Annotated in this window: 151 protein-coding genes and 4 pseudogenes; 84 read left to right on the forward strand and 71 right to left on the reverse strand. The window is 70.9% G+C overall.

Translation table 11 applies throughout. The features are described from left to right. Positions 1-256: 256 nt before the first annotated feature. From ACFPZN_RS08165 to ACFPZN_RS08175, 3 genes are all read right to left on the reverse strand, one after another. Positions 257-712: a hypothetical protein gene (locus ACFPZN_RS08165; RefSeq protein WP_378281201.1), complete on the reverse strand. Its 456-nt coding sequence runs from the start codon at positions 710-712 to the stop codon at positions 257-259. A gap of 121 nt (positions 713-833) precedes the next feature. Next, the gene (locus ACFPZN_RS08170; protein WP_378281202.1) at positions 834-1,160 is read right to left on the reverse strand and encodes a DUF3140 domain-containing protein; all 327 of its coding nucleotides are present in this window, start codon (positions 1,158-1,160) and stop codon (positions 834-836) included. After that, positions 1,157-1,390 carry a hypervirulence associated TUDOR domain-containing protein gene (locus ACFPZN_RS08175; protein WP_378281203.1) on the reverse strand — a complete coding sequence of 78 codons (234 nt, stop codon included), beginning with the start codon at positions 1,388-1,390 and terminating at the stop codon, positions 1,157-1,159. The genes ACFPZN_RS08170 and ACFPZN_RS08175 overlap by 4 nt, the downstream gene beginning before the upstream one ends. An 837-nt stretch (positions 1,391-2,227) precedes the next feature. On the opposite strand from ACFPZN_RS08175, the gene ACFPZN_RS08180 reads away from it, so the two are divergent. Continuing rightward, a complete protein-coding gene (locus ACFPZN_RS08180) occupies positions 2,228-3,568 on the forward strand; it encodes a phenylacetate--CoA ligase family protein (RefSeq protein WP_378281204.1) in 1,341 nt (446 codons plus the stop codon). 144 nt (positions 3,569-3,712) lie between these two features. Here the strand turns inward: ACFPZN_RS08180 and ACFPZN_RS08185 are convergent, their stop codons facing one another. Next, positions 3,713-4,651 carry an RNA polymerase sigma-70 factor gene (locus ACFPZN_RS08185; protein WP_378281205.1) on the reverse strand — a complete coding sequence of 313 codons (939 nt, stop codon included), beginning with the start codon at positions 4,649-4,651 and terminating at the stop codon, positions 3,713-3,715. 166 nt (positions 4,652-4,817) lie between these two features. Between ACFPZN_RS08185 and ACFPZN_RS08190 the strand changes: the two genes are divergently transcribed. Further along, positions 4,818-5,201 (forward strand): DoxX family protein, encoded by a 384-nt coding sequence (locus ACFPZN_RS08190; RefSeq protein WP_378281206.1) that lies wholly within the window; start codon positions 4,818-4,820, stop codon positions 5,199-5,201. A 244-nt stretch (positions 5,202-5,445) separates the two neighbouring features. Here ACFPZN_RS08190 and ACFPZN_RS08195 read toward each other — a convergent pair whose 3' ends face one another. The 3 genes and pseudogenes from ACFPZN_RS08195 to ACFPZN_RS08205 all read right to left on the reverse strand — a co-directional run. Further along, positions 5,446-5,943 carry a hypothetical protein gene (locus ACFPZN_RS08195; protein WP_378281207.1) on the reverse strand — a complete coding sequence of 166 codons (498 nt, stop codon included), beginning with the start codon at positions 5,941-5,943 and terminating at the stop codon, positions 5,446-5,448. Between the two features lie 11 nt (positions 5,944-5,954). Further along, entirely contained in the window at positions 5,955-6,284 is a 330-nt protein-coding gene (locus tag ACFPZN_RS08200) for a hypothetical protein (RefSeq protein ID WP_378281208.1), read from the reverse strand. A 412-nt stretch (positions 6,285-6,696) separates the two neighbouring features. Then, positions 6,697-6,996, reverse strand: a pseudogene (locus tag ACFPZN_RS08205) (thiamine pyrophosphate-requiring protein); the annotation flags it as partial. Positions 6,997-7,105: 109 nt separating this feature from the next. On the opposite strand from ACFPZN_RS08205, the gene ACFPZN_RS08210 reads away from it, so the two are divergent. The 3 genes from ACFPZN_RS08210 (at position 7,106) to ACFPZN_RS08220 (ending at position 10,980) form a co-directional block, all read left to right on the forward strand. Further along, positions 7,106-8,512, forward strand: a complete 1,407-nt coding sequence (locus tag ACFPZN_RS08210) for a hypothetical protein (protein WP_378281209.1) — start codon at positions 7,106-7,108, stop codon at positions 8,510-8,512. Positions 8,513-8,830: 318 nt separating this feature from the next. Further along, a complete protein-coding gene (abc-f, locus tag ACFPZN_RS08215; RefSeq protein ID WP_378281210.1) occupies positions 8,831-10,465 on the forward strand; it encodes a ribosomal protection-like ABC-F family protein in 1,635 nt (544 codons plus the stop codon). Between the two features lie 89 nt (positions 10,466-10,554). Next, a complete protein-coding gene (locus ACFPZN_RS08220; protein ID WP_378281211.1) occupies positions 10,555-10,980 on the forward strand; it encodes a cupin domain-containing protein in 426 nt (141 codons plus the stop codon). 3 nt (positions 10,981-10,983) lie between these two features. On the opposite strand, the gene ACFPZN_RS08225 is transcribed toward ACFPZN_RS08220, so the two are convergent. Then, a complete protein-coding gene (locus ACFPZN_RS08225; RefSeq protein ID WP_378281212.1) occupies positions 10,984-11,604 on the reverse strand; it encodes a TetR/AcrR family transcriptional regulator in 621 nt (206 codons plus the stop codon). A 366-nt stretch (positions 11,605-11,970) separates the two neighbouring features. Between ACFPZN_RS08225 and ACFPZN_RS08230 the strand changes: the two genes are divergently transcribed. After that, a complete protein-coding gene (locus ACFPZN_RS08230; RefSeq protein WP_378281213.1) occupies positions 11,971-12,777 on the forward strand; it encodes a mycofactocin-coupled SDR family oxidoreductase in 807 nt (268 codons plus the stop codon). A 107-nt stretch (positions 12,778-12,884) separates the two neighbouring features. Here ACFPZN_RS08230 and ACFPZN_RS08235 read toward each other — a convergent pair whose 3' ends face one another. Genes ACFPZN_RS08235 through ACFPZN_RS08245 form a run of 3 tightly spaced genes read right to left on the reverse strand, consistent with a single transcriptional unit; the run spans position 12,885 to position 15,923 of the window. Beyond that, positions 12,885-13,661, reverse strand: coding sequence for an SDR family NAD(P)-dependent oxidoreductase (locus tag ACFPZN_RS08235; protein WP_378281214.1), 777 nt, complete (start codon positions 13,659-13,661; stop codon positions 12,885-12,887). Between the two features lie 5 nt (positions 13,662-13,666). Further along, complete coding sequence (locus ACFPZN_RS08240; RefSeq protein WP_378281215.1) at positions 13,667-14,872, reverse strand: acyl-CoA dehydrogenase family protein; 1,206 nt, start codon at positions 14,870-14,872, stop codon at positions 13,667-13,669. A 28-nt stretch (positions 14,873-14,900) separates the two neighbouring features. Beyond that, positions 14,901-15,923 carry a phosphotransferase family protein gene (locus ACFPZN_RS08245; protein WP_378281216.1) on the reverse strand — a complete coding sequence of 341 codons (1,023 nt, stop codon included), beginning with the start codon at positions 15,921-15,923 and terminating at the stop codon, positions 14,901-14,903. Between the two features lie 82 nt (positions 15,924-16,005). On the opposite strand from ACFPZN_RS08245, the gene ACFPZN_RS08250 reads away from it, so the two are divergent. Together ACFPZN_RS08250 and ACFPZN_RS08255 are read left to right on the forward strand one after the other, a co-directional pair. After that, positions 16,006-16,827, forward strand: coding sequence for a TetR family transcriptional regulator (locus ACFPZN_RS08250; protein ID WP_378281217.1), 822 nt, complete (start codon positions 16,006-16,008; stop codon positions 16,825-16,827). A gap of 90 nt (positions 16,828-16,917) precedes the next feature. Further along, the gene (locus ACFPZN_RS08255; protein ID WP_378281218.1) at positions 16,918-17,919 is read left to right on the forward strand and encodes a LacI family DNA-binding transcriptional regulator; all 1,002 of its coding nucleotides are present in this window, start codon (positions 16,918-16,920) and stop codon (positions 17,917-17,919) included. Between the two features lie 11 nt (positions 17,920-17,930). On the opposite strand, the gene ACFPZN_RS08260 is transcribed toward ACFPZN_RS08255, so the two are convergent. The 5 genes from ACFPZN_RS08260 to ACFPZN_RS08280 all read right to left on the reverse strand — a co-directional run bounded on the left by ACFPZN_RS08260 (position 17,931) and on the right by ACFPZN_RS08280 (position 22,113). Continuing rightward, positions 17,931-18,728 carry an enoyl-CoA hydratase/isomerase family protein gene (locus tag ACFPZN_RS08260; RefSeq protein ID WP_378281219.1) on the reverse strand — a complete coding sequence of 266 codons (798 nt, stop codon included), beginning with the start codon at positions 18,726-18,728 and terminating at the stop codon, positions 17,931-17,933. After that, a complete protein-coding gene (locus ACFPZN_RS08265) occupies positions 18,665-19,066 on the reverse strand; it encodes a transposase (protein WP_378281220.1) in 402 nt (133 codons plus the stop codon). The genes ACFPZN_RS08260 and ACFPZN_RS08265 overlap by 64 nt, the downstream gene beginning before the upstream one ends. 130 nt (positions 19,067-19,196) lie before the next feature. After that, positions 19,197-20,759, reverse strand: coding sequence for an MFS transporter (locus ACFPZN_RS08270; protein ID WP_378281221.1), 1,563 nt, complete (start codon positions 20,757-20,759; stop codon positions 19,197-19,199). Then, positions 20,756-21,499, reverse strand: coding sequence for a hypothetical protein (locus tag ACFPZN_RS08275; protein WP_378281222.1), 744 nt, complete (start codon positions 21,497-21,499; stop codon positions 20,756-20,758). Before ACFPZN_RS08275 ends, ACFPZN_RS08270 begins: the two co-directional genes overlap by 4 nt. Beyond that, positions 21,496-22,113: an ArsR/SmtB family transcription factor gene (locus tag ACFPZN_RS08280; protein ID WP_378281223.1), complete on the reverse strand. Its 618-nt coding sequence runs from the start codon at positions 22,111-22,113 to the stop codon at positions 21,496-21,498. Before ACFPZN_RS08280 ends, ACFPZN_RS08275 begins: the two co-directional genes overlap by 4 nt. A gap of 471 nt (positions 22,114-22,584) precedes the next feature. Between ACFPZN_RS08280 and ACFPZN_RS08285 the strand changes: the two genes are divergently transcribed. After that, a complete protein-coding gene (locus ACFPZN_RS08285; protein WP_378281346.1) occupies positions 22,585-23,226 on the forward strand; it encodes a DUF998 domain-containing protein in 642 nt (213 codons plus the stop codon). Between the two features lie 419 nt (positions 23,227-23,645). Here ACFPZN_RS08285 and ACFPZN_RS08290 read toward each other — a convergent pair whose 3' ends face one another. After that, the gene (locus tag ACFPZN_RS08290; protein ID WP_378281224.1) at positions 23,646-24,368 is read right to left on the reverse strand and encodes a hypothetical protein; all 723 of its coding nucleotides are present in this window, start codon (positions 24,366-24,368) and stop codon (positions 23,646-23,648) included. A gap of 521 nt (positions 24,369-24,889) precedes the next feature. On the opposite strand from ACFPZN_RS08290, the gene ACFPZN_RS08295 reads away from it, so the two are divergent. Together ACFPZN_RS08295 and ACFPZN_RS08300 are read left to right on the forward strand one after the other, a co-directional pair. Beyond that, the gene (locus tag ACFPZN_RS08295) at positions 24,890-26,002 is read left to right on the forward strand and encodes an acyl-CoA dehydrogenase family protein (RefSeq protein ID WP_378281225.1); all 1,113 of its coding nucleotides are present in this window, start codon (positions 24,890-24,892) and stop codon (positions 26,000-26,002) included. Between the two features lie 534 nt (positions 26,003-26,536). Beyond that, on the forward strand, positions 26,537-27,547 hold the full coding sequence (locus ACFPZN_RS08300) for a Rieske 2Fe-2S domain-containing protein (RefSeq protein ID WP_378281226.1): 1,011 nt from the start codon (positions 26,537-26,539) through the stop codon (positions 27,545-27,547). 281 nt (positions 27,548-27,828) lie between these two features. Here the strand turns inward: ACFPZN_RS08300 and ACFPZN_RS08305 are convergent, their stop codons facing one another. Beyond that, the gene (locus ACFPZN_RS08305; protein ID WP_378281227.1) at positions 27,829-28,593 is read right to left on the reverse strand and encodes an enoyl-CoA hydratase; all 765 of its coding nucleotides are present in this window, start codon (positions 28,591-28,593) and stop codon (positions 27,829-27,831) included. A 249-nt stretch (positions 28,594-28,842) separates the two neighbouring features. On the opposite strand from ACFPZN_RS08305, the gene ACFPZN_RS08310 reads away from it, so the two are divergent. After that, on the forward strand, positions 28,843-30,012 hold the full coding sequence (locus ACFPZN_RS08310) for an acyl-CoA dehydrogenase family protein (RefSeq protein ID WP_378281228.1): 1,170 nt from the start codon (positions 28,843-28,845) through the stop codon (positions 30,010-30,012). 49 nt (positions 30,013-30,061) lie between these two features. Here ACFPZN_RS08310 and ACFPZN_RS08315 read toward each other — a convergent pair whose 3' ends face one another. Then, positions 30,062-30,934, reverse strand: a complete 873-nt coding sequence (locus ACFPZN_RS08315; protein WP_378281229.1) for an SDR family NAD(P)-dependent oxidoreductase — start codon at positions 30,932-30,934, stop codon at positions 30,062-30,064. A gap of 69 nt (positions 30,935-31,003) precedes the next feature. Here ACFPZN_RS08315 and ACFPZN_RS08320 point away from each other — a divergent pair, with 69 nt between their 5' ends. Further along, on the forward strand, positions 31,004-32,227 hold the full coding sequence (locus ACFPZN_RS08320) for an acetyl-CoA C-acyltransferase (RefSeq protein ID WP_378281230.1): 1,224 nt from the start codon (positions 31,004-31,006) through the stop codon (positions 32,225-32,227). 118 nt (positions 32,228-32,345) lie between these two features. On the opposite strand, the gene ACFPZN_RS08325 is transcribed toward ACFPZN_RS08320, so the two are convergent. Both ACFPZN_RS08325 and ACFPZN_RS08330 read right to left on the reverse strand, forming a co-directional pair. After that, positions 32,346-33,980 (reverse strand): AMP-binding protein, encoded by a 1,635-nt coding sequence (locus tag ACFPZN_RS08325; RefSeq protein ID WP_378281231.1) that lies wholly within the window; start codon positions 33,978-33,980, stop codon positions 32,346-32,348. A 133-nt stretch (positions 33,981-34,113) separates the two neighbouring features. Then, complete coding sequence (locus ACFPZN_RS08330; protein ID WP_464044055.1) at positions 34,114-35,133, reverse strand: DUF7065 domain-containing protein; 1,020 nt, start codon at positions 35,131-35,133, stop codon at positions 34,114-34,116. A gap of 414 nt (positions 35,134-35,547) precedes the next feature. Here ACFPZN_RS08330 and ACFPZN_RS08335 point away from each other — a divergent pair, with 414 nt between their 5' ends. The 8 genes from ACFPZN_RS08335 (at position 35,548) to ACFPZN_RS08370 (ending at position 46,650) form a co-directional block, all read left to right on the forward strand. Then, positions 35,548-36,738, forward strand: coding sequence for an ABC transporter substrate-binding protein (locus ACFPZN_RS08335; RefSeq protein ID WP_378281233.1), 1,191 nt, complete (start codon positions 35,548-35,550; stop codon positions 36,736-36,738). Positions 36,739-36,862: 124 nt separating this feature from the next. Continuing rightward, a complete protein-coding gene (locus tag ACFPZN_RS08340) occupies positions 36,863-37,519 on the forward strand; it encodes an ATP-binding cassette domain-containing protein (protein ID WP_378281234.1) in 657 nt (218 codons plus the stop codon). After that, a complete protein-coding gene (locus tag ACFPZN_RS08345) occupies positions 37,516-40,308 on the forward strand; it encodes an ABC transporter permease subunit (protein ID WP_378281235.1) in 2,793 nt (930 codons plus the stop codon). Before ACFPZN_RS08340 ends, ACFPZN_RS08345 begins: the two co-directional genes overlap by 4 nt. Before the next feature lie 89 nt (positions 40,309-40,397). Continuing rightward, the gene (locus ACFPZN_RS08350; protein WP_378281236.1) at positions 40,398-41,417 is read left to right on the forward strand and encodes an LLM class F420-dependent oxidoreductase; all 1,020 of its coding nucleotides are present in this window, start codon (positions 40,398-40,400) and stop codon (positions 41,415-41,417) included. Next, entirely contained in the window at positions 41,414-43,033 is a 1,620-nt protein-coding gene (locus ACFPZN_RS08355) for a class I adenylate-forming enzyme family protein (RefSeq protein WP_378281237.1), read from the forward strand. The genes ACFPZN_RS08350 and ACFPZN_RS08355 overlap by 4 nt, the downstream gene beginning before the upstream one ends. Beyond that, positions 43,030-44,073: a phosphotransferase family protein gene (locus ACFPZN_RS08360; RefSeq protein WP_378281238.1), complete on the forward strand. Its 1,044-nt coding sequence runs from the start codon at positions 43,030-43,032 to the stop codon at positions 44,071-44,073. Before ACFPZN_RS08355 ends, ACFPZN_RS08360 begins: the two co-directional genes overlap by 4 nt. Before the next feature lie 40 nt (positions 44,074-44,113). After that, complete coding sequence (locus ACFPZN_RS08365; protein ID WP_378281239.1) at positions 44,114-45,844, forward strand: class I adenylate-forming enzyme family protein; 1,731 nt, start codon at positions 44,114-44,116, stop codon at positions 45,842-45,844. 128 nt (positions 45,845-45,972) lie between these two features. Continuing rightward, positions 45,973-46,650, forward strand: coding sequence for a TetR/AcrR family transcriptional regulator (locus ACFPZN_RS08370; RefSeq protein WP_378281240.1), 678 nt, complete (start codon positions 45,973-45,975; stop codon positions 46,648-46,650). A 673-nt stretch (positions 46,651-47,323) separates the two neighbouring features. On the opposite strand, the gene ACFPZN_RS08375 is transcribed toward ACFPZN_RS08370, so the two are convergent. Both ACFPZN_RS08375 and ACFPZN_RS08380 read right to left on the reverse strand, forming a co-directional pair. Further along, positions 47,324-47,476: a hypothetical protein gene (locus tag ACFPZN_RS08375; RefSeq protein ID WP_378281241.1), complete on the reverse strand. Its 153-nt coding sequence runs from the start codon at positions 47,474-47,476 to the stop codon at positions 47,324-47,326. Continuing rightward, positions 47,460-47,969, reverse strand: a complete 510-nt coding sequence (locus tag ACFPZN_RS08380; protein ID WP_378281242.1) for a hypothetical protein — start codon at positions 47,967-47,969, stop codon at positions 47,460-47,462. The genes ACFPZN_RS08375 and ACFPZN_RS08380 overlap by 17 nt, the downstream gene beginning before the upstream one ends. A gap of 175 nt (positions 47,970-48,144) precedes the next feature. Here ACFPZN_RS08380 and ACFPZN_RS08385 point away from each other — a divergent pair, with 175 nt between their 5' ends. From ACFPZN_RS08385 to ACFPZN_RS56760, 6 genes and pseudogenes are all read left to right on the forward strand, one after another. Further along, entirely contained in the window at positions 48,145-49,299 is a 1,155-nt protein-coding gene (locus ACFPZN_RS08385; protein WP_378281243.1) for a CaiB/BaiF CoA transferase family protein, read from the forward strand. A gap of 105 nt (positions 49,300-49,404) precedes the next feature. Beyond that, complete coding sequence (locus ACFPZN_RS08390; protein ID WP_378281244.1) at positions 49,405-50,994, forward strand: AMP-binding protein; 1,590 nt, start codon at positions 49,405-49,407, stop codon at positions 50,992-50,994. Continuing rightward, positions 50,991-51,836, forward strand: coding sequence for an enoyl-CoA hydratase/isomerase family protein (locus tag ACFPZN_RS08395; RefSeq protein WP_378281245.1), 846 nt, complete (start codon positions 50,991-50,993; stop codon positions 51,834-51,836). Before ACFPZN_RS08390 ends, ACFPZN_RS08395 begins: the two co-directional genes overlap by 4 nt. A gap of 179 nt (positions 51,837-52,015) precedes the next feature. Then, the gene (locus tag ACFPZN_RS08400; protein ID WP_378281246.1) at positions 52,016-52,441 is read left to right on the forward strand and encodes a VOC family protein; all 426 of its coding nucleotides are present in this window, start codon (positions 52,016-52,018) and stop codon (positions 52,439-52,441) included. 147 nt (positions 52,442-52,588) lie between these two features. Further along, a pseudogene (locus ACFPZN_RS56755) lies at positions 52,589-52,939 on the forward strand (aldo/keto reductase); the annotation flags it as partial. A 95-nt stretch (positions 52,940-53,034) separates the two neighbouring features. Next, positions 53,035-53,448, forward strand: coding sequence for an aldo/keto reductase (locus ACFPZN_RS56760; RefSeq protein ID WP_464044056.1), 414 nt, complete (start codon positions 53,035-53,037; stop codon positions 53,446-53,448). A 92-nt stretch (positions 53,449-53,540) separates the two neighbouring features. Here the strand turns inward: ACFPZN_RS56760 and ACFPZN_RS08410 are convergent, their stop codons facing one another. Continuing rightward, a complete protein-coding gene (locus tag ACFPZN_RS08410; protein ID WP_378281247.1) occupies positions 53,541-54,425 on the reverse strand; it encodes an oxidoreductase in 885 nt (294 codons plus the stop codon). Between the two features lie 63 nt (positions 54,426-54,488). Here ACFPZN_RS08410 and ACFPZN_RS08415 point away from each other — a divergent pair, with 63 nt between their 5' ends. Together ACFPZN_RS08415 and ACFPZN_RS08420 are read left to right on the forward strand one after the other, a co-directional pair. Continuing rightward, a complete protein-coding gene (locus ACFPZN_RS08415; RefSeq protein WP_378281248.1) occupies positions 54,489-55,094 on the forward strand; it encodes a TetR/AcrR family transcriptional regulator in 606 nt (201 codons plus the stop codon). A gap of 244 nt (positions 55,095-55,338) precedes the next feature. Then, positions 55,339-56,127 carry an IclR family transcriptional regulator gene (locus ACFPZN_RS08420; RefSeq protein ID WP_378281249.1) on the forward strand — a complete coding sequence of 263 codons (789 nt, stop codon included), beginning with the start codon at positions 55,339-55,341 and terminating at the stop codon, positions 56,125-56,127. Between the two features lie 93 nt (positions 56,128-56,220). Here ACFPZN_RS08420 and ACFPZN_RS08425 read toward each other — a convergent pair whose 3' ends face one another. From ACFPZN_RS08425 to ACFPZN_RS08465, 9 genes are all read right to left on the reverse strand, one after another. Beyond that, complete coding sequence (locus ACFPZN_RS08425; protein WP_378281250.1) at positions 56,221-56,970, reverse strand: SDR family oxidoreductase; 750 nt, start codon at positions 56,968-56,970, stop codon at positions 56,221-56,223. A 103-nt stretch (positions 56,971-57,073) separates the two neighbouring features. Beyond that, a complete protein-coding gene (locus ACFPZN_RS08430; RefSeq protein WP_378281251.1) occupies positions 57,074-57,985 on the reverse strand; it encodes a beta-keto acid cleavage family enzyme in 912 nt (303 codons plus the stop codon). A 29-nt stretch (positions 57,986-58,014) separates the two neighbouring features. Beyond that, the gene (gene dhaL, locus ACFPZN_RS08435; RefSeq protein ID WP_378281252.1) at positions 58,015-58,647 is read right to left on the reverse strand and encodes a dihydroxyacetone kinase subunit DhaL; all 633 of its coding nucleotides are present in this window, start codon (positions 58,645-58,647) and stop codon (positions 58,015-58,017) included. Beyond that, the gene (locus tag ACFPZN_RS08440) at positions 58,644-59,654 is read right to left on the reverse strand and encodes a dihydroxyacetone kinase subunit DhaK (protein ID WP_378281253.1); all 1,011 of its coding nucleotides are present in this window, start codon (positions 59,652-59,654) and stop codon (positions 58,644-58,646) included. The genes dhaL and ACFPZN_RS08440 overlap by 4 nt, the downstream gene beginning before the upstream one ends. Continuing rightward, on the reverse strand, positions 59,654-60,529 hold the full coding sequence (locus ACFPZN_RS08445) for a hypothetical protein (protein ID WP_378281254.1): 876 nt from the start codon (positions 60,527-60,529) through the stop codon (positions 59,654-59,656). The genes ACFPZN_RS08440 and ACFPZN_RS08445 overlap by 1 nt, the downstream gene beginning before the upstream one ends. After that, positions 60,517-61,425, reverse strand: coding sequence for a beta-keto acid cleavage family enzyme (locus tag ACFPZN_RS08450; RefSeq protein WP_378281255.1), 909 nt, complete (start codon positions 61,423-61,425; stop codon positions 60,517-60,519). The genes ACFPZN_RS08445 and ACFPZN_RS08450 overlap by 13 nt, the downstream gene beginning before the upstream one ends. Further along, complete coding sequence (locus tag ACFPZN_RS08455) at positions 61,422-62,186, reverse strand: SDR family NAD(P)-dependent oxidoreductase (protein ID WP_378281256.1); 765 nt, start codon at positions 62,184-62,186, stop codon at positions 61,422-61,424. Before ACFPZN_RS08455 ends, ACFPZN_RS08450 begins: the two co-directional genes overlap by 4 nt. Continuing rightward, complete coding sequence (locus ACFPZN_RS08460) at positions 62,183-62,734, reverse strand: VOC family protein (protein WP_378281257.1); 552 nt, start codon at positions 62,732-62,734, stop codon at positions 62,183-62,185. Before ACFPZN_RS08460 ends, ACFPZN_RS08455 begins: the two co-directional genes overlap by 4 nt. Continuing rightward, entirely contained in the window at positions 62,731-64,044 is a 1,314-nt protein-coding gene (locus tag ACFPZN_RS08465) for an MFS transporter (RefSeq protein WP_378281258.1), read from the reverse strand. Before ACFPZN_RS08465 ends, ACFPZN_RS08460 begins: the two co-directional genes overlap by 4 nt. 326 nt (positions 64,045-64,370) lie before the next feature. On the opposite strand from ACFPZN_RS08465, the gene ACFPZN_RS08470 reads away from it, so the two are divergent. Then, positions 64,371-65,087 carry a hypothetical protein gene (locus ACFPZN_RS08470; RefSeq protein ID WP_378281259.1) on the forward strand — a complete coding sequence of 239 codons (717 nt, stop codon included), beginning with the start codon at positions 64,371-64,373 and terminating at the stop codon, positions 65,085-65,087. A 175-nt stretch (positions 65,088-65,262) separates the two neighbouring features. Here ACFPZN_RS08470 and ACFPZN_RS08475 read toward each other — a convergent pair whose 3' ends face one another. After that, complete coding sequence (locus ACFPZN_RS08475) at positions 65,263-66,099, reverse strand: short-chain dehydrogenase/reductase (protein WP_378281260.1); 837 nt, start codon at positions 66,097-66,099, stop codon at positions 65,263-65,265. 158 nt (positions 66,100-66,257) lie between these two features. Here ACFPZN_RS08475 and ACFPZN_RS08480 point away from each other — a divergent pair, with 158 nt between their 5' ends. Beyond that, positions 66,258-67,229 (forward strand): alpha/beta hydrolase, encoded by a 972-nt coding sequence (locus tag ACFPZN_RS08480; RefSeq protein ID WP_378281261.1) that lies wholly within the window; start codon positions 66,258-66,260, stop codon positions 67,227-67,229. Positions 67,230-67,312: 83 nt separating this feature from the next. Here ACFPZN_RS08480 and ACFPZN_RS08485 read toward each other — a convergent pair whose 3' ends face one another. Then, positions 67,313-70,030, reverse strand: coding sequence for an AfsR/SARP family transcriptional regulator (locus ACFPZN_RS08485; protein WP_378281262.1), 2,718 nt, complete (start codon positions 70,028-70,030; stop codon positions 67,313-67,315). A gap of 272 nt (positions 70,031-70,302) precedes the next feature. Between ACFPZN_RS08485 and ACFPZN_RS08490 the strand changes: the two genes are divergently transcribed. The 14 genes from ACFPZN_RS08490 to ACFPZN_RS08555 all read left to right on the forward strand — a co-directional run bounded on the left by ACFPZN_RS08490 (position 70,303) and on the right by ACFPZN_RS08555 (position 81,691). Further along, positions 70,303-71,154 (forward strand): hypothetical protein, encoded by an 852-nt coding sequence (locus tag ACFPZN_RS08490; RefSeq protein ID WP_378281263.1) that lies wholly within the window; start codon positions 70,303-70,305, stop codon positions 71,152-71,154. Positions 71,155-71,183: 29 nt separating this feature from the next. Continuing rightward, positions 71,184-71,858 (forward strand): Flp pilus assembly protein CpaB, encoded by a 675-nt coding sequence (gene cpaB / locus ACFPZN_RS08495; RefSeq protein WP_378281347.1) that lies wholly within the window; start codon positions 71,184-71,186, stop codon positions 71,856-71,858. Between the two features lie 7 nt (positions 71,859-71,865). Continuing rightward, on the forward strand, positions 71,866-73,101 hold the full coding sequence (locus tag ACFPZN_RS08500) for an AAA family ATPase (protein ID WP_378281264.1): 1,236 nt from the start codon (positions 71,866-71,868) through the stop codon (positions 73,099-73,101). Then, a complete protein-coding gene (locus tag ACFPZN_RS08505) occupies positions 73,098-73,508 on the forward strand; it encodes a TadE family protein (protein ID WP_378281265.1) in 411 nt (136 codons plus the stop codon). The genes ACFPZN_RS08500 and ACFPZN_RS08505 overlap by 4 nt, the downstream gene beginning before the upstream one ends. Before the next feature lie 10 nt (positions 73,509-73,518). Further along, positions 73,519-73,857, forward strand: coding sequence for a TadE/TadG family type IV pilus assembly protein (locus ACFPZN_RS08510; protein WP_378281266.1), 339 nt, complete (start codon positions 73,519-73,521; stop codon positions 73,855-73,857). Between the two features lie 3 nt (positions 73,858-73,860). Next, a complete protein-coding gene (locus tag ACFPZN_RS08515; RefSeq protein WP_378281267.1) occupies positions 73,861-75,249 on the forward strand; it encodes a CpaF family protein in 1,389 nt (462 codons plus the stop codon). Then, on the forward strand, positions 75,249-76,178 hold the full coding sequence (locus ACFPZN_RS08520) for a type II secretion system F family protein (RefSeq protein ID WP_378281268.1): 930 nt from the start codon (positions 75,249-75,251) through the stop codon (positions 76,176-76,178). Before ACFPZN_RS08515 ends, ACFPZN_RS08520 begins: the two co-directional genes overlap by 1 nt. Position 76,179: 1 nt before the next feature. Further along, a complete protein-coding gene (locus ACFPZN_RS08525; RefSeq protein ID WP_378281269.1) occupies positions 76,180-77,076 on the forward strand; it encodes a type II secretion system F family protein in 897 nt (298 codons plus the stop codon). Then, a complete protein-coding gene (locus ACFPZN_RS08530; RefSeq protein ID WP_378281270.1) occupies positions 77,057-78,286 on the forward strand; it encodes a sensor histidine kinase in 1,230 nt (409 codons plus the stop codon). Before ACFPZN_RS08525 ends, ACFPZN_RS08530 begins: the two co-directional genes overlap by 20 nt. After that, positions 78,279-79,007: a response regulator transcription factor gene (locus ACFPZN_RS08535; protein WP_378281271.1), complete on the forward strand. Its 729-nt coding sequence runs from the start codon at positions 78,279-78,281 to the stop codon at positions 79,005-79,007. The genes ACFPZN_RS08530 and ACFPZN_RS08535 overlap by 8 nt, the downstream gene beginning before the upstream one ends. Positions 79,008-79,108: 101 nt before the next feature. Then, on the forward strand, positions 79,109-79,336 hold the full coding sequence (locus ACFPZN_RS08540) for a hypothetical protein (protein WP_378281272.1): 228 nt from the start codon (positions 79,109-79,111) through the stop codon (positions 79,334-79,336). A gap of 101 nt (positions 79,337-79,437) precedes the next feature. Further along, positions 79,438-79,746: a hypothetical protein gene (locus ACFPZN_RS08545; RefSeq protein ID WP_378281273.1), complete on the forward strand. Its 309-nt coding sequence runs from the start codon at positions 79,438-79,440 to the stop codon at positions 79,744-79,746. 57 nt (positions 79,747-79,803) lie between these two features. Beyond that, the gene (locus ACFPZN_RS08550; RefSeq protein WP_378281274.1) at positions 79,804-81,009 is read left to right on the forward strand and encodes a C40 family peptidase; all 1,206 of its coding nucleotides are present in this window, start codon (positions 79,804-79,806) and stop codon (positions 81,007-81,009) included. Between the two features lie 46 nt (positions 81,010-81,055). Further along, entirely contained in the window at positions 81,056-81,691 is a 636-nt protein-coding gene (locus ACFPZN_RS08555; RefSeq protein ID WP_378281275.1) for a prepilin peptidase, read from the forward strand. Between the two features lie 32 nt (positions 81,692-81,723). Here ACFPZN_RS08555 and ACFPZN_RS08560 read toward each other — a convergent pair whose 3' ends face one another. The 3 genes from ACFPZN_RS08560 to ACFPZN_RS08570 all read right to left on the reverse strand — a co-directional run bounded on the left by ACFPZN_RS08560 (position 81,724) and on the right by ACFPZN_RS08570 (position 85,791). Next, complete coding sequence (locus ACFPZN_RS08560; RefSeq protein WP_378281276.1) at positions 81,724-82,653, reverse strand: hypothetical protein; 930 nt, start codon at positions 82,651-82,653, stop codon at positions 81,724-81,726. Then, the gene (locus ACFPZN_RS08565) at positions 82,650-84,134 is read right to left on the reverse strand and encodes a hypothetical protein (RefSeq protein WP_378281277.1); all 1,485 of its coding nucleotides are present in this window, start codon (positions 84,132-84,134) and stop codon (positions 82,650-82,652) included. The genes ACFPZN_RS08560 and ACFPZN_RS08565 overlap by 4 nt, the downstream gene beginning before the upstream one ends. A gap of 352 nt (positions 84,135-84,486) precedes the next feature. After that, entirely contained in the window at positions 84,487-85,791 is a 1,305-nt protein-coding gene (locus ACFPZN_RS08570; RefSeq protein ID WP_378281278.1) for a PI-PLC domain-containing protein, read from the reverse strand. Between the two features lie 641 nt (positions 85,792-86,432). Here ACFPZN_RS08570 and ACFPZN_RS08575 point away from each other — a divergent pair. The 3 genes from ACFPZN_RS08575 to ACFPZN_RS08585 all read left to right on the forward strand — a co-directional run bounded on the left by ACFPZN_RS08575 (position 86,433) and on the right by ACFPZN_RS08585 (position 89,323). After that, entirely contained in the window at positions 86,433-88,043 is a 1,611-nt protein-coding gene (locus tag ACFPZN_RS08575) for a substrate-binding and VWA domain-containing protein (protein ID WP_378281279.1), read from the forward strand. A 237-nt stretch (positions 88,044-88,280) separates the two neighbouring features. Continuing rightward, entirely contained in the window at positions 88,281-88,709 is a 429-nt protein-coding gene (locus ACFPZN_RS08580; RefSeq protein ID WP_378281280.1) for a hypothetical protein, read from the forward strand. Positions 88,710-88,792: 83 nt separating this feature from the next. Further along, a complete protein-coding gene (locus ACFPZN_RS08585) occupies positions 88,793-89,323 on the forward strand; it encodes an RDD family protein (protein WP_378281281.1) in 531 nt (176 codons plus the stop codon). A gap of 370 nt (positions 89,324-89,693) precedes the next feature. Here the strand turns inward: ACFPZN_RS08585 and ACFPZN_RS08590 are convergent, their stop codons facing one another. After that, entirely contained in the window at positions 89,694-90,230 is a 537-nt protein-coding gene (locus ACFPZN_RS08590) for a hypothetical protein (protein WP_378281282.1), read from the reverse strand. A 49-nt stretch (positions 90,231-90,279) separates the two neighbouring features. Between ACFPZN_RS08590 and ACFPZN_RS08595 the strand changes: the two genes are divergently transcribed. After that, positions 90,280-90,741 (forward strand): MarR family winged helix-turn-helix transcriptional regulator, encoded by a 462-nt coding sequence (locus ACFPZN_RS08595; RefSeq protein WP_378281283.1) that lies wholly within the window; start codon positions 90,280-90,282, stop codon positions 90,739-90,741. A gap of 64 nt (positions 90,742-90,805) precedes the next feature. Further along, positions 90,806-91,753, forward strand: coding sequence for a TIGR03619 family F420-dependent LLM class oxidoreductase (locus tag ACFPZN_RS08600; RefSeq protein WP_378281284.1), 948 nt, complete (start codon positions 90,806-90,808; stop codon positions 91,751-91,753). Positions 91,754-91,811: 58 nt separating this feature from the next. Here ACFPZN_RS08600 and ACFPZN_RS08605 read toward each other — a convergent pair whose 3' ends face one another. Further along, positions 91,812-92,852, reverse strand: a complete 1,041-nt coding sequence (locus tag ACFPZN_RS08605; protein ID WP_378281285.1) for a BtrH N-terminal domain-containing protein — start codon at positions 92,850-92,852, stop codon at positions 91,812-91,814. 403 nt (positions 92,853-93,255) lie between these two features. After that, a complete protein-coding gene (locus ACFPZN_RS08610; protein ID WP_378281286.1) occupies positions 93,256-93,861 on the reverse strand; it encodes a TetR/AcrR family transcriptional regulator in 606 nt (201 codons plus the stop codon). A 246-nt stretch (positions 93,862-94,107) separates the two neighbouring features. Here ACFPZN_RS08610 and ACFPZN_RS08615 point away from each other — a divergent pair, with 246 nt between their 5' ends. Both ACFPZN_RS08615 and ACFPZN_RS08620 read left to right on the forward strand, forming a co-directional pair. Continuing rightward, positions 94,108-95,361: a cytochrome P450 gene (locus tag ACFPZN_RS08615; protein WP_378281287.1), complete on the forward strand. Its 1,254-nt coding sequence runs from the start codon at positions 94,108-94,110 to the stop codon at positions 95,359-95,361. 210 nt (positions 95,362-95,571) lie between these two features. Continuing rightward, positions 95,572-95,886: pseudogene (locus ACFPZN_RS08620) on the forward strand (pyridoxamine 5'-phosphate oxidase family protein); the annotation flags it as partial. 96 nt (positions 95,887-95,982) lie between these two features. Here ACFPZN_RS08620 and ACFPZN_RS08625 read toward each other — a convergent pair. Next, positions 95,983-96,813: an NAD(P)-dependent oxidoreductase gene (locus ACFPZN_RS08625; protein WP_378281288.1), complete on the reverse strand. Its 831-nt coding sequence runs from the start codon at positions 96,811-96,813 to the stop codon at positions 95,983-95,985. After that, positions 96,810-97,415: a TetR/AcrR family transcriptional regulator gene (locus ACFPZN_RS08630; protein ID WP_378281289.1), complete on the reverse strand. Its 606-nt coding sequence runs from the start codon at positions 97,413-97,415 to the stop codon at positions 96,810-96,812. Before ACFPZN_RS08630 ends, ACFPZN_RS08625 begins: the two co-directional genes overlap by 4 nt. A gap of 141 nt (positions 97,416-97,556) precedes the next feature. On the opposite strand from ACFPZN_RS08630, the gene ACFPZN_RS08635 reads away from it, so the two are divergent. The 3 genes and pseudogenes from ACFPZN_RS08635 to ACFPZN_RS08645 all read left to right on the forward strand — a co-directional run bounded on the left by ACFPZN_RS08635 (position 97,557) and on the right by ACFPZN_RS08645 (position 99,140). Then, complete coding sequence (locus ACFPZN_RS08635; protein WP_378281290.1) at positions 97,557-97,754, forward strand: hypothetical protein; 198 nt, start codon at positions 97,557-97,559, stop codon at positions 97,752-97,754. Continuing rightward, positions 97,751-97,987 (forward strand): annotated as a pseudogene (locus ACFPZN_RS08640) (hypothetical protein); the annotation flags it as partial. The gene ACFPZN_RS08635 and the pseudogene ACFPZN_RS08640, both read left to right, overlap by 4 nt. 64 nt (positions 97,988-98,051) lie before the next feature. Continuing rightward, complete coding sequence (locus tag ACFPZN_RS08645) at positions 98,052-99,140, forward strand: NAD(P)H-dependent amine dehydrogenase family protein (protein WP_378281291.1); 1,089 nt, start codon at positions 98,052-98,054, stop codon at positions 99,138-99,140. Between the two features lie 34 nt (positions 99,141-99,174). Here ACFPZN_RS08645 and ACFPZN_RS08650 read toward each other — a convergent pair whose 3' ends face one another. Both ACFPZN_RS08650 and ACFPZN_RS08655 read right to left on the reverse strand, forming a co-directional pair. After that, positions 99,175-99,984 carry an NAD(P)-dependent oxidoreductase gene (locus ACFPZN_RS08650; protein WP_378281348.1) on the reverse strand — a complete coding sequence of 270 codons (810 nt, stop codon included), beginning with the start codon at positions 99,982-99,984 and terminating at the stop codon, positions 99,175-99,177. Further along, a complete protein-coding gene (locus ACFPZN_RS08655) occupies positions 99,984-101,039 on the reverse strand; it encodes a zinc-binding dehydrogenase (RefSeq protein ID WP_378281292.1) in 1,056 nt (351 codons plus the stop codon). The genes ACFPZN_RS08650 and ACFPZN_RS08655 overlap by 1 nt, the downstream gene beginning before the upstream one ends. Positions 101,040-101,193: 154 nt before the next feature. Between ACFPZN_RS08655 and ACFPZN_RS08660 the strand changes: the two genes are divergently transcribed. Next, entirely contained in the window at positions 101,194-101,964 is a 771-nt protein-coding gene (locus ACFPZN_RS08660) for an SDR family NAD(P)-dependent oxidoreductase (protein WP_378281293.1), read from the forward strand. A gap of 91 nt (positions 101,965-102,055) precedes the next feature. Here ACFPZN_RS08660 and ACFPZN_RS08665 read toward each other — a convergent pair whose 3' ends face one another. After that, entirely contained in the window at positions 102,056-103,075 is a 1,020-nt protein-coding gene (locus ACFPZN_RS08665; protein WP_378281294.1) for an NAD(P)H-dependent amine dehydrogenase family protein, read from the reverse strand. A gap of 562 nt (positions 103,076-103,637) precedes the next feature. Here ACFPZN_RS08665 and ACFPZN_RS08670 point away from each other — a divergent pair. From ACFPZN_RS08670 to ACFPZN_RS08680, 3 genes are all read left to right on the forward strand, one after another. After that, a complete protein-coding gene (locus ACFPZN_RS08670; protein WP_378281295.1) occupies positions 103,638-104,888 on the forward strand; it encodes an ABC transporter substrate-binding protein in 1,251 nt (416 codons plus the stop codon). An 82-nt stretch (positions 104,889-104,970) separates the two neighbouring features. Next, entirely contained in the window at positions 104,971-107,730 is a 2,760-nt protein-coding gene (locus tag ACFPZN_RS08675; RefSeq protein WP_378281296.1) for an ABC transporter permease subunit, read from the forward strand. After that, positions 107,727-108,500 carry an ABC transporter ATP-binding protein gene (locus ACFPZN_RS08680; RefSeq protein ID WP_378281297.1) on the forward strand — a complete coding sequence of 258 codons (774 nt, stop codon included), beginning with the start codon at positions 107,727-107,729 and terminating at the stop codon, positions 108,498-108,500. The genes ACFPZN_RS08675 and ACFPZN_RS08680 overlap by 4 nt, the downstream gene beginning before the upstream one ends. Positions 108,501-108,603: 103 nt before the next feature. On the opposite strand, the gene ACFPZN_RS08685 is transcribed toward ACFPZN_RS08680, so the two are convergent. Next, positions 108,604-109,899, reverse strand: coding sequence for an acyl-CoA dehydrogenase family protein (locus tag ACFPZN_RS08685; protein WP_378281298.1), 1,296 nt, complete (start codon positions 109,897-109,899; stop codon positions 108,604-108,606). Positions 109,900-109,948: 49 nt separating this feature from the next. Then, positions 109,949-110,647 (reverse strand): enoyl-CoA hydratase/isomerase family protein, encoded by a 699-nt coding sequence (locus tag ACFPZN_RS08690; protein ID WP_378281299.1) that lies wholly within the window; start codon positions 110,645-110,647, stop codon positions 109,949-109,951. 108 nt (positions 110,648-110,755) lie between these two features. On the opposite strand from ACFPZN_RS08690, the gene ACFPZN_RS08695 reads away from it, so the two are divergent. Then, positions 110,756-112,273, forward strand: a complete 1,518-nt coding sequence (locus ACFPZN_RS08695) for a class I adenylate-forming enzyme family protein (RefSeq protein ID WP_378281300.1) — start codon at positions 110,756-110,758, stop codon at positions 112,271-112,273. Positions 112,274-112,290: 17 nt separating this feature from the next. On the opposite strand, the gene ACFPZN_RS08700 is transcribed toward ACFPZN_RS08695, so the two are convergent. After that, a complete protein-coding gene (locus ACFPZN_RS08700; RefSeq protein WP_378281301.1) occupies positions 112,291-113,109 on the reverse strand; it encodes an enoyl-CoA hydratase/isomerase family protein in 819 nt (272 codons plus the stop codon). A 63-nt stretch (positions 113,110-113,172) separates the two neighbouring features. On the opposite strand from ACFPZN_RS08700, the gene ACFPZN_RS08705 reads away from it, so the two are divergent. After that, positions 113,173-114,423, forward strand: a complete 1,251-nt coding sequence (locus ACFPZN_RS08705; RefSeq protein WP_378281302.1) for a CaiB/BaiF CoA transferase family protein — start codon at positions 113,173-113,175, stop codon at positions 114,421-114,423. A gap of 115 nt (positions 114,424-114,538) precedes the next feature. Here ACFPZN_RS08705 and ACFPZN_RS08710 read toward each other — a convergent pair whose 3' ends face one another. Beyond that, positions 114,539-116,203, reverse strand: a complete 1,665-nt coding sequence (locus ACFPZN_RS08710) for a FadD3 family acyl-CoA ligase (protein ID WP_378281303.1) — start codon at positions 116,201-116,203, stop codon at positions 114,539-114,541. Positions 116,204-116,330: 127 nt separating this feature from the next. Here ACFPZN_RS08710 and ACFPZN_RS08715 point away from each other — a divergent pair, with 127 nt between their 5' ends. Further along, the gene (locus ACFPZN_RS08715) at positions 116,331-117,242 is read left to right on the forward strand and encodes an SDR family NAD(P)-dependent oxidoreductase (protein ID WP_378281304.1); all 912 of its coding nucleotides are present in this window, start codon (positions 116,331-116,333) and stop codon (positions 117,240-117,242) included. Between the two features lie 40 nt (positions 117,243-117,282). Beyond that, positions 117,283-119,019 (forward strand): class I adenylate-forming enzyme family protein, encoded by a 1,737-nt coding sequence (locus ACFPZN_RS08720; RefSeq protein WP_378281305.1) that lies wholly within the window; start codon positions 117,283-117,285, stop codon positions 119,017-119,019. 26 nt (positions 119,020-119,045) lie between these two features. On the opposite strand, the gene ACFPZN_RS08725 is transcribed toward ACFPZN_RS08720, so the two are convergent. Together ACFPZN_RS08725 and ACFPZN_RS08730 are read right to left on the reverse strand one after the other, a co-directional pair. Continuing rightward, positions 119,046-119,498, reverse strand: a complete 453-nt coding sequence (locus ACFPZN_RS08725; RefSeq protein ID WP_378281306.1) for a MaoC family dehydratase — start codon at positions 119,496-119,498, stop codon at positions 119,046-119,048. A 111-nt stretch (positions 119,499-119,609) separates the two neighbouring features. After that, entirely contained in the window at positions 119,610-120,416 is an 807-nt protein-coding gene (locus ACFPZN_RS08730; RefSeq protein WP_378281307.1) for an enoyl-CoA hydratase-related protein, read from the reverse strand. A 61-nt stretch (positions 120,417-120,477) separates the two neighbouring features. On the opposite strand from ACFPZN_RS08730, the gene ACFPZN_RS08735 reads away from it, so the two are divergent. Both ACFPZN_RS08735 and ACFPZN_RS08740 read left to right on the forward strand, forming a co-directional pair. Continuing rightward, entirely contained in the window at positions 120,478-120,702 is a 225-nt protein-coding gene (locus ACFPZN_RS08735) for an amidohydrolase family protein (protein ID WP_378281308.1), read from the forward strand. A gap of 110 nt (positions 120,703-120,812) precedes the next feature. Beyond that, positions 120,813-121,568 carry a GntR family transcriptional regulator gene (locus ACFPZN_RS08740; RefSeq protein ID WP_378281309.1) on the forward strand — a complete coding sequence of 252 codons (756 nt, stop codon included), beginning with the start codon at positions 120,813-120,815 and terminating at the stop codon, positions 121,566-121,568. A gap of 27 nt (positions 121,569-121,595) precedes the next feature. Here ACFPZN_RS08740 and ACFPZN_RS08745 read toward each other — a convergent pair whose 3' ends face one another. Beyond that, entirely contained in the window at positions 121,596-122,879 is a 1,284-nt protein-coding gene (locus ACFPZN_RS08745) for an amidohydrolase family protein (protein WP_378281310.1), read from the reverse strand. 153 nt (positions 122,880-123,032) lie between these two features. On the opposite strand from ACFPZN_RS08745, the gene ACFPZN_RS08750 reads away from it, so the two are divergent. Both ACFPZN_RS08750 and ACFPZN_RS08755 read left to right on the forward strand, forming a co-directional pair. Next, positions 123,033-124,667: an AMP-binding protein gene (locus ACFPZN_RS08750; protein WP_378281311.1), complete on the forward strand. Its 1,635-nt coding sequence runs from the start codon at positions 123,033-123,035 to the stop codon at positions 124,665-124,667. 14 nt (positions 124,668-124,681) lie between these two features. Further along, positions 124,682-124,969 (forward strand): Clp protease/crotonase-like domain-containing protein, encoded by a 288-nt coding sequence (locus tag ACFPZN_RS08755; RefSeq protein ID WP_378281312.1) that lies wholly within the window; start codon positions 124,682-124,684, stop codon positions 124,967-124,969. 23 nt (positions 124,970-124,992) lie between these two features. Here ACFPZN_RS08755 and ACFPZN_RS08760 read toward each other — a convergent pair whose 3' ends face one another. Beyond that, positions 124,993-126,207: a CaiB/BaiF CoA transferase family protein gene (locus ACFPZN_RS08760; protein WP_378281313.1), complete on the reverse strand. Its 1,215-nt coding sequence runs from the start codon at positions 126,205-126,207 to the stop codon at positions 124,993-124,995. A 57-nt stretch (positions 126,208-126,264) separates the two neighbouring features. On the opposite strand from ACFPZN_RS08760, the gene ACFPZN_RS08765 reads away from it, so the two are divergent. Both ACFPZN_RS08765 and ACFPZN_RS08770 read left to right on the forward strand, forming a co-directional pair. Continuing rightward, positions 126,265-127,683 (forward strand): OB-fold domain-containing protein, encoded by a 1,419-nt coding sequence (locus tag ACFPZN_RS08765; RefSeq protein WP_378281314.1) that lies wholly within the window; start codon positions 126,265-126,267, stop codon positions 127,681-127,683. A gap of 1 nt (position 127,684) precedes the next feature. Then, positions 127,685-128,875 carry an acetyl-CoA acetyltransferase gene (locus ACFPZN_RS08770; RefSeq protein WP_378281315.1) on the forward strand — a complete coding sequence of 397 codons (1,191 nt, stop codon included), beginning with the start codon at positions 127,685-127,687 and terminating at the stop codon, positions 128,873-128,875. A 56-nt stretch (positions 128,876-128,931) separates the two neighbouring features. Here the strand turns inward: ACFPZN_RS08770 and ACFPZN_RS08775 are convergent, their stop codons facing one another. After that, positions 128,932-129,660, reverse strand: a complete 729-nt coding sequence (locus ACFPZN_RS08775) for a hypothetical protein (protein ID WP_378281316.1) — start codon at positions 129,658-129,660, stop codon at positions 128,932-128,934. A gap of 105 nt (positions 129,661-129,765) precedes the next feature. Here ACFPZN_RS08775 and ACFPZN_RS08780 point away from each other — a divergent pair, with 105 nt between their 5' ends. The 3 genes from ACFPZN_RS08780 to ACFPZN_RS08790 are packed head-to-tail and all read left to right on the forward strand — an operon-like array spanning position 129,766 to position 132,831. After that, positions 129,766-130,608, forward strand: a complete 843-nt coding sequence (locus ACFPZN_RS08780; RefSeq protein ID WP_378281317.1) for an enoyl-CoA hydratase/isomerase family protein — start codon at positions 129,766-129,768, stop codon at positions 130,606-130,608. A gap of 58 nt (positions 130,609-130,666) precedes the next feature. Next, positions 130,667-131,866 (forward strand): acyl-CoA dehydrogenase family protein, encoded by a 1,200-nt coding sequence (locus ACFPZN_RS08785; RefSeq protein ID WP_378281318.1) that lies wholly within the window; start codon positions 130,667-130,669, stop codon positions 131,864-131,866. After that, the gene (locus ACFPZN_RS08790) at positions 131,866-132,831 is read left to right on the forward strand and encodes an acyl-CoA dehydrogenase family protein (RefSeq protein WP_378281349.1); all 966 of its coding nucleotides are present in this window, start codon (positions 131,866-131,868) and stop codon (positions 132,829-132,831) included. Before ACFPZN_RS08785 ends, ACFPZN_RS08790 begins: the two co-directional genes overlap by 1 nt. A 28-nt stretch (positions 132,832-132,859) precedes the next feature. Here the strand turns inward: ACFPZN_RS08790 and ACFPZN_RS08795 are convergent, their stop codons facing one another. The 8 genes from ACFPZN_RS08795 to ACFPZN_RS08830 all read right to left on the reverse strand — a co-directional run bounded on the left by ACFPZN_RS08795 (position 132,860) and on the right by ACFPZN_RS08830 (position 140,037). Then, the gene (locus ACFPZN_RS08795; protein ID WP_378281319.1) at positions 132,860-133,579 is read right to left on the reverse strand and encodes a TetR/AcrR family transcriptional regulator; all 720 of its coding nucleotides are present in this window, start codon (positions 133,577-133,579) and stop codon (positions 132,860-132,862) included. A 48-nt stretch (positions 133,580-133,627) separates the two neighbouring features. After that, the gene (locus ACFPZN_RS08800) at positions 133,628-134,524 is read right to left on the reverse strand and encodes an SDR family NAD(P)-dependent oxidoreductase (protein ID WP_378281320.1); all 897 of its coding nucleotides are present in this window, start codon (positions 134,522-134,524) and stop codon (positions 133,628-133,630) included. After that, complete coding sequence (locus ACFPZN_RS08805; protein ID WP_378281321.1) at positions 134,521-135,735, reverse strand: amidohydrolase family protein; 1,215 nt, start codon at positions 135,733-135,735, stop codon at positions 134,521-134,523. Before ACFPZN_RS08805 ends, ACFPZN_RS08800 begins: the two co-directional genes overlap by 4 nt. A gap of 19 nt (positions 135,736-135,754) precedes the next feature. Beyond that, positions 135,755-136,510 carry an acetoacetate decarboxylase family protein gene (locus tag ACFPZN_RS08810; RefSeq protein WP_378281322.1) on the reverse strand — a complete coding sequence of 252 codons (756 nt, stop codon included), beginning with the start codon at positions 136,508-136,510 and terminating at the stop codon, positions 135,755-135,757. Beyond that, the gene (locus ACFPZN_RS08815) at positions 136,507-137,544 is read right to left on the reverse strand and encodes a Rieske 2Fe-2S domain-containing protein (protein WP_378281323.1); all 1,038 of its coding nucleotides are present in this window, start codon (positions 137,542-137,544) and stop codon (positions 136,507-136,509) included. Before ACFPZN_RS08815 ends, ACFPZN_RS08810 begins: the two co-directional genes overlap by 4 nt. A 247-nt stretch (positions 137,545-137,791) precedes the next feature. Beyond that, positions 137,792-138,088: an alpha/beta fold hydrolase gene (locus ACFPZN_RS08820; RefSeq protein WP_378281324.1), complete on the reverse strand. Its 297-nt coding sequence runs from the start codon at positions 138,086-138,088 to the stop codon at positions 137,792-137,794. A 273-nt stretch (positions 138,089-138,361) separates the two neighbouring features. Further along, entirely contained in the window at positions 138,362-138,985 is a 624-nt protein-coding gene (locus tag ACFPZN_RS08825) for a TetR/AcrR family transcriptional regulator (protein ID WP_378281325.1), read from the reverse strand. A gap of 20 nt (positions 138,986-139,005) precedes the next feature. Continuing rightward, positions 139,006-140,037, reverse strand: coding sequence for a zinc-binding dehydrogenase (locus tag ACFPZN_RS08830; RefSeq protein WP_378281326.1), 1,032 nt, complete (start codon positions 140,035-140,037; stop codon positions 139,006-139,008). 602 nt (positions 140,038-140,639) lie between these two features. On the opposite strand from ACFPZN_RS08830, the gene ACFPZN_RS08835 reads away from it, so the two are divergent. Then, positions 140,640-141,950, forward strand: a complete 1,311-nt coding sequence (locus tag ACFPZN_RS08835) for a phytase (RefSeq protein ID WP_378281327.1) — start codon at positions 140,640-140,642, stop codon at positions 141,948-141,950. Between the two features lie 817 nt (positions 141,951-142,767). Here the strand turns inward: ACFPZN_RS08835 and ACFPZN_RS08840 are convergent. Next, positions 142,768-143,079, reverse strand: a complete 312-nt coding sequence (locus ACFPZN_RS08840) for a hypothetical protein (protein WP_378281328.1) — start codon at positions 143,077-143,079, stop codon at positions 142,768-142,770. A gap of 248 nt (positions 143,080-143,327) precedes the next feature. Here ACFPZN_RS08840 and ACFPZN_RS08845 point away from each other — a divergent pair, with 248 nt between their 5' ends. Next, the gene (locus tag ACFPZN_RS08845) at positions 143,328-143,789 is read left to right on the forward strand and encodes a MarR family transcriptional regulator (protein WP_378281329.1); all 462 of its coding nucleotides are present in this window, start codon (positions 143,328-143,330) and stop codon (positions 143,787-143,789) included. 163 nt (positions 143,790-143,952) lie between these two features. On the opposite strand, the gene ACFPZN_RS08850 is transcribed toward ACFPZN_RS08845, so the two are convergent. After that, positions 143,953-144,405 carry an SPW repeat protein gene (locus tag ACFPZN_RS08850; protein ID WP_378281330.1) on the reverse strand — a complete coding sequence of 151 codons (453 nt, stop codon included), beginning with the start codon at positions 144,403-144,405 and terminating at the stop codon, positions 143,953-143,955. Between the two features lie 285 nt (positions 144,406-144,690). Between ACFPZN_RS08850 and ACFPZN_RS08855 the strand changes: the two genes are divergently transcribed. The 3 genes from ACFPZN_RS08855 (at position 144,691) to ACFPZN_RS08865 (ending at position 148,237) form a co-directional block, all read left to right on the forward strand. Next, positions 144,691-144,912: a patatin-like phospholipase family protein gene (locus ACFPZN_RS08855; protein WP_378281331.1), complete on the forward strand. Its 222-nt coding sequence runs from the start codon at positions 144,691-144,693 to the stop codon at positions 144,910-144,912. Next, the gene (locus ACFPZN_RS08860) at positions 144,873-145,667 is read left to right on the forward strand and encodes a patatin-like phospholipase family protein (RefSeq protein WP_378281332.1); all 795 of its coding nucleotides are present in this window, start codon (positions 144,873-144,875) and stop codon (positions 145,665-145,667) included. The genes ACFPZN_RS08855 and ACFPZN_RS08860 overlap by 40 nt, the downstream gene beginning before the upstream one ends. A 1,235-nt stretch (positions 145,668-146,902) precedes the next feature. Next, on the forward strand, positions 146,903-148,237 hold the full coding sequence (locus tag ACFPZN_RS08865) for a sensor histidine kinase (RefSeq protein ID WP_378281333.1): 1,335 nt from the start codon (positions 146,903-146,905) through the stop codon (positions 148,235-148,237). 274 nt (positions 148,238-148,511) lie between these two features. On the opposite strand, the gene ACFPZN_RS08870 is transcribed toward ACFPZN_RS08865, so the two are convergent. Next, positions 148,512-148,847 carry a cupin domain-containing protein gene (locus ACFPZN_RS08870; protein WP_378281334.1) on the reverse strand — a complete coding sequence of 112 codons (336 nt, stop codon included), beginning with the start codon at positions 148,845-148,847 and terminating at the stop codon, positions 148,512-148,514. A gap of 71 nt (positions 148,848-148,918) precedes the next feature. Between ACFPZN_RS08870 and ACFPZN_RS08875 the strand changes: the two genes are divergently transcribed. After that, complete coding sequence (locus ACFPZN_RS08875; RefSeq protein ID WP_378281335.1) at positions 148,919-149,854, forward strand: GlxA family transcriptional regulator; 936 nt, start codon at positions 148,919-148,921, stop codon at positions 149,852-149,854. Between the two features lie 480 nt (positions 149,855-150,334). On the opposite strand, the gene ACFPZN_RS08880 is transcribed toward ACFPZN_RS08875, so the two are convergent. Next, positions 150,335-150,883, reverse strand: coding sequence for a GNAT family N-acetyltransferase (locus ACFPZN_RS08880; protein WP_378281336.1), 549 nt, complete (start codon positions 150,881-150,883; stop codon positions 150,335-150,337). Positions 150,884-151,110: 227 nt separating this feature from the next. On the opposite strand from ACFPZN_RS08880, the gene ACFPZN_RS08885 reads away from it, so the two are divergent. The 5 genes from ACFPZN_RS08885 (at position 151,111) to ACFPZN_RS08905 (ending at position 157,684) form a co-directional block, all read left to right on the forward strand. Next, positions 151,111-151,515 (forward strand): hypothetical protein, encoded by a 405-nt coding sequence (locus ACFPZN_RS08885; RefSeq protein ID WP_378281337.1) that lies wholly within the window; start codon positions 151,111-151,113, stop codon positions 151,513-151,515. 736 nt (positions 151,516-152,251) lie between these two features. Next, a complete protein-coding gene (locus ACFPZN_RS08890) occupies positions 152,252-152,521 on the forward strand; it encodes a hypothetical protein (protein ID WP_378281338.1) in 270 nt (89 codons plus the stop codon). 269 nt (positions 152,522-152,790) lie between these two features. Beyond that, positions 152,791-153,015 carry a hypothetical protein gene (locus tag ACFPZN_RS08895; protein WP_378281339.1) on the forward strand — a complete coding sequence of 75 codons (225 nt, stop codon included), beginning with the start codon at positions 152,791-152,793 and terminating at the stop codon, positions 153,013-153,015. A gap of 1,139 nt (positions 153,016-154,154) precedes the next feature. Further along, the gene (locus ACFPZN_RS08900) at positions 154,155-156,002 is read left to right on the forward strand and encodes a feruloyl-CoA synthase (protein WP_378281340.1); all 1,848 of its coding nucleotides are present in this window, start codon (positions 154,155-154,157) and stop codon (positions 156,000-156,002) included. A 431-nt stretch (positions 156,003-156,433) separates the two neighbouring features. Next, the gene (locus tag ACFPZN_RS08905) at positions 156,434-157,684 is read left to right on the forward strand and encodes an MFS transporter (protein WP_378281341.1); all 1,251 of its coding nucleotides are present in this window, start codon (positions 156,434-156,436) and stop codon (positions 157,682-157,684) included. A 2-nt stretch (positions 157,685-157,686) separates the two neighbouring features. On the opposite strand, the gene ACFPZN_RS08910 is transcribed toward ACFPZN_RS08905, so the two are convergent. Beyond that, positions 157,687-161,118, reverse strand: coding sequence for a DUF4132 domain-containing protein (locus ACFPZN_RS08910; protein ID WP_378281342.1), 3,432 nt, complete (start codon positions 161,116-161,118; stop codon positions 157,687-157,689). 321 nt (positions 161,119-161,439) lie between these two features. On the opposite strand from ACFPZN_RS08910, the gene ACFPZN_RS08915 reads away from it, so the two are divergent. Next, the gene (locus tag ACFPZN_RS08915) at positions 161,440-161,970 is read left to right on the forward strand and encodes a DoxX family protein (RefSeq protein ID WP_378281343.1); all 531 of its coding nucleotides are present in this window, start codon (positions 161,440-161,442) and stop codon (positions 161,968-161,970) included. A 70-nt stretch (positions 161,971-162,040) separates the two neighbouring features. Here the strand turns inward: ACFPZN_RS08915 and mftF are convergent, their stop codons facing one another. The 3 genes from mftF to mftD are packed head-to-tail and all read right to left on the reverse strand — an operon-like array spanning position 162,041 to position 165,394. Continuing rightward, complete coding sequence (mftF, locus tag ACFPZN_RS08920; protein WP_378281344.1) at positions 162,041-163,498, reverse strand: mycofactocin biosynthesis glycosyltransferase MftF; 1,458 nt, start codon at positions 163,496-163,498, stop codon at positions 162,041-162,043. Next, the gene (mftE, locus tag ACFPZN_RS08925; protein WP_378281345.1) at positions 163,495-164,250 is read right to left on the reverse strand and encodes a mycofactocin biosynthesis peptidyl-dipeptidase MftE; all 756 of its coding nucleotides are present in this window, start codon (positions 164,248-164,250) and stop codon (positions 163,495-163,497) included. The genes mftF and mftE overlap by 4 nt, the downstream gene beginning before the upstream one ends. A gap of 1 nt (position 164,251) precedes the next feature. Further along, positions 164,252-165,394 (reverse strand): pre-mycofactocin synthase MftD, encoded by a 1,143-nt coding sequence (mftD, locus tag ACFPZN_RS08930; RefSeq protein WP_378281350.1) that lies wholly within the window; start codon positions 165,392-165,394, stop codon positions 164,252-164,254. Positions 165,395-165,442 lie beyond the last annotated feature (48 nt).

Consider the following 165,442-nt stretch of genomic DNA (forward strand, 5'->3'; position numbering starts at 1 on the left):
GGCCGTGGAACCCCGCCCACCCGGAGCGACATCCGGGCCACCGACCTGACCACCACCAGAAAACACAAACCGGTCAGGCCGCCACACGACCCAACCGGCGCTGTGAAAGATCGAGGCTAGACGACGTCATCCCGTGGTGAGCGCCCTCCGGCGGCCGCGTGCCGGCGTCGGAGGCGACCTGAGCACTCTGCCGGCCTGGCTTCCTCGCCGGGTGGCCAGGCTCTGGAAATATCCGGTCAGGCCGTGTCGGCCCGGCTCACCAGTAGAGCTTGGAGCGTTCGTCGATTCGACGAGTGGGCGGGTGCAGGAAGACCTCGGCCGAGGTCTTGCCGAAGAGGACGTTGAGGGTGTCGAGCCGGTAGAACCAGTTGTCCTCGTTCGCGAACCGATGGTTGATCTGCCAGCGCAGCGTATGCCTGGGACGCAGATGCACAGCCGCTGGTCGAGTCCATGAGGGGTAAGGCCTGACAACCAGCACCTTCAGCACCCCGTCGGCTTCGGTCAACTCAACCTGGTCGTCTGGCGGGAGGCCGCTGGCCACGCTCGATCGTGGGGTGAAGCTGGGCTCGTCCATGCTCACTGTGTGGACGAAGGGCGGGGCAGCATCCGGAAGGGGAAAGGCTTCGGGCAACGCACTGCGCCGGACGGCGCCGGGGCCTCCGCGCGAGCGGCTCGTCCAGTAGGTGTGCACCCATTGCACTGCCACGTCCACCACTTCATGATCACATGGTCGGGCGAGGCGCGCCGACTCGTTTTCCGCGGTTCTGGGTGGGCAGGCGGGACGGTTTGCGTCGCAACCTTGGCCGTTCAACTCTGGGGCGGCTCGCCACGGTCTACTTGAGCGGGTCGTGGCCCCAGTTCATCAACGAGTAGCGCCAGGGGGTGTCGGTCACATCGCCCGAAGGCCGCTGCGCGAGATGGCGGTGAACGTAACCGACCACCTTGTTCATGTGCTCGTAGTCCTGACCCGTCAGATCCGACTTCTGCTTGCGGATCAGGTCGACGATCCTTCGGCCCGAGGCATGGCCGGTCGACTCGCCGCCCTCCTTCTGGCCGACCGACCTGGACTCCTCGGTCTCCAGCCAGTCCTCCAACTGCTTGGCGGTCATGTTCACCACATCGCCGAACTTCCTGGCCACCGCCCTCTCATCTTTGATCACTGCGAGTCCTTCTTCTTGCGCAGCGCGGACGGCTTGTGCACCGCCTTCTTGCCGCTCTTCCGGCTGCGCACCACGTACTGAGGCTCCTCGGGCGAGGCGGCCACCGTACGGCCCGCCTCCTCACGCCGGTCGGTGACCTTCTTCTCCACCTCGCCCTCGGCGGTGGAGCCGTGACTGCGCCAGGTGACCTCGTCCCCGGTCGACAGTCTCTTCTCGCTCTTCTTCGCCATGCGCCCGCCCTACCCTGCGCGAACACAGGCCAGTCACCATACGAAACCAAGAAATAGCAAGTCATAACAGCCCAAGAGTCTGTTCATGGCGTTGACCGGGCGACTGCCTCGGCCATCTCCACCAGATGCGCGGTCGTTTGGACGGCGTCGGCCAGATCCGGCCTGATCACCGCGCGCCAGATGGATTCCCCGCCCTTGGAGGGCGTGGCGCGGTGGCGATTCACTAGCCCGGCTAGGTGTGGGATCGGGTGGTCGCCGCGTTCCATCAGGACCCGAGCGTCACTGGGGACCCGCGCGGTCCGCAGGGGCCACGCATAGCAGTCCACCCACAACGGCAGGTTCTCCGCCTCAAAACAGATTCCCGCACAGGTTCCACCGGACGGACCGTTGACGGGGCGGCGGAAGGTGAACAGCACACGCTCACCCAGACCGAGGAGCAACCCGGCCTGCCAACGACCAACGATCTCCGGGGCATCGCCACAGACGGCCGTGATACCGGCCAGGACGTGGTCACCGGCGGCCGCGTCGCCGCTGAGGCGTCTCCGGGCGGCGACTCCTCGCAGAGCCGGTGGGGGCAGGATCTGGCTGCTGCAGCTCGCGAGGGCGCGTTGGCAGTGTGGTCCGGCGGTGCGGGGGAGCGGGTGGCGCCATATGGAGCCGGGACGCGCGCACTCGGGGGTGCCGACGCGGTGTGACCGAGTCCGACCGCCACGCCCCTTCGCCGACCGCGAGCGCCGTCTTGCGCGCATCGTCGCCTTTGTGCATGCTCATCATGCCGCGAGCGCTTGCTTGGCCGCGACGCTGCCTACCGACACCGCCGCATGAGGGGTGAGAGCGGTGAACGACGGTCCATCGAGCGAACTGCCCGACTATCGGATCAATGACCCCAAGCTGGGCGAACTCCCGGCTGCGCAGTTGCGGAAGCTGCAGAGCGAGCGACTGGTCGCCATGGTCGGCCACGTCTACCGGCGGGCTCCGTTCTGGCGGCGGAAACTGGACGCCACCGGGGTCGGCCCCAGTGACATCACCGGCATCCAGGACATCAGGCGGCTTCCCACCTGTGACAAGAACGAGCTGCTCGCCGAGCAGGAGGCCGACCCCCCGTTCGGCGGCTACACCTGCACGCCCGCCGCCCACTGGGTGCGGTACTTCACCACCTCCGGGACCACCGGCCGGCCGCTGCGCCGCGTCTTCTCGAGCCGCGACTGGCGCCAGGTTCTCGACTGGGCCGCGCGCAAGCCCGCGCTCGTGCATGCAGGGGAGAGGGTCCTGTTGACCACACCGGTGGACGGGCTGATGGGCGCGACCATCATCACCGAGGCCGTCCAAGCCCAGGGCGGGCTGGTCGTCCAGGCCGGGACCAGAACCGACCTGCACAAGGTCGAGGCGATCGCCGAACTGCGGCCGGTGATGGTCACAGGCTCGCCGTCCTACCTGCTGCACCTCGGGCAGGTCGCCGCGGACGCCGGGATCGACCTCCGCGCATGCGGTGTCCGCGTCATCTGGGCCTTCGGCGAACCCGGCTGCGCGGTGGAGGCCACCAACCGTGCGCTGCGCGAACAGTTCGGCGCGCGGACGCTTCTCGACGGGCTCGGCATGACCGAACTTCTGCCCCTGGGAGGCAACTGCCCCCATTCAACCGACCAGCATCTGAACGACGACTGCTTCTTCACCGAGTGCCTGCACCCCGACCGCGACGAGCCGGTGCCTCCCGGTGAACTCGGCGAACTGACCTACACCAACCTGATCAGCGACACCCATCCGCTGCTGCGCTACCGCAGCGGGGACCTGGGCGTCCTGTCCGACGGCTCGCCCTGCGCCTGCGGCTCCACGCACACGCGCATCGTCGGTTCGGTTCAGGGCCGCACCGACGACATGATCTGGTACCGCGGCGCCAACATCTTCCCCTCGGCCGTGGAAGCCGTCGTCCGCTCCCTTCCCGGGCTCGGCACCGAGTACCGGCTGCTGCGTTCGGAGGGATCGTCGACGTTGACGATCCAGGTGGAAGCGGCCGACCCCATCGACGCCGCCGCGCGCGCCGCCCTGGCCGAGACCACCAGCGAGGCGTTGCAGAACGGCGTCCGCGAACGCATCCCCGTGCAGGTTCTCGCCCCCGGCGAACTGCCCCGCGCCGACGGCCTCCACAAGACGCGCCGTGTCGTCGACGCTTCCCCCTGACCACGACCGAGCCGACACCCCGTCGGACGCTTCCATTGGTGTTCCACCGGTCCCGGTCGCCAGCGGGAGATCGCCTCAAGCGCCATCTGCCGATGGCAGGCAGGCTCATTTGTGGTCGGCCGCGTTGTTGAGGTCGTTTCGGCGTCAGCGGCTCAGCGTGGTCTCCCGCTCCACGCGTGACAGCTTTTCGGGGTTGCGGACGAAGTAGAGCCCGGTGATGAGGCCGTCCTCGACCCGCACCGCCACGACGCCGTCGATCTCTCCGTCGAGCCGCAGGATGAGTCCCGGGCAGCCGTTGACCTGGACCGGCTCGACGGACGCCTCGGCGTCGACCGAACTCAGACCGGCGGCCAGCAGGCGAGCCACCTTGTCGGCCCCCACGATGGGCCGCGGCACGGCCCGCTTGAGTCCGCCGCCGTCGCTGAGGGCGACGACGTCCGGCGCGAGGATGTCCACCAGGTTCTGCAGGTCGCCGGTTTCGACCGCCCGTTGGAAGGCTTGGAGCGCGGCTCGGGTCTCGGCCGGTGAGACGACGTCGCGCGGTCGGCGCGCGGCGACGTGCGCCCGGGCGCGATGGGCGATCTGGCGGACGGCGGCGGGGCTCTTGTCGACGGCTTCGGCGATCTCGTCGTACCCGAGGGCGAACACCTCGCGCAGCACGAACACCGCCCGCTCGGTCGGTCCGAGCGTCTCCAGCACCAGCAGCATCGCCATCGAGACGCTGTCGGCGAGCGCGACGTCCTCGGCCACGTCCGGCGCGGTCAGCAGCGGTTCGGGCAACCAGGGGCCGACGTACGACTCCTTGCGCCGGCCGAGCGTACGCAGCCGGCTCAGCGCCTGCCGGGTGGCGATCCGCACCAGGTACGCACGCTGATCCCGCACCGACTCCAGGTCGACGCCCACCCACCGCAACCAGGTCTCCTGCAGGACGTCCTCGGCGTCGGCCGCCGAGCCGAGCATCTCGTAGGCGACCGTGAACAGCAGATTGCGGTGCGCCACGAACACCTCGGTGGCCGGGTCCATGCGGCCGCCATCGGCGAGCGGCTCGGCCGTGCCCCTCGTCGGCTCGCTGTGCTCGCTCATCGCCGGCTCCCGCCTGTTCCTTCTCGACCATGCCACACGCACAAGACACCGGTTCACTCGGCTTTGTGACAACCGCGAGCGGTGGCGCGCGTCACAGGGCCGCGCCGTCACAGGGATCGGGCCGTCGGCATCTCATGCGTGATCAGTCACCCATCCGGAGGCACTCGTGAACCTCACCCTGTGGATCGCTGCCGGACTGCTGGCCGCGGTCGCCCTGGTCGGCGGCACCAGCAAGACGTTCATCCCCAAGGAGAAGCTGGCCGCGCAGCATGGCGGCGAGTGGACCGGACACGCCGGCGTCGGCTTCGTCACGACCCTCGGGATCCTTGAACTCCTGGCTGCGGCGGGCTTGATCCTGCCCGCCGTGCTCGACATCGCACCGGTCATGGTGCCGGTGACCGCCGTCTGCTGGGTCCTGCTCATGATCGGCGCGATGATCACCCATGGCCGTCTTGGTCAGTTCAACCTCGTGATGCTGAACTCGGTCTACCTCGCGATCGCCGGCTTCGTCGCGTGGGGCCGCTTCGCTCTTGAGCCTTTCACCAGCTGACGGAGGGATGCGGCCTGCCTGTGCCGGCTGCTCACGTGGAGAACTCGACGGAGATCGGCTGCCGGGTCCGTGCCCGGTGGTCGCTACAGCGCCGCCAACCGCCTCGAAACAGATCCGTGGGCGCCCGGCTTCCAGAGAGCAGAATCCGGGCGCCACGGGCCGATGGCCGGATGCCGGCCCCAACGGGTGAGTCGGTCGGCGGCGCGTTGACGTGCCGTCCCGCTCGGCCGTGGGGCGTGCTTCATCAGCGTGGTGGTGGCTGCGGTCCGGAGGGGTCCGGGAGCGCGTGACCGGTGCGGTGCGCGTGGGTGTTGCGGCCGTGTTCGGTGGGGAACGCCAGATCGCAGGTGCAGATCCAGACCTCGGCGATGTCCTCGCCGAAGTCCCAGGTGATGTCCTGGGGCTTGCAGCCGTGGCGGTTCCGGGCGTGGTTGCTGCGGCTGCGCAGTGCGATCTCCGACTGGCAGTGGCCGCAGCGCACCGCGACGTTGGGGAAGGTCCGCGCGGAAGCCTGTCCCGTGTCCTCGGTCTCGGGCGAGGCGCCGGCCGATCGGTCCAGGGCGCGCTGTGCGGCGGCGCGGGTGCTGATCAGTTCGCGCAGCGGGTCCAGCAGTCCCTGGTCGCAGCGCGGACACAGGTCGAGTCGGGCCTGGTCGGTGCCGATGCTCACCTCGATGGTGAGCGAGGTCTCGGTCTTGGTCTGGTCGGCCTGGTAGCAGCGGTCGCAGTAGGTTGCGATCACGACCTCTTGCATCACGCGCCGCCGATGCGCTTGAGCGATTCCATCCGGATGGTGGCGAGGCCGCGCTGCCCGATCCGTCCGATGCCACCGGACTGGTAGCCCTCGGGATAGGCGTAGCGGTTGCCGACGATGGTGCCGCTGGTGGTCATGACGCGGGTGCGGGTGGTGCCGCACGTGGTGCATTCCACCGTCCAGTGGATGCGCCCGCCGGTGCGCTGCACCGCGGAAGTGCTCGGGTCCCAGGAATGCGCCCAGGTGCGGCACATCAGGTAGTCGTTGGTCAGTCCCTCGGCGAACCGGGTGACGTCGTCCAGCTTGGCCATGTGCGGTCGCGCAGCCATGATTTGGATCCTTTCGCTGTCCACTCTGCCCCATATTCCCAGATGAAGATCATGCATCATCATCGAGTAGGCGCCGTAGCCGTCAACAGGGTCCTCGGACGCCGCAGGGGAGGGGTGCCGGGCGGTGTCCGGAGGCGCCTTCGGTCGACGGCGATACCCGCTCGGCGTCTCGATCGGAGCGCGGCGAATGGGCACTTCGACATCGTACGGAGACCTCGGTCCAGAAAGGGACCACTGATTCGGCGAATGTGGAATCAGAGATGTCAAGCCGTTGGCTGCTTACTCCATCCGTCCAGAGGGCACGGACGCCCAGCCGATCTGGTGGCGATGAGGCCGTGATCGGGTGGACATTGAGATCAACCCCTGTGCCCATGAGAGCGGCGAACGGGCGAGGTGACGGCGGTGACGGAGATCAGCGCTTGCTTTGTGAGAAGAGTTCCTGGGCCTTGGTCTCGAGGCCCTTCTTGACGATTCCGGTGGCGTCGGGGTCGCAGTGGACGTCCAGGACGACGGGCCGGTCGGCGGTCAGGGCGCGGTCCCCGGCGGGGTAGGCCACGTCGGGCAGGGTCTGGGATTCCTCGAACTTGGGTGCGCCGCTCATGGCGCGCAGTTCCCAGGTGACCTGGTTGAGGTCGTTGTCGTGCAGGACGGCGATGAAGGCGATGGCGGGGCGGTCGGGGTGGGCGAACCTGGCGCCGATGGCGTAGGGGACGCCAAGATCGCCTGGTGGCCGATGCGGCCGGTCAAGGAATGGGCAAGGGCTCGTGTTGAAGGCGCATGCCTCCGAACGCGGTCCGTGGATGGCCGTAGCGTCCGCAGGCATGACTGGTCGGAGATGCTGGAAGGTCATCGTTGCGGTGGCCGGAGCGGTCGTCGTGGCGGTCGTCCCCGCGGCCTGGCCCGCGGTCGGCGGTGCCGCGTCCGGAAGCGGCGGGCACGGTCCCGGACGCTGGACGCTGGTGGCCCACGAGGGCTTCGACCGGCCGCTGAAGGTCGACCGGACTCCGTGGCGCCTGGACCCGCAAGGGCCGCGCAGCCCGTGGCACGTCGACGCGTTCGACGACGACGGCGAGGCCTGGCGGAAGATCAGCGGATCCCTGTTCGAGCGGCGGCTCGCCACCCTGAACGTGTTCCGCAAGCGGGTCGCGTTCGGCCGCCAGGGGTGGCTGACCGCCGAGATCGCCGCCGTCGACAAGGACCGCGACGGGCGTCCCGACTCGCGGCCCGGGCTGTCGACCGCGTTCCTGCCGGACGGTCAGCGGGTCGCGCGGATCTCGGAGCCGAGCTGGGACGCCGGGGTGCTGATCAGGCCCACCCGCCCGCTGCCGCCGCGCTACCGCGTGGAGATGACGCTGCGGGGCATCGACTTCGGCGGTCAGCGGGGCGGCCGCTTCGACTACGGCGGCAAGCACAACGGCTACACCAAAGAGCCCTGCAAGACCCGCTACCCGTGGACGTTCCAGGGCGCGCTGCCGGGCAGGTCGCGCTGCGACTACCCCGACGTCACGCGGGAGAACGGGTTCTACTACCTCACGATCCTCGACTACGCGACCCCGGCGCCGCACGGCAACCCCGGCATCCACTACCGGCGCAAGGTCATCATGGACGGCTACTACAGCGACGACGACCGCTGGAAGAACGCCGGGACCTGCGACCCGAGGACCCGCCGGATCTACCGCACCTTCGACGGCACCTTCAACGGCGTCAACGCGCTGTTCGCGCGCGGCGACAGGTTCCGCGAGGCCGCCAACAACAACGTCAGCAACGAGTACTACATCAAGACCGCCTGCGGGAACGTCTCCATGGACGAGCCGTACGGCCCGGGCCGCCGCTTCCACGGGCACCTCGCCAGCGCCGAGCTGCGGCCGGAACTGCTGCCGAAGGCCGCCTACCGGTTCGCCGTGGAGCGCGACCGCACCGGGTACACGCTCGAGATGAGCGGACCGTTCCGGCACATCGGGCAGACGACGCTGCGCGTCCACCACAGGTTCGTCGAGGACGGGCGCCCGATCTGGCACTACAACCAGACCCCCGGCGAGTACGACGGCCGTTTCGACCGCAGGCTCGCCCACCGGGGCCCCGCCGGGACGTACACCACCGAGCACTCCTGGCCCAGGGGCTCGGCCTACCCCGACTCCTTCATCATCGGCGACCCGCACCTGAACTACTACGAGGGGTCGGCGCACGTCGACGACATCCGCCTGTACGTCCCGCAGAACGACAGGTGAGGCTCCTCGGCCACGGTGCGGTCCGACGGGCGGCCGGGTCCGGCGGCCCGGCGGCGGATCGTCCGCGTCCGGCCCGTTCGCCGGGCGTACAGAGCAGGGCCGGGTCGCTGGTAAATTGATGCGCGAAAGTCATGACCGTGGACAGGGAGACCAGACGTGGCAGGTGACGACGACATCTCCGGGTGATACCGGAGTGATCGGCCACCGGCGGGCGCCGAGGAGCGCCGCCGCGGTGGCCATGCCGTCGTTTCACTGACCCACGCCCACGGCGGAGCCGTCGCTTCTACGCGCGCCCGCATCACCTCCGAGGTCTTTCGAATGTCCGACGCTTCCATCGTCTGCTCCAACCTGTCCTTCTCCTGGCCCGACGAGACTCCGGTCTTCCAGGACCTGTCCTTCACCGTGGGCGGCGGCCGCACGGGCCTCGTCGCGCCGAACGGCGCCGGCAAGAGCACCCTGCTCAAGCTGATCGCGGGACGGCTGAAGCCCGCCCGCGGGAGCGTGTCCGTGAGCGGGCCGGTCGGCTACCTCCCGCAGACCCTTCCCCTCACCGGGGACATGACCGCGGCCGAGGTCCTGGGCATCGCTCCGGTGATCGAGGCGCTGGACGCGGTCGAGTCCGGGGACGTGAGCGAGGAGCACTTCACCGTCATCGGCGACGACTGGGACATCGAGGAGCGGACCCGCGCCCAGCTGGACCGTCTGGGCCTCGCCGAGGTCGGTCTCTCCCGGAGCCTGCACACCCTCAGCGGCGGCCAGATCGTGTCCCTCGGCCTGGCGGCCGAGCTGCTGAAGCGGCCCGACGTCCTGCTGCTCGACGAACCGACCAACAACCTGGACCTGGACGCGCGCCGCCGGCTCTACGGCGTGCTGGAGGACTGGAACGGCTGCCTGCTGCTGGTCAGCCACGACCGGGCGCTGCTCGACCGCATGGACCGCATCGCCGAGCTCGACCGCGGCGAGATGCGCTTCTACGGCGGCGACTTCACCTCCTACGAGGAGGCGGTGCGCGCCGAGCGGGAGGTCGCCGAGAAGAACGTCCGCAACGCCGAGCAGGAGCTGAAGCGGGAGCGGCGCGAGATGCAGCAGGCCCGCGAGCGGGCCGAACGGCGGGCGAGCAACGCGGCGCGCAACCTCAAGAACGCGGGGTTGCCGAAGATCTTCGCCGGGAACATGAAGCGGGGCGCCCAGGAGGCGGCGGGCAAGGCGAGCCAGACCCACGCCGCCCGGGTCGGGCAGGCCAAGTCCCGCCTCGACGAGGCCGGCCGTGCCCTGCGCGAGGAGCAGAGCATCGTGCTGGACCTGCCGGACACCGACGTCCCCGCCGGGCGGACGGTGTTCCAGGGCGAGGGGCTGCAGGTCCGGTACGGCGACCGGGCCCTGTTCGCGGACGGCGGCGTCGACCTGACGATCCGCGGGCCCGAGCGCGTCGCGCTGACCGGCCCCAACGGGGCGGGCAAGTCCACGCTGCTGCGGCTGGTCGGCGGCGAGCTGGAAACGGACGGCGGGCAGGCCAGGCGGGGCGACGGGCGGGTCGCCTACCTGTCCCAGCGGCTGGACCTGCTCGACCTGGACCGCACCGTGGCCCAGAACTTCGCCGCGTTCGCGCCGGCCATGGCGGAGGCGGAGCGGATGAACATGCTCGCGCGTTTCCTGTTCCGCGGCTCCCGCGTCCACCTCCCGGTCGGGGTGCTGTCCGGCGGCGAGCGGTTGCGCGCCACCCTGGCCTGCGTCCTGTGCGCCGAACCGGCGCCGCACCTGCTCCTGCTGGACGAGCCCACCAACAACCTCGACCTCGTCAGCGTCGGCCAGCTGGAGGGCGCGCTGAACTCCTACCGGGGCGCGTTCGTCGTGGTCAGCCACGACGAGCGCTTCCTCACCGAGATCAGCGTGGGCCGGTGGCTGCGGCTGGACGAGGGACGCCTTCTGGAGACCGGCGCCCCGGATCTCTGAGCCGCCGGCGCGGCCGCCCGCCACCCGGTTGAATGAGGTGAACGAGGAGACCGGCGGACGGCGGCGGGATACGGAGGACGGTCACGTTGATGAGCAGACTGGCGGCTTCGGCCGGTGGCGCCGTGCTGGTCATGGGCGCCTTGCAGGGGACGGCCGCCGCGACGCCGGGTTCCGGCGTCACGGGGACGATCGTCGCGCAGCGCACGGTGGGCGGCACCGACTACGTCCTGCGCGAGGTGGTGATCGCCCCCGGAGGCACCACCGGCTGGCACTTCCACGACGGACCGCTGCGCGGGGTGGTGAAGCGGGGCACGCTGACCCACAACGCCGCCGACTGCTCGGTGGACGGGATCTACCGGCACGGGGACGTCATCGTGGAGCTCGCGGGGGCCGGCTACGTGCACGTCGGCCGCAACCTGGGCTCCACGCCCGTCGTCCTGACCGTCCTCTACACCCTTCCGCACGGAAGCCCGCTGTCCCGGGACGCCCCTAACCCCGGCTGCGACTTCCAGTGACGCTCATCGGTCCATGGCCGGGATGACCGATTGGAGGAATCCGCGGACCGCGCCCACGATCTCCACCGAGTTCCGGTCGAAGAGCCACTGCGCCTGGAGGCCGTTGATGAGGGCGATGGTCATCGTCGCCAGCGTGGCGGGATCGAACGCCGAACGCAGCTCGCCGCGTTCGTCGAGCGCGGTGAACGCGCGCGTGTAGAAGAGGCGGAGGTTGCGGTACCGCTCGGTGTAGTAGCGGTGCGCGGGGTGCTCGGGGGAGGTCGCCTCGCCGGACAGGACGCAGTGCAGCTCCATGAGCCCGGGCTGCAGCTCGTTGTCGACCAGGACGGTGAGCATGCCCTGGAGCGCCTCGATGGGTTTCGCGCTCGGGTCGAGCGCACCGGTCAACTCGAGGATCCGGGCGCCGCGCTCGGCCCGAAGGTCCAGCAGCGCGGCGAGCAGGTCCTCCTTGCGCGCGAAGTGGTGCAGCAGCCCGGTGTGGCTGATTCCGGCGCGCTTGGCGATGTCCTTCATGGTGGCGCCGTGGAAGCCCGTCTCGCCGAAGGCGTCGACGCACGCCTCAAGGATCCGGCGCCGCACCGCCGCCGACTTGGCGTAGGGTCCGCGGCGCGTCGTCGTCGTCATGCGTTGGCTCTCCCGTCGCCCGCCCGGATCCGGGGACCGTGGTCCGGCTTTCATCGTAGCCGTGGACGGCCTCCCGCCCCGGCCCCCTGCGGACCGCCGCGGTGCGCACGACCTTGCCGAAGGCCGCCTCGGGACGAGCGGCGGCCAGCAGAATGGTCTCAGCCGAGCACGGGAGGGCGCATGGTGGGCGGGCTCACCGACCTGGGGGACAGGGCGCGGCAGGTCGCCGACGACCCTTGCCCTTTTTTGGCATCGAGTGCCATCATTGCGGGGGCCACTCGTTGAGCTGGCCTTTTCAAGGCCCTCGGCGCCGCCGGACAGGCAACCGGGCCGTGCCGTGGGGTCCACCACCGTGGAGGTAATGCAATGGGGCGTTTGGCGGGCAAGGTCGCCTTCATCACGGGCGCGGCGCGGGGGCAGGGCCGGGCGGAGGCCGTCCGGCTGGCCGCCGAGGGCGCGGACATCATCGCGATCGACATCGCCGCATCGCCCAGCTCCTACGTCCGGTACGAGCCCCCCACCGAGGCCGACCTGAACGAGACCGCCAAGCTGGTGGAGGAGCAGGGGCGGCGCGTCCTGACCCGCGAGGTCGACGTGCGCGACCTGGCGGGCCTGGAGTCGGTCGTCCGGGACGGCGTCGCGCAGTTCGGGCGGCTGGACGTGGTGGTGGCCAACGCGGGCATCGTGAACTACGGCCGGGCCTGGGAGCTGACCGAGGAGCAGTGGCAGGACCTGATCGACGTCAACCTGACCGGCGTCTGGAAGACGATCAAGGCGAGCGTGCCCGCGCTCATCGAGCAGGGCCAGGGCGGCTCGGTCATCATCACCAGCTCGGTCGCGGGCCTGAAGGGGCTGCCCTTCCTGGCCCACTACGCCAGCTCCAAGCACGGCGTCGTCGGCCTGGCCAGGAGTCTGGCCAACGAGCTGGCCGAGTACGACATCCGGGTCAACACCGTCCACCCGCACGGCGTCCGGACCGGCATGACCGACGGCTCGATGGGGATCTACATCGAGAAGTCCCCCAACCTGGGGCCCATCTACATGCCGTCGCTGCCGTACGAGATGGTCGAGGCGGAGGACGTCGCCAACCTGGTCGCCTTCCTGGCCTCCGACGAGGGCAAGTACATCACCGGCGCCCAGCTGCCCGTCGACCTCGGCGCCCTCAACCGCTGAGCCGTCCCGTCCCCGGCGACCGCCCGCGCCCCGCGCCTCGGCGGCCGGTCCTCACGGACCTGCCGGCGGGGGAGGGGCGGGGCGTCGAGGATGACCCCGTCCCGGTCTCACACGGTGGCCTCGAGACCGCCGTCGATGACCAGGGAGGTTCCGGTGGCGTAGGACGAGGCGGGCGAGGCCAGGAAGAGCAGCGCGCTGTCGAGCTCCTCCTGGTTCCCGAACCGTCCGAGGATGCTCTTGTCGGCGACCATGGCGCGCAGCGCGTCGGCTCTCTCGCCGTTGGTGATCTCGCTGTCGAAGTAGCCGGGGCACAGCGCGTTCACCCGGATGCCGCGCCGCTTCGACCACTGCTGGGCCAGGTCGCGGGTGAGGCCGATGACCCCGGCCTTGCTGGCGGCGTACGCCGCCTGGGGGTAGCTGGAGGCGACCCGGCCGTGAACGCTGGCGATGTTGACGATGGCCGAGCCCTCCGGCATGTGCGGGGCGCAGGCGCGGGCCATCCAGTAGACGCCGTTGAGGTTGACGTCCACGGTCTGGCGGAAGACGTCCGGGTCTTCGCGGAGCGCGCTCCGGGCATGGCCCACGCCCGCGTTGTTGACCAGCACGTCGATGCGGCCGAACGCGTCGACGGCGGCCTCGGCGAGCGACTGGCAGTCCTCGAAGGAGGCGACATCGGTTCGCCGGGTCAGCACCGTCGCGCCCCGCTCGCGCAGTTCGTCGGCGAGCGCGTCGAGACGGTCCACGCGCCGTGCGGCCAGGACCAGGGTGGCGCCGACGGCGGCGGTGGCACGGGCGAAGCCGGTGCCGAGCCCGGAGCTGGCACCGGTGATGACGACGACCTTGTCGTCGAGGCGGAAGCGGTCGAGGGGGTTCACGTTCGTCACCGGGGTCATCCGACGTAGGGCGGGGTCTTGCCGAGTTCGGCGCGGGCGAGGGAGCGGCGGTGGACGGCGTCGGGTCCGTCGACGATGCGCAGGACGCGGGCCCAGGCGTAGAAGTAGGCCAGCGGCGTGTCGTCGGAGACCCCGGCGCCGCCGAAGACCTCGATCGCACGGTCGATGACGGCGGTGGCCACGGCGGGCGCGGCGACCTTGATCGCGGCGATCTGGGACCGGGCGGCCTTGCTCCCGTGCTGGTCGATCATCCAGGCGGCGTGGTAGACGAGCAGCCGGGCCTGGTCGATCTCGATGCGCGACTGGGCGATCAGGTCCAGGACGTTGGCGTGCTCGGCCAGCGGCTTGCCGAACGCGACGCGCTTCTGGGCGCGGTCCACCATGAGGGCGAGGGCCCGCTCGGCCATCCCGAGGGCGCGCATGGCGTGGTGGATGCGGCCGGGGCCGAGGCGCGCCTGGGCGATGCGGAACCCGTCGCCCTCCTCGGCGAGCAGATTGGCGGCCGGCACGCGGACGTCGCGGAAGACGAGCTCGGAATGGCCGTGCTGGTCCTGGTAGCCGAAGATCGGGAGATGGCGCTCGATCGTCAGGCCCGGGGTGCCGCGTGGTACGAGGACCATCGACTGCTGGCGGTGGGTCGCCGCGTCCGGGTCGCTCTTGCCCATGACGATGAAGATCTGGCAGCGCTCGTCGGCGACGCCGGTGATCCACCACTTGCGGCCGTTGATGACGTACTCGTCGCCGTCCCGCCGGATCTCGGTGGTGATGTTGGTGGCGTCGGAGGACGCCACGTCGGGCTCGGTCATGGCGAAGGCGGACCGGATGGTGCCGTCGAGCAGCGGTTCGAGCCACCGCCGGCGCTGCTCGGGCGTGGCGAACAGGTCGAGCGTCTCCATGTTGCCGGTGTCGGGCGCCTGGCAGTTGAGGGCCTCCGGTGCGATCACCGGCGACCAGCCGGAGATCTCCGCGACGGCGGCGTACTCCACGTTGGACAGGCCCGACAGCTTGGGGAGGAACAGGTTCCACAGCCCGCGGCGGCGGGCCTCCGCCTTGAGTTCTTCCATGACCGGCGGGTAGGCGTGCTCGCCGTGCTCGCGCAGGTGCGCCGCCCAGACCGGTTCGGCCGGGAACACGTGGCCGCGCATGAAGTCCCACATGGCGTCGCAGGTCTCGCGGGCCTTCGGGGAAGGGGAGAAGTCCATCGTGTGCTCCTGGGTGATGTGCGGGGGCTCAGCCGCCGATGAAGGTGAGCCCGTCGCGAGCCAGCTGGAGGATCTCGTCGTCGAGGTCGCCGAAGTCCTGGCCGCCCATCGCCCCGGCGGCGGAACGCGCCGCGATGCCCTGGGCGATGATGGCGAACTTGTAGTGGGCGAACGCCTGGTAGTAGCCCATGTCGGAGAGGTCGGCCCCGGACGCGGCGGCGTACCTGCGCAGCATCGCGTCCCGGCCGGGGAACCCGGGCAGGTGGGTGACACCGGGGATCAGGCTGATCTGTCTCTCGCCTTCCTCACGCCAGAAGAGCATCAGCAGGCCCACGTCGGTGAGGGGGTCTCCCAGGGTGGACAGCTCCCAGTCCAGGACGGCCTTGATCTCGCCCGGATCCGCCAGGGAGAAGACCAGGTTGTCGATGCGGTAGTCGCCGTGGACGATCGTGCACCGCTCCTGGCCCGGCACGGCGGCGGCGAGCCGACGCCCGAGTTCCTCGAGTTCCGCGACGGGATGCGTCTTGCTGGCCTCCCACTGGCCGGTCCAGCGGCGCACCTGGCGCGCCATGAAGCCCTCCGGGCGGCCGTAGTCGGCGAGACCGGCGGCGGTGTAGTCCACGGCGTGCAGGGCGGCGAGCGTGTCGGCGAACGCGAAGGCCATCGCCTCGCGCTCCCGCGGGGTCCGCGCGTAGGACGCGGGGAGCCGGCCGCGGACGACGTGGCCGTCGACCTTCCGCATGACGTAGCAGCCGATCCCCAGCAGCCCTCCCTCGTCGTAGAGGACGATCTCGGGCACGGGGACGCCGCTTCCGGACAGGCTGCGCTGGACGCGCGCCTCGCGCCCCATGTCGTGCGCCCTGGGCAGCAGCTTCCCGCTGGGCGGCCGGCGCAGGATGAGCTCACCGGCCGCGCTGCGCAGCAGGTAGGTCAGGTTCGACTTGCCGCCGCTGATCAGCTCGGCCGTCGCCGCCCGCCATGCGTCGCCGCCGGTGGCCTCCGCCAGGGCGGGACCGAGCCGGTCCAGGCGGACGAGGTCATGCGTGGTCACGTACGCGCTCCCGACACTAAACAACTACCGAGTGAACGTACGGTCTGCACTAGTGCGCAGTCAAGCGGCTATGGTGTTCGCTGTGACCGAACAGTTGCCGGTGGGGGCCGCCGTCCGGAGAGCGCGCGAGGCCCAGGGGCTCTCCCTGCGGGCGCTCGCGTCCCGGGTGGGGGTCAGTCCGGCCACGATGAGCGCGATCGAGCACGGCCGCACGCCGCTCACCGTGACCCGGCTCCAGCGGATCGCCGAGCTGCTCGACGTGCCCGCGGCGACCCTGCTGCGCGGGGAGACCCCCGCGAGCACCCGCGCCGCCGACGAACCCGGTGACTGGCGGCACTACGACGAACTCGCCCTCGGCCCCATCCTCGAAGCCGCCCTCCGCCTGTTCGTCCGCACCGGTTTCCACGCCACGAGCATGCGGGAGATCGCGGCCGAGTCCGGCGTGAGCGTCGCCGGCATCTACCACCACCACGCCGCCAAGCAGGAGATCCTGGTGAGGCTGCTCGAGGCCACCATGGCCGAGATCGGCTGGAGGGTGCGCGCCGCGCGCGACGACGGCGGCACCCCGCGGGACGCGTTCGCGAAGATGGTCGAGTCGCTCGCGCTCTTCCACGCGCTGCGCGGCGACCTCGCCTTCCTCGGCGCCACCGAGATGCGCGGCATCACCGGGCCCGACCTGGTCCGGATCACCGCCATGCGCGACGAGGTCCAGCACCTCCTCGACGCCCAGGCGGCCCGCGCCTTCCCCGGCGCCGAGATCCGCACGGCGTGCAGGGCGATCGCCACCATGTGCACGTCCCTGCCGTCGTGGTTCCGCCTCGACGGGCCCATGAGCGCCGAACAGGTGGCGAAGGAGTACGCGCGCTACGCCCTGGCGATGCTGCACCGGGACCCCGCGAGATGATCTTGCATCTATCGATCTGTATCGTCCTGCCTTACTGTGGGCGGGATCGAGCCCACGCTCCGCGCTCTCTTCAAGCCCTCGGGAGAAGACGTGTCCAGGCAACCGGAGAACAGGAAGCCGGCGACCAGCGTGGACGTCGCGCGTCTCGCCGGAGTCTCCAGGGCCACGGTGAGCCACGTCCTCAACGGCCAGACCGAGAAGTTCAACGCCGACACCGTCGAGCGCGTGCGCAGTGCCGCGGCCGAATTGGGCTACGTCCGCTCGACCGCGGGCCGCGCCCTGGCCATGGGACGCAGCGACCTCGTCGTCGTGGTCGTGCCCTACACGACCTTCATCCGGCTCCAGGACGTCATCGAGGTCCTCTCCTCCGACATCGCTGAACTCGGCTTCAGCATGGTCGTCCACTTCAGCATGTCCCGGACGAAGGAGGAGACGCCGAACCGGCTGCTGCACCTGATCGAGACGCTGCGGCCCGCGGGCGTCGTGGACCTGGGTGGGGTGTCCCGGCGCGAACTCGACCTCATCGAGAAGACCGGCTGCGCCGTCCTGCCGCGCAAGCTGCACTTCGACGTCAACCACTGGATCGGCATCCTGCAGGCTCGGCATCTGCACTCCCGCGGCTACACCGAACTCGTCTACGCCTTCCTGTCCGACGTGCGCGACGACCCGTACGGGCGGAGCCGTTCAGCGGCCGTCACCGAGTTCTGCGAAGCCGAGGGGCTGACCGCACCGATCCACGTCCATGTGCCGATCGAGCCCGAAGGCGCCGAGGAAGCGCTCAAGACGGTCCTCGAACAGCGCGGACGGCCCGTGGGGATCGCCTGCTTCAACGACGAGGTGGCCGTCGCCGTCGTGTTCGCCGCCAAGAGGCTCGGCCTGAGTGTGCCGGGCGACGTCGCGGTGATCGGCGCCGAGGGCGCGGAGATCGGCCAGGCGGTCTCGCCCCGCGTGACGACCGTCAAAGGGGACGTCCCGGCGGCCGTGCGGCACATTCGCTACCTCCTCGCCCAGACCTTCGGCGGTCCCGCGCCCTCGGACGGCATCCCCCCGCAGGAAGACGCCTACTCGATCCTCCCCGGCGAGACCACGTAGCACAGCGGCGGTCACCTGCCGCGGAACCGCGGCGGTCTGTTCTCACGGAAGGCCGCGATGCCCTCATGCAGGTCGGCGGTCGTCATGGTGACCGGTTGCGCGACCGCCTCCCACTGGATCGCGGCCTCCAGCCCGGCGGCCGACTGCTCCAGCCCCGTCTTGGTCAACCGCAGCGCGATCGGGCCCGCCTCCGCGATCCGGGCGCCGACCTCAAGGGAGTGCGAGAGCGCGTCATCGGCGACCCCGGTCACCAGCCCCCAGTCCAACGCCTGTTCGGGCAGTACCTCCCGGCCGGTGTAGAGCATGTCCCGTGCCCGCGTGACCCCGATCGCCTCGGGCAGCAGCCAGGCCGCCCCCATCCCGCCATGGGTCCCGCGGTAGATGAACGGGGTGCTGAACTTCGCGCTGGGACCGGCGAACCGCAGATCGCATGCCAGTGTCAGGCAGACCCCCGCACCCACGGCAGGCCCGTTGACCGCGGCGATGACGGGGAAGGGGAGCGCGCGCGGCCGTAGCCAGCTCCGGTAGAACGGCAGCATCCGCTCCCGCAGCCGGTCGACGGTGACGTCCTCGGGCGAACCCTGGTCGAGCCAGGAGAGATCGGCCCCGGAGCAGAAGGAAGCGCCCTGACCGGTGACGATGAGCACGCGGGTATCCCGATCGCTCGCCACCTCGTCCAGCGCCCGGTCCCAGGCGCGGGTCATCTCCTCGGTCATGGCATTGCGGACACCCGGCCGGTTCAGGGTCACGAGACGGACACCCGGCCCGGGCTTGGTGAGCACCACCGCGTCGTCGGTGTCGTCCGCCATGCGCTGATCCCTTCTCTCATCCGGCCCGAAAGCCTACGGCAGCCGCAGGCGGAACCCAGGCGCCGACGCTGCCGCCCCGGCCGCCCAACGCGAGCGAGAAGCGCCACCAGAACGAACCTTACTTTGTCAAGGCGGCGGCCTGTGAGACGCGAATTGCGGACGATCTGCGGCTCGAAGGTGCCGGCGGCATCCCCAGGCACCTTGACCTCCACAGGACCGACGTCGGTCAGCCTGGTCTCGGCCCGCGATCCGTTGCGGCTGTTGCCGCTGCCCCGGCCCGTCGTGCTTTCGCAGCCGACATGGTCGGTGATCTCGCCCTCCAGGCGGGACTCCAGCACCCGCTTGGTCGGCTGCAGCCGTCCTCAACAGCGGTGGCCGCCGTTCATGAGACAACCCCGTGCCACCGCATCGTCCTCGGACGGCCTCACTCTCCGCTTTCACCGAAGGGCGACAACGCGTGCACGCCGGTCATGTCGTGGTCGCCGGCTCGTCGCTCGTTGGTGATCCTTTCGCGGCAAGGGTCAGGACGGCTGCGCCCGCCAGCACGATGAAGGTGACGGCAGCGAGCACGCCGACCACATGGACGCTGGAGACGAACGCGGCCTTCGCCGCTGACTCAAGGGCATCCCCGATACCGACGGGAAGGTTCGCCGCGGTTGACAGTGCTTCCTCGATGCCGCGCGAAGCGGCCGAGGCGTCGGCGCCGGTGATGCCGATGTCATCGAGGTCGGAGCCGAGGGAGACCCGGTACATGGCCGCGGCGGCGCTTCCCAGCGAGGCGATCCCCAGCGCGACTCCGAGTTCGCCGCTGGTCTCCATGATCGATGCCGCCGAGCCGGCCCGCTCCTCCGGCGCCGAGGACATCAGGACGTTGGCGCCCAGCGACATCGGGGCGGCGACCCCGAAGGAGGCGATGGCCATTCCGGCGATCACGAACCCGAACGTGTCGGCGTCGGCCTGGGTGAGCAGGGAGAATCCAAAGGCGGCCACCACCAGTCCGCCGGCGATGACGTACCGCTCGGGCATGAGCTTGGCGAGCGCCGGCGCCGCGGCGAAACCCACGACCATCACGACGTTCTGCGGAATGAGCCACAGAGCCACCTCGAGCGGGTCCAAGTCGTTGACCGATTGAAGGTAGATGGCGGAGACCAACGATGTGCCGGCCATCACGATGCCTCCGACCGCGGAGATGGCAAGGGCACCGCTGAAAGCGCGAATGCCGAACAGCGCAAGGTCCACGAGGGGATCGGTGAGTCTGCGCTGCCGGGCGACGAACGCCACGCCGAACCCGAGTCCGACGAACGTGGCCGCGATGGACGTCCACGAGGCACCATCGCGTGCCAGGTCCTTCACCCCCCATGCCACGGGGAGCAGGGCCCCCAGCGACAGCGCGACGCTCGGCAGGTCGATGCGCCCGGCGGACGGGTCCTTCGATTCCGGCAGCAGCACCGGCGCGGCGATCAGGAGAAGCACCATCACGGGAATGGCGATGAAGAACGCGACGCCCCACGAGAAGCGGTCGAGGATGATGCCGCCGACGATCGGTCCGATGAGCATGCCGATCATGAAGCAGGCGAACCAGGCGCCGATGGCCGAACTCATCTGGCGGGTTCCCGCGAACAGGTGGCGTATCGTCGCCAGCGTGGTGGGCATCAGTGTCGCGCCGGCGATCCCCAGCACGGCTCGCGCTCCGATGAGTACCTCTGGAGACTGGGCGAAGCCCGCGACCGCTGAGGCGGCACCGAAGGCCGTGGCACCGATGAGCATCAGGCGGCGTCGGCCGATGCGGTCGGCGAGGCCTCCCATGGTGACGAGGAAACCCGCCAGCACGAACGAGTAGATGTCGATGATCCACAGCTGCTCGATGCTCGATGCGCCGAGTTCACGACTCAGGGTCGGCAGCGCCAGGTAGAGGACGCTGACGTCGATGGACAGCAGGAGGGTCGGTAGCGCGAGAACGAGGAGCGCGAGCCACGCCTTGCCGGATGCGTCGTGGAGGTCTTCGTCCGTGCTCGTGGAAACCTCGCTCATGCCGCACCGCCGAACACGTCCGCGAGCCAGCCGGTCCATTCATCGGCGACGGTCTCCAGCGCCACGTCCTGGGCGCCGTACTGGTAGGCGCCGAGCACGACCGGCGCACCGAAGAAGTTGCGGCCGAAGAACCGGTAAAGGGCGTCACTGGTGCGCAGGCCGATGAAGTACTCGTTGTGGAAGTCGAGCACGGCCTCGACTTCGCCGATGGTCGGCAGCGCCGCGACGAGCGTCCCACCGGGCTCGGTGGTGTCATGGATGCCGAGCGCTGTACGAACGGGCTGAAGCCCTGCCGCGGTCGCGGACGTCGGAGGGGCGTGGACCTCGACGTGTCGGTACGGGCGTCCCTGGAAGTGCTTCAGGTATTCGGCGAGGGTGTGCATGTAGAACCCCGTGTGCTTGCGTGCACCGTCGTACTGGGTGTCCCAGTCGTCCTCGAACACGCCGCTGTGGACGTAGCGGATGTAACTGCCACCGTCACGCGCCTCGATCTGGAATTCGATCTGGTGGAACCAGTCGCCCGACTGTTCACGCGCGACGCACCGGTACGGCGGGTCCCAGACGATCGCGGTGTCCTTCATCGGTTCGGACGGCATGAGCCAGGCTTCGCTGTCGCGGGTTACGGCGAGCCAGACCTGCTCGGGGACGGCGGGCAACGGGCCCTCGTGTTCGATCCGGAACTTATCGGACATCTTTCTGCCTTCCTGTCGGTGGGAGTGCGCGGGCTCGACGCCGCTCAATCGCTCGCGGCAATCTCGCCGGCGGCCTGGGATCGGTCCTTGAGCTTGGGATGCAGCGCGATGACGACGCGATGACGCCGACCACCCGGCGCGGTCTCGTCGTGGTAGCGGCTCACCAGGCCGGCGGTGAAGTGGGCCAGTTCGGCCGCGAACTGCGCCCGGGCCTGGGGACTCGCGAACGTGATCTCGCTGTCGATGGCGAACGTGGCCAATCTCTGCTTCGCCTTGCCCGCACCGCGAATCAACTGTCCGACGTCGTGCACGAGCCGGGCGCCCAACGCGAGCATCCAGGTGGCCGAAGCATGGTCACGCAGGCGCTCAGAGTTCGGAGCGGCATCCCTCATCACCTCGGGCGAGATGACGTAGGCCGCGGCCGAGGCCTGGAAAAGGTGCTCGGTCATGTTGCCCTTCCGGCGCTCGGCGACCACCTGGGCGAGCCCGTGCTTCTCAAGCGCGCGCAGGTGATAGTTCACCTTCTGACGGGCCAGGCCGGTGCGTGCGGCGAGCATGGTCGCCGACGCGGGGCTCGCCAGCTCTGACAGCAGGCGCGCACGCAACGGGGCGAGGGCGACCTCGGCAACGACCGGGTCGGAGATGACATCGAGATCTTCCATGCATGCAAGGATGGCCACCGAAAATTTAATTTGTCAAGACAGTCTCAGATGTCTTGACGATTAGATTTTTCGGAGCCTAGTCTGCGCAGCACCACACCGCTGAAGGGATCCGTGATGCTCGCATGACCCGGCTGGACCATGTCGCCCTCAACGTCCTGGACGTTGAACAGGCACTCGACCCCTATCGCGGAACGCCGCCCCGGGCGCAGACGACATCAGCCGTGGCTCTCTGGAGGGGGCGAAGGCCGGCGCATGGGTCGATCACCTCTGCTTCGTCATCGACCCAGATGATCGGCGGCCATGGCTGGAGTCGCCGGACCTGGCCGTGCTGAACGGGCCGGTTGAGCAGTTCGGCGCTCGAGGCGTTGGAGTGTCGGTCTACGTCCACGATCCCAACGGAAACACCAGCGGGCTACGCACCTGCACCGACGCCACCACGTCGCCTGTTGAACCGAGGGAGGGGGCTTGAGCATGTCCAGGCTTCGGGTCGGAGTGGGAGCGGCGGTCTTGTTCGCCTGCGTGTCCACCATCGAAGCGTTCGCACGCCCCGCGTTCGATCTGGAGCGGCACGCCATCAGCATGCTGAGTCTCGGCGACCGCGGGTGGGTGATGGTCGCGACGTTCATCGTCTCTGGCCTGCTGGTGCTGGAGGTGGCGAACACCCTCCGGCGCTTCCGTCATCGGCGCTGGTCGGCCGCCCTCATCGGAGGGTTCGGTGCCGGACTCATCCTCGCCGGCATCTTCCCCGCTCCGCGAGGCCTCGGCTTTCCCTTGGGCACACCGCAAGATCTTGAGCCGGTCATGACGGCCTCGGCGACGATGCACTCGGTCGCGTTCATGGTCGCCTTCAGCTCACTCATCGTCGCCTGCTTCGTCTTCGGCGGCATCTTCTGGCGCGAGGAACGACAGGTCATCGCCGGCCAGTGCCTCGCGGCAGGAGTCGCCATTCCCGTCTTCATCGCGTTGGGCGCGAGCGAGAAGATCCCAACCGGTGTCGGCTTCTATATCGCCGCGATGCTGGCATGGCTGTGGTTCGCGGGCCTTGCCTGGAATCACGCGACTCACGGTTCCGGGCCGGCCGAACATGAGCCGATGACCTCGCCCACCACCTGACCACGAACACACGGGGGGCGGGAGTCGAGCGGCCGGCGGCCCGATTCCCGACCGTAAGCCGAGTACGGTTCACCGCTCGGGTATCGAGCACGCGATCTCAGCTGGGATTACACGACGTGGCGGTACTGGCTGACCATGCCCGCGACGACGGTTCGTCTGCGGATGGACCCTGGTCGGAGAGTGAAGCGCCCCGAGTTCAGTCGCGGCTCTGATGTGTCCCGGGGCGCTTCACTCCCCAACGCGTCGTTACCTGGTGCGCTCGAAGCCCCAAAAGTGCTTCCTATCGCGCTGGCAGGGCGAATCGTTGCGCCAGAGTGCATGCCGAGCTCTGCATGGTGGAAGCCTGGGGAGCCGGTTGCGGTCGGATGCCCGAGGCAACCTTGTCCTTGGCACGACCCCCGTAAGAGGGAAGCCGTTCGTCAGTGCACACGGGCACCGCACTCGGCCGAGTAGAGCACCGCACCCGTCCGGATCCGATCAAGTCCCATACCGATCAGACGGAGGACCCCCTCGCGGGTGTCCACGTCGAGTGGATACTCGGCGATGGCGTCGGCGCTCGCGGTGATCCTGTCGGCGACATGCACTTCGGCCGGGAAGTGGTCCCTGGGCACGATCCCGCCGGCGGTGCCGAAAGCCATGACGTCGTTTGCCTCGGAGAACAGCTCGCCCACCTGGAAGCGCCAATGCGCGCCGGCCTCGGCGAGCAGCCGCCGACCAGCCTGCCCACAGCCGGTCAGCAGGTCCCTGCGTTCACGTATGTGTTCCGCGATCGCACAGCAGACAGGGACCCGGGCGACCTCGGCGGTGTCGATCCGCGCGTACCCGGCGTGCGGGTCATAGCGCAGCCCCGACTCCAGTAGTTCGAGCGCGGCGGCCTTGGCCCGTGGGCCGGCATGCCCGACGATCTCCAGCAGCACGGGCGCGGCGACCGCTGCGGCGGGAAACACCGCAGCACTGTGACCGTGACACAGACCCCCGTTCTCCAGACGCCCGACCGCGGCCGTGACCTGGACCAAGGTCGTCGCCACGGCCAGCTTCCGCAACCCCGAGGCCGCTTCTTCGGGCTCGTACCAGCCCGCGGGCCCGGGAACCGCCGCCCAATCCACGGCGTGGACCGCACTCCATACCCCGGTATCCGACATCCCCGGATCCTGACACACAGGGCAGGCGCACTGATCAGATCATCGGGCTTCGGACCGTCTCAAGCCCCGACCATCAGCCAACCAAATGGTGGACTACCTGCGGCAGAGTCAGAGGTGCCACTCTGCTGCCTCTTCCGGGCCTTGGCCGCGTCTGGGTGTGACAGAGACCGGTCTGCGCTGTTCATAGCGCTGATGGTCGGTCGGCTACGCCGTCCCTGCACGGTGTCCGCTGGCGCTACCAAGTTGACCATCTGGTTGGTTATAGTGCCTAGGTGGACGTCACGATGGGAGCAAGGGGCGGTGCGTTCCGCCAGGTGCCGCAGATCCGCCGGTGGAGCCGCGCTCAACCGCGACCTGCTCGGAACCCCCGTTGACCGTCGAGCACGGCAGGCCGAGCGGTACCCCGACCATGCACGCCTGGACACCATGAGCGCCTGTCAGCAGGCGTCCGATTGCCGTCGGGTCATGCTCCTGGAACGCACCCCGGGAGCGCCCCTTGAAGGAGACCGATGATGGCCCTTTTGGCTGATACCGATCTGACCGAAGACGAGACGCTGCTGGCCGAAACGGTCCGCGGCTATTTCGCCGATTTCGTCGACAACGCCTATCTCAACGGACAGGAGGACACCGACGAGGGGTACGACCCCGGGCGCTGGAAGCAGCTGTGCGAGCTGGGCTGGACAGGGGTCAACCTCCCCACGCACGTGGGCGGCGGGGACGGCACGCTGGCTGAGGCGGGCATCGTGCTGCGCGAGTGCGGTCGGGCCGCCTTCGCCTCGCCGCTGCTGCGTTCCAGCATGGCCGCGAACGTCCTGCTCGGTGTCGATGCAGGCGGCCGCTTCGACGGAGTGCTCGCCCGCATCGCGCAGGGCACGCCGACGGCCCTGGTCGCGCCTCCGGACCGCACGGTCGCCGCCGCCGAGGTCGACGGCGGATACCAGATCGGTGGTGCCGCCACGGTCGTGGAGTGGCTGGCGCAGAGCGAACAGGTCGTCCTGCTGCTTCCGGTGGCGGATTCGGCGAACTGGTTGTGCGCCGTGGTCGCCCGCGCACTCCTGGACGCCCGCAGCATCGCGGTGCCGAGCATCGACAACGAACGCGTGACCCGCCTGGACCTGGACGGTTTCCATCTGGCATCCCAGGACGCCGAGTTCGTGGAAGTCCCCGCCGCCACGGCCCTCAGGGCGCTCGCCCGCGCCGACCTCCTGCGGGCCAGCTCGATGGTCGGTGGCTGCGAGGCGGTGCTGGAACGCACGGTCGCCTACGCGCTCGAGCGGGTTCAGTTCGGCCAGGCGATCGGCGCCTTCCAGGCAGTGCGCCACCATGCCGCGCGGATCGCGATCGCCACCGATGCGGCCCGATTGGCCTGCAACGAGGCGCTGGCCCGCGCGGATGCGGGGGAGGACGTGACCGCGACCGGGGCGGTGGCGCTATTCGCGGCGGGGCGCTCCTACGTCTCGGCCGTGCTCACCGCGGCGCAGGTGCACGGCGGGGTCGGCACCACCACCGAGCATGTGCTGCACCACCACTTCCGGCGCGCCAAGGCGATGCAGCTGCGCTCGGGGAAACGGGCCGAGCGGCTCCGGGAGATCCACCACGCCCTGGTGGTCCGGCACGAGGGCAGCCTCTGGTGACCGCACCGACCCTCCGGAGAACCGACCACCGGTGAGTCGCCGTCGTCACCGGCGGCGGCCGCGAGCTCGGGCGCGCGATCGCGCTCCGGCCGGCCGTCGACGGCACAGTGCCGGCCCGCTCCGGCAATCTGGCGGCGCCATCCGGATGCTGCGCGCCTTCGTGAACATCGACTTCATTGTGGTGCGCCATCATCACCGGCGAGACGATCGGCCTCGACGGCGGCGAAACGCTCTTACCGACCTGTGAGCAACCGCTGCTCGGGCCCTGGGCAGCCCTGACCCTGCACGCTCATCGCCCGAAGTGACGCGTTCGTTGGGTGCCGCCGACGTCGGAGGGGTGCCGGGCACCGAGGGCGCCGGGCCGGTCCAAGGTCACCTGGTGATGCCCACGTAACCATCTAGCCAGTTGGATAAAGGTGTCCGAAAACATGGGATGACATGGCCGTCTTTGCTGTCCATCGCCAGTTGACGATGAACTCTCGCTTGCCTACATTACCAACCAGATGGTTGATATCCCGAGATCGGAGAACGTGGATGAAGGACTGGCCGTACGACGTCTTCCCGACCGGCTGGTACCAGATCGGGTACTCGGCGGAGCTCGCTCCGGGCGAGGTGCGCCCGGTGAAGTACTTCGATCAGGACCTGGTGCTGTTCCGTACCGAGCAGGGCGAGGTGGCCCTGCTGGACGCCTATTGCGCCCACCTCGGCGCGCACCTGGGGTACGGCGGGAAGGTGAAGGGCGACTGCATCGAGTGCCCGTTCCACGGCTGGCTGTGGACGGCGCAGGGTGCGCTGTCGGAGATCCCCTACGCGCCGGGTGAGACGCGCCGCGTCGGCCTCGACCGGTGGGAGACCCGGGAGGTCGACGGGCTCATCATCGCCTGGTACGACGGCTTCGGCCGGGCGCCCTGGTGGGAGTGGCCCGGTATCCGCGAGTTCAAGGACGGTGCCGGCTGCTACCCGATCTACCCGCAGGGCGCCGACCACATCGGCGTCCGGAAGATCATTCCGCAGTCTCCGGTGGAGAACACTCCGGACTACTACCACTTCATGTGGGTGCACGGGTCCGGCCAGCCCGGCAAGCCGCTGCTGTGGGAGGAGGAGGGGCACTACCTGCGCACCCGCATCGGATTCGTGTTCGGCCACGGCAAGCAGTCGACCTGGCTGACCCCCGACGGCCCGGTCGCCGGCGAGATCGAGACCGAGGCATGGGGCCTGGGCCTGTCGAACGCCCGCTTCGTCCTCGACGGCTTCATCACCTCGCAGCTCACCGCCGCCACGCCGGTCGACCGGGAGCACTCACAGTTGTTCGACACCATCACCTGCACCCGTGAGCCGGGGAGCGACGACCCCGAACCCTCCGGCACCGCCGCCCGGATGCTGGAGTTCCAGAAGGGCCAGATCCGCCGCGACTTCGCGATCTGGGAGAACCAGCGCTACGTCGAGCACCCGCCCTTCGCCGGCGGCGAGGAGGAGCACTACGCCCGCTTCCGGCGCTGGTCGCGGCAGTTCTACGTGAACGCCCCCGAGTCTGAGCAGGTCTGACCGCCCGGGCAGGCGCAGATGCCGAGCAGTCTGGACGCCCCCCGACAATCGAAGATCGCGTGGCGGCCGGACGACGTCCTGCTCTACCGCCTGCCGAAGACGGCCTGAGCCGGCGGCCGGTTGCCCGTAGCAGGACGCACCGGTGCTGAGCGCCGGATCATCATCCGGTGACCGCGCGCCGCCCGCCGGGAACAGCGAGCCGGGACCCGCCGGCGGGTCCCGGCCCCGTGCCCGCCTCAGCGGCCGGGCGGCGGTGCACGCAGGCCGGGCCGACCGGAGAGTCAGCGCCCCTTGAACTGGGGCGCGCGCCTTTCCCGGAAGGCCGCGAACGCCTCGGTGGTGTCCTCGGCGCCCAGGTTGGTCGCGGCGGCGGCGGCCTCGCGGCCCAGCGCGTCGTCGAAGCCGGTCGTGAGCGACTGATTGAGAAGATCTTTGGTGAGGGCCAGCGCGATCGGCGGGCCGGCGGCCAGCCGCCGCGCCAGTTCTGTGACGGCCGCCTCGAGCTCGTCGGGCGCGACCACCTCGCCGGCCAGGCCCAGCGCCGCGGCCTGCTCGGCGTCGATGGTGTCGCCGAGAAGCGCGAGGCGCTTGGCCGTGTGCAGACCGACGAGCCGCGGCAGCAGCCAGGAACTGCCGAAGTCGGGGGACAGGCCCCGCTTGACGAAGATCTGGCTGAAGGTGGCGGTGGTCGAGGCGATGACGAAGTCGCAGCCGAGGGCCAGGCTCATCCCCGCACCCACCGCGGGGCCGTTCACCGCCGCCACGCACGGCTGCGGCATCCGGTGCAGGGCGCGGGCGGTCTCGTTGATCTGGCGCATCAGCACGATGGGCGGACTCTGCGGGCGGTCGGGCGGCAGCGCCGCCCCCGCGCAGAAAGCGGTGCCCTCTCCCGTGATGACGACCACGCGCTCGGACGGGCTCGCCGCGATCGCGGCCAGGACATCGCGCAGCTGGGCGAACTCGTCCGGGGTGAGGGCGTTGCGGCGCTCCGGCGCCGCGAGGGTGACGCGGGCGATGCCGTCCGCGCTCTCGAACTCGATGCTCATGCGCGCATCGTAGGATCCCGCCTGATGAGAATCAACCAGTCAGTTGACTAACTCTGCCCTTGTTGCACCAGGCGATGCGCCCAGCACAGGGCGAACCGCGAGGTTCGTCCGGCGGGACGGAATGCTATCTGGATAACTAACTAATCGGTTGGCTATAGTTGAGGTCAGGTGCACGGCCCCGCATGCTCGGTGCCGGTGTCCCCGTCAACGGACGGCTGCCGTGCGGGCGGCGGCCCGGAAGGACTGTGAATGAAGACGGCGATCGGACCGGAGCAACTGGAGTTCCTCGCGCGGCTGCGTGCCTACCTGGACGGCCTGGACCCCGCCTTGGTCGAGGCGACGCGGGTGGAGAACACCGAGGACCCCATGCAGCCGCGCGAGCACGGCCGGCGTTTCCTCAGGCGGCTCGGCGCCGACGGCTGGCTGGGCATCTCCTGGCCGCGCGAGTACGGCGGTCAGGGCCGCACCCCGATCGAGCAGTGGCTGTTCGCCGAAGAGCTCTACGATCGCAGGCTGCCCAACGGCCTGCTGACCCTCAACTCGATCGGCCCGACGCTGATGCTCATGGGCAGCGCCCGGCAGAAGGCCGAGCTGCTGCCGCGGATCCGGGCGGGTGAGCTGGAGTTCGCGATCGGCTACAGCGAACCGGACGCCGGCAGCGACCTGGCGGCGCTGCGCACCCGGGCCGTGCGCGACGGGGACCACTACCTGGTCAACGGCCAGAAGATCTGGACGACCGGCGCTTCGGTGGCCACCCACCTGTGGCTGGCGGTCCGGACCGGGGCGCAGGAGGACAGGCACCGGGGCGTCAGCCTGTTCATCATCCCGATGGACACCCCCGGGATCACCATCACGCCGATCATCACCCAGGGCGGGGAGCGCACCAACGCCGTCTTCCTGGACGACGTGCGCGTCCCCGCCGAGGCGATGGTCGGCACCGAGAACGGCGGCTGGAAGGCCGTCACGGCCGCGCTCAACTTCGAGCGGATGTTCTACCACAACGAGCCGCGCTGGGAGCTGCGGCAACTGGAGGAGTGGGCCGGCGGCGCCGGGCTGCTGGACGGCCGGACCCCCGAGGCCGGCACGCTGCAGGTCACCATGGGCGAGCACGCCGTCGACGTGGAGATCTGCCGGCTGTTCGCGCTGCGCGGGGCCCGGATGCTCGCCGCGGGCCAGGTGCCCTACGCCGAGGCCTCGATCAACAAGATCTGGTGGGGCGAGCTCCGGCAGCGGATCTGTGACACGGGCCTGGACCTCATCGGCGAGGAGGGCACGATCGCGACCGGGTCGCAGTACGCTCCGGCGCACGGGCACCTGGAACACGGGCTGCAGTCGTCCCCGGTGTGGCGTTTCGGCGGCGGCACCAACGAGATCCAGCTCGACATCATCGCCACCCAGGGCCTGGGGATGCCCCGCTGAGCCGGTGCACCCGAGCGGCGCCCCGGGCACCGGCTCGGGTGCGGCCCGGTCAGGTCTCCGGCAGCGCCAGGGCGTCGGACGGGATCGTCCACTGCTCGGTGTCCATGATCTGGCCCAGGTTCGCGGCGATGTCCTCCACGGTCGCGGCGGGGTTGCGGTAGCCGGCGGTCTGGACGATCAGGTTGCGCGCGTAGTGGCCCGCGGCGGCGTAGAAGATCTCGCCGGTCGCCGTGCACGACTCGTGGCACAGATAGCCGACGAGCTGCGCCACCCGGTCCGGTGACATCGCCGCGTGCAGGTCCTGCGGCAGTGCCGCAGAGGTCATGTCCGTCGCGGCTCCCGGCGAGACGATGTTCACCCGGATGTCCTTGCGCGCTCCCTCGATCGCCAGGGTGCGGCCCAGGCCGGCGAGTCCCGCCTTGGCGGAGGAGTAGTTGGCCTGGCCGAAGTTGCCGAACAGTCCGGCGACCGAGGTGGTCATGACGACCCGCCCGTACCGCCGCTCGGCCAGGTGCGGCCACGCCGCCTGGGTCAGGCGGAAGGAGCCGAGCAGGTGGACGTCCAGGACCGCCCGCAGGTCCTCTTCCGGCATCCTCGCGAAGGAACGGTCCCGGACGATCCCCGCGTTGTTCACGATGATGTCAACCCGGCCGTAGGTATCGAGGGCCGTCTGCACGGCGTCGGCGCCCGCGCCCGGTTCGGCGATGGAGGCGTTGCAGGGGGTCGCGGCCCCGCCCAGTTCGACGATCTCCTCGCACGTCGACTCGGCGGGGGTGCGCCCGTCCTCGGACGGGCGATCGACGTCGTTGACGACCACCGCGGCACCGCGGGCGGCGAGAAGCCGTGCGTACGCGCGGCCCAACCCCCCGCCCGCGCCCGTCACGATCGCCACCCGGTCGTCGTAGCGCAGACTCTCGGCCACCGAACCTCCTCAAAGCTGTGCTGCGAGCATCATAGCCAACCATTCGGTTGGTTTGGTAGCGTCGCGGTCATGCAGAATGCCGTGATCGTCGACGTGGTCCGCACGCCGCGGGGCAGGGGCAGGCCGGGCGGTGCGCTGTCCGGGATCCACCCTCAGGAGCTGCTCGCCGGGGTGCTGCGCGAGCTGGAGAAGCGCACCGGGCTCGACCCGGCCGAGGTCGAGGACGTCTTGACCGGGTGCGCCAACGCGGTCGGTGACCACGGGGACTGCGTCGCCCGCCTGTCGGTCCTGGCCGCCGGGTGGCCCGACCACGTACCCGGCCTGACCATGAACCGGTTCTGCGGCTCGGGCCAGCAGGCGATCAACACCGCGGCGATGATGATCGCCGCCGGGCAGGCGGACACCGTGGTGGCCTCCGGCGTCGAGATGATGTCGCGCTACCCGGCCGGCGGCCCGCTCACCCTGGACGGCGGCAACGCGCGGCTGCGCGCCAGGCACCCCCTGGTGCCGCAGGGCGTCTCCGCCGATCTGATCGCGACGCTCGACGGGATCGGCCGCTCGGACGTGGACGCCTACGCGCTGGAATCGCAGCGCCGCGCCGCCGCCGCGATCGAGGACGGCCGGTTCGGCGGGTCGATGGTTCCGGTCCTGGCCGATGACGGCTCGGTGATCCTGGACCGGGAGGAACTGCCGCGCGCCACCAGCATGGAGGCGCTTGCCGGGCTCCCAGCGTCCTTCGCCCAGTTGGGCGGTGCGGACCTGGAAGGTTACGACCGCACCTTCGACGAGATGTGCCGCACGGTCTACCCGCATGTGGCGCAGGTCCAGCACGTCCATCACGCCGGCAACTCCTCCGGGCTGGCCGACGGCGCGGCCGCCGTCCTGCTCGCCGACGAGCGGACCGCGCGCGAGCGCGGCTGGCGTCCTCGCGCCCGGGTGCTGGCCACCGCGAGCACCGGCGCGGAACCGGTCGCCATGCTCACCGCCCCCGCCCCGGCCGTGCTCAAGTGCGCCCGCAGGGCCGGGATGACCCTGGCCGACATCGACCTGTTCGAGGTCAACGAGGCGTTCGCCTCGGTCGTTCTGCGTTTCCTGCGCGAGACGGGTACGGACCCGGCGGCGGTGAACGTCAACGGAGGAGCCATCGCGCTGGGCCACCCGATCGGGGCGAGCGGGCCGATCCTGTTCGCCACCCTGCTCGACGAGCTCGAGCGCCGCGACCTGTCGACCGGAGCCGTCACCATGTGCACCGGTGGCGGCATGGCCACCGCCACGATCATCGAGCGGATCTGATCGGAAGAAGCGTCGAGGCCGCCCTTGGCCGCGATGTCCCTGGCCGGGTGACGAGCGGTGCCACCGGCCGGGAACGGACGGGCCTCCCGCCTCGCGGACGAGACGGGAGGCCGGTGCGTCAGGCGGTTGCGGGCCCGGAGCGAGCGGCCTCGGCCAGGACGCGGGCGGCCTGGTAGTCGGCCTTGCCGTTGGGGCCGCGGGGGACCAGGTCGACGAAAGCGATCAGCCTGGGCGCCTTGTACCCCGCCAGACGTTCCTTGACGTGCGCGATCAGGTCGGCGGCGGTCGCCGTGCGCCCGTCGCGGAGGTTCACCACGGCGCTCACGACCTGTCCCCACACCGGGTCGGGGACGCCCACGACCAGGGCGTCGGCGACCGCCTCGTGGTCGAGCATCACCGACTCGACCTCCTCGGTGAAGATCTTCTCGCCGCCCGAGGTGATGCAGAGCGAGTCCCGGCCCAGCAGTTGGATCCGGCCGTCGGGCAGCAGCAACGCGTTGTCACCGGGGACGGACGAACGCACGCCGTCGATCGCGTAGAACGTCCGGGCCGACTTCTCGGGGTCCTTGTAGTAGCCGACCGGAAGCCGGTTGTGCACCGACAGCCGGCCCACGGCGCCCGATCCCGCCGTCACCGGGGCTCCGCTCTCGTCCAGGAGCCGGGTGTTGGGGCCGGGGGAGAACAGGCCCGTCGGAGGGATGTCGCCCTGCGTGGCCAGCGACCAGCCGATCCCGAAGCCCTCCGTCGAGGAGAAGCCGTCGAGGATGCGGGCGTCCGGCCAGTGCGTGAGCAGCCCGCGTTTGGCGGCTTCGCTGAGCATGCCACCGGAGTTGAGCACGTGCCTGACGGAGGCGCCCTCGAAGCGGCCGGGTTCGGCGTCGAAGGCCGCCAGGATGCGGCCCGCGAAGACCTCGCCGCTGATCGCCAGGCTGGCGACACCGTGCGCGTCGATCGTCCGCAACAACTCGGCGGCGTCGAATCCCGTCCCGGCCAGCGAGACGACGCAACCGGCTTCGTGCATCGTCATGAACGCGCCGAACAGGCCGGAGCCGTGCATGTACGGGCTGGCGGAAATGTGGCTCCAGCCCGGCTCGCGCAATGTCCGGCGGACGCTGCCGGCCAGATCGTCGATGTCGTAGTGCGGTCTGGAGACGTCGTTGGTCTGCTCCAGGAAGTCGGTGGTCCGCCACATCACCCCCTTGGGCAGCCCGGTGGTCCCGCCGGTGTAGAGCAGGAACAGGTCTTCGCCGCTGCGGCCCCAGGGACCGGTGGTGCGGCCGGTCGCGGCGGCCGCGGCCTGCTCGTAGGGGATCGCCCACCGCGGGCAGTCGTGAGTGCCGTCGTCGACATGGATCCACGCGCGGACGCGCGGCAGCCGGGCGCGCAGGCCCTGCACGGTCTCGGTGAAGGCGCCGTGGAAGACGACCGAGGTCACGTCGGCGTCGTCCCACAGGTAGCGCAGTTCGTCGCCCTTGTAGCGGTAGTTGGAGTTGACCGCGGGGATGCCCAGCTTCAGCGCCGCGTGAGAGACCTCCAGATACTCCGGGCTGTTACGCAGGTACTGGGCGACTCGGTCGCTCTGGGACGCCTTGGCGTCCAGCAGCGTGCGCGCGATGCCGTCCGCGCGCTGGTCGAACTGGGACCAGGTGTAGGCGCGCTCGCCCTGGATATGGGCGGGGGCGTCGGGGAACTGTTCCGCGATCGCCTCCCACACCACCGCCAGGCTGCGCTGCGCGTCGGATGTCGTGCCCATGTACGGCCTTTCTCGCGGTCGACCCGTGTGGTGCGGGGCCTGTCGGCCGGTCGCGGGTCGGTTCAGCAGGGTGGACGCAACGGTCGGCTCACGAGGCCGGAGCGGGTCGGGCTGAGGCGGCCTCGGGCCGGTGTCACGAGTCCTGTCCGGTCATCGAGATCGGCAGGCCGTCGACCATGCGGTCGAGGACCTCGACGATGCCCAGGCCGTGACGGCCGTCGCTCAGTTCGAAGTCGTAGGCCGAGTAGCCGATCCTGGTCACGCCGTGTGAGGTGCCGTCCTGCGGGCGGTGGTGCCGCAGCGGTACGAACTGCTCGGGGACGCGCGCGGTCCCGGTGAGCGTCGACTCGCTGTCCGGGCCCTGGAGCGCGCAGGAGATCCGGCGGCAGAAGCCGTCATCGGTCCACTCCAGTGCCACTTCGCCGAGCCGGGCCTCGGTGGCGATGCCCGCGGAGGCCAGCGCGGCTCGCCGGGTCATGGTGCCGTCGGCTTGGGCGACCTGCAGCCCCATGACCGCCGACCCGTCGTCGAAGGAGGCGGAGATCCACCGGTAGAAGCGCGGCCCGGCCCAGTCGCGCGGTCCCCATGAGTGGTCACGGAGCCCGCCCCCCTGGATCTGGTGCTCCTCGCCGTCCACCCGCAGGCTCCCGGCGAGCTGGATGAACTGCTCGTAGTGGCCGAGTGCCATGGACCTCTCAAGGATGTTGGCCGGATCCTCGCCGCTGGTGCCGAAGGAGTCGCCGTTGCCGGTGACGGTCAGGTCGATCCGTGCGCCGACGAGTGGTGCGGCGCGGAACGCGGGGCCGGGATCGGACAGCACCCGCGGTTCGGGGAAGACCGAGACGGGGCCGTCGAAGGTCAGTCGCTGGCGCCGGTGCGGCTCGTCGATCTCGATCGCGATGGGGCCCACCGCGAGGGTGTCGGCGGTGGTCTGCTCCACCCGGTGGAAGGCCAGCAGCGTCCTGCCCTCCGGCAGGAAGATCAGTGCCGTCGCCTGGCCCGCGGGTCGGTTGGGCTGCACGGCGATGCGCAGCCACCCGACCACTCCAGAGCCCGGTGAAGTGAAGTTGTAGTAGGTGGACTCGTTGTAGCTCGGAGTGCGGTCCGGTGGGTGCCGGTACTCGTGCAGGGGCGCGATGGACTCGGCGAACATGGACAAGCCGTCATCCTCTTCTCGATGCCTGCGCTTCAGGCTGCCGGGCGCTGAGGGGTGTCCGGCTCGGGCGGGTGGCCGCTCCGCGACCGCCGCAGGGGACTTGCCGATCATCGTCACCGTCCGTTCCCGCGGCCATCGCCAACATCTTCAACTGGATGGTCGGCTAAATCAAGAGTGGGGCCGGAGGTCGCGGAAGTCGCCTCTCATGGCCGTTGTGCTTGCGAAAATTCATCGCACGCCGAGCGTTGACGCTCAGATCGGGCGTTGCTAGTTTGCCAACCACTTGGTCAGTTGAGGATCCGCTCATCGGCCAACTGACCTGGTGGGAGCGGTGGGCACGTGCCGTCGCCCCAGCAGATCATTCCCCCCTAACTGGTTGGGTTATGCGCCCGACGGGTGAGAGGAGTCCCCGTGAGACGCACATCCGCCTTCGTCCTCATCGGCACGGTGCTCGCAGGCCTGGCCACGGCCTGCGGCGGTTCCGGATCCTCCGGCGACGGGAAGGGATCCTCCGGCTCTCCCGTCTCGATCATGGTCTCGGGGACGCTGTCGAGCCCGAACCTGTCGTATCCGCAGGCCGCGACCGGCGCGCTGGCGGCCGCCGAGGCGATCAACAAGGCCGGCGGCATCGACGGCCGCCCCATCAAGGTCATCGAGTGCAACGACCAGCTGAACCCGTCCACCGCGCTGGCGTGCGTGCGCAAGGCGGCGCAGGAGCGCGTGGTCGCCATGGTGGGCGGCATCGACCTGTTCACCGCGCAGTTGTGGCCCGTGCTGAAGACCGCGGGGATCCCCTGGGTGGGACTCGACGTCATCTCCGCCGACCAGGCGACCAACGAGATGTCCTACCCGATGACCGGCGGGACCGTCACCGGCTTCTACCAGGCCGGACGCCTGGCGGTGCAGAAGGGCGGCAAGCAGGTCGTCATCATCAGGCACCAGAACTCCCAGTCCGCCTTCGTCGCCGACGTCGTCACCGGCGGGGTGAAGGCGGCAGGCGGCTCGGTCACCAGCCGGATCGTCTCGACGATCGGCAACCCCGATCCCACGCCCGCCGCGGCCCAGGCCGTGGCCAAGCGCCCCGGCGGGATCGCCTGCGCCTGCAACGCCGGGGACGGCGCCCGCATCCTGAAGGCGGTCCGGCAGGCCGGCTTCACCGGGGCGTTCACCGCCGGATACCCGACCCTGCTGGAAAGCGACATCAAGACGCTCGGGACGCTGGCCGACAACACCTACACCCCCAGCGACATCGCCTACTCCGGCGACCCGAAGGCGGCCCTGTTCTACGACCAGATGCGCGCCTACGACCCCAAGGCCGCCACCGACAGCATCTCGGCCGGTTCCTGGCTCGCCACCTACGCGATCGCCCAGGTCCTCAAGGGGCAGACGCCCCTGACCAGCGCCACGCTGATCAAGCGGCTCAAGACGGTACCGGCCATCGACACCCACGGCGTGACCGGCGGGAGCCTCACCTTCTCCAAGCCCGGCGCCCTGCCGCAGTATCCGCGGATCGTCGACCCCTATGTCATCGAGTACCAGGCCACCGGCGGTAAGCGCGTCCCCATCAGCCAGAAGTTCGTCAGCGTCTACAGCGGCTCCTAGGAAGGACACCGTGGTGACAGAGCGGCCCACACCACCCGGGGACCGGCCCCGGCCGCCTGCCGCCTCCACGCCGGCCCGCCGGGTTCTCCTGCGGACCAGGGGACTGGCGGCCGGCTACGGAGACATGCGTGTCGTCGACGGCGTCGACCTGGCCGTGGACGAAGGCGAGATCACGGCCCTGCTCGGCGGCAACGGCGCGGGCAAGACCACGGTCCTGCGCACCGTCGTGGGGCTCCAGCGGCAGCTCGGCGGCGAGGTGCACCTGTTCGGCGAGGCGACGCGGGCGCCGCTGCACCAGCGCGCCCGGGCCGGGCTGGGCTACATCGCCGACAACCGCTCGCTGATCCCGGCCCTGAGCGTCCGGGACAACCTGCGCCTGGCCAAGGTGGACCTCGACGAGGTCGTGGCCGTGGTCCCGGCGCTGGCCGGGCTGCTCGACCGCCGGGCGGGCCTGCTGTCGGGCGGCGAGCAGCAACTGCTCAGCGTCGGACGCGCGCTGGCCCGGCGCCCCCGGCTGCTGGTCGTCGACGAGTTCTCCCAGGGGCTGTCGCCCCTGGCCGCCGAGGCCGTCACGGCGCTGCTGCGCGCGGCCGCGGAGGCGGGGACCGGCGTCCTGCTCGTCGAGCAGGTGCTGCGGCGGGCCCTGGCCCTGTCCGACCGGTTCCTCGTGCTGCGCCAGGGCGGCGTCGCCCTGGACGGCCGCTCGGCCGACCACCGGGACCACCCCGAAGAGATCGAACGCCTGACGACCGCCGCGGTGAACGGGGTGAGGCACCCATGAACGTCCTGCTCTACGCGATCATCGGCCTGGGCAGCGGCGCGGTCTACGGGCTGCTCGCCCAGGGGATCGTGGCCGTCTACCGCAGCTCCGGCGTGCTCAACTTCGCCCAGGGCGCCATCGCGATGGCCGCCGCCTACCTGTTCGTCGACCTGCGCCACATCGTGCCGGCACCGATCGCCGTCGTCGCGGTGACGGCGGGCGCCGCCGCCTTCGGCGTGCTCTTCCACGCCATCGTCATGACACCCATGCGCCGGGCCTCGACCCTGGCCAAGGTGGCGGCCACCCTCGGCCTGTTCGTGACCCTGCAGTCGGCGGTCGCGCTGCGCTACGGCACCGAGAGCAAGATGGTCCCCGGCTTCCTGCCCTCCTCGCCCCTGCACCTGTGGAGCGGGGCGGCGGTCGGACTGGACCGGCTGATCCTGCTGCTGATCGCGGTCGTGGTCACCCTCGCCGCCTGGTACGCCTACCGGTCCACCCAGTTCGGCCGGCTGACCACGGGCGTCTGGCACGACCCGGACGCCGTCGGCGCGCTCGGCGGGTCCCCCAGGCTGGTCGCCGGCGCGAACTGGGCGATCGGCAGCGGGCTGGCGGGCCTGTGCGGCTGCCTGATCGCGCCGCTGACCGGCCTGCAGACCGACACGCTGTCCATGCTGGTCGTCCCCGCCGTCGCGGCGGCCATCGCCGGCGGGTTCTCCTCCTTCCCCGGCGCGCTGGCCGCGGGCCTCGCGATCGGCGCCGCGGAGTCCGTCGTCGGCAACTACGTGTCCACACCGGGCTGGTCGAAAGCGGTGCCCTTCCTGGGCATCGCCATCCTGTTCGTCGCGCGCGGCCGGAGCCTGCCGGTCCGCTCGGAGGCGCAGCAGGCACTCCCGGCGGTCGGCCGCGCCCACTTCGGCCGCACCGGCGTGGCAGGGGTGGTGCTGGTCCTGCTGCTGGCCGTCCACCTGGGGCCCGCCTCCTGGGTCGGGCCCATCACCGCCACGGCCATGGCCGCCATCGTGGCGCTGTCGGTCGTGCTGGTCACCGGGTACGCCGGTCAGCTCACCCTGGCGCCGCTGGCGCTGAGCGGCGCGGGTGCGCTGCTGGCCGCCAACGCCTCCCACGCCTGGGGGTGGCCGCTGGTGCCGAGCCTGCTCGCCGGGGCCGTCCTGGCCGTCCCGGTCGGTCTCGCGGTCGCCCTGCCCGCACTGCGCACCCGCGGCGCCAACCTGGCCGCGATCACGCTGGCCCTCGGGGTCGTGGTGAACGACGTCGCCTTCAACAACCCGCGCTGGACCGGCGGCTTCGAGGGCCTGACCACCGGGCCGCTGACGGTCCTGGGCTGGTCGGTCGACGCCAACCTGCATCCGGAACGCTACGCCGACCTGGTGCTGGCGCTGCTGCTGCTGGTCGGGCTGCTGATGGTCCGCGTCCGCAGGGGGCCGCTCGGCCGCCAGCTGCTGGCCGTCCGGGGCAACGAGCGCGCCGCGGCCTCGGTCGGTATCAGCGTCGGAGCCGCCAAGCTGGTCGCCTTCTCGCTGGCCGCGTTCATCGCCGGGCTCTATGGCGTCCTGACCGGTTTCCAGACCGGTGTCGCCACCTTCACCACCTTCGACGCCTTCAGCTCGATTCTGCTGGTCAGCACCGTTGTGCTCGCCGGCGTCGGTTACAGCGGCGGCGCGATCGTGGCGGGCGTGATGGCCAGCGGGGGGATCGTGTCCACCTGGCTCGGCTTCAGCGGCATCGCCGACTACCTGCCGCTGATCAGCGGCCTGGCGCTGATGCTGACGCTGGTGGTGCAGCCGAGCGGCATCGTGCCGGAGACCCTCGAGACCTGGCGGCACCTGGGAGCGGCCGCCGCCCGGCGGCTTCCCGGCGCGGAGGCCCTGCGGAACGCGGTCGCGGCCGTGCGCCGCGGTGCGGCGCGCCCGCACCCGCGGCCGCAGACCTCGGCGGCGCCCGACACGGGGGAGCCGGCGGCTCGTCCGGCGGTTCCGGGGGTGCGGGCCGCCGGATTGCGCGTCGAGGGCCTGTCGGTGCGGTTCGGCGAGGTGCGCGCCGTCGACGGGTTGTCGCTGGCCGTGGCGCCCGGCGAGATCCTCGGGCTCATCGGCCCCAACGGCGCCGGCAAGACCACCGCCATCGACGCCGTCACCGGCCTGGTGCCGGCCGCCGGCCGGGTCATGCTCGGCGGCAAGGTCCTGTCGGGCCTGCCACCGCACCGGCGCGCCGGCAGCGGACTGGGCCGCTCCTTCCAGGGCATCGAGCTGTTCGAGGACCTCACGGTCGGCGAGAACGTCATGGTCGGGCATGAGGGCAGGCGGTTGGGGGGCCTGCTCCTGGACCTGCTGAGACCCGCCCGCGGCCGGCTCTCGCCCGCTGGACGGGCCGCCGTCGAGCTGTTCGGGCTCGGGGAATGCTCCGGCGACAAACCCGGCGAGGTCTCCTTCGGCCTGCGCAGGCTCGCCGGAATCGCGCGCGCGGTGTCGGGCGCACCGTCGGTGCTGCTGCTGGACGAACCCGCCGCGGGGCTCGGGCCGGGGGAGGTGCAGGAGCTGATCACCCTGCTGCGCAGGCTGGCCCGCGACGGGAACATGGCGATCATCCTGGTCGAACACCACATGGAAATGGTGATGGCGGTCTGCGACCGCGTCCACGTGATGAATCTGGGCCGGACGCTGGCGGTCGGCACGCCCGAGGAGATCGAACGCGACCCGGCCGTGCGCGCCGCCTACCTGGGCGACGCGGACCCCGACGCGGCTCAGGAGGAGACACGGGACGAGACGAGGCCCGGGACGGTGCGGCAATGACCCCGGCCGGGGCGGCGGCAGGGCAGGAGACGGGACGACCGGCAGGTCAGACGGCAGGTCGCGGTGCTGATCCCCGACCGCGGCCGGCGGTGAGCCTCAGCGGGGCCGATGAGAGCCTGGACCAGGTCGGCGGCCTGGTCGAGCAGTTCACCGCCGCCGGCTACCGGGAGCTGTGGACCAGTGAACTCACCGGGTCCGACGCCTTCGCTCCGCTGCTCGCCGCCGCGGCGGGCCGGCCGTGGCTGCGGCTCGGCACGGCCGTCGCCGGCGTGTTCACCCGCTCGCCGGGGCTGCTGGCGATGCAGTCGCTGAGCCTGGCCGAGGCCAGCGCCCATCCGGTATTCGTCGGCATCGGAGCCTCCAGCCAGGCGATGGTCACCGGCTGGCACGGGGTGCCCTACGCCAAGCCCTACACGCGGGTCCGCGACACCGCGCGCTTCCTGCGCCGGGCGTTCGAGGGCGACCGTGTCACCTTCCGCTCCGACAGCTTCGACATCGACGGTTTCCGGCTGGCGCGGACACCTCCGCGGCGGCCCCGCGTCCTGATCGCCGCGCTGCGGGAGAGGATGCTCCGCCTGGCCGGAGCCGAAGCCGACGGCGTGGTGCTCAACTGGCTCAGCCCTGGCGACGTCCAGCGGGTGGCGCCCCTGGTCCTGGACGGCGACCCCGACGCCGACATCGTCGCGCGGCTGTTCGTCGTGGCCGCCGCCGACCGGCAGGCCGCGCGCGACCACGCCCGCAGGTTCGTCACCGGCTACCTCACCTCGGGCGTCTATGCCGCCCATCAGGTCTGGCTGGGCCGCGGCCCGGCGCTGGAGCCGATGTGGCGGGCCTGGCAGGCCGGAGACCGGAAGGCCGCGCTCGCCGCCGTACCCGACCATCTGGTCGATGATCTGTTCCTCACCGGGGACGAGGCGCAGGTTCGGGCGGGGGTGGCCGACTACATCGCCGCCGGGGTCACCCGTCCGGTGATCTCGGTGGTCGGGCCGGATCCGGATCTGGCCCGCGGGCTTCTGCTGCGGCTGGGCGCGGCCGTTGACGCCGCTCCCGGGCCGGCGCACAATAACCAACTAATTGGTGGAAAACGAGGGAGGCGGCCAGCGAGATGAGCGTCGCGGAATCGCAACGTCCCGGCACGGAGAGCGGCGGCCCGCAGCGCGTCGGGCTGCTGGCGGAGACGGTCGGAGAGGCCCTGCGGCGGCAGGCGCGGGACCACGGGCACCGGCCGGCCGTCCTCTGGGAGGCCGGCGAGGTGGTGCGCCGCCTGACCTACACCGAACTGGAGGCCCGCGCACAGGCGGTGGCGCACCTGCTGGGCGGCGCCGGCCTGGTGGTGGAGGACCGGGTCGCCGTGTGGGGCGCCAACTGCGTGGAGTGGGTGCTGCTGGAGTACGCCTGCGCGCTGCGCGGCCTGGTTCTGGTGCCGCTGAACACCGCATGGACCGACGAGGAGACCGCGGCCGCGCTGGACCTGGCCGAGCCGTCGATGGTGTTCACCGGCGCCGACGGCCGCGGGGCGCCGCTGCGGGAACGGGCCGAGCGCTTGGCGGGCACCTGCCCGGTCCGCCCGCTGGCAGGACTGCTGGAGTGCCCCGAGGCGAGCCCGACCCGGGTCACGGTCGGCCCGGACGCCCCGTTCCTGATGCAGTTCACCTCCGGGACGACCGGCAGGGCCAAGGGGGCGCTGCTGAGCCACCGTTCCGTCCTCAACGCCGCCCACCTGCGGGAGCGGCGCGATCCGGCCAGCGGCGGCGTGTGCCTCAACAGCGTGCCGTACCACCACATCGGCGGGTCGCTGTACGTCGTGCTCGGCGCGCTCACCGGCGGCGGCGCCTTCGTCGTCGTCGACAGGTTCGACGCCGACCAGACCGTGCGGCTGCTGCCGCTGGCGGGGGTGACCCACCTGGGCGGGGTCCCCATCATGATCGAGCGAGTTCTGGACCGGCCGGGACTCGCCGCGGCGGCCGGTTCGGTCACGACGGTGGCGCTGGGCGGCGCCGACATCAGCCCCCGGCTGATCGACCGCGTTCGCGACGAGCTCGGCGCCACCGTGCTGACCACCTACGGCCAGTCCGAGTGCCCGATCATCACCTGCAGCACCCCTGGCGACGACCCCGTCGCCCTGGCGACCACGGCGGGGCGGCCGGTGGAGGCGACCGAGGTGCGGATCATCGACCCCCGGACCGGCGGCGTGGCCGGCCCGGGGGAGACCGGCGAGATCCTCGTGAGGTCCCCCCTGGTCATGCGGGGCTACCACCGGGCGCCGCAGCGCACCGCGGAGGTCCTCACCGGCGACGGGTTCCTGCACACCGGCGACCTGGGCCGCCTGGACGCCGACGGCAACCTCACCATCCGCGGCAGGATCCGCGAGGTCATCATCCGCGGCGGAGAGAACATCTACCCGGCCGAGGTGGAGGCCGCGCTGGCCCGGCACCCCGCGGTGACCGCCTGCGCGGTCGTCGGTGTCACCGACCCCTCCTGGGGCGAGGTCGTCGGAGCGAGCGTCATCACCGCGGGCCAGGCGGTCCAGGCCGCCGAACTCGAAACGTTCCTGGCCGAGCGGATCGCCCACTTCAAGGTCCCGCGCCGGTGGCGCTTCGTCGAGGAGCTGCCCATGACCGCCGCAGGCAAGATCCGCCGCGTCCAGGTGAAACAGGAGATGAACGACCAGGACCCGCACGACCCGGACACGCCCCGGGACACCGCCGAACGGCGGGCGCGGTGAGCGAGCCCGCGGTCTCCCTCACCGATCAGGCCCCGCCCGCGCTGACCGCCTGGCTCGTCGGCCGGCTCGCCGCGGCGGAGCCGCCGCTGGTGTTCACCCGCATCGCCGGCGGCTACTCCATGCTCACCTGGCGGGTGGAGGACCAGGCGGGAAACACCTGGGTGCTGCGGCACCGGCCGCCCGGCGTCCACCAGGGCCGCGCGCACGACACCGCCCGCGAGGCCCGCGCGATCGGTGCCCTGGTCGGCACGCCGGTGCCCGTGCCCCGGCTGCGGGCGGTCGGCACCGACGACGACCCGCTCGGGCTGTCGTGCCATGTCACCGATTTCGTCCCCGGGCACGTTCTGGCGGACGCGCGGGCCGCCGAGACCTGCCTGCCCCCGCAGGCGCTCGCGGCCGCGTCCAGGAACATCGTCGGCGCGCTCGCCGCGCTGCACGCCGTCGCCCCCGACGCCGTCGGCCTGGGCGATCTGGGGCCGCGCGAGGGCTACGTGCAGCGCCAGTTCCGACGCTGGAGCGGAGTGGTGGACGGCCTGGCACTGGATGACACCGGCGTGGTCGCACTGTTCACCCGGACCGGCCAACGGCTGCGCGGCCTCACCCCGCGCGAGCAGGCCGGCCGTGTCGTGCACGGCGACTACCGGCTCGGCAACGCCATCACCGGCCAGGACGGCACCATCCGCGCCGTGCTGGACTGGGAACTGGTCACCCTCGGCGACCCGCTGGCCGATGTCGGCATGATGGCGGCGTTCTGGGACCCGCCCGCCGCGGCGATGCTCGGCACCACGATGCCGACGGCCGCGCCCGGGGCCATCAGCGTCGACGAGGCGCTGGACCACTACGCCCGCCTGTCCGGCAGGGACCTGGACGCCATGGCGTTCTACCAGGCGTTCGCCTGCTGGAGACTGGCCGCGACCGGGCTGCGCGGCTGGGCCCGGTACGAGTCCGGCGCGATGGGCCAGACCCACGACACCACCAAGTTCCTCACCGCCGCCGCGACATGGCTCGAACGGGCGGATCAGTTGCTGGCCCGGCGATGAGCCGTCTCCGCAAGCCGATGAAAACCAGGGCAGGAGGGACATGACCGGAGCGGCCGAGGCGCCGGGCGAGGGCGTGGTCGGGTCGGGGCCGATCACGGTCGGCGCGGCGCGGGCGACGCTGACGGCACCGGGCGCGGCCTACGAACTGCACGAGGTCGTCGTCGCGGGCAAGTCGGTCCACTGTTACCGCAACGCCCCGCCGCACCTGCGCGCGGTCTTCGAGTCGACGCGCGAGTACGGCGATCGCGACGCCGTCGTGTACGAAGACGAACGTCTCACCTACGCCCAGCAATACGCCGCCGTCGCCCGCACGGCGACCACCCTGCGCGAGGGATTCGGCATCGGCCGGGGCGACCGGGTCGTGCTGGCGATGCGCAACCTGCCGGAGTTCGTGATCGCGTTCTGGGCCTGCCAGGTCATCGGCGCGGTCGCGGTACCGCTCAACGCGTGGTGGACCGGGCAGGAACTGGCCTGGGCGATCGCCGACGCGGACCCTGCCCTGGCGGTCATGGACGGCGAGCGGTGGCGGCGGCTGCGCGACGCCGGATTCCCGATGACCGGCCTGCCGGTCGTGGTCACACGGGCGGAGGAGGATCTCGCCGGCGCGATCCCCTGGCGGGAGATCGTGCCCGACCACACCGGCACCGGCGAACTGCCGGACTGCGACATCGGCCCGGACGACCCCGCCACGATCCTCTACACCTCCGGAACCACCGGCAGGCCCAAGGGCGCGGTGGGCACGGGCCGCAACCACTGCTCCCTGCTGATGGCCGCCGGATTCCAGGGCGAGGTCGGCCGGCTCACCCAGCCGTCCCCGCCGCGGCGGGAGCCGTCGCAGCCGGCGCTGCTCAACCCGTTCCCGTTCTTCCACATCGGCGGCCTGTCGTCGATGTACCTGGCGGGCTCCGGCGGGGTGAAACAGGTCCTGATGTACAAATGGGACACCGCCCGGGCGCTGGAGATCTGCGCACGCGAGCGCATCACCAACCTGGCGGTGGTCCCGACGATGCTGCGCCGGATGCTCCAGGGGCTCGCCGCCGAGACCTACGACCTGTCGGCGGTCACCGCCATCGGGATCGGTGGAGCCCCGGGAGCTGCGGAGCTGTCCGACGCCGCCGCCGCCCGGTTCGGATCAGGTGTCTCGATCAACCACGGCTACGGGCTCACCGAGACGACATCCTCGGCCTGCCAGCACAACGGCGCCTCGTTCGCGGCCCGGCCCGACAGCGTCGGCCTGCCCACCCCGGGCACCGCGATCCGCATCGTGACCGAGGACGGCACGGACCGGCCGGCCGGTGCGGCGGGGGAGATCTGGGTGCGGGGCCCGCAGGTCGTCGCCGGCTACTGGAACGACCCCGCCGCCACGGCGACGGCGTTCCAGGACGGGTGGTTCCGCGCCGGAGACATCGGCGCGCTCGACCAGGAGGGCTACCTGACCGTCCTGGACCGGGCCAAGGACGTGATCATCCGCGGTGGCGAGAACGTCTATCCGGCCGAGATCGAGGCCGTCCTGCACGACCACCCGGCAGTCCAGGAGGCGGCGGTGGTCGGGCTGCCCGACCACGACCTCGGGGAGATCGTGGCCGCCGTCGTGGTCCCTGCCGGGAGCGCCGCCGTGACCGGCGAGGAACTGCGTGAACACGCGCGCCGCGGCCTGGCCGCCTTCAAGGTCCCCGCCGTCGTCGTCGTGCGCGACGCGCCACTGCCCCGCAACGCGACCGGCAAGATCCTCAAGCGGCTCCTGCGCGAGGAGCTGGCCGCGGCCGGGTGACGGCCGGTCGACGCCGCAGGCGGTGTATGATATCCACCAGCTGGTTGGGAAAATGTATGCTTCCACCGACCGCGCCCCGGCTGGACGGCGCGGTCGGGCATCCGCGGCGCCTTGTCAGGAGGGGTTTCGTGCCACGACCGTCCCGGAGAGCGGATGTGTGCGCCACGGCGGCGCGGCTCTTCCGCGAGTACGGATACAGCTCGGCCACCATGGACCTGATCGCCGACGAGATCGGGCTCAACAAGGGAACGCTCTACCACTATTACCCGTCCAAGAGCGCCATCCTTTACGAGCTGCTGTCAAAGCAGGTCGACGGCACTCTGGAGTTCATCGCCAAGGTCCCCTCCGAGGGCACCGCCACCGAGCGGATGCGTGAACTGGTGCGGCTGCAGGTCGAGCATGTGTCCGGCAAGCACGACGAGGTCGTGGTGTTCTTCCAGGAGCTGCCCTGGATCGAGAAGCACCTCGAGCCCGCGCAGGCGGCGGATCTGCGGCGCCGTGTGCGCAAGTACGAGCACTTCAGCAAGCAGCTGATGACCGCGGGCGTCCGGTCGGGGGAGTTCCGGCCCATCGACGTGGGCATGATCATGCCGTCGATCGTCGGCATCCTGGCCTATGTGCCCGTCTGGTTCCGGGCGGCGACGGGCAAGGCGCAGGCGGCGCTCGTCCAGGAACTGACCGATTTCGTCATGTACGGAATCCTCACCCCCGCGCTCGCGGCGGCCGAACCGCTGTCCGCCGCCGAGGGCGGCCGGCTCCCCGCCGCAGGCCGGGGGCGCTCCCCGAAGCAGACGTCCAGCTCCTGACCTCCGCGGCAGGCTCAGGGCGCGGCGATCCCGATCCGAGTTCTCGCGGTGGTCGCTATCGCGCTGCCCCGCGCCGACGAGCGGACGGTGAGCGGGCCGCGCGATGACGTGCGGCGATCTGTCTTGACCGTGGTGGGGTGCCGCGGACATCTTCATTACCAACTGGTTGGTGGGGGACCCGCGAGTGCCGCGTTGTCGCCCCCGAGTGAGCACGGGGTTCGTTCGATCGAGCGACGTGAGTAACTGCGGCCGTGACCAGCGCCCACGACGAGGCCGATGAGCCGAAGGCGGGTAAGCGCAAGATCGCGTAGTTCGGCGAGGACGACGCCGTCCAACGCGCCGCTCTGGGCAGCCGGACGGTCAAGGTCGGCGGCGCCCTGCTTCGTGCCCGGCGACGGCCCCTACGCCTGCCGGGCGGGCCCGGCGGTGTCGAAGTGAGCGAGTTCCATGAGGTGCCCGGCTTCGAGGTGATCTTCCTTCGAGCCGTTCGCGGTGCTCAGCGAGGGAGGTGGCACGGGAGCGGGCGCGGACCCGCCCGCAATGGAGCGACAAGCTCGTTCCCGGTGTGACCCCGCGGCTCGGCGGAGCAGGCATGAGCCGCGGTGGCCTGGGCGGCGAACGGTGCCCTGTCCGGTGCCGTTTCTGGTGCGTGCCCCGCATCCCGCGGCGGGCGTCACGGCTGGTCGGGCCGCAGCGTCAGGAACAAGGCGGTCGCCTCCGCGCAGAGCCGGTCTCCGTGGTGCAGCGTCCCTCGCAGGTGCCACTTGCGGCCCTCCACCCGGGCGACCGTGGCCTCGACGGTGAGCGGTTCACCGAGCGGCGTCACGCTGCGGTAGTCCACCGACAGGTTCGCCGTGCGGGCAAGGGGGTATGTCTCCGCAGCTCACGAGACGGCCGAACATCTCGTCGAACAGCAGGGCGACGCCGCCGCCGTGCGCGGCGGCGTTGTTGCCGGAGTGGAACCGCCCGAACCTGGTCTGGCCGGTCAGGGTCCGCTCGGTGACCGTGGTCAGGTGCACCGGGGGACTGAAGGTCTGGCCGCGGGTGGGGTCGAGCAGGAACCGGCCGAACAGCTGGTCGGCGTCGCCGGCCTGGGACCGGGCGAGCAGCGTCGTGGCGCGCTGGACCAGGGCTCTGATCTCCGTCACGGCCTGCTGCGGTGGTGAGCCGGCCGCGAAGGCGTCCTGGAGGGTGGCCATCTCCCGCACCAGGTCGGCCCACCCCGGGGCGGCCTGACGCATCGCCCGGGTGCTCCAGTCGCTCCAGTGCCGGTTCAAAGGAAGCTCGACGTGCGGCTGCTGGGTGTCGGTCTCGGCCATCGGCGCGCCTGTCGGTTGCTCGGCTGCGCGGATACAGCACGCCCAGGTTAGCAAGCCAACTAGTTAGTTGATGTCCTGGAATCGAGAACATTCATCCCAGCAGTGATTGCCAGCACTCCCCATGCTTGATGTAATCAACTCGATGGTTGGTCATGGTGGAGGAGGCGACGTCTCGATGACAGGGCAGGCCACAGGTCCGCTGGCGGGTGTGCGGGTCGTGGAGATCCAGGCGATGGGGCCCGGCCCGTTCTGCGCGATGCTGCTCAGCGATTTCGGCGCCGAGGTGATCCGCGTCGACCGTCCCGGCGCGGTGGACGACGCAGACCCCGCCGAGCAAGCCGCCGATGTGCTGTTCCGGGGCCGCCGCTCGGTCGCGGTGGACCTCAAGCGCCCCGGCGGCGTCGAGCTGGTCCTGCGGATGGTCGACCAGGCCGATGTGCTGATCGAGGGCTACCGGCCCGGTGTCATGGAACGCCTCGGCCTGGGCCCGCAGGAGTGCCTGGCGCGCAACCCGCGCCTGGTCTACGGCCGGGTGACCGGCTGGGGCCAGGACGGTCCGTGGGCCGGGCAGGCGGGTCACGACATCAACTACATCGCGCTGGCCGGGACGCTGTGGCCGGTCGGTCGGGCCGGCGACGCACCGGTCCCGCCGCTGAACTACGTGGGGGACTTCGGCGGCGGCGGCATGCTGCTGGCGGTCGGGATCTGCGCGGCGCTCGCCGAGCGCGCCTCCTCCGGCCGCGGCCAGGTGGTGGATGCGGCCATGGTCGACGGGGCGGCTCTGCTCAACACCTTCATGTACGGGATGCGGGCGATGGGCCGGTGGGGCGACGAGCGCGGCACGAACCTGCTCGACACCGGCGCGCCGTTCTACGAGGTGTACGAGACCGCCGACGGCGGATGGGTGTCGGTCGGGGCGATCGAGCCGAAGTTCTTCGCCGAACTGGTGGAACGCCTCGGCCTGGATCTGGACCCGGCGACTCAGTACGACCAGGCGTCCTGGCCCGCCCTGCGCGGCAGGCTCGCGGCCGTCTTCCGCACCCGCACCCGCACCGAGTGGACCGAGGTGTTCGCCGGTTCCGACGCCTGCTTCGCCCCGGTGCTGACGCCGTGGGAGGCGCCGCGGCATCCGCACAACGCGGTGCGCGGCACCTTCACCGACGGCTTCGGCATCACCCAGCCCGCCCCGGCCCCGCGGTTCGGCCGCACGCCCGCCGCGATCGCCGGGCCTCCGCCGACGCACGGCCAGCACACCGAGGAGATCCTCGGCGAGCTCGGCTTGGACGCCGCCGACATCGCCCGGCGTCGATCGGCCGGCGAGATCGCCTGACCCGGCAGGGCCGGCACCACTCCGGCAGCGGCCGGTGCCGTGCCCGGCAGCGGCCTGCCGGGACCTGGCCGGCCCAGGGACGCGTACGAGGAACGAGGAACGCTCATGACACCCCAGCACCCCACCCCGGCGGCCACTGTCGACCAGGCTTTCCGTGAGCGCGTCGCCGCCGAGCCGGACACGCCGTTCGTCAAATGCGGCACCGGCTGGCTCACCTTCGCCGAGCTCGACGAGCGCAGCGACCGGCTCGCCGCCGGGCTGGCGGCGCTCGGCGTCCGGCGCGGGACGATGGTCGCCACGATCCTGCCGAACCGGATCGAGACGGTCGAGATCCTGCTGGCCGTCGCGAAACTCCGGGCCGTCCAGGTCCCGCTGAACTACTGGCTCAAGGGCGAGTTCCTGGAGTACCAGCTCGACGACTGCGGCGCGAGCGTACTGATCACCGACGGCCCGGGCCACGCGGCGGCACGGGACCCGCTGGCGGCCACCGGCATCCGCCACACCGTGACCGTGGACGATCCGGAACCGGGCTTGGTCGCCTACACCGACCTGCTGGGGGAGCGCCGCACCTTCGAGCCGGGCGCGGAGCCCGGCGACCTGTTGTCGATCATGTACACCTCCGGGACCACGGCCGCGGCCAAGGGCTGCATGCTGTCGAACGGGTACTACGTGTCGGTCGGGCGCGCCTACGGGATGCGCCGGTGGTGCCTGCCGGGCGACCGGATGTACACCGGCTTCCCGATGTTCCACACCAGCGGGCAGATGGTCGCGTTCATGACCGCCCTGGTGAACGGCGCCTCGATCAGCATCGCGCCGCAGTTCCACGCCTCCAGCTTCATCGCCGACGCCGTCGCCGACGGCGCGACCACGCTGGTGGGCGTCGGCGTGATGGGCAACCTGCTGCTCGCCCAGCCGACCGGCCCCGCCGACGGCGCCCACCCCTTCCGGCTGGCGGTCTGGGTACCGATGGGCGAGGCCGAGCAGCGCCGGTTCCAGGAGCGGTTCGCCACACCCGTCATGTCCGAGGGCTACGGGCAGACCGAGTGCGTGCCGATCACGGTCAGCGCCCCCGACGGGCCACGTGCCCGCGGCACCTCGGGGATGATCTCGCCCCTGCTGGAGGTCGCGATCGTCGACGACGGCGACAACCCGGTCCCGCTCGGCCGGCCAGGTGAGATCGTCGTGCGGCCCAAGGTGCCCAACGCGATGTACAGCGGTTACTGGCGCAAACCGGACGCCACCCAGGCGGCCTGGAGCAACCTGTGGCACCACACCGGCGACTTCGGGCGGATGGACGCCGACGGCTTCGTCACCTTCGTCGACCGCAAGAAGGACGTGCTGCGGCGGCGCGGGGAGAACGTCTCGGCGCTGGCGCTGGAGAACGTCATCCGCGGCCACCCCGCGGTCGCCGACGTCGCGGTGTCCCCCGTCCCCGGCCCCTTCGGCGACGACGACATCAAGGCCAGCATCGTCCTGGCCGACGGCGCGGACCTGGACCCCGCCGAGTTCTTCGAGTTCGTCCGCGGCAAGGTCGCCTACTTCGCCGTGCCCCGGTACGTCGACATCCGCGACTCGCTCCCCGTCAACGCGCTGAGCCGGGTCATGAAGCACCTCCTGCGCGAAGAGGGCGTCACCGACACCATGTGGGACCTGGAAGCCCAAGGTCTCGTCGCCACCAAAGGGGAGAACCCGTGACACACCGGCAACAGGCCGACGTGGTCGCCGAACGCCACGGCGGTGTCGTGCTGCTGCGTCTGAACCGGCCGCATCGGCACAATGCCATCGGGGGCACCATGCTGCGCGACCTGGCCGCGGCGTTCGAGGAGGCGGGAGCCGACGACACCGTCCACGTCGTGGTCACCACCGGCACCGGCACCTCCTTCTGTGCGGGAGCCGACGCCGCCGACCTCGGCTCGGACGCACGGCCGCCGGCCCGTGACCTGCTCACCGGCACCAGCGTGGGGGGCGACAACGGCCTGCCGCCGCTGTCGGCGCACGGCCGCGACCTGGACGAACTGGGCAACTCCGGCCGCTGGACACTGCGGATGTGGGAGCTGGACAAGCCGACGATCGCCGCGGTCAACGGCTCGGCCGTCGGCGGAGGGTTCGGTATCGCGCTCCTGCACGACATCGTGCTCGCCGGGGAGTCGAGCCGGCTCGGCACGGGCTTCGCCCCGCTGGGGCTGACCGCGGAACTGGGCATCAGCTACCTGCTGCCGCGCCTGGTCGGCATGGCCGCGGCGGCCGACCTGCTCTTCAGCGGCCGGCTCGTCACCGCGGCCGAGGCCAGGGACCTGCGACTGGTCCACCAGACGGTGCCCGACGACGAGCTGCTGGAACGGGCGATGGAGCTCGCGCAGCGGATCTCCGCCATGCCGCCGCTGGGGGTCCGCTCCAGCAAGCGGCTGCTGCGCCGGTCGATGGGCAACGACCTGACCGATCAGCTCCGGGCCGAATACGCGGCCCAGTTGATGCTCTTCGACCACCCCGAGACACACACCGCCCTGGACCAACTCGCCGCCCGCCTCGAACGCTAGACGCCCCGCCCAGCCCCTGCTTGTTGCCGGAGTCAGAAGTGCCATGCGGCTCGCGGTAGCGGCCACACCCTGGCCGCTTCCCCTGCCACTGTGATCGCCGAGCCGGGCGGCGGCGGTTCCGCCGAGAACCGGAACGCGCGGCGCCCGCACACGACGAATGCGAAGGCAAGGAGCCGATCATGTCCATCAGCACAGTGACCCACCTGAACTTCCGGGGTGACGCCCGCGCGGCGCTCGGCTTCTACCAGTCGGTGTTCGGCGGGGACATGGTCACGGTCACCTACAAGGACGCGGGGAACGTCCAGGAGCCGTCCGAGGCGGACCAGGTGATGTGGGGGCAGGTGGCCGCCGGCAGCGGCTTCCGGGTGATGGCCTACGACGTGCCCTCGCAGTTGCCGTGGCACCAGGGGGAGAACGCGTTCTTCGTCTCGGTGCGCGGTGACACGGCCGAGGAGATCACCGCGTACTGGGAGAAGCTCTCCGACGGCGCGACCGTGGTGCAGCCGCTGGGGCCCGCGCAGTGGGCGCCCCTGTACGGGATGTGCAAGGACCGGTTCGGTGTCACCTGGGTCCTGGACGTCGTCAGCGAGTACAACGCCGCCTGACCGCGTCGCGACGATCAACGCCTGCCCGCCACCCCACCGGGAGGCGGGCAGGCCGCGGCCCCTCCCGAAACAAGGAACCCGGTAATGAAGGCGCGCGCACTCGGCCGGACCGGCATCCAGGTCAGCCCCTACTGCCTGGGCACCATGATGTTCGGCCGCTTCGGCAACCCCGACCCCGACGACTGCGTCCGGATCGTCCACCGGGCCTTGGAGGCCGGGATCAACTTCGTCGACACCGCCGATGTGTACGGGCCCGCCGGAGTGTCGGAGGAGATCGTGGGCAGGGCCCTCCAGGGCCGCCGCGACGACGTCGTACTGGCCACCAAGGTCGGCGGCTCCATGGGCGAGGACCCCAACCGCTCCGGCGGCTCCCGGCGCTGGATCGTCACCGCGGTCGAGAACTCGCTGCGGCGCCTGCGGACCGACCGCATCGACCTCTACCAGATTCACCACCCCGACCCGCAGACCGACATCGAGGAAACCCTCTCCGCGCTGACCGACCTGGTACGCAGCGGCAAGGTCCGCGCCATCGGCGCCTCCAACACCCGGCCTCGCAGATCGTCGAGGCGCAGTGGACGGCCGAGCGGCGCGGCCTGGAGCGCTTCCGCACCGAGCAGCCCACATACTCCATCCTCAACCGCGGCATCGAGCGCGAGGTCCTGCCCGCCTGCCGGCGCCACGGCATGGGCACGCTGGTGTGGGGTCCGTTGTCCATGGGCCTGCTCACCGGCCGCTACCGCAAGGGCGGGCCCGAACCACGGACCGAACGGATGCACTGGGTGCCCCGGCACCTGACCGACGAACGCAAACTCGACGCCGTCGAACGGCTCATCCCACTGGCCGAAGAAGCCGGGATGCCGCTGACCCACCTCGCGATGACCTTCGCCATCACCCACCCTGGCGTCACCTCGGCCACCCGCCGACGTACTGGTGCCCGACGCGGTCGCTCACCTGTGCGGCCTGCCAGGCTGTGTCTCCAGGTCCCGGTCTACAGCGCTCGCATGTAACCGGGCCTTGGCGAGCGAGCGCGCATCGCTCTCGTCCTCTTGACACCGAAACCGTTCCGGGCGGGTGCCAGTCCGGGGGCGATGGACACAGATCAGGTGGTGTGGAGAAGGTGGCCAGGGAAGGCGACTCCGGTGAGTTCTTCGGAGACTTCCCACAGGCGGTGTGCCGTCTCGGCGTCTTGTGCCCTGGGCGAGCGGCCGACCAGCTTCGGCGCGCCGCGTCCCTCAAGGAAGCCGCTGGGGCCTGCGTAGCCGTTGCCCGGGATCTCCGCCACGGCGGCGTACAGCGTTGGCAGAGCGCCGTCGTCGTCGCTCTGCGCGAGGAGGGTGAGCGCCGGCTGCACGAGGCGCAGCCTGTCGGACCGGAGCAGGTTCGTGGCCGCGAGGCCGGGGTGTGCGGCGGTCGCGATCACCGGTGAGCCGGCCTGGTCGAGCCGGCGCTGGAGGTCCGAGGTGAACAGCAGGTTGGCCAGCTTGGACTGCGCGTACGCGGCCATCGCCCGGTACGGCCGACGCTCCCAGTTGAGGTCGTCGAAGTCGATCGAGCCTCTCTTGTGAGCGTTGGAGGAGACGGTGACGACCCGTTCCCGGATACGCGGCAGGAGCAGGTTCGTCAGCGCGAAGTGGCCCAGGTGGTTGGTGCCGAACTGGAGCTCGAAGCCGTCGGCGGTGCGGGAGAACGGCGGGATCATGACGCCCGCGTTGTTGATCAGTATGTCGACGGGCTCGGTGAGGTCCTCGGCGAACGCGCGGACCGAGGAGAGGTCGGCGAGGTCGAGCCGCCGGACCTCGATGTGGCCGGTCATCGAGGCGGTGGCCGCGCGCCCCTTGTCCAGGTCGCGTACGGCGAGCACGACGCGCGCGCCCTTGGCGGCGAGGACGCGGGCGGTGACGCGGCCGATCCCGCTGTTGGCGCCGGTGACGACGACCGTACGACCCGTCATGGAGGGGACGTCCGAGGCAGAGAATGTTCTCATGGCCTACAAAGTAGTCACCGACAACAATGTAGTCAACGAAAACACTTCTGCTATCTTCGTGCCATGCCAGACGCGAACGGGGAGCGGCCGTACCACCACGGCAACCTCCGGGCCGCACTGCTCGACGCTGCCCAGCGCGGCCTGCGGGAGCGCGGCGCGGACCAGTTGTCGCTGCGCGACCTGGCCAAGGAGGTCGGCGTCAGCCACGCCGCGCCGCGCCGGCACTTCCCCGACCGCCAGGCGCTGCTCGACGCGCTCGCCGAGGCCGGGTTCGTCCACCTGGACGCGGCACTTCGCACCGCGTTGGCGGGTGCGGACGAGGGCTTCCCCGCGCGCCTCCGGGCCACCATGACGGCCTACATCCGTTTCGCCACCGAGAACGCCGCGCTGCTGGAGCTGATGTACACCAGCAAGCACCGGCCGGGGGCGACGCAGGTCGTGAAGGCGGCCGAGGCGCCGTTCGGACTGATGGCCGAGCTGATCGCTCAGGGGGAAGAGCAGGGCGCGCTCGACGCCGCTGATGCCGAGCGGATCGGGATCGTCCTTTTCGCGACCGTCCAGGGCATCGCCTCGATCATCAACGGGAATTTCGTCGAACCAGAACTGCTGGACGGACTCGTGGAGACCGCGGCCGAGCAGTTCCTGCGCGGCGCCCGCCCGCTTACCTGAATGCGGGGCATCGACCGGCGGCATGCCCTACGGCGTTCCCCGCTACACACTTGGTCGGAGCCCGCTGGGGCCCTCTCCCAGCACTGCGGGCCGCCGCTGATAGCCGCCGGGCGTCCAAGCCGCCCGCCGGCCGGGGTGTTCCTCGCCCGCAGGCTCGCCGCCGGACGCGGACACGGCACATGAGACCGACGACGACGATCAAGGAATGTTGACCCGCGGGATCACCGGGAGGGACGATGGGAGGGTGAGTCCCGCTCATCGGAACGAAGGCGAGATCTCCGCGGTGGGACGCGCCGCGGCGCTGCTGAAGGAGTTCCGCACCGGAGACGGGACCCTGACCGCGGCCGCGCTGGTCAGACGGACGGGCCTGCCGAAGTCGACGGTGCACCGGATGCTGCGTGAGCTGGTGCGGGTCGAACTGCTCGAACAGGTCGGCGGTACGTACCGGCTCGGGTTGCTGGTGTTCGAGCTGGGCCGCAGGACGCCGCGGGAGAGCGGGCTGCACGAGGCCGCCCATCCGCACATGGCCGCGTTGCATGAGGCCACCCGGCACAATGTCGGCCTGGCCGTGCTCGCCGACGACGACGTCGTGTACGTGGACATGTTCCGCGGCCGGGACGCGCCGCGGCTTCCGCAGCGGACCGGCACCAGATGGCCCGCACACGCGAGCTGCTCCGGCAAGGCGATCCTCGCGTTCTCCGGTGCCGAAGGGCCGGGGACCGGGCCGCTGCGGCGGTTCACCGAGCACACGATCATCGACCGGGACGCCTTCGCCGCGGAGCTGGAGCGGGTACGGCGCCGTGGGGTCGCCTACGACCTGCGGGAATCCTTTCCGAACGTGGTCGGGGTGGCCTCGCCGATCATGGGCGCGGACGGGGAGGTCGCCGGGGCGCTGTCGATGTCCGGGCTCGCCGGGCGGATCAGCCTGACCCGCGTCGAGGCGGCCGTCCGGGCCGCCGCCCTGGCGGTGACCCGGCGGCTCGCCGGGGAGCGCCTTCCCGCCGCTCATCCCCCCAGCCGATCGACGCGGTAGTCATCGGCGGGGCCGGTGCGCGGGCAGGACGAACACCGCCCGCCGTCCGGCCACACGATGCCTGGCCGGTGATGCGGTGACCGGCCCCGTGGCTCAGCCGCGGCCGACGAACGGCATCTTCGTCGCGGTGATGGTCATGAAAAGTACGTTGGTGTCCAGCGGCAGCGCGGCCAGGTACAGAACCGCCCGGGCCACGTGCTCGGCGTCGAAGGTCGGCTCTGGGGCCGTCCGCCCGTCGGCCTGCTGCGCGCCCTCGGCGATGCCCGCGGTCATCTCGGTGGCCGCGTTGCCGATGTCGATCTGCCCGCACGCGATGTCGTGGGCCCGGCCGTCCAGCGCGATCGACTTGGTCAGGCCGGTGATGGCGTGCTTGGCCGCGGTGTAGGCGACGCTGCGGGGCCGGGGGGAGTGCGCGGAGATCGAGCCGTTGTTGATGATCCGCCCGCCCTGCGGCCGCTGCCGCCGCATCAGCCCGACGGCGTGATGCGCGCACAGGAACGCGCCGGTCAGGTTGGTGCCGACGGTGTGCGCCCAATCCTCGGGTGAGATCTCGTCGACGGCCCCGGACGGCCCGAACGTTCCCGCGTTGTTGACCAGCAGGTCGATCCGGCCGTGGTGGCGTTCCACGGTCTGAAACAGAGCCGCCACCGAGTCCGGCGAGGTCACGTCGGTCGGCACCACCAGCGCGGCCCGTGCCCCTTGCGCCGTCTCCCGCAGCCTCGCCGAGCACGTCAAGCGCGGTGTGCTGGAGGCCGGCGGGTTCCCCGTGGAGTTCCCCGTCATGTCGCTGGGCGAGACGATGCTGCGCCCCACGTCCATGCTGTTCCGCAACCTGGTCAGCATGGCTTCATCCACGACCGGTGGACGAACGCGTTGGCGTCCGATCCGGCGAACCATTCACGCGAACGCAGGGGCGGCATGTCGTCGGCTCCTTCCCGGACGTCCATCAGGCGACCTCCCCAGCGGGGTCGCGGGGAGGGGCGGGCAGGCCGAGGATCTTCCGTGCCTCGGCCGGGGTCGCCGGTTCCATTCCCAGGTCGTGGATGATCCGCACGATCCGTTCGACGAAACGGACGTTGTCCGCCGTCCGCCCGGGCGCGTACCGCACGTTGTCCTCCAGCCCCACCCTGACGTGGCCGCCGAGCAGCAGCGCGTGCGTCAGCCCGCGGGTCTGCTCGGGCCCGGCGACGGCGACCGAGAAGACGCTGCCGGCGGGCAGCAGATCGACCATGTACTGCAGGGTCCTGGGCGAATAGGGCATCGCGTTCTGGAAGACGTGCTGGAGGCCGAGCACGATGTTCACCAGATGCGGCGCGTCGTCGAAGCCCTCCGCGATCAGGGTGGTGACGTCCTGCGCGAGGTGGGCGGGATTCAGCGCCTCCCACTCGGGCTTGATCCCCTTCTCCCGCATGAGACGGGCCAGTTCACGGGCCCGGGACGACGGGGTGTCCATGAGGACCTCGGCGCCGCCCGCGGTGGCGTACGCGGTGAACGCGTCGAGCGTGCAGGTCTCGGCGCCCCCGTCCAGTCCCCGCAGGCGCTGTTCCCAGTCCACCACCGCACGGCCGTCGGCGGTCTCCCGGACCATGTCGCCGTTGACGCCGCCGCCGGTGGAGTTGTTGATGACGATGTCGCACCGTTCGCGGACGAGCCCGTTGATGAGGCGGTACGTCGCCGCGTCGCAGGTGGCCTGCCCGTCGGGTCGCCGCGCGTGCAACGCGGCCATGCTCGCCCCCGCGTCGTGGCAGCGGCGCACGTCTTCGGCGATCTCCTCGGGCCGCACCGGCACGTACGGGTTGTCCGCACGGGTCAGGAAGCCGCCTGTGGGGGCGATGGTCACGATGACCTTTCCGGCCATGGTCCTTTCCTCTGTGTCGTTGTTCATGTTCACGCGTCCGGCTCCGGCGCCGCCTCGAAGAAGAGCGCGACGGTGAGCGCCCCCGGATCGACCACGCCGCGCGCGTGCTCGCCGACGTAGCTGGCGCGGCCCCGCACCGCCACGAGGTGGCGGGTGGATTCGGCGCCCTCGCGGGCGGCGGCGGCCGCCCGCGACAGCGCCTCGGCGACCTCGGCGTCCCGGTCCGCCTCCGCGCGCAGCGCCTCGACCGCGGGCGCCATGGCGTCGACCATCGTCTTGTGCCCGACCTCCGCTCCGCCGAGCCGCTGCACCGTGGCGACCGCGGCGGCGGCCGCTCGTGCCAGCACCGCCGTGGTCACCTCCCCGCCCGCGGACCCCTTGGCGAACTCGCGGAACCACATCCCGAACAGCGGGCCGCTCGTACCGCCCGTCTGCAGGAACCCTTCGGACAGGGCAGTGAAGACGCCCGCAGCCGAGTCCGGTGCGCCGCCGTCCAGCAGGTCCGCCACCCGGCGCAGCGCGAACCGCATGTTCGTGCCGAAGTCGCCGTCACCGGCCCGGCGGTCGAGTTCGGTCAGCTCCTCGCCGCCGCGCCGGACCGCCTCGGTGAACCTGCCGGTCCAGGCCAGCGCGTGTTCCGCGGTGAGCGTCCGCCCGGTCATCGCCCGCCCCAGTTCAGTGCCGGGGTGCGCACCGGGGCGTCCCACAGGTCGAGCAGTTCGTCGTCGGCGCGTACCAAGGTGATCGACATTCCCTTCATGTCCAGGGCCGTGACGTACGGGCCGACCAGGGACCGCACGACGGTGATCCCGAGCCCGTCCAGCAGCCGGGTGAGCTCCCGGTGGGCGGCCGACAGTTCCAGGCCGTGCGTGCCGCCCAGGCCGTTGACGATGGCGATGACGGACGCGCCGCGCGCAAGCCCGAGCGCCTCCACCACGGGGCGCGCGAGCTCGGCGACGAGTTCGCGGGCGGGGCCGCGCGGGCGCCGGCCGACGCCGCGCTCCCCGTGGATGCCGACACCGAACTCCACCTCGTCATCGGCGATCTCGAACGAGGGCCGCAGCCGCCCGGGATGGGTGCACGCCTCCAGGGCCAGTGCCATCGTGCGGGCCGCACCGGCGACCCTGCGGCCCAGCACCGCGACCTCCGCGAGCGTGGCGCCCCGTTCGGCGGCGGCGCCGCAGATCTTCTCCACCGCCACCACGGCGGCCGTTCCCCGGCGGCCCGGGCCGTCGCCGTCCGGCCGTTCGGTGGCCAGGTCGTCGTCGACCAGCACGGTCTCGACCGCGATGCCGTCATCGGCGGCCAGCTCGGCGGCGATGGAGAAGTTCAGGACGTCGCCGGTGTAGTTCTTGACGACCAGCAGCGTGCCGAGGCCGCCGCCGGCCGCCCTGACGGCCGCCCGGATCTGGTGGGCGGTGGGGCTGGCGAAGACCGCCCCGGGGACGGCGGCGTCCAGCATGCCGGCCCCGACGAACCCGGTGTGCAGCGGCTCGTGCCCCGAGCCGCCGCCGGAGACCAGCGCCACCTTGCCCCTCGTGCCGTCCGCCCGGACCACGTATGCCGGGTCGAAATGGACACGGACCAGGTCAGGGTGGGCGAGCGCCAGGCCCTCCAGCGCCTCGGCGACCAGGTCGTCGGGGTCGTTGACGATGTGCCGCGACGGCATCAGCCCTCCCTCCGCTCGACGAAACGGCGGACCGCGTCCGCCACCCGGGTCCCGGCCTCGAACCCGGCGGCCCGCGCGGCCTCGTTCACATGCGAGATGACGCCGCTCTCCCACAGATCGGGGCCGTCGCTGATGGCCGCCGACAGGTGGGAGGCGGCCACGCCCGGCAGGCCGGCCCGGTCCATCAGCGCCAGCCCGGCGATCCCGGCCTCGTCCTTGCCGACGCCCGCGTCGTTGAACACCGCGCAGGCGCACCCGACGAGGACGGCGATCCGCCCGGACTCCTTGCCGCCGTTGGAGGCCGCCACCACCACGTGGCCGCGGTCGCCGTCCCCGGCCTGCGACATGCTGTCGAGCAGGACGACGCCGCCACGGGGGCGGTCCACCACGACGATCCGGCGCAGCTCGTCGCCGCCCTCGCCGGCGCCGGCGCGGCGCTCGGCGGGCGATGCCGTGAGGTGCTCGATCAGGCCGCGGGCCTGTTCCCGCAAGGGCAGGCCGTGGCGCACTCCGGCGGCCCGCGCCGGATCGTTCACGAAGGTCACGACGCCGTTGAGCCATGCGTCCCTGCCGTCACCGATACGAGCCGAGTCGTGTCCCACCGCGATCCCGGCGATGCCGTCGGCGCCGACCGCACGCAGCCCGGCGATCCCGGCGCCGTCCTTGCCGACGCCGGCGTCGTTGCACACGACGGCGGCCACCCCGGCCCGCCGGGCGTACTGCCCGGCGCTCGCCCCGCCGTGCGAGCCCGTCACGATCACCTCACCGGCCAGCGCGAGGGAGGCGAACGCGATGGAGTCCATGGTCAGGACCCGGATGCCGTGCGACTCCAGGACCGTCTCGGGTTCGGTGCCGTACTCGTTCACGACGAACAACGCGCGCTCCCTGTGCCGCTCGGGCCGAGCCCGAAGATCTCGCGGGCCTCGTCAGGTGTGGCCACCTCGCGGCCCGCCCTGGCGGCGAGCTCGGCGACCCGCGCGACGAGTTCGGCGTTGGACGGATGGCCCAGTTCCCCGTAGTGGTGGTCGCCGACGCCGATGGCCACGTGACCGCCCAGCCCGATCGCCGCCTCCGCGACGGGCAGCACGTCGCCGCGATGGGCGGAGACGATCCACTCGATCCGCCGTCCGGGAGGCAGGAAGGCCAGCTGCGCGCGCAGGCCCTCCGCCGTGGCCGGATGCGCGGCGGTGAACTCCGGGCCGCCGAGGACGAACACGACCGCGCCCGGCTCGTCGAACTCGCCCGCCTCCAGATGGGCGAGGATCGCACGGGTCCAGCTCACGTTGAACGAGGCCAGGTACGGTTTGAGCGCCAGCTCCCGGGCCCGCCGGAACAGGCGCCGCTGCGTGGCGGTGCCGTTGACGTAGACCCGGTCCTCGGTGCGGAAGCGCGCCGCGTCCGGATCGAAGAGGTCCATGTTCGCCGACCCCATGTCCATGACGAGGAAGTCGGCGCGGGTGACCGGATCGCCCGCGGTCCCGGCCACGTTGGCGAGCCGCTCCTCCACCGTGCCGCCCGGCGCGTTGGCCATCGACGGCGCCAGCAGGATGTCGCAGCGGCTCCGCACCCGCCGTGCGATCTCCGCGTAGGCCGCCGCCGAGTGGTCGGCGCCGCCCTCCGGCGTGCGGGCGTGGTAGTGCATGAGGGAGGCGCCCGCGTCCGCGCATTCGGCCGCGACCCGGGCGATCTCCTCGGGCGTCCAGGGCACGTCGCCGTTCGGCTCGCGCATGGTGTTCTCGTTCGGATGGACGCCGATGACGAGTTTGTTCATCCTTCCCTTCCTCGAGTCGGTTCCGGCCGCCAGCCGGCGCCCGCCAGCTGCCCGCCGTCGACCCCCCAGATCTGGCCGGTCACGAAGGCGGCGCCGTCCCCGGCCAGGAACGCGATCACCGCCGCGGTCTCGGCGGGGTCGGCGTACCGGCCCAGCGGGATCGCCTTCAGGACGGCGCGGCGGATCTCGGGCGGCTGGGCCACCCGCACCAGCGGGGTGTCCGTGGCGCCGGGCGCCACGCAGTTGACCCGGACGCCGCTGGGCCCGAGTTCGACGGCCATCACCTTCGTCAGCGCGATGACGCCGCCCTTGGACGCGCTGTAGGCGGAGCGATACGGCCCGCCGCGCAGCCCCGACACCGACGAGATGTTGACGATCGACCCGCCGCCGCGAGCCGCCATGCCTCGTGCGACGGCCTGTCCCATCAGGAACGTGCCGGTCAGGTTCACTTCCAGCGTCCGGCGGAACGACTCCGGACCGGCCTGCAGGAACGGCCCGTTGTCGACGATGCCCGCGCAGTTGACCAGGGCGTCGACGGCACCGAACTCGGCCTCGGCGGCACCGACCGCGGCGGCGACGGCCCGCGCGTCGGTCACGTCGAGCACGATGGCGCGCACGCCCTCGACCTCCTGCCCTGCCTGCCGCAGCGCGGTCCGGTCGAGATCCGCGATGACGACGTTCCAGCCCTGGTCGCGAAGGGCGAGGGCGGTCGCCAGCCCGATCCCGGACGCGCCGCCGGTGACGAACACCGTGCCGCTCATCGTCGGTCCAGCAGGGCCGCCATCGGGCGGACCGGGTCGGTGCCGTCCCAGGTACGGGCCGCCTCCTCGACGGCCTGGAACAGTGCCCCCTTGCGCCCGCGGGTCTCCGACAGCTCGATGACCGTTCCCGGGTGGTCCTGCACCGTGAAGTAGGCGAAGCGCTCGTCCGGTGCGCCGCTCCCGGACCTGCCGGACTGCAGGACCTCCAGGCCATGCCGCCGGGCCCGGGCCATGTCGGCGTCGAACGCGGTCGTCCAGAAGGCCACGTGCTGCAGGCCCTCGTGACCGGCGCGCAGGAAGTCCCGGAAGGCCGACGGCTCGTCATTGGTCTGCTGGATCAGCTCGATCTGCACCCCGCCGGTGTGGGCGAGCGCGACGCGGATGCTGGGTGCGGCGGGCCGCCCCCGGTATTCGAAGTCGTTCAGCGGCTGGTCGTCGATGAGGAAGAACGGGCCGACGCCCATGACGTCCGTCCAGTGCGTGAGCGCCCGCTCGACGTCCTTGACGACGAACCCGTTCTGCCGCAGCGGACCGAAGATCCGGCTCACACCGCCTCCTTGGCGGGGACGGGCCCCGTGCCCCGCTCGATGCCGGCACCCCGCCCGGAGCGGCGGGTGAGCAGCAGGACGATGACCGCGGCCACGACCATCACGGCCCCGAAGGCGGCGACCGCCCCGACGAAGCTGCCCGTGGAGTCCTGGATGATCCCCGTCACCTGCGGGCCGAAGTAGCCGCCGACGTTGCCCATCCCGTTGATCACGCCGAACCCGGCGGCGAGAGCCGCGCCGGTGAGGAAGCTCGACGGCATCGTGATGAAGACGGCCAGCGCCGTGTACAGTCCGATGCCCGCGACGCAGAACCCCGCCATCGCCACCACCGGGGAGTCCAGGAACACGGCGGCGACGGCGAATCCGGCGGCGGAGGTCCCGGCCGCGACCGCGAAGTGCACGCCCCGTTCCTGCCTGCGGTCCGAGCGCCTGGTCCACCACAGCATCGGGCCGATCGCCAGCATCGGCGGCACCGCGACCAGCCATCCGGTCTGCAGCGTCGTCAGCCCGAACTCCTTGATGATCTGCGGTAGCCACAGCTGGTAACCGTTGAGGCTGAAGGTGACGCAGCAGAAGACGACGATCAGCGTGAGCACCCGCGGGTGCGACAGCCCCTGCCGGAACGAGTGCCCGCCGGTCCGGCCGGTCCGCTCGCTCTCGGCGTCCAGGGTGCGCTGCAGCCAGGACCGCTCGGACGGGCTGAGGAACGTCGCCTCCGCCGGTCGGTCGCGCAGCACCCGGTAGCAGATCGGGCCGAGGACGACCGCCGGGATGCCGGTCACGACGAACAGCCAGCGCCAGCCTGCCACGCCCGCCAGCCCGTCCATGGCGATCAGCACGTGGGTGCACAGCGGAGAGGCCAGCGCGGACAGGCAGATGAAGGTGACGATCCACGACATCGCGGCACCGCGCTCGGCCTTGGGGAACCAGCGCGACACGAAGTACAACATGCCGGGGGAGAAGCTCGCCTCGGCGACGCCGAGCAGCAACCGCATCACGGTCAGGCTCAGTTGCCCGGTGACCAGCGCCATGGCCATGGTGACCAGACCCCAGCTCACCATGATCCGCGGGATCCAGACCCGTGCGCCGATCTTGGCCAGGATGTAGTTGCTCGGCGGCTCGCAGAGCGTGTAGCTCCAGAAGTAGACCCCGGCGGCGAACCCGAACGCCGTCGCGGAGATCCCGAGCTCGTCGTTCATCGTCAGCGCGGCGATGCCGATGTTCTGCCGGTCGACGTACAGCACGATGTAGCACAGCCCGATCAGCGGCATGAACCGGCGGGTCACCTTGCGCAGGACCGTGCGCCTCATGTCGGCGGCTGCCGTTTCATGGCTGTCATGCGCTGCTGGACGAGCGGAACGCCCATGGTCTCGTGGCACAGCACTCACCTCGATGGAGTGGGGTGGGATACGGAAGCGGTGCGCAAGAGCGACCCTCCTCGAAGCGGGGCTGTGGCACAACGCACCCGTCCCGTTGATCGGCACGCGATCGAACTCACCCCTCGGACGCGCCGGCCTGGCCGCCGGATACGGCGAGACCAGAGAGGGAGCCTGCTTGCTGCGCGGCCTCGAGCTCCGCGGCGAATCTCCCGAAGATCATCGCTCAACCCATCACCGTCCCTCCTAGACTTCCGGGAATGGTCGAGCGAATGAGTGTTGAGATCGAGAGACTCTACGAGGTGTTCGGGCGGGTTCCTCGGCCGCTGAAAGTGGAAGGCTGTGCGCATTGCGTGGCGCCCGATGAGGATCGGCCACTGCTCGAAGGGCCGGTGCGGGGTCTCAGCGTGGACGTGCTCCGGCGGTACGCGACGGATGCGCTCATCTTGTGGGGCGACGTGCCGGAACTCCGCTACTTCCTGCCCCGGTTGCTCGAACTGGCCGCGGACAACGAGTTCGACTGGCCCGATCCGGAGATCGTGTTCAGCAAGCTCGGCCGCGGTCGATGGACGGAGTGGGATGACGACGAACGCGCCGTCATTAGCACCTTTCTGACCCGTTGGTGGGAGACCAAGGCAGGCGACGACTGCCCGTGGCCCGACATTGGGACGGTGCTGTGCAGCCTGGGGCTTACCGGGATCGGACTCGTGCCGTTCCTCGATCGATGGGAACGGCTGGAGTCGACCGGCGCGATCCTGAACCTGCACGAGTTCGTCACGACGGGGGTGACGTGGCGGACGACCGGGCCCGAGCTGCGAAACCCCTTCTGGGAAAAGGAGGTCACGGGCTACCGGGATATCGTCGCCTGGCTGGCGGACGGACGCGCGCTCGCCGCGGTCGAGGAGGCCTTTCTCACCGAAACGCGAGAAGAAATGCTCGCGCTATTGGACGAGACCCACTCGCTCCTCGCCGGCTAAGGCTTCGCGGTTCTCCTCCTGACCGCCCGACCAACCCTGCTTCGGTTGGCTCACTTGGATTCGCCGAGCGACGTCGGTTTTCCGGCCACCATGGGGCCGGTGTGGGGATCCCCACCGACTCGGGTGCGCCGGATGTCATCCGGGCCTTGAGCACGGTGCTTCCCAGGCATGGTGGTCAGGCGTGGTCGACGTCCTTGATGAGGCGAGCGAGCGGAGGGAAGCGGCCCGCGACCGGGTCCGCGACGGCGGCGAACTGTGACCGCAGAGCGAGCAGGCCGGGCACCCACCACGGGGCGTAGACCGACCTCGACCGCCGCTCGACGCCGTTCACCATCGCCGCGCCGGCGCGGGAGACCGAGATCGGCGCGCCGATCACCTTGGGCATCTTCTGGAGGCCGTCGGCCAGCGACGGGCGGGTCATCAGGCCGTGGACGAGGCCGGTGTCGACCGCGCCGAAGTAGGCGATGCCGACCGCGGTGCCGGTGTGGGCCAGCTCGATCCGCAGTGCGCGCCCGAAAGCCTCCACGCCTGCCTTGGAGCTGGCGTAGGCCGCGACGGTGGGGCACGGGATCGCGGCCGCGATGGACGAGGTCAGCATGATGTAGCCGCGTCGCGCGGTGACGTACGGCAGCGCGGCCCGGACCGTGTGCCAGACGCCGAGCAGGTTGACCTCGACCACCTGCTCGAACTCGGCCGGCTTGATCGCGGCCACGGTGGCCAGGGGGCCGCTGATGCCCGCGTTGGCGATGACGATGTCGATGCCGCCGAAGCGGTCGGCGACCTCGGCGGTGACCCGCTCCAGTCCGTCCCGGTCGGTCACGTCCACCGGAAACGCCGCCGCGCGGTCGCCCATCTTCGCGGCAAGAGGACGCAGGCGGTCGGCGTCGCGGTCCAGAAGCGCCACCCGGACGCCCTTGGCGGTGAGGCGGAGCGCGGTCTCCCCGCCGATGCCTCCTGCCGCGCCGGTCAGTACCGCAACACGATCGGTCAGGGGGCTCTGCCGTGTCCTCATGGGCGGCAGTGTAGGGAGCGGCGATCACCGATTTCAATCGGTGATCGGCCGTGCTTCCCCGCGCGTTGTCGTGCCCGTCCTACATGTGGCGACCTGCATACCCAAACGCTTACTTGGTTGTTAGTATGAGGGGTTGGACCGGGCGAGAGAGGTGGCGGATGCCGACCACACCCACCGTCGAGGAGCGCGCGGGATGCGGGCTGGGGGCGCGCCTGGCGGTATGGCTGATGCGCCGGTTCCTGCGGCCGCTGGTGGCCCGGTTGCCCTGGACCCCGTACACGCTGCGCTTCGCCCCTCTGCTGGATCTGGCCGGGTTCCTGATGCTCCCGCCCCGCGGCACCAGGGTCGCCAGGGTGCGCGGGCTCTCCTGCCCCGCCGAATGGGTTCGCGGCCCCGGCGTCACCGGCGTCGGGGACAAGGTGATCCTGTACTTTCACGGCGGCGGGTTCGTCGCCTGCGGACTGCGCACCCACCGCCGAATGATCGCGCGGATCTCCCAGGCGGCGGACATGCCGGTCCTGTCGGTGGCCTACCGCATGCAGCCCCGCGTCACCATCGCCACCTCTGTCAGTGACTGCAGCAACGCGTACGGGTGGCTGCTGGAGGAGGGCCACGAGCCCGCCGACATCGTGGTCGCCGGAGACTCGGCCGGTGGCTACCTGGCCTTCATGGCGCCGCTGCACGCACTCCGTGACGGCTTGCCCCCGCCTGCCGGCATCGCCGCTCTGTCGCCGTTCACCGAGCTGGACATCGCGGGCAAGATCGCACATGCCAATGCCGCGCTCGATCCGTTCATCCCGGCCCCCCGGCTGCGGGACATGGTGCGTACCTGTTTTCCCGGCGCGGAGGTGACCGATCCGTGGCTGTCGCCGGTGCACGCCGATCTGGGCGGGCTGCCTCCGGTGCTGATCCAGGTCGGTTCGGTGGAGGTGCTGCGCTCCGACGCCGAGTTGATGGCCGGGCGGCTGGGAGCGGCCGACGTGCCGTGCACGCTGCAGATCTGGGAGGGGCAGATGCACGTCTTCCAGATCTTCGCCGATATCTCCCGCGAAGGGCTGGCCGCCATCTCCGAGATCGGGGCGTTCGCCCGCGCCGTCACCGGCTTGACCGTGCGACGGGAAGCGGCATAGCCGGCGGCTGGGCTTGCGTTATGACTGGGCACGCAGGAGGGACGCGGCCCCGACCGTAGGTGCGAACGGCTGTGCCGGCTTCCTCAGGGAGTGTCGGCGATGTGCTGGGATTCGGTGGCGCGTCTCAGGTCGCCCATGTCGGTGAAGATCTCGGCGGCGCGCTTCAGGCGGGCCCGGCCTTCGTCGGCGCGGCCCGCGGCCAGCAGCGCTTGGCCGAGGTGTGTGAGGGCGATGGCCTCACTGTGGCGGCCTCGGTTCTGCATGATGGCCAAAGCTTGTTCGCCGTAGTGGACGGCCTGGCCGGGGTCGGTGCTCTGCAGTGCGGCTCCCAGGGTGTAGAGGGCCATGGCGGCCACGTCCACGTCACCGATCTTGACGGCCAGTTCCTGTCCCTGCTTCAGGCGCTGAACGGCTTCGCTCACCCGTCCCGCACCGAGCAGATGCTTGCCGAGGTAGTTGTAGGCCATGGCCTGCTGGCCGGGCAGGCCGTGCTCGGAGAACACCTGCGCGGCCTCCTCGAGGCACTCGATCGCGGCGGCGGAATCGCCGCGTTGGCCGTACGAGAGACCCAGCGCGGTCTGGGCGGCGGCGATGATGTACGGGTCGTTGAGACCGTGGGCCATGCGCATGGCCTCGCGCAGGAGGGGGTCGGCCTCGTCGAGTTCGCCCCTGTGCACGTTGACCCAGCCGACCGTGAGCCGGCCGAGGGCCTCGCCGCCCAGGTCGCCTTCCCGCCGGGCCTTCGCGAGCAGCATCCGGCCGCACATGAGCAGGTCGTCGAAGTAGCCGCCCATGAACAGCGGCCGGAACAGGAGGCCGACCAGTTCGGTGAGCAGCGTGCAGGGCAGGGTGTGGCAGCCCTCGACCTGCTCCACGCAGCTGAGCAGGTTCTGGCGGACGCTCTCGAACGCGGCGGACGCCGCCTGACCGTTCTGGACGATCTCGGGAACGACCGCACCCGGCCAGGGCTGGGGGACGAGACGAGCGAGCCGGTCGGTCATCAGCCGGACCGTCTCGGTGATGGCCGCCAGCCGTTCCGCGGGACTGTCGAGTTCGTGGGTGAGGCCGTGGGCGAACGCGCGGACCAGGTCGTGGTACCCGTAGCTGCCGGGCCCCTGGGACTCCAGCAGGTGGACGTCGAGCAATGCCTCCAGCAGCCGGTCGGCCTCGAGAATGGGGATGTCCAGCGCCCGCGCCGCGATCTCCTTGTCGATCGTGCTCATGTGAGGGATGGCCAGCAGGCGGAACGCCGCCGCCTCTTCCGGCGCCAGCTGGGCATGGCTGAGCCCCAGGCTCGCCCGGACGCTCAGGTCCCCGACCTCGAGTTCGTCCAGGCGGCGGGTGCGGTCGCTCAATCTGTCGGCGAGATGCCCGAGTGACCAGTCGGGCCGCACCGCCAGCCGCGACCCCACGATGCGCACGGCGAGGGGGAAGCCGCCGCACGCGGCGACGAGCCGGTCGAGCGAGCCGTCGCCGTCCCGCATCCGGTCCGCGCCGGCGATGGCGCCGAGCAGCGCGCGTGCCGCCGCGTCGGGCAGCGCACCGAGTTCGACGAAGTGGGCGCCGACGAGGTCGGCCAGCGTGTTCCGGCTGGTGACGATCGTCCGGCAGCGGCCCCCACTGGGAAGCAGCGGCCGGATCTGGGAGGCGTCGCGGACGTTGTCGAGGACGATGAGCAGTCTGCGGTCGGCCGTCATCGTCCTGAAGAGCGACACGCGCTCCTCGAAGGACTGCTGCAGTGCCAGATCGGTGATCCCCAGCGCCTTCAGGAACATCGCGAGTGTCTCGGCCGGGTCGCTCGGCGACGAACCGGAGCCGTGCATGTCGGCGAACAGGACACCGTCGGGGAACCGGTGGCTCAGGTGGTGCGCCAGCCGCACCGCGACGGTCGTCTTGCCGATACCGCCCGGACCGGAGACGACCGCCGTCCGAGGCCCCGGTTCCCGGCGCGGGTCGAGCTTCTCCGCCAGCGTCGAGAGAGTGGACTCCCGCCCGACGAGATCGCCCGAGTCGGGCGGCAGCTGGAAGGGGACCGTCCTGGCACCGCCGGCCGGCGCCAGGCCCGGGTCCCCCGCGAGGATGCGCTGGTGCAGCTCGTTGAGCTCGGCGCCGGGCTCGACGCCGAGCTCCTCCTTCAGGATCTCCCGCACCTGGCGGTACGTGGCGAGGGCCGCCGCCCGGCGGCCCGACCGGTACAGCGTGAGGATGAGCCGCGCCCACAGGTTCTCGCGGGTGGGATGCTCCGCGACGAGCCGCCGCGCCTCGTCGATGATCTCCGCGTGGTGGCCGAGGTGGAAGGCCGCCTCGAGTTTGAGCTCGTGGACCTGGAGCCGCATCTCCTCGAGCCGGTGTTCCTCGTCCCGCAGCGCGGTGGCGCCGACGTCCGCCAGCGCCGGGCCGCGCCACAGGTCCGTCGCGGCCGCGAGGACCGTGGCGGCGCGCGTCCAGTCTCCCGCCCGCGCGGCCGACAGGCCGTCGGCGTGCAACGCGACGAACCGCGACAGGTCGAGTTCGCCCGGCTCCAGCTCGATGCGGTAACCCGGCGAGGCGGTGACGATCCGGGCGCCGAGTTCGGGTCCCAGCGTTCGCCGGAGCCGCGCGACATAGCTGTGCATCGTGGTGCGGAAGGACGGGGGAGGGGCGCCGTCCCAGATCAGGTTGGCCAGCGCCTCGCCGGTGACGGTGTGCCCGGAGCGGAGGAGCAGGGCGGCCAGCAGGCTGCGCAGCCTCGGCGAGGCTATCGGGACGGCGGTTCCGTCGCCGTCCCGGACGAGTAGCGGCCCCAGTATCCCGAACTCCACCGCTGAACCCCTGTTCACTTTGGCCCCGAGGCACACATTCTGACCGAAGAGCGTCGATCGGTGTCAACCGGAAGCAAGCCCGTTTCTTGCGGCGGACGCGAACGATGCTAGATCGGTGCCAGCCGGATGCCAGCCGGGTCGGCGAAGATCGTGAGGCCTAGGAAGAAGGCGGGCAGTCGAACAGGACGGAGCGGCCTTGTGAATCCCACGAGGCGATCAGGCCGCCCATGACCGTGGTCGTGATCGCAGGGGACGTTCCCAGCATCGGTGTCATGGGGGAGTACACGGCGCGCCGCCTGGTCGTGGACGGCGCCGCGCAGGAAGGACGCGCGGAGTTCATCGATCAGATGGCACAGGCACTGGGGGAACGCGGGAGCGTCCTGGTCGTCCATCCGTCATGGAGCACCGGGGGCGCCGGCGGTCTCATCGCCCTCGCACGGGGAGCGCTGCACACCGACCGGATCGCCGCGGTCCCGCTGGATCTGCCCCCGCTGGCGCTCTCGCTCGTGGCCGACCAGCTGGCTTTCGTGGCACCGCACGTTCCGCCGGGAAGGCTCGCGGGCCTGGCGTCCCGGTTGTCCGTCATGGTGTGCGCGGGCGCGTGGCTGCACAGCGTCGCCCGCTTGGAGAACGTTCCGGTCGGTCTGGCCGAGCATGCCGTCTCTTACCTGCCCGGCCGTGGCGGCTTCTCAGTGCTCGCGGCTCCTTCACCGGGTGTGCACCGGATAACGCGGGCCGAACCGGTGCAGGCGATAGAACGGCCGCGGCTGGGGCCCGTCCTGCTGGCGGCCGCCGACCAGAACGGAGATCCGGGCTGGCTGCGGGAGTCGCTGCAGGGCGCCCTCGGAGCGACGTCCATCGTGCCGGCCGCCGTGCAACCGCTCAGCGACACGTACTGGGGTTCCCGAAGGCACACCGAGTTCGTCGCGTTCAGCGGCCACCCCGACGCGGTCCAGCAGGCCGTCACGTCGGCCGGGGGACGGCCCTGCGGATGGTGCGGCGAACCCACCGCGCTGCCCGAATGCTCCTTCTGCGGGATGGCCGTCCGAGACGGGTCAGGCGATGTCTCCGGAGGGGCGGCCGGCGTGGTCGCCGGCTCCGCGACGAGGAACGGAGTCCGATGAATCCCCGTCAGCGACGAGGAGGCGTGCTGATGGTGCTCGCGGCGCTCGGCGCCGTCGTGGTGTTCGTCAGCGTGCTCGGGTACACCGGATCGGTGCGCGCCGAGGCCGGCGTCCGTACCGAGGTGCTGGTGCTCACGCGCACGATCCCCGCGTACACCCGGATCACCGAGAACGACCTGCGCCGCGCCCAGGTGCCCAAACGCTGGTCGCCCTCGACACTGATCACCAACCCCGCCCAGCTCGCCGGGAAGGTCGCGGGAGCGGATCTGCCCGCGGGCGCCTTCCTGCAGCACGGGATGCTCGTCCCGCACCCCGCCCTGGAGCCCGGCCAGCGGGCCATCTCCATCAGGGTCGACGCCGAGACGGGGGTCGCCGGCATGGTGCAGAAGGGCATGTACGTCGACATCTACGCGACCTACCAGGTGCAGAAGGGCAGCCGCCAGGAGTCCTGCGCGGCCCGGATCGTCAAGTCGGCCCTCGTGCTCCAGATCGACCAGGTGCGCAGCGTCCGCGACGAGAAGAACACCTCGGTCACCGAGTCGATCATGCCGATCACGTTCGCGCTCGACGCCGTGGACAGCCTGAAGCTCACCCGGGAGGAGAGCTTCGCCAACAAGCTCCGCCTGGTGCTGATCGGCGGCACGGGCCGGAAGGCCGACGGTGTCAGCCTCCCGCCGGTGTGCGAGACGATCCCGGCGAGGTGACGGCGCCGTGACCATCAGGGTTCTGCTCGGGATCGAGGATCGGGCCGTGGCCGCGGCGCTCGGCGGCCTGGTCGACGAGCTCCCCGGCCATGAGGTGGCCGGGGTCCGGGCGAGTTCGGACGACGTCGCCGCGGCGGCCGCCGCCGAACCCGGACTGGACGTCGTCCTCCTGCACCGGGATCTGGGTCCGCTCGCCCCATTGGAGGTCGTCCGCGACCTGGCCGTGCGCCACCCCCACCTCCCGGTCGTGCTCGTCACCGAGGACACCGGCGTCGAGGCGTTCGCCGCCGCGATGGCGGCGGGCGCGCGGGGCGTGGTCTCCACCCGGCCGACGCTCTCCGAGCTCGAGGACCGCATCCGGCAGGCGGTCGAGTGGTCCCGCGCCATGAGGCGGCACCTCACCACCGCGGGCGCCGATCCCGGCGAGAGCCTCCCGCCCCGGCGGCAGGGGAGGCTGGTGACCCTGTGCGGTGCCAAGGGCGGCGTCGGCACGACCACGCTCGCGATCCACCTCGCGCTGGCGACGGCGGCCACGGGACGCAGCGTCTGCCTGATCGACATGGACCTGCAGAAGGGCGATGTCGCCGGATACCTGGACGTCCGGCACCGGCACAGCGTCAGCGATCTCGCGGCCGCGGGAGACGGCCTGGACGGGGGAGTCGTGGCGGACGCGCTGTATGTCCACCCGGCGGGCCCGCACGTCCTGCTGGGACCGGGGCAGGGCGAGGACGCGGAAGAGATCTCCGCGCGCGTGAGCAGAAGCGTCCTCGGGATCGCCCGCGCGCGATACGACGTGGTCCTGGTGGACGGCGGTGCCTATGTCACCGAGGCCGCTGCGGTGGCGGTGGAGCTGGCCGACGAGGCGGTCATCGTCGCCACTCCCGACGTCCCCGCGCTGCGCGGTGCCGCGAGGCTGGCCGGGATATGGGCGCGGCTGGCGATCCGCAAGGAGGAGGACGCGTCGGTCCTGCTCGCCAAGCACGACAGGCGCAACGAGATCCAGCCCGACCTGGCGCGGAAGATGGTCGGCCCTCCCGTGCGGGCGGTGACGGTCCCCGCCGCCTTCCGCGCTCTGGAGGAGGCCGCCAACACCGGCTCGCCGCTCACGGTCAAGCAGACGGCCTTCCGGAAGGCGATCGGCTCGGTCGCCGCCGACCTCGGTCTCCTCTCGGGGGAGCCGGACGAGGACGAGCGCGAGACCCCGGGCGGCAGGGGCGGGGGCAGGTCATGGAAACGCCCGTGAGGAGCCCGCAGGACCGGGGCGCCGTCGCCGTCGAGTTCGCCGGCATCATCCCGCTCATCGGCTTCGTCGGCCTGCTGGTGTGGCAGACCGTGCTGGTCGGCCTGACCTCGATGTACTCCAGCCATGCCGCGAACGAGGCGGCGCGCGCGGTGACCGTGATCGGCTATGACGAGCGCGACACCCCGGAGGCGCGGGCCGACCGCGAGGAGGTCCGGCGCCGCACGGTGGCGCGGGTCTCCGGTGGCTGGAAGGACCGCGAGCATCTGCACATCGCCGTCCGGGACGGCTACGCCGTCGTGACCATCGACACTCCGCTGGTGATACCCGCGCTGCGGAGCTCGTGGGGGATCACGGGCCGGGCGAAGATCGTCACGGAAGGGGGTGGTGGCGTTGGCGCGGCGCGGTGACCGGGGAGCGGTGGCCGTCGAGTTCGCGGGCATCGCACCGTTCGCCCTCTTCGTGATCTTCCTGGTGTTCCAGGCGTACATCTCCTCGACCACGGTCGAGCGGGTCGAGAACGCGGCCCGCACCGGGGCGCGCGAGGCGGGCCAGCGCTACGCCCCGGATCTCTGCCGGGAACGCGCGCGGGCCGCGATGCCCGGATGGCTGAACACGTACTCGATCGAAGGCGGGCCGACATCGGTGGACGGAGATGACGGGGTGTACTGCCGGGTCCGCGCCAAGCTCCCCCTGCTCTGGAAAGGGATCCCCTTGGACTACACCGTGACGCGCACCGTCACCATGCCGCTGGGGTAGCCGATGGCCCTCAAGGATCGTCTGGAGAACGGCGGCCCCGCCGACGGGCGACCTGGCGGGAACACCGTCGGGCACTGGCGGCAGCGCCTGCTGGAAGAGATCAACCTGGACGAGCTGGCCAAGCTCACCATGGACCAGCGGCGGGCGCGTCTGGAGAAGGTCACCGGCCTTCTGGTGGCGCGCGAGGGGCCGGTGCTGACGGGCGGGGAGCGGGCCTCGCTCATCCGCCGCGTCGTGGACGAGGCACTCGGCCTGGGCGTGCTCGAGCCGCTGCTCGCGGATCCGAGCATCACCGAGATCATGGTGAACGGGCCGGACGCCATCTTCGTGGAACGCGCCGGGCGGGTGGCCCGGGTCGACGGCGGCTTCGCCAGCCAGGACCAGCTCTACCAGACCATCGACCGGATCGTCGCCCAGGTGAACCGCCGCGTGGACGAGTCGAGCCCGATGGTCGACGCCCGCCTGCCCAGCGGCGAGCGCGTCAACGTGATCGTGCCGCCGCTGTCGCTGAACGGCCCCGTCATCACCATCCGCCGCTTCCCCCGCGCGTACTCGGTCGGGGAACTGGTGGAGGCGGGCTCCCTCGACGAGGCCACCGGCCTGCTGCTGGCCGCGTTCGTCCGGGCCCGGCTCAACGTCGTGATCGCCGGCGGTACCGGCACCGGCAAGACGACCATGCTGAACGCGCTGTCGGCGTTCGTCCCGGCCGGGGAGCGCATCATCACCATCGAGGACTCCGCCGAGCTCCGGCTCACGCAGGAGCACGTGATCTCGCTGGAGTCGCGTCCCGCCAACATCGAGGGCAAGGGGGCGATCACGATCCGCGACCTGGTCCGCAACGCGCTGCGGATGCGGCCGGACCGGATCATCGTGGGCGAGGTCCGCGGCGGCGAGACCCTGGACATGCTGCAGGCCATGAACACCGGGCACGACGGCTCGCTGGTGACGGTCCACGCCAACTCGACCGAGGACACCGTGCACCGCCTGCGTACGCTCGCCGCGATGAGCGACGTCAAACTGCCGTACGAGGCGATCCGCGACCAGATCGAGGGTGCGGTCGACATCGTGGTCCAGTTGACCCGCGGTCCGGACGGATCGCGCCGCATCACCGAGGTGGCGGCGCTCGGCCCCGCCGGAGCGGGCGTCGGGTCCGGCGCGGGCGCCGCTCCGGGCCCGGCGGCGCAACACCGGGTGACGCGCTTCGAGGCGGAACCGCTGGGTTCCGACCAGACCGTACGCGGCGCGTTCCGGCACCATCCGCTTCCCGGGTTCCTGGCCACCCGGCTCTTCGAGGCGGGAGAGAAGATCCCGCCCGCGTTCGCGCCCGAGCCGCGCACCGGCCACGTGGACACGGGTCGAGCACGGCCCGCGGAAGGCGGGGTGGGAAGGTGATGATCCTCCCGCTCCCGGTGATCCTGCTCATCCTCGCCGTGGTGCTGATCCTCGCCGTCTGGGGGCTCGGGGACCTGGTCGCCGGGGCGGGACGGCGCCGTCGGCTGGTCGAACGCGGCCGGCTGGCCCCGGGCGACCCGGCGGCGGGACTGGCCGCCAGGCTGGACGCGTCATTGCGCCGTACCACGCTCGGCCGGGCCGTGGAACGAAAGCTGAACACCGCCGGAATCAGGGTGCGGGTGTCCACGTTCCTGGCTCTGCTGACCGCGGCGGGCGCCGCCGTCATCGTGCTGATCGGACAGTGGATCGCACCGGTGTTCGGGCTGGCGGCCGCCGCCGGTGTGGGCATGGCGTTCTTCTCCTACGTGCGGCGAAGGGAAGAACGGCGCCGGGACGAGTTCGTCGCCCAGCTGCCCGAGCTGGCCCGGGTCCTGTCCAACGCGACCAACGCCGGCCTGGTCATGCGGACGGCCATCGAGATCGCCGCCGATGAGCTCGCGGATCCGGCGGGCACCGAGCTACGCCGGACGGCGGACGCGCTGCGGCTGGGCCAGCCTTTGGAGGACGCCCTGCGCGACCTGGGCGCCCGCCTGCCGTCGCGGGAGCTTGGCGTGCTGGTCAGCACGCTGGTGGTGGCGACCCGCTCGGGCGGCTCGCTGGTCACGGCGCTGCGGACGATCGCCGGGACGCTGGAGGAACGCAAGGAGATCCGCCGGGAGGTCAGAACGATTATGGGAGAGGCGGTCGTCACCAACTGGGCGGTCGGGGCCCTCGGCCTCGGCGGGCTGGCGCTGATCAACATCATCCAGCCGGGCGCGCTCCGGATCATGAGCGAAGGGCTGGTCGGCCAGATCGTCCTCGCCGTCGCGGCCGTGTTGTTCACCGGCAGCCTGCTCGCCGTCCGCCGGGTCACCAGGATCGATGTGTGAGGTGGACGTGATCGGTTACGTCATGGCGGCGTCGGGAGCGCTCTGCGTGATCCTCGGCGTCTGGGGTTTCTCGCTGGTCACGGCGGAACGCAGGTTCAGCGTGTCGGCCCTGTCCGACGTCGGCGGCGGCGCTGAGGAGGAGGGTTTCGTGCTCGACCGGCTCGCTGGCGTCCTCGGGGCGCCGCTCGCCGGTCTGGCGTTGACCGCGCTGGCGCCCTGGCGGAGCTCGATCCGCGAACGGATCGCCGCCGCGGGGCGTCCCGCCGGACTCTCCACGGTCGAGGCGTACGCCCGGGTCACCGCCGGATACGTCGTCATCTTCGGCGGGCTGGGGCTTGTTTTCGCGGCCCTGGGGCAGGGCGCGTTCGGGGTGGTGTGTTTTGCCGGCTGCCTGCAGAACGAGTACAGGCTCTATGGCCGGAAGAAGGCCAGGCAGGACGACATCCAGCGGTCCATCCCCGACTTCCTCGACGTCCTCGCGGTCACGGTGAGCGCGGGCCTCAGCTTCCGCGTCGCGCTGGCGCGCACGGCCGACAGCATGCCGGGCCCGCTCGCCGACGAGTTCCGCCTGGCGCTCCGGCAGATGGACCTGGGCACACCGCGCCGCGAGGCGTTCGAGGACCTGCGGCGGCGCAACGACTCCGAAGGCGTGAACCAGTTCGTCACCGCGTTGCTGCAGGCCGAGGAACTGGGGGCGCCGTTGCGGACCGCGCTGGTGGACATCAGCAACGATCTGCGCCGAAGCTCGGCGCAATGGGCCAAGCGCAAGGCTCAGCGCACCACACCGAAGATCACCGTGATCACCATGACGATGAGCCTTCCGGCTCTGATGCTGGTCGTGCTGGCAGCCCTCTTCTACGGGTCGGGAGTGAGCCCTGGTGGCCTCTTCGGCGGTTGAGCGGCCGACACCCGCCGCGGGCCCGCTGCCGGAACGGGTCGGCGCCGCGTTCGGGATGCTGATGCGGATCCGCATGCTCGTCGCAGCCCTGACGTTGCCGCTGCTGCCCAGCGGCGAGCTGAATCTCGCGACCTTCCTCCTGGTCTTGAGCATCGTGGCACTGTCCTGGCTGGCGGGGCGTGGCTGGCGCCTGATCGCTCCGCGGGTCGCCACGCATCCGCTCTACTTCGCGCTCGACATGGTCATCTCGTTCGGCATCCTGGGCATCGGTGGAGTGTCGGGCCCCTTCTTCATCTGCACCGTCGTGACGGCGGCGGTGGCGGGCCTCCTCTACCGGTGGCAGGGCATGCTGGCCGTCGCCATCCAGCAGGTCGCCTTCTACTGCATCGTCTACGGAGTCAGCCTGCGGGCACCTGACGACATCGTCTTCCAGTCGGTGCTGGCGCAGGCCCTCTACTACCCGTTGGCCGGGGTGGCCGGAGTCGGGCTGCGCAGGCTGCTCGACGACTTCGCCGCGAAGGAGGCCGAGCTGCGGCGGGCCGAGGTCCAGGCCGCCGCGGCCGACGAGCGGGCCCGGCTGGCCCGGGAGATGCACGATTCGCTGGCCAAGACGCTGCGCGGCGTGGCGATGATCGCCGCCGCTCTGCCGACCTGGATCTCCCGGGATCAGGCGCGCGCGGTGTCGGAGGCCGAACGTGTCGCGGTGGCGGCCGAGGTCGCCTCGAAGGAGGCGCGGACCCTGCTCGCCGAGCTCCGGGAGGACGCGGCGCAACGCTCCTTCCCCGACACCGTCCGCGACATGGCGGAGCGCTGGGGTGCCGACACCGCCACGGCCGTGATCTTCGATTTCGCCGAGGGGGTGGACCTGCCCCCGCGTTCCCGGCACGAGGCGAGGGCCATCCTGAGCGAGGCGCTGGCCAACGTCGAAAGGCATGCCGCGGCGAGGTCGGTCTGGATCCGGCTCGCCTGGGAGGAGTCGATGGTCGTGCTGACCGTGCGCGACGACGGGCGCGGGTTCCGGCCGCGCGGGCTGCCCGAACTGGCCAGGGAGGGCCACTACGGGCTCATCGGCCTGCACGAGCGGGCCGAGCGCGTGGGCGGCCGGGTGTGGGTGGCGTCCGAGCCGGGGGCGGGCACCACGGTCGGCGTCAGGCTCCCCGTGGTCGAGCCCGCGGACCGGCGACTCGCCGAGGCGGGAACGCATGGGTGATCCACGCGTCATGGTCGTCGATGACAACATCGTCGTGCGTTCCGGCCTGGTGTCGCTGCTGGAGGCGGCCGGGATCGAGGTCGTGGGCGAGGCGGGGGACGGGCGGACCGCGCTGGAACTCGCCGAGCGGATCAGACCCGACCTGGTCCTGCTGGACGTGCGGATGCCACTGATGGACGGGATCAGCGCGGCCGGTGGGCTGAGCCGTGTCGCCAAGGTGGTCATGCTGACCTACACCCAGGACCCGGGCGTCGTCCAGGCGGCGATCGAGCGGGGCGCGGTCGGCTATCTGGTGCACGGGTCGTTCACGGCGGCCGAGCTCACCGCGGCGGTGCACGACGCCATGGAGGGCGCGAACCCGCTCTCCCGGGAGGCGGTCTCCGCCCTGGTCGGCGCCGTGCACCGCGACCAGGTCCAGAGCGGGACCTGGGACGGTTCACCGGTCGCGCCTCCGCCCGGGCACGGTGCCTCTCAACGCCGCGCACGGGAACGGTTCGGACTGTCGGCCCGGGAGGCCGAGGTGATGGAGCTGATCGTCCGGGGACGCACGAACGGCGAGATCGCCGAACGCCTGTTCCTGGCCGAGAAGACGGTGAAGAACCACATCAACCACATCTACGCCAAGCTCGGCGTCGCCTCGCGGGCCGGGGCGATCGCGCACTGGCTGGGCACGGCCGAGGAGCAGGCGGGCCCTCCCGGGGGCCCAGACGGGCCCGGCTGAATGGGGCCTGGATTGGGCCGCCGGGCCCTGGGGCCGGCAGCGTGGATTCCGTACCGTTGTTCTGCCGGAAGGGAACAAGAAACGGTCGGAAGGAAACGCCGATGAACCCGATTATTCCGCTCTACGTGACCCTGCAGACTTTCGTTGTCGACCGCGTGGAACGGCTTCGAAGGTCATCGGACCGGGGCGCGGAAGCCATCGAATACGCGGCACTGATCATCATCGCCGCGGCGGTCATCGGATTCGTATACGCAGCCATTAGTGGTATCAACATCCAGCAAAAGGTCGCTGACGCTCTCAACAGTGTGTTCAACCGGCCGCAGCAGTAGTACCCCGGACGGGTGCCGGGGACGGTGGGGAAGCAGCCGAATCCGGCTTCGGGAAGGCACACTCCCCATCACCCCGCCGCCTGCCGAAGAAGGGCCGGTCGATGCGCGCTGTGCCGGCGTCCTGGCTGACGGCGGCCACCCTCGGCGCCCTCGGTCTGCTCGCCCTGAAAACCCTGGCACCGGACGCGGAGCCCGCCGGAACCTACGACCAGGAATTCTTCGGCCGGTGGCGGCCGGCCTTCCAACTGCCGGTGGCGGCGTTGGCGGCCACCGCCGCGACCGCGGCCACCGAACCTGATCTCTGGAGCACTCACGGAATCCTCCCGTGCGGTATCGAGATCCTGCTCGGATGCCTTCTCGGCCTCTTTCTCGTGAACGCTTTCCGGCCGGCGCGCGGCCGTCATCGCTGAAGCCGGAAGGCCATGTGTGATCTCCGCTCATGGAATGGGGTGCGGATGCTGCGGCGGATGCGGTACGGCAAATCGGGAGGGGGCGACGAAGGCGCCGCCACCTCCGTTCTGGTGATGTTCATGGCGGTCGTCCTGGCCGCCGGTTTCCTGCTGTTCGGCCGGATCGGCCAGGCCGGCGACATGCGCACCCGGGCGCAGATCGGCGCCGACGCCGCCGCGCTCGGGGCGCTCGCCCCCCTCCGCGACCAGGCGGTCTCGCTGGCGCTGGACGGGCTCGACCCGTCCGCGGCGGGCTACTGGTCGGTCGGCACCACGCCCGAGGCGGCAGCCGCGTCGTACGCCGACAAGAACGGGACGCGGGTGCTCCGAGCCCGGCTGAGCGGCAGGGAGGGCCAGACCACCATGGTCGAGGCCGCGACGCGGTTCTGCCAGCTCAAGAGGGACGGCGAACTGACCGCGAAGGAACGCGACGACCTCCGCCAACGCCGCAACCTCTGCACCGACAACACCGGGAAGACCGGGATCGGCCGCGCGGGCTCCGCCAGGGCGGTCGCCACGATGAAGGCGCCGCGCTGCTCGTCCGACTACTGGGACCCGCCGCCGGAGAGCACCGGGATCGGGCCGACCCGCAGGATGGTCTGCGACGGCGTGCAGGTGTACCCCGGCGGTGACCGCGAGCGCGTGAGGAAGCTGTTCAAGCTGCGTCTCGTCGACGGTGAGGACCCCGTCGCCTACACGGGACAGCCCGAGGGCATGGACCTTCCCCCGGGAGGCCCGGTCGGCGGGGGCGGCGTCGTGGTCAGCGAGTGCGCCACGAACGGGCAGCGTCCCGCCGACGACCTCCCGTTCGGCGCGGCGGTGGTCGCCTGGGCCCTGTGCTGGCGTGGCACGCCCTACTCCTGGGGAGGCGGCACCGTTCGTGGCCCGGGACGCGGCATCTGCTGCTCGCCCGGAGGTTACGACGGGCGCCTGACCATCGGGTTCGACTGCAGCGGCCTCACGCTGTACGCGGTCTACCACGCCTCCAAGGGCCGGATCGCCATGGGCCACTTCACCGGGACGCAACTGGACGACCCCCGCGGCAGGCCCGTGCCGCTCAACCAGCTCCAGGCCGGGGACCTCGTGTTCTTCGGCCCGCGCCCGACCGACCACGTGGCCGTCTACTACGGCGACGGCAAGATGGTCGAAGCTCCGAGAACCGGGGACGTCGTCAAGATCTCCCCGCTGCGCAGCAGCCTCACCTACGCTCGCCGCTTCGGCTGACCGCGCCTCGCCTTCCGACCGGCCGAGCGACGCAGGGAGCACGGACATGCACACATGGATCATCGTCGCGGCGGCCTCGGCCGGCCTGGCCGTCGGCTGGTCGGCGGCGCCGATGGCCGGCCCGTACGTCGACGGGGTCTCCCGCGCGAACCGGACGGCGATGGCCGTGGCCACGGCGGCGGGATGGGGGGTGCTCGGCGGGTTGCTCGGCTCGTCGGTCCTGCTGGCCGCCCTGCTCTACCTGGCGGGAGTCGGAACGCTGCTCGCGTTCATCGATCTGCGGGTCGAGCGGCTGCCGGACCGTTTCACGCTTCCGTCGTACGGCGTCGCGTCGGCCCTGCTCGCGCTGGCCGTTCCGTTCACCGAGGGAGGCGTCGGGCGTCTCGTGCACGCGTGCGCCGGGATGGCGGCCCTGTTCGCGCTGTTCGCCGTCCAGGCCGTCCTGGTACCCGGCGGGATCGGGCTCGGGGACGTGAAGCTCGCCGGAGTGCTCGGCCTCTACCTCGGGTGGTTCGGCGCGGCGACCTGGTGGACGGGCCTGCTGACGATGTATCTCCTCGGTGGAGTCGCGGCGTTCGCGGTCATGGCGGTCCGGCGGTCGCGGGCGGGCTCGATCCCGTTCGGGCCGTCCATGCTCCTCGGCACGCTGGCCGCGATCATGCTCGAACTCCCGGGAAGCTGAGCGGCGCCCGTCCCCTCGGGGCGGACGGGGCGTCACGGACGGCGTCGGCGCGGAGCCGAGCGCCACGGAAACCGCGGAACCAGCAGGCAGGCGAGACCCGCGACGCTACCCGCCATCAACCAGAGCCACAGGCCCCGGCCTCGGGTCTCCAGGACGTCGTTCCCGGCGAACGGGAGTGCGAGCAGCGTCGAGGCCAGGGGCAGGAGGGGTGGTGCCGCGGCCATCGCCACGAGGTGTCGCCCGCGCGTCATCCGATCGCTCCGGAACGTCCCGATGGCCACGACGGAGGCGGCCACGGCCATGGCGGACGCGCGCGGTCTCCACTGGTCGAGCTCTCGCAGCGTCATCAGGGCGCCCTCGATCTCGCTCGGCCATATGAGGTCCGCGGGATCGGGTGCCAGCACCCGGTCGACGATCGACTGGCCGATCAGGTCGAGCCCGAGCATCAGCGCTCCAGCCAGGACGAGCACGTTCATCCACCGGTGTCGCAGGGCCAGGACACCCAGGCACGCCCCGGCGCCGACGGTCAGTTCCGCCACCAGCGCGGCGACGACGAGGGAGGCGGAGTGCGGCGTCCCGAACAGCGGGTTCAGGATCATCATCGGGAGGACGATCATGCAGCTCAGCAGGGTGACGGTCAGGGCGATCTGCCCCTCGTGAGACAGCACCGGCGACCCACGGCCGCCGCTCGCGGTCGCCACCCGGACTGCGAGCGCGGTGGCGACCACGACCGCCGCCAGCAGCCCGGGCGCCGTCGCCTCGACCACCGCGTCGTTGACCATGCCGACGGAGCCCAGGCCGGTGATGCCGATGCCCCAGCGGACACCGGCCAAAGCCAGCCCGACGACGGCGAAAGCGACGAGCAGCGCGAGGAGCGGGCCGCCGGGACCGGCCCGCTCGGGGCGGGCGCCGCGCGCGGCGGTGCGCAGCTCCGAGGACGAGTAGGGGCGGGGCGACGTCATGGCCGGCTCGTTCCGGGGTCCCGGTCGGTGCGGCAGATCCAGGGACGGGACACACCGGTCTTCGGGTCGACGATCCGCGCGTCCGTGAGCGCGGTCCGGACCGTCTCGGTGCTGTTCTCAAGGCCAGCGATCTTGACGCCGGGGGTGAATCCGAAGTCCGCTCCCTTCTTGCTGCTGTCGCGGTCGTAGGAAAGCGTGGAGATCTTCCCCTTCTCCTGGATCAACACGGCGAGCTCATCGGCGAGCGACTGCATCTCACCCTGATATCCCGCGCCGGCAGCGGGGGGCGCGATGTATTTCTGGATCACTTGCTGAGCGTGCGGGTCACCCTGGAGCGAGATCTCGATGTGCGTGAACGCGTTACCGCCGCCGCCCTTCGAGTAGGACAAGGTCCCCTCGGGATTGTCCTTCCTGAGCTCCCACTGGCCGCCGGCCGGGCTGGGAGTGGGCAGGCTCTTCGGATCCTTGAACTTCAGTTCCCAGGTGGCGCCGGCGTTCAGATTGTGGTTGGAGCCGGAGTCGGTCACGATGGTCGCCGTCTTGGGAACCTTCACCTCTTTGCCGTCGGGAGTCTGCACAATGTCATAGGTGATGGAAACGGTGGATCCGTCGGACCAGTCCTTCGTCGCCTGCAGGGCGAAAGAGGGTAGCCATTTGTTCTCGGTCTTGGCCTCGCCCGTGGCTCCGAGAGTGACCGCGTTCTTGCTCATAAATGTTTTGATCTCTTCATTTTCACTGGTCGTCGTGGTGCCGACCTCGTGTGTTTCCTCGTATATCCCGCCGACCTTGGCCTTTACCTTGCCCGCGGAGAACGACAGGCTGCCATTGATGTACCCGTTGGTGCCGGTACCCTTTGAGATGGTGTATTTGATGCCCCACTGGTCGGCCATCGTGTACTTGAGCCTTTCCGCCTCGATCAGGCCCTTGAGGGGACCCTTGCTCTTGACCAGCGTGGTCCGCTGCCTCTCGAATTCGGCATGGAAAGCCTGACGCTGGGCCTCGTTGGCGAACTTCCAGGTCGTCGACGCGGTCTTGCTCCATTCATTGCCGCCCGCGATTGTAAGGCCGGTCTTCTTGTCGTTGATTTTGTAACCGATGCCGGTCTCGACATGGATTCCATTCCTGTTTTCGCTCCCGTCGACCTCCCACACCTCGCCGTCCGAGCGCTGGATGACCACCTTCTTCTCCTTCTCTTTGTGAGAGTAAAGAAGCACCTGCACGGATTTGGTTTTTTCTACCGAGGTATCAGCCACGGTGCAGGGCGGATCCGGGGGCGGTGGTGGCGGCTGGGGGAGCGCGGCCTCACCCGCAGGACAGGATCCCTGTGAAAATATTCGACAAATAGAGGATTCAACCTTTTGCGGCCACGATCCGGCAAAGGTGCTGTTCAGTCCGAGAACCACCACATTCACCACGGCAATGAGCGCGGCGTATTCGATTTTCGAACCGCCCTTGTCGCGGGGCCGGCACTCCATGTTCACCAGAGGATCCTGTCCCGCGGAAAAGACCAGGTGAAGGGTCCCGAGACCCAATCGCGGCCCTGGGTCCCCCGCTGGGCCCGCGGTCAAGCCCGATGACGGGTCGGCCCTGGATGGCGAGGGCCCGCTGCTGAGGTGCTGCGCTCGCGGTATCGCTCCGCGGTCTGGCCGTCGGCTGGTCGGCGGCGCCCCCTGGACGGGCGGTACGCCGGTGACGTCCCCCGGTGGAGCCAGGCGGCGATGGCGGTGGCCACGGCGGGGGGGGGTGGGGCTTTCGGCTGTGTTGGCCGCCCGCGTCCTCATACCTTCCAAATATCGGAATATCCGCGCAAAGTCGCTGACAAGAATCTCGGTGTCAGCGTGGCGGGTAGGTCTTCTTTCCGCACTTCTTGAGGAGCCAATCGCGGGTCTGTCCGAGATGGTTGGTCACGTAATAGTCCAGGCCGGCCTCCTCGGCGGCCTGCCACCAGTTCTTCTGCAAGCCGCCCTCGCATCTCTGGTGCCCCGGCCGCTTGATGCAATTATAGAATTTCCCTTTCCATCTTTCCCAGCCGTCCGGGGCGTTCCAGATGCGGACTTTTCGGCCATTGGCATGCGCGTTGGTGACTAGATTGTTCAGGTATTGGTGTTCGGTCGGGTCGATGGTGTACCTGCCCTTGGGGCTCCGGTCCACGCATTTGTTGAAATCGCCGTTCAGCATGACGACCCGGTTGGCGATTCTCGCATCATAATTCTTGTTCCTGGGGTTGAGCCAATCCGGGATAGCGCATTGATCCCCCAGGCTCGCGGAGAAACGGATATTGACCGGCATGGGTGTGTCGCCGAGCGTGTTACGGTCAGGGTCGTAATTCTCCGGCATCGGAAGGATCACGTGCACGTTCGATGCCAGCGGTGGATTGAGCGAGTTGATGTCCTTGGCTACCTGCTCATAGGCTCCTGACTTATCTTTGTCCTTGGCTTCGATGATGAGTTCGAACGGATCAGTGTACCCCGGGTAGACCCCGCCGTTCTCTTTGATCCTCTCGGTCAGCGGTTTGAGATAGAGTTCGAGAAGTGTGTCGGCTCTACTGCCTTTCGGGTCGTCGTGCTTGACTTCCAGCCTGCCCCCGTTCTCAAGCCAGATGTCGGCCTCCACGCTTGTCGCTCCGTTGTCGAGCGCATCGTCGAGTGGATGCTCGTTCTCGTAGTCATTGTGGGCGTGCAGCCTTTCCACCCAGGGCACGGTCCGGTCCAACTGGCAGCGCGGACTCGCGATCGGTGGCAGTGGCGGGGGCGGTTGTGGGCCGCCCGGCGGAATGTCGGGGGCAAGCGGGGTATCCCCGCCGTCGACCAGCGGCCGCCCTGTGATCCGCGGTTCGGCCCCGCCGCGACGAGCCAGCACGTCTTCCCCGCACTCACCGCCGAAGGCGCGGCAGAGGGCGGTCTTGCATTTATCTACCAAAAGGTCGGATGTGCCGGACGTGAAGAGGGCGGCGGCGATGGCGGAGACGAGCAGCAGTATTCCCAGATATTCGACTGCGCCCGCACCCTGGTCTCGGCATTTGTGAACCACTCGGCATCCTTTCGGTTTGCCCTTGTCTTTGATCAGTTGGGCGGGTTCATCGTTGTTCCGCTGCCTTTCGGTCGCCTGCTGCGGGGGCGCAGTGATCGCTCGGAGCACGCTTTGAGTGTGCGGGTCATCCTGATAGGTGATCTCGAAGTACGTGGTGGTGCTCCCGCCGACGCCGCCCGGACCCGCTCACCCCGGACAGATCCTTCCTAGGAGAGACGCGGCATATTCGGTTTCCGAGCTGCCTCTATCTCGGCTCCGGAACTCCTTGCTCATCATCGGATCCTGTCCCGCTGAGAAGGCCGGGTGAAGGGCCCTGAGGCCCAGTCACCGCCTTGGTTCCTTGATGGGCCCGAGGCCCCAACTCCTGACCAGAGACGCTTTTTTGGGCCCAGGGGCCCATCCGCGCACCGTCCGGTGCCGCTTCAATGGACGGCATCATGCAGTCATCCGGTCAGGACGGCGACGAAGTCCCCAAGCTGCCGGCGTTGCCGTACGCCGTCGAGGAGGGGGGACCGGCCGGCAACGCGTCACCAGAGCCCCCCGCGTCGGCCCCGCCTCCCCCCCGGCCGGCTCCGCCTCCCCCCCGGCCGGCTCCGCCGTCGGCCCCGCCGCCGGCCGCACTGGCCCCGCCTTACGCCGTGCCGGTCCCGCCTTCTCCCGCGCCGGTCCCGCCGTCGGTGGCGCTGGCACCACTGTCGAGCCCCGGGCGGTCGACGATCGCGAACGATCGCCGTCCGGCTCTCGCGCCCGTGAAGCGCCGTGCGCGCCGCCGACCACCGCTCAGCGTGGTGATCGCCGTCCTGGCCGTCCTGGTGGCCTCGATGGTCGGAGTGGGCCTGTCGCGGCTCGGCGGCTCATGCGGAGAGGGGGAGAAGGAGACGCTGCGGCTCGCCGCCGATCCCGCGATCGCCCCGGCCGTCACCGCCACGGCACAGCGCTTCGACGACCGGTGCCTGGAGATCGTCGTCACCGCCGCGCCGTCGGCCGCCTCGGTCCTCACCCTGGGCGGCGCCCGGCGTGAGAGCAGGGCGGACGCCTTCATCCTCGACTCGTCCCTGTGGCTGGCGATGGCCGGAAGCGCGGCACAGCGGACCGGGGCCGCGGTCCCGCGTCCGGTCGGATCGGCCGCCCTCTCGCCGCTGGTGCTCGTCCGGTCGCAGGCGACGCCTCCGCCGCCCGGCGGCCTCACCTGGCGTTCCCTGCGCCGCGACGCCCACAGCACGGCTTACGGGCTGCGCATCGTCGATCCGGAGTCGGACGCCAGCGGCGTGGCCGCCCTCCTGATGGCACGGCGCGGTGGCGGGGACACGAGCCTGGCCGGCTTCACCGACATCCTTCGGGAGGCTCAGTCTCACGACAGCAACACCGTTGCCAAGGATGCCGGAGCCGCCCTCGCGAACCTCGCGCGAAGCAGCGACAGGTCGGTGCTGGCCGTGTCGGAACAGTCGGTCCGGCGGCATGCCCGTACGGGCGGCGCCCCCGTGGTGGCGCAGACTCCGGGCGACGGAACGGTGACCCTCGATTTTCCCCTGATCGTCCACGGCTCGGCCAGGGCGGACGACGCGAAGCGGTTCCTCGCCGAGCTCAACTCTCGCCGTGGCGCCAGGGAACTCGCCAAGATCGGTCTGCGGCCCGCGAACGACCGGGCCGGGGGAGCGACGATCGACCCGAGGGCCACGCTGGAGACGCTCGAGATGTGGCGCCGGATGCGGCTCGGCACCCGGATGCTCACGCTCGTCGATGTGTCGGGGTCCATGGATCAGCAGGTTCCTGGCACGGGCGAGACCCGCATGACGATCACGGCGGGCGAGCTCACCAAGGGCATCGCCCTGCTCCCCGACGAGGCCGAGGCCGGGGTCTGGGCCTTCTCGACCGGCATGGACGGTACCCGCCCCTACCGGTCGCTGGCCCCCGTCGGCAGGCTCGGCGGCGTCAGCAGCGCGGGCACCCACCGGGCCGCGGTCCAGCAGGCGCTGGGGCGGCTGCGTGCCAAGCCGGACGGTGACACGGGCCTCTATGACTCGATCCTGGCCGCGTTCCGGACGATGAAGGCGGGTTATCGGGCCGACATGATCAACATCGTGCTGGTGCTCTCGGACGGCCGGAACGACTTCGCGGGCGGCATCACCGAGACGGCCCTGCTCGGCGAACTGCGCAAGGAGTACGACCCGGCGCGCCCCGTTCAGGTCATTGGCCTGGCCTTCGGCCCCGACATCGACATCGCGGCCCTGAAGCGCGTCTCCGAGGCCACCGGCGGCACCGCGTACCGGTTGCGCGACCCCCGCGAGATCCTCGAGCTCTTCGGCCGTTCGGCCGCCCTCAAGATCTGCGACAACCCGGGCCGCTGCCCCACAGGCTAGATGGTCCACGGCACATGCGGCCGCGGCCCCTTCCGGCACGCCGGCCGAGCCGCCGCCACCCGCCCGCATTTCCATCGGGAGTACCAATGCCGGCAAAATTGCATTTATATCGTAGTGGCGGGGATTCGGTCAAACCGGCAGCTGTTCTTCTTTGTGGCCGGACAATTTGCAAAGGTTGATTGGCGTGTGCTGATATAGAGTAGTCCAGGGTAAAGAGTAAGAAGGGTACGACCCACGATGCGTTCGACGCTGAGTGCCACGGCATTCGTGCTGGCCGCCATCCTGCTGTCCGGCTGCGGCGATGACGGCGATGGAAAGGCCGGTGCCTCGGCACAGTCCCCGGCAGGGAACGCCCAGGCGACGCAGCCCGTAACGGCGGAGCCGAAGGGCGGGCTCGCTGGCACTTGGAAGCCGATTAACAAGAGCCCGATCGCGACGCTCACGATCACAGGCGACACGGTGCGGACCACTGGGCAACTCGCCTGTCCCGGAACGGTCACCGGCGCGGACACGGCGGAACCGGTCCTGACCCTGAAATGCACCACGGAGAATGCCGAGCGCAAGCGCGGCACCCTGAAACTGAAGCCGGACGGATCGGCTCTCGTCATCTCCTGGGACGGCCCCGCCTGGGGAGGAATGATCGACAGCCTGAAGCGGGCCGGCTGACGACTCAGGCGAATCTTCCAGCGGAGACCGCGGATTCGACGTCACAGAATTCCCTTTCTGTGCGACAGGCGAGGAGTACCGGAATGAACGAGGCCCCGCAAGCGCCGTACGGTCACCCGACCCGGCCGCAGCAGCCCGGGGCTGCGTATGCGCCGCCGCAGCCCTGGGTTCCGCACGTGCCGCAGCATCCGCCGTACGCCGGCTGGTCGCAACGCGCCGGCGCCTTCCTCCTGGACGTTCTGATCAACTTCGGCCCGTTCTGGCTGCTGGTCCTCATCGGCGGGCTGATCGATGACATGAGTCCGGGCGACAGCGGCGAAGTCGTCGGAGCGATCCTCGGCTGGGCGGGCATCCTCGCCATGATCCCCGCTGTGACGTTCCAGTTGGTCCGCGAGGGCCGGACCGGGCAGACCGTGGGCAAGAAGGCCCTGGGCATACGAGCGGTTCGCGACCGCGACGGCCGAACGCCCGGCATCGGGCTGGCCCTGGGCCGCCGGCTGGCGCAGTTCCTGAACTACCCGCTGTTCGGACTGGGCTGGTGGTTGGCCCTCGGAGACCCCAAGAAGCAGACGTTCGCCGACAAGATCACCAGCGTGGTGGTCGTCCGGGCCTAGCCCGACGAACCAGCCCGGCGGCCGGCCCGACGGAGGCCCCTTGGCCGCGAGGCTCGAACTCGGGGTGAAGTTCCACTCGTCGTCAGCGGCGTGCCCCCGGGAGCCGATCTGGACGGCTCCGGAATCGGCGTCCTGGAATCGCGGATATCCGCAGCCGTCATCGGCCGTCCCGACTCGTCGCGACGGCCCTTCACGTCCCACCGCTGCGCGGATGCGGAAGTCATAGCGGTGCGATGTTCCGCGCTTGCCGACACCAGTCGTAGGCGGCAATGCCTGCCCTCGCCGCCGCGTCCACGACCGGCCGCGCGCTGGTGCGGGACCACCTCGTCAACGTGCTGCCGGGACGACAGGCCGGATGCGCAGGCGTCGATTATGGTTGGGGCGTGCGGGGGCGGCGATCGTGTACGGCCGGCTCGGCGGGCGTGTAGGTGACCACCTGCCGGGCCGCGAGCACCATCCACACGAAGGTGAACGCGATCACCGTGGGATTCTTGATCAGCAGCAGCACGGCGGTGTAGAGATCCTCACCGCCGCTTGGGATCCAGTCGCGGATGATCTGTTCGGGAATGACGTCGAAGACCATCACCAGCCCGCCCAGCATGGCGGCCTGCAGCATCAGGCTCGGCCATCGCTCCCGAAGAAACCGGGCCGGGTGACCGGAGTCTCCGGTGGACTCCCGCCCGAAGGCCAGGCGGACGATGAGTCCGATGAGCAGCACCCGTGCGAGGAGCGTCAGCGTTTCCATGACGACCGGAAGCGGGCCGGGCAGGTCCGTCTGTACCGATACGAACCGCTCCAGGCCGGGGACCAGCGAGATCCCGACGATGAGGACCGGATGGCGGCGGTAGAAGCCCAGAGCCTGGGAGGGCACCTCAACGGCGGTGCGCGCCTGGAGGGAGAGTGACATGTCCTTCAGTCTACTAAATATTTCAGTCAACTAAAGCAATGGAGATCGGATGGAGTCGAGCGGAAGCACCGCGGGCCAGGGGGCGAAGTTCGGGCGGGAACTCAGCGCCGCGGTCGTCTTCTTCCATGAGGCGGTGGGACGGCACCTGGGGCTGAGCCCCACCGACCAGCGCGCCCTGACGCTGATCGACCTGCACGGGCCCATGACGGCGGGCGAACTGAGCCAGCTGACCGGTATCACTCCGGGCGCGGTCACCGGACTGGTGGACAGGCTGGAGCGCGCGGGTCACGTCAGCAGGCAGAACGACCCACGGGACCGGCGGCGCGCGGTCATCGCGGCCACCCACGAGGCCCCCGAAGCGGTCTCGGCGGCCTTCGCCGAGTTGGGCGGGAAGATGGCGGCCGTCGTCGCCGGGTACGACGAACGTGAGCAGGCCGCGATCGCCGACTTCGTCCAGCACATGATCGATGTACTGAGAGAACAGACCCGCCGCCTCTCGGACACCCGGTGACCGGCCTACACGCCCGCGAGCGCCTCCCCATCCGAAGAAGGACAAAGCAGAAGGTGGAGACCTCATGACCGGCGCACGGATCCAGCTCTCGACCGGCGTGCGCTCCTTCTCCGCCACCGATCCCGGGGGCTGGGACCACCTCTTCCGCCAGGCCCGGCTCCTCGACCAGGCCGGGTTCGACCGGCTGTCCGTCTCCGACCACGTGGTCTTCGGGGAACGGCTGGAGGCGTACGCCCGGCCGGAACTCGGCGGCCAGGCGGGCGGGCGCCAGCCCACCGGCCCGGACGGCCACTGGCTGGAACCCCTCACGACCCTGTCGGTCCTGGCCGGAATGACCTCCCGGATCCGGCTGGCCACGGGCATCCTTCTGGCCGCGCTCCGCCGCCCCGTCGTCCTGGCCAAAAGCGCCGCGACCCTGGACGTCCTGTCACGCGGAAGACTGGACCTGGGCGTCGGAGTGGGCTGGCAGCGCGAGGAGTACCAGGCTGCCGGACTGGACTTCGAGGATCGAGGACGCCGGCTCGACCAAACGCTCGAGGTCTGCCAGACCCTCTGGCGCGACACGCAGGCCACCTATTCCTCGCCCGACCTGCACTTCGAGAACATCCACATGATGCCCAAGCCATTCCAGACGGGCGGCGTCCCCATCTGGATCAGCGGCACCCTCAATCCCCGCGTGATAAAACGCCTGGCACGCTTCGGCACCGGCTGGATTCCCTGGGGACCCGACGCCGCCGACCTCCCCACGGCGATCGCCCGCCTGCGCGACGCACTCGCGGACGAGGGCCGGGACCCCGCGAACCTCCAGATCGTCGGCCACATTCCCACCAGCACCCGCCCGGACGGCCTCCTGGACGTTCAACGCACCATGGACGCCGTGCCACCGCTGGTCGCAGCCGGGGCCACCGACCTGCGTCTCAATCTCCGTATCCCCGCCGACGACGCCGAAGCCGCCGAACACCTTCATGACATCGTCCAGGCATTCCGCGCCGCGGCCGACCAGACCACGTAACCGAGGCTGATGTGGTCGACGACGCTGGGATGCCTTCGAGGGATGTCGTAAGTCTGACTCACGAGTGGGACGGCTCGGGCGCGGCGGCGGCCAGCTTCCGGGTGGCGCGCTCCTCCAGTGCCGGGAGGGCGGCCGCCTGATCGGCGATCGCCGCGTGGTCCGGCTGGGCGGCGCCCGCGGCGGCGGCCAGCGCGCTCCACGCCTCGGCGCAGGCGGCCCAGGCCCGACCGGCCTCGTGGAATGCCTCGTCCCCGGTGATGGCGGCGACGTCGTGGCAGAACCCGGCCTGCAGGCGCCGGAAGAGGCCACCGCCGGTGCCGGCCTTCTCGATACAGATCCGCACCATCGTGTACATGGTGGCGAGCGTCTCGGGGGCGTGCCGTTCGGGCCAGCCGGCCACCTCGGCGGCGAAGTCCCGTACGCCCGCCAGGCCGGCGGAGTAGCCCGCGATTTCCAGCGGCGGCTCGCCTGACTCGGAGTTCCCGCCGCTCATGTTGGCCACCCCCTGCGCCGCCGCCTCCCGGGCCAGCGGAAGCAGGTCGGGTAGCCGCTCGGGGAACCGCATGGGGAAGGTGGCATGGCGGTTGGGGTGCGGGAATCCGCGCGAATCGCGGGCGTGGGCGAGCGTCTCCAAAGGCACCTGCTGGATCTCCTCCCGGTCGTTGTCGGCGACCCAGGCGACCCCGGCCGCGGCGTCGTACCCGACCACGACGATGTCGTGCCGGGTGTTGGTCAGCCGTACGCGCAGGTAGGGGAGCCGGAGGATGTCGGCCCAGATCATCACGGGCCGGCCCGCGTCGAGTTCGGCGGTGACCCAGCCCCATCCCTGGACGGGGTCGTCGGTCTCAAGATGCTCGACCTCCACGCCCAGGCGGCGGCAGAGATCGAACTCCAGGTCGAGAGTGCGGCCGCCCAGATAGATCGGCGGGTTCAGGCCCGGGATCTGGAGGAACTTGAAGTCCAGCCCGCCGCTGAGGCCGAAGACCAGCGGCTCGCTCGGCGGCCCGGCCCAGCCGAGTCCGGCCCAGTCGAGCAGATCGCGCAGGGCGCCCGAGCCGCAGTGCCCGGCGAGCCGGTGCGGGTAGTCCTCGATCCTCACGCGGCGCCTCCCGAGAGGTGGTGTTCCCGCCTAACCGAATCACGTTCAGTCTTTCTTGGCCACTGGCCCCCGGCCATGGATTCTCTCCAGGTGCCCGGCGCGCGTGTGGCCTCTGCTCGAACGGGGGAGCAGGCGGGGGTGAGCTGCCGCACGCCGCCCCCAGCCGGGTCACCCAGCCGTTCTGGGAGGGATGGCCCGCGAGCAGCGCACGTCGTGAACGTCGAGATCACTGCCCCGCAGACCTCGCGGCCGATCGACGTGCGCTTCGACGTCGAGGTGTACGGCACGTACTTGGGCGTCGTCGCCGACGAGAACCAGCGGTCGCCCATAAGGGGACCGGTCCGCGGACACGCTGCTCGGCCTGCCCGCCGGCAACGTCCTCAACTGGCGGCGCGGCAGGGCCCTACCGCAGGTCCGACGCGATGGAGTCGATGAAGCGGTCGGCGATCCGGTGGACGTCGCTCATCTCGCCGGAGCCGAAGAGCGCCCGGAGCGTCAGCGTGTGGATGATGGCCCAGAGCATCATCGCGGTGTCCTCGGCCCTGCCCGGGCCGAGGACGTCGAAGAGGCCGGTCAGCCTCGCCAGCGAACCTTCGCCGATGTCCGCCATGAGCTTCTTGGCGTTGGGGTCGGAGGCGTTCTGCAGGATGATGAGCGCCCTGAAGAACTGGGGGCGCCGTTCGAGGGCGCCGATGACCGTGTGGATGTAACCGCGGACGCGCTCTTCGGCCGGGCCTTGAGAAGGAGACTCCGGATCGTCGCGGCCGGCGGTCGACCACTCGTGGAGGACGCAGGCGTACAGGTGCTCCTTCGACGAGAAGTACCGGTACAGCGTGGCCCTGGCCACGTCGGCCGCCTCCGCGACATCGCGGATCTGGATGTCGTCGTAGTCCTGCTCCGCCAGCACCCGGCCCGCCGCCTCGACGATCCGCTGCCAGCGCGCGCGTTGCCAAGCGGGCAGGCGCTCGACGGCGAGGCCGCCGGCCCGGCTCGCTGGGGGCGTTGACATGGAGCGTCCTCGACTGGGGCGGCGACCTGGACTGGCGTGATTCTAACCGCCGGTCACGGATAAGCCGGGCCACGAGCATCAGGGGCCGTGGCGTCCACGCCCCGGAGAGGCCCTTGACAAAACTGAACTCCGAGTTCAAATTGGCGCCAGTCTGGGCCCCGGCGGCCGTATGAGGCCCCGAGCATTCCGGTCTCGTCGACCGTCCTGCCGCGCGCCGAACATCAGACCCGCAAGGAGCCGACAGGCATGGAACTCTTCGCGACCCGGCATCCGCTCACCACCGACGTCGACATCTCCTCACAGCGCTTCTGGTCCCTGCCGTTCCCCGAACGGGACAGGGCGTTCGCCCGGTTGCGGGCCGAGGCGCCGGTGAGCTGGCATCCGCCCATCGACGTTCCCTACCAGCACGACCAGCAGGGTTTCTGGGCGGTGACGCGTGCGGCGGACATCACGGCGGTGAGCAGGAACAGCGAGTTGTTCCAGTCCAGGTACGGGACGACGCTCGATCCGGTCTCGGTGGAAGAGGCCACCGGTGCCACCTTCATCCTGACGATGGATCCGCCCGAGCATTCCCGGTACCGCTCTCTGATCAGCGCCGCGTTCACTCCCAGGGCGGTCAGGCAGATCACCGAGCGGATCGAGCGGAACGCGGCGGCGATCGTCGACTCGCTGATCGGTGCCGGCGACATCGACTTCGTGCACGCCTGTTCCAACCGGCTTCCGATGACCACCGTCTCCGACATCGTCGGGGTGCCGGAGTCCCGGCGCGAAGAGGTGACCCAGGCCGCGGAGACCCTCGTCGGCGGCGGCGACGCGGCCGGGCTGCCGCGCGAGGAGTACCACCAGGCCGCCTTCGCCGCGTTGCTGCACCTCTACCAGGTCGGCGCCGATCTGGCCGCCCATCGGCGCCGTCATCCGGCCGACGACCTGATGACCAACCTGGTGCGGGCCGAGATCGACGGACACCGGCTGACCGACGAGAACATCGGCGCGTTCATGGTGCTGATGAGCGTCGCCGGCAACGACACGACGAAACAGGCGACGACGCGGACGATGCTCTCGCTGCAAGAACACCCCGAACAGCGCGAGTGGCTGCTGGCCGACCTCGACGGCCGGATCATGCAGGCGGTGGACGAGTTCGTGCGCCACGCGACACCGGTCATGCAGTTCACCCGTACCGCCGCCAGGGACACGGAACTGGGCGGAGCGCAGATCGCGGCGGGCGACAAGGTCGCGCTGTTCTACTGCTCCGGGAACAGGGACGAGACGGTGTTCGACCGTCCGGACGAGTTCGACCTGAGCAGGCCCAGGAGCCCGCACGTCGGGTTCGGCGGCGGCGGAGCGCACTTCTGCCTCGGCCACAACGTCGCCAAGACCCAGTTGCGGGCCATCATCAGCGAGATCCTGACCCGGATACCGAAGATCGAGTTCGGCGAGCCGGTCCCGCTGCGCAGCACGTTCATCCACGGGATCGAGGCCCTCCCCGCCCACATCGCCTGACCGGGCCGACTCCGCAGGAACCACGATGTCTACGTGGGCAAATACATAATATATATAAAATGCGACCCAAGCATGAGAGGGGACCCTCGACATGTCCGATGAAAGGGCGATCGCCGGAGGCGGCGTCAAGCAGCGCGCTCAGATCAGGATGACCGAGGCGGAGATCGACGAGTTCCTCCCCGGGCGGCACTCCAGTACGGCTTTCTCGACGGCTGTGTCGCCTTCGAGACGAAGGCCAAGTCCCAGAAGGTCGTCAACCTGCCCCGCGACCCGCGGATGACCGTGCTGGTCGAGGACGGCGAGAGCTACGAGGAACTGCGCGGTGTCGAGCTCGTGGGCAGGGCCGAGATCATTGATGATCCCGATCGGCTCTGGGACGTGGGGGTCAGCGTCTTCAGCCGCTACCACCAGCCCTACACCGAGGAGATGCGGCCCTTCGTCGAAGTGATGATCCGCAAGCGGGTCGCCGTCAAGCTGCACGTCGACAAGACCGTCTCCTGGGACCACCGCAAACTCGGTCACTGATCCCTCCTTTGCCGGGCATCGTGACCGTCGAACCGAGCCCGGGCGCCGAAGCCGATCCTCGGCGGCACGGGCCATGTCACCGATGGCCGGGGGCCGTCACTCGGTCGGCGACCGGGACGCGACGTAGTGGGCGCGGCGGCGTTCCATGTCGGCGATGGTCCCGGCGGCGACCCGTGTGAGCTGCAGGGTCGGGATGCCGAGTGTCTCGGTGAGGGCGACGTCCTTGTGCAGGGTCGGCCACGCCCGGATCGAGAACCGCTCCGCACCCAAAGCGAGATGGATGCCCACCGAGGGGTTGGCGGCCGAGCCGTTGGCGAGGACGTCGCCGAGCCCGGTGCGGTCGACGCCGAGCGCGTCGCCGAGGTCGAAGGCGTCGAACACCAGCCCCGTGATGGCCGTCATCAGGGTGTTGTTGACGAGCTTGGCCGCCTGCGCCGCGCCGAGGCCGCCGACGTGGACGATCTTCCCGGCGTAGGCGGCGAACATCGGCGCGCACCGTTGACGGGGCTCCGCGTCGCCGCCGGTGATGACGAGCAGCCTGCCTTCGGCCGCGGCGTTCCCGCCGCTGACGGGAGCGTCGACGACGAGCACGCCGCGACCGGCGACCCGCCCGGCGAGATCCCTGACGTAGTCGGGACCGACCGTGGCGTGGATCGCCAGGACGGTGCCGGGGCGGATGCGCGACATGAGCCCGTCCTCGCCGGACAGCACCGCGTCGGTGGCGTCGGCGCCGTAGAGGCACAGGCCGATGACGTCGCAGTGGGCGCCGAGGTCGGCGGGAGAGGAGGCGATACGGGTGTCGGCGCCGGCGTAGCGGTCGAGGACCTCCTTGCGCCGTGCCCACAGCCACGGCCGCAGCCCGGCGGAGATCATGCGCTCGGCCATGGGCGTCCCCTGGTGGCCGAGGCCGATGAAGCCGTAGGTCATGGCCGCGCCTCTGCGGTCTCGGCCGGCAGCAGCCGCAGGACCATCTCGACGAGGCGCTCGATCGGCCGGTTGCGCTGGATGACCGTCGGGATGAGGATCCTGGCGACGATGGCGCCGAGGAGCATGTCGAAGACGTCGTCGGGGTTGGCGTCCGGGTGCACGCTGCCCTCCGGCGCCGCCCGGAGGATGTCGGTGAACTGGGGCCGGGCGGAGACCGCCAGCCAGGTCTCCGGGGCGGGCGCGCGTCCGGCCGACTGGTAGGCCGCCAGCAGGCCCGGCAGGGCCGCCCGCGCCGCCGGCGCGCCCATCGTCTCCAGGTAGACGCCGATGAACCGGCGCAGGTCGGCGCGCAGGTCACCGGTCGGCCGCACCGTGGCCGAGGCGAATCCGGGGAAGACGGCCTGCTCGATGATCGCGACGCGCGACGGCCAGCGGCGGTAGATCGCCGACGCGTGGACGCCGGATCGCGCCGCGATCGCCTGCACGGTGGTCGCCTCGAACCCCTGCTCATCGAGCAGCCGCCGGGCGGCGTCGAGGACCCGGGTGTCGATACTGGTGTCCCGGGGGCGGCCCGGTGACCGGACGGCCTGGTCGTCTGCCATGGGGCGATGATACGGTCCCAGGCCGTAATACAGGAAGCCCTATCCTATAAATGGAGGGACGCGGGTGAGCGAGTCCGAAGACCTGCGAGCGGTGATCGCCGAGGACGGCGCGTTCGACGTCGTCGGCGCGATCGAGATCATGTGCTCACCGTCCCGCACGTCGTCGTGGACGGCGACGAGGCCGAGGCCGCCCGGTTCTGGGTGGCGCGGGTGTCGGCGAACACCTGGCGCTGGGTCCGCACGGCGGAGGGCCGGCGCATCGCGAAGCGTGTGAACGCCAACCTGGAAGGGACCGCCGAGCACCGCGAGATGCTGGCACCGCAGCAGGCGAGACCTTGAGGGAGCTCGCCTCCTCCTGGTGCTGGATCCGCGTATCACCGGCGCGGGGAGCGGCATCGGGAGGGCCGCGGCGCGGCGCTTCGCCGCCGGGGGCGCACGGGTGTGATCAACGACCGCGATCCGTCGCGGACCTGGACGAGGCCGCGCTGCAGGAGATGCTGCGGGTCCACTTGTTCGGAGTGCTCCACGGCACCCGGTCCGCGCTCCCTCACATGAAGCGGCAAGGCGGCGGGTCGATCATCGGATCCTGTCCGTCAACGGCGGCCAGTGGGGCCACCTCGAGTCGAAAGGAATCCGATGTCCGAGAAGCGATACCAGGTCGTGCAGTGGGCCACCGGGTCGATCGGCCGGATCGGCATCCGCCACTTCGTGGACAATCCCGCGTTCGACCTGGCCGGGGTCTACGTGACCAACCCGGAGAAGACGGGTAAGGACGCGGGCGAGCTCGCCGGCATCCCCGCCACGGGAGTGCTCGCCACCGGCGACATCGCCGCCGTCCTCGCCTTCGGCGCGGACTGCGTGCACTACGCCCCGCTCCACGCGGACGTCGACGTGCTCTGCCGCATCCTGAGGTCGGGCGCGAACGTCGTCACGCCCGTCGGGTTCGTCTACCCGACGAAGTCCTCGGAGGCCGACTTCGAGGCGCTGCGGGCGGCCTGCCGCGAAGGTGGATCCTCGTTCCACGGAACCGGCGTCCACCCCGGCTTCTCCGGTGACCTCCTTCCGCTGGTCTGCTCACGGGTCATGACGCGCCTCGAACAGATCCAGGTCCGCGAGGTCGCAGACTTCCGGCTCCACCCGTCGAAGGCGATGCAGCAGGCGCTCGGCTTCGGGCGCGACCCGGTGGACGCCGTCGAGAACCCCGGGCCGCTGGTCAAGACGATGCACCGCATCTTCGAGCAGTCGATGACGATGGTCGTCGAGGCCCTGGGCAAGGAGGTCGAGCGGTTCTCCATGGAGTACGACGTCGCCCGGGCCAAGCGCGACCTCCACGTCAGATCGGGTCTCATACCCGCCGGCACCGTGGGCGGCATGCGGTTCGTGTGGACGGCGTGGGTGGACGACCGGCCGCTCGTGGTCTTCCGCACCTTCTGGAAGATGGACGACGACCTCGACCCCGACTGGGGCTACGGCTCGATCAAGTACAACCTCGTCCTCGACGGCGACCCGTCCATCGAGATGAACTTCGAGTCGGCGCACAGGCACCCCGACGGCGACGAGGGGTACTGGGGCCGGGTGTGGACCGCGATGAACGGCATCAACGCGATACCCGCGGTCGTCGACGCCCCGCCGGGCGTCCTCACCCATCTCGACCTGCCGTTCGTCCGGCCGAGCGGTCTCGTCCGGCCGCGGTCCGCCGGCTTCGGCGAGCCCGTGGGCATCTGACGAAGAAGGGCACGGGCTCGGAGCCCGAGCGACCTCAGCGGGGGCGGGTCTTCTCCAGCAGCGGTGCCGTGAGCGCCGATATCGTGCCCAGCGGCGCGTCCAGTTCTTCGGCCACCTTCTGCGCCATCAGCACGTCCTTGTGCACGAAGCGTCCGGCCGACTGCACGAGCGTCTGGGCGGAACCCAGCTGGGCGACGAGGTCCAGCGCGTAGCTGGCCCCGCTGCAGGTGTGCAGTGCGGCCGCCAGCCGGGCCTGGTCGATGCCGAAGGAGTCGCTCAGACGCGCGGCCTCCAGGGCGAGCTCGATGTGCGCCCCGAACAGCAGATTGTTGAGAAGCTTGACCTTCTGGCCGGAGCCGAGCGCGCCGAAGTGCACCACCTGGGCGGCATAGGCGGCGAAGAGCGGCCGGCAGCGTTCGACATGCTCTGTGTCGCCGCCCGCGAAGAGCGTCAGCGACCCGTCGGCGACCTGCGCGGGCCCGCCGCTGCCAGGGGCGTCGACCACGCCGACCCCTCGCGGCCGGACGCGTGCGTCGATGGCCTCGACGGTGAGCGGGCTCCCCGTCGTGTGCACGACGAGAAGGGAACCCTCGGCCATCGCGTCGGCCAGGCCGCTTTCCAGGACGACCTCGCGCACCTGCTCGTCGCTGTAGACATAGACGAGCACCACGTCCGCGACACCGGCGAGCTCGGTGACCGCGCCGACGCAGCGCACCCCGCTCTCGGCCAGTTCGGCGCGGACGTCCGGCCGCCGGGCGAACGCGGTGACCTCGAACCCGGCCGCGACAAGACGGCCGACCAGCGGCCGTCCCATCTCGCCCGTGCCGATGATGCCGGCCCGCATCACGGGACCACGATGATGCGGGCGGGACCGTTGGCGTCACGTGCCTGTTCGATCGCCTGGGGCACTCCGTCGAGGTCCACCGTCCGGCCGAACATCGGCGTGACGTCGATCCGGCCCGCGCAGACCTCCTCGAACGCCTCGTTCCAGTGCGTCATCGACGGGCCTCCGCCGAACTGGACGTTCAGCCCCTTGCGCTTGGCGACCATCGTGTGCAGGCGGTCGCCCTGCGGCGGGCCGCCGGCGGAGAAGATCCGGGTGCCGCGCTCGCAGCCCCTGATGATGGAGTCGAGCACGCCGGGCACGCCCACGCACTCGAACACGACGCATCCGGGCAGGTCGAGCAGCCCCATCATGTCGCGGACCGGCTCGGGCGAGCCGTAGGCCAGGTCCCGCCACGCCTCGTACGGCGACAGCTCGGCCGGATCGATCACCACGTCGGCTCCCATGGCCTTCGCGGTCTCGCGGCGCGAGGCGACGAAGTCCACCGCGACGATCGGGCCGGCCCCGAGCCGCCTCAGCGACGCCACGGCCGACAGCCCGATGGCGCCGCAGCCGATGACCAGGGGCACCTCCCCGGCCGTCACCGCCGCCCGCGTGGCGTACGACCAGCCGACGGTGATCGCGTCGGCGATCGACACCAGCTCGCTGGGCAGATCGGTCGGCACCACCTGAGCCATGGCCTCCGTCAGCAGGAAGTACTCGCCGAACCCGCCGGGCGCTTCCGGGCTCTGGCCGATGATCCGCACGCCGTCCCGCACCGCGAGCGCCGGGATCGAGCTCACCCGCGTCCCGGTCGCCCAGCGGCGCCGCGTCTTGGGGCCGTAGTCGACGACCTCGGCGCAGAACTCGTGCCCCATGACGATGTCGGCGTCCGCGTCGTAGCGGGACAGGCCGCTGTCGTCGTCGGCGTCCCCTTCGGGATGGTCCATGAAGTGGATGTCCGACGCGCAGATACCGCACGCCAGTGAGCGCACCAGCACCTGCCCCGGACCCGGCACCGGATCGTCCGTCTCACGGGCCTGGACGATCCCGCCTCGCAGCACGGCAGCTCGCATGCCGCCTCCATCCTCGTCCGCAATTACAGGAGAGAGTATCCTATATCGTGGCGGTGGAGGAGTTAATATTATATATTTACCTGTCCGTTCCCTCTGCGTGCCGAGCCTCGGCGGGCGGCGCCTGGGAAGCTCAGAAGCCTGTTGGGAGGGCGTCATGGACGCTGGGAAGCTGCGCTCGTTGTTCGACCTGACCGGGCGGGTCGCGATCGTCACCGGAGGGACCCGCGGCATCGGGCGCGCCGTGGCCGAGGGATTCGTCGCCGCCGGGGCGAGCGTCGTCGTGGCCAGCCGCAAGCCCGATGCCTGCGCCGAGACCGAGGCCCATCTGAAGGCGATGGGCGGATCCGCCCTGGGCGTTCCCACGCACCTGGGAGACCTGGGCGACCTGGACATCCTCGTCACGCGGACGGTCGAGACGTTCGGCGGGCTCGACATTCTGGTCAACAACGCGGCCAACGCGCTGGCGCAGCCGCTCGGCGCCTTCACCCCGGAGGCGTTCGCCAAGTCCCAGGAGGTCAACGTCCGCGGTCCCGTCTTCCTCGTGCAGCGCGCGCTCGACCACCTCGCCGAGAGCCCGCACGCCTCGGTCGTCAACGTCGTCTCCGCCGGGGCCTTCCTGTTCTCGCCCTACGTGTCGATGTACGCCGCCGCCAAGGCCGCCATGATCGCCTACACCCGGTCCATGGCCGCGGAGTTCGCCCCGCGCGGCATCCGCGTCAACGCCCTGGCCCCCGGCTCCGTCGACACCGACATGATGCGCAACAACCCCTCCGAGGTGCAGGACCAGATGGCCGGCGCCAGCCTGCAGAAGCGCCTGGCGGACCCGGACGAGATGGTCGGCCCGGCGCTGTTCCTGGCCTCGGACGCCTCCAGCTTCGTCACCGGCCAGACCCTTCTCGCCGACGGCGGCCTGGTTCCGCGTTGAGCGCGGTCGCCGCCTGACCTCCACGATCACGGCGGCGCCCTGCTCGCCATCGGCGGTGACCACGACGACGAGCAGGCCGTCGCACGGCTTCTCACGGGGTGAGAAGGCCGGCGCCTCTCACGAAGGGCAGTTCCATGCGGTTGACGATGCCGGCGGGGGCCGCCACCACCTGCTCGATCGCGTTGACGGCCGGCATGGCGGTGGTCGCGGCGCCGTCGAAGTGGGGTCCGAGCGGTTGCAGCCGGACCTGGACTCCGGGCTCGCCTTCGATCGTCAGGACGTAGCCGTCCTGGACGGGCCAGTTCGGGGTCATGTCGTGCCCGAGCTTCCAGACGAACTGGCACTCGATGAGCGAACGCCCCGCGCGGATTCCGGCGACGGTGCCCTTGAAACCGGCGATCTGACCCTTGCGCACGCTCATGAAGCCGAAGTCGGTGTCCCGGTCGGCCGCCCCGAACTCGGCGGTGAAGCCGATCTCGTCGAGGTCGACGGACAGGGCGTGCGCCATCACCCGGATCTGGTCCTTGAACGAGCCGCAGTTGGCCTCGATCATGGCGGGCACCGCGGGGTCCCCGGGATCGCGGCCGATGCCCATGGCGCGGAACATCCGCTCGTTGCGGTAGCCGCTCATGTCGAGCGACTCCAGGACGGAGATCCGGTCGACGCGGGTGCACATGGCACTGGCGGCCAGGGCGACCATGGGCGCATGGCCGGGGTAGACGCCGCCGGCGTACAGCGAGGAGTTCCCGCGCCGGGCGGCGTCCTCGACGCGGTCACGGACGTTCTCGCCGTAGCCGTCTCCCGCCAGCATGTACATCGTCGTGACGATGTTCGCGCCGGACTCCAGGATGCGGACGACATGGTCGAAGTCCGGCCGGAAGGGCATGTAGGCCACGCAGTCGGGACGCAGCGCCAGCAGCGCGTCCACGTCGTCGGTCGCGGTGACGCCGATGGGGGAGAGCCCAGCGAGCGTCCCCACGTCCTGCCCGACCTTCTCCGGCGAATGGGCGTAACAGCCCACGATCTCCAACGCGGGGTGTCCCGCCATGCCGCGCACGGCGGCGGATCCGGTCCTGCCAGTGGTCCACTGCACCACGCGGAGCCGGCTCACCGGGTCCGCCCTTCACGAGCGCGAACGGGAGTCACCAGGGAGTCCGGGCCGACCGTCTGCATCGTCTTCACCTGATCTCATCCGACGGATCTAATATATTATTCAATACCAGAGTGGTTCTGGAAGGGAGCCTCCTCGGAGGAGTCGCGGGTCGACGCCGCCGATGCAGTGGCCTTGCAGGACGATATAGATCGTATATAATAAACTTGATGTGATAGACATCCACGCGTCGCCGCCCCACCCACCGGAGACTCCGGCCCTGCGCCTGTCGGGCGATCCGGAGGTGGGGCGGCACGAACTTGGCGCGTTCCAGGATGAAGCTCGCACGGTTCTGAGCCCGCGCCGTCGGTGCGAACTGACTTCGCTATGAAGTGTCCGCTGACCTGCCACTGAGTGCGTTATCGTCGCTCAGTGCTGTCTGCGGGCACATTTTTTCTGTCTGAAGCCCTCTCTTGCCGAGGTATTGCACGACCTGGTCGTGGTGTGGCAGCCTTCGCGATGAGGCGCAGCTCACACCCGATCGTCGGATTCGGACGGTCGCTTGGCGTGTCGGAGATTGACAATGCCTTCGTTCTTCGCCGGAAGAACATCTAAGATCACCATCGCCCTGGGCGCGCTCTCCCTGCTGACGGCGTGTGCCAGCGAGGGCGGATCCACGTCCGGGGGCGCGGCGTCCCAGGGCGTGACCGGCAAGACCATCAAGGTCGCCGGCCTCCTGACCAAGACCAGCCCCATCGGCTACTCCTCGGCCGAGGCGGAGCTCGGCGCGAAGGCCCGGTTCGACCGGGCCAACGCCGAGGGCGGCGTGCACGGCCGGAAGATCGAGTTCATCGGGGCCGGGGACGCCACGATGGATCCCGCGACGGGGATGACCGTAGTCCGCCGGCAGGTCGAGAAGGACCGGGTCTTCGCCATCGTCCCGGTCAGCGCGCCGGGGTTCAACGGGATGGAATACCTGGAGCAGCGGAAGGTGCCGTGGGTCGGCTGGGTGACGAGCCCGGCCCAGTGCGGGCTGTCCACCGCCTTCGGCTTCAACGGCTGCCTGACGCCCAAGCCCGGGACCAAGCTCGCGCCCTGGTGGCCGGACCAGGTCGGGGCGGCGATCGGCGGCAAGGACAAGACCGTCTGGATGCAGGGCACCGACACCGCCTCCAGCAAGGTCGGCACGGCGACCATCGGGACCGCCTTCCAGGACGCCGGGTTCAAGGTCGTCGGGACCTCCACCTCGGTCCCGGCCGGAGCGCCCCCGCAGGACTGGCTGCCCTTCATCAACAAGGTGAAGACCAGCGCCGACGGTGGATGGCCGGACGTCGTCGTCTCCATCATGTCGGGCGTCAAGCACAACGGCGGCTTCTACACGGCGCTGAAGAAGGCCGGGTACAAGGGCGCCATCAGCGACGCGACCAGCTACGACCCCAAGGTGCTGGCCGACCCGCAGAGCGTCGCGGCGCTCGAAGGCGTCTACGCCGCCCCGCAACTGGAACCGTTCGAGTCCGGCATCGCGGAGGTCGTGAAGATGAAGGCGGACCTCCAGAAGGCCGCCGGCGGTAAGGAGCTGGTGTTCAGCCAGCACATGGCCACCGGCTACTGGTCGGCGGACGTCTTCCTCGCGATGCTGGAGAAGACGGGCAAGGACCTGACCCGCGAGAGCTTCATCAAGGCGTCCCAGAACTTCTCCTACGAGAACCCCGGCTTCGGCAGGGTCTCCTACCCCAAGAACAAGACCGCCTCCAACGGCTGCGGTTCGCTGGTCCGCGTCCAAGGCGGCAAGTTCGTCGTCGCCCAGCACCTGAGGTGCTCCGAGGTCAACTGACCCACCCAACGTCTGCCACCCGCCGCGGCGCCGTCCCCGAGACGGACGGGCGCCGCGGCGGGCCGCACCCCGGGACTGATGTATGACGGAATTCCTTGGCTATGTCCTCAGCGGCCTGGTGACCGGGGCGGTCTTCGCGCTCATGGGCTCGGGCCTCACCCTCACCTACGCCACGACGGGCGTGTTCAACTTCGCCCACGGGGCCATCGGCTTCACCTCCGCGCTGCTCTTCTTCGAGCTCACCGCGGGTGCCGGCTGGCCGACCTGGATCGCCGGGCCGGTCGCGGTGGTGGCCGCCGGGCCGCTGCTGGGCGGCCTGCTGCACAAGGTGATGTTCCGGCGGCTGGCGGCGGCCGGCGAGACCGCGCAGATCGTCGCGACGATCGGCCTGACCATCGCGCTGCCCGCCCTGGGCCTGGGGCTCATCGACCTGCTCAACCAGGGGTTCGGCGCCGACCTGCCCGGAGCCGTCGAAGGCGGGGCGGCGCGCGGGCTGGGCCCGCGGCCGGTCGAGACCTGGGAGCCGGCCGGTGTCAGCCTGGACTCCGACCAGCTCATCACCTTCACGGTCGCGGCGCTGGTGGCGGCGCTGCTGTGGGCGCTGATGCGCCACACCCCGCTCGGGCTGCGCATGCGCGCCGCCGTCGACCGCCGGACGCTGGCCGAACTGCGGGGCGTCGACGTCGACCGCGCGTCGGCCCAGGCGTGGATGCTCGGCTCGACGCTGGCGGCGGTGGCGGGCGTGCTCATCGTGCCCGTCGTGGGCCTGGACTCCCCGGCGTTCCTCGTCCTGCTGTTCACCTCCGCGACCGCCGCGGTGTTCGGCCGCCTGGTCTCGATCCCGGTGACGTTCGCGGCCGGCCTCGCGCTCGGCGTCCTGCAGAACCTCGTCGCCGGGTACGGGGACTTCGCCGCCGACGTCACGGGCATCCGGACGGCGGTGCCGGTCATCCTGCTGTTCGTCGGCCTGATCATCCTCAACCGGTCCCGCGGCCGGGTGGCCGGCTCCATCGCCGAGGATCCTCCGCCGCCCGACTACCTCGCCGACCTGCCCAGGTGGCGGCGGGTCCTGCCGTGGGGGCTGTCGCTCGCGGTGCTGCTCGTGTGGATGTTCACGGTGGCCGACCCCTACTGGGTCGGCGTGGTCTCCCAGGGCCTGCTGTTCGCCCTGATCTTCTGCTCGTTCGTCGTCGTCACCGGCATCGGCGGGATGGTCAACCTGGCCCAGGCCGCCTTCGCCACGATGGCCGCGCTCACCGTCGGGCTCGCGCTCGACAGGGGGCTGCCCCTCGGGCCCGCGATCGTCCTGGGAATCCTGGCGGCGACCGCGGCCGGAGTCGTCGTGGCGCTGCCCGCGCTGCGGCTCGGCGGCAAGGTGCTGACACTGGCCACCCTCGCCCTGGCGCTGCTCGCCGACCAGGTGCTCTTCCAGATCGACGCCTTCGGCAACGGGACGCTCGGCTGGCAGCTGCCCGCGCTCTCCCTGGGCTTCACCGACACCGACGATCCGCGGACCCGGGTGGTCCTGCTGTTGCTGCTGATCGGGCTGGTCGGCCTGCTCATCCGCAACCTGGAGCACTCGGCGTCCGGACGGGCCATTCTCGCGGTGCGGTCGGCGCCCTCGGCGGCCCAGGTCATCGGCATCTCGGCGACCCGGGCGAAGATCACTCTGTTCGTCCTCGCCGCGGCGGTCGCCGGGCTCGGCGGGGTGCTGTTCGGCCTCTTCAACAGGATGATCACCATCACCGACCTGCCGGCCTCCGTCGGCTTCGTCTGGCTGGCGGTCGTCGTGGTGCAGGGCGTGCGGCGCGTGGCCGGCGCGGTCCTCGCCGGGCTGTTCATGGTGTTCGTGCCGGAGCTCCTGCACACCTTCACCGACTCCCAGCACCTGGGGCAGATCCTGTTCGGTCTGGGCGGCATCGCGCTGGCCATGCACCCGGACGGGGCGCTCTCCCAGGTCGCCGAGCAGCGCTACCTGCGGCGCCGCAGGCGGGAGAAGGCGGAGCGGGCCAAGGCCATGGCGGAGGAGAGCGCCGAATCGCCCCTTCGGGCCGACGAGTCCGCACCAGCCGGCAAGCCGGAGCGGGAGGTCCTCACCGTCCGGGAGCGGGCGCCGGCCGCGCGGGAGGAACGGCCCCCGGCCACGGAGGCCCTGCGCCTGGAGAGCGCGGTGGCCGGGTACGGCGACGCGACGGTGCTGCGCGGCGTCGACCTGGCCGTACCGTCCGGGCAGGTGGTGGCGCTGCTCGGCGCCAACGGCGCGGGGAAGTCCACGACGTGCCTGGCCGCCGCCGGTCTCGTGCCGCTGGCCGCGGGATGGGTGTACGTCGACGGCGCCGACGTCACCGGGCTTCCCGCGCACCGCCGGGCGAACTCGGGAGTGTTCCTCGCGCCCGAGGGACGCGGCGTGTTCCCCGGTCTGACCGTCGAGGAGAACCTCGCGCTCCGCCTGCCGGAGCCGGCCCGCGCGGACGTCTACGACCGGCTTCCCGCACTGGCCGGGCGCCGTACCGTCGACGCCGGCGCGCTCTCCGGCGGCGAGCAGCAGATCCTCGCGCTGGCGCCCGCGCTGGTGCGGCCGCCGCGCGTCCTCATCGCCGACGAGCCCTCGCTGGGGCTCGCGCCGCTGATCGTCGAGCAGATCTTCGAGATCTTCGACGAACTGCGGCGCGAAGGGGTCGCCCTGCTGGTGGTCGAGGAGAAGGCCGACGAGGTCCTCGCGCTGGCCGACACCGTCGCGTTCATGCGGCTCGGCCGTGTCGTGTGGAGCGGAGCCCGGTCCGAGGTCGACGACGGCCTGCTGACGAACGCCTATCTGGGATCCCTGGAGGCCACCCGATGACCGAGAGCGCGATGACGGAGACCGCCACGGCGATCGAGGTGAAGGGAGTGGGCGTCAGCTTCGGCGGCATCCGTGCCCTGAACGAGGTGACCTTCTCGGTGACGGCGGGCGGCACCGTCGGCGTCATCGGCCCGAACGGTGCCGGCAAGACGACCCTCTTCGACGTGGTGACGGGTCTGCGCCGTCCCACCCAGGGGTCGGTGGGCCTGCACGGCGCGGACGTGACGGCGACCGGCGCCCTGGGCCGCTCGCGCCTGGGGGTGCGCCGGACGTTCCAGCGGCCCCAGGTGTTCGGCCGCCTGACCGTGCTGGACAACGTGCTCGCCGCGTTGGAGTGGCGCGGCGGCGGGGGAGGGCTCGCCGGGGACCTCTTCGCGCTGCCCTCCCGCAGAAGCAGGGAACGCGATCGGCGCGAGCGGGCCCGCGAGGTCCTCGAGCAGTGCGGCCTGGCGGACCTGGCGGACGCCTACGCCGCTGACCTGCCGATCGGCAGGCGCCGCATGGTCGAACTGGCGCGGGCCATCGTGGACACCCCGTCCGTCCTACTGCTGGACGAGCCCACCTCCGGGCTGGACGCCGACCAGAGCACGCGTTTCGCCGAGGTGATCGCGGGCCTGGGCATCACGATCCTCCTGGTCGAGCACGACGTCGGCTTCGTCATGGACACCTGCGAACGCATCGTCGTCCTCAACCTGGGCGAGGTCATCGCCGACGGCACCCCGGCCGAGATCCACGAGAACCCGGCCGTCCGCGCCGCCTACCTCGGCTGAGCATCGCGAGGGAAGATCTCCATCCGGAGAACGAGCGACCGGCCGGCGGTGGTGCGCGGAAGCACTCCACCGCCGGCCGACCCGCCCAGGGGCCGGGTACGCCTCAGCCGCGGGGGACCTCGCGCCAGGGGCGGCCCTGCCACGGGTCGGGCTCCTTGGGCAGCCCGAGCACCCGCTCGGCGAGGATGTTCTTGTTGACCTCGCTGGTGCCGCCCTCGATGGTGTTGGCGCGGCTGCGCAGCATGCCCCGCACTTCGGCCGGCATGTGCTCGGTGTAGGCGGCCAGCGCGTCGGACGCGTCCGAGCCGCTCTCCCAGGCGGTGGCGCCCAGCCCGAGCATCCGCGCCGCCGCGGCCTGCATGCGCTGGTTGAGCTCCGAGCCGTGGACCTTGCCGACGGAGCTCTCCGGACCCGGCGGCAGCCCCGCCTTGAGCCCGGCCCGGACGCGCATGTTCGTCCAGCGGCGGATCTGCTCCTCGCACCACAGCCGGACGAGCTCGTGCCGGACGCCGCCGTCGTCCCAGCCGTGGGGGAGACCCCGCGCGGAGCGCTCGCGGGCGAGGCCGATGAGCCTGCGGCTGCCCGCCCCGCCGATCCGGTCGACGCCCCCGGAGCCGGAGCCGGAGACCATCTGCCGCTCCCCGCTGAGCGTGGCCCGCGCCACCCGCCAGCCGTCGTTCACCGCGCCGATCCGCTGGGAGTCGGGCACGACCGCGCCGTCGAGGAAGACCTCGTTGAAGTCGACCTCACCGCCGATGTGCGGCAGCGGGCGGACGTCCACGCCGGGCTGGCGCAGGTCGATGAGGAAGTAGGTGATCCCCTCGCGCTTGGGGACGTCCGGGTCGGTGCGGGCCAGCAGGACGCCGAAGTCGGCCATGTGGGCCCAGGTCGTCCACACCTTCTGCCCGGTGACGCGCCACCCGTCGCCGTCCCGCTCGGCCCGGGTGGCCAGGGAGGCCAGGTCGCTGCCCGCCCCCGGTTCGCTGAAGAGCTGGCACCAGACCTCTTCGTTGGAGACGATCTTCGGCAGGAACCGCAGCCGCTGCTCGTGCGTGCCGTGCGCGAACAGCGCCGCCGCCGTCAGGTTCAGCCCCAGCGGGTTCAGCCGCGGCAGGTGGTAGGGCGCCAGGATCCGCTCCGCCGTCTGCGCCAGCCGCCGCGACCAGTCCAGGCCCCCGTACTCCACCGGCCACTGCGGCACGACCAGCCCGCTGCGGGCGAGGGCCGGGTACCACGCCCGGTACTCCTGCGGCGTCCGCACGGTGCGCACCAGGCCGGGCCCGCCCCGCTCACCCGCCTCCCGCCAGGCCGCGGGCACTTCGCGGGCCACCCAGGCGGTGACGGCGTCGCGCACCTGCTCTTCGTCGCGGCACTCGGCCAGGGACGCAAGCTCGCTCATCTGCTGTTTCCTTTCGCCTCGCTCGGCGTGCGGCCGAGGTGGGGACGGGTCATCGCCGCGTTCCCCGCGCTTCGCCCAGCCCGGTCTCCAGGGCGCGCCAGAGGGCGCGCTTGGTGGCCGCGACGGCCTCGGGATCGTTCTGGGCGATCCGCTCGGCCAGGCGCTGGGCGGCGGGACGCAGGTCACCGGGCTCGACGACCTCGCTCACCCAGCCCAGACGCAGCGCTTCGGAGGCGGTGACGCGCTCGTGGGCGCCCATCAGGGCCATGCGCGCGACGGGGGAGAAGGCGGCGCGACGGGCCAGGCCGATGGTCTCGAACGCGCTGACCTGGCCCACCGAGACATGGGGGTCGAGGAAGGAGGCCGTGGCCGAGGCGATGACGACATCCGAGTCGACCACGAAGTGGAGGCCGCCTCCGGCGCAGACGCCGTTGACGGCGGTGACCACGGGCTTGGCGACGCCCAGATGCCAGGCCGTCAGCTGGAGGTCGGCCCGCTTCGTCCGGCGGGACATCTCGCGCAGCGCGTCCGGATCCCGGTTGAGCTGGACGACGTCCAGACCCGTCTGGAAGGCCTTGCCGGCCCCGGTGACAACGATCACGCGGACCGCGGGATCGGCGTCCAGTTCACGCCAGGCCCGGGGGAGCGCGGCCATCATGGCGGCGTCCATGGCGTTGCCCGTCCGGGGCCGGTTGAAGATCAGCCAGCCGACGGGCCCGTGCCGCTCGACCAGCAGGGTCTCGCTCATTCTCGACCGCCTCCGGGTAGTCTGTGGCCCCACCTCTGCATAGATTATATTTGATATCCATAGCGGCACACCCTGACCGCGCAGACCGCGCTCTGAAAGGCGGAGGACGTGACTGAAACGACGCGGGCTTTGCGGGACGGCGGCCTGGCGGCCTTCCTGCTGGACCACGAGGATCCCGCCGACACGCCGATCCTGCACCGCAAGGACGGCTCGCTCACGCGCGGCGCGCTCATCGCGGCGGTGAAGGTGCTGGCCGGGCGTCTCGGGCAGGTGGCCGGGCAGCCCGTCGCCTGCCTGGTGGACGACGGCGTGCGCGCGATCACCACGATGTTCGCGACCTGGCTGGCCGGGGGCGTCTACGTCCCGGTCAACGCCCGGCTCACCGACGCCGAGGTGCGCGCCCAGCTGCTGGCCACGGAACCGGCGGTGGTCGTGGCCGGCCCGGCCCAGGCCGGGCGGGTGCCGGAGGGGATCGGGCTGCTGGTGGAGGAGGCGCCCGGGCGGTGGGCCTCCCCGCGTCCGGCGAGACCGCCGACGGGACGCCGGTTCGGCGAGGACGAGGCGGTGATCATGCGGACCTCCGGCACCACCGGGGAGTCCAAGCCCATCGTGCTCAGCCACCGGGGCGTCGGTGACGGCATCGACACCGTCATCGCCAAACTCCGCGGCGGCAAGGCCAAGAACGGCGGCCGCCCGCCGATGCCCAACCTCATCCCCACCTCGCAGGCCCTCTGGGCGGGTGCCTGGAACACCCTCTTCTCCTTCCGCCTCGGCGCGCCCGTGGTGCTCATGGACCGGTTCGACCCCGTCGACTACGCCGAGCTGGTGGGGCGCTTCAGCCTCAGGTCGACGATCCTGGCGCCCGCGATGATGGCGATGCTCATCGAGGATCCCCGCGTGCGGGACCTCGGCGGGCTGCGGTTCGTCCGCTCGGTGACCGCGCCCCTGCCCCCCGACCAGGCCCGGCGTTTCCGGGAGCGGTTCGGCGTGGACGTGCTGAACTCCTACGGCCAGACGGAGCTGGGCGGCGAGGTCGTCGGCTGGACCGCCTCCGACACCCGCGAGTTCGGCGCGTCCAAACTGGGCGCGGTCGGCCGTGCCCATCCGAACGTCGAGATCCGCATCCTGGACGAGGAGCGCCGCGAGGTCCCGCCGGACGAGACCGGCGAGATCTGGATCAGGTCGCCCTTCGCGCACGAGGCCGACCTGGCGCCCGACCGGATCGTCGACGGCTTCCTGCGCACCGGTGACCTGGGCCGCCTGGACGCCGAGGGCTTCCTGTGGATCGAGGGCCGGGTCTCCGACATGATCAACCGCGGCGGGCTCAAGGTCGTCCCGCAGGAGGTGGAGGCCGTGCTGCGCCGCCATCCGGCGGTCGCCGACGCCTGCGTCGCGGGTGTGCCGGACGCCCGGCTGGGCGAGGTGCCCGTCGCCTGGGTGCGCCCGGCGGGAACGGAGCGTCCGGAGGAGACCGCGCTGCTGGCCTTCCTCCGCGAGGACCTCACGGGCTACAAGGTGCCCGTCGCGGTGCGCTTCGTGGACGACTTTCCCCGCACCGAGATCGGCAAGGTGCTGCGGCGCGAACTCGTCGCGAGCTTCGACGGGTTGCACCGGGCCGGGGCCTGACGCCCGCGCCGGAGGTGCTACAGCCCGCCGAAGTCCGGGGAACGGCGTTCCGCGAACGCCTTCATGCCCTCGCGGAAGTCGGGGCTGCGGGAGCTCAGCTCCATCGCGTAGGCCTCGTCGGCCAGGTGCCGGCGCAGGTCGTGGCCGGGGGCCGCGGCCAGCAGGCTCTTGGTCAGGCCGAGCGCCACGGTCGGTCCGGCCGCCAGGCGCGCGACGAGCTCCTCCGCCGTGCCGGCCACCTCGGCGGAGGGGACGGCGCGGTGCGCGATGCCCCATTCGGCGGCCTCGACGCCGTTGAACCTGCGGTCGAGCATGAGCAGTTCGCGTGCCCGCCCCGCCCCCACGACCCGGGGCAGCAGCCAGGTGCTGCCGGAGTCGGGCGTGAAGCCGCGGCGCAGGAACGGGTACCAGAAGACCGCGTCCTCGGCGGCGACCGTGAAGTCGGAGACCAGGGCGAGCTGGGCCCCGATCCCCACGGCCCAGCCGCGCACCGCGCACACCACCGGGAGCTGGAGTTCCAGCAGCAGCGGGATCAGCCGGTTGGCCTGGTTGGGCAGGCGCCTCTGGATGCTGCCGGTCCTGGGCTTGGGGGCGTCGTCGCCCCGCTTGTTCCGCCCGATGATGTCGAATCCGCTGCAGAAGTCGTCGCCCGCCCCGGTGAGCAGGACCGCGCGCAGCCGGTCGTCGGTGGAGGCCAGCTCCAGCGTCCCGATCAGGCCCTCCATGGAGGTGTCGTTGAGCGCGTTGCGCCTGCCGGGCACGTTCAGGACGAGCCGGAGCACGCCGGCGTCGTCGGTCTCGACGTCCAGGCCCGGCATCGACGCGTAACGGGTCATGTGGTCCTCCGAGAGCGACTTGTAGTTTTGATATAATAAACAATCTATCTCCAGGGAGGATCCGTGTCCCAGGCCCCCGCCGCAGGATCCCGGCTGCTGGCCGGCTTCCGGGTGGTCGAGTGCTCGATGCTCGGCCCCGGCGCCGTCTCCACCCCGCTCGCCGACCTCGGCGCCGACGTGATCAAGGTCGAGCCGCCGTCCGGCGACTACATCCGTTCGATGAGCTGGCCGATCGTCCAGGGTCGTTCGCTGCTGCACCTGCACATCAGCCGCGGCAAGCGCAGCATCGTGCTGGATCTGCGCGCCGAGGCGGGCCGGGAGGCCTTCCTGGAACTGGTCGCCCGTGCCGACGTCGTGGTCGAGGCGATGCGGCCGGGCGGTCTGGAGCGGCGTGGCCTGGGCTACACCCGGCTGCGCGAGGTCAACCCGAAGATCGTCATGTTCACCATCTCGGGGTACGGCATGACCGGCCCCTACCGGGACCTGCCGAGCCACGGCATCGCCTACGACGCCTGGGCCGGCACCGTCGCCCCCGTGCCCGGGCCCGACGGGCTGCCCTCGATCCCCGACCACACGTCCATCGGCATCACCGCCGGGCCGCTGTTCGGCACCGCCGCCATCCTGGCCGCGGTGCTGCGCGCCCGCGACAGCGGAGAGGGCTGCCACCTGGAAATCGCCCAGTCCGACGCCGCCGCGGCCTTCGACTGGCTGCGCAGCGAAGGCCACCGCGCCTACGCCCGACCCGAGGACGAGGTGACCGGCAACCCCGCCGACGGCTACGAGCGCCGCCCGCCCGGCACCGCCGGCATGGAGGAGGGCGTCCGCTACCAGTTCTACGCCTCCAAGGACGGCCATGTGCTCTTCATGGCCTCCGAGCGCAAGTTCTGGCGGAACTTCTGCGAGGCGCTGGGCCGCAATGACCTGTTCGAGGCTGACCCCGGCGCGAAGCTCGCCGACCACGCCCGGGGGAACCTTCCGCTGCGCCACGAACTGGCGGCCGTCTTCGCCACCCGCACCACCGCCGAGTGGATCGAGTTCGGCCTGGAGCACGACGTGCCCGTCGGCCCGGTGAACACCCCCGCGACCATTGTCGACGACCCCCAGTTCGCCGACCGCATGCCCTGGCAGGGAGCCGACCGTCTGGTCGCCGACCAGCTTCCCTTCCCCGTGCGCGTCGTCGGTGAGGCCCCGCCCGCAGCCGTCCGTCCCGCCCCGGATCCCGGCCAGCACAGCGAGGAGATCCTCCGCGAGGTCCTCGGCTACGACGAGGACCGGCTGGCCGAGCTCCGCGACTCCGGCGCCTTCGGAACCTGACCGCGAGCCGGTGGCGGCGCGCACCGGAAGGCGAGAGCGGACGGCGCTCCGGCGGGGTCGGAGCGCCGTCCGCGTTTCCGGGCCGGGCCCTGGCGCGCGTCCGCGTCCGCCTCCGTCAGGCGCCGCCGTCGCGTGCCAGCCGGGCGCGCAGGTCGTTCTTCACGATCTTGCCCGAGGCGTTGAGCGGCAGTTCGGCCACCACGTGCACCTGGCGGGGCACCTTGTAGTTCGCCATGTTCTGCCGGGCCCAGGAGATCAGCTCGTCCGGGTCCAGGGCCGCGTCCCGGCGCGGGACGACGAACGCCGCCCCCACCTCGCCCATGCGCTCGTCGGGGATCCCGATCACGGCGCACTGGGCGACCGCGGGATGGACGGACAGCAGCCGTTCGATCTCGGCGGGATAGGCGTTGAAGCCGCCCACGATGAACATGTCCTTGATCCGGCCGGTGATGCGGAGCCTGCCGTCGGCGTCGAGCGTGCCGAGGTCCCCGGTGTGCAGCCAGCCGTCGGCGTCGACGGTCGCGGCGGTCTCGGCCTCCTCGTCCAGGTAGCCCTTCATCACCGTGTAGCCGCGCACCAGGATCTCGCCCTCGGCGCCGATCGGCACCGGTTCGCCCTCGGCGTCGACGGTGACGACCTCGAGGCCGGGCAGCGGGCGGCCGGCGGTGGACGTGACGATCTCCAGCGGGTCGTCGTAGCGGCACATCGACACGATCGCGCAGGACTCGGTGAGCCCGTAGCCGGCCACGATGTGGGAGAAGCCCAGCTCCTCCTTGATGCGGTGGACGACGGCCGGCGGGACGTCCGTCGCGCCCGTCACGGCCAGCCGGAGGCCGGAGACGCCCTCCGCGGTGAAGTCGGGGTGCTCCAGCATGGTCTGGTACAGCGTGGGTGTGCCGGGCAGGACGGTCACCTTCTCCTCCCGCACCACCTTGAGCACCTGCGGGACGTCCAGGGTGCGGGCGGGCAGGCTCGTCGCGCCCACGATGAGCGAGGCCAGCCAGCCGGCCTTGTACCCGAACCCGTGGAAGAACGGGTTCACGATGAGATAGCGGTCGCCCTCGCGCAGCCCCACGACCGCCGCCCACACCGCGTACGCGCGCAGAGTCTGGGCGTGGGTGCACATCGCGCCCTTGGGATTGCCGGTCGTGCCGGAGGTGAACAGCATGTCCGACAGGTCGTCGGGGCCGATTTCGGCGGCCCGGGCCCGGACCTGCTCCTCGGTGACGGTACGGCCCGACTCCAGGAAGTCGTCCCAGGAGGTGTGCCGTCCGGGGCCGCCGTCGCTGAGGACCACGACCTGCTCCAGGTCGGGAAGCCCGGCGTAGGGTCGGCCGCCCTCCGGGCCGCCGGCGGCGTCCTCCAGCGAGGCCGGATAGTCGCGGCCGAGGAACTCGCCGATCACGCACAGGATCCTGGCCTTGCTCTTGTCCAGGATGAAGGCGGCCTCCTGGGCCTGGAAGCGGGTGTTGAGCGGGATGAGGACGCCTCCGGCGCGTTGCAGCCCGAGTGCGGCGATGATCCACTGCGCGGTGTTGGGGGACCAGACGGCCACCCGGTCGCCCCGGTTCAGACCCGAGGCGAGGAAGGACCGGGCGGCGGCCGTCACCGCGGCGTCGAGGGCCGCGTAGCCGATCCGGACGTCGCCGTCGACGATCGCCTCGGCGTCGCCGAGCCGGTGCGCGGCGTCGGCGAGCAGCGCGCTGGTCGTGCCCCAGCGCAGGTCGCCGCGGGGATCGACGAAGCCGTCCGATCCGGCGGCCGTGGGGGTGGTGGTCACCTGTTCCTCCGGAGACGTGGACGCGGGGATGACCTGATCAGTATCTTGAATAACATATATATTCTGCCATAGGCGTGACCCGCTGCAAGGCCGCCGACGTGTTCAGCCGCCCAGGGAGGACGAGACCGTGGCCCGACTGCTCGAGAACAAGATCGCCATCGTGACGGGAGCCGCGCACGGCATCGGCCGGGGACACGCGCTGGAGCTGGCCAAGCACGGCGCCAAGGTGGTCGTGGCCGACCTGGGCACCAGCGTGCAGGGGGAGGGCAGGGGCGAGGACGCCGCGGAGGTCGTCCAGCTGATCGCCAAGCGCGGCGGCACCGCCATCGCCGACTTCGCCGACGTCGCGGACGAGGGGCAGGCGACCGCGCTGGTGGACCGCACCGTCGAGGAGTTCGGCCGGCTGGACATCCTGGTCAACAACGCGGGCATCGCCCGTGACAGGGCCATCTGGAACATGACCCCGGACGACTTCGACGCCGTCATGCGGGTCCACGTGCGCGGCACCTGGCTGATGACCCACCTGGCGGCCAAGCGGTGGCGCGCTCGGTACCAGGCCGGCGAGCGCTTCACCGGACGGGTGATCAACACGACCTCCGGCGCGGGCCTGGCCGGCAACTTCGGCCAGTCCAACTACGCCACGGCCAAGGCCGCGATCGTCGGGCTGACCCTCACCACCAGCCTGGAGCTGGCCCGGTTCGGCGTCACCGTCAACGCCGTCGGCCCCGGTGGCATGACCCGGCTGACCGCGACCATGGCCAAGGACCTCAAGGCGTTCGAGCCCGACGACCTCGGCGAGGACGAGTACCACCCGATGGACCCCGCCGGCAGCTCCCCGCTGGTGGCGTGGCTGGCCGGCGACGAGGCCCAGCACGTCAGCGGCCAGGTCCTGCGCGCCATCCACGACAAGATCCACCTCATGGAGGGCTGGCGGGAGGCCGCCACGATCGGGAACGGGGAGAAGAGGTGGGACGCCACCGCGCTCGGTGCGCGCATCGCCACCGACATCTTCCGCACCCGGGCGCCCGGTCTGCGCTGACCGGAGACCGATCACGGCGAACCCGTCGAAGGAGAACGACGTGACCGACACCCTCCCCGACCGGTCCAACCCCGTCACCCTGCGGTGGACGGCCGACCGGGCGCTGAGCCAGGACGTGCGGAACACGCTGTGCGGTCCGGGCGGGCCGTTCGAGCGGACCGTGGAGGAGGTCCTGGGCTTTCCCGCCGAGGTCTTCGTCCAGCGGCTCCCGCATCTGCCCGCGGTGCTCATCCGGGCCGCCGACCGCCATCCCGACGCCGGATACTGCGTCTTCGACGGGCCCGAGCCGGAGACCCTGACCTACGCCGAGGCCCTCTCCTGGGCGGCCGCCTACGCCGAGGTCCTGCGGACCGACCACGGCGTCGGCAAGGGGGACCGGGTCGCGATCGCCTCGCCCAACGGCAAGGAGTACCTGCTGGCGATCTGGGCGACCCTCTCGCTCGGCGGCATCGTGGCCGGCCTCAACGGCTGGTGGACGCCCGCGGAGCTGGAGCACGGCATCGAGCTGACCGAGCCCTCGCTGGTCCTGGGCTCCGCCCGCCCGCTCGAGCGGCTCGCGCAGACCAAGGCCGCCGAGGAAGGCCGCCTCGTCCCGGTGGCGCTGCAGGACCTGCACCGGGCCGCGGCCGCCGTCCACGATCCGGCCGGGAGACTGCCCGAGACCGACATCCACGAGGACGACCCCGCCGCGATCCTGTTCACCAGCGGGACCACCAGCCGGCCCAAGGGCGCGACACTGTCGCACCGCAACTTCGTGCATTTCGGCATGTTCGGTGCCCTTGGCGGGACGGTCGCCCTCCTCGGCGGCGGCGGCAGGTACCGGCAGATCCCCGGGGGAGTGCAGCGGACGAGCGTCTGCTCCAATCCGTTCTTCCACGTCTCCGGCGTGGGCCCCACCCTGGTGGGGACGCCGATGTCCGGCTCCAGGCTGGTCTTCCCCGCGCCGGGCCGCTGGGACGCCGGGCGGGTGCTGGAGCTGACCGGCCGGTACAAGCTCACCCAGTGGCACGGCGTGCCGACCCACTTCTGGCGGATGCTCACCCACCCGGACTTCGACGAGCACGGCACCGACCAGGTGTGCGTCATCGGCAGCGGCGGCTCGGCCTTCGCCCCCGAGCTGCTGCGCCTGTTCGAGGAGAAGATGCCCGGCGTCCAGATCACCAACGGCTACGGCATGACGGAGACGACCGGCGGCGGGACGTTCCTCAACGGGGCCGGGATGGACGGGCACCCGGCGTCGGTCGGGGCGGCGGCCCCCACCATGGAGGTCCAGGTCCGGGGCCCGGACGGCGAGCCGCTGGGCGAGGACCAGGTCGGCGAGGTGTGCATCAAGGGCGCCGGCGTCTTCCTCGGCTACTGGAGCGACCCCGAGGCCACCGCCGCGGCCTTCGCCGACGGCCGCTGGTACCGCACCGGCGACTACGGCCGCATCGTGGACGGCGTGCTCTACCTGGAGAGCCGGATGCGCGACCTCATCATCCGGGGCGGCGAGAACATCTACCCGATCGAGATCGAGTACCGCCTCGTCGAACACCCCGGCGTCGCCGACGCCGCCGTCATCGGAGTGCCCGACCGGATCCTCGGCCAGCAGGTCAAGGCCTTCGTGGTCCCCGAACCCGGCGCCGCGCCCACAGAGGAGGAGCTCCGGGAGTGGGCGGGGGAGAGCCTGGCCGCCTTCAAGGTCCCCGCCCTCATCGAGTTCCGCGACGCCCTGCCCTACAACGCGACCGGCAAGGTCATCAAGCGCCGGCTCGAAGAGGAGCCGGGGATCTCCTGAGCCCGTGCCCCTCGGCCCTTCGGAGTTCAGACGACATAACGCAACAGCATCGAGGCCACGCACGCGGGCTTGGGGGAGCCCTCGACCTCCCAGGTGAAGCGGAGCCTGACGAGCAGTCCGCCCTTGACGTCCTCCACGCCCTCGATCTCCGCGCCGACCCGGACCTTGGAGCCGACGGGCACGGGCGAGGGGAACCGGATCTTGTCGTAGCCGTAGTTGACCCCCATCCTCATGCCCTCGATCCTGTAGATCTCCCGGACCAGCCTCGGCCCGAGGGACAGGGTCAGCAGGCCGTGGGCGATGGTGCCGCCATAGGGCCCCTGGGCGGCCCGCTGGGTGTCCACGTGGATCCACTGGTCATCACCGGTCAGCCCGGCGAAGGTGTCGATGTCCTGCTGCGTGACCGTCCGGTAACCGCTGTGGCCGAGGTGCTGCCCGACGGCACCCCGGATCTCGTCCACACCGCTGAGCACCCGCATGGAGACTCCTCTCGTTCTTCTATTATCTATTATATAAAAAATCTTTCACGAGGCGTTCGCCGGGACCGGCTGCGGCCTACCCGATCGCCGCGACCGGCGCCCGCATGGTCGTCACGGTGATCGGGGCGGTGTGTGAGAGGTTCCGCTGCCATCGCGGCGCTCGGCGAGCTTGCGCTGGATGGAACGGACGCTTTCGGCGAACTCGGGACGTCCCACCGACCACTCCTGGGCGGCCAGCTCCAGTTCGGCCGCCTCCTTCGGGCTGGAGAGGGCGCGTCCCGCGAGCAGCGTCTGCTTGGCTCGGCGTACCAGCGGCGCGGAGCGTTCAGCGGCGCGTCCGGCCAGGCGCAGCGCGGTCGACTCCAGCCGATCCTCCGGCACGCACCGCCATGCCAGTCCCATGTCAGCGGCCTCCTCGCCGGTGAGCACGTCCCCGCACAGGACGAGGGCGGCGGCGCCCTGAGCACCCACCCGCTCGGCCAGCCGCCACAGGTGCCCGCCGCCGGGGTGGATGCCCGCGTCCAGGAAACGAGGATCGAACCGCGCGGCCGGTGAGGCGAGGATGACGTCGCAGGCCAGGGGAAGATTGACGCCCGCGCCGATGGCGGGCCCGCCGACCGCGGCGATGGTGGGCACCGCCGCCGCCGCGAGGCGTTCCATGCCCGCGTACATCTCCGCCAGCGGTACCGTGCGGTTCAGTAGTCCCTCGAGGGAGCCGCCGGCGCAGAAGACGGGCGGCTCGGCGGTGAGCACCAGGGCGCGCGCGCCGTCGTCCAGCGCGGCGTCCACCGCCCATGCGAGGTCGTCGCTCATCTGCTTGGACAGGGTGTTGCGGTGTTCTGGATCGGCCAGCGACAGCACGCCCACCCCGCCCTCGGCCGTGACGCGCACGAGCCGGTTCTCCGGAATTCCGCTCATCGTCCCCGTCCCTCTTTGCTCGATATCAAGTTTTTATTTTATACATGATAAAATCGGGGTGATGACTCGGATCAAGCGGTACATCGCCGCCGTCAGCGTGCCCGCCGACGAGGTCACCAACGAGGGCATCACCTTCGAGATCGACTACCCGCACCAGGACGGCACCTGGCCCCGCTCGCGCGAGGAGGCCGCCCTGCGGTACGGGCACCTGGACCAGGCCACCATCAACAGGATCGCGCGGGGCAACGCCATCCGCCTGCTCGGCCTCGACCTCCCCGAGGAGTGAGACGTCACAGGGGGGCGGGGTGAGGGAGATCAGCTCGGCCTCGTCATCCTGATATCTTATTCTCAATACGGATGACAGAGGGTCACCCGCCGAGTCGAGGACGTGAGCGGATGGCACGCCGCCAGGGGGCCGCAGCGGCCGACATCTTGGCCGCGCCCCAGGAGAGCGCCGCGCTGCCGGGAGAGAGCCTGGCCCGGAAGAGCAGCGGTGAGCAGGTGCGCCTCTACGTGCGCCGGCTGATCTTCGACGGGGTGCTCAAGCAGGGCCAGCGGGTGCCGCAGGACGCCATCGCCCAGACCCTCGGTGTCTCACGCATCCCGGTGCGGGAGGCGCTGATCGCGCTGGAGCGCGAGGGCTGGACGACCATGATCCCGCACCGCGGCGCCTTCGTGAACGCCCTCGACGAGCTGGCCGTCCGCGACCACTACGAGCTGTACGGCCTGTTCTACGGGTTCGGCGTGCGCCGCGCGGTCGAGCGCAAGGGCACCGGGCTCGCCGCGCCGCTGCGGGTGATTCAGGAGCGGATCGCCGGCACGGAGGATCCGGAGGTCCTGCACCGGCTCGCCCTGGACTTCCACCGGACGGTGATCGACGCGGCCCAGTCGCCGCGGCTGCGCACCATGCTGCGCCAGATGACCGACATCGTGCCCGGCAACTTCTTCGAGCTGGTGCCCGACGCGGACGAGATCGAGCGCGAGGGGACGGCGGCCATCGTCGCCGCCATCGAGGGCGGCCACGCCGACCTCGCCGAGCGCGAGTACGCCGCCATGCTGCGCAAGCACGGCGACGTCGTCGTCGAGCTCTTCCGGGGCCGTGGCATGTTCGAGGACGAGGAGCCGGGCGACGAGGCGTCCTCCACCGGGTGACCCGGAGGCACCCGGTGGGTGCGGACGTCAGGCGGTGGCCTGATCGACGAGCCTGCCCATCTCGATCCCGACCGACTTCTCGAAGCGGCCCTTGTCGTAGGAGCGGATGCTGACGTCGTGGCCCGCGGCCTCGGCGCGCAGCGCTCCGACGGTGGCGTTCTCCCTGGTGCGGCCGTTCACGAAGGGGTCGAAGGAGTACCAGCGCATCGCGTTCTCAAAGGTGATCTTGTTGAGTTCGTCGTCGGGCACGCCGGCGGCGACCTCGGCCAGTTCCTCGGGGGCGTTCGGCCAGGAGGAGTCGGAGTGCGGGTAGTCGCACTCCCAGGCGATGTTGTCGATGCCGATCCGGTGGCGCAGCTCGACGCCGACGGGGTCGGAGATGAAGCAGGTCAGGAAGTGCTCGCGGAACACCTCGCTGGGCAGCCTCCCGCCGAAGTCCTGGCCGGTCCACAGGTGGTGCATGTCGTAGGTGCGGTCGACGCGGTCGAGGAAGTAGGGGATCCAGCCGGTGCCGCCTTCGGAGAGGGCGAACCTGATGCCGGGGAACTTCTTGATGACGCGCGACCAGAGCAGGTCGGCGGCGGCCTGGCAGATGTTCATCGGCTGCAGCGTGATCATGACGTCGACCGGGGCGTCCGGGGCGGTCACCGACAGCTGGCCGGAGGAGCCGAGGTGGATGGAGACGACGACGTTCTCGTCGCACACCGCGCGCCACAGCGGGTCCCAGTACTCGTTGTGGAAGCTGGGGTAGCCCAGCGTGGCCGGGTTCTCGGTGAAGGTGATCGAGTGGCAGCCCTTGGCGGCGACCCGGCGGACCTCCTCGGCGCACAGTTCGGCGTCCCACAGCACCGGTAGCGCCATCGGGACGATCCGGCCCGGGTGGGTGCCGGCCCACTCGTCGACGTGCCAGTCGTTGTAGGCGCGCAGCACCGCCAGGGCCAGGTCCTTGTCCTCGGCGGCGGAGAAGACCCGCCCGCTGAAGCCGGGGAAGGACGGGAAGTTCATCGACGCCAGGATCCCGCCGGCGTTCATGTCCTTGACGCGCTCGTCGATGTCGTGGGTGCCGGGGCGGATCTCGTCGAAGGCGGTCGGCTCGATGCCGTACTCCTCCTTGGGACGCCCGGCGACCGCGTTCAGCCCGATGTTGGGGATCGTCTGGCCGTTGAACGTCCACACGTCCGAGCCGTCCTTGGTGGTGCGGACCCGCGGGGCCCGGTCCCGGTACCGCTCGGGGATGTGGGCGTCGAACATGGTCGGCGGTTCCACGACGTGGTCGTCGACGCTGATCATGATCATGTCTTCGGCGTTCACTGTGCTCCTCCGAACGCGGTGGGGGATCGCGGTGCGGCTTGAACTTTCGTCTCGAAAAAGTGAACCGCTGTTCAGTTCTGGGGTGGGAGCCCCGTGCGGTGTGCCCGTAGATTGAATACTATATCCACACATTCACCATCTGAAGGAGAGCGGATGTCCGACTGGGCGAACATCGAGCAGAGCACTCTGCTCGACCTGCTGGACCGCCGCCTGGAACGCGACCCGGACGGACCGTTCCTGGACTGCTGCGGCACCCCCTACACGGCGGCCGAGACGGACCTGGAGGCCAACCGGGTCGCCAACGCGCTGGCCGAACTGGGGGTCGGGCACGGCTCCACGGTCGCCACCATGCTGGAGAACGGCCCCGCCGCCGTCGTGTCCTGGTTCGCCATCCACAAGCTCGGCGCGATCGCCGTCCCGGTGAACACCGCGCTCAAGGGCCCGATGCTGCGTCACGTGCTCTCCGACGCGACGGCCTCCGTCGTCATCGTCCAGGACGATCTCGCCGAGCGCCCGATGGAACTGCTCGACACGATCGACTCCGTCCGGCACCTGGTCGTCGTCGGCGAACATGACGGGAGCCCCGGGGCCGGCTCACGCTGGGCGGTGCACGACTGGGCGGAGCTGCTCAAGGCCGACGGCTCCCGGCCCGGAGTCCTGGTGCGTCCCGCGGACCTGGGCACCATCGTCTACACCGGCGGCACCACGGGCCCGTCCAAGGGCTGCGCGCTCAGCCACAACTACCACCTGTCCATCGCCCGGCAGATCATCTCCTCGTGGGGGCGCACGCCCGAGGACGTCGTGTGGTCCCCGCTCCCGCTGTTCCACTTCAACGCCATCTCGTGCATGCTCACCGGCACGCTGATCAACGGCGGCCGGGCCGCGCTGTCGCGCCGGTTCTCGGTCTCCGGCTTCTGGCCCGAGATCAACCGCACCGGTGCCACCATCGCCTCGCTCCTGGGCTCCCTGGCCGTCCTCGTCGCCAAGGCCGACGACCACCCCCAGGCCAGGAACTCCGGCACGCCCGGGGCCAACACCACGCTGCGCCTGCTGACCGGGGCGCCGATGCCCCCGGAGATCGACGAGATCTACCGCGAGCGCTTCGGCCTCACCACCTTCAGCAACGCCTACGGAACCACCGAGGCGTCGCTGATCTCCTGGCTGCCGCCGGGCAGGGAGAAGCGGCCCGGCTCGGCCGGCATCGTCAACGCGGAGGCGTTCATCGTCAAGGTCTTCGACGACGACGACCGCGAGGTGCCCGCGGGCGAGCACGGCGAGATCGTCTGCCGCCCCCGCATGCCGCACGTGATGTTCGAGGGCTACTGGAAGCGCCCGGAGGCCACGGTCTCGGCCTGGCGCAACCTGTGGTTCCACACCGGCGACATCGGCCGCCTGGACGAGGACGGCTACCTGTTCTTCGTCGACCGCAAGGCCGACTACATGCGCCGCCGCGGCGAGAACATCTCCAGCTGGGAGCTGGAGAAGGTCTTCCACGAGCACCCCGGCGTCAGGGACGTGTGCGTGCACGCGGTGGCCAGTGAGGTGAGCGAGGACGACGTCAAGGTGACCGTCGTACTCAAGGGAGGGGCCGCCCTCACCGAGGAGGCCCTGTGCCGCTGGTCGATCGAGCAGCTTCCGTACTACGCGGTCCCACGCTACTTCGAGTTCCGCGACGAGCTTCCGATGAGCCAGACCGGACGGGCGACCAAGAACCTGCTCAGGGACGAGGGCGTCACGCCCGCCACCTGGGACCGGGAGGCCGCCGGCGTGACCTTCGAGCGCCGCTGATGGGCGCCGGGCCGATGGGTCTGGAGAGCGACGACCTCGGCACCCCGGCATCCGCCCTGGACTTCCCCGACGACCGGGTGCGCGCCGTGGCCGAGGAGGTGGCGATCCAGATCTGCCGCACCGCGCCGCAGGCCCGGCTGCAGGTCAAGCGGATCGTCAACGACAACTACGACCGCGTGGACCGCACGACGTTCGACGTGCTCCCGTACAACGAGGAGATGGCGGAGGGAAGACGGGCGTTCGCCGAGCGGCGCGATCCGTCGTGGATGCCGGAGGAGTTCCGCACCGGAGGCAGGCTCTGACGGTCGTGCTGCGGGCGGGCCACTCAGAAGATGACCTTGCCGGTGCGGAGTTCGGACAGGGCGGCGCCGGTGAGGCCCAGTTCCGCCGCCAGGACGGCGTCGGTGTGCTCGCCCAGCCAGGGCGGGCGGGTCTCCGCGGCGGGGGGAGCCTCGCTCATCCGGACGGGGCTGCCCGGAACGAGGACGGGCTGCTCCACACCGTCGGTCCGGGGAAGTTCCACCAGCATGTTCCTGGCCTGGACGTGGGGGTCGGCGACGACCTCGGCGTCGCTGAGGCAGGGGCCGGCGGCGATGCCCGCGCGGCCCAGCAGGTCGCAGGCCTCCAGCTTGGTGAGGTCCGCCGCCCAGCCCTCGATGGCGGGGCGCAGCAGCGTCTCGAGTTCGTCGACCCAGCCCTGCCGGGTGGCCAGGCGGGGGTCGTCCTTCCACTCGGGGCGGCCGACGAGGTCGGCCAGTCTGGTGAAGTGCTGCTCGCGGGCGACCTGGAGCACGAACCAGCCGTCCTGCGCGCGGAAGCCGTGCATGATCAGCGGGCCGGTCTGGCCGCCGCGCAGTCCCATCGACCAGAAGTTGGTCACGATGTCGGTCATGGCGATGACCGAGTCGAGCATGGCGATGTCGACGTACTGGCCGCGCCCGGTGGCGTCGCGGTGGCGCAGCGCGGCGAGGATGCCGATGGTGGCGAACAGCGCGGCGCCGATGTCGCCGAGCGCTCCCACGGGTGCCACGGTGGGGGGCCGGTCGCCGGTGCGCTTCAGCTCGTAGATGCCGGACATGGCCTCGACGATGGGGGCGAAGGCGGGCCAGCCCCCGTAGGGCGTGGGGACGGAGTTGCCGAAGCCGGAGACCGAGACGTAGATCCCGGCCGGGTGCACGGCGGCGATGTCGGGGTGGCCGAGGCCGAGCCGGGCCATCGCGCCGGCCTTGGAGTTCTCGGCGACGACGTCGAACCTCGGGGCGAGTTCGAGGACGAGCTCCCTGCCGCGGGGATTCTTCAGATCGACGCAGACGCTGCGTTTGCCGAGGTTGTTGCGCAGGAAGGTGGCGCCGACGCGCCGGCCGTCCGGATCGGTCATCGCGGGCAGCGAGCCGCGGCCCGAGTCCCCGGACGGCGGCTCGATCTTGACGACGTCGGCGCCCAGCCGGGCCAGCAGCTGGGTCGCGTAGGGGAGTGCCTGCATCTGTTCCAGCGCCAGGACGCGGATGCCGTCGAGGGGCCGGGGTCCACCCTGAGTCATGGAAGGAGTCTAATTGCAGATTAGATCTTTTATGCAATCTACGATTAGGCTGGTTTCATGCGCGGAATCTTGTCCTGGGGCGGCTACCTGCCCCACCGGAGGCTCGACCGTCAGACGATCAGGTCGGTGGCGGGCGCGGGCGGCGGGCGGGGCACCCGGTCCGTCGCCTCCTACGACGAGGATGCGATCACCCTCGGCGTCGCGGCGGCGCGGACGGCCCTGCGCGCCGCTCCGGCCGAGCCGCGGGCCCTCTGGTTCGCCACCACCGAACCCCCCTACCTCGACCGCACGAACGCCACCACCCTGCACGCCGCCCTGCGCCTGGGCCGCGACGTGCCCGCCTACGACGCCGTCGGCTCGGTCCGCTCGGCGCTCGGCGCGCTGCGCGCGGCCTGCGACGCCGCGTCCCCGGCGCTCGTGGTCGCCGGAGACCTGCGCGGCGGGCTGCCCGGCGGGGCCGACGAGGCCGCGGGCGGCGACGGGGCGGCGGCCGTGCTCATCGGCTCCGGCGCCGACGGGCCGGTCGTCGCCGAGATCCTCGCCCGTGCCTCGGTGACCGAGGAGTTCGTCGACCGCTGGCGGGTGCCCGGCGAGCCGGCCTCGCGGCTGTGGGAGGAGCGGTTCGGCGAGACCCGCTACACCGCGCTCGGGACGGAGACGCTGAAGCTCGCCCTCGGCGAGGCCGGGCTGGAGGCGCCCGCGGTGGACACGCTCATCGTGGCGGGTCTGCACGGCCGCGCCGCCAAGGCCGTCGCCGCCCGCTCGGGCGTGCCCGCCGAACGCGTCGCCGACCGGCTGGACGCCACCGTCGGCAATGTCGGCGCGGCCCAGCCCGCGCTGCTGCTCGCGGCGGCGCTCGAGGAGGACCGGACCGAGGGCAGGATCATCGTCCTGCTGTCGCTGGCCGACGGCGCGGACGCCCTGGTCCTCCGCACCACCTCCGCGCTGGCCGCCCACCCGGTGGAACGGCCCGTGACGGAGCAGATCGCCTCCGCCGCGCCCGTCTCCTACGGCACCTACCTGGCCTGGCGCGGCCTGCTGCCGGTCGAGCCGCCGCGCCGTCCCGAGCCCGCGCGCCCCTCCGCTTCGGCGGCCGCCCGGAACGGGGACTGGAAGTTCGGCCTCGTCGGTTCCCAGGGAGAGGACGGCATGGTGCGCATGCCCCCGTCCCCCCTGGACGGCACGGCCGCGCCCATGGCCGGCACGGCGGGCACGATCGTCACCTTCACCGTCGACCGGCTGGCCTACTCCCCGAGCCCGCCCGTGGTGTTCGCGGTCGTCGACTTCGACGGCGGCGGCCGGCTCCCCATCGAGCTCACCGACGTCGACGAAGGGGACGTCGCGATCGGGACCAGGGTCGAGCCCACCTTCCGCAGACTGTTCACCTCCGACGGGATCCACAACTACTTCTGGAAGGCCCGGCCGCTGGCCGAACCGGAGAGAGAGCCGGCGCGGGAGCCGGAGAAGGAGGCCTGAGATGGGCTCGCACGGCATCAAGGACCGGGTCGCCATCGTCGGGATGGGCTGCACCCGCTTCAGCGAGCACTGGGACAAGGGCGTCGACGAACTGCTGCTGGAGTCCACGGGCGAGGCGTTCGCCTCGGCCGGGATCGCCAAGGAAGAGGTCGACGCCTACTGGCTGGGCACCGCCCAGTCGGGCATGAGTGGCCTGACGCTCTCCAAGCCGCTGCGGTTGAGGGACAAGCCGGTCACCCGGGTCGAGAACTACTGCGCCACGGGCTCCGAGGCGCTGCGCCAGGCGGCCTACGCGGTGGCCTCCGGCGCCTACGACGTGGCGATGGCCGTCGGGGTGGAGAAGGTCAAGGACTCCGGCTACCAGGGGCTCAACGCCTTTCCCATCCCCAATGACGGCACCCAGCGCACGCTGACGGCCGCGGCGATGTTCTCCATGGTCGCCCCCGCCTACGCGCGCCGCTTCGACGTCGACCCCGGCGAGCTGAAGACGGTGCTGGCCCGCATCGCCTCCAAGAACCACGCCAACGGGGCCCGCAACCCCCGTGCACAGTTCCAGAAGGAGATGTCGGTCGAGAAGCTGCGCGCGATGCCCGAGGTGGCCGGCGGGCTGTCGGTCTTCGACTGCGCGGGGGTGGCCGACGGCTCGGCGGCCGCGATCGTCGTCCGGGCCGAGGACGCCCACCGGTACACCGACAAGCCGCTGTTCATCAAGGCGCTGTCGTTCGTCGCCGGTGACGGGTCGGGCCTGATGGACCCGGCCTACGACTACACGACCTTCCCCGAGGTCGCGGCCTCGGCCCGGGACGCCTACACGCAGGCGGGCGTGACCTCCCCGATCGACGAGATGGCCATGGCCGAGGTCCATGACTGCTTCACCCCCACCGAGCTGGTGCTCATGGAGGACCTGCGGCTGGCCGAGCGCGGCACCGCCTGGAAGCGGATCCTGGACGGGGCCTTCGACCTGGACGGGGAACTGCCCGTCAACCCCGACGGCGGACTCAAGTCGTTCGGGCACCCGGTGGGGGCGTCCGGGCTGCGGATGATGTTCGAGGCATGGCTGCAACTGCGCGGCGAAGCCCCGGCTGAGCGGCGCATCTCCACCTATGGCTCCCGCTCCCTGGCGCTGACCCACAACCTGGGCGGCTACCCCGGGGAGATGGTGAGCTTCGTGTCGATCCTCGGTACGGACTGAGGCCTGTGGGCGGCGGCCGAGTCGAGGGGTCGGCCGCCGCCCGCGCCTCGTCCGGGTCAGTCGGTCCAGTCGGTCCGATCCTCGCGAGAGGGCTGGCGTCCGGTGCGGAAGGGCGACAGCGGGGCGTCGACGAGCAGGATCCGCTCGCGCTCCCGGACGTGGACGCCGGCCTTGGACAGCAGCGCGTCGTTGCCGCGGATCTGGGCCTTCTCCACCGCGCTCCAGTCCTCCCACGTCGGGACGGTCCACAACAGCAGGCACTCGTCGCGGTTGCGCATCGCCGTGGCCCACGCACCGGTCAGCCGCCACCCGGTGCGCTCCAGAGCGGTCTCGGCGCCCTCCACGGCGGCGTCCAGGAAACGCCAGGAGGTGCCGGGGGCGACCTTGACCAGTTCGTGGGCGTAGACCTCGCCGCGAACCCCGGCCGCGCACAACCGCTCGATGGTGAGGGTCTCCGGGTGCGGGAGCATGATCCGGTCGAAACCGCCCGAGCGCAGGTCGGCGGCGCCGGCCCACCACTTCTCCAGCGCGGGGTCCTGCAGGATCTTGTTGCCGAACTCCAGCCGGAAGGAGGCGGCCAGGCCGTCCAGGCCGTCCTCCTCCCACATGTTGACCGTCTGGGGCCAGGGGCCGGTGCTGCCGACCACGCCCCACACGCCGTAGCAGAGCTGGTTGCGCTGCTCCTGGCCGATCGGGCTCCAGTTGGCCGTCATGTGGTGCATGTAGCGGGCGCGGTTCTGCTTGGTGATGTGGATGAACTCGTGGATGTAGACCTTGTCGTTCACGCTGTACCCGCTTCTGTGAGGGGCGCTGGACGGCTCCGCGCTACTGGATTGATGATGTTTTATATAATTTACACTCGTTGACGGCGAGAGAAAGGCGGCAGGCCCGTGCCAGCACAGTCCGAAACACCACCGGGACCCGAACTCCTGTGGGAGGTGGGGGAGGAGGGCGTCGCCCGGATGACCCTCAACCGGCCCCGGGCGGGCAACTCCATCACCCCCGGACAGCGCCAGCAGATCATCGCCAGGCTGGCGGAGGCGAGCGCCGACCCCAGGGTGCGGGCGATCGTGCTCACCGGCGAGGGAGACCGCCACTTCTGCACCGGCGCCGACCTGGGCGCCCCGGCGGCCGACGCACCGCCCCCGCCCGAGGACATGCCCGACAATCCGGCCGGATCGGTGACGCGTGCCATCGCGGGCGGCGCGCAGCGGATGATCTCGGCGGTCCTCGACTGCGAGAAGCCGGTCATCGCGGCGGTCAACGGCACGGCCGCCGGCATCGGCTGCCATCTCGCCTACGCCTGCGACCTGGTGCTGGCCGCCGACAACGCCAAGTTCATCGAGGTCTTCGCCCGGCGCGGCCTGGTCGTCGACGGCGCCGGCGCCTACCTGCTCACCCGGCTCGTCGGCCCCCAGCGCGCCAAGGAGCTCGTCTTCTTCGGCGACGACCTGCCCGCCGCCGACGCCGAGCGCCTCGGCCTGGTCAACCGCGTCGTCCCCGCCGACGAACTGGCCAAGACCGCGGCGGACTGGGCGGCCCGCCTGGCCGCCGGGCCCACGGTGGCGCTGGGCCTGGGCAAGCGGCTGATCAACCGGGCCCTGGACGGCGACCGGGCCGCCAGCCTGGCCGAGGAGGCGATGGCCGCCGAGATCAACATGACCAGCGAGGACGGTCAGGAAGGGCTGCGCGCCTTCCTCGAACGCCGCGCCCCCCGGTTCCGCGGCTGGTGACGGCGTTGTCCCCGCACCGACCGCCGGCATCGCGCACGCACTCGCACAGGAGCTTCCCGTGGATCTGCGTCTGACCCCGTCGGAGGCCGCCTTCCGCGACCGCTTGAGGTCCTGGCTGGCCGGCGTCCTGCCCACCCTGCCGGACAAGCCCGACCGCGACGACTGGCCGGCCCGCCGGGCCTACGACACCGCCTGGCAGCGCATGCTCTTCGACGCCGGATACGCGGGCGTGGACTGGCCCGCCGGCCACGGGGGGCTCGGCGCGACCCCGACCGAGCAGCTGATCTTCCTGGAGGAGACGGCCCGCGCCCGCGCGCCCTACGTCGGCGCCAACTTCGTCGGCCTCCTGCACGCGGGCCCCACGCTCATCGTGGAGGGCACCGAGGAGCAGCGCGCCCGCCACCTGCCGCGGATCCTGCGCGGCGAGGAGGTCTGGTGCCAGGGCTTCTCCGAACCCGACGCGGGCTCGGACCTGGCGTCCCTGCGCACCACCGCCGTCCGCGACGGCGACCACTACGTCGTCGACGGCCGCAAGATCTGGACCTCGCACGCCGAGGTCGCCGACCACTGCGAACTGCTGGTCCGCACCGACCCCGGCGCCCCCAGGCACAAGGGCGTCACCTGGCTGATCCTGCCCATGGACACCCCGGGGGTGCAGGTCCGCCCGCTGCGCACCGTCGTGGGCAGCAGCGAGTTCAGCGAGCTGATCCTCGACGGGGTGCGCGTCCCCGTCGCCAACCGGGTCGGAGCGGAGAACGACGGCTGGCGGGTGGCCATGGTCACCTTCTCCTTCGAGCGCGGCACCGCCTTCATCTCCGATGTGATCGAGTCGCGCAACCTCCTGGAGGAGACCGTCGCCGTCGCCAGGAAGACCTCCGTGCCGGGCGGCGGCACCCTGTGGGACGACGCCGCGCTGCGCCGGGAGGCCGGCGCGCTCGCCGCCGAGGTGAGCGGGCTGTGGTCGCTCATCCGCAAGAACGTCTCGGAGGCGTCCGCGGGCATGATCCCCGTCCAGGGGGCCTCGGTGTTCAAGCTGAGGTTCACCGAGAGCCGCCAGCGCATCGGCGACCTCGCCGCGCACGTGCTGGGCCGGGCGGCGCTGGCGATGAGCGACCTGCCCGGCGGCTCCAACGCCCGCGTCGTGGAGGACCGCGTCAACACCCTGTCCTTCACCATCGCGGCGGGCACCTCCCAGATCCAGAAGAACATCCTCGCCGAGCGGGTGCTCGGCCTGCCCAAGGAGCCCCGTTGGACCTGATGCTCACCGCCGACCAGAAGGACATGCGGGCGGCGCTGCGCGGCCGGCTGGCCGACGCCTGGAACCCCGATCGGCTGCGCGCCGCGTCCGAGACGGACTCCTTCGACCGCGCGGCCTGGAAGGGCCTGGCCGAGATGGGCGTCTTCGGGATGACGCTGCCCGAGGACGAGGGCGGCATGGGCCTCGGCATGGCCGACACGGTCATCCTCTTCGAGGAACTCGGCCGCTCCCTGGTACCCGGCCCGGTGACCGGCACGTTCCTGGCCGCCGGGCTGGTGCCGGGAGCGGCCGACGGCGACGCGGTCGTCACGCTGCTCGACACCGGTGCCGTCCAGGGAGGGGGAACCGCGCCCGTCATCGAGCACCCCCGGGCCGCCACCCATGTGGTGATCGTCGACGACGACGGCCTGTTCGTCCTGCCCGCCCCGCAGGCCGAGCCCGCGTCCCTGCCGCTGGACCCGCTGACCCCCGTCGCGCAGGTGTCCGTACGCCCGGAGGACGGCGAGCGGATCGGGACGGCCGAGGACGCGGCCCGCTGGCGGCTCCTGGGCGCGGTGCTCACCGCCGCCCTGCAGGTCGGCGTCGCCCAGGGCGCGCTCGACCTCGCCGTCCGGTACGCCAAGGAGCGCGTGCAGTTCGACCGGGTCATCGGCTCCTTCCAGGCGGTCAAGCACCTGCTCGCCGAGTCCCTGGTCAGGACCGACCTGGCCCGGGCCGCGACGCTGGTGGCCGCCCTCGTGCTGGACGATCCCGAGTCCGGCGACCCGCGCGACGCCGCCTCGTCGGCCAAGCTCCTCGCCGACGAGGCGGCCTCCCGCGGCGGACGCACCGGCGTCCAGGTGCACGGCGGTATGGGCTTCACCTGGGAGGTCCTGGCCCACCTTTACCTCAAGCGCGCCTGGGTCCAGGAGACGGTCTTCGGTTCGGCGGGAGAGCACGCCGAGCACCTCGCCGCGGCGCTCTGAGGGACGGGCCGGGGCGGGGCGTCGCGTTCTACGTGGCCGAGGCTCCCGGAAGGTTCGCCAGCAGTTCGGAGATCTCGGTCCAGTCCTCGCCCCGGCGGGTGGCGATGCCCGCGAGGACCGTGACGATCTGCTCGGTGAAGGGGAGCGGCACGGACGGTCCCGCGCTGACCGCGAGCCGCAGATAGGGCACGTCCTTCTCGGCCAGGGCCCCGCTCAGGTCCTGTTCGATGGGATGCGCCTCCTGGCGCAGGAAGGTGACGGCCGCGCCCAGGGCGCACTCGGAGACCAGGTCGTAGGCCTGCATGGCCTCGGCGGGGGAGAAGCCCTGCCGGACGCACAGTCCGAGGGCGCCGTCCACGTGCTCGGCCAACACCTCGATGTTGATCGCTCCGTTGATGTACTGGGTGAGCAGCCCGGGGTCATCGACGAACGCCTCGCGGATGTAGACGGCCCATTCGTAGAACCAGACGGCCCAGTGCTGGTCGTGGTCGACGGGCAGGGTCAGCCGGGTGGCCGACTGCGCGGCGGCCAGCCGCAGCAGGTCGTCCCGGCCGCGCACGTAGTGGTACAGGCTCGGCACGCTGACACCGAGCCGCTGGGCCACCTTGCCGAGGGTGAGGTCGTTCAGCGGAATCTCGCCCGCCGCACGGGCGATCGCGGCGCGGTCGATCTTCGGTGGCCGACCGCGGCCGCGGCCCTGGCCGGCCCGGAGGCCGGGCCCGGCCCCGGGCTGCTTGCTGTCGCTCACGATGGGCTCCTGACGGGGCGTGGCGGCGGCATCCGCCGCCACGCCGTTTCAGGTCAGGATCCCATGGGCGTCCACGACCGTCGGGCAGCGGCCCGCGGCGAGGAGATCGGCCCGCTCCCGCAGGGTCGCCGCGGCTTCGGCCAGGTCGTCGGTGATGCAGTAGACGCCGTCCTTGATACCGTCCACGACCTGCCGGGCCAGCTCGTCGAGCGGCCGGACGGGCAGTTCCCGGCCCCTGGCGGCGGCCATCTCCACCAACTGGGCCACGGTGACGGCGGGAGTGCCGCGCGGGCGCTCCCTGGCCAGTTCGGCGGGCCGGTTGCGGTCGGCCGTCCACAGCCCGGTGTCGAGCAGCCCGCCGCCCGGCAGGAACAGGGAGACCCCGAGCCGCCCGCCGCTCTCCTCCCGGAGCTGGGTGGCCAGGCACTCGGTGAGGACGGACACGGCCGCCTTGCTCGCCGCGTAGACCGACGCGTTCGGCAGCGGGTTGACGGCGCCGTCCCCGGAGGAGGTGTTGACGACGTGTCCCGGCTCGCCGCCGGCCAGCATCCTGGGCACGAACGACTGGACGCCGTGGGCGACGCCGAACACGTTCACCGAGTGCACCCAGCGCCAGTCGTTCGGGGTGCTCTCCCAGGACTTCGCCGACGGCGCGCCGACTCCGGCGTTGTTGATCAGGACGTGGACCGCGCCGTGGCGCCCGTAGACCTCCTCGGCGAGCGCCTCGACCGAGGCCGGGTCGGTGACGTCGGTCCGCACGCCCGTCACCTCGCCGCCGGCCGCCAGTTCCTCGACCGTCCGGGCAAGGGCGCCGGCCTCGACGTCGGCCAGGACGACCCTGGACCCCTCGGCGGCGAAGCGCACACCGAGGGCGCGCCCGATGCCGGCGGCGCCCCCGGTGATCACCACGACCCGGCCGGTGAAGTCCTGGAGGGCCCCGGTCACGCCGCCCCCGCCCCGTGGATCTCCTCCACCGTCGGGCCGACGCGCTCGACGTGCGGGGCCAGCGCGTCCAGGTCGAAGCCGTAGACCTCCGCCGCCGTCAGGCCGAGGATGCGCCGGACCTCGTCCTGCGGAACGCGCCCGAACCGGTCGGCCAGCCAGGGCCGGGTGTGCGGCCAGGTCCCCTCGGGGTGGGGGTAGTCGCTGCCCCACATGAGGTTGCCGACGCCGATCCGGTGGCGCCGTTCGACCTCGATGTCGCCCATCACCGAGGCGGCCATCCAGCAGTTGCGGTCGAAGTACTCGCCGGGCTTCATGGTGAGACCGGACCGGAACGCGGACGGGCCGAACTTGCGGGTGGCGTGGTCGCCCTCCCACTTGGAGTCCATCCGGCTGATGATGTCGGGCACCCACCAGGCGCCGTTCTCGGCGATGACGTACTTGAGCTTCGGGTGCCGCTCGAACACCCCGCCCAGGATCAGCGCCCACAGCGGCCGGGCCGCCCACCAGTACGCCTCGGTGGCGTAGATGGAGACGAGACCGGGCGTGAATCCGTAGTCGTCCTCGTCCGGCCCGACGCCCGAGTGGGTGTGGACGGGCAGGCCCGTCTCGGCGGCGGCGGCCCAGACCGGGTCGTAGACCGGGTCGTTGTAGGACGGCAGCCTGCCCCACTTGGTGGGGATCATGATGCCGCCGCGCAGCCCCTTGTCGGCGGCCCAGCCGATCATCTGCACGGCGGCGTCCACGTCGTGGACCGGGACGATCGCCACGCCCGCCCGGCGTTCGGGGCTGTTCTCGCAGAAGTCGGCGATCCACCGGTTGTGCGCCCAGGCACCGGCCAGGGTCATCTCGGCGTCGTCGTCGCCGGTGGAGCCGAGCCCGGCGGTGAACGGGGTCTTGGAGACCCCGCCGACGCCGGCGGAGTCGGCGTCGGGGAAGATCACCTCGGCGGCGACGCCGTCGTGGTCCATCTCCTTGGTGCGGATCTCGGGGTCCCAGGCGCCCTTCATGCCGCCGTGGTGGCCGATCTCGGAGTTCCACTCGCTGAGGAACCTGCGGTGCTCGTCGGTCTCGGCGAGCCGCCGCATCGCCTCGGCCTCGGCCTGCGCGGCGTCGAAGGCGGCGTGGTAGCGGGAGTCGATGTAGTCGCGGTAGCGCTCGGCGGGAAGTCCCGCGTGGCTGTCGGTGGAGATGAGGGTGTAGCGCTCGCTCATCGTGTCTCCTGGAGGCGGTTCACCGGTAGCGGATCTGGGCGTAGGGGGCGAAGGCGACGGGGTCGACCGGCCCGACGATCTTCGGCTCGTTCCGGCTGGAGCGGCGCACCCACCGCAGGGTGGGCGGCTCCAGGACGGGCAGGTCCACGACCGGGCAGCCGGGCAGCTCGCGGAGCACGAGGTCGCCCTCGACCGCCTCGACCCGTTCGGCCGTGCGCACCTGCTCCATGCGGACCAGCAGCGGATCGCCGTCGAAGCCGGTGCCGTCGACGGCGGGCATGAACTTGTACCAGAACTGCCGGGCCGGGTAGGGCTCCGGGACGGGCAGCTCGCCGGTGACCCGGCCGGTCATCTCGATGAACGTGACGCCCTGGCGGGTGACGGCGCCGTGGACCGTGCCGTCCTCGGCGCGGGTGAGTTCGATGTCGGCGAGCTTCTTGGGCTCGCCGAACCGCTCCCGGCTGATGGAGATCGCCGGCTCCAGGTCGATCGGGATGAGCAGGGGGTACTCGCCCGGCTCGCCGTCCAGTTCGGCCTCGACGGCGAAGTAGCCGACGAGCTCCTTGTGGCGGTGCTCGCCGAACCGGAGGTCGATGTCGACGACGCGGACGTGGACGCGCGGCCGCGCCGGCGGGGTCAGCGGCGGGGGCAGCACCTCGGCCAGCGCCGCGGGGTCGGTCAGGTAGACCGCCTCCAGGGAGGGGAGCGCCGGCGTGGCGTCGGACAGGCCGGAGGCCGGCGGGGCGGGTTCCTGGACCCAGCGGGTGAGGCTCACGACTGCTCCTTGGGGAACGAGTAGAACTGGCGGCACCAGCGCCGGTGCTCGCTGACTTCCTTCTCCGAGGGCCGCAGCACCGGCGGCTCCTTGTAGATCTTGTTCTCCCAGATCGGGATGTCCTGGCTGAGGCCCCGGCAGAACAGGTCGGCCGCCTCCTCCGCGGCGTTCGGGCCCAGTGAGCGCGGGGCGGTGAAGATCCAGCGGACGTGGACGTTGTCCTCGTCCAGCGGGGTGGTGCTGGAGACGAAGGTGGTCATGCCCTCCACCCGCAGGACGCCCAGGCCGAGCCCGTAGCCCTCGCGGACGAAGGTCCCGCCCCCGCCCACGGTCTTCTTGTAGTGGCCGTCCACGTGGAACTCCTCCTCGGGGATGGAGTCGGTGCCGTGGACGAACTTGAAGTGGGCGCGGTCGACGTTGTTCTCTGCCATCTCCTGGCAGCAGGTGGCGATCGGGAACTCCCGGACGACGATCGGCAGCCAGTCGGGATCGTCGAACTCCGGGACGGCCGGCACGTCGTAGAACGGCTCACCGCCCTCGAGGTGGTGCCAGGCCCAGACCATCTGGTTGCGCTCGATGGTGGGAAAGGCGCGCATCGAGGCCCGCGCGGGGACGTACTCGACGTCGTCGTAGGGGACGTCGACGCACTGGCCGCTGGTGCCGTCGAACTTCCATCCGTGGAACGGGCAGCGGATGCAGGACTCCTCGACCTGGCCGCCGACCGCGAGGTGCGCGCCCAGGTGGCTGCAGTGCGCGTCGAGGACGTGGGGGACGCCGTCCGTTCCGCGGAACAGGACGAGCTCCCGGCCGAAGGCGTAGAGCGGCCGGACGTCGCCGGGGGCCAGGTCGGCCGAGGCGGCGACGATGAACCAGCCGTTGGGGACGGGGAAGGGGAACCGGCCCTCGGCCTTCCGGAGGACGCGCGGGCGCAGTCCGGGGTCGAAGAGGAGGTCGGGGTTCTGGGGCATGGGCAGCCCCGGGAGGTTGCGGGGAACGGGGGCGGGCGCGGGGAGATCGAGATCTGGGGCGGGCACCACGGCTCCTACTCCGAGAAATTTTTGAAGGTGCTTCGAAAATTCCATGGGAGCCATGTCCCGTCAAGGCCCGACCGCGAACGCCCTGGTAGAACGGCCGATGCGGGGGAGATGCGCGCACGCGTGAGCAGGCCGGCGGCCGCGGACCTCCGAGGCCCGGCCGGCTCATGCTCCGATCGACACCATCGACCGGCGCCCCGAGCGCTCCGGCCCGGTCGCGCGGAAGTCGCCGTGCGGACCGGCCTTCTCAGGAGGCCGGGGGAGCCGCCTCGGCCGCGGCGGCGTGGTCGCCCACGGCGGCGACCCGGGGTATGAACGCCTGGAGACGCGCCCAGGCGAGCGCCCGCGTCGGCGCGAAGTTATGCATATGGGCCATCCGGGGGATGATGGCGGTGGCGATGTCGGGAGCGGAGCGGAATATTGCGACGTCCCGCAGCGGCTCGACCGTGACGTCCTGCTCCCCGTAAAGCAGGAGGACCGGAACGCGGACCGCCGAGGCCTCCTTCGCGACGGCGAAGGGTTCTATGAGCTGCGTGGTGCTCAATGGGATGTTCTTCGTCTGCCACGCACCATCGGCGGCCGCTGCGACGCTCTCGCCCGACTCCCCGGACCAGTGCGCCGTCGCCACCATATCGGCGTCAAAACGGGCGGACGTGTAGAGCGCGGTAGGGGTAGTGCCTGCCCGGCCGCAGCCGCAGGCGTGTGCAGGTGAAGCTCGAGCCGAGGGCGGCGAGCCCCTGAAAGGTCGATAATAGTTTATATAAGAAATGCGACGATCCTTCTTGGCAAGGGCGTCCCGAGGACGAGGCCGCCGGCCTCAGAAGCGTGCCAGGCCTCCGAGCAGTACCTCCAGAACGTCTTCGGTGGCCTTTTCCAGGCCCGTCTCGTTCTGGCCGACGACCCACCGGCCGGTGGCGGTGGCCATCCCCGTCACGACGAGCCAGGAGGCGAACCCCGGCTCCAGCCGCGTGTCGAGTTCCCCGGCCCGCTGCCCTTCCTCGACGATCTCCGCGACGAGCGACAGCAGTTCGGGATGCGCGGGCGCGTCCCCGGCCGCCGAGAAGAGGGCGGGGCCGGCCTCGGCGAGGAACGCGCGCAGCATCTCCCGGAGCGCGGGGCCGGTCGCCGTCCAGCCGGTCACCAGGGTCCGCTGCACCACCCGGAGCCGCTCCACGGCACTGGCGGACGGCTGCGCGGCCATGGCCTCCCGCGCGTCCCGGGCCAGCCGGTGGTTGAACTCCAGCAGGAGCCCGGCCTTCGCCCCGTAGATCCTGAAGAAGGAGGCCCTGCCGACCTCCGCGCGCTCGCAGATCTCGTCGATCGTGACCTCGTCGAAGGGGCGCTCGGCCAGCAGGTCCAGCGCGGCCGTGTAGATCTCGTCACGCGCCCGCTGCCGCTTGCGCTCACGCAGGTTCCGGGGCGGGGAAGACGGTGAGGTCATACGGCCAGTATCCCGGCCCCTCATCGGGGGCGAACGATGATCTTGACGTGCTCGTCGGGACTGCGCAGGTCGGCGAAGGCCCCGGCGACGCCGCCGAGCCCCACGGTGCCGGTGACGAAGGGGTTTCCGTCCACCCGCCCGTCCGCCAGGAGCCCCAGCGCGTGGGCGAACTCCTGCTGCCGGTAGGCGAAGACGAACGTGAGCGAGACCTCCTTGAGGATCGCCGACACCGGAGTGATCGTGTCGGGCGCGACGCCCACGCCGACGACGACGATCCGGCTGTGCCGGGGGACGCCCTCGATGATCTGCTGGATCAGCCCCGGAGCGCCGACGCACTCGAAGGCGATGACGTTCCCCGGTGGGACGCCCTCTCCCAGCAGGGGCGAGGGAGGCCGCTCGACGACCCCAAGCTCGGCCCACCTGTCGTACGGCGAGGACTCGGCCGGGTCCAGCACGATGTCGGCCCCCAGACGCTCGGCCAGGGTCCGGCGCGCGGGGGAGAAGTCGGCGGCGACCACCGGCCCGTGCCCGTCGGCCTTCAGTGCCGCGATCACCGCCAGGCCGATCGGCCCGCAGCCCACGACGAGGGCTGCGTCCTCGGGGCCGGGCCGGGCGGCGCGCACCGCGTGGACGGCCACCGCGAGGGGCTCGGTCAGCGCGGCGTGGTCGTCCGGCAGGCCGTCCGGGACCCGCAGGAGGAACGACTCCTGCATCACCGCCCGCTGGGCGAACCCGCCCGGCAGCACCGGCGACAATCCGAGGTCGACCGGCCCGGACGGGCTCAGAACGTGGGGCACCGACACCACCCGCGTCCCCGGCGCGAACCGCCCGGACGTCCCCGGCCCCGCCTCCAGGATCTCGGCGCAGAACTCGTGCCCCAGGACGATCCTGGGAGCGTCGTCGCCCAGGCCGGCGACCGCGTCGACCAGGTGCAGATCCGATCCGCAGATCCCCGCCGAGAGCGGTGCGACCAGCACCTGCCCCTCGCCCGGCACCGGCTCGGGGACCTCCCCGGCCGCCACGCCGCCGGCAGCGGTGAAAGCAGCGAGCATGGACGCCCCTCCATCAACTGATACGCGAGTATCAAGAGATACTCGAATCTCATAAGGGAGGCAAGGGACGGCCATCGGGATCGTCTCGGGCGGCATCCTGTCGGACCGGATCGGGCGGCGCCGGGTCCTGCTCGGGGCCAACACGGTCGGCGTCCCCTGGGCGCTGATCCTCTTCCCGATCCTCGACTGCACTCGCTGGCCGCCCCTCCTGCTCAAGGAGACCCGCGACAACGAACTCACCGACGTCGCCCAGGCGCGTTGACACTGCTTCGGCCGCTCCGATGAACACCCGGAGCGGCCGACGCCGCTCAAAGCCGTGGTCGGCGGAACGGCCGTCTGCAGGGACCGGCGGTCATGATGGCGTCGCGGCCAGCATCCGCGGGATCAAAACCACCAGCCCTCAGACCTTGTGACCAGCAGGCCGACCGCGTACACAAAGCAGCCGAGGGAAACGCCACCCGGTTCGCCCCTGTCGCCCACGTTGCGTCCTCCGTCCAGGGGGAGCGCTGAGTTTCACCCCTGGCCATCGCCGGTCAGAGCAGCGGCAATCTTTGTCCTGCAAGGTGACCGTCGTGAACTACACCCTGAATGCCGTGGTAACGGTGAGTACGGTCGTTGCCGCGCTGTTCGCGCCGCACCACGCGGGCGCCCACGCCACCACCACGCAGCCCGCCGTCGTGACCACGGACAACGAGACCCCCATCCTGTACGACGACGAGGCCGGTGGGAACGCCTCCGGCGACGACCCGGCCATCTGGGTCCACCCCGCGGACTCCCGGAAGTCGCTGGTGATCGTGACGGCCAAGGAGGGCGGCCTCCGCGTCTACGATGCGGGCTCGCGCGAACTCCAGTCGCTGCCCGCCACCGAGGCGCCGCGGGCCGACGCCGCCGCGGGGCGCTACAACAACGTCGACATCGCCTACGGCATCAGCCTGTCCGGCCGGCGGGTCGACGTCGCCGTCGTCTCGGACCGCTACAACGATCAGCTCCGCTTCTTCGTCATCGACCCGGCCGGCACGGCGGCGCGCACCCCGCTGACCGAGGTCACCGCGCCCGACCAGAGCTTCCTGTTCAACCCCGACCGTGAGGCCGTTGACGAGGAGCGGACCGCCTACGGCCTGGCCATCTGGCAGCCGCGGCCCGGCGAGACCTACGCCGTCGTCACCCAGGAGGGGACGACCACTGTCGCGACCGCGCGGATCGTCGAAAGCGGGGGCGGGCTCGGCTACACGGGAGTCCAGCGGCTCAGCATGCCGAGTTCCTTCCCGCTGCCGGACGGGACGACCTGGGTTCCCTGTGAGGAGCCGGGCGTGCTGCCGCAACTCGAGGGCGTCGCTGTGGACCAGGCGTCGGGCGTGTTGTACGCAGCCCAGGAGGACGTCGGTCTGTGGCGGCTGCAACTACCGCTCGGCTCCGGCAGCCGGCCCACGCTCGTCGACCGTGTCAAGGACTTCGGGATCCACGACGTCTACGACGACGAGACCGAGGAGTGCCAACCGGTCGACCCGAAGGCCAAGGGCTACGGCGGCAACCTGCTCACGGCCGACGCCGAGGGCGTCGACATCTACTACGGCCCCCGCTCGACCGGATACGTGCTCGTCTCGAGCCAGGGCGACGACAGGTTCGCGGTCTACGAGCGCCAAGGCCGGAACCGTCCGCTGGGCAGCTTCCTGGTCAAGGGTGTCGGCGGCGTCGACGACATCAACGGTTCCGATGGACTCGCCGTGACCAACCGTCCCGTCGACGGTTACCGGCAGGGCCTCCTCGTCACCCATGACGAGCCGGAGACGGGGCCCGACGTGGATGCCGACCGCGATGCCACGAACTTCTCCTACGTTTCCTGGGGCGCCGTCGCTCGCGCGATGGGGCTGACCGTGGACACCAGGGCCGGGAACGACCCACGCTTCCCCTAGTCGCCGAACGGCCTGCTCCGGCATCCGGAGCAGGCCGTTCATCGGTCCGGCGACGCGGCCTCCTCAATGAGCGCTTGACTCATCTCACACCGACCCGCCGCACCGCGCTGGCCAGCCGCGACCGGTAGTGGACGGTGATCGCAGGGCGAACAGTCGGGATCTCCAGTCGCGCGCGGCAGAGACTCGCCGGCACTTACCGGCCCGGTGCCTCCGTGCCCCGCGAATCCGGTGATCTCCATCGAGTTCACGGCGGGCGGTGGAGATCGCGGCCCGGAACGCCGGTTCGTCGCTGAGTTCGGCGTACGCCATCGCCTTGCGCAGCGCGATGAAACGCGATCAGCGAGTGCGGCCGCGGGGTCCATGAGCGGTGTCGGCGACGCGGCCGGGCGAACCGCAGAACCTCGCGGGTGATCCCCTGCGTCGCCAGGAACGTGGCCGGCTACGACAGGTCGCTGTTCAGGTGCCCGAGATGATCGTATTGCCGCAAGCTGCCAGCGGACCCATGCGAAGTGCTGCCGTGCGTGATCCAGGACCGATCCTGCCGCCGCCCGGCCCGTACCTGCTGGAGGCATTCCCGCAGATACCGTACCTGCGCCACGTCCACCCGCTCAGGGACACGAAGCCGGGCACGAGCGCCCTGGCCGCCATCTCGCCGAACGCTCGGCTGAGGATGAGCGGTAGCAGGGCGCCGTGCTGCGATCGGTCCCTATGAATGGACCAGGTTCGGGGCGATTCGCTCGCGGCCGCTCGAATGTCGCGGCGACCAGGTGGTTGGGACGTCTGCGCCCATTGGCGCGGACACAAGCGTCCAATGAAGTCACCAGACTATTCGGCGGCTGATGATCCCATGGCCGATCAGCTTGCTGGTCCACAGTTCGAATTTCACGCCTGCGGTGAGATGGTCCGGTGCGGATTCCTCGGTGACGCTCACTGTCACGTCCCGCAGGCGCTCGCCTGGCGTGAGAGGTTCATCGTCTGTGGCGGTGATGGTCGCATGGAAGTGGCAAACCGCTTCCGAATCGGTTTCGGGGATCCGTATCACTCCTGAACGGGTCGCGGTCGGCATGCCGCTGACCGGTGATGCCGACGAGTCCAGTGTGAGCAGGGCTCGGTATGAGGTCAGTTTCATCTTTCGAAGACCTTTGTGCTTCGCTGTGGGCGGATGCCGGCCGCATTGGTCACGGTGCCCGAGGAGTGCGGTCCCCGGGCGGCGAACGTCTCTGCGGGGTCGACGTTCCTTCTGAGGCAGCCGGTGTGAACGGAAAAGGGCGCTGTCTGCCAGGGGCGGTCCTGCGCGGCGCGCCGGGCTTTTACGTGTCTGGCTGTGACGGATTGGAGATATCGTTGTACGATTTATTAATGAGCGGGGAGTTTCCCATGGAGCCGCTGACGCAGCAGGATTTCGCGACGTTGCTGGAGTTTCGTACGAGGCTGCGGCGATTTCTGGCGTGGAGTGAACAGCATGCCAGGGCGGCCGGGGTGACTCCGCGGCAGCACCAGTTGCTGCTGGCGATCAAGGGGCACGGCGGCTCCTGCGGACCGACGATCGGTGAGCTGGCGGACTACCTGATGTTGCGTCATCACAGCACTGTCGAGCTGGTCGATCGGGCGGAGGAGGCGCGGCTGGTCGCCCGGGACCGCGACGCCGCCGATGCGCGTGTGATCCGTGTCCGGCTGCGGCCCGACGGCGAGCGGATTCTGACGGCGCTGACACGCCGGCATCTCATCGAACTCGGCGAACTGGCACCCGTCTTGGACCATCTCGCCGCACTGCTGGAACATCTCGGCGACCCGGACCCGCAGACGGACGAGCCAGGGCGCCCGGCACCCGCGAGCTGACTCAGCGTCTTTCATACGCGGTCAACCGCGACGCCGCCACGGTGCTGGAGCAACGCTTCGCTCGGCTGGCCTGCCGCGCCTCTGTTCCGGTCACGTGCCACGGCCAGACGCCGACGCCGTCGTACCTGGCGCCTGGCCGCGACACCTGATCAGCCTGTTGCGATCATCGTCGCTCGTTGACCGTCCGCCGTTGTCGCGTGGGAAGGGCCATGGCCCCGAGGCCCAGCAGGAGGATGAGCGCGCCGATGATGACGTTGCTGACGATGGTGCCGCCCTTGGGGGTGGCGCCCGACACCACCCAGGGGGCGATGATCGTCCACACGCCGAGGACTGGAACGGTCCACGCCACCCCGTGGGTGCGGCCGAACGCCGCGGCCAGCCCCATCGCCATCACGGCCACGGCGAGGCCCGTGATCAGGTTGTTCACCCGGAGGTCCCCAGTGCCCGGGAAACGCGCGAGCCCGAGGATCCACGGTGACACCGCCAGGTACAGGCCGCTGAGAATGGTCAACCCGTCCAGCGCCTGTGCGGTGGGCTGCTCGGCGGCCAACTCGTAGCGGGAGCGCAGCTCTGCGAGATCGGGATGGGATTCGATACCCGCGGCTCGGAATGTCATAGCCGTCCTCCAATCCGCGATCGGATGAGGTCTTCGAGCCGGGGGCCTCGCGTGGAGCCCACTCGGCCCGCTCGCATCGCCCTGCGATATCAATCTCTATCGCCTAGCGATATAATACCTCGGGGAGACGGGGAGTGAGAAGAGCGCCGCAGTTCTTTGGGTCACGCCAATTCTCTGCAAAAAGATGGCCATGAGATGGCGATGTGATTCTCGGCGCCCGATGACACCATGTTACCGACGCGGGCGGGTCGGCTCCCGGGCCGAGCCCGTCCCGGGGGAGGGGCGATGACGACGGCATTCGTCCTGTGGGGAGGCGGGAGCCTGGGGGCGGCCCAGGTCGGCATGCTTCGCGCGCTCGCCGCTCATGGCGTACGCGCCGACCTTGTGGTGGGCGCGTCGGCCGGTGCTCTGAACGCGGCCTACTACGCCGCCCGTACGATATCGACGGCGTCGAGGAGTTGGCGTCGATGTGGTGCTCGGTCGGCGGTCACGATGTGTATCCGCTGATCCTGCCGCAGACGTTGCGCGCCCTCGCGCGCAACCTGCCCCTCCATCCAGTGAAGGGCGTCCGGCAGGCGCTCGGCATCGCGAACTACACCTTCGCCTTCCGTCCGCTCACGCTCACCGAGGCGATGGTCGGCCGCCAGAACCATCTGTTCGACAACCGGCCTCTGCAGCGGTTCCTGCGGCGTTCCCTTCCGATCGAGAACCTGGAGGACGCCCGGCTTCCGCTGTCGATCCTGGCGTCCGAGGTGAGGAGCGGCAAGGCCGTCGCCCTCTCGTGTGGCCCGGCGGTGCCGGCCCTGCTGGCCAGCACCGCGATCCCCGCGCTCTTCCCCAACGTGACCATCGGTGAGCAGGTGCTCATGGACGGTGGCGTCGCCGAGCGGACGACCCTCGACCTCGCCGTCGAGCAAGGGGCCGACGAGGTCTACCTGCTGTCCCCGGGCTTCTGCTGTGACCTGCCCGTTCCGCCCTCCACGGCGATCACCATGGCGCTGCACGCCTACAACCTGCTGAGCGAGCAGCGCATCGCCGCGTCGATCCGGTGCGTCGAACACCGCACCCGCCTGCGCCTGGTCCCGCCGCTGTACCCGGCCCAGGTGCTGCCCATCGACTTCGGGCAGACCCGCGACCTGATCGAGCGAGCGACCGAGACGACCCGCGAGTGGATCGCGCACAACGTCCCCGTACCGGACAGCGCTCGTCATGCGGCCGATCACGCCGCGGCGAGCCCGGTTCGATCTGAGCCTGCCGGATGACGGCCACCAGCGGCCTTCGTCTGAGAAGCCGACCCTGCCGGTGGTCTCGGGCATCCCAGCGTCGACATGACGAGTGCCAGGGTGAACGCTCGCGCATCCGGGAACGATCAGACTGCACGGTCTCGCAGGCCGCGGCCTACGCCGGACTGAGCGCCAAGGTCGTCGTCACCTCGGTCGGACATGCGCGATGCGCCCGGTCACTGTTCTCGTTGTGAGTGGCGCACCCCTCGGCGGTCATTGGGTCTGCCCCCACCTAGCGCGTTGATGCCCGCCCCGAAGGTGCAGGCTGTCGAGCCGTTTGCCGGCCGAACACTCCTGGCACACCCCTGGCGGGCCAGACGATCGATTATCACCGGGCGCGCATTCGGGGCGCGGTCGGCGGAGAACGTTTCTGTGCCCCCGTCCGCACATGAGAAGCGGCCTTTTCCCATCAGGTGAATGACCGGTGAGGGGGCATTGACCGGGCTGTGGGCAGCACGTTGGTGTGGGCACTCCGATGTACACAACGGACTACATCCCCGGCGATCAGCGCAGGATACGGGCGCAGCAGATTCGGGTCGGCAGGCCGGGCGCCACTTCTGAGATCGCTCTTCAGCACCTGGCCGCGGCGGTGGGAGACCTCCACCCCGATGCCGTGGTGGGTGTGGGGTTCACCGCGATTCCCCAGGCGACCAGCCATGGGAGGGCAGTGATGACCGATGTCGCCTATGTTGCTTACGGAACCTGCGTTCGTTACGAGAGTTCTGAAGCCCCTGGCGACCCCTCGGACACGGGCTGATCGCCCCGATTCGGCCGGTGCAGCGCGCCGGGCGCACGTCTTTGCCGGCACCGGCAGCACCGTCCTGTGCCGCGATCTCGGTGACACACCGCCACGCGCTTGCCGGCGTCCACCATTCACACACTGGGACGGTGGCAGGCGTCGTCCGACTGGGGAGGCAGCATTGATCGGCTCCGGGCGCAGGTCGGCGTACGATCCGTGGTGTGAGGAGAACTGCGGCGAACTCTCGGTTCTCACGCACGACCTCCTGAAGATCACCGGCGTCGGAATCGACGACGAGGGCGGCAGGGCCACCGGCATGGGCGGAGACCGGCTCATCCCCGGAGCGGGTTCTCCGTCACCGGTGCCCGGCGGCTAGCGTGGACCTATGAGCATCTCCCCCGGCAGGTAGCAGAGCTGATCACGCGGGGTGATCGCAGTGTGGCGGCGATGGTCGATCCGGATTCGCCTGGCAACGGTGGCCGGCGCGGTCATGGCGATGCTGTGCACCGCCGTGGCGGTGTTCGTGCTGTTCGCCGTCCGGCAGGAGATCGCCCAAGACCGTACGCAGCGGCTGTTCGACAACGCGGTGAATGTGGGCAAGCAGTTACGCCGGGGAGTACAAGGGGTCGATGTGACTCCGGTGGACGCTTCGCGGGAGTCGGTGCAGGTGGTCGATCCCGCCGGGCGAGTGGCCGCCGCCAGCCCGGACATGGCGGGCAAGCCGCCCATGACACACCTGGCGCCCGATCCCGACGCGTTCGCCACGGCCTCCTCGTGCGGCGGGAAGGTGTTCGGCGACCGGTGCGTCATCGTGCTGGCCTACCCCGTTCACCGCCACGACGGCCTGTGGCAGGTGAACGTGGCCGCCCCCCAGGTTCCCTGGTACGTGGGGAGCGGGTTGCTGGTCCCGCTCGGTGTCGGCTGGCTGCTGCTGGTGGTGGCGGCGGGTGCCGCGGGCAGCTACCGGATCGTTGGCAGGGCACTGCGCCCGGTGCACACGATCACCAGGGAGCTCGATCAGATCACCGCCGGCGATCTGAACCACCGGGTACCGGTGCCCGCCTACCGCGACGAACTCCGCGAGCTCGCCGAGACCGCCAACCGCACCCTGGGACGGGCCCAGTCGGCCGTCGAGCGGCAACTGCGTTTCGCCTCCGACGCGTCCCACGATCTGCGCAGCCCGCTGACCGCCATGCGCACGCAGATCGAGGAGGCGCTGATGTGGCCGCATCAGGCCGACTGGCCTCAGACCGCCAAAGCGTTGCTGGAGAGCGTCGAACGGGCCCAGGCCCTGGTCGCCGATCTGCTGCAGGTCGCCAGGCTGGACGCGGGCGTCGCCGGCCGCCGCGAGGTGATCGACATGACCGGTCTGGTGGGAGCCGAACTGGACCGGCGACCGTGCAGGGTGGGCACGCTCGCCGTGCGCCGTTCTCTGGTCTCCGGGGTGGCCGTGTGCGGCGAACGGATTGCTTTGACCAGGTTGTTGAACAATCTGCTGGACAACGCTGAACGGCATGCCGCCTCGCTGGTCACCGTGACCTTGACCCTGGAGGCGGGTGTCGCGGTGCTGGAGGTGTGCGACGACGGCGAGGGCATCGCCCCCGAACAGCGGGAGGTCATCTTCCAGCGGTTCGCGCGCCTGGACGCCTCCCGCGCCAGGGACCCGGACGGCACCGGGCTCGGTCTGCCGATCGCCCGGCAGATCGCTCACAGCCACGGCGGCACCCTGGCCGCCGAGGACAGCCCACGCGGCGCACGATTCGTACTGCGCCTTCCCGCTAGGGCCACGCCCCCGCCGACGGGACCGTGAGAGATCCGCGCCGACACATGGAGGGGACGGCACCAAGGCCACCTTCAACCTGAGCGGCCTGGGCCGCCACGGTGGACGCCAATTGTTGGGAGTTCTTGGAGGGGCACTTCGAGATAGTCCAGCACGATCGCGATCGGGTCGCTGTCACCGCTTATGCGTTCACCATTGATCTGGGCGATGATGCCACCGGCCTGGAGTCCCGCGCGGCCCCGACCGCTGGAAGCCCTCGACTCCGCATCAGGCTGGGGCCCGTTCTACCTTCCGATGGGCCGCCTCAGCCCTCTGGGTAGAAGAGGAACAGTGTGCAACCGGTGGTGGTCGCCGGTATATGCCACGTTCCTGCCGGCGCGTGCAGGAACGTCCCGGCCGGGTAGTCGCGTGCGCCGTCGTTGAAGGTGCCCGCGACCACGTAGACCTCCTCCGGGCCGGGGTCGTGGACGTCGCGGCGCGGCCAGGAGGTGCCCGGATCCATTTCCAGCACATTGGCATGCGCGCCGGACGGTCCCCGCCAGAGGGGACGGAGCCGGATCCCAGGGAAGAGTTCGCGGACCGGGGATTGGACGATGGAGGCGGAGGTGTAGCCCTCTTGAACCAAGATCTCGGGGTGCATGCCTCCTACCGTGCCGTGCACGGGCTGGAGCGGGCAGGGGCTGTGATGACACCGTGGGGTACTTTCCTGCCATGCATCGTGTGGTTGCCCTGGTGCGGCCTGTGCAGTCGACGTTCGAGCTCGGCTGTGCCGTCGAGGTCTTCGGTACGCGGCGGCCTGGCGTGACGTCCCACTATGAGTTCGAGGTGTGCACGGAAACGCCGGGCCCGGTGCCGACGTCGGCTGGGTATGCAATGGTCGTCTCGCGGGACCTGTCGGCGCTCGAGTCCGCGGACACCGTGATCATCCCGGGCTGGCTGCCGGTGGAGGCGCCGCTGTCGCCCCGCGTGCGCAGCGGGCTGCTGGAGGCACACGCGCGTGGGGCGCGGCTGGTCACGATCTGCTCCGGCGTGTTCGCGCTGGCTCGCACGGGGCTGTTGGACGGTCGCTCCGCCACCACGCACTGGGCGCGTGCCGAGCAGCTGCGACGCGAGTTTCCCCGGGTACGCGTGGAGCCGGACAAGCTTTACGTGGACCACGGCGACGTCGCCACGAGCGCCGGTGCGGGCGCGGGTATCGACCTGTGTCTGCATCTGGTCCGCCGGGACCACGGAGCCGTGCACGCCGCCCTCGTCGCGCGCCACATCGTGATGCCGCCGCACCGCGAGGGCGGCCAGGCGCAGTACGTGCCGCCCCCGCCGCCCGGGGACGCGCTCGACGGCCTGCTCGAATGGGCCGGCGCGCGGCTGGGGACACCATTGTCGGTGCGCGACCTTGCCGCGCATCTGGGCGTCTCGCCGCGCACCCTGGCCCGGCGCTTTGCCGACCAGCTCGGCACGAGCCCCGGCGCGTGGTTGCTCTCCCGCCGGGTGACCGCGGCACGCACCCTGCTCGAGGAGACGGACCTGCCGGTCGAGGCGATCGCGGCCCGCGTCGGCCTTACCTCTGCGGTCAACCTGCGGCGGCGCTTCCGTGCCCAGGTGGGCACGACCCCGGGCGCGTACCGGCGGGCATTCCGGGTCCCGTGACGCGTTCGCAAAGATCCCTTTGATGCGAATGATCAAGAGCGGAACGTGGGCGGCACGGAACGATCACCTGCCGGTCCACGCGGGCCGGGCTCACTCTCGATGGCGCTTTGGCCCAGGCAAACGAGGCGTCGATCGTGCGCCGCGCGTCCGCCTGAACGTCATGCCGCCGTCATCCCGGATGGGACCTCGCTGGTGAGACCGCGCAATTGACCGCGTGCCGGTTCGCCGCCCGCGAAGCGACACCGGAGGCATGAGGTGGCCGGGGTGTGAAGCCCGCCCTTGCCTGCTCGCGCGGAGTACGTAGAAAGCGGGCTGCCGCGATAGTGGGTGGGAGGGGAGTGGCGGCCCAGCAGTGTTCGGTTTGGTGCTCCTGGTCGGTGGTGGCCGTTTCCGAGTATGGCGTCATCGTTGGCGGCGGGTCGGTGTTTGATGGCGAGCGCGTTCGTTCTGGAGCGTGTTTCATAAGCGGCGCCGTGCGACTCATACCTCGGGAAGGGATGGATCGGGTGTCCAGGGAATTGATGCGGTGATGGCCCAGCGTTCGTGGTCCCGCCAGCCCCCGTCGATATAGAGATAGGCGGGCGAAAGTCCTTCGTAGCGGAAGCCCAGCCGCTGGACCAAGGCCAGGGATGCTTTGTTCGCCGGCTGAATGCTGGCCTCCAGCCGGTGGAGCCGCAGGTCGGTGAAGGCGTACTGCAGGGTCATGGCGAGTCCTTCGGTCATGTACCCGTGCCCTGCGGACGGGGTGAAGGCCGCATAGCCGAGGGACGCGCCCTGGTAGCGCCCCCGGATGATCGAGTTGATGTTGACCATGCCAGCGGCTGCGCCGGTCTCCTGGACACGGACCAGGAAGCCTCGGTTGGTGCCGTCGTCAAAGCGCCGCATCCAGACCTGGAACTCCTCCGCGGTCGCGGGCAGCTGCATCCATGGCCGGTGCAGCTCGGTGCTGGCCTGCACGAGCGAGCAGAACTCGTCCTGGTCCGAGAGAGTGAGCGGGCGTAGTTCGACCCGTGACGGCATCGTGTGCATGGACCAACGTTAGGCTCGGTGATGCGTGGATCGCGGTGATTCGACGGTTACGCACGGGAGCGGGTGCCGGAGCCGTTGCTGCCGGTGGGAAAGCAGCCGGGTCGGCCCCCGAAGCGGACGAAACGGCAGCTCATCAATGGGATCCGGTGGGGGCGCGGGATGTGCCCCAGCGGTAGCTGTACGGCCCGTTCCGCCGCTGGAAATGCGATGGCCCCTGGGCGCCGATCGTGACCGATCTGCAGGCCCAGGTCGACCCCGACGGCCCGATCACCTGGGATGTCGCGTCGACTCGACCATCTGCGCAGCACGCCGCCGGTGCGCGGAAGTGGAACGAGCAGAAAGCACCGCCGGGCGGCGAGTGCTACGAACCTGCGGAACACGGGCTCGGACGGTCGCGCGGCGGGCTGACCACCAAGCTGCACCTGGCTGTCGAGCAGGACCAAAAGCCGATGGCGCTGGAGGACACCGCCGGGCAGCGGGGCGACTCACCGCAGTTGAAACCAGTGCCGCAGAGCATCCGGGCGCCTCGGTCCGGTGGCGGTCGTCCCCGTACCCGGTTGGACCGGGTACGGGCGAACAAGGGCGTGACGCGGCCGGCCGTCGCAGCGCTACCAGCGCCGCCTACTCATTAGGCCTAATCCTCGCGCGCCAAGAAGGACAAGGCATCCCGCCGGGGAAAGCGCAGCTCGCGCGGCGGCCGGCCGCTCAAGGGTGCCAAGACCGACCACCGCGAACGTCATGCCGTGGAGTGCACGATCAACCTGCTCAGCGCAACCGGCCGTGGCCACCAGGTACGACAAGCTCGCGGTCTGCGTGATCGTGGTGTCCGAGCTCGGTCATGCGGGTGGAGATCAGGTTGCCGATCTCGCACATGATCGCGGCGGCTGTTGCGTGGCACCGCCAGATGGCGTTGAGGCTTTTACGGCTTCGACTGGCAACTCGCCCAGCCAACAAGCCGCACTTGGCGCTCTCCGTTGACCCACCTCCGCTGGCGGCCCTGCCAGGCCCTCAACACCGGTTGCCGAGCATCGCCCACCCATTCCACCGAAACCCAGAAGGCATTGCGTCACCACACCGGGGTCCATGTAGCGGGCGGAGAGGGGACATGCAGGTCGCGCGGCCGAGGCCGGTACCGGATGCGCCCTGGTGGTGGACGCGGTAGGACCTGGCGACCCCGTCTGCGGAGACGTCGCAGGCTGCCCGATTGCCATGATCCGTGGCATCTCGGCGGAGTCAGACGGGGTTTTGAGTGATTTGACCGGGCTTGGGGGTGCCTCTAACTCAGATTTCATAAGCTGACCTAAAGACACATTCATGGCAAGGAGGGGCGGAGGCGAAGGGTAAAATCCAGCGAAAGGAATGAGAGACGTGCGCCTCATTATCATCTTCCTGATGACGGCGGCGCTCACGCTCAGTGGACTCGTGGGCATCTCGGCCGCCAACGCGGCTCCGACATCCGTTGGCCAGCGGGTCTCCATCGAACACCACAGGGATGGCGACCGGAACGGACACCACGGAGATCGGAGGTTCAGGGACGACCGGAGGTTCGACAGGCATCATCGTGAATTCTTCAGGCACGACTTCTTCCGCCACCATCACCATCACCACGGCGCCAGGATCGTGATCCGCATCGGCTGACGATGCGCGGGTAAAAGCTCCGGCAATTCTTGTGCCGGAGCTTTTGCCGTACGGTCGGCTCGGCCCCGACGAGCGAGCACGCCGGCAACGATCGTGGACCCCGGCCCTCTTCCGCGCTGACGCCAATCCGTTCCGCCAGGGAGAAGGCGGCGAAGGTGTTTGTTGAGGACAAGAAGAGCGCGTCTGTGCGGGGATGCGGGTGGCATCTGGCTGGCGGGAACGTCATTGGCTCTCGCGACGGTTGTAAGCGGCCTCGGATTACGCCGGTCGTGCTGCTGGGTGACAAGGGCCGGATCATCGCGGTGATCCCGAGCGCTGTGACCAACGCGCCGGGCGGCCCGTGCGGCACGGGTGGCGGCGCCGACATCGGCTGGGGCGCGGTCATCAAGGCCGACCGCGCGTACTACGACGTGGTCCTCGCCGAGCTTGAATCCGCCGGTGATCGGCTTACCGCCGTACTGCCCCGAGCGGCGGGGGTGATCCGCGGCGAGTAGATCCGCATCGGACGGCACAGCGCATCCCGAGGCCCCACCCCCGGAATCTACCTGCGGGTCGCGCAACGAGGTGCTGCAAGCGCAACCGCCAGCGGCCGTTCGCCCGCCACCCGCCACGACGAGATGGTAAGCCGCTACTCCAGGCCGGCAGTTGCGTCAGGGCCGCCAAGAGCGCTAGACGGGCGCGCGACCGGGTGGTGACGGCATCGCCTTGTCCAACAGGGGGGTCGCTTGCGGCTGAGTCGGCGGTCATGTTCTCGTGCATTGGTGATGTCGGCGTCGGGTCGTCAGCTCGTCGACAGGGCAGGGCTGTGACGATCGCGAGGAGCGTGACGCGGTGGCGCATCGCGATCAATTGAAGTGGGCCGGGTGGCCGATCTGGGTGGCGAAATCAGTTCAGGACGGCGGAGTGCACGCTCGAGCGAGGGGATGAGGAGGCGGTCGGCGTGTGGCCCATGCAGGCCAGCGTGATCGAGGGTGACCCCGTGTCGTCTCTCTACAAGCTATTGACGGTGCGAAATGTAGATGTATAACTTCTCGCCATGAGGCTGTCCAAGGTCGCCATCCTCCGTCGACGTCACCAGGCGGGCCCTGCGGGACCGGACGCTCGATCCGGGTTCGATCACCTTCATCGCGGTGGGGACCACCGTTCCTCAGATCGACTTCCTCTCTCTCGTGCCCGGGATGGCCGCGAGTCTCGGTGCCGTCCAGGGCCCGCGAGTCGTTCACCGAGCATTGGATCTTGGACGCGATCAACCGCGATTCCGGTACGGGTCGCTCCATGCTGGACACGGCGGAGAGCGTCGAGGACGAGGCGGACTTCACCAGGGAGGAACTCGACGAGGTGGCGTCGCTGCGCACCGAATGTGAGGCGATGTCCGCAGCGCATGCATGGTCGAGATCCACGTTCCCAGACACATGTGTCGGTGGTGGTCCGGGACGATCGTCTCGCGGCAGACAAAGGTCCGCTCGACCACCCGCAGGGGGCCGCCGGCGCCAGGGCCGTGGCGGACTCATCCATGTCTGTGCGCCAGGGGCGGCGGCATCGGGCTGTTCACCGGCTGATGGTCCCCCACACTCACGAACGTCTCGTTCTCTGCCGACTTCCCGTTGGCCAGGGCAAGGCCCGGAGGTAAGTGATGGAACTGTTCACTACCCCCAGAACGGTTGCGGAACGTCTCGATGACGGCTCGACGATCCTGAGGTCGGCCCTGCCGCTCGGGCCGCATGCGCGGAACATGGCGGCGCCGTTCCGCGAGGGTGCGCGGAAACACCCCGACCGCCTGCTGGTCGCCGACCGGGCCGAGGGCGAGTGGCGCGAGGTCACCTATGGCGCGGCGCTGCGGGCGGTGGACGGGCTCGCGCAGGCGCTCCTCGACCGCGGGGCCGCCGGCCGTCCCGTCATGATCCTCTCCGGCAACGGCATCGAGCACCTGCTGCTGACGCTTGCCTGCTTCACCGTGGGCTCGCCCGTCGTGCCGGTCAGTACCGCCTACTCACTGCTCGACCCCGCGCACGTCAAGCTGCGGGCCATGGTGGGGCTGGTCGAACCGGCGGTCGTCTTCGCCGACGACCCCCAGGCTTACGCGAGTGCCCTGGGGACGAGCGCCGGGCAGGTGCTCGCCGGTCGTGAGGAGTTCCGGAAATGGGCCGCCACCGCGCCGACGCCCGAGGTGCGGGAACGCTTCGCCGCCGTGGAACCCGACACCGTCGCGAAGATCCTCTTCACCTCGGGCTCGACCGGCCTGCCCAAGGGGGTGATCAACACCCATCGGATGCTGTGCGCCAACCAGCGGATGCTGCGGCGGATCTGGCCGTTCGTCGCCGAGGAGCCGCCGGTGATGCTCGACTGGCTGCCCTGGAGCCACACCTTCGGCGGGAACCACAACGTCGGCCTGGCCCTCGCCAACGGCGGCAGCCTGTACGTGGACGACGGCCGGCCCGGTCCCGACCTCGTGCGGCGGACGGTGCGGAACCTGGCCGAGGTCCGGCCGAACGTCTACTTCAACGTGCCCGCCGGATACGCGTCGCTGCTCCCGCATCTGGAGCGCGATCGCGCCTTCGCGGAGGCGTTCTTCTCCCGCATGCGCTTCGTCTTCTTCGCCGCGGCGGCACTGCCCCAGCAGATCTGGGACGGCATCACGCGGGTCGCCGCGTCGGTCGGCGCCGAGGCCACGATGACGACGTCCTGGGGATGCACCGAGACGGCCCCCGCCGCGACGTCGGCGTACTTCGCCTCGGGCCGCAGCGACTGCATCGGCCTCCCGGTGCCCGGAGTATCGATCAAACTGGCGCCGGTCGGCCCCAAGCTGGAGATACGCGTGAAGGGGCCCTCTGTGACGCCGGGATACTTCAACGACCCCGCGCGGACCCGCGAGGCGTTCGACGAGGACGGCTACTACCGGACCGGTGACGCCGTCCGCATGGTGGACGACGACGACCCGGAGAAGGGACTGGTGTTCGACGGCCGGATCAGTGAGGACTTCAAGCTGTCCACCGGGACCTGGGTCAGCGCCGGCACGCTGCGCACGCAACTGCTGAACGCCTCCCAAGGCCTTCTCGCCGACGCGGTCCTCACCGGGCACGACACGCCCTACATCGGCGCCCTCGTCTGGCTGAACCCGGCCAAGGCGGAGGCACTGGCCGGTTCTGGAGAGCCGTTCCCTGGACCACCCCAGGTCCGCGCCGCCCTCGCGGCCGCGCTGACGCGACTGAACGCTGCGGGTTCGGGAACCTCCCGCAGGATCGCCCGAGCTCTCGTCCTGGACGAGCCCGCCTCGCTGGCCGACGGGGAGATCACGGACAAGGGCTACATCAACCAGCGCGCGGTGCTGGACCGCCGGGCCCATCTGGTCCGCATGCTGCACACCGATCCGCTGCCCGAACAGGTCATCCTCCCCGCCGACGCGGACCGTGGCCATGCCCGCCTTGAACGCGCATGGAGCACCGCGAACCCCGATGATGCGGCGGGAGGGCAGCGCGCCTGAGTGTGCGCTCATGTGCTCGCGCTCGCGGGCGGCCCACTCTAACGGCGACGAATTCCACTCACTCGGTGACTCAGACGGCAATACTCATTACGCTCTGTGGCCTGAGATGACGGTGTGAGTTATGTGCGGGGGAGACACATGAGGCTTCGACGATGCCATGCTCGGGGACTTCTCGTGAGCGGCGGCTGCTCGAACGGCGGGGCCGACCTCGCGTTGTCGTCTTCGGGGGCTCGTTCGAAGGTTCGCCGTACAGTCCTGCCTTGCACGGCTGCGTATGGCGGCCCCAGGAACTCGCTCACCCTCGCGCAGGCGTCCCACCGACCCGGAAGTCGAGTATCGCCAACGTGCTCGGCGATCCCGTGAACGGCCCGCGACCCACGTAGCGCAGTTCATGCTCGCTCACCTGAAGGCATCCACCATTGTCCGGAATCGTGGCCTCGCTCAGAGAGGCATCGGCCGCTCCGCTGTTCATATCCCGGGTCATCTCGAGCACGAGCGTCGGGATCGGCCAGGTCGCCCTTGCGTGGGGCGTCATGGGGATGGGATACGGCGCCCGAGAACTCTCCCTCGTTGTTGCCTGCAGTACCTTCCCCGCACTGCTCATCCTCTGCGGCGGAGTCATCGGCGATCGCTTCCGGCGTCACCACGTGCTCATGGGCGCGGAGCTTCTCGCGTGCCTGGCCTGGCTGGCGCTGGGGGCGGCCTTCACCATGGAGCGCGCCCCTCTCCCGCTGCTCTGCTCACTGGCTGGGTTGAGCGGGGTCGCCGCGGCCATCTTCATGCCAACGGTGCGAGGGATCATCGCCGACCTCCTGGAGGGAGGCCAGCGCCGTGCGGGAAATGCGTTGGTCAGCCAGACCGAGGCGCTCGGCCATCTCATCGGGTTCGTGTCAGCGGGTGCGGTGGTGACCCTGGCCGGTCCCGCATCCGCCGCAGCAGTACGAGGAACGTTGTGCGGCATCAGTGCCGTACTGCTCAGCCGCCTCATGACCCATCGCCCCGGCCGGACCCGCTCCGGCCCCATCCGTGAGCTCCGGGAAGGCTGGCGAGAGTTCACGGGGCGCCCGTGGGTCTGGATCATGACCTTGCACTACACGGTGATCACCGCGGCCCTGGTCTGCTACATGAAGATCGTCGGCCCGCTCTACACCGAGAACGGGCACGGCGGCGCACTGGCGTGGGGAGTCATCGGCGCGGCCCAACCCCTCGGGGCATTGGCGGGGGCGGTGATCGGCGTCCGCTGGCGCCCGGCGCACCTCGTCCCGGTGACGGTACTCCTGCCCATGTCGGTGTCGATTCCCATGCTGCTGATGGGCGGCGAAGCCCCATGGCCGGCCATCGCCGCGGCGGCGCTCGTCCCAGGCGCGGCGCAGGCCGTCTACTACGTCTTCTGGACGACCGCCCTGCAGGACGAGATCCCCCATGCGGCGCTGGTCCGTGTGAACAGCTGGAACCTGGTCACCGGCTATGTGCTGATGCCCGTCACCGTCTTGCTCTCCGGCCCTCTGGTCGTCGGTTTCGGCCTGCAGCCGATCGTCGTGACGGCGGCGGTGGCAGCCATCGCCGTCACCGCCCTGACGCTCCTCGTCCTCTGGGTCCTCTCCCGTGCCCGCTCAATCGCCGGCGCGGGGGAGGACCCGGCTCCCGTGCCGATCCGAGCGAGCGAGGTCACCGCCGGGTGAAGCTACTTCTCGGTGGGTGTGCCTGTCGCGTCGGCCAGTCTGGTGAGGTCGGCGATGATCTCTGAGGCGGTCACCGGATCCAGGTCGCCGAAGTGGGCGCCACCGGCCAGCCGGACGTCCTCGATCCGCTGCTCCGGTTCGTCGTCCGGACTGCCGTAGCCCAGACCCGGGCTCAGGTTGACGAGGACGCGACGGCCGGCGGACAGGTCGCGGGAGATGTCGGAGTACCCGCGGATCCAGCCGCGGTGGCGCAGTGCCAGGACCCGCACCGTGCGCACCGTGAGGCCCGCGAAACGGGCGAGGTGATCGCTCCCGCGCTCCTGCTCGGTGAACGCGTACGTCGGCCTGTCGATCTGGGGGAACGGTTGCAGGATCTCGTAGTCCTCCAGCGCCTCGCGCCAGGCGGCGAGCTCGTCGCCGAGGTCCAGGGGGTGCGCGATGCGCATGGTCGCCGTCGCGGGCAGCGTGTACGCCTCGTCTCGCGCGTCGGCGAACGTGCGGTCCTCGGCGACCCGGAAGGCGGCGGTCGCGCCGCCGTCTTCGGCCAGCCAGATGAGGCGGCGCGCGATGTGCCAGACCAGGGGGTGGGTGACGAACAGCTCCCGGAACTCGGCCGCGGTCCACCGCCGTCGCGTGACCATGGCCCTCTCGAGGCGCCGGATCTGGTCGGCGGAGGCGGTGCGCGCCACCTTCTTCATCGAGGAGAAGCGCTGGTAGGCGGCCGGTGCCCGGTCGGGGTCGTCACCGGCTCCCGGGCGGGGCAGCGTCTTCCGCCGGCGCCCGTCCTCGTCGAGGACCAACGGGGTGAGCGCCTCGTCGAAGCCGACGGTGAAGCGGCGCGGCCCGTAGTCGAGCGTCATGCTGCCGTCATCGTCGAGCCCGAAGTCGGGGACCATGCGGTCGGCGAGCTGCTCGGGCGTCAAGCCGCGGTGGGCCGCGATCTGCTCGATCTTGTCCTGGGCCCGGGCCTTGAGCCCCTTGAACTTCACCCGCTGGGAGATGCCGTTCAGGTGCATGAGCGCCAGGTCGGTACCGATCTCGGCGAGCACGTCCAGCCCGCGCACGGCCTTCTGGTGACCCCCTTCGCCGGGCCAGGCGGCGATCGCGGCGGCCAGCGCGCGCACCGTCTCGTCGTCGCCGAGCCAGCCGAGCTGGTCCAGCGCCCAGCCCTCCTTGGCCGGCGCGCCGTGCTGCTCCCAGCGTTCGAACAGCGCCCAGCCGAACTCGGCCAGGGAGCGGCCGTCGCACAACTCGCGGACGACGCCGACGCCCGCGTACATCTCGCCCGGCATCGAGATCGCCAGCATCGTGATCACATGGCCGGCCGCCGCCACCGGCAGGGCCTGCTCGCGGCCCCGCAGCAGGATCTGCGGGAGCGCGCCGGGATTGGCCCAGTCGCCCACGGCCGGGATCCGGTCCGGCAGGGCCTCCAGCGGGTCGGCCACCAGGGCCCCGATCGCGCTCGCGGCCTCGTCACCGAGGTCGCGGGCCGCTGTGATGATCTCTTCGGCGCCGGTCCGGCCGGCCAGCAGCCGCAGCGCTCCCTCGGCGTGTTTCCGGTTCCTTCCGGCCTTGCCGAGCGCGGCGGGGAACAGCATCCGCGCGGCGTCGGCGCCGTGCCGGTCCAGCCAGGCGAGCGCCGCCTGCCGGGCCGGCTTCTTGCGGGCCAGCCAGTCGGCCATCAGCGCCGCGATCTCGGCGTTCAGGTACGGCAGGAGAAGCCCTCCGCATGCGGCGGGGTTCCCCGTGGCGGCGCGTGACACCACGGGCAGGGCGTCCTGGCCGAACCGGCTCACCAGGCGCTTCATCGCTGGGACGTCACCGGTATCCCACGAGGGGATGCCCTTCCACTCGGCGAGCAAGGGCCGGACCACCTCGTCGGGTCCCTGTGTCAGTAGTGCGACTTCGTCGTACCAGTACATGCCGCCGCCGCGGAACTCCTTCGCCGCAGCCTCCCAGTCGGAGCCGAGCTCCGTGGTGAAGGTGGGCATGGTGGCGGCCCATGCCTCCCGCTCACCCGGCGCCCAGGTCATCTTCTGCTCGGGCGGCGGTGCCAGGTCCGCGATGACGATCTGCCGCCTCGTCCCGCCCGCGCGGGCCCACGGGGGCTCGATCAGGAGCCCGGGCAGGTCGTCGGGCGCCGCCTCCGGCACCCGCGCGTCTGCCGCGGCGACCGCCTCCACGGTGGCGCGGGACCCGGGCGGCAGTTCGGGCAGCATCGCGGCGGTCAGCTCCGGGTGGGCCCGCACGTGACCGGTGAGCAGACCGGTGGCGCCCGCCGCGGCCAGCAGGCGGAGCGCCCGTGCCGGGAACCTGGTCATCGCCTTGATCAGCACGGGCTCGACAAGCGGATCGTCGGCGCGGTCGACCAGCACCTGGAACGCCTCGTCCGACGGCATCAGGCCGATCACCTTGAGCAGCCGCTTGCGCTCGGTGTCATCGGAATCGCCGTCCAGGCCCTGAACGAACAGCTGCAGAGCCTCCGCGCCGGCGCCGTCGGCCAGCGTGACGAGCGAGCCCAGGGGATAGCCCTCCCAGTCCAGCCCGTTCTTCTTGGCGAGTTGCTCCGGTGTGGCGATCGCCAGGCGCAGCCACTCCAGCCCGTATCGGTTCTCCTCCAGCCAGTCCCGGCATTCGGCGAGCCATTCCTGCCGTGTCGGTACCAGGTACGACACGACGACCTTCTGCTCGATGGTGCGGCGGTGCTCGGCCAGCCTTCCGACCGCCTGCCCGTAGTCGCCGTCATCGGCTGACGCGAGGAGGGTGCGCATGCGCTGGGCGCCCTCCTGGCCCAGCCAGAGATTCGCGCCGGCCCGGAACCGGAGCTTCGAGTCGCCGGCCCAGGTCGCCGCGGCCGTGCTCAGCTCGACCAGGGCGCACGCCGCGAACGCCACTCCGTGCTCCGCGCTCCAGGCGTTGATGAGCAGGGTCTGCCGGTCCTGCAGCGATTCGGGGACGCCGCCCCGCGACCAGCCACCGTAACGGGCCCTGGTCCAGTCCTCGTCGTAGCCGTTCCAGGGCGGCAGGGCGCGCTCATCGGTGATACCGCGTCCCTTCGCCCATTTCTTCACCCATCTGCCCGTCGAGGCGTCCCCCTCCCAGACCCACTCCGACGGGTGCTCGCTGCCGGGAACCGAGCAGTCGATCTTCCACGGGACCAGGGCGACCGCCGCCGCGCCCACCGGGTCGGCCTCGCCGGCGAGGTACCGCCGCGCGCCGTCCTGCCAATCCGGACCGGCCACGATCCTGGCGCTGAGGGCGGCGGGATCGGGCCACCGCTTCTCGCGCTGCTCCCGCAGCCGCGCCGCGGCGGCCTTGTCGATCTTGATGGCAGGGCCGGGATGGCCGCCTCGCCGCGGGTGCAACTGCCGCCGCAGGTCGGCCGGAAGCAGCAGGACATCCTCGTCCCGCACTGGGGAGCGCTCGTCACTCATGGGGCGACACCGTAGGACAGCTGCACGACAAAACGCCGCTGTTCGGGTTAAGTGCTCGGGCTTGTCGGGCCCATCCTTCCGTGAGCGATTTCATAGGTTGTGGATTTGAGGGACGTGAAATGAAGGTGGGGATGGGGCGGACCCCGGAGCGCGTTGCGGACGCGGTGGCGCCGGTGGTCGCCCGGGGGAGCGGTGCACCGCGGATGTTGGAGACCACCCGGTCGCCCTCGGCGGTGCGGGCGTGGTGTAGAAGACTGACGGTCTGCGAACGAGAGGAACAAGGTGTCCGGAAAAGCACGGCGCGGAAGCCGAGGCACGGACGTGGCGCGGTTGCTGCTGCGCGTCGCCATCGGCGGCACCATGATCACGCACGGGGTGCGTCACGGCCAGACCCTCGACGGGACCGCGGGCTGGTTCCGATCGATCGGGTTCCGGCAGCCCCGGCTGCAGGCGCAGCTGAGCGCGGCCGTCGAGGTCGGTGCGGGGGCCGCGCTCATCGCGGGGGCCGGCACGCCGCTGGCGGCGTCCGCGGTCGTGGGCACGATGGGCGTCGCGGCCCGGTCGGTGCACCTGCCCAACGGGTTCTTCGTGAACGCCGAGGGCTACGAGTACGTGATGAACCTCGCGATCGCCTCCACCGCCCTCGCCGCCCTCGGGCCGGGCAAGTACAGCGTGGACTCGGCGCTCGGGCTCGACCGGCGGATCTCCGGCGGCCAGGCCGCCGCGCTGGCGGCCGGCCTGGGGCTGGCCGGGGCGGCCGCCCAGCTCGCCATGTACTGGCGCAAGCCCGCCCCCGCCCCCAGCGAGCCGGAGGCGACTTCGGAGGAAGCGGAGGTCGAGGCCGCGAGCTGACCTCGGCGGCGACGAGCACACCCCTGCGGCCGCTCCGCCGTTGAAGCAGTCGCTCAACGCCGGAGCGGTCTCAGCTTCTGAGACGTCGGCGGATGGACGAGAGCGCGTCGGGGAGGCGGATGTCCGGGAGCAGGGGGGCGGCGGTCCGGGCGCGCGCCGAGGCCGCCGTCACCCCGGACCCGTAGGCGACGTCCTCGGCCAGCCTCAGGACGGTGTAGCGGACCGGGTCGACGCCGGGGCGGCGCCGCAGCCATTCCAGCGCGATGGGCGCGAGCATGGCCACCGCGGCGGCGCGGGCCAGGCGGCTGCGCGGGCAGGCGGCCAGGGCCAGCAGGCCGGCGGGCCACCACTCGCGGCGCAGCGCGTGCCCGAGGGCCGCCGCGTCGGCGACGGTGCCCTTGGCGACGATGGCGACGGCAAGGCTCCAGTCCGCCGGGAGCTGTGAGAGGCGGCGGGCGAGCAGCACCGCGGCCAGTCCGCCGCAGGCGGCGGCCGGGACCGGATGCCCTCGGGCGAGGAAGGCGAGGACGGCGAGGTTCCACATCGAGGGCCGGGCCGGGGCCACCCGGCCGGGGTGGCGGCGGGCAAGGTCGGCCGCGGACGTGCCGTACTGGTGGCGCCGGCGCGCCCAGTCCCAAGGGCGCAGCCGCGGCGTGTGGGCGACCTGGGCGGCGGGCTCGTAGCGGACGTTCCAGCCGAGATCTCCCAGCCGCCAGACGAAGTCGACGTCCTCGCCGAGCCGCAGCCGCTCGTCGAAGGGCGCGTCCTCCAGCGCCGCCACGCGGACCAGCAGCGTCGCCGTGGGGACGAACCCGAGCCTGCCGCCCGGGCGCACCAGCGCGGGCCGCGGGCCCATGTCGAGCGCGGACCGGGCGGCCTCGTAACGGGCCAGCAGCCGGGTGTCCCCGGACCGGGGCACCACCCGCGGGGCGACGGCCGCGACGCGGGGATCGTCGAAGTGCGGGACCAGGACGTCCAGCCAGCCGTCGCAGGGGCGGCAGTCGGAGTCCACGAACGCCACCAACGGCGTCCGCGCCAGCCGCAGCCCGGTGTTGCGGGCAGCGGCGGGGCCCCGGTTGCGGTCGTGCCCGACGAGCCGTGCTCCGTGCGCGGCGGCGGCGCGGCGCAGCGGCCCGGGGTCCGGGGATCCGTCGTCGACGACGATGACGGGCAGGCCCTTGACCGCCTCCAGGGTTCCTTCGAGTTCGTCGGCGCGTCCGAACGCCGGGACGACCACCGTCACCTCGTGCGGGCCGGGGCGCGGCACGGGGACCGGGTGGGCCAGACCGTGGTCGATGAGCTGCCGGGCCAGCGCCCGCCCGACGCGGGAGTCGTCGGCCAGGCCGCGCGCTCCGGCCCGGCGCAGCGCCGCCAGGTGGGGGCGGGCGGCCTCGCCGAGGCGCACGACCTTCCAGGGTGATCCGCCGGTGGCGACCCGTCCGCCCGACCAGAGGGACGTCCCCCGGTCGAGCGCGATGGGGAGGCCCGCCGGGAGGGCGAAGGAGCGCCGGTCTCCCGAGCCGCTCACGGGCGTGGTCCCGGGGCCGGGACGCCGGGGTCGAGGAGGCGTCCCCGGGCGTCCACCCGGCCGGCGCCGATCCGGGCGGCGACGAACGAGACCATCGCCTCCACGATCCGGCGGCCCTCTTCGGCCGACGCCCCGGCGGGATCGCCGAGGACCCCGGAGGGGGACACGGCGCGGACGCCGTGGGCGATCAGGTCGGGCAGCACCTCGGCCAGCGGACGGCGCTCACCGGTGACGGCGCCGAACGGCCGCACCAGGTGCGGGGCCAGGTGCAGCATGACGGAGGTCTCGGTGGACCCGGCGTGCGCGTCGCCGCCGGGGACCTCGCAGCCTGCCCACGCGGTGTCGTGCCCTTCGGCGCGCATCTGGTGCGCGGCGGCGTCGAGCGTGGCCACGTTTCCGCCGTGCCCGTTGACGAAGACGACCCTGCCCGCCCACAGGGCCAGCGAGCGGACGGTCTCCACGAGGACGGCGCGCAGCGCCTCGTGCCCGATCGAGATCGTCCCCGGGAAGCCGGCGTGCTCGCCGCTGGCGCCGAAGGCGATCGCCGGGGCGACGAGCACGGGCGCGGCCGGGTGCCGGCGCAGGGCGCCGGCCGCGCCCTCGGCGACCGCCCGCGCGATCACCGTGTCGGTGGAGAGGGGCAGGTGCGGCCCGTGCTGTTCGGTCGAGCCGACGGGCACCAGCACCAGCGGATCGGCCTGGACGTCAGGCCACGCCGCCTCCGCCAGGTCGCGGCCCCTCTCCTCTGGCACGTCAGCTCGCCGGGGCGTCCGCGACCGCGCCGCCGCCCAGGGTCAGGAGGAACCCCGGCGGGATGACCAGGTCCTCGGGGGACAGTTCGTGGACGCTGGAGTGGCCCAGGCCCAGGACCGCGGAGTCCAGGCCGCCGCGCAGGATGTCCAGGACGTTCTCCACCCCGGCCTGCCCGTTGGCGGCCAGCCCCCACAGGTAGGCGCGGCCGATGAGCACGGCCCGGGCGCCCAGGGCCAGGGCCTTGGCCACGTCCCCGCCGCGCCGCACGCCGCCGTCCAGGAGGACCTCGACCTGGTCGCCGACCGCCTCGACGATGGACGGCAGCACGCGGATGGTGGCCGGTGTGGTGTCGAGGTTGTTGCCGCCGTGGTTGGAGACCGACAGCGCCGTGACGCCGGCGTCGACGGCCTTCCTGGCGTCGTCCACGCGGGTGACGCCCTTGAGCATGAAGGGGCCGCCCCACTCCTTGCGCAGCCACGCCACGTCCTCCCAGGTGGGAGGCGGGGTCTGCATCCACTCGCCGTAGGCGCCGAAGAAGGTGGGCGCCTGGCCGCCGGGCGGCTGGAGGTTGGGCACGGACAGGTCGGGGATGCGGCCGGTCTTGGCGAAGCTCCACAGCCACCCCGGGCGCGGCAGGACGCCGGGGGCCAGCTTCACCGCGGTCTTGAGGTCGATCTTCTCGGGGATGACGGGGCTGCCCCAGTCCCGGCCGTTGGAGAACGACCAGTCGAGGGTGGCGATGAGCGCCTTGGCCCCGGCCTTGCGGGCGCGCTCCATGCGCTGCACCATCGCGTCGCGGTCGCCGCTCCAGTACATCTGGAAGAAGACGTTGGGGTTGGCGGCGGCGACCTCTTCGACGGGCTTGCTGGCGTACGAGCTCAGGCCCATGATCACGCCCCGGTTGGCCGCGGCGCGCGCGATCGCCACCTCGCCCTCGGGGTGGACGGCCTGCACGCCGGTGGGGGAGATGAGCACCGGCAGCGCGGTCTCCACGCCCATGACGGTGGTGGACAGGTCGCGCTGCGCCTGCTGGCCGGCCACGTGCGGGGCGAAGCCGAGCTCGGCGAAGGCCGACATGTTGTCCTTGATGGTCCGGCCGCGTTCGGAGCCGGCGACCAGCGCCCCGTACACCATGGCCGGCAGCCGCTTCCTGGCCGCCTAGGGATACCGAGAGGCATCGGGAGACATCCC

Origin of the sequence: Actinomadura rugatobispora (genome assembly GCF_042656285.1) — a bacterium.
In the GTDB taxonomy this organism is placed as follows: domain Bacteria; phylum Actinomycetota; class Actinomycetes; order Streptosporangiales; family Streptosporangiaceae; genus Spirillospora; species Spirillospora rugatobispora.

Coding starts and splice junctions, on each gene's coding strand:
- ACFPZN_RS08410 (WP_378281247.1), bottom strand. CDS start 54,425: ATGAGAACATTCTCTGCCTCGGACGTCCCCTCCATGACGGGTCGTACG.
- ACFPZN_RS08725 (WP_378281306.1), bottom strand. CDS start 119,498: ATGCGGGTGCTCAGCGGTGTGGACGAGATCCGGGGTGCCGTCGGGCAG.
- ACFPZN_RS08760 (WP_378281313.1), bottom strand. CDS start 126,207: ATGACTCAGGGTGGACCCCGGCCCCTCGACGGCATCCGCGTCCTGGCG.
- ACFPZN_RS08680 (WP_378281297.1), top strand. CDS start 107,727: ATGACCGAGAGCGCGATGACGGAGACCGCCACGGCGATCGAGGTGAAG.
- ACFPZN_RS08310 (WP_378281228.1), top strand. CDS start 28,843: ATGAAGACGGCGATCGGACCGGAGCAACTGGAGTTCCTCGCGCGGCTG.
- ACFPZN_RS08845 (WP_378281329.1), top strand. CDS start 143,328: ATGGAGCCGCTGACGCAGCAGGATTTCGCGACGTTGCTGGAGTTTCGT.
- ACFPZN_RS08610 (WP_378281286.1), bottom strand. CDS start 93,861: ATGTCAACGCCCCCAGCGAGCCGGGCCGGCGGCCTCGCCGTCGAGCGC.
- ACFPZN_RS08450 (WP_378281255.1), bottom strand. CDS start 61,425: ATGAACAAACTCGTCATCGGCGTCCATCCGAACGAGAACACCATGCGC.
- ACFPZN_RS08750 (WP_378281311.1), top strand. CDS start 123,033: ATGTCCGACTGGGCGAACATCGAGCAGAGCACTCTGCTCGACCTGCTG.
- ACFPZN_RS08300 (WP_378281226.1), top strand. CDS start 26,537: ATGAAGGACTGGCCGTACGACGTCTTCCCGACCGGCTGGTACCAGATC.
- ACFPZN_RS08340 (WP_378281234.1), top strand. CDS start 36,863: ATGCGTGTCGTCGACGGCGTCGACCTGGCCGTGGACGAAGGCGAGATC.
- ACFPZN_RS08270 (WP_378281221.1), bottom strand. CDS start 20,759: ATGAGCGAGGTTTCCACGAGCACGGACGAAGACCTCCACGACGCATCC.
- ACFPZN_RS08390 (WP_378281244.1), top strand. CDS start 49,405: ATGACACCCCAGCACCCCACCCCGGCGGCCACTGTCGACCAGGCTTTC.
- ACFPZN_RS08875 (WP_378281335.1), top strand. CDS start 148,919: ATGCATCGTGTGGTTGCCCTGGTGCGGCCTGTGCAGTCGACGTTCGAG.
- ACFPZN_RS08735 (WP_378281308.1), top strand. CDS start 120,478: ATGACTCGGATCAAGCGGTACATCGCCGCCGTCAGCGTGCCCGCCGAC.
- ACFPZN_RS08320 (WP_378281230.1), top strand. CDS start 31,004: ATGCAGAATGCCGTGATCGTCGACGTGGTCCGCACGCCGCGGGGCAGG.
- ACFPZN_RS08220 (WP_378281211.1), top strand. CDS start 10,555: ATGAGCAGACTGGCGGCTTCGGCCGGTGGCGCCGTGCTGGTCATGGGC.
- ACFPZN_RS08285 (WP_378281346.1), top strand. CDS start 22,585: ATGTCCAGGCTTCGGGTCGGAGTGGGAGCGGCGGTCTTGTTCGCCTGC.
- ACFPZN_RS08240 (WP_378281215.1), bottom strand. CDS start 14,872: ATGGACTTCTCCCCTTCCCCGAAGGCCCGCGAGACCTGCGACGCCATG.
- ACFPZN_RS08200 (WP_378281208.1), bottom strand. CDS start 6,284: ATGGCTGCGCGACCGCACATGGCCAAGCTGGACGACGTCACCCGGTTC.
- ACFPZN_RS08455 (WP_378281256.1), bottom strand. CDS start 62,186: ATGAGCGGCACGGTGTTCGTCACCGGCGGCGCGTCCGGGATCGGGCTG.
- ACFPZN_RS08550 (WP_378281274.1), top strand. CDS start 79,804: ATGCGGTACGGCAAATCGGGAGGGGGCGACGAAGGCGCCGCCACCTCC.
- abc-f (WP_378281210.1), top strand. CDS start 8,831: ATGTCCGACGCTTCCATCGTCTGCTCCAACCTGTCCTTCTCCTGGCCC.
- ACFPZN_RS08490 (WP_378281263.1), top strand. CDS start 70,303: ATGGGGGAGTACACGGCGCGCCGCCTGGTCGTGGACGGCGCCGCGCAG.
- ACFPZN_RS08855 (WP_378281331.1), top strand. CDS start 144,691: ATGACGACGGCATTCGTCCTGTGGGGAGGCGGGAGCCTGGGGGCGGCC.
- ACFPZN_RS08860 (WP_378281332.1), top strand. CDS start 144,873: ATGTGGTGCTCGGTCGGCGGTCACGATGTGTATCCGCTGATCCTGCCG.
- ACFPZN_RS08260 (WP_378281219.1), bottom strand. CDS start 18,728: ATGGCGGACGACACCGACGACGCGGTGGTGCTCACCAAGCCCGGGCCG.
- ACFPZN_RS08645 (WP_378281291.1), top strand. CDS start 98,052: ATGTCCGAGAAGCGATACCAGGTCGTGCAGTGGGCCACCGGGTCGATC.
- ACFPZN_RS08305 (WP_378281227.1), bottom strand. CDS start 28,593: ATGAGCATCGAGTTCGAGAGCGCGGACGGCATCGCCCGCGTCACCCTC.
- ACFPZN_RS08425 (WP_378281250.1), bottom strand. CDS start 56,970: ATGCTGACCAGGTTGCGGAACAGCATGGACGTGGGGCGCAGCATCGTC.
- ACFPZN_RS08400 (WP_378281246.1), top strand. CDS start 52,016: ATGTCCATCAGCACAGTGACCCACCTGAACTTCCGGGGTGACGCCCGC.
- ACFPZN_RS08870 (WP_378281334.1), bottom strand. CDS start 148,847: ATGCACCCCGAGATCTTGGTTCAAGAGGGCTACACCTCCGCCTCCATC.
- ACFPZN_RS08685 (WP_378281298.1), bottom strand. CDS start 109,899: ATGAGCGAGCTTGCGTCCCTGGCCGAGTGCCGCGACGAAGAGCAGGTG.
- ACFPZN_RS08690 (WP_378281299.1), bottom strand. CDS start 110,647: ATGAGCGAGACCCTGCTGGTCGAGCGGCACGGGCCCGTCGGCTGGCTG.
- ACFPZN_RS08535 (WP_378281271.1), top strand. CDS start 78,279: ATGGGTGATCCACGCGTCATGGTCGTCGATGACAACATCGTCGTGCGT.
- ACFPZN_RS08660 (WP_378281293.1), top strand. CDS start 101,194: ATGGACGCTGGGAAGCTGCGCTCGTTGTTCGACCTGACCGGGCGGGTC.
- ACFPZN_RS08470 (WP_378281259.1), top strand. CDS start 64,371: ATGGTCGAGCGAATGAGTGTTGAGATCGAGAGACTCTACGAGGTGTTC.
- ACFPZN_RS08365 (WP_378281239.1), top strand. CDS start 44,114: ATGACCGGAGCGGCCGAGGCGCCGGGCGAGGGCGTGGTCGGGTCGGGG.
- ACFPZN_RS08675 (WP_378281296.1), top strand. CDS start 104,971: ATGACGGAATTCCTTGGCTATGTCCTCAGCGGCCTGGTGACCGGGGCG.
- ACFPZN_RS08345 (WP_378281235.1), top strand. CDS start 37,516: ATGAACGTCCTGCTCTACGCGATCATCGGCCTGGGCAGCGGCGCGGTC.
- ACFPZN_RS08545 (WP_378281273.1), top strand. CDS start 79,438: ATGCGCGCTGTGCCGGCGTCCTGGCTGACGGCGGCCACCCTCGGCGCC.
- ACFPZN_RS08415 (WP_378281248.1), top strand. CDS start 54,489: ATGCCAGACGCGAACGGGGAGCGGCCGTACCACCACGGCAACCTCCGG.
- ACFPZN_RS08585 (WP_378281281.1), top strand. CDS start 88,793: ATGAACGAGGCCCCGCAAGCGCCGTACGGTCACCCGACCCGGCCGCAG.
- ACFPZN_RS08670 (WP_378281295.1), top strand. CDS start 103,638: ATGCCTTCGTTCTTCGCCGGAAGAACATCTAAGATCACCATCGCCCTG.
- ACFPZN_RS08380 (WP_378281242.1), bottom strand. CDS start 47,969: ATGGCCGAGACCGACACCCAGCAGCCGCACGTCGAGCTTCCTTTGAAC.
- ACFPZN_RS08185 (WP_378281205.1), bottom strand. CDS start 4,651: ATGAGCGAGCACAGCGAGCCGACGAGGGGCACGGCCGAGCCGCTCGCC.
- ACFPZN_RS08480 (WP_378281261.1), top strand. CDS start 66,258: ATGCCGACCACACCCACCGTCGAGGAGCGCGCGGGATGCGGGCTGGGG.
- dhaL (WP_378281252.1), bottom strand. CDS start 58,647: ATGACCGGGCGGACGCTCACCGCGGAACACGCGCTGGCCTGGACCGGC.
- ACFPZN_RS08280 (WP_378281223.1), bottom strand. CDS start 22,113: ATGGAAGATCTCGATGTCATCTCCGACCCGGTCGTTGCCGAGGTCGCC.
- ACFPZN_RS08515 (WP_378281267.1), top strand. CDS start 73,861: ATGGCCCTCAAGGATCGTCTGGAGAACGGCGGCCCCGCCGACGGGCGA.
- ACFPZN_RS08475 (WP_378281260.1), bottom strand. CDS start 66,099: ATGAGGACACGGCAGAGCCCCCTGACCGATCGTGTTGCGGTACTGACC.
- ACFPZN_RS08850 (WP_378281330.1), bottom strand. CDS start 144,405: ATGACATTCCGAGCCGCGGGTATCGAATCCCATCCCGATCTCGCAGAG.
- ACFPZN_RS08650 (WP_378281348.1), bottom strand. CDS start 99,984: ATGCGGGCCGGCATCATCGGCACGGGCGAGATGGGACGGCCGCTGGTC.
- ACFPZN_RS08740 (WP_378281309.1), top strand. CDS start 120,813: ATGGCACGCCGCCAGGGGGCCGCAGCGGCCGACATCTTGGCCGCGCCC.
- ACFPZN_RS08900 (WP_378281340.1), top strand. CDS start 154,155: ATGGAACTGTTCACTACCCCCAGAACGGTTGCGGAACGTCTCGATGAC.
- ACFPZN_RS08560 (WP_378281276.1), bottom strand. CDS start 82,653: ATGACGTCGCCCCGCCCCTACTCGTCCTCGGAGCTGCGCACCGCCGCG.
- ACFPZN_RS08840 (WP_378281328.1), bottom strand. CDS start 143,079: ATGAAACTGACCTCATACCGAGCCCTGCTCACACTGGACTCGTCGGCA.
- ACFPZN_RS08755 (WP_378281312.1), top strand. CDS start 124,682: ATGGGTCTGGAGAGCGACGACCTCGGCACCCCGGCATCCGCCCTGGAC.
- ACFPZN_RS08600 (WP_378281284.1), top strand. CDS start 90,806: ATGACCGGCGCACGGATCCAGCTCTCGACCGGCGTGCGCTCCTTCTCC.
- ACFPZN_RS08175 (WP_378281203.1), bottom strand. CDS start 1,390: ATGGCGAAGAAGAGCGAGAAGAGACTGTCGACCGGGGACGAGGTCACC.
- ACFPZN_RS08790 (WP_378281349.1), top strand. CDS start 131,866: ATGCTCACCGCCGACCAGAAGGACATGCGGGCGGCGCTGCGCGGCCGG.
- ACFPZN_RS08590 (WP_378281282.1), bottom strand. CDS start 90,230: ATGTCACTCTCCCTCCAGGCGCGCACCGCCGTTGAGGTGCCCTCCCAG.
- ACFPZN_RS08225 (WP_378281212.1), bottom strand. CDS start 11,604: ATGACGACGACGACGCGCCGCGGACCCTACGCCAAGTCGGCGGCGGTG.
- ACFPZN_RS08880 (WP_378281336.1), bottom strand. CDS start 150,883: ATGCACACGATGCCGTCACGGGTCGAACTACGCCCGCTCACTCTCTCG.
- ACFPZN_RS08730 (WP_378281307.1), bottom strand. CDS start 120,416: ATGAGCGGAATTCCGGAGAACCGGCTCGTGCGCGTCACGGCCGAGGGC.
- ACFPZN_RS08555 (WP_378281275.1), top strand. CDS start 81,056: ATGCACACATGGATCATCGTCGCGGCGGCCTCGGCCGGCCTGGCCGTC.
- ACFPZN_RS08830 (WP_378281326.1), bottom strand. CDS start 140,037: ATGCTCGCTGCTTTCACCGCTGCCGGCGGCGTGGCGGCCGGGGAGGTC.
- ACFPZN_RS08540 (WP_378281272.1), top strand. CDS start 79,109: ATGAACCCGATTATTCCGCTCTACGTGACCCTGCAGACTTTCGTTGTC.
- ACFPZN_RS08290 (WP_378281224.1), bottom strand. CDS start 24,368: ATGTCGGATACCGGGGTATGGAGTGCGGTCCACGCCGTGGATTGGGCG.
- ACFPZN_RS08805 (WP_378281321.1), bottom strand. CDS start 135,735: ATGAGCGAGCGCTACACCCTCATCTCCACCGACAGCCACGCGGGACTT.
- ACFPZN_RS08465 (WP_378281258.1), bottom strand. CDS start 64,044: ATGAGGCGCACGGTCCTGCGCAAGGTGACCCGCCGGTTCATGCCGCTG.
- ACFPZN_RS08385 (WP_378281243.1), top strand. CDS start 48,145: ATGACAGGGCAGGCCACAGGTCCGCTGGCGGGTGTGCGGGTCGTGGAG.
- ACFPZN_RS08355 (WP_378281237.1), top strand. CDS start 41,414: ATGAGCGTCGCGGAATCGCAACGTCCCGGCACGGAGAGCGGCGGCCCG.
- ACFPZN_RS08440 (WP_378281253.1), bottom strand. CDS start 59,654: ATGCCGTCGCGGCACATCGTCAACGACCCCGACGACCTGGTCGCCGAG.
- ACFPZN_RS08580 (WP_378281280.1), top strand. CDS start 88,281: ATGCGTTCGACGCTGAGTGCCACGGCATTCGTGCTGGCCGCCATCCTG.
- ACFPZN_RS08325 (WP_378281231.1), bottom strand. CDS start 33,980: ATGGGCACGACATCCGACGCGCAGCGCAGCCTGGCGGTGGTGTGGGAG.
- ACFPZN_RS08630 (WP_378281289.1), bottom strand. CDS start 97,415: ATGGCAGACGACCAGGCCGTCCGGTCACCGGGCCGCCCCCGGGACACC.
- ACFPZN_RS08910 (WP_378281342.1), bottom strand. CDS start 161,118: ATGAGTGACGAGCGCTCCCCAGTGCGGGACGAGGATGTCCTGCTGCTT.
- ACFPZN_RS08655 (WP_378281292.1), bottom strand. CDS start 101,039: ATGCGAGCTGCCGTGCTGCGAGGCGGGATCGTCCAGGCCCGTGAGACG.
- cpaB (WP_378281347.1), top strand. CDS start 71,184: ATGGTGCTCGCGGCGCTCGGCGCCGTCGTGGTGTTCGTCAGCGTGCTC.
- ACFPZN_RS08770 (WP_378281315.1), top strand. CDS start 127,685: ATGGGCTCGCACGGCATCAAGGACCGGGTCGCCATCGTCGGGATGGGC.
- ACFPZN_RS08230 (WP_378281213.1), top strand. CDS start 11,971: ATGGGGCGTTTGGCGGGCAAGGTCGCCTTCATCACGGGCGCGGCGCGG.
- ACFPZN_RS08430 (WP_378281251.1), bottom strand. CDS start 57,985: ATGGCCGGAAAGGTCATCGTGACCATCGCCCCCACAGGCGGCTTCCTG.
- ACFPZN_RS08625 (WP_378281288.1), bottom strand. CDS start 96,813: ATGACCTACGGCTTCATCGGCCTCGGCCACCAGGGGACGCCCATGGCC.
- ACFPZN_RS08700 (WP_378281301.1), bottom strand. CDS start 113,109: ATGACCCGTTACGCGTCGATGCCGGGCCTGGACGTCGAGACCGACGAC.
- ACFPZN_RS08825 (WP_378281325.1), bottom strand. CDS start 138,985: ATGACCTCACCGTCTTCCCCGCCCCGGAACCTGCGTGAGCGCAAGCGG.
- ACFPZN_RS08210 (WP_378281209.1), top strand. CDS start 7,106: ATGACTGGTCGGAGATGCTGGAAGGTCATCGTTGCGGTGGCCGGAGCG.
- ACFPZN_RS08520 (WP_378281268.1), top strand. CDS start 75,249: ATGATCCTCCCGCTCCCGGTGATCCTGCTCATCCTCGCCGTGGTGCTG.
- ACFPZN_RS08330 (WP_464044055.1), bottom strand. CDS start 35,133: ATGTTCGCCGAGTCCATCGCGCCCCTGCACGAGTACCGGCACCCACCG.
- ACFPZN_RS08765 (WP_378281314.1), top strand. CDS start 126,265: ATGCGCGGAATCTTGTCCTGGGGCGGCTACCTGCCCCACCGGAGGCTC.
- ACFPZN_RS08595 (WP_378281283.1), top strand. CDS start 90,280: ATGGAGTCGAGCGGAAGCACCGCGGGCCAGGGGGCGAAGTTCGGGCGG.
- ACFPZN_RS08615 (WP_378281287.1), top strand. CDS start 94,108: ATGGAACTCTTCGCGACCCGGCATCCGCTCACCACCGACGTCGACATC.